Raw genomic sequence first — 175,784 nt, forward strand, 5'->3', positions numbered from 1 at the left:
CCTTTGAGGCCATCCACGCAAGCTATAAGTCCTTTGAGGCCATCCACGCAAGCTATAAGTATATCCTCAACGCCACGTTGGTTAAGCTCTGTCAAAACATTGAGCCAGAACTTTGCGCCTTCATTTTCTGCTATCCACATGCCCATCAATTCTTTTTGCCCGTCAGTATTAATTCCAAGGGCAAGAAAGATGGATTTGTTGATAATACGTTTATCTTGACGCACCTTAATCACAATGCAGTCAAGGTATACGATGGGGTAAAGGGCATCAAGCGGACGGGACTGCCACTCAACAATTTCATCGATGACGGCGTTTGTCACTCGCGAAATGAGACTCGGTGAAATCTCAGCACCGTACCCATTCATCAAAGGCATTGACGATGTCACGCGTGCTCATGCCTTGCGCGTAGAGCCACAGAATCTTATCGTCCATAGATGTAAATCGAGATTGGTGTTTTTTAACGAGCTTAGGATCGAAAGAGCCATTGCGATCACGAGGTGTATCGAGTTCGAACTCCCCATCTTCGGTTTTGATCCGCTTGCTGCTCTTTCCGTTACGGCTGTTTTTTGATTTGGATTGTTGGTGTTTTTCGTAGCCAAGATGCTCATCCATTTCAGCATTGAGAGCTGCTTCAACAGTGATCTTCTTGAGCATCTGACTGAATTCGGTTAAATCTTCAGGGCTTTTAATTCCTTTTGCAGCTTCTTTAGCAAAAGCTTCAAGTGCTTTCTTATCCATGTTGCCTTTCCTTAGCCATTACGGCATTAAGTGTAGGCAGTTACACAGAATTTAGGACAGTCTCACGCATTGAGTGAACCCTTGTCGACCAATCATGACCATCATCTCCACAAGACGCCGTGAAATCATCCTTGATGGCTTCATTGTGGCATCCATGCCACACAGACTTGTTCCTATGATGCACATGATTTTGTTCAAATAACGTTTGTGATCTCAACCTGAGCGATTGTGGCTACTTGCAAAGTTTAGACTTGAGTATCTTCATCTCTGAAATAATGTGATCAGTAAACGTATCAACATAAGCTTTATCGTGAAGACTTTTAATTTGGTCTGAATTTAAATGTTTAAAATACCAATTCCCATAAAAATCAATATGTTTGTAGACTGGCCACCAATCATGATTTTTATTATTTTGGTAACCTTCAGTTGGAACTGTATTTATTAGATCAGTATTTTTTTTAGATGGGTCGTTAAAAATACCAATGAATAGCGATTCATTATTTTCTATTTGCACACAAAGGTCGCTATGTTCAAACTTGTCGAGAGGAACCGCTATTTTAATGTGATTTACACCACTTCGGCTTACCATAAATTTAGCCACAAGATCCTTTAGCTGAGAATCATCATCTTTTAGGCTGTCATCAGAAAGAGAACCAAACTCAAGCTTGACCTTAGACAGAAGACTTTCCCAAAATACCACTTGTGAATCCAGCTTTAGCTCATTGTGGGCTTCTTGTAAGTTATCGACAACATCTATGCAATTAGTGTCAATAAGTAGCTTTTTTAATGCTTGAATGTATTCTCTATTGTTGCTCATACCTGTTAATTCTCTCAATATGTCAATATATTGGATCAGCGACTCCCTGAGTGCAGGCATTTGTGCTGATTTCTCTATTATCCTTTGAATCCAAACATTTATATCTTCACGGTAACTAAGTAAGATTGGTTTCTTCTTTAGAGATCCGAACTTGCCCTCTATAGAGCATTGATCTGGGCTGTCCCCATTAAGTGTTAAATAGGCTACGTTAATGTCTTCATAACCTTCTTCCTCCGCTATGAGGTAATATCTTAATAACTGTTGGTCTTGGTCATTGGCATAGATTTTATTTTCAATAATAATGGCTTGCTTTGTTATTTGGTTAACCAAAAAGATGTCGATATTTTGGTGCTCTACCTTTACGTCAAAGTCATAGCTCCCTTTTAAAACATCAATCTTTAGGGTTTCATCCAACAACCGCTTTAGTGGGATGTCATTTAAACCATGTTTGCCGTTTGGATTAAGCAGATCGGCTAAAAATCTTGAGTGAAGTCGAACTTCGTCACTTTTACTTCTTAGTACAGTAAATAAATTGTATGAATCAGGTTTAACTAATTGCTTCTTGTACTGCTGGACCATTGCTATTAACTGCTCGGACTGAGTTAATCTCTGCTGAATATTCATTTCGTTCATTATTTTTCCTTATTCACAGTAGGCTAATCGCTATGCTGACGACTAAGGAATGCTGGAGTAGCAAGAAACTGTGGGTTAAGTTCTTGATTTGATGCTTTCTGGGTTGAGGATATATGTAGAACGATGTGGTTTGTTTCTGTGGTATTTTCAACAAAGCATGTATTTATGAAGGGGTTAAAGCCTAAAGACTTGATTATGTCTCTATAAAATATTACTTCATCTAAACTCATTGAGCTCCCTACAATAGTCATCATGGTTGATTGCTCGACTTGATTTGCTGCATTATGATTGAGTACTACATTGGAGAGCTCTTTCCAAAGTTCAAAAGCTAGTTCTTTTCGAGGAGCTTTTATAATTAACATATCAAACTCATCTCCTGACTTCTGCCATTCAAGCATCGTAGTGCTGTCATTGTCGAAATAAGAGAATCCACAACCAACATGAAGGTAAGCATTAATGATGGTTAGAAGGTTCTTATCAGCAAGTTGTTCAGGGAGTTCAATTACCCAATCATCAGTTTCATCTGAAGGTATTAGTGATGCATGCTCGCTGTAACCATATGGCCATTGACTGATTGCTTTTGCAATTAATTCGCTAGCATGCTTGTTTGGTGAGCAGAATATTTTTTTTATGTTACCGTCGTTCATGATTATCCATTGATATTATCCGTGAAGTCTAAAGGGGTCCAAAGACGGGATTAGGGCATAGTTGATTAAGAGTTTTTGACATTATGTTGAGCACGCCATAGTAAGTCCCCTTATCGATGGTGTAACGTAGTGTGATACAACAACACTGTGAAACCCTCAGTACATTTCAATCTCTACACTAAGGTATTTTTTGCCGTCTAAATTAGCATGTGTAGAATTGATTGGATAGCGTGTAAGTTATTGTTTTTGAAGTGTAACAAAGGAGTCTTAGTATAATGTTGGCTAGGTTAGAATATAGGGCGAACGCATGAGTAAACACTTATCGACCAATCAGGTGCATCATCTCCATAAGACGCCGTGAAATTATCCTTGATGACTTCATTGTGGCATTCATGCCACAAATCCATGTAACAAAGACTGGTTCCTATAATGCGCATGATTTTGTTCAAATAACGATGCCTTTATTTTCGGTATAAAAGGCCGCTTAAATCAAATACACTTTGAGTATATGATTCTTAATATTTGTTTGAAAATTCAAATAAATAGATACTTTAACAGGTTAATTTGGTGAGATGATAAATTACTGTGGATGCGAGCAGTCAATCTGTAAATTTAGTGTGGTTAAAGTGAATTAACTAAGAGGGGGAAGTGGTGTAGTGACGGAAATAAGGCAAGCTAAGATAGTATTGTTGCGACACGGACAATGTGAAGGTGGCAATTTTTTACGTGGAAAAACTGATGTTGAGTTAAGTCAGTTGGGACTCGCTAATATGCGTAATAGCATCAAGCCGATTGATATCATGCCGTACTTGCCAAAGGCTCTGCTAGTCAGTTCCCCATTAAAACGCTGTCAGTGTTTTGCCAAGCAGTTATTGTCTGAACTTAGTGTTGATAGCACTGCTGCATTTATACAGAATCAAAACATTAAGCAGCCACATAGCGTGGATTTACTCGCCGTACAATTAATGTCAGAGATGGCTGAAATCGATTTTGGTGACTGGGATGGATTGTCTTTTGATGATCTCTATAAACAGTTTGGCGATAGCATTGATCGATATTGGCAGGACCCATGGCAATATACTCCACCAAATGCGGAAACCATGGCTGAATTTGAGCTGCGAGTCGCATCAGGATTCAATACTATTTGCCAACAATTGCGCTTATTGGCTAACAGCCCTGAGCCAAATGAAAACAGCCCTGAGCTGGATGAACTAAGCCCTGAGCTAGAAAAGAACACATCAGAACCAATGGCACTTATCGTAACCCACGGCGGCGTGATTAGGGCAATCATTGCCTTGGTGCTTGGCCTTGAACGCTGCAAAGGTATCTATGATACGTTAGCCATTGATTATGCGGCGATAGTATCGATTTCGATCTTCTGGGTGGGAGAGGAAAGCGAACCTAAATTTAGGCTCACTTTTTAGGGTGTGTTATTCATTACGTTATTGCCGTTAGGGCACATTTTGGAGTAGAAGTATGTTTGCAGTCGATCCCGTTAATCATCTTATTGATGAGCAGATCCAACATAAAATAAACCAAAAGACCAAGCCACTAGGGGCACTCGGTACATTGGAGTCGTTGGCAAAGCAGATTGCAAAAGTGCAGCTTAGCGGCTCGTTTGATCCAACATATCAATTGGCGATAAATAAGCCTGCTATGTTGGTGTTTGCCGGCGATCACGGTATTGCAAATTATGGCGTTTCTATTGCGCCAAGCGAAGTCACCCAACAAATGGTGAGTAACTTTGCTAATGGCGGCGCGGCAATTAATGTTTTTTGCCGTCAAATGGGTCTGAACTTAGAAGTGATTGATTGCGGCATATTAACGCCTTGCGATCATCCTAGTGTCACTCGTCATCGACTAGGAGCGGGCACTCAAGCCATCCATCAAAAGCCGGCGATGGACATACAAGCCGTTAAAGACGGTTTTAGTTACGCCCAAGAAGTGGTGCAACGCCATTTTGACTCAGGTTGTAATTTGATTGCGTTAGGCGAAATGGGTATCGGCAACACTTCTTCTGCGGCGGCTATTATGGCGGCGATGCTCAAGCTTGATGTAAAAGAGTGCGTAGGCCGTGGTACGGGCATTGATGATGATACCTTTTTGCGTAAATGCGAATTACTGACCGTGGCAATGAATCTGCATCGTGACAAACTCAACGATCCTATGAGCGTGTTAGCGTGCTTAGGCGGGTTCGAAATAGTGCAAATGACAGGCGCTATTTTAGCGGCAGCGGAAAAGAAAATGCTGGTGGTAGTGGATGGCTTTATTGCTACGGCGGCGGCGCTGGTTGCGGTAGCCTTATCTCCAGAGGCTAAAAGCTATCTTATTTTTGCGCATCAATCCGATGAGCAAGGACATCAAAAAATGCTACAAGAATTAGATGCACAACCATTGTTATCATTAGGTCTTCGCTTGGGTGAGGGGACGGGCGCGGCGCTTTCGTTGCCAATTATTCAAGCGGCGGTGAATTTTTATAATGAAATGGCCAGCTTTGAAAATGCTGGCGTGAGCAATGTTGTGTAACTCGATTTGCATGCGTAACTAGTCACTAGCCCTAGCCACTAGCAAATTAGTCTCAGGCAGAACAAGTGACAGTTAAAGCATGTTGTTAAATATAAGATACAAAATACAAAATACAGATATAAACAGGGATGATAGATGTCGGCGCAATCGGACTCAGTAACTCACACTAATTGGTTTAAAAAGCAGCTTAATCTATTGTTGATTGCAGTCAGCTTTTTTACCCGTATTCCTATTCCAAAGTGGGTTGAATTTGACAGTGAAAAATTAAATAAGGCCAGCCGTTATTTCGGCGTGGTGGGCTTACTTGTGGGCCTAATAAGCGCGTTTGTATTTTGGCTTAGTCAGTTTGTTCTTCCCAATAGTGTCTCAATAATCCTAGCGATGATGGCCAGCGTATTAGCAACAGGCGGCTTTCACGAAGATGGCCTTGCTGATACCGCCGATGGGTTTGGTGGTGGCTGGAAAGTGGCTGACAAACTGCGAATTATGAAAGACTCCCGCATAGGAACCTATGGCACTTTATCAGTAGGGCTCACCTTGCTTTTAAAGTGGCAACTGTTGGTCGAAATTGCCTCATATAGCCCTTTAAGTGTGGTAATTGCACTTATCGCTGCGCATCCTTTAAGTCGCGTGGTCGCGGCCAGCCTGATCTTTTCTGAGCAATATGTCACAGAAGATGACGGCAGCAAATCTAAACCATTAGCTCAGCATCAGCATATTAATGATTTGTTGATTTTATGCGCCAGTGGGGCTGTCGTATTGGCGTGTTTAATCGGTGTATTCCCGTTTGTCGTATCGCTTTGCTTATTACTGGCATTAGTCGTGACCAGACAAGTATTGATTTGGGGATTTAACCGTCAGATAGGCGGTTATACAGGTGACACATTAGGCGCTGCGCAGCAAATCAGCGAACTGGTTTGTTACATCATAATTTTAAGCATAGGTTTATCGTCATGATTCATTTGGTATTAGGCGGAGCTCGCTCGGGCAAAAGTCGTTATGGCGAGTCCATTGCTAAGCAATACGCAGAGCAAGGTTTGCGTTGTATTTACATTGCAACGGCGACGGCATTAGATGATGAAATGACAGAGCGGATTGCAAGGCATCAACAAGACAGAGTTGACTCAAAGCTGAACTGGCAATTGCTTGAAGCGCCATTGGAACTGGCATCGACACTGCAACAATACAGCGCTGATGATAGTGTCATTTTAGTTGATTGCCTTACCTTGTATTTGACCAACCACCTTATCGCCGGCGAAGAAGCCCAATCTGATGAGCAAGGTGGGCAAGATGACTCATGGCAACAACAAAAACAGGCGCTATTAGCTTGTTTGCCACAGCTTAAAGGTCAGGTGATTTTTGTCAGTAATGAGGTTGGCTCAGGCATTGTGCCATTAGGCGAATTAACCCGTCGCTTTGCTGATGAAGCAGGCTGGCTCAATCAAGCCATTGCACAGCAAGCTGATAAGGTGAGCCTTGTGGTTGCAGGGATCCCGTTATCTCTTAAGTAATGCTTTTGCCTCTTAAATAATGAATGATAGCTTTGATATGAGATCATTTAGTCCCCTTATTTATATTCAAATTTTAAAGGATGATTGGCGTTAATGAGCAATCAAGATAAGCCTGAAAATCAAAATAAACATGATGATGTGTTACAAAGTCCGTTAAGTAAGCCACATCAATATCAGGCCGGAAATGCCGCTACCTTGATGGTGCAAGGCACAACCTCTGATGCAGGGAAAAGTACCTTAGTGGCGGGTTTGTGTCGGCTATTTGCCAGAAAAGGCACGAATGTTGCGCCTTTCAAACCGCAAAATATGGCGCTAAATAGCGCGGTCACCTCTGATGGTGGCGAAATAGGTCGAGCGCAAGCTTTGCAAGCGGTAGCCTGTAATCTTGAACCTCACACTGACTTTAACCCAGTGCTATTAAAGCCCAGCTCCGATACGGGTTCGCAAATTATCATTCACGGCAAAGCGTTAACCTCTTTAGAAGCTAAATCATTTTTTGGACCTGAGAGCCGCAATTATAAATCCATTGCCATGAATGCAGTGTTAACCTCGTTTGAGCGTCTGACCAATCAATACCAGATGGTGATTGTTGAAGGTGCAGGCAGCCCCGCAGAGATTAATTTACGCGAAGGTGATATTGCCAATATGGGCTTTGCCGAAGCGGTTGATTGCCCCGTGATCATTATTGCTGATATCGACAAAGGCGGTGTATTTGCTCACCTTGTTGGGACACTCGCTTTGCTGAGTGAATCAGAGCAAGCAAGAGTAAAAGGCTTTGTTATCAATCGTTTCAGAGGGGATATTAGCCTGCTTCAATCCGGACTTGATTGGCTCGAAGATTACACAAAAAAACCAGTGATAGGCGTATTGCCTTACTTACATGACTTATATCTTGATGCCGAAGATGCGCTAATTGATACCGGTGAAAAGGTGGATGCGCAAAATGAATTATTGAGTCAGCAACCCAAATTGAAAGTGCTGGTATTTTTGTTCCCAAGAATCAGCAACCATACCGACTTTGATCCTCTACGCTTACATCCTCAAGTTGAGTTTCATTATGTGAGTCAGCAAACCGCGATGACCACCATCCCCGCTGTCGATTTGATCATTTTACCGGGCAGTAAAAATGTTCGTGCCGACTTAGCCTTTATGCGAGAGCAAGGCTGGGATAGGGTAGTTAATCAACATTTACGTTACGCGGGTAAAGTAATTGGCATTTGCGGCGGCTATCAAATGTTAGGGCAGATGATTGACGATCCATTAGGGATTGAAGATAAAGCAGGTTCAAGCCAAGGTTTAGGCTTGCTAGATATCAGTACTCGCCTAACAGAATCTAAAAAGCTCAAAAAAGCCAGTGGTTATTTGCATCTTGATGGAGCAAGCGCCCCTATTTTCGGTTATGAAATCCATTGTGGTGAAAGCCAGATAATAACCAAGAAACCGCTTGTTCAGCCCCTTGAACTCAATTATGCACAAGACGAAGCTAAAGCAGAGGATGGCCATTATGATGGTTTAGTCAGTGATGATAATCAGGTTTTAGGTAGCTACCTGCATGGCTTGTTTGATAATCCACAAGCGTGTCAGCTTATTTTACAGTGGGCAGGGCTCACATCCGCGCAATCGCTGGATATAGATCAAATTCGCGAGCAACAACTAGAAAGATTAGCGGATGTACTTGAAGCGCATTTAGATATGGACAAATTAACAAAAAGTCTTAACTGATAATGCCTAAAACCATGCAATGTTCCCGAGAAGCGATACAATACTCAAGTTACGAGTTTGCCTGTATGGGATACTCATTTATCGAAAACCTTAAAGTAGCCATATATGCCTAAAGATTTTATTTTCACCACTGAATACACTCTCGATAAGACTTTTTTTGCAGAGTGCTATGATCAAACCAGTCGTCCAACTACATTTCCCAAAGCCTATTTTAAAGGGATGCTTTTTCTGGTTTTTGGTGTGGTGTTATTAGAATTTGAGCTATTTCCCAATGGTTACGTTGGTTGGTTCTTTATTGTGTTGAGTATTATTGAGGCGCTCAGTGTTTATTTTAAGAGAACTTGGTGGCTATGGCGACAAACATTCAGTCTGAGCACGGGCAGCAAAGTGGTATTTCAGGTTGACTCCAATGGTGTGAGTTATAAAAGCGCGAAAAACACCCGTAGCATCGCATGGGGTGAAATAGACCAACTTGAGCAAAGCAATTTGGGTTTTATCCTGCATATGGGGAAACAACGCCAGTATCTCAGTAAGTCTTGTTTAGATGATGAAGCGATTGCGTTTATCATCGCTCAGCATGCATCTGTGAAAATGCACTAACGTTATGCGCAATTTTAATTACAGGCTCTGCCATGACGTAGAGCTTGCTGTGGTGACTTTTATTATTTCTACACATTTACCACACAATTCAACCATGCTTAGTTAAATATCATATTTATCAATCACTTAAATATTCATCGTATCTCAATCTTCCCTCACATTTGTTGGTTATCCTAGTTATAGTTAGATAATTAGGAAACTGCACATGAAAAACATCAAACAGTTAGTGACAATCTCTTTACTTGTTATCGCTACCGGTGCCGTCGCTGCATATTTTTATTTTAAGAATGATACCTCAACCGTGACTTATTCTACGGAGGCTGTTCGCGTCGGAAACATTGAAGATGTGGTGCTAACTAACGGTGTGTTATATCCCTATAAAATGGTCAATGTTGGGGCTCAAGTATCCGGTAAATTAGCGTCAATAGCCGTCACAGTCGGCGATACACTCAAAGCTGGCGAAGTTATTGCGAAGATTGATAGCCTTTCACAAGAAAATGCTCTGAAAGAATCCCATGCATCACTCACCAATATCAATGCTCAATACCGTGCGAAACAAGCGCAGATTCATCAGGCAGAGCTTTCTTTTGAACGACAAAAAGCGATGTTGCTAAAAAATGCTGGCTCGCAATCCATGTACGATACAGCAGAAGCAGAATTGCTAGTTTATAAAGCCGAGCTCGACCAGCTGGCTGCGGAAAAAGAGAAGGCACTGATCAGTGTCGATAATGCTCAATTGGACTTAGGTTATACCACGATCGAATCACCCATTGATGGCACCGTTGTTTATGTTTCTGTTGAAGAGGGGCAAACGGTTAATACCAATCAATCAACGCCTACTATTGTTGAAGTTGCTCAACTTGATGTTATGACAATTAAGGCGCAAGTGTCTGAAGCCGATATTATCCATATCGAGAAAGGGCAAAAAGTGTACTTTTCTATTCTAGGCGCGCCACAGCACAATTTTTATGCTGAATTAAGATCGATAGAGCCTGGGCCAACCCTTCTAACTGGCAACGATAGTGAACTAAATATTGGTGACAATGACGCCATTTATTACAACGCAGTATTTGATGTCGACAACACAGAACAGTTGCTTCGTTTTGGTATGACAGCGCAAGTGTCGATTGTGTTAGATGCTGCGCAGAAAGCGCTATTGGTTCCATCGCAAATTTTAACTCACAAGCTTTCGGGTGAAAATCGTTATCGTGTGCCTGTGTTAGTTCAAGGTGCATTAGAAATGCGAGATGTTGAGATTGGCATCAATAATAAAGTGTATGCTCAAGTGCTCAGTGGATTAGATCAAGGCGACCAAGTAGTTATAGGTCAAGCCAACACCAAATCGTCATCAAGTTTTGATATGTCATCGACATTAGGACAAGAAAAAGGTGGACGAAATAATGGTGGGCCAGGTAATGGCGGGAGATCTTAAGTATGAGTGACGTACTATTAGAAGTCTCAGGTCTTAGTCGCCACTTTCCTGCTGGTGATGATCAAATAACGGTATTGAACAACGTTAATTTGAGCATACGCCGTGGAGAAATGATCGCGATCATAGGAGCATCCGGCTCGGGTAAATCAACCTTGATGAATATTTTAGGTTGCTTAGACACGCCAAGTGAAGGGGCTTATATCGTTAATGGTCGCGATACATCAGCAATGAATCCTGAGCAATTGGCCGAATTACGACGTGACTATTTTGGCTTTATATTTCAGCGTTATCATTTGTTAGATGATCTCACGGCTATCGGTAATGTTGAGATTCCCGCGCTGTACTCGGCAGAAAATAAAACGTCCCGCCAAGCGCGTGCAGAGCAACTATTAGATAGGTTAGGGCTTGCTGATCGTATGGATCATAAGCCAAGCCAACTCAGTGGAGGGCAACAGCAAAGAGTCAGTGTTGCTCGCGCTTTAATTAATGGTGGCACGGTGATCCTTGCCGATGAACCGACCGGTGCGCTCGATAGTCACAGCGGTAAAGAAATGATGCGCCTGCTGCGTGAGTTACATCAACAAGGGCATACCATTGTTTTGGTGACTCATGATCCTAAAATTGCTGCTACTGCTGATCGCGTTATTGAGATCTCGGATGGTGAAATTGTCAGTGATATAACCTGCGATGCGAGTGACGCCTTAACGCAGGATCCCGTAACAGTGACTTCATCAAGTGTTAAAGACAACCCAAGTGTCGAAGATGAAAATAGCCCAAGTAAATTCCCATCAAAACCCTTCTCCGCTTCATGGTTTAGTGTTGTTGAAGCGTTCAAAATGTCGTTGTCAGCGATGGGCAGTCATCGGTTAAGAACATTTTTAACGATGTTGGGGATCATCATCGGCATTGCATCTGTGGTGTCTGTGGTCGCGATTGGTAATGGCTCTCAAGCTCAGGTATTGTCTCGAATGGCTTCAATGGGAACCAATACCATTGAAATCAAACCCGGTTCTGGGTTGGGTGACCGACGCGTAGGGCGAGTTAGAACCTTAACGGCAAATGATGCCAAAGCTTTAACTAATCTATCCTTTGTTGATAGTGTGACACCGACCGTGCGCGCCAATGTTGCGGTGCGTTATGGTAGTGAGGCGATCACAGCAGAAGTGCAAGGCGTTGGTCCTGATTATTTTCGCGTTCGAGGTTTTGATGTTGCGCAAGGGCAATTATTTGATGAGCAAAGTGTCGATGCACTAGAGCAAGTGGCGGTCATTGATAATAATACCTTAAACGAGCTTTTCCCTGATGGTGATGCGCTTGGCAAAGTCATCTTTTTAGGTCGCTTGCCGGTACGCATTATCGCGGTGACACAAGCAAGGGAAATGGCATTTGGTAATAGCGACGCTCTGAATGTCTGGCTGCCTTATAGTACGGTAAACTCACGTATCTATAGCCAAAATTACGTTAATGATATTACGGTTAGAGTGAGCGATGACGTGTCCAGTGTTGCGGCCGAGCAAGCCATAATTAACCTAATTAAAATGCGTCATGGTGTGCAGGATTTCTTTACCGTCAATACCGATACGGTAAGAGAAAATATTGAACAAACCTCGTCTTCGATGACTATGCTCATTTCGGCCATTGCCTTTATTTCATTGGTGGTTGGTGGTATTGGTGTTATGAATATCATGTTGGTGTCGGTAACCGAACGAACCCGAGAAATCGGCATTCGTATGGCCGTTGGCGCAAGACAGGCCGATATTTTAAGACAATTCTTAATCGAAGCTGTTTTAGTCTGTTTGTGTGGTGGCGTTTTAGGTATCGGATTAGCGTATGCTGTGGGTTTGATTATCTCATCGACAGGCAGTGGCTTGAGTATGATTTATTCCACGAACTCAATTACCGCCGCTTTCATTTGCTCAACACTGATTGGGGTTCTCTTTGGTTTCTTACCTGCCAGAAATGCAGCAAGATTAAACCCTGTAGACGCGTTATCTCGAGGATAAGGAAAGAACGTTGAAGGTACATTATAAACTGAAGCTCATTCATAAGTTCTTTTTCGCTTTTTGCATCACAAGCTTTGTGGCGGTGTGCGTTATGCTCGCTCTGATCATGCAAAACCTATCATCGGGATTTCATGATTTTATTAAAGAGGCAGAATCGAGCTATATCGAACAAGTCAGCCAGAAGCTGGGTGATTATTATCAAGCGAATGGCTCGTGGCAATCGCTAAAAGAAGACGAGGATTACTGGCGACGTTTGGTTGGCACTCGAAAAGGGGATGAGGAGAGTGAGTCACTCTCTTTGCCGACCGATACCACAGGGATGAGCCAATTACTGCAAACGCAGAGAAGACTCAGTTTATATGATGCGAATAAAGCGGTCGTGATAGGCAGAGACCGAATTGGTGAAGACAGCTTTACTCAAAGCATAGTGTTAGAAGGGCGCGTTATTGGCTGGTTAAGTTATATCCCTTCACAATTGGCCGATCACAGCCCTGCCAATGCATTTTTGGCGGAGCAATACCAAAGCTATATTGCAATTACCTTGATTGTTATTGCGGTTGCGTTTGTGACCGCCTGGATTTTTTCTCGTCATTTAGTTGCGCCCATCTTTAGGGTGAATGAAGGTACGACTCAGTTAATTCAAGGTAATCTTGCAACAAGAGTGCACAGCAGTAGCAACGATGAACTTGGTATATTGACTGACAACATTAACGTTCTGGCTCAGACATTGGAGCAGAACAAAACCGAACGTTCTAAATGGATGTCAGACGTAGCTCATGAACTGAAAACCCCACTCACTGTTGTTCGCGGGCAGCTCAACGCCATTCAAGATGGGATTTTTAAAGCGGATGAAAAACGTTTACAGGTGATGATCGATCAAATTGATGGCATGGGTCATTTAGTCGATGATATTTATCAGTTGTCCAGTAGTGATATTGGCGGTTTATCCTATCAAAAATCGTCATTCAACCTTGTGGAACTTGTTAAGGATATCTTACTTGGTTTCAAGGTTAAAACTGATGACTTAGGGCTGAGCTTACAGTGTGAATCCTTGTATACAAAAGAGAATACAGCGTGTCTTGTGGTCGCCGATCGGGAGCGTTTGACGCAACTATTTAGTAATATATTGGAAAATAGCTGTCGTTATACCAACTCGCCGGGAAGCATCGCGTTATCGCTTAATCAAGACAAGAATACTGTTACAGTGATTATCGAAGACACGTCACCATCTATACCAGAGCAAGACCTGACGCGAGTATTTGAGCGTTTTTATCGAGTAGAACAATCTCGCAGCCGAGAGCATGGCGGTTCTGGTATTGGTTTAGCATTGTGTCATCAAATTATTGAGGCGCATCAAGGCACTATTAGTGCGTCAAAATCAGTTTTGGGCGGTGTTAAAATGATGATAACTCTGCCGATTCATCACCAAAGCTCATCAATATAATGGCTCGCAATAGACGTCGATAGAGGATAAATAGAATGAATACGCACATTTTGATTGTGGAAGACGAGGAATACATTGCCGAAGTCTTGATCGCGTATTGCCAAAATAGCGGCTTTGAAGTGACCCATCTTGCATCGGGTGCAAAAGTGGTAGAGACGGTGAAATCGCACACATTCGACTTAATACTGCTTGATTTGATGTTGCCCGATATGGATGGCATCGAGATTTGCAAACAGGTACGCCAGTTCTCTCAATTACCCATCATTATGGTGACCGCAAAAAGTGAAGAGATTGACCGATTAATTGGTTTAGAGCTTGGAGCCGATGATTATATTTGCAAGCCATTTAGCCCTAGAGAAGTGATTGCGAGGATCAAAACCGTACTGCGCCGCACTCAAGTTATTAATCCAAACCAAGCAGCCAAACCCAGCACCGAATTAGTTTTGGGACAATTTGTATTGAAGCCCGACGAATATGAAGCTCGATTTGGTGGCAATTTTCTCGATTTAACGCCTAAAGAATTTATGTTACTTAAAATGTTGGTTGAGCACCCAGGCCGAGTATACAGTCGCGATGATATTCTCAATGCGCTTTACAGTGATCTTGCGGATGTATCAGACAGAAACATAGACACCCACATTAAGAACATCCGCAAAAAAATACATGCGGTTGCACCAACAGCAAACCCTATCCGCTCGGTTTATGGAGTAGGGTACAAATTGCTGCATGAGAGTTTTAAATAACGTGTAGATAGCCAGAGCAACTATGTGTCGATGGGGTTATTTCCTGTGATATATATTCTCTGATATCTAATGTGCTCTGAGAAATAAAGTTTACTTTGATTTGTTGGTCAAAAATATTAAGGCATTTAAACTGGTCGTATGGATGCTGTCATAGGTAGGAGTAATAAATGGTACAAAAACTCTACTGTCTTAATATGAAAGTTACTCTCTCATTGAATCTTTAAACCATTACCGATCTTCATTATGATTAATTGAGTGAACATCGGTAATTTGAGGAAAACGAATGCTGTCAGAATGGTCGGTACATAAAGAACAATTGAGAAGTTACATTATCAAACAGACCGGCGATCTCGACCTTGTTGATGATATCTTGCAGGATGTTTATATTAAGGCCAGTCAAAATATTGGGCAACTTGAGACAAAAGACAAACTTCAAAATTGGCTGTATCGCATTACTCATAACACCATTATGGATTTCTATCGTACTCAGCCTAAGTATGAGGAGTTGATAGATGAGCATGCAGCAGAGGAAGAAACCTCTTCTGAGATGGCTAATCTACAGTCTTTGGCGCAATGCTTGCGACCTATGTTTGATTGCTTACCAGAGAAGTATCGGCAAGTAATGACGTTGTCTGAGCTTGATGGTTTGTCTCAACAAGCGGTAGCCGATCAATTAGGCTTGTCGCTCTCAGCAACAAAAAGCCGTGTGCAGCGTGGTCGACTTAAACTAAAAGAAATTCTCATGGATTGTTGCACCATCGAAGTTGGTGGCGGTGGTATTGTCGATTATCATCCTAGATCTAAGTGTGCAGACTTTGCTAAAAAGAACAGCGGTGAATGAATTTAGCGCAATAGATTGGTAGCAGTGGTGATGCTGCCAATCTATTGCTCTTAAACGCGCTGTGATTACCTGTTTGTTCCTTTAATACCTCTCGTATCTTCTTCTATAGCAACCTCCACTTAAAATAGTTTTTTCCCTCTAAATGCTCTCTTTTAAAAATAAATTAGAAAAGTTGCGTCTTTTTCTCACTCCTTGCGTCTTAACTGAGTAATTAACATTTTTATCGAATAAGACAAATGAAAACGACGCCAACCGCTTTGATAAAAAGACTTCTGTTAATGAGTCGCTAATGGCACTACTCAAGGTGGGATAACGAACGTTATTTAAATAAAATCATGTGCATTATAGGAACAAGTCTTTGTGGCATGGATGCCACAATGAAGCCATCAAGGATGATTTCACGGCGTCTTGTGGAGATGATGTACATGATTGGTCGATAAGTGTTCACTCATGCGTTCGCCCTATGGCACTACTGTCTTTAATATTAGAAACATCAGAATAAGAACCCGCTTAATAATTATGAATATTCTTTGGAAATTAAAACGTTACCTAAAAATGTTTGGTCGCCATTATCTGATTGCCTTTATGGCGTTGCAGGTGGTTGCCTTGATTAACTTGGTACCGTCATGGCTAATTGGTCGCATTGTTGATGAGATAAGCCAAGGCACATTAGACTCTCAAACCATGATTATTCATGTTGTTGGAATTGTTGTCTCGGGCGCGGCAATGTACGGCCTGCGTTTTGTTTGGCAAAGTCAGCTATATGGCGCATCGATTGCGATTACTCGCGTGATTCGCAGTGAGCTATTTCAAAAATTATCACAGTTGTCTCCGGCCTTCTACGCGCGCCGTAGTACCGGCGATCTGATGGCGCATGCCACCAATGACCTTAACGCAGTAGAAGAAACTATGGGCATGGGCATCATGACTCTGGTGGACTCGTTAATTGCGGGTATGACGGTTATTTTAGGGATGATCTTTGTCGTCAGTGGCCAGCTTACCGCGGTTGCGCTGCTTCCTTTTCCTTTACTTGTGCTGATCACTCGTCGTTATGGAGTGAAGCTGCATAAAACGTTTGGTAAAGCGCAAGCTGCGTTTTCTGATTTGACCGAAGAAACCCGTGAAACTGTATCGGGTATTCGAGCCGTTCGCTCACACGGTATGTCAGACCGCCAGCAACAGCGATTTGGCAAAGCATTAAATGATACGGTAGATGCCAACCTTGCCGTTGCCAAAGTCGATGCGGCGTTTGGGCCAACCATACAATTGGTGTACGGACTGTCGTTTGCGGTTTCTCTTGGTTATGGCGCATGGTTAATTGAACAAGGTAGCCTGACGGTAGGGCTGTTCACCACGTTCACACTTTACCTTGCGCAGTTGCTTGGGCCATTTATGCAGTTTGGTTGGCAGTTCAATGTACTGCAACGTGGCACGACATCCTGGCGTCGCCTTGAGCAACTATTCTCTGAAAGCATTGATGTGGTTGAAGGTGACAAAACATTGGCAAAAGATGCGGATGCGAGTATGTCATTTAATATCCATGAATTTACTTATCAGGATGCCAAGCATAGGGCCCTTGAAAATATCAATTTTGAACTGCCATCGGGTGGCTTAGTTGGGATTACTGGGCCAACAGGTAGCGGTAAAAGTACGCTACTGCATCTAGCTTTACGCCAATTTAAACTTGAGAAGCCATCCACTATTCATATTGCAGGCATGCCAACGGACAGCCTAACCTTTGATTCCTTACGCGATAAACTGGCGTGGGTTCCGCAAAAACCACATTTGTTTTCGGGCACCATTGCTGAAAATATCGCGTTAGCAAAATCCAATGCGTCATTAAATGACATTGAGCATGTTGCTGAAATGGCCGGTATTCGGACTGAAATTGAAGCAATGCCAGATGGGTTTAACACCCAATTACGGGAAGGCGGTACTAACTTATCTGGCGGTCAAAAACAGCGTTTGACTCTGGCGAGAGCATTGCTATCCGATGCCGATATATTGTTATTGGATGACCCATTTAGTGCGTTAGACATGAAAACAGAGGTGCAAGTTCGTCGAAACTTAAAGGCTCACTATTCACATAAAACAATGTTGCTTGTCACGCAGCGACTCACCAATCTAATTGAAGCTGACCACATTTTAGTATTAAACGATGGCTTAGTAGAAGAGCGCGGCTCTCACCATCAATTGGTGGCCAATAAAGGTTGGTATTCCATGGTGTATCAGCGCCAAAGCCAGCTTGGCATTAACAGTCAATTACCCGTTAATGAGACGAATAAAGAGGAGGTAAACCATGACTGAATCACACTCAACCGCTAAATCACAAGCGTTAAAAAATAATGGGCTTTACCGCCGCTTACTGAGCTTCTCATTACCGCACAAAGCGCGTTTTGGTTTTGCTTTCTTAATGCTGGCGCTTGCTGTCAGTGCTGAGATGGCGATCCCGTGGCTGGCAAAAATTGTGATCGATGAAGTCACTGTCGCTCAGCAGTTTGAGTGGTCACAGCTGATCACTTTAATTGGGCTAGTGATGCTGTTTTATGTGCTTGCAGCTGTCTTTGGCTACATACAAGCCGTCACCTTTAAACACGGTGCATTGCTGGTGGTGAAAGATGTACGTGAGCAACTGTTTCGTCATGTATTGAGCTTTCCTATTGCCACGTTTGACAAGTTATCAACGGGTAAGTTGGTGTCGTACATTACTAACGATACCGAGTCGCTACGCAATATGTATGTGTCGACGATCCCAACCGTCATTCAAGGTGCATTACGCATCATGGCCATTTTTATTGCGATTGCGTTGTTGGATTGGCATTTGATGTTGCTGAGCTTAGTGCTTATTCCGATTTTGCTGGTCACCATGCATCTGTATCGCAAGGTTTCTATATCTGTGTTTGATGGCATTCGCATTCAAATCAGCAATATTAACGGGCAAATAAATGAATCGTTACAAGGCATGGCGTTGATTCAAGCATTTCGTCAGCAAAAGGCGTTTCAAGCAAAGTTTGAGAAAGAGAATCAAAGTTGGTTTAACTTCCGCGCGAAGTCGGTGGCGATTGACAGTTTGATGTTGCTGCCACTGACTCGTTTAATCTCAACACTGACAGCCGCAGGCATTGTGGCGTGGTTTGCGGGAGCATCAATGTCGACGGTTGTGGAAGTGGGTACTCTATACGCATTTTTGAACTACATTGAACGCTTTTTTGACCCGTTCAGACAGTTGTCAATGGAGCTACACAAACTGCAAGTGGCTACAGCATCATCAAAACGTATTTTTGAATTGCTAGATGATGAGGTAGAAACCTTTCATAACACGATGCCAGATGTGAAGCTCAATCAAAGCAATGATATTGAATTTCGCAATGTCACTATGGGCTATGAAGTGGATAAGCCGGTACTTAAAGAGATTAGCTTTACCGCTAAAGGTGGTGAGTTTACCGCAATTGTGGGTCATACCGGCAGTGGAAAAAGCTCGGTGATCAATTTATTGATGCGCTATTACCAACAGCAACAAGGTGAAATTTTGGTTGGTGGACAACCACTTAAAGATCTTTCACAGTCGCAATTGCATAAGCTGTTTGGTTTGGTCGCGCAAGATCCAACGATCTTTAGTGGTTCGATTGTCGATAACATCAGCCTATCGAATGACGTTAGCGCTAGCGAAAGCACCAGTGAGCGTGATACCAACCGCGATAAAGCCATAAAAGCGGCGCAACTAGTAAAAGCGGATCGCTTTATTCATCGTCTGCCTAATGGTTTTGATCATAATTCAAGTAATGGCGGCGCATCACTTTCTGTGGGAGAGAGGCAATTGTTGGGTTTGGCGCGCGCAATATCTCATGATCCTAAAATATTCTTACTCGATGAAGCTACTGCGAACATTGACAGTGAATCGGAAGAAACCGTTAAGCAAGCGTTAGAGAATATCCAAGATGGGCGAACCGTAATTACGGTCGCGCACCGTTTATCGACGATTCGCAATGCCGATCAAATCTTAGTCATGAACAGTGGCAGATTGGTACAAAGCGGTACACATGAGCAGTTGATTGAACAAGACGGCGATTATCGCGATTTATATATTGCGCAAAAAGCGCAAGAAGAAAACGAACATCAAAATAGCACGCTGGGCTTAACCGCTATGAGCGCAGTCTAAATATAATAAAGAGTTATTCATCATGACAAACGAAACTATTAATAACCAAGTTGCTAATAACCGAGCGGCTAATACGGATCCGGCACAATTTGTCTCTCAACAAGTGATTGAAGACATTATTGAATGGGAAATCATGCACGGGGTGGCATTTCGTCAGGCGGATAATAGCGCAAGACATGTGCCTTTCAGCATCGCGCCAATGACAATAGAGCGTCCAGTGTATGAACACTTGCTTTCGGTCACCCCTTTGATTGCAAAGCTCATCAGCAATGTGTCTGAAGACCATGACTTCCTGCAAGATTCACTGCGCGACATGGCAAAAGCGGATCCATTTTTTGGCCGATTAATGGAGTTGCACCTGCAAGCTCATGGTGATGCACAGCAACGTAAACAAGCGGCCAGACAGCCGTTATTGTTGATGCGTAGTGACTTTATGGACGATCGAAAACATGGCGCAAAAGTCATTGAATTTAATGGGATTGCTGCGGGGATGGGGCCATTTGGTCAGCGGGCGACACAGCTGCATCACTTTGTAAAAGAGCAGTGGAATGAAGTGTATCAACACTGGTTAGAAGATGATTTAGCCATCGCAGCTGACAATTTTGGTATGCAGCAATTGGCGTTAGGCATTGCCACTGCAACCCATAAGGTTAAAGCTCACTTTTCCGATTTGGGCGAGAAAAATGATACTCAAAAACCCACGTTCTTGATGGTCGTTCAAAAAGATGAAGACAACGTTTATGATCAGCATCTTTTGGAAGTGGAATTACAAAAGCAGGGCATTCGTACATTAAGACGCACATTCGAGCAGTTAAGCACTCAGCTATCTAGCGGTGATAATCAACGTCTGATACTTGAAGGTGTTGGGGCAATAGATACAGTGTATTTGCGCGCCGGTTATCAATATACCGATTACTGGGTACCGGAGCTTAATGAAGATATTTGCTGTCATACATTAAGCCAAACACGACTTTTTATTGAACAGCATTATGTGGCGATGAACGCGACAATCAGCCAGCAACTTGCAACAAGCAAATCAATGCAGATGCTACTGACTATGATGCCAGCACAAGACTACACACGCTGGGGATTAACTTTAGAAGAAGCGCAACGAGTGAAAAGCGTGTTAGCGGATATGAAGCCAGTATCGATGCAGACTATCGAATGGTTTAATCACTCAGCTGACAAGCAAGAGTGGGTTCTAAAAAACCAAGGAGAAGGCGGCGGTCACTGCGTTTTTGGTGAAGATATTACTGAAACCATCGCCAACTTGAAAGCCGAAGAATACGATGCATGGGCATTAATGCAGCGTTTATACCCGCACGAACGCGACACGCCAACCATCGCCGTACGTGATGGCAAACAAACCTTAGTTAAAGATCTTGTCAGTGAAATCGGCTTATTTACCGCGCATTACCAAGGCGAGGCAGTCACTGAGCAAAATGGTTATGCGGGATACCTCATTCGCAGCAAACCTGCGAGTGAAAATGAAGGTGGAATCCACAGCGGGCAGGGGATCTTAGACTCATTGGTGTTGACCGATAAATAACAAAATATGGGTTATTGCTCTAGGTGCTGCCAAGCTAACAAAAGCTATGGCAGTACTTTTATATACGACACTAGGAAATTAAAACAGCGTTAAGTGAGTTTGGAGTGTATTTCGATACACCTTAATAAATCACGGCTAGTTAAGTTCTGTTGATTTCGTGACTCAGCATATCGATATTGGTGTGCGATACGGTCTTGGTCAATGGCCGGGTTTGACCGCTGATTTATTGATGATTGAAGAGGTGTTTCTTGTTTGTTCACCAAAATTATTGAGAGAGAGCAATCGATTTTTAAAACCTGAAGAAGTATTAAACGAGACGCTAATACACGACTTATCTATCGGTACCCACAAGGAATTTCCCACATGGGAACAGTGGTTGAATAAGGCGGGTACGTCTAAATCTATAGCCCAACATAATTTAAAAATAAACAACTCGGCAGGAGTATTTCAATCCGCTATTGATGGTGCAGGGGTTGCTCTTGCAAGAAGTGTCATGGTTCGAGATGACCTTGCCGCTGGCCGATTAATACGACTATTCCCTGAAATCTTGTTTGATTCGCCATTGGCTTATTATGTGGTATATCGCCCAGAAAATGCGGAACTAGCCAGAATTCAGGTATTCAAAGATTGGTTACTGAAAGAAGTCAGCGATAATATTGAGCGTTAAAATTATTAACTGCTTTATTAAAGTTACTGACACGTTTCTGCCCCAAACCTTCACAGAACCGACAAACGGAATACGTGAGCAGTACACCAATAGACCAAGTTAATCCAATCCGTACTTTGTTCTCTTATACGGAATTTTTCCGTAATTCGACCCAACAACTATATGTTGATTCACATAACAGGTTGATACCAGTTTAGTTTTATAATAAGTGGCAGCAACATAGACGGAATGCAAAGACGGAAAAAGTCCGTCTATAAAGCGTAAAGTGCTAAGCGAGTTCTCTTGTCATAGCTCAGAGGTAAGTTTTGTAGTAAACTATGGCGATTTAGTGAAATTATACGAGAACTTAATTAGTTAATGACGGTTGAGATAGATAATTCAAATGTTAGTGCGTTACCTTCTGGAGGTACGTTGAGCTATTTTGAATCTAAATGGCTACAGATAGGTGATGTTGCAGCACCACTCATAATAGTTATGATTTTGGGTATATTGTTGTCAGGTTATTTTCTTTTAAATAAACGTTCCGATGTAACACTTTTTTTTGCTAAGTTTACCCATTCCTCTTATGGACAATTATTACTGACTTCTATTGGTATTCTATGGGCGTCTATAATTTCAGTTTTTGGCGGGAAGTTACAAGAGCAATGGTTTGAAGGTAAAGTTTGGGGAACGGAAAATTTAATATTTGGAATATCAGTAATTATAGCTCTGATTCTTAGTGTTTTACATTATATTTATAGTCAAATAAAAGAACAGCACAATCAATCTCGACCATCTTACAATGCAATTCAGGAGAATAGTGTACACAATGTAAATGTCACAAGCATTGTAAATAGTTGCATGCTAGACCTAAAAGATGTTGTAACTAAAGAAAAAAGAGAGAAAGGTTCTTTTTTAGGTGATAATAAAAATGCCGAAGAATATAATAATCTTTTAGATAGTGCTTTAAAGATATGCATGGAATCTATATTGCTTGTGACTAAGCGCATTAGTGAAGGCAATGATGATGTCACTGTAAAGGCTAACATATTCAATCTTATAACTTCTGCATCAGCTCATGCTAGCTTTATCGAACAAGGGGAACATAAGCAAGAGGGGGAATCTATTTTTACCAAGCAGTCGATTGATAACTCGCCATTTTTCTTATTTTCTTCAAATTTTCATTCAAGGTTAGAACATTGTAAATACATTTTGGCATGTGACCAGTCTTATACTTGTAAGATTGACAGAAATAATATATTCGAACAATGTGGAAAAGTAGAAGAGCAAGATATTCCCGCAATCTGTATGCCAGTGTCATTTAGTGAATTTGTTTCTGATAATAAGCTCGCTCATCCAAACCTGTTTGGTGCTCCTGAAGCTATTACAAGCAACCGAGAAGTATATATAGGTAATATATCTGAGCACGTAGATAAATTCTTTGACGATTTAAAAAAGTCCCCCGATTACAAAGAACATATAACGGGGCATTATGAAAGCTCTATTCGGTCATATTACGCCAAAGACAAAGATAAGCCGAAGTCGATATTGTCAATACCAATAGGGAAGTTTAACTTAAATATTAATAAGTTAGCGTATCCATCTGCGTATGATCAACCAGCATGTGTTTTGAATATATACGTTAACAGAATCAATTTTTTAGAAAATGAACTTAAATCAGAGGCTTTCTACTCAATGCTACGCCCTTTGTGTCATAACCTTTCAATGTTAATTTCCTTGAAAATTGCTTACACGAACATGTTGAAGGTCTATACTGGTACAAGTAACGTAGTCACATCAGTGAGCCAACCTAAGGAGGTAGCGAATGGATAAAAACACTTTTTGGTCACAGACTGCTCCTTCATATGACTTGCTTGACTATGATGATGAGTCGCAAGAACATGAAATAGCGCATCATCGTGTTAGGATTCAAGAAGATAACTTCACGACATCCTACACGGTAGTATCTTTTGAAGATGAAGAAGACGAACCAGTTATTGAAGTGAGGTTTTTTCGCACTGCAAACGTAGAACAAAAAGACCTCAGAGAGAAAAAATTTCACTGGTTTAGTCGCAAGAAATAGCACTTAACAAATAAGGATAAGTGTCGCCCGGCCGACACTTTATCTGGGTGTTGAACTAGCCCAATCGTGTAGTTGTCTTCTATTAGTAAATTGCTCTTTGATGAGTAGCTTGAAATGAACCTCATCGACTTTCTACAAGTCGTACGAGGCTATCGAGTCGAATCCGCTACGATTGACCCTGATGAACTCTAATTATGTTGTGACTTTAAGGGTGTTTATCCTCCTTAGTGTATTCTCGCATTATCAAATCTGAAGTTTATCGTGATAAATGGGTCATGTAGGCTTGGTGATCCCAACGCATGCCATATCATGTTTGCAGCAGGGGCATGAACGTTTCGCCTTGGTTCGCGTATTGGTTGATGGGGCGAATTGCCAAGCACTGGCATGCATCAGGCCATAATCACGTACTCGTTGAAGTCCTTTAGGGAGTACGTGTTGCAAGATTAACCACAGGAACTCAATTGTTGGTAATGCTCTGGTTTTGTTGCTTCGCTTCGCTCAAGTATAGTCAAGCGCCACTCACACCTTAATGCGACGTTACTTTCTTATACTTAAGTTAATCCGTTATATCCTAATTTAGCAAGGTGGCTGACTCACTTCTGTCCAGAAGCTTCACAGCAAGCACTTCGTAACTAAGAAGTGACCCCTCACATTAACTGCACTAGTGAAGAATATTTTGATAGGGAAATCAATATATTGATAAGCTAATAGCCCTTTATATCTTTAACTGTACGATTTAGGAGAGTTTGTGAATCAAGGTGTAGAATTGGATGTAAATATCGGTAAAAAACATATAGTGATTCAGCGTCGTTATGAGGCTTTAGGTGCATTCAATGATTTATTAATTGCGGTTTGGTTTTTGGTTGGTAGCTTTTTCTTTTTAAATGAGTCACTGGTTGAAAGTGGTACTTGGTTATTTATAGCGGGTAGTGCACAGCTAATTATCAAACCATTAATTAAGCTAATAAGCTTAGTTCATGTTAGTAGAGTGACCAAACCGTTGACGAAATAGCGATTGATCTGCACCAGATAAATTAGGCAGTGAGTTGAGAAATTTTGTCATATTTGCAGTTAATGACGTGATAATCTTCTTTAATCTACAGTTCCTCCTCTTTGATCTTAGCCACTAAAAAGTCCACAGCGGCTTTTACTTTGGGTACTAAGTAACGTTGTTTTTGGTACAACAAATAAACGGCCATATCGGAGTTTTGAGTGATGGCGACGTCATGCTCAAATTTTAGCTCTTGCAGTGCGCCGGACTCAAGATAGGAGGCCAGTGCCCATCGGGTCGACATGAAAATCCCTTCGCCATCACAGGCTTTTTTTGCAAGCCATGGGCCACTGTTGGAAATAGCTACGGCAGGCCCAGATACATCATGCCATTGTCCATCTACATTACATAGCCAAGGGGTAGGCCCTGTGGGCGCTTTAAAATAAAGACCTTTGTGCTCTTTTAATTGCAAAGCGTTGTTAGGTTTGCCGTATCTTTCTAAGTAGCTAGGGGATGCAACAGGAATGAAGCTGTTATCCATCAACTTGATGGCCAGTACTCGCTCATTTGGTGCGTATCCGCCGCGAATCGCTATATCGACATCATCACGTCCTAGTGTTGATAATTGGTCGCTTAAACTGACGTCTAATATGATTTCTGGGTATAACTGACTAAATTCATCCAGTAGCGGTAGCAATATTTTATCGCCAAAGCCGACCATTGAACTGATTCGTAAGCGTCCCATTGGGGTTGTTTGATAACTGCGAACGGTTTCATTACTTTTTTCCAACTGGTTTAATATTTGTTGGATGTCGTTGTAATAAATCTGTCCTACTTCGGTCAGTTTTACAATGCGGGTTGAACGCTTTAGTAATGTGGCGCCTAAGCTTTTTTCTAAATCCGCGACTCGTCTGGATAGCGAGGAGGGTGGGACATTAAATGCCACTGCCGCTTTAGTAAAACTTCCGGTTTCGACCACTTTACTGAAATATCGTATTGCGCGCAGTTGATCCAATTTATTTCCCCTTCAATCGTGTTCTGATTATTGTGGCGCTATTATTGTCTTAAAAGCAATAGTGATTGCTGTTTTCTACTATATATCATCGAAATAAAACAAGTAACAATAGGCTTAACTTAAGCATTAGCACTGCAATAGTGTTGCAGTGGAACTGATTTTTAGAGTGTTAATTGAGCTTATTGGTTTGTTAATGCTCTTGTTTTGATGGCGGAAAATGGATTTATGATTACTTTGCACGGCTTTGCTGCTAGTAACTATTACAACTTAGTAAAACACGCACTTTTATACAAAGAATTACCTTTTACAGAAAACCTCATTTATGGCGGTAGCGATGCGCTACTCGCCATCAGTCCTGCTGGTAAAGTGCCGGTTATTACCACGCTTGATGGCTTTCACATTTCAGAGTCGAGCGTGATTTGTGATTATCTTGAAGAGACTTTTCCTGAGCGTCCGCTGTATCCTGAAAGCTCTCAACAGCGCGCGGCAGTACGTCAAATAATGAAAATGGCTGAACTCTATTTTGAATTACCGAGTAGACGACTCATCCCGTATGCGTTTTCGGGCACTACAGCGCCTGAGTCGGTAAAAGAAGAGGTTGGTAAGGTACTCAGTCGAGGCATTACCGCACTAAGCCGTGTATGTCAGTTCTCGCCTTGGATTGCAGGTGATGAATTTACGATGGCGGACATCTATGTTTATTACGTTAATACCATTGTCAGTACATTTGCTTCTAGCCAACTTGATTGGGATGTACTTGGGCAAGTGCCGGGAATGAAGCAGTGGAATGAGACAATGAGTGAATCGGCTATTGCGAAAAAAATAGAGTTGGATCGCATCGCAAATATGCCTGATTTTCTGCAAAAGCTGAAAGTTCATGCTAATCACAGTAAGTAAATGGCATCAGTATTTAGCAATTAATACGCCATCGTAATCAGTAATTAAATTAATACGACACTCATAATCAATAATATAGGGCGGTCGATGCAATAGGCTATCGGCGCACCAACTCAATGACCGTAGGGAATACCAGATGACTAATACCAATATTCAACTGACTTCAACAATCAGTGACGACAACAAACTGACCCTTGCTTTACAAAATATCGATATGCCAACACCCAATGCAGACGAAGTGGTTATTCGTATTGAAGCTGCGCCATTAAACCCTTCGGACTTAGCGGTATTATTCAGTGCTGCTGATATGACGACTGCGGTTCAATCGGGTACAGAGCAAAGCCCAGTGATAATTGCCGACGTTCCGGCTAAGTTTATGCCAGCACTAAACACTCGCGTAGGCAAAGCCACGCCTGTCGGTAACGAAGGCGCAGGTACGGTGGTTGCAGCTGGCACATCTCCAGCGGCGCAAGCTCTACTGGGCAAAACTGTTGCGGTCATTGGTGGCGGAACATATCGTCAATATTTATGTGCTAACGTACAAAGCTGTTTAGAGCTAAAAGAAGGCACGACAGCCAAACAAGGCGCTTCGTCTTTTGTTAATCCGCTGACTGCGTTGGCAATGGTGGAAACAATGCGCGCAGAAGGGCACAAAGCCATTATTCATGCAGCAGCAGCCTCTAACCTTGGTCAAATGCTAAATCGTATTTGTATTGCTGATGGTGTTGATTTAATTAATATTGTGCGCAAAGCAGAACAAGAAGCATTGCTTCGCGATTTAGGCGCTAAATACGTGGTTAACTCTAGCAGTGACACCTTTCTTGCCGATTTAACCGCGGCAATCATTGAAACAGGCGCAACAATCGCATTTGATCCTATTGGCGGCGGTCAACTAACCAGTGATATTTTGAACTGTATGGAAGCGGCGGCCGCTCGTGATGTGACAGAGCATAGCGTGTATGGCACTAACACCTACAAACAAGTGTACATTTACGGCGCATTAGATCGCGGTCCAATTACTCTTAATCGAAACTTTGGTTTTGCTTGGGGCATTAATGGATTCTTGCTATTTAACGCTTTGGGTAAGTTGGGTACTGAAACAACCATTAAGATGCGTAAACGTGTTGCCGATGAAATTACCACTACATTTGCAAGTCATTACACTCATGAAGTGTCACTAGCAGAGGCATTACAACTGCCCTCTATTGCTCAATATTCACAACAAGCAACAGGCGAGAAATACTTAATTGTCCCTAATAAGGATTAATTACGCTTTTCATCTTGTTCCTGAAATAAGAAAGTCAGCACTTAAACATAATTTAAGTGCTGACTTTTTTTTAACAAGCCAGAATGACCAGTTAATTACTACGATATGGTATTAGTTATTAAGCCATGCTTTGATTCGCTACTGGCTTTTTCACTATCAGTGAAAGTGCAATAGATACAATGATCAATGCCAGCATAACGTGGAATGTTGCTAGGAATCCGCCAAATAAAGACGCGATGACTGAACCTGCGAAGCTACCAATCCCGAAACCTAAATAGATGACACCATAGTTTTTCGTGACGTGTTCTAAGCCAAAGTAGTCACTCATGAGTGATGGGAAGACGGTAATTGTGCCACCAAAGCAAAATGCGATGCATGCCAGAGATAGATAGAAAACATTCAGGCTTGGCGGAATAAACAGTAAGATGCTAACACCCGCAAGGCAAATAATCAGTGCAATAGTGACTACGTATACGCGAGTGATTTTATCAGATAGGACACCTAGAACTAAGCGTCCACCTAGGTTGGCAACAGCAATGACGGATACAGCAGATGCGGCGATATCCATTGATAAATGCACATAGTTTTGGCCGATATCTTTTGCAATGCCGATAGCGTACAAGCCTGACATGCAGACAGTAGTAAACATCAGTGCCAACATATAAAACTGTGGCTTACTCATAGATTCTTTTAGGGTGAAATTATGAGCTGTTGATGTTTGGCTCGTTGCTTGGTTAGTCGTTTGTGCTGCTTGTTTTGGGGCATCACGCATGATCAATCCACCAATCAATACCAATACCATAGCAATAGCGCCCCATACATTAAACGCGTGCTCTAGGCTAAAGTGAGTTAGGGTATACATATTGATGTATTTAAAACCAAGACTACCTAGACCGTATGCACCAATCGCACATGCTGAGGCTAGGCCTTTGTTATTTGGGAAAAACTTAATGCAGTTGGTCAATGCCAGTAAGTAACCTGTACCGTCAGCAAAGCCCACTAAAAAACCGGCACAAATGTATAGAGCGGTAAGGTTTGATACAACGGATGTTAGGTATAAGCTGACACCTAGAAGAAATCCAGAGAACACAATCACGTTTCTTACACCAAAACGTTCCTGCATCTTTCCTGACATAGATGAAGCAAGAGCAAGGGCGAGGCTAAGCAGGCCAAAAGAAAACGCAACTTGTTTAACTGGCTCTCCAAGTTTGTCTGCCAAATTGGCGTTAAATAAACTCCATGTGTATACAGAGCCTAGGGCAAATTCGGTTAATACAGTGCCGATTAAGGTCAGCCATTTGTCGCGTGATCTAATAGTTGTGCTCATTATTAAAGCCTTTAAAAGTGTCGATTTCCGGCTAACTTATTCGACCCAATCACTGTGTTCAATAGGCTGGAAACGATAAATAATGAACTGTTGATTTTATGGAATGAACGGTATCTATAAGGAATGAGTTACAAACCTAAACATTGTCGAAACTCTTTGATGTTGGAGCGACTGACTGGAATTAGGCTCTCATTACGTTGCATTTTGAGTCGGTAAGTACCGCTTGCCCAAGGAATGATTTCTTCGACTCGATCCAAGTTTATCCAATAGGAGCGATGCACTTTAAAAAAACGAGAGTGGCCCGATTTTTCAATCAAATCACTGAGCATTAGTGGCGAAGTAAATTGACCGTGAATGGTATCAACTTCAGTGATCTTGCCATTAGCCGCCGCAAATATGATGTCGGTAATTTCGACCATTCGAATACGATCGCCAAGGTACAGATCAACCGTGACTTTGTTTAACGCATTGGGAGACGCTTGGATTGGAGAGGCGCATAGTTTGTCTAAGCTTTTTTTAACTCGATCTTCGGTAAATGGTTTTAAAATGTAATCAAAAGCATCGATCTCAAAAGCATCAACGGCATGTTCCTTATAGGCGGTAGTAAATATGAGCTTGGGTGGATTTTTAAAGTTATATAGGCTCTTTGCTAACACCATACCGTTGATGGAAGGTAAGTTGATGTCTAAGAAGGCGATATCAACTCGATTAAGCTGTAAGTATTCAAGAGCTTGTAAGCCGTCACCAAATTCTGCCACAATTTGGATATCGCTGTATTTTCCTATTAGGTATTTGAGCTCTTCACGGGCAAGATATTCGTCTTCAACTAAGATTGCTGTGTGAGTCATGCTTGCTCCGTTGGAATGGTAAAAGAGATATGTGTACCAGGGTTCAATCGTTTAATGGAAAGACCTTGCCCATAAAGCAGTTTAATACGCTGGTGGACATTATTAAGCCCAATACGTTTAGATTCAACGGTACCTGCGTGTATTCTTTCTATAATTGAATGCTCAATTCCTACGCCATCATCCATGACCGATATGGTAATGCTATTTGTATTTTCCTTGACGGATATAGTGACTGTGCCGGTTGAGCCTTTAGGGTTGATGCCATGACCAATGGCGTTTTCTACCAATGGCTGGATAATCAGAGGGGGCACAAAGGCATTGACACTATCAATATCAAATTTGATGTTCAGTTTATCGGCAAAGCGTGCTTTTTCGATCGCCACATAATCGCGGACTTGTTCAAGTTCGCTCTCTAGAGGGATCATCTCATCGACATTTTCTAGATTAAAGCGCATAAACCCTGCTAATTTCCCGACCAAATCTCGCGCTTTATCTGGTTCGATACGAATTAATGTTGAGATAGCATTGAGGGTATTAAACAAGAAGTGAGGGTTGATTTTGTTTTGCAATGCGCCAAATTCGGCCTCATTTGCCATGACTTTTAGTTTATCGACTTTCGCAACTTCAAGTTGAGTAGAAATAAGTTGAGATAAACCTATCGCCATCTCATGCAAGGAAAGGGTGATTTGATGAGGTTTCTTAAAGTAAATCTTGAGTGTACCTGTGACTTTTTTCTCTTCAGACAACGGGATGATCATCAACGAGCGAAAGGTATGCTGCCTGATGTCGTTACTCTCAATAATCATGGCGTTATCAATCGCTTTAAGAGTCATAAGACTGACTTGCATATGATTGTTATTAAACTGTTCTTCACCGTAGCCCACATAGACTTTAACATCGCGAGTATCTGTGATCGCAACGGCATCGGCTTTACATTCATTTTTAATAATTTCACATACGGTTTGCAGTGCTTCTTTAGAGTTTTTGCGTATATAAGGCAATGTTTGGTTAGCGACTTTCAGGGCTTGTTTGGCTTGATAGGCCGCGATTTTGTCTTTTTCGCTTTCCATTTCTTGCAGCCATTTAATGATGAGACTAACGCACACCGAACCTAAAATCATCGGTAACGCTATGGAGTGGACAATCGATAGGGCCAGTGCGCGATCTTGGTTAAGCTCGACAATCAAAATCATAGTGAGAAGTTCACAAGAAGCAGCAATTAGCACACCATATCTTGCATAATTTGAGTAGTTCGCTCTTAAATGAACCCAAGATGCAAACAACCCAGCAAGAATGCTACTGATAAGACAGGGTATGGATGAAGGACCGTTAATGTCGATTATGTATCGATGAAGCCCAGAAATAATGCCTGCGGTAATCCCCACCCATGGACCAAATAAAATACCACCTGAGACGATGGAAATAACGCGTGCATTAACCAGTGAACCTTCAACATAAACGCCAGTATAAGTGTTGAAAATCGCAAATAAAGTAAAGAACATCGCGAGAACGGTAAGCTTTAAAGTACTTCGGCTTTGTTTGGCTATGATGGTTTGAAATACCTTCATATGAGTTAAAAAATACAGTGCCATCAATAGAAGCGCCGCTCTTTCTACCATCGCCAGTAGCATCATTAGTTGTTCTAAGTACATTAAGCATACAGTATGGGTTGAGGGGCGATTATAGTAGCGGTTGACTATTATCTAGACAAGGCGATTACTTATGCAATTGCTGGAACTAACATACCGAATTTTAAACAGAAAAATAAAACAATAGTCGTTTATAGCTGCGGGGTGATGGCTTGTTTAAATAATTGATAGAACCATTGATGTGCGGGGCTTGTAAGGTGGCGCTGGTGATAAATCAGATGCAAAGGGACATGATATTTTTTGTGTTCTTGTAAAGAATAAACTTCTACAAATTCATCGCTAAAGTGAGTGATGTTTTTTAGGCAATTTAAGCCAAATAATACGCTATCGGTCGAGCGCAATATCTCCAATAGAGTAAGAGTTTGCGAACTGCGTAATTTGGCTTTGTTTTCTGTTTGTAAAAGATCTTGATAAACCTGAGTGATAGGAGAGCGAAACGATAATTGTCTATCGTCTTCTATGCTCATGCCAATGAGCGGGTAACTTAATATTTGCTCTATGGTCGGGGGTGCTGCGCTTTTTTCGGTTAACAAAGGGTGTGATTTTCGAACATACAACACAGGATAGATCACTCCTAAGGTTTCAGAGCAATATTTAGGATCATGAGTTGGCTGATAGTGAATGGCAAAGTCGAGCTTGTTGGCATCGAGTAGTTGAAATGGACTTACTTTAGTTGGCGTTTCTTCAATGGCGACTTTTGGGGCTTTTTGAGTCAGATTTGAATAAAGCTCAGGAATGATGGTTGATCCCATAAAGGTTGGCACCGACAAACGAAAAGTATTGTCACACTGAGCGGGCACAAATTCACGGGCTTCAAATAGGTTTTTTAACGATGGCAAAATGTTATTGAGCTGCTTTTCTATTTCTAGCGCTTTGCTGGTGGGGGTGAGTCCTTTTGCCGTTCGAGTAAATAGCGGATCATCAAAGGTCTCACGCAATCTTTTAAGCGAACGACTGATGGCCGACTGAGATATGAACAGCTCATTGGCAACACGAGTGACGTTTCGCTCTTTTAGCAGCAGATCAAGAATAACCAACAGATTTAAGTCAACCCGTGACAGTGAGGTTAAATCACTCATAGCATTATCTCTTTTAGTCATAATTGTTGTTGATTATTTGTTATTAGACGCAAAATGTAAACTCTTCTAAGATTAATTCAGTCAATCAATTTGTGAACAATTAAGGGTTAATCAATGAACAATCTACTAAAAGGCTTAGTGGTCGCGACAGTTGGATTCGGCGCTGTAGCAAGCGCTGTCAGCGTTGCTTCTAATACTGAAACTTCAAATTCTGACACTTTGAAAGCTGGCACTGCAAACGCTAAATATCAAGCCAATGTGCCTGCAAGCATTATTACGCCAGATCATGTCGAGTCTGAGTATTTAGGTGCTTTGAACTATACCGATGGCGCACCGAGCGCAGAAACTACCGCTAAAGCGAATCGATTTGTGGATGTCTCGGACGCTGTGAGAGTCTTTTTATCCGGTATTCCTGTGGCATCTATCCAAGGTTTGTTAGCTGGGCATGAAAGTGTTGGTATGGTGCCAAACCAAACGATCGCCATTTCTGAGCAGATGTTAAATGCTAAAAGCTTATGGCTGACCGCGAATACTACAACGCCGTATGTCACCAGTGAGGTTGATGTAAAAAATGGACCTGTGGTACTAGAAGTAGGTACGCCAATTCTGGGCTTGTTAGATAATGCCGCGTTTAAGTTTGTTTCACGCATTGGTGTGACTCACCCCGAGGATCAAGGGAAAGGTGGCAAATACTTTATCTATCATGATTCTTATGAAGGCGCGATTCCAGAGGGCATGATTGCGGTTAAAACCAGCGGTTATCAACATTGGTTGCTAGTGCGTATTATTACGACGCCAGATAACGTACAAGCAGATGTGCAAAAACTTAAACAGACCATGAAGTTGTATCCATATGGCGAAAAGCCTAACACTGAATTTATGAACATTTCAGGTGTTGAATACAATACTATCCACGCAATGGATGAGTCTTTTTATGATGAAATAAATACACTGATTCAGTACGAACCAAGCGACATTTTTGATGGTGAGTGGTTGTCACTGGCAAAAAATATTGGCATCGAAAAAGGCAAATCGTATGAGCCAACTGAGTATCAGCAACAAGTCTTTACAGAAGCGGCAAAAATAGCGACAGCAGAGGTGCGTTCTTCATATTACGATCCACAGAAAACACAGATGGTGTATGACGATCGCAATTGGTTTACGCCTCTGGTATCAGGCTATGAGTTTAAAGACAGCAATGGCGTTGTTGATAGTGATATGCGTGCGACATTCCATTTTATGGCGACTGGTATTACGCCTGATATGGTGGCTGCAACCCCAGGCCAAGGTTCTGATTATTTATTAGCGACATTAGATAGTGAAGGGCAGATTTTGGATGGCAATAAACATTACACTGTAACGTTACCTAAAAATGTACCAGCTGCGAAGTTTTGGTCTTTCATGATTTACGATAATCAAACGCGCTCAATGCTAGAAACTGATCAAGTGACTGCGGGTGTGGATGGTCTATCGAAAGGGTTAGTGAAAAACTCAGATGGCACCATTACTATTCACTTTTCACCGGTTGCACCGCAAGGTATGCAAGGCAATTGGGTACAGACAGCGCCTAATAAGGGCTTTAACTTAATTTTTAGAATGTATGGACCGACAGAAGCATGGTTTGATAAGTCTTGGAAGCCAAGTGACGTTACTTTGGTTAAGTAAGTTTTAGCGGCTATATCTCACATCTAATATGACCCTGCCATGGCAGGGTTTTATTGTTTGAATGATCAAAATCATAGCGCAAGGAGTAGGGTAATTGGGCTAGGACTATAGAAGTGCAGTAATCGTCTTACCGTTACTCAATGTATCTTCAAGCTCAGCACCCATCATTAACTTACCCAGTGGAGCTTGGGGAGTGACCACAACAATAGTGTCGTTTTTTAATTTAAAACCACCACACACCGGCAGTAACCAGCAAGTCAGCGTGTTATCGACTGTGACTAGAGCGCCAAGGGCAATCTCATCATCTTGTGTAAATTCACGCATAAATAGCGATTTGATGGTATTGATCATCTCATCACATTCCGCGACGCGTTTAGATTGTCCGTGTGCCAAATACGCGGCTTCAATTGCCACGGTATCGTATTGAGTTTCTGCAACACTTTGTTCGTGAGTGGCGTCATCATGAGCACTATCTGCCGCACTAAGCGCATTTTGGCGTGAGACAGTTAGGATTTGAAGGAGTTCTTGGCGGAGTTGCTCTTTGTCGATCATGGACTGCAAACTTGAAGTAAAACACTATGGTATCGAAATCGCCTCCGATCTGCGATCTTTTATCCATTTAACGAGTAATCAGCTAGTTTATTAGTAACTAACAAATAAAAATGAGGCCAGTATTTGTCATTAAATGCTGGCCTCATTAAATTAATATAAAAGATGATTATTCAGTTGTAATTAACTGAATTTTATCTATTTATTTAATATTACTTATCGTTGTTTGTTGCGCCAATTTTGTGGATAGCAAGGTCAGCACCGATAAATTCATCTTCTTGGCTCAGTCTTAATCCTGCAAATTTATTGACCAGACCGTAAACAATAAAGCCACCAACTACTGCAACAGCTATGCCGGCTAGAGTACCAATAATTTGAGAAATTAAGCTCACACCGCCTAGGCCGCCCAGTAATGGTGAACCAAAGATACCTGCTGCAATTGCACCCCATACTCCACATAAACCGTGCAGTGGCCATACACCTAACACATCATCAATCTTGGTACTGCGTTGCAGTTTGGTGAATACCCAAACAAATAACGCACCAGCAACACCACCGACAACGAATGCGCCAACAGGATGCATAATATCTGAGCCTGCACATACCGCCACTAAACCGGCTAATGGTCCATTGTGAATAAAGCCAGGGTCATTCTTACCTACAATAAGAGCAACTAAAGTGCCGCCAACCATTGCCATTAAGCTATTGACTGCGACTAGGCCATTAATACCGTCTAGGGTTTGTGCTGACATAACGTTAAAGCCAAACCAACCTACGGTAAGAACCCAAGCACCTAGCGCTAAGAATGGGATATTTGATGGCGCAAAAGCAATACCAGGTTTACGGCCACGGCGCGAGCCTAAAAGATAAATCGCAACCAGAGCTAGCCATCCGCCCATCCCATGCACCACAACAGAGCCTGCAAAATCGTGGAATGATGCACCAAACTGAGACTCTAGCCACGCTTGGAAACCAAAGTTACCGTTCCAAATAACACCTTCGAAAAACGGGTAAACAAAAGCGACGATAAGTGCTGAAGAAAACAAGAACGGTTTGAATTTAGCTCTCTCTGCAATACCACCTGAAACGATGGCTGGAATAGCGGCTGCAAAGGTCAATAAGAAAAAGAATTTAACCAATTCATAGCCATGATTCTGGGTCAGTGTTTCGACGCTGACAAAGAAGCTTTGTCCATAAGCTATCTGATAACCAATAACAAAGTAAGCGACGGTTGCTAATGCAAAGTCGGCCATGATCTTAACCAACGCATTGACTTGGTTTTTATGACGTACTGTACCCACCTCAAGAAATGCAAACCCTGCGTGCATTGCCAAAACCATTATGGCACCAAGAAGGATGAATAAAGTATCTGCGCTTTGCGCAACGGCATCAATTGCCTGACTAATGTTGTCCATAGATTGTATCCATATGAGTGTCTAATTCCTGCCATTACTAATGCAATAACTGCACCAAAACTAACGCCCGTGCACCTCTTATAGTATTTATAGTTTTTTATTCATATATATTGAATTTAACCATATTTATATCTGCAAAGTCTTTACTTGCAAGCATTAAAAATTGGCTGTGCGGGTGTGATTGAAAAATAGCCACTAATGTAACGCTATATTTCTGTGCGGCCATAGGGTTGATGCACAGTAATGGTGCTCCATTGTGGTGCATTGCGCTGTTTTGTATTGGTGCAGAGATTGCGAAGCGTATTCTCTGAATTTAAGGCGATAGCTTGCGTAGTGAATTACGATTTGTATTGTATAAAATGCACAAAAAATAAGAAGTGAAGAGAGGGGGAGAAGAAGGCGTTAAGATGCTTTGGATGCAACAAAACAAAAAGCCCCAGCTAAAAAGCAGGGGCCTTAATTATGTTAACTTAACTAATCGGAAGATTAAGCTACTTTGCGAGCACCTGCTCTAGATGCGTTTACAAGTAGGATACCAACAGTTAGTACGATTGAACCACAAACTAGGAACAATAGGCGTCCAGTAGGTTCGTTCGGAATAAGAGCCATTGCTAATACACCAAAACCAGCTACACAGATTAGGTTACCAAGCATTGAACGTTGTTTAGTATCAAGGTCTTGTTGAGCTTCGCCTTCTGAAACAACAGGGGTATTCCAGTTAGTGAATAGTTGTTCAACTTCTTTTTCACGTTCAGGTGAAAGACCCTTGTATGCAAACGTGGTTAGCATGAAGAAGCCACCAGTAAAGACTACGTGTGCTGCTAAGCTTAGACCTACTTTAAGGTCAGCCCACTCACGAGCAGTCAATGCTTGATTCAAGCCAAAGATGTGTTCTACATCGTGCGCTGTAAGTGCGATACCGAATACATAAGAAACAATACCACCAACAATTAGAGTCGTCCAAGCAGCCCAGTCTGGAGTCTTGCGAATCCACATACCTAGTAGGATAGGGATAAGCATTGGGAAACCAATTAATGCACCGATGTTCAATACAATGTCGAACAAGCTTAGGTGTTTAAGTGAGTTGATGAATAGACCAATCCCGATGATGATCAAACCTAGAATAACTGTAGTCGCTTTACTTACCGCTACTAGCTCTTTCTGCGACGCATGAGGGCGTACAATAGGGCTGTAGAAGTTCATAATGAAGATACCAGCATTACGGTTTAGGCCTGAGTCCATAGAAGACATTGTTGCCGCAAACATTGCAGACATCAATAGACCAACCATACCAGCAGGCATTACGTTTTCAACGAACGCTAGGTATGCAGCATCGCCAGCTTTACTACCCATGCTTGCATATTGTGCAGCAAAATCAGGTTGGAAAGCAGCCATGTACCAAGGAGGTAGGAACCAAATTAGCGGACCAACGATCATAAGGACACAAGCTAGGCCTGCAGCTTTACGTGCATTGTCACTGTCTTTAGCACAAAGGTAACGGTACGCATTGATGCTGTTGTTCATTACACCGAACTGCTTAACAAAGATGAACACGATCCAAAGGATAAAGATGCTCACGTAGTTAAGGTTATTACCAAGCATGAAGTCGCCTTGGAAATTACTTACGATGTTACCAATACCGCCACCTGCAAAGTATGCAGCGATAGCACAGGTAATTGTTACAGCCATGATGACAAGCATTTGCATGAAATCAGAAGCAACAACAGCCCAAGAGCCACCTGTTACAGCCATTAGCATTAGAACTAAACCAGTTACAACAATCGTCGCTTCCATTGGGATGTGGAACACAGCCGCAACAAAGATAGCTAGACCATTCAACCAAACACCGGCTGAAATCATGCTGTCAGGCATACCTGCCCAAGTGAAGAACTGCTCTGAAGTTTTGCCGAAACGCTGACGAATTGCTTCGATAGCTGTTACTACACGAAGTTGACGGAACTTCGGTGCAAAATAGATGTAGTTCATGAAGTAGCCAAATGCGTTAGCTAGGAAGAGTATTACTACGACAAAACCGTCGGAGAATGCACGTCCAGCAGCACCTGTGAATGTCCATGCGGAAAACTGCGTCATAAAAGCAGTTGCACCAACCATCCACCACAACATCTTACCGCCACCCCTGAAGTAGTCACTGGTGGATGTTGTGAATTTTCTGAACATCCAGCCAATGGCCAATAAGAAGAAGAAGTAGGCGATCACAACAAAAGTATCAATAGTCATTTATTTCAGCCTTAAGGTCTTAGATTAACTGCCGACAAGCTTAGCGTTTTTCAACAGTTATTAGTACTACAATATACACTTAGTGTGATCTGGATCACACTTTTGGGAATGCACGCTCGATTGGTGTTTTTATTAATAAATTCAATAACTTACAAATAAAATATTCATTATCTATTCTGTGGTTGGCTAAATATGCGTCTTTTGTGCATATGCTTTAGTATTACTAAATGTAACCTTATAAACAGTAATTGATAATGACACGCCTAATAGGTTAGACCAGTTTGTAATGGTTTTGGTGGAATTTCCGATATTCCACTTTTAAGCGATGATTTTAATGGCAACAAAATCAACTTTTTATACCGATCACAGTAATTAAATGTTCAGAAATAGCGCAGGAGAAAAATTGAGAACAAGGAGCAAGTCATAGATAAGTGATTATTCTACAATCAAAAATTTTAAGGTAGTTATTGAGTGTTTTAACCAGCTTGGCTGATCAGTTAGTTGCGGGGGTTGGTATAAATATTAGCGGAAGAATAAATGATAGATGAGTCGATTGGCATTGGAGTGAATGACAAAAACAAAAAAAGCGAGCCTAGGCTCGCTTTATCAAAAGTTATGGGGCAATTAGCTAACGTGAGCTACTGCATCACGAACTAGTTCACCTAGTTCTTCCCACTTACCTTCGTCCATTAGTTTAGTTGGAACCATCCAAGTACCGCCACATGCAAGAACAGCAGGGATTGATAGGTACTCGTCAACGTTTGCAAGGCTAACACCGCCAGTAGGCATGAAGTTTACTGGGTAAACTGCAGTTAGTGCTTTAAGCATTGGAACGCCACCTGATGGTGCAGCAGGGAAGAATTTAAGAGTACGAAGACCCATTTCCATTGCTTGCTCAACTAGGCTAGGGCTGTTTACGCCAGGAACGATAGCAACACCTTTATCGATACAGTATTGAACTGTACGAGGGTTGAAGCCAGGGCTTACGATGAAGTCAACACCAGCGTCGATAGATGCGTCAACTTGTTCGTTAGTCAGAACAGTACCAGAACCGATTAGCATGTCTGGGAATTCTTTACGCATAACGCGGATAGCTTCAATTGCACATTCTGTACGTAGAGTAACTTCTGCACAAGGCATGCCGTTTTCAACAAGTGCACGACCTAGTGGGATTGCATCTTCAACTTTGTTGATTGCAATTACAGGGATTACTTTAAGGCTTGCTAGTTTTTCGTTCAAAGTTGTCATGGTTTTTCTCATCAAATTATGTGTGAGTCTGCGTGAGCAGGACAATTATAAAGACAGATCAGGCATCGCTTCAGCAGGGATGATAGCACCAGAATACTGGATTACTGTACCTGCTACTGCGTGGCCACTTGCTGCTGATTCCAGAGCAGTACCGCCACATAGGCGTTTTGCTAGGAAACCGGCGCTGAAAGAATCGCCAGCTGCAGTTGTGTCTACAATATTGTCAATTTGGTTAGCTGAAACGTAGTTTGCACTTTCGCCTTCAACTACTAAACATTCTTTACCGCCACGTTTGATAACAAGTTCTTTAACGCCAGCATTTGTTGTGCGTTCGATACATTGTTCAACGTGCTCGTCACCGTAAAGGTCTTGCTCATCGTCAAAAGTCAGAAGAGCAGTATCAGTGAAGCTTAACATCTTCAGATACCACTTTTGAGCTTCAGCTTGGCTTTCCCATAGTTTTGGACGGTAGTTGTTGTCGAAGAATACTTTACCTTCAAAGTTCTCAAGGAACTTGAATAATTCGTTACGACCGTTTTCAGTTAGGATAGCTAGCGTAATACCACTTAGGTAAACCGCATCGTAGCCACTTAACGTTTCAATCAGAGCTGCAGATTCAGCTTGATCGAACATGAATTTTGCTGCTGCATCGTTGCGCCAGTAATGGAAGCTACGCTCACCAGTATTGTCAGTTTCGATGTAGTAAAGACCGGGTTGCTTATTCGAAAGACGTGCGATCAGGCTAGTATCGATATTTTCTGCTTGCCAGTTAGACAGCATATCAGCACTGAATGGGTCTTGGCCTAAAGCAGTAATGTAGCTAGTTTTGATACCGTGCTTGTGAGTCAAACGAGACAAGTATAGAGCGGTATTTAGTGTATCTCCACCAAAGGCTTGCTTGAGAAGTTCGCCTTTTTGTTGAAGCTCTACCATACACTCGCCAATGATCGCGATATTTAATGATTTCATGTGTTTACCTAAGCTTATATGTACTTGAAAGATTACTTTAGAAAATCTTCACGTGCTGGAGAGAAAAGGTCCATAAGTTCACTTCCTTCTTCCAAAGCAATCGCACCGTGTACAAAGTGCTTAGGAGCGATGTATGCATCACCTGCAACAAGGATTTTCTTTTTGCCTTCGATTTCAGCTTCAAAACTACCACAAATTACGTAACCGATTTGGTCATGAATTTCATGCGCATGAGGATGACCGATTGCACCTTTTTCAAAACGTACACGAACACCCATTAGCTCGTCAGTGTAGCCAATGATTTGACGACTTACACCGTCGCCTAAGTCTTCCCAAGGCTGCTCTTTAGAGATGAAAAATGAATTCATTATGCGGTTCCTTAATGCTTTGAGTTTTAGCAAACTAAAAAATGAACTTTAACTCTGGGTATAATAATGGATTATTTTCAATTGTCATACAATAAGTTTATAGTTGTGTGACCTAGGTCAATTGTCAGTAATCTTGATGTTCTAAACTTTAGTTCGACAAATTTACCCTGCACTATAGCCAGAAAATAATCTTGTAAGCAATTGTTTGTGTGACTGCTTTCATTCTTTTTTGACCGTCGCATAGGATTATAGTTAGTATTGTATTACTTTATCGGGATTTTTATTATTCTCGCTATCTGAGGCATCAAGGCAAATGACGACACAACCGATATTATTGACCACTGAAGAAATTATGCAACTTCGTAAGGAAGTTGGCCGTAACACCCTTATGGGAAAGGCAATCGCTAAAAATGTTGAAGTATTAGAAGCATTTATGAGCTTGCCACTGGATGTACCAGGGCACGGTGATGGCGGAAGCTACGAGCATAACCGTCATAAAGACAACTACACCTATATGAATATTGCGGGTCGTCTTTTCCTTATTACTCAAGAACAGAAATACGCAGACTTTGTTATCGAACTGCTTGAGTGGTATGCAGACAAATATTTAGAGCTTGGTTATCAAGTTCAGAAAAACACTAACCCGACAGGTCGTCTATTCCACCAGATCCTTAATGAACATGGCTGGCTACTCTTTACCAGTATTGCGTATTCTTGCGTTGCATCGGTGATGACAGAAGAGCAACGTCAACGTGTTATAGAGCGTGTGTTTGTTCCGATGATTGAAATGAGTACTGAAAAATACTCGCATCGTTTTGACCATATTCATAATCATGGTGTTTGGGCTGTTGCAGCTGTGGGTGCATGTGCAGTAGCGATTGGTAAACCAGAATATCTGGAAATGGCGGTTTACGGTAAAAACCGTGAAGAATCAAGCGGTTTCCTAGATCAGGTATCTAATTTGTTTGCGCCTTCTGGCTATTATCTTGAGGGTCCATACTACTCACGCTTCACCATTCGTCCGCTAGTATTGTTGGCTGAAATCATTCATCGCCATATGCCAGAAGTGGATATTTACAATTATAAAAATGGCGTGGTAGGTAATACTGTTCAAGCACTATTGGCTACGGCTTATCCAAATGGCGTGTTCCCTGCAATGAATGACGCTTCTCAAAGCATGAGCATTGCCGATGCTGGCGTACAAGTTGCCGTAAGTATCTATGGCGCACATTACGCGTTAGATGACAACATTCTTGGAATGGCGAAGATTCAAGGTGGCGTATGGATGCACCCTTGTGGTCTTAAAGTTTCAGAGGCCTACGAACAAGCTTCTTTAGAGCGTGAAATTGGTCTTCCTTATTGGCCAAGTATGGAACTAAGCGAAGGTCCTGATGGCAATCAAGGCGCGCAAGGTTTTGTACGTATGCAAGACAAGAGTGGCGATGTTTCGCAATTGGTGATGAACTATGGCATGCACGGAATGGGTCATGGTCACTTCGATACTTTAGGCATCACATTATTTAATCGTGGTCATGAAGTATTGCGTGAGTATGGTTTTGCTCGTTGGGTAAACGTTGAGCCAAAATTTGGCGGTCGTTACTTACCAGAAAACCCATCTTATGCCCGTCAAACCATTGCTCATAATAGCGTGACAGTGGATGAGACTTGTCAAAACTACTTTAATGTAGAGCGTGCAGACTCTGTGCATGGATTGCCACATTTCTTCCAAGTTAATGATGAAAACATCAAGGGCATGAGCGCATTTGCTAATGACCATTATGATGGTTTTGCTATGCAGCGCAGTGTTTTCTTGCTTAATCTTGATGAGCTAGAAGCGCCTCTATTAATCGATCTTTATCGTTTAGAAGGTGAGGGCGAGCATCAATATGATTACTCTCATCAATATAGCGGTCAGATCATTCGTACTAACTTTGAGTATGAATCGTATAAAGAATTACAAACAGTTGGTGATGACAACGGTTATCAGCACCTATGGAAAGTGGCCGCTGGCAAGCAAAATGAAACGGCGTTGGTTAGCTGGTTGCAAGACAACAGTTATAATACTTGGTTAGGCACAAGCTCTAACAATAACGGTGAGATTATTTTCACTCGCTCTGGCGCAAATGATCCAAGCTTCAACTTACGTAGTGAGCCTGCGTTCATGCTACGCAGCAAAGGTGAATCAACCTTATTTGCTTCTGTGCTTGAAACTCATGGTTACTTTAATGAAGAATTTGAACAATCTGTAAATGCTCGTGGCAAAGTGTCGAATATTCGAGTAATAGGACACAATGACATTGGTTCTGCGGTCGAAATTACAACCGAACAGTCTACAGTGACTCTGTTAGTCTCTAATCGAAGTGACGTCACTGCTAGCACGATGAATGAAATGACAATAAATGAACATACTTTTGCTTGGACAGGATACTATTCAGTGAAAGTACAAACTCAATCTCAGGAGATGATTTAATGAGCTACCAACCATTGCTGCTTAATTTCGAAGAAGCAGCTGAACTTCGTAAAGAACTGGGCAAGGATAGCCTACTAGGTAAAGCACTAACTCGCGATATTAAGCAAGCTGATGCTTACATCACAGAAGTAGGTATCGAAGTACCAGGTCACGGCGAAGGTGGTGGCTACGAGCACAACCGTCATAAGCAAAACTATATCCACATGGATATTGCGGGTCGTTTGTTCTTGATCACTGAAGAAGAAAAGTACCGTGACTATATTGTTGAGATGCTAACTGCTTACGCAAAAGTGTACCCAACACTGGAAAGCAACGTCAGTAAAGATACTAACCCTCCGGGTAAAATCTTCCACCAAACGCTAAATGAGAACATGTGGATGCTGTACGCGTCTTGTGCTTATTCTTGTGTTTTCCACACGCTTTCTGATGAGCAAAAAACATTAATTGAAAACGATCTGTTTAAACTAATGATCGACTTGTTTGTTGTGACTTACGGTCATGACTTTGACATCGTTCATAACCATGGTTTGTGGGCTGTAGCAGCTGTTGGTATCTGTGGTTACGCGATCAACGATCAAGAATCAGTAGATAAAGCCATGTTTGGCCTTAAACTGGACAAAGTGAGCGGCGGTTTCCTAGCTCAGCTTGACCAATTGTTCTCGCCAGATGGCTATTACATGGAAGGTCCTTACTACCACCGTTTCTCACTACGTCCAATTTACTTGTTCGCAGAAGCCATTGAGCGTCGCCAACCAGAAATCGGCATTTACGAGTTCAACGATTCAGTGATTAAGACAACCTCTTACGCGGTATTTAAAACAGCGTTCCCAGACGGTTCTCTACCAGCTTGTAATGATTCATCAAAAACGATTTCTATCAATGATGAAGGCGTTGTAATGGCAACAAGTGTTTGTTTCCAACGTTACGAACAAGCAGAAACATTGCTTGCGATGGCAAACCATCAGCAAAACGTTTGGGTACACAGTTCAGGTCTGACTCTGTCTAACGCTGTAGAAGCAGCCGATGAAATCAAACCATTTAACTGGGGTAGCTTGTACATCACAGATGGCCCTAAAGGCGAAAAAGGCGGCTTAGGCATCCTTCGTCACCGTGACGCGCAAGATGATGACACTATGGCGCTAATCTGGTTTGGTCAGCACGGTTCTGATCATCAGTATCACTCTGCCTTGGATCACGGTCATTATGACGGTCTTCACCTAAGCGTATTTAACCGCGGTCTAGAAGTGCTACATGACTACGGTTACGGTCGCTGGGTAAACGTTGAGCCTAAATTTGGCGGTCGTTACATCCCAGAAAACAAATCTTACTGTAAACAAACTGTTGCTCATAACACAGTCACCGTTGATCAGAAAACGCAGAACAACTTCAACACAGCGCTTGCTGAGTCTAAGTTTGGTGAGAAGCAATTCTTCAACACTGATAATGCTAAGCTTCAAGGCATGAGTGGCCGTATCTCTGGTTACTACGAAGGTGTTGATATGCAACGTAGTATTCTACTTGCTGACATCGAAGAATTCGAAAAACCACTAGTGATTGATGTTTACCGTATTCAGTCAGAAGCTGAGCACCAGTACGACTTGCCAGTGCATTACACAGGCCAAATCATCCGTACTGATTTTGAATACCAAACGCAAGCAACACTGAAACCTGTTGGCGAGTCTGACGGTTACCAACACCTATGGAACTTAGGTTCAGGTAAAGTTGAAGGCAGCTCTCTAGTCAGCTGGTTGGCAAATAACAGCTACTACTCGTTAGTAACCAGTGCAACTGCTGATAGTGAAGTTATCTTTGCTCGCCTTGGCGCGAACGACCATGACTTTAACCTACGTAGCGAACCTGCGATGATCATGCGCCAATCTGGCAAGAATCACGTATTTGCATCGGTACTAGAAACTCACGGTTACTTTAACGAAGAGTTTGAGCAATCTGTGAATGCTCGTGGTCTAGTTGAATCTGTAACCGTTGCCGAAAACAACGAAGTAGGCACAGTAGTTTGCATTAAAACAACATCAGGTAATACATACCATTTCGGTATCTCTAACCTTGATGAAGAAGCACAAAAAGGCGAGCACACAGTAGGTGAGTTCACTTGGACTGGTTCTTTTGCTCAAATCTAATCTGAGTAGTAAGGTATTAGGCGAGAACAGTTGATTCAATTCTGATGCTTTAACCACAAAAAACGGATGTTAGGTTTACCTAACATCCGTTTTTTTATGTTTTTTTAATGAGTTTACATTACTGCTTAATATATTTTGTTGCATATCAATCTTGCAATTACTGTAAATAAAGCATGGGTAAGTTTAAAGGATAAGCTAAACCTTAAGCCAAAGTTTGATATTAGTCGTACATCAATTTCTTTGCTTTTTCGGCATTAAATTCTCTGAGTGATTTTCTGGCTAAATGTCTAAATGGAATTGCTTTAACGATTTCCTCTATTGGCTGTATCGCAAAGGCCCAAAAGACAGAACCACCAAGGCTCATAATAATCAAGGCACACAGTGGAATGGAAATCAGCCATTGGCCTGTAAAATTGATTTTAAATACAGCCGATGTTTTGCCTAACGCTCGTAATACATGACCGTGAACCGTGTTGTATCCACGTACAATGGGCAAGAAGATGTACAGCGGTGCAATAGTGGCAAGAGCGACATAGGTTTCAGAATCTAGGTTTGGATAAACGTGGGCAATAACAAAGCTTAATCCGACAAAGAAAATGGAGCAGATCACTGAAATGCCTACCGCGATTTTAATGCTGGTATTGACGTCTTCAACCAAGGTATCCATTTTGTTTGAACCAATGGCTTGGCTTATGGAAATAGCGGATGAAAGGGCCCACGCAGTGATGAATTGTGTGCCTGAGCGTATCCAAGGCATGATCAGCGTGATAGCTACATAAGCATTCATATTCAGCTGCGAATAAAGCAGTTGATAGACGGTTGCACCAATGGACAAAATGGTCATGTTGGCTGCAATAGGAAATACTTCAATGAAGTGGTTTTTAATGCTTAGTGCTAAACCGTTAAGGTGTTTTTTAAAAGGCAGTTCAATATCATCAGAATAATGAATACACAGCAGTAAATAGATCATTCTGATGACGATGGCGATCAAAGTACCGGTAGCGGCCCCTTTTAATCCCATCCCTTCAAATCCAGCAAAGCCATAAATGAGAAAATACGAAACAATCGCATTGATAGGCATCTCAATCAGATAGCCTTTAAATGGTGTTTTTGTTCGACCTAAGCTGTTAAATAAAGAAATAATGACTTGGGTAATGGCATTGAACAATACTAAGTATTGAGAAACAGATAAGTAGTGGTTTACTTCAGCATAAAGAGAAGGGTCGCTAGTAAGGGCATTAATGAGCTGATGATTAAACACTTGTAATAAAACAAGAAAAATCACTGCTACGCTAAAGTTGATACTCATACCGGCCCAAAAGCCTTTGGCTAAAGAGGCTTTAACACCTGAACCTACCGCGCGACTGAGAACCAGTTGCGTCCCGTTGGCTAAGGCCATTTGAATGCCAATAATAAAAGCAACAATGGTACTTGCGATGCCCATGGCGGCTAAAGATACTTCACCAAGAGGGGAGACCTGGAAAGTATCGATCATTAGCATCGATTGCATTAACAGTGCGTTTAACGCCAGTGGCCAGGCGATAGAAATATTCTTTTTTATGTAGGATTGGTCAGCCACGAGATTACCTTTGTTGATTCATGATGAATAAAATTTATCGGGCAGCAGTCAGCCCGGATAAATTTACCATCAGAATAATGCCACTGAGTGGGCAGATAATCAATAAATGAAACGCTATTTTAATTTTATTTTAGGATACTTTAGCTAGCTTTTGATTGTCGTCATTAAGCAGATTTAATGAGGCTATGCGCGCGTTTTCAGCATTGCCTGACATGATGCCATCATAAATTGCTTTATGTTCTGCTAGGCAAAAACGACCGCCAATTGCAGAATAATCAATGTATTCTTTAAACATAGTAGAAAGAATATTACTGAACGGCAGGTAAAACTGATTGCCAGTAGCTAAGAAAATAGTACGGTGAAACAGGAGATCATTGATACTCCAATTTTCGTAATCAAATTCGTTGGCTGCAACAGTCATGCGCTGGAAATACTTAGAAAGATCTTTACGTTGTTCAACCGTTGCGTTGGTGGCAGCGAGTGCACAAGCAGCAGGTTCAATCGCTTTACGAAGACCTAAAAACTGAGATAAAAACGGTTTAATATCTTCTAAATCTTGAATCCAGTCCAGAAATTGAGGGTCTAAAAAGTGCCATTCTTTACGAGAACAAATTCGAGTGCCGACTTTTGGTTTGGATTGAATAAGTCCTTTAGCAGAAAGTAATTTTGTTGATTCTCTGAGCGCTGTACGACTGACCCCAAATGCTTCACACAACTCAGTTTCGCATGGGATTTTTTGATTTTCTTTAAGTTCACCAGACAAAATCTTACGAGCAATTTGCCTAGCAACTTGGACATGAATTCGACGGTCTGAATTTTCTACTAACGTGAAAAACGACATTTCTACCACCTGAGTAATATATAAAGTCAGCTATTGCTGCCTTAAAAGGTCATCAGTTTTTTTACTGTGACAACAAGGTTCCAACTGAACCTTTAGATATCCCTAGCAGACGACTAACGTATGGGTAAAAACAACATAATAAATTAAGTGTTTAAAACTCGTTAAATACAGATATTTACCGGCATATTCTTTATTTTAATTAGAGTGCCATATTGTATATGAACATTGTTATTTTCAATTTAATACATTCTGTAATGATTAATAATTGAATAACGAATACTCAGCGTTGTACTGGGGAATCTTTTGTTACTAAAATAATACAATAAGATTTTACAACTTCAACAAAAATAAGCGAAAATGACAAATTGCAAGTTAAAATTCAGACTTTAGTCACGAAAACTGACATATTCTGAATCTCTAACTAAGCTGTATGTAAATGCGGTGTTTTGTTGTTGTGGCGGGGTTGAAAGCTTATGTTACGTTTTTTAAACCTACATTTAATGGGGTATATCACGTTTGAGCTTCATATTAATGACGTAATTGAATCGAACTGATATATTCATGCATAGATAATACATTATATAAGTAAACTAAAATTATGGCTGGATCATTTAATTCAATTGCAGGCTCTAAACGGAGTTTGCATGTACAGGTTGCTCGTGAAATAGCACGAGGCATTCTATCTGGAGCTTTACCACAGGGGTCTATTTTACCTGGGGAAATGACGCTTTGTGAACAGTTCGGTATTAGTCGTACTGCACTTCGTGAAGCAGTAAAATTACTTACCTCTAAAGGACTGTTAGAGTCTCGTCCTAAAGTTGGTACTAAGGTTGTTAACCGTGCATATTGGAACTTCCTTGACCCTCAACTAATCGAATGGATGGACGGTTTAGCTGATATCGATCAGTTTTGTTTTCAATTCTTAGGTTTAAGACGAGCTATCGAACCTGAGGCTTGTGCGTTGGCTGCACAGTTTGCGACGGCTGAGCAACGTATTGAACTCTCTGAAACTTTTCAAGAGATGGTAGAGGTTGCCTCTGAAGAGGAGTTAAACATTGAGCGTTGGACGGATGTAGATATGCGATTCCATAGTTTAATTTTTAATTCAACTGGGAATGATTTCTATCTACCATTTGGCAATATTCTTACGACTATGTTTGTTAACTTTATTGTGCATTCTTCAGAAGAAGGCAATACTTGCATAAATGAACACCGTGAAATTTATGATGCAATTATGGCAGGCAATAGCGATAAGGCACGACAAGCATCTGCTGAGCATCTGCAAGAAGGCAACCATCGTTTAGTGATTTAAACGAGACAAGATATTGCTCTATATTTAGAAAAGCATACTTAGGTATGCTTTTTTTGTATTAATTTAAAAAATTTTTTAAAAAATTTGAGGTTACATTAGTTACATTTCTCTTACTAATGAGAAATTTAGCTATATAATAATACTAAATGGTCGATAGGCCACCTTCTGCAACGTTCAAGAGACCTAATATGACAGAATCTCTACTACCGAATATTATTCAATTTCTGAGTCAAATTGACCCGTTTGACAAGATCCCTAAGCCAGCGCTTCGTGAATTGGCTTCTCAGGTGCAAATTACTTATTTGAGCAAGGGAGAAGATGTTGATCTTTGCTCTGAAGGTGAAGAAAAATATCTTTATATTGTTCGAACTGGCTCAATGGAGCAACGTAAAGCAGATGGTGTGCTTAGGGCTCGATTGGGTGCGGAAGATCTATTTGGCTTCACCTTTTTAGACTCTACAATTGATAGTGACAAAGGTTATAAAGCGGTCGCCATTGAACATACATTACTGTATTTGATTTCTCATTCTGCATTGCAGCAACTCTTCAAATCGTCTCCAGAAAGTGCTGAGCATTTTGCTTCTCAAGCTCAAGTTCGTTTAAAGTCTGCATTGGATGTGGTTTGGTCAGATAAAGAAAAAGGGCTCTTTATTAAAAGAGTTCAAGAGGTTGCAAGCGGACGCGTTGCCGTAGTACAAGCTGACCAAACTATTCAAGAAGTTGCCCACGAAATGCGCATTGTTAAGCGTACTTCATGTGCGGTTATTTATGATAAAAATGAAATCGTTGGTTTGATCACAGATAGAGATATGACCAAGCGTGTGATTGCTTTAGGTGCTTCTATCGATCAGCCTATTTCGACGGTAATGACCTATTCTCCATTAACCATTAAACCCGATGATTTGGTATTACATGCCGCCTCGATAATGATGCAGTTTAATATCAGAAACTTACCGATTGTTGAAAACAATAAGGTTCTGGGTTTATTAACAACTTCGCACCTTGTACAAAATCACCGTGTGCAAGCAATTTTCTTGATTGAAAAAATCAAATACGCCACTAGCGTCTCAACATTGGCAAGTTTTACCCCAGAACGACAAGCTATTTTTGAAGCTTTAGTTGAGGGTAAAGTTGGGCCTGAAGTCATTGGTCAAGTAATGACGATGATTTTTGATGCTTACACTCGCCGAATCATTCAAATCTCTATTGATAAACTGGGACCACCACCGTGTGAGTTTGCCTGGATTGTTGCAGGCTCTCATGCTCGAAACGAAGTCCATATGCTTTCGGACCAAGATAGTGCGATTGTGCTTGCTGATGATGTCACAGAGAATGACAAAATCTACTTCAAACATCTTTCAAGTTTGGTTTGTAATGGATTATCCAGTTGTGATTACCCGCTATGTTCGGGTAATTATATGGCAATGAACCCTAAATGGTGCCAGCCTGTTAGCACATGGAAACATTATTATAAGAAATGGGTAGCAAACCCTGAGTATGAACGTCTATTAAACATCAGTGTCTTCTTAGAAATTCGTTCCATTTATGGTAATAACCATTATGAGAAGATACTGAAAGATGAAATGTACAAAAACATTCGAGAGAGCCGTGAATTTTTGTTGATGTTGACTAACGATGCAGTGAACACCAGTCCACCGCTTGGGATCTTTAACAGTTTAGTGCTTGAAAAATCAGGCGAAAACAAAAAGACATTGAATGTGAAGAAGTACGCGATTACGTTAATTATCGATTTAGCGCGTATTTATGGTTTAGCGGTGGAGAGTGATCACTCTGCAACGGATAAACGTTTTCAGGCGGCTTATGAAAACGGATTTTTGTCTGAAGATTCCTACAAAAATATCTTAGGTGCGTATGAGTTCATCCTTTCATTTAGGTTTAACCATCAGCTTACCGCACTAAAAAATGGTGAAGAGCCAGATAACAACATCGATCCAAATAGCTTTGGTAGTTTTGAACGAGGCCATTTGAAAGATGCATTTAGGATCATCGCTGATTTACAAGAAGCGGCTAAGGTTAGATTTGGGACACGATAATCTATGTTGAAATTCTTTCATCCTTTAGAGCGCACAAAACGGATGCGTAAGACGCTAGTAGACAATACGGCAACGTCTCAGTTGTTTCGTCGATTACTAGAAAGCCCGTCACCAGAGGTAAGCACTTTATCCAGTGAATTGGATTACATTATCTTGGATTTGGAAACCACTGGATTAGACAGTTTAAATGACATAATCCTATCGATAGGGTGGGTGGTTCTTTCAAAAAGAAAGATCGATCTTGCCGGTGCTTGTCATTATTACATCAACCAAGAATCACAGGTTAAGCCCGAAACGGCGATCATCAATCACATTACGCCAGAGATGCTCAATGAAGGTGTCTCTATTCATGATGCAATGAAAGCTTTTTATGATGCTGCATTGGGCAAGGTGATTGTTGCTCATGGTTGTGTGGTTGAGACAAACTTTATTAATCAGTACCTTAAAACTCATTACCATGTGTGGGATCTTCCTTTTATATGGTTAGATACTTTATGTATTGAGAAGAAAATGGCTAAGGCGCGCAATGATGTTGAAGACGTTGATCTGACTTTATCTGGTACTCGAGCGCGTTATAAACTTCCTGAATACAACGGACATAACGCACTTTGCGATGCATTATCAACTGCTGAATTGTTGATGGCGCAGATAAAGCGTTTAGAACCTGATCAAGATATTAAGTTTGGCTATTTGTATAAACTAGGAAACTAGCTTGATACAGCACTGAAAAGTCAGTGAGTTTAAACGAATAAATGCCAGTTTCATAAAGTGAAACTGGCATTTTTTATAGCTAAAATTATATTCAAAAGGTTTAGAAGCTATAAGCGTTTTAAACGCAAGACTTAGAAGCTGTAAGTTAGACCTACACGGCTACGAAGTTCGCGCGTTGCACTTTTTGAACTTGTGCTCGCATCACCAAATTCAACATACGGATACCAGTCACCAAATTTGCGACCCGCGGTTAGGTTTAATTCGTAGTTTTCTTCTGAGTGATCATAGATGTCGTAACCATCTGCATTGTAGTAGTTAGCTTCAAAGCCAAACTTCCACTGTTCTATTGAGTAATTAATATTACCTGTAATACGGTGACGGTATTGTGTGTCATCGCCATCACTGTACGTTTTAATATCGTAACGATAACGAGCGCTTAACTTAAGACCCTTAACACTATCAAGAGCGTAAGTTGCACGTAATTGAGGCTTATATGTCATGCCACTACTACGGCCCTCAATTGGCATACCGGGTTGAATAGTCCAGTTAGTGCCATCAATTTTATGACGGTAACCTAAATCGAGCTCCCAGCCATTGTTCTTAAGATCTTGCATAAATTCGCCATCTTCACCTTTAAACTTCAGTTCCCCACTAAAGTAGAAGTTTCCGATGCTATCGCCCATTTTGATACGGCTAGAGTGCTGCTCCGTGTGGCTCTTATATTCGTGACGGACATTGATTGATGCTGCATTTACTGAAGTTGCGGCAACTGTTGTCAGTAGAGCAAGAATAACTTTGTTTGAAGATTTCATTTGATAACCCTGTGAGTCATTGTTGGTGTTAATGTATGACAAATATAATAAGGATTAGATTGCATATCTGCATGTGACCAGGCTCACTGAACATTGGTGTTTTAGCTGTTTTTAGTTGTCGCTGAACTAACTATTGAAACTAACCGTATGATTTATATGAGATTAATCACATTAAGCATTTGCATGCATAAAAATAGCTAAAGCATGGGTTATGTGGTGTAACTCGAATGGAATTTAGGTATTTTCATTGTTTTGTATAATGTTTAAAAAATAATTTAGTGACTGTGCTCACAAGTTGCCGTTCAGGCTGGAACTGTGGCGATATCTTGTAAACATGTGATACTACAAAGCTATGCTGTAACTGGGGTCAAAATCGTAATAATGAGCAGTTACTAGGGGAGTGGAGTGAGAGTATAAAAGGGAGGTTTAACAGCAAGCGACTGAATTAAGCCGCTTGCCGATACTATTAATTGAACGTTGTTGTAAGCAAGCTTTGCTTACTCGTGTTCAATTGCGATTTTGCTGAAACTTACGTCAAATACGCCGTTTGTACTGCCGGGTTTTAATTGCGGGTAGATCCCTGCTTTGAAGTAGAAGCTATTTGATGGGTTTGTCCAATTTTTCGAAAGGGTATAGCTGTTACCATCAGATTTGATGGTTTGTCCCCATAGAATGCGTTTCTCAACATTAGCTGCTTTAATGACGATACCTTGTTGATCGACATTTATCATGTAGGAAAACTCCTCGCCTACTTTAGCTTTACCAAGATCGATACTGAATGGGTGGCAATGGGAATTAGAACATTTATTGTTACCTTCAACAAAATTATCGTTGATGATTGCTCGTATTGGACGTGAGTTACCTTCCCATAACAATTTAACTAAAGCTTGCTTGATATGCTGACCGTGAACTTGACCAATCACGACTTTAGGTTGGGAAACATTTGGGGCTTGTTTAATAGTGAGGGTGCTTTCAAGGCGGTGTGCGTTGTTGTCCTGAATATGCCAGTTTTGCTTGTCAGTATTACAGCCACTTTGGGTTTTATAATGATAAAGCTCTCTTAGTTCAGAGCGAACGTAACTAGTATTTTCAGTCGTTGCCAGTGAAGGATCGCTTAAATTTACTTTAAAATGGGTGTGACCATCATTACCTATATAAAAGTAATCTACATAAGATGTTTTTTCGGATAAAGAAGCGTTACTACCACGGCAACCACCGGGAACCAATTCGGCAGCAGATGAACCACCTGAAATTGAATGGTCAAAATTGTCTCTAAAATAGGTTTTACTGATCGGAAGGGTTAACTTCCATTGGTTGATATTCCAATCGCTATCACTGTCTGTATTAGTATTTTTGACTGACTCAACATAATTGTTGAGTTCATTTGCAGTGCTTTTATCTATTGTACTCGTGTTTTCAATGACATTTTTAATATCATTGCTAGGAGTAGAACTGGTTCCACTATTACAACCAGATAGTGCTAAAAGTATAATAATAAAACCATACTTACTATGTTTCATATTCATTGAGTTAATGCCAGTTTATTCTTAATTATTATTTATTCTCACATATTTGTATGGAGTCTCATAGATGTATTGGTGAAATATTAAAGTGCAATATGCAATACATCGCAATGACATTAATTTGGAATAGATAGTGATCCAAACAAGAAATATATTATTAGTGACTTTTAACTGTCGTTATTGGAAATAATTAGAATAAGAGGCGATAGTGCATGGTCTTATTGTTTCATATTAATGCTCAGCTCAGATTTCTGATAATAACTGGCTAGTGATTTTAATATAGTTGGTGTTTTAATGACTATGTTAACGACAGGATACTCCATTGAATGCACTAGGCACTAGATAACTCACATTTCTTATAGTCATACTTTTAGATGGTTTAGAAAGTAGGTTTATTTAGGAAATAGTAGTATTTATGATGCTGGATTCATATCGAATCTAAGAGTTATACCGTGATTTATTTTATTGGAAACAAATGTTGCACTGCTAGAAAAACTTGATATTGTCAGATTTATGTATAAATAGCCATTATGAGACTGGTTTCTTTTGTGGGTTAATCATCTGGAATTCCTCTATTTTGCAGGTTATTCCTCTGTATTTTTACTGTTTTTATGATTGTAAGCTGTAGCGGCTTATTTCTTAAACCAATTTAAACAGTGTCATTAGCGATATTCCCAAATTCCAGTGATAGTTCAATCTAAGCTCAAAATCCTGCCTTCGTCACAGTTTGTAACCAAATGTTACCTTAATCTATTTGTCATACATTAGGTTCAATATTCAAATGGATATAAAGGTAAATTCTTCATGACTAAATCTAAAATTGCTCTAGCTGTTGTAGCTACTATTTTTGCTGGCTCTGCATGTGCAGGCCAAATTGATTATCGCGCAGAATACAAACACAACTCAGATGAATACCAACATCGCATCAAGCTCGGGTCTTCAGTAAATGCTGCTGACCATACTAAGGTCTATTTTAGTGTTGAACAAAAATGGAATAGTAATGACAAATCAGATTACTGGAACGAAGTAGAACGTGGTGACTCAGAGTTTGATTGGGGTGTTCGTTACGCACTAACTAAAAATTGGTATTTACAACCAGGTATGCCAATTACGTTCTCAACAGAAAAAACCACTTATAAACCTCAATTCCGTGTTGGTTATAAAGCTGACTTTGGTTTGACTACTGCAATTCGTTACCGTCATGAATTCCAAACTTATACAAGTGATGCTGGCACTACAAGCGATGTTGATGGTCAATCAATAGAGCGTGCAGGAAAAACAATACAACAAGGTAAAATCACTTTAACTGGTTCATATAAGTTGCCTGTAAAAAGTTTGAAAAACTTGAAGTTAAGCTATGAAGCTAACTATAACCACAATTACGACAATATCCGTGTTGAAAATAATAAAAATTGGGGTTGGGATGCTGGTGTGATCATTGGCTATCAAGTTTCAAACTTCCAACCATACGTCGAACTTTGGGACGTGAAGGGTAAGACTGGTACTAAAACCGATACTCGTCAGTTAAGAACTCGCGTTGGTTTGAAATACAAGTTCTAACGTTAATACGAATTATATTTATTGAAGGGGTGAAACTCTGCGCCTTCAATATATAGCTAACAGAATATAAGAGAGATATTATGAAAATTTCTAAATCAGTTGTCGCAGTTGCGGTATCAAGTGTACTGTTATTTGGTTGTGATTTTGATGTTGGCCCACAAAGCAATGCTCCGGCTGCTGGTAACGGTAACTCAGGTAGTGTTGTAGTTCCTGGACCGGGTGGTTCTGCTGCTAATAAATTAGTGCAAATTACTGATACATCAACATCTGATACTGGTGAACTTCGTTTAAAACTTGCGGATGGTTCAACTCAAGCTGTTGTACCTTCTATTGCAAAAGGTAAGTTGACCGTTGATTTGACTTACGTTAATGAAGACCCAACTCAAATTGATGATGGGAATGGTAATAATGCATACATCACTCTTTTCGGTAGTGGTACTAGTAACTCAAACCTAGTGGGTGAAATTGCCTTGAATAACGATGGTGATATTTTCCACCGTACTAATCAAGGTAAACCAGATCTATCTACTACTCCGGACACTTCATTTAAAGCAGGTGACAAAGTAGCCGTCGAGATGACTTGGGGTGATGGAGAATATTCATTCAAAGTTGATGGTAAATCATTTGGTCCTTTCCCTTGTTCAGCTGAGACTGCCCCAGTTCAAGTGATTGCTCTTAAAATGGGTGATAATAGTCACACTACTCCTTATAAACTGTTAGTTGATAACTTCAAAGTGTACAACGTTGCTGCGACAGGTGATGAAAAAGTATTTGCTGATGATTTTGAAGGTCGTGCAGTAGGTCAAGATCTTTCGGGTAACCCTTACAATAGTAATTCAAATGAAGCTGTTGTTATTGGTGAAGGTGGTACTGACGCAGGTAATGGTGTAGCCACTGGCGCTGTAACTGAAGATTTTGAAGGTTATTCTATTGGCGCTGCTGTTGACTCTACTTATAAAGTTAAAGGCGATGCTGATGCGACAGCGCTGATTGCTGCTGACCCAGCAAATGCAAATGGTAAAGCTTTACAGATTAAGGATGGTAGTACTGCAACTAAACCTGTTGTAGGTCGAGAATTTGCCAATGGTGCAGCAGATACTGGTTCGGTTTCAGCTTCATTCTATGTATCTAAAGATGGTTACAATAAAAAATCTTCTTATCTTTACCTAGGTACTGACGCGGGTGCTTCTTCAGGCAAACGTTTTGCTGAAGTTGTGATTGGCGGAGATTCAGTGAAATTTAGAGAAGCAGATGGTTCTACGCAAACGGTTCTTCAGAAATACACTAGAGATACATGGGTGAATGTTGCTATTTCTTGGAAAGGTACTGATGTGACAGTTACTGTTGATGGCACAGAATATAAAGGATTGGTGGCAGAAAATGCTTCTGCAGGAGCACCAAGTGCATTTGCTATGTACGGTGGTGACAACAGTTCAACCGGCACTATAACGTACTTTGATAACCTAAATAGTGATTTATTCTAGATTATAGATCGCTCATTGACTCTTTTAAAAGACCGGCATTTTGCCGGTCTTTTTTTATCTAATTTGTGTATCTCGTATTTTATCAAAAAGGTTGTGATTGGAGGCGCGCTGCTAGGTAAGATGATTGACATCCTCACAATATGATATTTTGTTGATTATTTTTTGATAAAAGCTACAACTATGACATACAGGTTAATTGTGCTTGTCTGTTTTTCCTTAATCATATATAGCAATATTTATTCATCATCAACGTTTAGTCAGATAGTTACTATCTTCACGAACTTATTGTCTATCTAATTCCGCTCAACCTACTACTCATGCTAGGAGCTAGGAGCTAGGAGCTAGGAGCTAGGAGCTAGAATTGTTCTGTGTGGTTACTCTTAAACTAATAAGCTAAATCGCTGTGTTTAACCAATGGCATTACTGAAGTCGATAAGTTACCCATAAGTTGTTGTGCAACACAGTTGTAATTTGTCTCAATAGGGTAGGGCTATTTATTGATTATGCTTATTACTGCTCTATATGGTTTAGAACATATATAAGCAAAAACTACAAGTATTACACTGGATGAGTATGCTGCTTTGAGTGCGACAATGGTGATTTGATTTTCTATAGCCATGTCGGTTCTATGTCTTAAATACTAAATGTTCAACCTTTTTATCCATTCCTCAATATCTTCTTTTATGCTCGTTTAACGTTAAATGTGAGCACCATCATAAAAATGCCGCACCTGAACTATTCACGCCATAAATAATACAAACAAAAACCATGCTAATAGACATCAAAAAACAAAAAGGCGAAAAATTAAAGCAAAAAAAAATATATCAGGCAAGTTTTTGATGTGAATGTTGGATTGTTATGCGATCAATCCCTCAGTTTAAATATGCTTATCATGCTCCGGGAACTTTTCTTTACACGGGTCACAGTTTGTTACGAGGGCTTCCCCTAAACTTATTGTCATACATTAATTCAAATACCCGTATGGAAAAAAAGGTAAAACACAATGAATAAAAGTAAAATCGCACTAGCAGTTGTAGCTACAGTTTTTGCTGGTTCAGTAAGCGCAGGTGCTATTGATTACCGTGCTGAGTACAAGCATAAAGATGAAGATTTTGCACACCGTATCAAAATTGGTTCATCTGTTGGTATCGCTGATAAAACTAAATTGTATTTTAGTGTTGAGCAAAAATTCCAAAGTAATGCTAAAGATGACGGAACACAACCATTTTGGTATCAAATGGAGCGCGGTGATTCTGAATTTGATTGGGGCATCCGCTACGCAATTAACAAAAAGTGGTATGTACAACCAGGTATGCCAATTACATTTGGCGACGAAAGAACAACGTATAAGCCTCAGTTCCGCGTAGGTTATAAAGCTGACTTTGGTCTAACAACGGCACTTCGTTACCGTCATGAATTTAGAGAGCATACCGATTCTTCTTCTTCTACGTTGAAGAGTACAAACGGTGAAACTTACGATATGGCGGGTAAAACTCACCAGAAAGGTAAGCTAACTCTGACAGGTTCATACAAATTTGCACAACCAAGTCTAAAGAACCTTCAGCTTAGCTACGAAGCTAACTATGTGAAGAGCTACGATAACGAAATCCTAGCAAACAGCGAAGACTGGGAATGGGATCTAGGTGTTCAAATTGGTTACAAATTTGACAACCTTCGTCCATACGTTCAGTTCTGGACTGTTGACCACGGTTCAACATCTGGCGATCGTCAGTTGAGAACTCGTGTTGGTCTAAACTATAAATTCTAAAAAAACATAAAAATAATATCTGATGGGTGAGCCTGCATTCACCGCTCACCCACTCAGTAACTTAGTGAAATAATAAGAGAGAAAATATGAAAATTTCAAAGTCAGCAATAGCAGTAGCACTATCTACCGGACTTCTGTTCGGTTGTGATTTCGACGTAACGTCTTCTGATGATTCTTCAGGTGGTGGCGATATCCCTAGTTCGTCTTTATCTGGTGCATATTGGGAGTTGGCAGCAGCATCTTCTACTTCTGCAACACAATCTACAGATCTACCAAACGTCTATGTTTTTGATGGTACAAATCAAAAATACTATAACGATGATAATAGCTTTGGTACTTATGTTATCGAAGAAAAAGCTTATACCGAAGGCACTGATGGTAGCATAAAGTTCCATTACTATGCTGCTGACGGTACATCAACTGAAGAATCAGGTTCATTTGCTATTTCTGCAGATGGTGTACTAACTATTTCTGGAACCAATGATGGTGACCTGACTGGTACAGACCAAATTGATAATGCAGATATCGCAGCAGCAGTTAAAGCTGCAAACGATGCTTCAGGTGTTAACCGTCTAGTTCAAATCCAAGATACTAATGCTGTTAAAGAAGATACTGGTGAATTGCGCATAAAATTCTCTGATTCTGGTAACGACATCGAAGTAGATGGGGATGCAATTGCTAAAGGTAAACTGACTGTCGATCTAGTATATCAGCTTGATGAAGATACCGAGCAAGTTGCTGATGATACTGGTAATAACGCATATGTTAGTTTTTATACTGCTGCAGGTACTAGCACAACTAACCTTCATGGCGAAATTGCTTTTGAATATAAAGACAGTGGTGTTGGTGTAATTAAATATCGTAATGCATCTGGTGATTTAACTGATACGAATGGTACATTCGAACTAGGTGAAGAATTAGCTGTTGAAGCTAACTGGGATGATGGTGTCTTCACTTTCTCTGTTAATGGCACAGAATATGCTCCTGCTGACGCAGTTAGAGACGGCGCTGCTGTAGCAGTTGTTGCATTGAGACTTGGTGACAACGGCAATACTACTCAGTATGAACTGCTAGGTGACAACTTAAACATCTATAGTGTTTCTGATGCTGGGGATGAAACTCTATTTAGTGATGATTTTGAATCTCATCCTGTTGGACAAGCTTTACAAGACAACGATTTCTACAACTCTAATTCAAATGAAGCTGTAGTTATTGAAGTGGGTAGTGCTGCTGGTGGTGATGAAGGCGATGCTGATGACGAAGGTGACACTGGTGGTGACGAAGGTGATACTGGTGGTGATACTGGTGAAGGCGCATTAGTTGATGATTTCGAAAGCTATACTGCTGGCACAATAATTAGTAATGCTTCTGACAGTTGGATTACTAATAACATGAAAGATGATGAGTTCGGTACAACAACAGCGGAAGTAAGTACTGCTCAATCAAATGGTGGAAGCCAATCTCTGTATTTAGAAGATAGCAATACAGATAGTAAGCCATTTGTTGGTCGTGAATTTGCTTCTGAATCGGCAAGTGGTTCTGTATCTATCGATGCTTATTTCCCTTCGGCTAATGAGCAAACAACTTATATAAATGTTGGTGTTGGTAAAAACAACAGTGATCGCTACTTTGAGCTTAGACAAACCGGTACAAAAATCGAGTATGAAAACAGTGCTGATGGTGATGTAGAAATTGCTCAGATTGAAGAAGATAAGTGGTATACGTTCACTATGTCATGGACGGCAGCGGGTATCTTTACGGTTAAATTAAATGGTGAAGTGATCGCAGATAACATTGATCAATCTATTCTTGGTCTAGATTCAGCTAATATTCCAACTAGACTCACAATGTATACTGGCAATGATTCTGGTGCTACAAACAAGGTTTACTTCGACAACCTTAAATCAGACTTGTTCTAATCTAACTTGATTATCTAACAACAAAGCCGGCTAAATAGCCGGCTTTTTTATACCCAAATGTTCCATCATTAATTGTAAATGCATTGCCCTGGCTATTTCTATGCGGTTGTAGGCCCATTTCATACCGACTAGGTATGAAATGCTCTGAATTATGCTCAGAGGAGTAGGGCGTTTCTTTACGCAGCTCTCAAACCCCGTATAGCAAGCTGATATCATTTGTATGTTTTTTTCGCTTCCAATGTGAATATGACTTGCTTTTGTTATTTGTAATACAATATAATTTAACCCGCAGTAACAGCATGTAAATGCATTGTTTACTGTGAATCTTTATAAGATTGCGGTTGTAAGACGGCAACTTTGAAAGAACAACTAAGTAGAGTAGGTCGAACATCACCCGTTCTGCTTAGTTAAGCTCCATAACTACTATTAATAGCCTAAACATACCCTTCTAGTGTTTAGGCTCGGTACACCACCGATTTACCCATAGGCTTGCACTTGTCTATGGGTTTTTTTTCGGCTGTCAAAAGTATTACTATTCTTTAATATGTTTAAATATAGCGGTTTAACGGATTTGACATCACTATAAACTCAAGGAAGTGGTACATATTTGATGATCTTAATAATGGAAAAATAAAGCATTTATCCGCTATTATTTGTTAGCTTATGTGACACTTGTAACGGTTTTTTATTTCAGATAGTAATTTGAAGATAATATACCAAGCCACGTCTTAACCTTGTTGCATATCTTTTCGTTATTCGTCGCCTACTTTATTGTATCTTTATATTTTTCATCACTATTTTTCTATTTTTGTGATGCATATTTGTATGATTTATCATTCAAAAAAGTCTTGAGTCACTCGTCACATTTATGAAGTATTGTAATACAAAATATTTAATTGAAGGATTAAACTGTACTGGATTTGAAATAACTATTTACAGTTAAGGTAAAGCGATGGATCTCAATACGATTATTGTTGGCATTTACTTCCTATTTCTAATAGCGATAGGTTGGATGTTCAGAACATTTACAAGTACTACAAGTGACTACTTCCGTGGGGGCGGTAACATGCTCTGGTGGATGGTAGGTGCAACTGCGTTTATGACTCAGTTCTCTGCTTGGACATTTACCGGTGCAGCTGGTAAAGCATATAACGATGGTTTCGCAGTAGCGATCATCTTCTTAGCGAACGCGTTCGGTTACTTCATGAACTTTGCGTACTTTGCTCCTAAATTCCGCCAACTACGTGTTGTAACGGTAATTGAAGCAATTCGCATGCGTTTTGGTGCTACGAACGAACAAGTATTTACTTGGTCTTCAATGCCTAACAGTGTTGTATCTGCAGGTGTGTGGCTAAACGCACTAGCAATCATCGCTTCAGGTATCTTCGGCTTCGACATGACAATGACAATCTGGATTACAGGTTTAGTTGTACTGGGGATGTCTGTAACAGGTGGTTCATGGGCGGTAATCGCATCTGACTTCATGCAGATGGTTATCATCATGGCAGTAACAATTACTTGTGCTGTTGTCGCGGTTGTTCAAGGTGGCGGTGTTGGTGAAATCATCAATAACTTCCCTGTGGGCGATACGGGTTCTTTCGTAGCGGGTAACAACCTTAACTACCTAAGCATCTTCAGCATCTGGGCATTCTTCATCTTTGTTAAGCAGTTCTCTATTACGAACAACATGCTTAACTCTTACCGCTACCTTGCGGCTAAAGATTCTAAGAATGCTAAGAAAGCAGCACTACTTGCTTGTGTTCTTATGCTAGGCGGCGTATTCATCTGGTTCATGCCTTCTTGGTACATTGCAGGTCAAGGTGTTGATCTTTCTGCTGCTTACCCTGATGCAGGTTCTAAAGCGGGTGACTTTGCTTACCTATACTTCGTACAAGAATACATGCCAGCAGGTATGGTTGGTTTACTAGTTGCTGCGATGTTTGCTGCAACAATGTCTTCTATGGACTCAGGTCTTAACCGTAACTCAGGTATCTTTGTTAAGAACTTCTACGAAACAATTGTTCGTAAAGGTAAAGCTTCAGAGAAAGAGCTAGTAACAGTATCTAAGATTACTTCTACTGTATTCGGCATCTTAATCATTCTTATTGCACAGTTCATTAACTCTCTTAAAGGTTTGAGCTTGTTCGATACAATGATGTATGTTGGTGCTCTAATCGGCTTCCCAATGACTATCCCTGCATTCCTTGGTTTCTTTATTAAGAAAACTCCGGATTGGGCTGGTTGGGGTACGCTAATTGTTGGTGGTATCGTTTCTTACATCGTTGGTTTCGTTATCAACGCTGACATGGTATCTCACGCATTTGGTCTTGAAGAACTAACTAAACGTGAATGGTCTGACGTTAAAGTTGCAATTGGTCTTATGGGTCACATTGTCTTTACTGGTGGCTTCTTCATCCTATCTGTATTGTTCTACAAACCGCTTACTAAAGAGCGTCAAGCAGACGTTGATAAGTTCTTCGGTAACTTAGATACTCCACTTGTAGCAGAGTCTGTAGCACAGCAAAAACTTGATAACAAACAGCGTCAAATGCTTGGTAAACTGATTGCAGTTGCAGGTGTGTTCATCATGTTTATGGCAATGCTAACTAACCCAATGTGGGGACGCCTAGTCTTCGTATTGTGTGGCGCGATTGTTGGTGGTGTTGGTCTACTTCTTGTTAAAGCAGTTGATAGTTCAGTGGACGCTCTTGAAGAGAGTGAAGCTTAAGTTATCACATTAACTAGATAGCACTTTATAATGAAATGCGAGCAGAGATGCTCGCATTTTTTTGTATTTAATATACTGATAGCGATTGTTCGTCTGCGATATTTATTGAAATTACAGGTTCAATATTTCGGAATTAATCACATTATTAAATGAGTAATCAATTGAATCTTTCCAGTAGATTGCGATGTAGCTCCTGTTATCACTCATTTCATTATAGATTATCAATATTAGCCAAAACATTGCCGATTTAAGATAGTCTCTCCATCTTTCAATATATTATTCATAAAAAATAAATTACGGGATAGTTATTCACTTATTAAGTAATACTACAGGATGGTGTTACAAAAGTGTTGCGTGATAGCGATTCATTCATGATACTAAATTTCATTCAAATCATTGCTCGTAAGTCTCTGTATACACTTGTAATAAGTTATTTCTCACAATCCCTCATTTATTTTCAGTTTGCTCACGAATCTTAGACCTAGATCACTTGTATGATTTATGTCGCATAAGATCACGAGGTGCCGGTCACAGATAAAGCTTATTGTAGTACAAGTTAAAAGGGCTTCTCGTTAAAATTTTTGTCAGTTAATAACATAATCAATCCCACAAAGGTTTAAACGATGGATCTCAATACAGTTATTGTTGGTGTCTATTTCCTATTCTTAATTGCAATAGGATGGATGTTCAGAACGTTTACAAGTACGACAAGTGATTATTTCCGTGGCGGCGGTAGCATGCTGTGGTGGATGGTAGGTGCGACCGCATTTATGACACAGTTTAGTGCTTGGACATTTACCGGTGCAGCAGGTAAGGCATACGCAGATGGTTTTGCGGTTGCGGTTATCTTCCTGGCTAACGCATTTGGTTACCTAATGAATTACTTATACTTCGCTCCGAAGTTCCGTCAACTTCGTGTTGTGACGGTAATTCAAGCTATTCGTATGCGTTTTGGTAGTTTTAATGAGCAAGTATTTACTTGGTCTGGTATGCCAAACAGCGTAATTTCTGCTGGTATTTGGCTTAATGGCCTGGCGATCATTGCATCAGGTATCTTTGGTTTTGACATGACAACAACGATTGTCCTAACAGGTCTTGTTGTATTAGTCATGTCTGTAACTGGCGGCTCTTGGGCGGTAATTGCATCTGACTTCATGCAGATGGTCATCATTATGGCTGTAACTGTCACTTGTGCGGTTGTTGCAATCATTGAAGGTGGCGGTGTTGGCGAAATCATCGCAAGCTTCCCAACCGACGATGGTGGTTCTTTCGTTTCTGGTAACAACCTAAATTACTTAAGCATCTTTGGCATCTGGGCGTTCTTCATTTTCGTTAAGCAGTTCTCTATTACGAACAACATGCTTAACTCATACCGTTACCTAGCAGCAAAAGATTCTAATAACGCAAAAAAGGCAGCTCTGCTGGCTTGTGTATTAATGACAATGGGTCCGGCAATTTGGTTTATGCCTTCTTGGTTTATTGCAGGTCAAGGTGTTGATCTTGCGGCTATCTACCCAGAAGCAGGTTCTAAAGCGGGTGACTTTGCTTATCTTTACTTTGTAGAAACCTTCATGCCAGCCGGTATGGTTGGTCTTCTTATTGCAGCTATGTTTGCGGCGACTATGTCTTCTATGGATTCAGGTCTTAACCGTAACTCAGGTATCTTTGTTAAGAATTTCTACGAGCCAATTTGTCGTCCAAATGCGACTGAAAAAGAGCTGGTTGTTGTTTCTAAACTGACTTCTACTTTCTTTGGTATCGCCATCATCCTAGTTGCTCTATTCATCAACTCACTAAAAGGCCTAAGCCTATTTGATACGATGATGTATGTGGGTGCGTTGATTGGATTCCCTATGACAATCCCTGCATTCTGTGGCTTCTTTATTAAGAAAACGCCGGATTGGGCTGGTTGGGGCACGCTTGTAGTGGGTGCGGTTGTTTCTTACTACGTAGGCTTTGTTATCACAGCCGATATGGTTGCTAACTGGTTTAACTTAGAGCCTCTAACAGGTCGTGAGTGGTCAGATCTTAAAGTTGCTATTGGTCTAATTGGTCACTTAGTCTTTACTGCTGGTTTCTTCTGTCTAACAACATTGTTCTACAAGCCATTAAGCGCAGAGCGTCAAGCTGATGTTGATAAGTTCTTTGAGAACTTAGACACGCCATTAGTTGCAGAATCTAACGAACAAAAAATCTTAGATAACAAACAGCGTCGTATGCTTGGCTCACTTATCGCAGTAGCGGGTGTTGGTGTCATGCTGATGTTTGCACTACCTAACCCATTATGGGGCCGCTTCATCTTTGTTTTGTGTGGCGCGATTGTTCTTGGTGTTGGTCTACTACTTGTTAAAGCCGTAGATGACACAGTTGAAGAACTTCGTGAACAAACCGCAGAGTAATTAAGCGTTCTATCTAACTTGTGCGGGCAATGTGCCCGCATTTTTTTTCCTTGTAATTCCCACAAATAGAAGAGACAAATGAAGAAAACAGCCATTGCTTTAGCCGCTACGTTAGCATTATCTGGATGTAGCCTTTCTGACGATACACCAGAGCTTTCTAACGATTTTCAAATGGAATCAATGACACTGACGGACGTTAACCGCAGCATGTTATTAGACAGTGATCGCCTGCAAGTTATTGAACGTGAATCTATTAATGAAGTAGATCAGGCACAAGTTGATGCCCTTCGCCTACAAATCATAAATGCAAAAAATGGCGATGTTATTGAGGTTGAAGCGGGAAAATATCGTAATTTAGGTCAATTAACGATTGAAGCCAATGATATTACTATCAAAGCGAAAGACGCAGGTACCGCTTGGGTGACAGGGCTTGTCCAGTTTGAATTAAAAGGCGATAACATCACTATTGATGGTCTGGTTTTCACTGAAGGTGGACCAAACGAGCGTTTTGGTGGCATCCGTATGATGGGTGATAACAATACACTGAAGAACTCAACGTTCTATTACTTCAACGATGATTATGCTTATGAATCTGATGAGCGCCGATCTGAATACCCTAAATATTTATGGGTGTCATTGTGGGGTAAAGACGGCCAAGTAATCAATAATCGTTTCGAAGGTAAGCAAAAACGTGGCACTTTGATTGGTGTTCAAAAAAACGAAACGCCTGATAATCATATTATCAAACACAATATCTTTATTGACCAAAAGCCCAATCAATACAATGAATTTGATATAAAAGAAGCTATTCGTTACAACGGCAACAGCTGGGAAGCAATCCGCATTGGCGATTCAAAGGCTTCACAGTGGCCTTCAAATAGCCAGTTTATTGAAAACTTAATGATTGGAATGGATGGAGAGCGTGAGCTTATTTCGATTAAATCGAGTGGCAATATTATTGGCGGAAATACTATCTTTGAAAGTGCATCTCTCATTTCCCTTCGTCACGGCAAAGCCAATGTTGTTGAAAATAACGTGATCCTAGGTAACGAAAAACTCCTAACGGGTGGTATGCGTATTTATGATGAAGATCATGTAATCCGTAATAACTATATTGCAAACACGCGTGGTCGTGATGGATTAATTGAAGGTAATGCTGATTTACGTGGTGCTATCGTAATAAATACCGGCATCATCGATGTTGCAAATGGTGAGAAGCTGGATCAATCAGTTAAGGGCAAAGAGCTTAACAAGCAATGGACGCCAAAGAACATTACGATTGAAAATAACACGCTTGTTGATACACAGTGGGGTATTGTTTATGGCAACCAGACGCACCGCGTAAGTTTGTTTGATAATAGTGAAGTGGAAAATATTTTTGGCGCTGTTGATGTCCATTTCAAGAAAAACTTAATTGATAACTCAGCTAACCCTGAATTCATAGCCGTTCTTGGCACTGCTGATTTCCCATTAGAAGACGCCACTTACGCTGATGAAGTTTACGTTGGTGAAGTAACAGAAGTTGGGACAGTATCAGGTTATTCAACTGTTCTGCCAAAAATATCGAATGTAAATGGTTTTGAGTCTGCGCAAGATGTCGGCGCTGATGTATCAAAACTACGTATTATTACTGCTGATATTGCTGGTCCTAGCTATGTAATTAACTAGATTTGTAATTAACTAGCTATGTAATTACATAGTTTCGCTGTCTATTTGACTGTTTTGATTTTCGTCGAATTGAAGCCGTTGCAATGTATATTTAAGGCGTTTGAAAGCGAGTAACTTTTGTTACTCGCTTTTTTGTTTGCCCAGCGAAGCAGGCAAGGGCGTTGCTGGACAACGGCAGGGTCTAAAGGAAGCGATAGGGAGTTAAGGCCATTTATTTGAAGTGACTGTCCTCTTAACTATGTATAAAATTTTTAAGCGTCTGTCCTTTTACGGTACTTACAATATTTAAAGAGGAATATTGTAAGTGCCTGTCCCGTTAAGGTGTCTGTCCTTTCAAAAATTTATTTGATTTTGCTAGGAGATAAAAACGTCAACATATGGCGTAATATGATAATTAATATGTGCGGTGGATGACTATAATGTGGGCTGTTTATCTTGAATTGGATTGATATGAGCGATTGTGATGAATCTGGCTTTTTTGATAGTTTGTTGAATGCTCTACAGATTATTGCCCTTTTATATATCTTTGCCTATGTGCTACAAGGTCTGATAACGGCTTTAATCACCATGACGATTTGGGTATTTAAAGCTGCATATTATGTTATTTCTGCAATATTGATCAGCATTGATCATTTTATTTATGATAAGAAAGATAAGCAAAATGTGGTGAGTATTGATAGTGCTGAGCATCCTCGCCAATCAAGAATTTTTGTCAATCCTAAACGTAGAAATTTGACGACGATTGTTCTTATGAGTATTGCGATTGTAGGTGGGGCGGTAGCGGGAGTAATAAATGCAAAACATGAATCTGATAAGTTGCAGTCTAAAGTGACGCAAGATAGCTTGCCAAGCTCTAGCAAAGTGGATTCTACTTCAATACAAGCGAAAAGTGGGAGCTTTGCTCAGGTTACTGCTCAAAATCTTAATGTAAGAGTCACTCCTTCGATTCACTCTCAAATTACGTTTAAAATTTCACACCTTTCATTAGTCAATGTGTTGAGGCAAAAATCAGGTTGGTCATATATTTCCGTTAATGAAAAACAAGGCTGGGTTTCATCAGCGTATCTAACTAGCAATGATTCTTATGCCTTTGATAGTCAACATTCATCAGTGGTGACGAGTAGTGCAATTGTTGAGGTAGATAAAGGCAATGTAAGAAATAAACCTTCGATGCAGGGACAGGTTATTTTCCAGATAAAACGTGGTGGTAAGGTGGACGTTTTAAAGCAGAAAGGAAGTTGGTCCTATATTCGTATTTATGGATATCATGGTTGGGTTGCCACTCGATTATTGAATATTAAATTATGAGTTATAAGGCGGTAACTGCATTGGCTGAGCTACTACAGCTGAGCAGTCGCCACCTAAATAAATAACGATGATTTTTTATGCAATATCATTGTCTTGGCTGATCGTGCACCTATTCATTTGTTGTAAGATTATTTGTCGATAAAGTTTAATTAGCTCTCGAGATAAGTTATTGGTTTCATCATATAACCAATAGCCAGGTACATACGAACCAACTTTCATAGCATCCATGGTTGTGTTCAAGCGCATTATGATTTGGTTAAAAGAGTGAGAAGTGGTTATTTTTTGTTGATTAAACCTTCGTACCTTGTTTAATAAACTAATTGCTCGTCCAAGTAGTAGCTTTGGATTGTGACCATCTCGTTGGATTAAAAAACCTATACTGACCCTATATTGTGTTAGTGCATCAATCACATCACTCAGTGTTTGCCATTGCTCAATATAGGTAGATACAGCAAGCTTGTTTCCTTTGGCCATTCGCAACATCGCGCAATCACAGCAAAAAAATAATAAACGTATTACCTGCCCATGAACGACTAACTGTTTTGTAAATGACGATCTTTGTTTTTTTAGCACGAGTTGTTGTAAACGAAGAGTAAGTATCCGTCGCTCTGTACTACTGCCCAAGCTAGGATGATTGGATAGTTCAAGGCTGAGGGTTTTGATTCTACGTTTTATAGCGCTAAGTTCACCTAATCTTAGCTGTTGATTGGTTAGTTCTTTATAAAGATAAGAACGATGGCAGCGAATTGCATCAATAATTTCTAATGCACAGTAAATTGCTTGTGATGCTTGTTGAGATTGGGTTGTTGGTGATAGCACCTTACATTGTTTATCAAAGCCCGTTCCTTGAGCTAAAAACATACTGCTTGAAATGTCCATAATTACATCCTTGATATAGAAGCATATTAATAACAAGCAACTATGGTGCCAAAAGTTAAGTGACTGTTTTTAAAGTTGTTTAAAATTACTCACTCCATTACTTAAGTTCAGTGTGAATGCAAAAACACTACATTGGTGCACAGTGTCGCTTACGATTGTGCATCGATAGCAAAAGATCCTTCGGACAAAGTGTCACAAGTGATTGAATAATCTACTAAGGTGTTTACAGGTCATCATAAATAGATTGGAACGCTATGCACGAAGATTGGGCTGCACTGGGCATTGCTGCGGTAGGAATTGTGGGCTTAGGCTGTCAATGGTTAGCATGGCGTTTAAAATTGCCTGCAATCCTATTTTTATTGTTGGCTGGTATTTTAACTGGGCCAATTCTAGGTTGGCTACAACCTCAAGAGATCTTAGGTGATCATCTTTTTGCGTTTGTTTCACTAGCGGTTGCGGTCATTCTATTTGAAGGCAGCTTAACGCTTAAATTTTCTGAAATTAAAGGGGTTAGTAATACGGTTTGGAGCATTGTGACAATCGGTGCGCTGATATCTTGGGCATTGACGAGTGCTGCCGCGTATTACTTACTTGGATTTGATTGGACGTTGGCCTGTCTATTTGGCAGTTTGACTGTAGTCACAGGTCCGACGGTTATTGTTCCTATTCTTCGTACGGTAAGACCGAGTATTCGTTTATCAAATATACTGCGCTGGGAGGGGATCATTATTGATCCGTTAGGTGCATTGTTTGTGGTGATGATTTACGAGTTTATTATTTCAAGCAGTTCATCACAAAGTATTGAAGTATTTGGCTTAATTTTGCTGATTGGTTTTGGTATCGGTATTGTGGCAGGGGTCTTAGTGGCTGAAATACTGAGGCGTCGATGGTTACCAGAATATCTACAACCATTTGCTGTATTAACGATTGTCCTCGCTGTATTTGCAGGTTCCAACTATCTCGAATCAGAGTCGGGTTTGCTGACAGTGACGATCATGGGAATGTGGTTAGCCAACGCTAAAGAGGTGAATATTCAACATATTTTGCACTTCAAAGAACATTTAACTGTGATGTTTATTACCGGATTATTTATTATTCTGGCAGCACGAATAGACTTGGATGATTTTCGTGCTTTGGGTTGGAGTGCCGCCGTTTTATTTGTTGTGATTCAGCTTATATCACGTCCGTTTTCTATCTTTATTGCTACGTTGCGTAGCAGTTTAAAACTGAAAGAAAAAGTGTTTTTGGCGTGGGTAGCGCCAAGAGGCATCGTTGCCGCTTCTATATCTGCCTTGTTTGCGATAAAGCTGGAAGCATTTGGTGCTGAAGATGCTAAGTTGCTGGTTCCACTTGTTTTTATGGTAATTATTGGCACAGTGGTATTGCAAAGTATCTCTGCTAAACCTATCGCAAAATGGTTGAAGGTGGCAGAACCTGCTCCTCGCGGATTTCTAATTATTGGTGCTAATGATGTAGCAAGACTGATTGCTCAAGCGCTGTCAAAATACAATCTGCGAGTTGTTGTTACTGATTCTAACTGGGACTACATCAGCCAAGCAAAAATGTCTGGGCTTGAGTTTTATTACGGCAATCCTACATCGAGTCATGCCGATGAGTATTTAAATTTAATTGGTATTGGTCACGTAGTCGCACTGAGTCCAGATAAGCACTTCAATATTATGGTGTGTATGCAGTATTTGTCAGATTTTGGTGATCATAGAGTATTTTGTTTAAAGGATTTAAAAGGTAATAACGACCATAAGCATAAAGTCGATAAAGCCTCGTTTGGTCAGGTGTTATTTGCAGGAAAGCAGAGCTTTAAAAAACTCGCCAGTTTGACCAATCAAGGTGCCGAAATTAAGCATACTAAATTGAGCGAAAATTTCACATATCAACACTACCTTACACAGTATAAAGATACCTTAATTCAAACGTTGTTTATTGTGAGCACAACGAACCGTATTCATATGGTTGGAGATTCAAGTGAGCTTACCCCTTTGCCTGGTGAGATAGTCGTATCGTTGATTAAAAAAATCTACGTTGGAGATGATAGAAGGCAATGAGTTCTGAGTATGAGATCTTTAAGACCGTTTCTCTTTAAAGGACAGGCACCTCATCAGTATCTTTCTCACAGGACAGTCACTTGAACGGAAACTCAGATTGTTGTGTGTTCTATTGGTGACTAACCAATGTCATTTTGTGAGCTAGACAGGATAGATACCAAACTGACTATTTCAAAAAAAAGCTTATTGTATTACAATTTGGCGAGGCGCTAGAGGGTTATTTGTTAGAGTTCGGTATTAAGTTCCGATTATTAAACAAATATTTCCTTTTAGTGAAAGCTAAATTTAAATAAAGAGAGCATCAATATGTCTAAGAAAGTAGCATTTATTTCAGGCGCAACTGGCGGTATCGGTTTCCAAGTTGCGAAACGTCTTGGTCAAGATGGTTATACTGTTGTACTTAACGGCATCGAAGATGATAAAGGCGCTGAGCGTATCGCTGAACTGAAAGAAGCAGGTATCGAAGCTGAATACTACGGTTTTGACGTAACTGATGAGCATGCGGTAACAGCTAACATCAATACTATTGGTGAGAAATTCGGTCAAATCGATGTTGTTGTGAACAACGCTGGTGGCCTAGGTGGTCGTAGCCCAATCGAAGGTATGGAAACTGATTTCTTCCGTAAAGTAATGGCTCTTAACCTTGATAGCGCATTCTTTGTATCTCGCGCTGCAATTCCATTCTTGAAGAAGTCTGACAATGCGTCAATCATCAACTTCACTTCAAATGCAGCTTGGAATGCAGGTGGCCCTGGTGCTGGTATCTACGGTACTTCAAAAGCAGCAGTACACACTTTGACTCGTGCACTAGCAAAAGAGCTTGCACCAGCTAACATTCGTGTTAACGCTGTATCACCTGGTACTATCGATACTCCGTTCCACGCACAAATTAAAGCAACTAAGCCTGAAGTATTCGCTTCTTGGGCAAACAGCATCATGCTTGGTCGTCTAGGCCAACCAGAAGAAGTTGCATCAGCAATTTCATTCCTAGTTAGCAAAGATGCTTCATTCATCACTGCTGAAACACTTCAGATCGGTGGTGGTCAAGCTCTAGGTATTTAAGATCTCACAAAGTTAGCGATTAACTTTAAGATTTATACTTTAAAGGGTTAAGCTCATTTGAGCTTAACCCTTTTTTGCTTTAAATAGAAAAACAAAGAAACAAAGGACACACACCTATTTCTTTGAATAGAAAAACAAAGGACACACACCTTATTTCTTCGTTCAGTAAAGTGCTCGATAATTTCCGGACAATATATGATCTGTTTAAAATTATTGTTTAGGTGGTGACTAAGAGGGAAGTGTAGTAGAACGATATTTTGGTTGATGAAGGGAAATCTATATTTCAGGCTTTATGGTGGTTTGATATGCTGAGATATGGGGTATTTATTATATCATTCGATTTGATATACGCTTATTTTGGACTTTCCTAGTAATTTTTTCGCATGATTTGCTTGGCGCAAATTTCCTATAGCGGTAAATCGTGAATTTTCTAGTTCGTTACAAGCTTTAAGCCATCGGTTTTGCTTTAAAGTTAACCGGTTTAGTATTGGTGGTACATCATTAGATAGCGATACTTTGCCTTGTCTAAATTCACGAGCAGTCCAGTCAATCAGTTCAATATAATCGGCAAACTTAAAGGGTATCTTTGAATTTGAATGTTCATTCAAATCATCTTCAAACGGTAAGAGGGATTTAGGCGCGTATCTATTGTTTTGTAAAGTATCTAGTCTGGTTTTAAATGATGTAAAATCAGAGGTTTCAGGTGTTTTAGCGACTCCGGCTCTAATAGGGTTCAGATCAACGTAGGCCATTGCAGCAAGTAGAGCTTTGTCATCGAGTAATGCTTGGCTCTTAAATCGACTTTCCCAAAAGTGTCCTTTACATTTATCTTCTAAATTTGCTCTATATGCAATATCAAAGTTGAGCTCTTTCATGAACCAGCTTAGATTCCAAAGTCTTTTTCTCCATATCTGAATAATTTCATGGCATTTATTTTCTTCTAGCTGATTGGTTAGTTCGTTTTTTAGCCATCGTTTTATTAGTAAAGGAAGCTTATGATTTATGGCCCATCGTTCAACGACTTCAAGTGGAGATAAGTTTAATGCTTTGTTTTTATTGATATATACAACCACATGGTAATGGTTACTCATAATGGCGTAGGCACATATGCTTAGACAATATGTGGCGGTAAGGCTCTTCATTTTATCTTCAACCCACTGCTTTCTATGATCATAACTAACGTGTGTTTCATGATTATGTCCACAAAGATAGCTCTGTCTTACACAGCGAGAAACGCAGTGGTAGTAGGGGGTAGCATCAATAGAAACAAGCTGTTTTCGTGCAGTTGTCATCGGAATAGTCACAATTATCTAGAAATGATAGTAAGTAGATCTAGCCGTTAATTGACTAAAGATCACTATCAAAGATAATAAATCATACGGAAAATAAGACTAATTGGCCGATAATTCATGAAACTTGATGGTGTGATGATTATATTAAGCTGATTTTAAAGTGTGTGTCCTGTAAACAGCGGTAAAGCAGCGTCACATGATATTTGAGGTGTGTGTCCTTTGAACAAATCGCAGTTGGCATTTACGGCCAATACCAACTGCGTACTGGTTGTTAATCGTAGATTGTAGGGATAGGGGCGCGTTTATGTTGAGTGCGTTTATAGATAGCAATGATGGTTTGTTTGGCTTCTTCTGGTAATGGCTTACCTTCTAGGAAGTTGTCGATATCATCATAGGTGACGCTTAGGGCATCTTCATCTGCTTTTTGTGGGTCAAGTTCTTCTAGATCGGCGGTAGGCACTTTTACAACCAGTTGCTCTGGAGCACCCAAAGTTTTTGCTAATTGACGTACCTGGCGCTTGCTGAGCCCGAATAAAGGTGCCAAGTCACAGGCACCATCACCAAATTTGGTGTAGAAGCCAGTGATATTCTCAGCTGAATGATCCGTACCAAGAACTAACCCGCCAACATAACCTGCTATTTGGTATTGAGCGACCATACGGGCTCTTGCTTTGACGTTGCCTTTGACAAAATCTATCTTCTCATCAGATTTAGGTAGTAAACCAGTATCTTGCAAAGCCGTTCCCGTTGCCGCATGCAGTCCATCAACACCTGCAGCGATATTTACTGAGACAGAGTGGGTTGGTTTAATGAAAGACAGAGCAAGCTGAGCTTCATCTTCATCTTTTTGCTCACCATAAGGAAGACGAACAGCGATAAACTGATAATTGTCACCGGATTCTTGGCTAAGTTGTTCAACGGCAAGTTGTGCTAAGCGTCCACAAGTCGTTGAATCCACGCCTCCACTAATGCCAAGGACGACTGATTTGCAGCCAGACTCACGTAGTTTTTGTTTTATAAAGTCGATACGTCGTGTAATTTCAAAGTCTACATCAATGCTTGGTTGTACACGCATTTCTTGGCGAATTTCATTTTCCATGAGTTGAATGTCCTAAATATTCGAAGGCAATTTTGGTATCATATTGCAAATTTCCAGTTTGCTCAATTTTATACATTATTAGAGATCCTGAACAATGAAAAAAATTGCAATATTCGGTAGCGCTTTTAACCCGCCAAGCTATGGCCACCTTAGTGTTATTGAACGATTAGCTCACTTTGACCAAGTACTGCTTGTGCCTAGTATTGCGCATGCGTGGGGTAAAGAGATGTTAGATTACTCTTTACGTTGCAGCATGATTGAAGCATTTGTTGATGATATTCCCTGCAATAATGTGTCACTTTCACGTATCGAAGAGAGAGTGGAAAAATTAGATACAGGAGTGACAACTTATCAGGTATTAGAGGAAATACAGGCGGAATACCCAAGTTCAGAATTAACATTTGTAATGGGACCGGATAATTTGTTTAATTTTGCCAAGTTCTATAATGCTGAAAAGATAATGAAACGTTGGAATGTGCTCGCATGCCCAGAAACCGTCGCTATTCGTAGTACTGAAATACGTGAAAAACTTGCACAGGGTCAAGAAATTAATAGTCTAACCACAAAATCCGTAGTCAAAATATTGCAAAACAAGCACTTATATCGCATTATTTAACATTATCATGACAGATAATATTTGATTACGAAGGGTTTATAGCGCAGTGGCAAGACTTAATACAACGGTAGCACTAGTATGTGGCACTTTTATGGCAGGTGGGGCTGAAGCCTGCGTGTCAGATCGTGATCCTAGTCGCTCTGTTATTTTTGTTGAGTCTACGCTTGAACTTTGTGAAGATCTATTGGATACGGTCGATGAGTTAGTGGATGAACTATTGATCTCTGCTCATATAAAAGAAGAGTCAACGACAACTTTAGGCTACTGGTCTGATTGGATGTTAAAAAATGTTGATGATCCTCTTTTAACACAGCGAGTTGAAGATAGTTTCTTTGGCGTTGGTCTGTTTCGCCCCTATGAAATGACCTCAAATGACGACGAACTTTCCTATGAAGATTGGGTCAAAACCCATGGTGTTCAATTTAGCGTGGGTATTGGTGAAAAAGATCAACCTAGAGTTAGGCTTGACTACCAATGGCATGAACGATTTGAAGATGTCTTCCACGTACAATTTGAAGTGCCATTTTAAGTAATAAACACTCAGCTTTATTCCCAACGCGAACGGCTGTTGGCATTACTCCCCCAAAATAGCCCTTTTAGTAGCCTGATAACTAGGCTCACTACCTGAAAATAGTTTTTTAGCAATTTCACTTTCTTTTATGCCCGAGAGTCTCAGTTTCTCAGCTTCTTTTACGCGCATTACCATTTGATATTCTATTGATAACTCTTTGCTAGAGGTTTCCCACTGGCTCAATTTTCGGCTTAATGATGTGATTTGCAAATTAGGCTGAATATCTAGCAGTTCATATTGCATTGCACTGAGTAATATTTGCTGATGCTCAGATAGATCTGAAACATGAGATAATTTCTCAAATAGGATGTTCATTAGTGAACTTACTTTAACGTAACCCGCTTTATTGGCAAAAGGTTGGGTGAGGCGTTGAGATGCTTCGATTACTTTACAGTGAGTGTTAGGGAAGTAGCTTAATGCAGATAAACAGTTTGCAGGCACCCAAAAAACATCACCTTTGCCGAGTGCATATTCATTTTTACCCAAACGAACGGTCACCAAACCATCAACCAAATAGATCAGCTGATGTTTAAGCGTAGGCTTTCGAGAGGTTGTTGATAGGTAATCAAATTGTTGGTCTTTAAATTGTATAGCGTAATGCATAGCAAGGTTCTGCAAGTATTTAGCGGTATTTTGAATAGGTTAGCGCGTTATGATGTGCACTGCCAATACTAATCGCATAATAAAATAGGCAACTATGTCTTATATATGGTCTGACCTTACAATTTAGTGCTCTAACTAGCTGTAAATTGTGCAATAAGCGCGTAAAATCGGCATGATTTTTAGAAAATGATGATGAATATGTCTACTGATAATGATATTTACCAAGAAATTAGACCTTATAACGATGAAGAGATCGCTCCAGCGATCCGTCGCTTGATTGATGATGAAGAATTTATTTCTGCAATTTTGAACTACAAATTCACCAATCATGCTAAATGGTTTCAAACACTGATGTCACCATTAGTTAAAATGTATCTGAAGAATCGTTGGGGCAAACTCAATTCGATAGATTCCGTACAGATTGAAGTTGAGAAGTATTTACAAAAAGCGCTAGATGCAACTACCGATAATGTGACTGTTACCGGTCTTGATAAGCTTGATCAGAAGACGCCTTACTTGTTCATTTCAAATCATCGCGATATTGCTATGGATCCTGCATTGGTCAATTATGGATTACATAATACAAACCATAAAACAGTACGTATTGCGATTGGAGATAACTTACTAAGTAAGCCTTGTGCGACTGAGCTAATGAAGATCAATAAAAGTTTTATTGTTAAGCGTTCAGCGAAAGGCCCTCGAGAGATGCTCAAGACTTTAGGTCTGCTGTCTTCTTACATTAAGCACTCTTTAGAGACGGGCAACTCTATTTGGATTGCTCAAAAAGAGGGACGAGCTAAAGATGGTAACGACTTTACCGATCCGGCAATCATTAAAATGATTCAGCTAGAAGGGCGTAAGCGTAAAATGTCTTTTGCAGACTACGTAAGATCTATCAAAATTGTTCCAGTGGCTATTTCTTACGAGATTGATCCGTGTGATATTGCTAAGGCAAACGAATTACATCAGAAAGCAACAAAAGGCGAATATCAAAAATCTGAATTTGAAGATATTGATAGTATTGTCACTGGTATCACAGGTTATAAGGGCAAGATTAATGTGAGTTTTGGCGATGTCATCGATGGTGATATTGATAACCCAGATGAACTAGCCGCCGAGATAGATCGTCAAATACATGATCATTATAAGCTGTTTCCAATCAACCTATTGGCTTCTGGTGACGAAGCTAATAGCGAAATTGATCAAGACACTCGAGATAAGTTTGAAGCTAAGCTTGCGCAGTTGGATGAAGGTGCTAGGCAGTATTTAATCGATGGATATGCTAATCCAGTAAGAAACTTATCCAAAGACAGCTCAATGAAAGTGGCATAAGTGAGTTTGTTTACATATTGAGATATAAAAAAGGTTGAACTTAGTTCAACCTTTTTTTATTCAAGATATAGAGACTATCGAGAAAGTGAACGACTCTTAAGATCAAAGATAAGTTTTTCAGCACTTACTTCAAATTTAAGTTTAGCATGAAGCTCAAACTGCTCTTTTTCAACGATTTCTACTTCGCTAATAACCGCTTCATTAACTTGTTTAGCCAGTTCTAAGTACTTCGCAAATTCAGTTTCAACCGCTTCTTTGGTTGATGCGAATAATGACACTTCCGCAACTTCTTGGCCTACGTTAATTACAAAGCCCATTTCGCCTGCAACACCACATGCTTCACATACTTCTGGTTCTTTTTCTAGCTTTGACATAGCCAATCTCCTATAACAATTTGTTTCAGTGTACATAGCAATGCGCGCTTCATCTACAAATATTTCTGCAAGTTTTAAACATTAATTTAAAGCAAGTGTTTGCTAAATGTCATTTTGTCATTTGATTGTCAAGATAGAAGCTCATCCGTTGAATCTGTTTAGTGTCTGTATGAGTATGAGGCAAAACCAATGTATACGACTTATATGGGGCGGTGCGATGCCAAAGCGCAGCAAAGAAGATACGGAAATCACAATAAAGAAAATTATGGATGTGGTTGTCGAACAGCTACTTACAATAGGTTATGACAAGATGTCATACACCACATTAAGCCAGGCGACAGGAGTGTCTCGTACTGGTATTAGTCATCATTTTCCTAAAAAAACAGATTTTACCAATGCATTAGATGGAGCAATAGTTGATTTGCTTTCAAACTATTTGGAGTTTGAATCAGGTTTAAAAGCCTTTACCAAAAGTTGGGTATCTTCACTTGAAGCACCTAAGTTTTTAGCCATTCTTCGTCTTATGTTTCATCACGTCACGATTTTTGATGGCGCTCAGGAGTTTACTCGAAAAGGCATTGATAGCTTATTTTTAGCAGTAAAAGCCAGATTTGGTGATGATAGTAAAAGTGAACTTGAACGCTTATTGGGTTTATCTGTGGTGAAATTAGCCAACTAGAAAGTTTATGCGCTGATTCACAATTCGGCGCCAGATAACAGAGGTCAATATTTAAGAGGACAGGCACTTGTCTATTAAGCATAGTCTTTAAAAAGACAAGCTTAAAAGGACACACACCGAATTGTCGCAAACAATTTGAAAGGACAGACACCTCATTAGTATGCTGACTTCTCAACTATGTGAAAGGACACACACCTCGCTATAGTACAATTATGCACACCACTTTATAATGTTTATCCGTGACACAGCCAACTCACCAAACTGTTTTCAAAAGTGGATGATTAATGCAATTAAAAAGTATCAACAAACAATTATACCGGTCGCGTTTGAACATTGTTATTGTCGCTTGTATTGCCAGTTTGGCGATTTTTAGTTTGGCAATTTCTCAAACACTCATTTACCTATTTCCATCTGAGACAGGCTCTCATTTTTACTGGAACTTATTAGGGGTTATTGTGAGTGCGATTTTGTTGGTGTTAGCATTAAATAAACTAAGATCACACCCGAAAATGACAGAAGTCGTTTATGTGTGGGAGTTGAAACATGCACTGAACCTGATACATAGAAAGAATCGAAAGCTTCTTTCTCAAGCTCAAATAGGGGATGTAAATGCCATGCTTGCTTTACAGTTTAGTTATACGGGCTCTAAGCAGTTATGGGAACTTGACGATAATACGATCACGATGAGTAGCCTAAATAAAGCTCAAGCGCAACTTGATGATTGGGTCACTGCCTTTGGTTTATCTCTGGATATTAAGCAGTATCATTCAGGTTTGCTTAAAGCGTTTTAACCATTACTTTATTCCCTGTGTGACGCTTAAATTTAAGTCAGTGGTATATCGGCGCACAAAAGGCATAATATTTTGTATAATGCGCCTAAATAGACTCTGTAGAGATAACATCATGGCTCGCACTGCGCACGCATTACACATTTTGGTTAAGCATAAAGACCAAGCTGAAGACATCATCAAGCAATTAAAGAAAGGTGCAAAGTTTCAAACTCTTGCACGCAAATATTCTAATTGCCCATCATCTAAGAAAGGCGGGGATTTAGGCGAATTTAAAAAGGGTCAAATGGTCCCTCAATTCGATAAAATTTGCTTTACCGGAGAGACTTTAGTACCTCACCTGGTCAAAACTAAATTCGGCTGGCATGTGGTGAAAGTGCTATATCGCACTTAACCTCTATTCTTTACTTCCTATCAAATACGAGAGCACCCGCATATCCCTCATTGCGCTAAAATAGTGCTCTCTTTTTTATCTGCTCAACCTCTAAATTCATTTCTGTGCTCATTTATTGTCCATTAACTTCAAATAGTTTGTCATTTTTCTAACTTATTGAAAAAAGCATCTAAACTATTGTTAGAAGATTGTATTACAAGGACTTTTTATGAACTCTTCGCAAGATTTTTCTAAACAAGCTATTGATGCTTTTATCAAGATTGTGATTGTTGGACTGCTGTTATTTTGGTGTTTTCAGATCCTAAAGCCTTTTGCGCTTTTGGTGGTTTGGGGGGCGATCATCGCAACCGCGTTATTTCCGGTGGTTAAAACGATTGAAAGTAAAACGGGACTGTCCCAAGGTAAGTCAAGTTGGCTGCTTTCGTTATCGGCAGTGGCGTTGTTGATTCTTCCTACGTATTTAATTGGTGACAGCTTATTTGATACCGCTGGGAATATTTATCAGCAGGTACAAGAGGGAACACTGCAACTTAAAGCGCCGTCGGAAAGTATTAAATCGTGGCCTGTTGTGGGTGAGAAATTGTACGCCGCTTTATTGGGGTTCTCTCTAAATTTAACCAATACTTTACTTGAATATTCTGAGCAAATTAAGGATGTGCTCGGCACTGTCGCTTCGGCTATAGGTAGTGTGGGTGGTAGTGTTTTACAGTTTGTTATTTCATTGCTGATTGCTGGCGTGTTTATGACCAATGCACAAGCCTGTGAAAAATCATTTCAGCAAATAGCCGTTCGTTTAGCCGGAGAATATGGCACTCAGTTTACTCAACTCTCCGTTGCTACTGTGCGCAGTGTAGTGCAAGGGGTCATCGGGGTTGCAGTTATTCAGTCAATTATGGCAGGTATTGGTCTTTATTTTGCCGATATTCCTTTTGCCGGCTTGTGGATGTTAGCAGTATTGATTGTGGCCATTATTCAATTGCCACCTATTTTAGCGTTAATTCCAGCACTGATTTTTGCATGGACCACTGACAGCACCTTGGTCGCAGGTATATTTACCGTGTGGTGTGTATTAGTGAGTGCCAGTGATGCGGTATTAAAACCTATGTTAATGGGGCGCGGTACCGATATTCCAATGTTGGTTATTTTATTGGGTGCTATTGGTGGGATGGCAATGTCAGGCATTGTCGGTTTGTTTGTTGGCGCAGTTGTACTGGCTGTAACCCATCGATTGTTTGTGGCTTGGTTAGCTCAATCTCAAGATGATGTAGAACCTGCCGTCATTGAAGTAGACAAATAATAATGGCAAAAATTACAGAGCGTGACAATTTTCTGTATCTGTTTGTAGCGTTAGTCTCACTGCTTGCAGGCTGCGCTATTGTCGAGCAGTTCTTTGGCACAGGGCAGGAAGTCATTTTAGTTGGACTGTTATTTTGCATGTCGGCGTCTATTTTAGGCATAGAGCGGAACAAAACCGGTACACGAGGCTGGCTTGGGTTTTTAGTCGTATTGGTGCTCTTTTCCTCTTTGGCCTCCATTTTTGATGCGGCTAATTTAGCCGTGGTGTCTTTGTTAGCGTTAATTGTGTTTATCGCGCAATATTTAAAGCACGCCACACAACTTATTTTAACTGCGCCAAAAATAGATAGAAATCAAATCGTTGGGTCAATTTGTATTTACCTTATGATGGGATTGTGGTTTACGTTTGTTCAACTATTGGTATTGGAAGTACTCGATGGTGGATTCAACGGCATTGAATATGGGCCATGGTTAGATAATTTATCTAAGATGATTTATTTTAGCTTTATTACCATGACATCGGTGGGATATGGCGCTATATCACCCAATGAGCCATTGACTCGGTTTGTGGCTTATTTTCAGGCTATTGCAGGGGTGTTTTATCTGGCCATTTTGGTGTCGAGTTTAGTCAGTGCTGGCTTAACTCAAAAAAGTGAAGAGTGATACTAATTACAATCAGTGAATGCTCAAAAATAGCGCAGAAAAGCCCTTAAGAGTAAGACGAATATTGTTGAAAATCCGTTATTCTACAATCAAATAATAGCCCTTTATTGTCTTTAAGGGCTATTTCATCAAAAGAGTGTACTGGACTATGGCTTAATGTAAGCTCGGCAACTTTTAAATTATTGCGTTTGCAGTTCGGTGATAGTGATTTCTGAATTCACGTCACCTAATGTTGCAAATAAGGTGTTTCCTGAAATCATCAAGCTAAAATCGTTGGTTCTTTCCAGACCTGAAACTAGCGCTTCGATGGGGGCAAAATCAAATTGCGTGATACTGGCTTTAAATTCTCGCAATACGCTTTGATTTTTCTTAAACCAAACCTGTGATTTATTCTCATTGAAAGTATAGATATGAGTTTGCTTTGATTTACGAGCGGCTTTTTTGATTCTATCTGTGGAGGGTTCGCCCACTTCAATCCAAGTCAAAATATCACCCACATCAGACAACTCCCAAATATCAGGCTCATCTTGATCTGACAACCCTTTAGTAAAGGTGAGGTGTTCGGTACGATTGAGACAAAAGGCAAGAATACGAACAAGCATACGTACTTCAGTTTCAGAAGGGTGCTTTGCTATGGTAAGGCTAATATCATCATATTGGTTGCGATTAGTATCAGCAATATTGACACGAAACTTAAAGATCGTCGGTTTTAACGCCAAGGTAGGGATTCCACAAAGTAGGGTTTAGGCGTGGGATTATATAGGGAAGAAGAGGGAAAAGTAAGCCAGTAAGYTACTGGCTTACTTAGCGCGAACTAAACAGCGCGAATTTGTTCTGCTTGCGGGCCTTTTTGACCTGTAGTAACAACAAACTCTACTTTTTGGCCTTCAGCAAGAGTACGGAAACCGTCGCCTTGGATTGCAGAGAAATGAGCGAATACATCTGGACCGTTTTCTTGTTGAATGAAACCAAAGCCTTTAGTTTCGTTGAACCATTTTACGGTGCCAGTAGTTGTGTTTGACATTGTCAGTTTTCCTTTCTGATATAACTAAATTTGGCCTGTTGCGACCATTCAAAGAGCTTGAAATAGGTTGTGTTGACAGTTGATAAATACAATAGATGACGAATCTCCAACTGCATGCAACAACATCAAAAACAAACCTTTTCTTGCCTGATTTAGTCTATAGAGCAGAGTCGATAAGTCAATGAAATCACAGGTATACAACCCTATACATTTTGTAAATTTGTTATGCATATTCAAGTTTTTCAACATGAAATTAAAACTTGCCTGTTTTGCAATGCGATCGTCATTATTGCAGTAGTTGAGTTCATATTTGCTCTGTGTACAATATGCTAATTCTAAAAGAGGAAGTGATTATGCAAGCAACCGTATCTTGGGTAGAAGATTTTAAATTTATTGGTGAATCCCAATCGGGTCATTCTGTTGTATTAGACGGTAGTGGTGGCAAAACTGCGCCAAGCCCGATGGAAATGGTATTAATTGCCGCGGGTGGTTGTAGCTCTGTTGATGTTGTTGATGGCCTAAAAAGTGCCGATCAAAAAGTGACAGGATGTGTGGCAAAACTAAGCAGTGAACGTCGTGATGAAGCGCCAAAATACTTTACTCAAATCAATATCCATTTTGCAGTATCAGGCGAAGATTTAGATCCAGCTATTGTCGCTAAAGTGGCGAAAGATTCTTTAGAGAAATATTGTTCAGTTTGTCTAATGTTAGATAAGGGTGTGGAAATGACTCACTCTTGGGAAATCGTTTAATTCATTTAAAAATCCCAAAATAAAGCCCTACCGATATTTGATTGTAACAATCAACAAAGTAGGGCTATCGTCATTGTAAACTGGTATTTAGTTTACGGCTGTTTGGTCTCATCAGCTTGATTTTGCGCATCTGGGCGCTCATCTTCGTGGTTCTGGTAGTAATATTCCCAGATCTCGTATTTCTCGCTATCTGAAATCTCACAATAGGTTACGCGTTGGTTGTTCTCTGTTGCACGCTCTATATCATGATTTTCTTGTACACAATACATAGAGGCTTTGCTGGTGATGGGATCCCAGTCTTTAACTGTATATTCATTTGGCTCACTGGCGCAGCCTGCAAGTAACACAGTACTTGCCATGATAGATAGTAGGAGGATTTTCTTCATTACTTTTGGCTCCAAAGAACTAAATTATTTCAGTTTGTCTGATTTAGTGTACGAGATATCTTAATTAATTCAACAGTTAACCAATACATACATGCTAAAATAACCGCAAATACCCTGCTAGCAATCAATTTCATGCGCCATTTAAAAACAACCGTACATCCAAACTTATCCCACCTTGATCAGAAAAAAATCATTAATCGACGAGCAACAAGAGCCATCGCTTTGCAAGGTAGTTCAATATTGCTGTTATACACCGAACGTTATCATGACTATTCGCTACCCGGTGGCGGAATTGATGACGGGGAAGATGTGATTGCAGGTTTAGTACGAGAGCTACAAGAAGAAACTGGGGCGCAAAATATTTGTAATATCGCCCCATATGGCGTGTTTGAAGAGTTTCGTCCTTGGTATAAAGACGATGCTGATGTAATGCACATGCATTCTTACTGTTATACCTGTGAGGTGGATAGGGTGCTTGGAACCCCTAATTTTGAAGACTATGAAATTAAGAACGGAATGCGTGCGCAATGGGTCAATATTCATGAAGCGATAGCACATAACCAACAAACCATCGCTAACAGTGCGAAAAAGGGCTTAAGTATCGAAAGAGAGACGTTCTTGCTTCAATTGATTGCGAGTGAGTTACTTTGAGTCATTATTAGATGATGTTGATGAACCCTGTTCTTTAATCAGTTGTTTTATTTCATTAAGCTCAGCGTGTAATACATGGATTTCATTTTTTAAAACGTCATGCTCTTGCTGATCGTGTTGGCTAGTTTGAGACTGTTCTTCAAGCATAAACCAGTTAGCCACCAGACCGGTAAAGGTACCAAATAAGCCAACCCCTGCCGTCATCAGCACTGCTGCCACAGCACGACCAAATGCACTCACAGGATAAAAGTCGCCATAGCCAACGGTGGTGATGGTGACAAATGCCCACCACAATGCATCGCTTGCGGTGTGTATATTCGATTCAGGTAAGCCTTTTTCAAATTGCAAAATGCCAATTGCACCAAAAATAACTAATAGAACGGAAACACTGGCGACTATGGTAAAGGTGCCCATACGGCGGTTGTGAAATAGGTAATATAAAATGACCTTGGTGGAGCGAATCGCGCGCAATATTCTGAAAAATCGCACTAGGTGAATAAATCGCCCATAACGCAGAGCATCGACCATCGGGATACTTGACAGCAAATCAATCCAGCCCCATTTCATAAATTTGAGTTTATTAGGCGCGCGATAAAAGCGTTGCGAGAAGTCGGCAAGAAATACAAAACAGACCAAGGTATCGATAGTAGAAAGTAGGTCTGAGACATCTTCTGGTAGAGAAAAAGCATTTTCAATAAACAGGACTATCAATACATAGATTGACAAAATAAGGGTAAGAAACTGTAGGGGTCCGAGTTCATGTTTTGCTTGTATTAATTTAGAATCAGCCATTAATTAAGCTTATTATCCTTTATCTCTTATTCATTTGATTGTATCAATTTAATGATAGAACCCGCGATATCCTTATAATTAAGGTATTGATTACCTTATTGTTATATCGACAGTTAAATATTGAACACTCATTGTCGGCGACCAATATTATATCGAAGTAACGTCAGTGAATATATATCATTCACACTGCGAATCATAGTCAAGTATCGCTCTGTGAGAGCCTCATCTCTAATCAATATATTTTTCTTTTAATGAACCTAATCTCTAGCATAATCAAGAAATTGTAGGTAATTTAGACAGTTCTCTTTTAAACCTGAGGCGTGAACTTTGGACGCAGCAACATTATGGGTGTTTATCCCTACCTTTTTATTTGTATCGATCACGCCTGGTATGTGCATGACGCTGGCCCTTGGCTTGGGGATGAGCGTCGGATATAAACGTACTTTATGGATGATGCTTGGTGAAGTCTTTGGCGTTGCAGTAGTTGCCATTAGTGCCGTTTTGGGGATCGCGACGGTGATGATCAAGATGCCGATGCTGTTTATTGCTTTTAAAACGCTTGGTGCGTTGTATTTGAGCTATCTTGGCATTCAAATGTGGCGATCTAAGGGGAAAATGGCAATCTCGGATGAGAACCTTGAGTCTTCAAGCGCATCGAACTATGGCCTGATGGCGCAAGGGTTTATCACCGCTATTGCCAACCCGAAAGGTTGGGCGTTTATGATTTCTCTATTACCTCCTTTTATCAGTGCTGATTACGCACTTGCGCCGCAGCTTGGTATTCTTGTTGGCATTATTATGTTGTCTGAGTTTCTATGTATGAGCCTTTATGCTTCTGGTGGCAAAGGCCTTAGGGTGATGCTTGCAAATAGTGACAACGTGAAATTTATGAATCGGATAGCAGGTTCTTTGATGATAGGTGTCGGTATTTGGCTATTTGTCAGTTAACAGATCATGAATTATTAGATGGCTAACTGCACCGCGTATCAAATTGTGCTAATTTAATCGTGTATATCAATAACCAATAAAATGTGGAAATAGAGATGTCTTCTTCATCAGATCATACAGGTAGTAGCGCCGCTTACGCTCGCAAAGAGGCGGGTTATCGCGATAAAGCGTTGAAATTATACCCTTGGGTTTGTGGTAACTGTGCGCGAGAGTTTGTGTATTCTAATCTTCGTGAATTAACCGTGCATCATAAAGACCACGATCATACCAATAATCCACAAGATGGCAGCAATTGGGAACTATTATGCTTATATTGTCACGATCATGAGCATTCTAAATATACCGATCATGAACGCTATGGTGTTGATCCTGTCGCAAGGGCTGACGATCATGAGGTTGCGACTCATAATCCATTTGCCGATCTTGCGAAGATGATGAAAAAGTAAAATATAATCATCACGGATTTTATTACTTGAATAGAGCAGGATCAAAAACGGCCAATCTGGAAACAGTTGGCCGTTTTTATTTTTAGTGGTTTATACGTAGCTTAATCTATATAAGCACGCAGCTGCGCTTTGACTTCTTCATTAGCAAAGCTTTGTTCAATGCTGGTTAGATAGATGGCTTGATAGTCTTTTGGCGAAAGATAAAATAATTCGCAGACTTTTTGCACTTCCTTAGTCATCGTTGTATTTGAAACGGTTCTATTATCAGTATTGATGGTGACAGCAAGACCTTGCTTATAGAAACGTTTAGCGGGGTGAGATTCAATATTCTCTACCGCTTTTGTCTGTACATTGCTGCTAGGGCAGGTTTCTAGACCAACATTGCCATTTCTCACCGCTTTAAAACCACCGCTATGATCAATAATATGAATGCCATGACCAATGCGTTCCGCTTTTAATAGCTCGATAGCATCTTGTACGTTTTGTCCATCGCCTTGTTCACCAGCATGGATGGTGATGTGAAATCCTTTTTTACGCGCATATTTTGCTTCTTCAACGAAGTCATGACAAAAACCAGTCAGCTCAGCACCAGCAAGATCAAAGGCTTCTACGCCGTGTCCAAGGAATTTAGCCCCTTCATCGATCACTAATTTAATGTCATCTTTTGGCATGGTGCGCAAAATACATAAAACGAAATTGCCGTGGATATCATAATCCAGTTCTGCACGCTTCATGCCTTTCACAACCGCTGCGATGATTTTCTCAACACTAAGCCCTTTGTTGACATGCAATAAAGGGGCAAACCGAACCTCAAGATACTTTACGTTTTCTTTGGCTGCATCTTCAAACACTTGATAAGAGATTTGTTCAAGAGCTTGCTCAGTTTGCATAACAAGTAACGGTAAATCAAAGCGGGTGAGGTACTGTTTTAAGTCAACACAAGTTTCCGGAGCAATCATCATGTCGCGAATAACATCAACATCTTGGCTTGGTATTTCAATCTGTTGGATCTTTGCCAATTCAATCAGAGTTTCGGGGCGAACACTACCATCTAGGTGGCAGTGAAGGTCGATTTTTGGCAGAGAGTGAAAATCCATAAGTCGTCACCTTTATAAAGAGACATAAGTAAATAAAGACAATGACTTCATAATCAAAGGTTAATGGCCTTTGGTAGAAACTCCCACACCATATCAGAGGGATTATATGAAGCAATAAGGCGGATTTTAGCAACTCAATGACGCTGTTACAAACTGTTGCAGTCGTAAAAATAGTGAATTCACTAAGAATCAATGACTTATTTGTCATCTTGTATGACAACTACCCAATAAGGGTTATATTTGTCGTAAATTGATCTGGATCAATTTTGGATTGTGTTTCCTACATACAATCGCGAAAGTTATCACATTTTTAAGGAACCACTATGAGCCAGATGAAGCTAGTTATCATAGGTAACGGCATGGTGGGACATCGTTATATTGAAGATCTTGTTGAAAAAACAGATGTTTCTAATATGGATATAACCGTGTTCTGCGAAGAGCCACGTATCGCCTATGATCGTGTTCACCTCTCTTCATATTTCTCACATCATACTGCTGAAGAACTCTCTCTTGTTAAAGAAGGGTTTTATGAAAAGCACGGTATTAATGTGCTTTTGGGCGAACGTGCAATTAATGTTAACCGTGCAAATCGTATCGTTCATTCAAGCACGGGTCGTGAAATTGAATACGATAAGCTCATCATGGCAACGGGTTCTTATCCTTTTGTTCCGCCTATCAAAGGTAACGAAGGCAAAGACTGTTTTGTCTATCGCACTATCGAAGATCTTAAGTCTATCGAAGCGACGGCAAAGAACAGTACAGTCGGGGTTGTTGTTGGTGGTGGCCTACTTGGTCTTGAAGCGGCTGGCGCGCTACGTGCACTTGGCGTAGAAACTCACGTTGTTGAGTTTGCACCTAAGCTAATGGCCGAGCAACTTGACCAAGCTGGTGGTAATCAACTGCGCCAAAAAATTGAGCGTATGGGCGTTAATGTTCATACCAGCAAAAATACCTTAGAGATCGCGCCAGAAGGAAAGCAGCTGCGTAATGTGATGCGCTTTGCTGATGGTACTGAGCTTGAAACTGACTTCATTGTTTTTTCTGCAGGTATTCGCCCTCAAGATAAACTTGCGCGTCAAATGGGCTTAGATATTGCGCCTCGTGGCGGTATCGCGATTAATAACCATTGTCAGACGTCTGATGAGAGCATTTACGCCATTGGTGAATGTGCCTCTTGGAACACTCACTTTTATGGTCTGGTTGCACCAGGTTATAAGATGGCAACAGTTGCAGTCGATCATGTTATCGGTAACGACAGTCAATTTGAAGGCGCTGACATGAGCGCTAAGTTGAAGCTACTTGGCGTGAAAGTAGGGTCTATTGGCGATGCTAATGGCAGAACTCCGGGTTGTAAGAGCTTCGTCTATCAAAATGAAGAGCTTGAAGTCTATAAGCGTTTAATCGTTTCAGAAGATGGCAAAAAACTGCTTGGCGCTGTGATGGTGGGTGATACTTCTGACTATGGCGATCTTTTGCAGCTAATGCTGAATGAGATTGAGCTTCCTGAACATCCTGATGCACTTATTTTACCTGCCCATGCTGGCGCAGAAAAGCCAACGTTAGGCGCTGATGCGTTGCCAGAAAGTGCGGTTATTTGTTCATGTTTTGATGTCACTAAAGGCCGAATCGCGCAGGCTGTTGCTGACGGTCATCATACGGTTGCTGATATCAAAGCGGTCACAAGCGCCGGTACTGGCTGTGGCGGTTGTATTCCTCTTGTGACCTCAGTATTGAATGCAGAGCTTGCTAAAGCAGGCGTCGAAGTGAAAAGCGATGTTTGTGAGCACTTTGCTTATTCACGCCAAGAGCTGTTCCACTTGATTCGCATCGAAGAAATTAAAACCTTTGATGAGCTGTTAGAAAAATACGGCAAAGGCTACGGCTGTGAAGTGTGTAAACCGTTAGTAGGCTCTATTTTAGCGTCTTGCTGGGGCGATCATATTTTAAAACCTCAATTGGTTAAATTGCATGATACCAACGATAACTTCTTAGGAAACATCCAAAAAGACGGCACTTATTCGGTTATCCCTCGTATGGCTGGTGGTGAAGTAACGCCGCAAGCATTAGCCGCTCTTGCTAACGTTGCCGCTGAATATAATTTATATACCAAAGTGACGGGTGCACAGCGTATTGGTCTATTTGGTGCGCAAAAAGACGATCTTCCTGCTATTTGGGGCAAGCTAATTGATGCAGGCTTTGAAACAGGGCAGGCGTATGCCAAAGCACTGCGTATGGCGAAGACCTGTGTTGGTTCGACTTGGTGTCGTTATGGGGTGCAAGACTCAGTTGGTCTTGGCTCAATGATTGAGAATCGCTACAAGGGAATTCGTACACCGCATAAGATGAAGTTTGGTGTTTCTGGTTGTACTCGTGAGTGCGCCGAAGCTCAAGGTAAAGACTTAGGCATCATTGCTACGGATGCGGGTTGGAATATGTACGTGTGTGGTAATGGCGGTATGAAGCCTCGTCATGCGGACTTACTGGCGACCGATCTTGACCAAGAGACGCTAATTCAATATATCGACCGTTTCATGATGTTTTATATCCGCACAGCTGCGCCACTGCAACGTACTTCGGTTTGGCTAGAGAACCTTGAAGGTGGTGTCGATTATCTGCGTAAAGTGATTGTTGAAGACAAACTCAATATTAATGCTCAGCTTGAAGCTGATGTAGCAAAACTTATAGAAGAGTTTCGCTGTGAGTGGACTGACACCATCAATGATCAGCAGCAATTGACTCGTTTCTCTCACTTTATTAACTCAGACATTCGCGATGATAACGTGGTGTTTGTGAGTGAGCGTGATCAACATCGCCCTGCGACTTTTACGGAAAAAAATCCGCAAGCCAAAGGCGATATTTTTCACGAAGCAGTGACTGAGTAATAAGGGATAGAAATCATGAGTTTTGAAAAAATCTGTAAAATTGATGACATCGTACCGGGCACTGGCGTTTGTGCGCTGATTGCAGGTCAGCAAGTTGCCGTATTTAGACCTCGTCAAGAAGAGAAGGTATTTGCTATCTCAAATACGGATCCGTTTGCGCAGTCAAATGTACTCTCGCGCGGCTTGATTGTTGAGCACAAGCAAGAATTGTGGGTCGCCAGCCCATTAAAGAAACAACGCTTTAATTTAGCGACGGGTGTTTGTATGGAAGATGAACGTTTTAACGTTAAGTCTTTTAAAGCACGAGTGGTTAAAGGTTCTGTAGAAATTTCAGCTTAGTACTTTTGGCTTAGTATTTTTAGCTTAGTACTGTCCAATTTAGCTTAGAGATTTAATAGCAAAAAGGCTTCTTGCTTAGCAAGAGTAGGGAGCCTTTGACTATTCAATTTTAACTTTTAATTTTATATGGGTAGCAATATGAACGATTTAAAACCTGCAGAAATTGTGCAAACAATGATTAACGTTGGCGAAGCTAAGGTAAAAACAAATGCAAGAGATCTGATCCTTCGTGGGATTATGGCCGGTATTATTCTGTCGTTGGCAGTAGTTGTAGCCATTACGGCAATTGTTCAAACAGGCATTGGTATTGTTGGCGCTCTAGTGTTCCCTGTTGGCTTTTGTATTTTAAGCTTAATGGGTTATGACCTAGTGACGGGCGTTTTTGGTTTAGCGCCACTGGCAAAACTAGAAAATCGTAAAGGTGTTACTTGGGCACGAGTGCTACGTTGTTGGGGACTGGTTGGTCTTGGTAACTTAATTGGTTCTTTGATTGTGGCTTACTTAATCGCAGTCTCTTTAACGGCCAACTTTTCTATTGACCCTAATGCCGTTGCTCAAAAGTTTATCGCAGCCTCGACAGCTCGCACCGTAGGCTTTGAAAATATGGGCGTAGATGGTTGGATTACCTGTTTTGTACGCGGTATTTTTTGTAACTTGATGGTTTGTCTAGGCGTCATTGGCAACATGACTGCGCGCACTGTAGCTGGAAAAGTAACGGCAATGTGGCTACCAATCTTTATCTTCTTTGCCTTGGTATTTGAGCACACCGTAGTGAATATGTTCTTGTTCCCACTAGGTATGATGTTGGGTGCTGACTTTGGCATTGCAACTTGGTTGAACTTCAATCTTATCCCAACTATTTTAGGTAATATTGTGGGTGGCCTTTTATTTACCTGTATCCCACTTTACTTAACTCACGCTAAGACTGCGCCAACGCTTGATGAATTAGATGAAAAATCTCAAGCATCTGTTACACCGAAAGCATCGGTTACACAAGGCGCGTAATACTCGCAAGTAATATAGAAAAACAGTGTTAATCCCTTAATTTCAGCTTTTCACTGTTTGATTGCCTCATAGATTCTATGAGGCAAATTATTTATAACAAGTTGTTTTTATTGAATAACTTGTTATAAATAATTTTTGTTACTGTAATCGATGTATTTTCAGTATCTAGCATTAGTGAGTTTATGCATGACATCAAAATCAATATCAGCAAATCAAGGTGGATTTGTCTCGTTAGTGGGAGCTGGGCCGGGTGATCCTGACTTGTTAACGGTAAAAGCACTGCGCCTTATTCAAAAAGCGCAGGTTGTGGTATACGACCGTTTGGTTTCTGATGAGATTATGGCGCAGGTTAACCCCGAAGCAGAATTGATTTATGTGGGTAAACGTTTAGATCATCACTGTGTTCCGCAACATGAAATTAACCAAGTGCTGGTGGAAAAAGCGCAACAAAATAAGCACGTTGTGAGATTAAAGGGCGGTGACCCTTTTATTTTTGGTCGCGGCGGAGAAGAATTAGAAAAATTGGCTTTAGAAAAAATCTCATTTGAAGTTGTGCCAGGCATTACTGCAGCGGCCGGTTGCAGCGCCTATGCCGGTATTCCTCTAACGCACAGAGATCACGCGCAAAGCGTCCACTTTATTACAGGCCACCTAAAAAAAGAGGGCATGGATATTGATTGGGCAAGTCTATCAAAAGGTAATACGACGTTAGTCTTTTATATGGGACTAAAAGAGAGTGCGAGTATTCAGGAAAAACTGACAGTCGCAGGTTTATCAAAGCAGACGTCAGTGGCAATTATTGAGCGTGGAACCACCGCAAATCAGCGCGTGTTAACTGGCAATCTTTCTCAATTATCTCAGATTGCCGAGCAGGCCATTAGTCCGTCTTTAATTATCGTTGGTAGTGTCACAAGTCTGCATGAAAAATTGCATTGGTTTGAATGATTTCTAAGTAATATTCAATTATAGAAATCGATAACAACAAACGAATAGAAAAAGAAAAGTTAATATTCAGTATCTATTTGTTTTTAAAATAAAAATTAAACCATATTGATCATACTTATCATACGATTTATTGTGAGGGTTGTTGGAATTTAAAGCTCGAATCGTGCAAATATTGACAATTCGTTCTATTGTTATCTAAGGACCCTGTTGTATGAAGATTCAGGATGAAACTTCAAAGGAAATAATAGGACTTTTTAGCAAGGAAAGCTAAATATGAGAAAACAGTTTCTGAGAGCAACATCGCTGTCAGGTAGTTTGATTTATTTTTTATTCGGATTGGCACTCGTTACAACGATATCGACTTATCAAGGATATTCATCTTTGGTAAACCAGACGTCATTTTTTGCTAATAGCAGTAAATGGTTAGCCAGTATCCTATTCTTATGGGGACTGCTACTGATCTTTTGTACTAGCGCACGATGTACTATTCGAGCCATTTGGGCGTTAGTGATTATTATTGCTGCATTAGGCATAGGGCAATTTATTGGTTCTCATTCCGAGCACACCTTCTCTGATGACTCCAGTATACCTATGATTGTGCTGCCCCATGCCCCTCAAGTTAAAGCTCCTATTGTCTTGCCACAACCAACCGATCTCAGCCAAAGTTATCAACAAGCGGTGATGGAATCGGGTTGGTACTCTATCCTTGATATTTCTCGCCTGCAAAATGATAAAAATCTTGTTGAAAGCTATGCCATTTTGAAAGATACGCGCACTGCGATACTTAAGCATTTATTGCAAACGCAGCAGAAATTGTATGAGTTTGAACAGGAATTATATGAACATGAAGCAAATGCCCATATAGAAGATAATTATATCGATTCTAAAATTGTGCATTGCAAACAACAAAATGCAATGTGGAAAGAAGAATTGCTGGTGTTAAATGAAGTAAACAGCATTATTCAAATGCTGGATGCTAATCGTGATGGGTGGACGATACAAGACGGTGCTATTACATTTTATTCTAATGTTGATACGCTACAGTTCGAAGATATTTTGACTCGAATACAGACTATTTCGGAACACCAAAAAATGTTGTCTGACTCTGCAAATAAACTATTGTAATTAATATTTTTTCGATACCAATAACATACTGTGATTGGTATCAATACTGCTTCTAACATTGAAGTTTTCATCATGCATCGTTTTTGTTTCTCCATAATCCTTAATTTTGTTGGTTCTGCTTGAAGCACATCTAAACTTATATGTCGTAAGCATGCAATTATGGATTTAGCCTCCAGTTAAATTTCATTTCTTTTTGTTGTTTCGTTTTGGGCTGTGTTAGCGCCTGAACCAGAGATTGTGCCTGCTTAGTTGTAATTTTTGCAGTATGAGGCTGCTCGCTAGATGGCAACTTATTCAATAAGGTGTCACTAAATGAAAGAGAAAGTAACTGATTCCATGTTATCAGTGCTTGTGGATTTAGTTGCTGGGTAAAGGTGTGTGTCCCCGCAATTGCGTACAAACATTCAACGGCTTTCGCGTAGTTGTGTTGTGTAATGTGAATATGGTACTGCTTAATTATTTTTTTGTGGTTGGTCGGTTTAACTAAGGCATGAGATGTCTTTTGTTTTGCACGCAGTTTTATGAACAGTGCTGTGCTAAATATAACGATGATCAATATGCTAATTAAGGTCTTCCAGTATTGATTAATAAGCTTTGTACCGAGTTCGGTTAGCTGAGTGTTGTTGCTTGATAATACGGCAGTGCTTGTTGTACCTACCTGTATTGATGCTGCTTCTATGCTCAGTAACTGAACTTCATTATTTGTGGTATCCCACCACTGCATTTTTAATGCGGGCAGATTAAGCTTACCCTGTTGTTGAAAAATAATGGTGACTTGCTGGGAGAGCATCGCAGTATTGCGCTTACTTAAACGGTCAAAGACGTTTTCTTTAACTACCGGTTTAAGATACGACTCAACAGTGGCTATTTTTGGGATGGTTAACTCGGGCAACAATAGCATATCGGAGTTTTTAACCTCAAGTTGATAGGTTAAGACCACCGCATCGCCAATGTAAAATGACTTATCAAGAGGGCGGTCACTGGTGAGAGTCAACTGCGCATTGCTACCAACAACAAAGGGCAGTTTGCTGTTTAATTTGCTTGGGTGTGTCGCCGTTAATGGTATCGATTTAGAGCTGATGGTGCCGCTTAGTGGCTCTTTATTACCGTTATCAAGGGCAACACTGATATCAAATGGGGCAAGTTGATAAGTCCCTTCAGACAATGGGTAAATATACACCTTGGTTTTTTGAATGAACCACCTTTGTCCATCAACTGTTTTTGCTGAGCGGATAATAGGTTGGTCATCCTTTTTGACGAGCGCATTTTTGATATCTAAATACGGAATAATCATATCTTGCTTAAATGGCTTAGTACTACTGAGTTCTACATCAACAATGGCTTGCTGCTTGCTCACAATGCTATCGGATTGTAACTTAGCAGAGAGCATAAGCTGATTGTTATCAATCGCTTGCTGTAAGTCGTTAGCCATTGCACAAGTCGGAATAATTAATAGGATTAGCATGAATACGTGACCGCGTAACCACTTATTTAGGCAGGTGAGATTCCCCTTGCTAAGATAACTACTTTTGTTCATTGGCGTATTCCTGCTGAAATTTTTGTCGTAAAAACTTAGATGGATCTTGGCGTACTTGTTTAAGCCAAACTTGGTCAGACAGTGCCACTTTTTTGCCAGTGGCGGCTTTTGTTTCAGTTGTCACGTTCTCTCTGTCATCAAGCATTTTTTCGGCGTCTTTCTTTTCTGGAGGCGCATTTTTAATTTTCTCGATGGCAGCATTCATGATTTCAATATTTTGCTTTGCTTGAGTTGCCAGGCTAGGGCTATTTTCAAGTTGCTGATATAACTGTTTGGCTTTTTCAAAGTCATTGGCATAGGCGTGAACATTAGCCAGTAAAAACAAAGCCTCTTCCGTATTTAAGTCTTGTAACATGTCGATTGCTGTAGAGAAATCTCCAGCTAGATAGGCACTGTGAGCGCGCCATCTAGGTGAATCAAATGCTGACTGTGCTTGCGGGTAGTTTTTTTGTTCAAAGTAAATATGGCCTCGCTGATCATTGGTCAGCCAAAAGCTCATAAAATGACTTGTTGCGAAGTAACTCCAACTTGCGATGCCAATAAGCAGTAATATAAGCCATTGCCAAACGGGTCTTAATTTCAGCCAACGTAATGCAAAGAGGCGGTTTTCGCCGTTTTGTATATTGAGTGCGTGTTTAATTACCACTGTAATGTCCACCCTCTTCTAAACCACATCAGTTGGATGGGCAGCAATAAAAACAGCAGAAAATAACCGGAATCAACCCAAGGTTGAGCGTTGTCATTAACCGCAAATAGGTTGCTCTGAATGTGCTTATACACTTGCTCTACATCACTTGAGTCATGAGTAAATAAGGTTAATGAGCCATGTCCCGCTTTAGCGAGAGACTGTAATTTTTGCATCTGCTGGTCGGCAAGCCCTTTGTCATTATTTTGCTTGGCACTATTTTTATTGGCACTACCACGACCACTTTGTGGGTTTTCACCAATGCCCCAAACTAAAACTTGATGTTTGAGTGAGGCGAACTGTTGTTGCAGCTTATCGATGGCTTTTTGATCGGTTTTGTCTGTCACAATGAGTACCGTCGATGACACTTTCGATTGTTTAAGCAAGTGGGTGATAGGGGCAATGACCGATTCTGGTTTGCTTTGGTTGTCGGGCAATAAGCTAGGATCTAACACATCTAAAAAGTATCGAAATAGCTCGTTGTCTTTAGTCACGGGCATGGCGACGTGCGAACTGCCGCCGAAGACCACTAAGCCTGTTTTCGCATCTCCTCGCAGCTCAGCTAATTGCGCAATTTTTTGTTTAGCTCGCTCTAAGCGTGAAGGTTGGATATCGGTATCCGACATAGAGCCAGAAACATCCAGCGCCACAATAAGTTCAGCGTTATCTTCAAAAAATGGCGATGTTTGTTTTGTCCAGCTGGGACCGGCCATGATCAGGGTCGCGAGTACCGAAAAAACCATAAATAACCTTAACGGTGTTAATCGCATGCGACTGTGCTGCTCAAGGGTGAGATGCTCAATGATGTTTTTTGACATCACGGGTTGCCATTGCTTGATAAGATCTTGTTGCTGTGTCATTAGGTAATGAATAGCAATTAATGGCAGTAAGCCTGCAATCCACCAAGGGCGAATAAAATGAAACTGGCTAAGGGTTGCCGGTATATCCCAATCAAATAAACTATTCATTTGGCACCTCTTGCGCGCGCTCGATGACATTTCTAGCTCGACGGGCACGCTGCTGTTGCCCGAGAATAACCAGTATTGCGGCGATTAAGTTTAAGATAAAGCAAACCCCAAATGCCCATTGATGCAAGCTATGGCGAGGTCGATGGGTGAGCACTTCAAATTGTTGTTGCTCTAAGGTATCAATGGTTGTGTAAGCTTGATCCAATTGAGCTCTATCCATTGCATGAAACATTTGTCCACCCGTGATTTGCGATATTTTTTCTAGTGTTGGCAAATCCATTTTGTAGCGACCTTCGGTGCTAGGGTCGCCAATCGCGATGGTATAAATCTTTACGCCATGTTTAGCCGCAATTTCAGCCGCTTTTATTGGTGGCATTTTTGAGCTAGTGTCATCACCATCAGTTAATAAAATCATCACTCGTTGGCGACTTTTTTCTTGCTCAAATACCGCAATAGAAAGGCCGATGGCATCGCCAAATGCAGTTTGAAAGCCAGCATAACCAAGTTGAACATCGTCCAATAATGCAAGCCAAGTATGGGTATCCTCGGTAAATGGTGCTTGCACATAGGCTGCGTCTGCAAACAAGATAAGCCCTAATCTGTCGTGTTGGCGACGTTGACCAAATTCGCTAAGTACCTGCTTGGCAACAAATAATCGGTCGTGCTTAATACCTTGCTCATCGGTAAAGTCTTTTTCTGACATTGATCCTGACAGATCCAACGCGACCATGATTTCACGAGCTGACTTTTTCTGTTCAATAGGTTCACCCACCCACATAGGTTTGGCTATGGCGGCGACTAAAGAGAGATAACTGAGCACAACGAGCAGCCACTGTATTTTTCGTCTCTTTAGTTGAGTTGCGTGCTGTGATGGTTTGTTCTCTGATACCGAGACTAAACGGTCAAAAAAGGGCACTTGAATGGCACTTTTGGATTCTTTGTAAGCAGGCACAAAGCGGTAAACCAAAAAAGGTAATAGTAAAAGTAGCACTGCCAGTGGATATTCAAACTCGATCATGGGCTACCTCGTGATGTTTTATCCAGTGCGCTGACAGTTCAATGAGCTGTATGGTTTGGTGTTCATCTATCATGGAATTTGGTGAATAAGCAATGGACGCCAGTACGCCTTTAAATTCATTTGCGAAGTGACTGTTTTTACATTGCAGATCGAGCCAAGCTTCCCATTGGCTGCCTAACAGCGGAGCAACGTCGCATCTTGGATAGGCGCAGAGCGCCGTTTTTCGTAGCAACTGTGGCAGATGGCGAAATCCATCCGGTTGGCTTTTTAATCGTTCCAGTTCTGCAAGGGCTAAGCGTCGATACGCGTTGACTTGGTATTGGCGTATCAATCGGTAGCCTCGATACACTGCAAAGCAAATCAGTAGAGCGACAAGTAAGTACCAGCCCGGCGCATTGGGCAACCATGAGATTGGGTTTGGTAATGAAGGTTCAGCCAACCCTGACAGCATAGGGTTTAAACTAACGGGCTTTAATACCTCGGCGTGAGTAGCGCTAGTCATATTGGTTATGCCCCGAGTGCTTTTCTAAGTTGCTTGTCAGCAGGTTGAACGGTCGTGATATCAATAATGGGAATGCGATACTTTTTCGCCACACGGCTAAAGTCATTGAGCGTTTGACGGACATCATCGGCAAAGCTTTTTCTCAATTGAGTTTGCGCGCCAGTAATGGAAAGCTGCATGTTGCCATCACTGAGGACCATTTGATCGACTTGAGCCAAGTTGTGCTCTAAAGGATCGGTCACATGGCATAAGATCACATCGTTGTGTTGGCAAAGTGTCTTGATCTGCTGTTCACTTTGTTGGCTGTAGCCATAGCCATCGGTGATTAAAATGACTAACGCATCATGCTTTATCAGGCGCTTAGCTTGATGGAACAATTTGCTAAACGAATTGCCTTGCGACTCTTTAGCTAACTGCGGCTTAAGTTGTTGGTTCTTAATCACAATCTCATTGAGTATTTTTAAAACATGATTGGCGCTACGCTGCGGCGCGATAGGTACGGCAGTTTGATCGTTAAAAATGATTGCGCCAACTCGATCGGTCGAACCGGTCACTTTCCACGCAATTAACGCGGCAATTTCTGCAGCTATCACGGATTTCATTTTGCCTGTGCTACCAAAAAACATATTGGTTCTTTGATCAACAAGAAGATACACATTACGTTCGCGCTCTTCGGAGAAAATCTTTACGTGCGGCTTGCCGGTGCGCATGGTGACTTTCCAATCCATAGTGCGAATGTCATCACCAACTTGATAGTGACGCATTTCTTCAAAATTCAACCCACGTCCACGAAGCTTAGATACATGACGCCCAGTCAATTGACTGTTGACTGGCTGTGGTGGCAAAAAGTCAAATCCCGTGGCTTTGTATTTTAAAAGACGCAGAGCTTTTAAGTCTGTGTAAATATCGGGGTCTATTGGTGATGTATTGGACATAAAGGTCTCTCTTAGGCGACCGCTACGTGCGATAAAATTTCATCAATAACACGATCTGGAGTTATACCTTCGGCGAGTGCATCATAGGAGAGAATGAGGCGATGGCGTAGTACGCTATGAACGATTTGTCGAACATCATCAGGGTCAACAAATTCTTTGCCTTTGAGCCATGCCATCGCTCGGGCACACTTATCTAAAGCAATGGTTGCCCTAGGGCTTGAGCCAACCGCAATCCAGTTCTTTAACTCTGAATCGACATAACTTTGTGGCTGACGCGTGGCAACGATAATGGCTACCATGTATTTAAGTACAGCGTCACTACAATGGATTTGTCGAATTTGTTCTCTAGCGGTAAAAATACACTCAGGATCAATGGGATCTGGTTTACTTGATGTTGGATTTTCTTCGCCGCGAACCATTTTTATAATCTGCTCTTCGGCATCTGCATCAGGATAATCAAGATTTACCTTCATAATAAATCGATCCATTTGCGCCTCGGGAAGCGGGTATGTGCCTTCTTGTTCTACTGGATTTTGTGTCGCCAATACCATGAACAAATCAGGCAACTGATAGGTTTTACCCGCCACCGTAATTTGGCGCTCTTCCATTGCTTCTAATAATGCAGCTTGAACCTTGGCAGGAGATCGATTGATTTCATCCGCCAACAATAAGTTATTAAATACAGGGCCAGGCTGAAAAGTGAGAGTTGGCTTACCATCAACTTCCTGATAAACCTCAGTGCCGGTAACATCGGATGGAAGTAAATCAGGCGTAAATTGAACGCGCCCCAGATCCACACTTAATGCCCCTGCTAATGCTTTTATAGAACGGGTTTTGGCCGTTCCGGGTAAACCCTCTAACAATACGTTGCCATTGGTAAGAAGCGCGACTAATAAAGTATCGACCATATGTTGCTGGCCTATAACGGATAGCTCCATTTGTTTTTTTAACTGCATGACTGATTCTAAGGTTGAATTCATTGGCTGGCTCTCTGAGTCGAATTTTATAACTTATTGTTTTTAATGTTTTAAATATAGCCAAGGGATCCATAACGTGCCGATTAAATTACCGATTGGCTTTTAACTTTGCTGAGTCTTTAAGGTATGAATATAGTGAATACTTAGCCATGAGTCCTATGCTTTTAGATAATATCAAGTATGAGTAAAGTGGATTATCTATGGCGAAATATATTGGAGAATGTGCATCGTTAGCGATAGGCTAGCTAGGTATTGTTTTTTACAATGAGAATTAAGATGAGCAAACCGATACAGCAGAGCATTGGAAATATTGCGTTAGTGGTCAAAAACTATGACGATGCCATTGCATTTTATACTCAGAAATTGCGATTTACCTTAGTGGAAGATACCGATTTAGGGGGAGGAAAACGTTGGGTGCAAGTCTCCCCGCCTAATTCAAATGGCACAAATTTACTGCTTGCCGAGGCTAGTACAGAGCAGCAATTATTGTCGGTCGGTAACCAAAGTGGTGGTCGTGTCTTCTTGTTTTTACAAACCAATGATTTTTGGCGAGATTACGAGGAAATGAAAGATAACGGGGTTGTTTTTAACGAAGCACCGCGAGATGAACAATATGGAACTGTGGCAGTATTTGAAGATTTATATGGAAATAAATGGGATCTATTAGAGTTGAAATAATGATGAAAATTCAGTGATGTGAATAACATCGTTGTTGTTTTGTCATTTGCGTTTGTTAGTGTGAATATTATTTATTTAAACTGAGTAAGAGAAACAACAGATGAATGAAAAACTTAAAAAGTACCAAGGGCTTATTTTTGATATGGATGGCACTCTTATTGATACTATGCCCGCGCACTCACAAGCTTGGCAGACAACCGCTGATAAGTTTGGTTTTGAGTTTGAAGCATCTTGGCTGCATAGCCTTGGAGGCATGCCAAGCCCTAAAATTGTCTTAGAAGTGAATCGCCGTTTTGGTCTTGAACTGGATGCCACTGAGGTTTCACAATTTAAGATGCAGCAATTTGCCAATATCGAATCTAAAGGTGAATTGATTGATGTGACTCACCAAGTATTAGTGGATTATCAACAACAGAAAAAAGTGGCTATTGGCACAGGGGCGCAGCGAGAGACGGCGCATAATTTGCTTAAAGCGAAAGGTGTGTTTGATGTATTTGACGCTGTGGTGACCGCTACTGAGGTGACACGTCATAAGCCGTTTCCAGATACGTTCTTATTGGCCGCTGAGATGATGAATTGCGAACCAAACCAGTGTGTGGTGTTTGAAGATACATTATTAGGCTTACAAGCAGCACACGCTGCGGGTATGGATTGTTTTCTAGTCACAGAGACAGGTTTAGTCTTTAAACCTTTGCATGAGCAGAGTTAGATATGACAATAAAATAAAGGACTGCAAGCAGTCCTTTATTCGAATTTGCGGTACCGTTTTTTGTTACCGTAAGTATTAATGACTTAAGTATTAGTTACTTAATACTAAGCAATTCAACATCAAAAATTAACGTTGCAGAGGCAGGGACTGGGCCAGAACCTTGTTTGCCATAAGCTAATGTACTTGGGATATACAAGCGGAACTTATCACCAGCAACCATCAACTGTAAACCTTCTTGCCAGCCACGAATGACTCGATTTACCGGGAACTCAATAGGCTCACCACGATCCACTGAACTATCAAATACCGTGCCATCGATTAATGTACCGTGGTAATGAACTTTGACCGTACTGTTTGCACTAGGGTGAACTTCACCGTTACCTTTGGTTAGAACTTCGTACTGTAAACCACTTTCAGTGGTAGTTACGCCGTCACGCAAACCATTTTCTTGAAGAAACGATTGGCCAAGAGCAAAGTTTTCTTTGTTATCTTTATGATTGTTCCAAATACGAGAAATCATAAAAATAGCCAAGACCGCAACAATAGCAGGAAATATAAATTTAGACATGTGAGTCATTATCCCTTAGAGGTTAAGTAATTGATGGTGTTAACAATAGATTGAATATCATCATGAGCTGAAGTGATGACCATATATTTACCATTAACCACAAAGGTCGGTACAGAGTTTATCATCCCTTTGCCGGTAATATCGACAGCATTAGTTACTTCAGCGAACAGTGTTTGTTTTTGAGCGTCGGTCAGATCATAAGGAGAGACCATTCCTTTATTGTGATAGGCGTTGATTAAGTTTTGTTGTCTCTGATCTGAGGTTAATTCTTCCTTAGAGTGATAAGCATCAAAAAGGGATGCCATCATTTCTTGATCAGGTTTGCCATCAGGTGATTGCATTGCAGCCGCGTAGTAAAACATGGCAGCAGCTTGCGCGCTTTCATTAAAGGTGACGTGAACTTTCCCTATAGACTGCCCAATACCTTGTTCTATTTCGGGAATAAATTCTTCCATCTTTAAACAGTGTCCACAGGTCAAAGAGAACACTTCAACCACAGGCTGCTTTATTAAGCTACTGATATCATTAGGCAATTCAGAGTACTGCTTGTTCAGCTCTGGCGTAGTGTTTTCACTGCAGGCAGTCAGTAGCATCAGTGAAGCGAAGAGTAGGCTAACGGTTTTAATTATTTTTTTCATAGTCCATTTTTCGTTGTAGGGTTGAGGATAGGCGATAGGTTTTATCGCCCGAGTTTATTAACGATCCCAATACGCTTCTTCAAGACTGTCTTCACGCTCAGGAAGTGATTGTGATAGTCGAGGAGAATGTTGAGTCAATAGTTCATAGCTGACTCGGTTTGCGTATTTACAGATCTGAGATAGTGAAGAATAGGTTAAAAAAGGTGCACTGTGTTTTTGCGAAACAGGCACATTCTTTTTGTGGTAACTATTAGCCGCTATGTCGTGCAATAACGCTGATAACGCCGCATCACCTGCGCCATTGGTGTTCTTAATTTTAAGAGGGCCACCTAAATATGGTGCAATATGTGAGTATATTCGAACCGGCGTCTGACAATCAGCAAGACGCATTGCTCGGCTATATTCATATTGGTTAAATTCGGCAATATTACCAGGCAATAGAGGCGCTTCGGTTTCTCGCTTGCGACTCTCATCGGTGTGTCCTGCCATATAAAGGCCAACCGCACCTGCGGTACATAAAACTAGATCGCACCATTGCAGGGTTTTATCCGCTGCGAGTAGGGGATCTTTTTCACCCGTCAGCGATTCACCTTCTTCTTCGTTCATAGCAACAATAGATACATTGTCTTTAATAAACTCTTGCCACCATTTTTCATTGCCTTCGATGACATATTTTGTGCCTAGAGTTAATACCACAGGGATGTCATTGGCCTTGGCAAGAGCAATGGCTCTTTGCACCGCTTTTGGCATTGGATCTTGTGGTTTTCCACGCATTAAATAAGACGAGACAATCAGTGCGCTGGCTTTATTGAAGATGTGTTCTGGAATGCTGCTGGGTAGTAACTGATTCATCTGTCCTTCGTTGATTGCGAAGGTACGTTCCCCATCATCGGTGATTAGGGTATAGCAGCGACCAATAGAGCCATCTACTTTTTGTAAATGGTTTAAATTTACTCTAGAAGAGGTGCGGCAAAGGTAACGATAAGCGTAACTGCCAACATCAATATTATTGGACATAACCCCAAGTAAAATAGACTTACTGTCGGCGAGCACTGAATAGTTGTGCAGGGTATTACCAATGGTGTCGCCTGGGTATTCATGAGTGATTAGATGGTTATCCATCAACTCTTGATAAAGTGCATCAGCCACTTCTTGATCAACAACCAGTGAGTGCCCCTTACTTAGCGAATACTTTGACAAAAAGGCATCATCCACTCGCGCTTCAATATCAACAATTGTCTGCCCAACACCAATAATGATGGGTCTTGCCAATTTAGGCGTTTGACGAATTTGATTGACTAACGGATCTCGTGATTGAGTTGGAAAGTAGTGCTTGGATTTTCTTTGACCGGGAAACTTCATAATGGCGTAACTGTAGCATTGAGATAGGCAGAGTATACCATGGGAATACTCTGCATAAGAGACTAGGCGCTTAATTTGTAAGCGGTTAGATGTAAGAAAATCTCTTATTAATGATGCATGTACAGTGAGAACGACTAAAACAGCCTAGCCAGGCGTTTTAGCGATACAAACTGTTAAAGCATGTACTTAAAAAGAGATTAATTTATACAACTGTTTATTTACAATGCGAGTTCGTTAAAACACAAGCTCTTCATTTTTTCCCGCAGCTTCGCCTACCGTAGTGGTATGTTCAGCAGATTGCTCCGGAGCCGCTGTCGTATCTATCGCGGTATTTGATGTAGGCGAGGTGCTAGTGCTGACCTCTTTGCTGTGCGTATTTGCCGCATGTTGGTAAGCCAGTGTTCCCCATAGTGGTACGGTAGATAAACTGTGTTTATAACTGCCGGATGTCTCTTTGGTAGAATAAGAAATATACATCAGCGTTTGTGAGTTTTTATCGAAGATTCGACGTATTTTCATGGTTTTAAAGAAGATACTTTTTGATTTTTTAAAGACCACTTCACCTGAGTGAGATTTGTCGATTTTGTTGATCATTTCAGGTGTTATTTCACCTGTTTGGCGACAAGAAATTGCTGAATCTGAAGGGTCTGATAAGTCTAGGTTGGCTTCAATGCTGGCAACGTGACAAGTCACGCCTGTTACGACAGGATCGACGAGTATATTGACTTTAATATCTTTGGTCGTAAATAGACCAAGAGAAACATCGCCCACTTCGTTGTTATCACATCCTGTGAGGCTAAGGGCTAGAATAGGCAGTAATAGGGCAATTTTTTTCATTGCGGCTTCCATGAATGACAAGTGCTGATTAAGATGATCTGAGTCTAACACATCTGCCGAAGCTTGTTGAAATAAGCAATTGTTTGATAAAGAATTGTTCAGTTTATGTTCTGGGTGTATCCTTGCTACAAATCAATAAAGAGCTCGAATATAAATATGACTATTTCAATATCGGATGTTGAACAACTTCAACAGGCCAAAATCCAATGGCTCGTGTCTCAAATTGATGTTGATTTTCCCACTCGAGAAAGCGTACTCGGTAAAGCCTGTTATCTCGATCTTATCGATAATGCCATTCCCGCTCAGCCATTGCTGACTGAAAATATTGACATTAATGCTGTAAGTAAGTTGACTTGGATGAAGGTTGATTTTCATAAATTGACCGTACTGTATGCTCATTTTGTCGCTAATCATGTCAATATTGCTGAACAATCAAAAGAATATCTGCAAGAGTTTTTAGCGCAAATAATCCTTGATAATCAAAGCGATGATGAAGGGACACACACCTTATGTGTTGGGTTTTTAGGCTCTGAACTTGTGGCAACCTGTATTGTGTCAATCGAGCAGCAAACTCAACAACAAATTCAGCAAGAACAGCTTCTTATTTCTGATTTACTGATGGATAGCGATGTTGATATTTCAACAGAGTTGAGCTCCATATTATATCTATTTGATTTTGATACTAAGCGATTGTCTTCATTACAAATTCATATGAGCCAGATTGATTATAAATCGTGATCTGAGTCTGTTTATCCATAACTTGTTACGACACACTTATCAGCACTGAACAAATACTGTTCACCATTCGCGTATTTATCGTTATATATAGATGAAACTCTGCAATGGAAATGCAATTGATGAAGTGTGTTATTTTTGACTGTGAGGGAACTCTGGTCGACAGTGAAAAGTTGTCCTGCCAAGCATTAGTCAGTGTATTTACCGACTATGGTTGCTCGTTAAGTATGGATGACGCTATGAGTCACTTCAACGGTGGCAAACTGGTTGATATTCTCACCCAAACCAGTGAGCGTCTAGGGGTTAGAGTGGATATCGATGCACTTGAGCGTATGTATCGAGACAAAATACAGACATTATTTCAAGAGCAATTAAGCCCCTCCCAAAATGCAATTCATGTGCTTGAGTCACTCAAACAAATGGGTGTCGAGGTGTGCGCTGTATCGAACAGTCCGCGCACTAAGCTTGAATCTACTTTAAAAATCAGTGGCTTATTACCGTATTTTAAAGGTGCTATGTTCAGCGCCTTTGATGCCAATAGTTGGAAGCCTGAACCTGACTTGATTCAATATGCGGCTATGGGTATGGGCTTTCGTTCGATAGATTGCTTGTATGTAGACGATACGCTACAAGGAATACGCGCTGGTATTGCGGCCAACATCACCACTCTTCACTATCGTCCAAATCCTTTATCTCCCCAATGGCACTCAGAAGGTGCGATGAGTATTAGTGATTTGAGGGATGTTTTACAACATTGTGCTAAAGCGCCTGAAATTGAGTATCACATTTAGATAGAGCAAGATCTGGTGTATTTTGTTCGGTATTAGTCACGTATACTCGTTTTCAATTTTATTAAGAAGTTTAGTCATGAATACTATTGTTGCGAAGAATCGAGTTGCCATTTTTGCTGATGTGCAAAATATCTATTACACCACCCGTGATGCCTATCGTCGTAATTTTGATTACAACAATTTTTGGGCGCTCGCGATGGAATATGGTGACATTATTTCAGCCCAAGCGTATGCCATTGCCAGTCATGACCCAAAACAGCGTCAATTTCACCATATCTTGCGAGGAATAGGCTTTGAAGTGAAGCTGAAACCTTATATCCAACGCTCTGACGGCAGCGCAAAAGGAGATTGGGATGTGGGTATCACCATTGATATTATGGAAAAAGCCTCACAGGTGGATACGATTATTTTACTGTCAGGTGATGGCGACTTTGAATTGTTGGTTAAGCATGTCGCTAATCGTTATAACTGCAAAGTGGTTGTATTAGGTGTGCCTCAGTTATCCGCAGGCAGTTTAATTGAAGCGGCCACAGAATTTATCCCTATCAAAGATTCTCTTCTGCGTTAGTTCTTAATATTAGAATTTATGATATTAATCATTACTCTGAAGCATGGTGATGTCGGTGCTGATTTGAATAAATACGGTATATAACCGCAATTACAAAACAGATAATTGCCGGTAATAGCAGAGCATTGAACTGAAATTCACGATACAAATACACACCCATTGAGCCTCCTAAGACAAACCCTGCAATGATATAGGTGAACAGCTTAGCTTTACGCCTATCAAGTGCCTGTCCTTTCAAAACTCCACCGAGCATTATGCCTAGATCGGTAAAGATACCCGTGAGGTGGGTGGTGCGGATGATTGCGCCACTGTAGGTCGTGGCCATTGCGTTTTGTAGGCCACAGGCAATCGTTGCAAAGTAAATACCGGAAAAATTGTTATGAGAGAGCAGTCCAATTGCGGAAAATAAGCAAAGAGATTCTAGAAACAGCACCCAATCGTAATATCTACCTAGTTTTAACGTTCCGCCATGCAGTAAATAACCCGCAATGGCCGAGCCAAACATAAACGAAATAATGACGCCTAATAAATGAACGGTGTGAATTAGGGAGGCATCAAAGAGACTGATGCCAAGCAGTGTGGCGGTGCCGGACAAGTGAGATACCGCTTGATGTTCTAAGCCAAGCAAGCCGATTGCATTAATAAAACCGGCTACCAAGGCCAAGATGAAAGCGCCCATCTCGACCCACTTTGGTAGGTGTGAAATCACAGTTGTTGTCCTTTGGAAATTCTTTGCTTATCTATATCTAACGAACTTTATCTAACGTACTTGGCTCGCTGCAGTCATATTGATTAAATCAACAATCAAAAAACGAGAGTCACTTAAATGATTGCTCTGGAATAGATTATTATTCAGACGTTATATGCAACGGGTGAAACTAATCTTGTTGTGACTCTTGCTCTGTCGCGATAGTTTCTTCGTTTAAAGCCGCTTCTTGTTCAGCTTTAGCACGATCAGCTTTTGAGATGTACTTAGGTTTATTAGAGGTATGCAATTTTGAGTTATGTTGCTTGATCTTCTTTTTTAGGATCTGATTAATCTTCTTTTTACGGTTCATTTTATCACCTTAAATGAGCGGTATGCTAATGGCGCTAAGGTTACCATAAACTTTTATGTTAAGTGGTAAATATGTTAAGTGGTAAAATTTGCTTAACGCCAAATGAGCTCATCGAATCAAATTTCACGGCACAGTGTGCATCGTATCCATTCATTATAGAGCTCACGATTTTTAGAAAACCTAAGCAAACCAATCAGCTAAACTCTATTTGTATGCCATTATTGGCGTATACTGATTTAACTCATCATAATATGTAATAGAGCAGGTTATATGACACAAACGTATGCGGAAATTTCTGGTTGGGGCAAATGTTTACCTCCAACGGTATTAAGTAATGACGATCTGAGTACATTTTTAGCCACTTCTGATGAATGGATAAAACCACGCACTGGTATTTCTGCAAGGCGTATTAGCCATGTGCAAACCTCGGATCTTGCTACTGTGGCGGCGCAAAGAGCGATGGATTGCGCAGGAATCGAGGCCAGCGATCTGGATTTGATCATTGTTGCCACTTGTTCTCCTGATACCTTGATTCCTAATATAGCCTCTAAAATCCAAAATAACTTATCAGCGTTTCAAGCCGCCGCGTTTGATCTTAACGCCGCCTGTACGGGGTTTGTGTATGGATTAGAAACCGCGACACGCATGATACAAGCGGGCAGTTATAAGCATGTACTGGTGATTGGCGCGGAAAGATTAAGCTTTTTTATTGATTGGACACAGCGTGATACTGCCGTTTTATTTGGCGATGGAGCAGGGGCGGTCGTGTTATCACAAACCGATCAGCAAGTGGGTTTATTGCAAAGTAAGTTAGGTTGCGACTCGGAAGGTCGAGATATTTTGGCTGTGCCAAGTTTTGGTACCTCTATGCAAAGATTTGCCGCTGATAATGGCTATTTTGATTTTAACTTTGTTGGGCGTGAGATTTTTAAACGTGCTGTTAAAGGCATGGGCAGCGCCGCGCAACATGTGTTAAAAGAGGCGCAATTGCCCACCTCTGAAATTGATGTGGTGATCCCTCATCAAGCAAACATTCGCATTATTCAAACGTTATGCGATTTGGCCGGTATTGAACAAGAAAAAGCGTTTATCAATATACAAAACTATGGCAATACCTCAGCCGCAACTGTGCCTATTGCCATTTGTGAGGCGGCAGAGCAAGGTGTGATTAAGCCCGGTTCTGAAATACTCACAGCGGCATTTGGCGCAGGTTTAACTTGGGGGGCAGGTCGTATTCGTTGGGGGCAACGAGTGACTCCAATTAAACAAAGCCAAGTGGCATTGCCTGCCTGTGATAAAACGGCATTGCAATTGTTAGAGCAAGCCATTGAGCATTGTAAAAATAATCCAAACAGAGGCTAACAGGCTGACTCAATAAACAAAGCTCTTCCTTATTATCAAAATTAGGTAAGAGCTTTAAGTGAATCAGTTTATAAGTTATTGATATTTAACTCATGCTTTAGCAATTTGATAAGTTTTATATCCGCCAATAAGGTTACAGGCTTGGTAGCCATTATTCACCAACTGGCGATAGGCAACGTTACCGCGTAACCCAACCTGACAATAAATGACAATCTGTTTGTCTTTTGGCAACTCATGCATACGATGACGAAGCTCATCAACTGGAATGTTGATATCACCCGCAATATGATTGCCGTTAACTCGCTCTGTTGGGTTGCGCACATCTAATAAAATCTGCTGTTCAGTCAACTGATCGATGGCGTCAAAATGAATCGCAGTCGCATCACCTTTGATGATATTTGTTGCCACAAAGGCGGCTTGGTTAATGACATCTTTTGCGCTTCCGTAGGGCGGAGCATAAGTTAATTCTAGATGTTGTAATTGATCAACCGTCATTCCCGCTCGCTGCGCCACGGCCATGACATCAATGCGTTTATCCACACCATCTTTACCTGCTGCTTGCGCACCTAAAATTTTTCCTGATTTAGGGTCAAATAATAGTTTAAAGGAAATGGTTTCAGCGCCAGGATAATAACTGGCATGACTTGCGGTGTGTACATAGACTTTTTCGTAACTAACACCATCGCGTTTTAATTGTTTTTCGTTCTTTCCGGTAGAGGCGATGGCCAAATCAAAGATCTTACAAATGGCTGTGCCTTGTGTTCCTTGATAGCGTTCTTTTCTTCCAAGCATATTATCTGCGGCCATGCGACCTTGGCGGTTAGCTGGTCCTGCTAGAGGGACCAGTGTCTGAGCGCCAGAGACAAAGTCTTTATCTTCTATGGCGTCACCCACGGCAAAGATATAAGGATCGCTAGTTTGCATTGCGTCATTAGTATAAATCCCTCCAAGATCGCCTATTTTAAGCCCGGCTTGTTGTGCTAAGGCGGTTTCTGGGCGCACGCCGATGGCCATGATTAGGATATCGGTGGTGAGAGTCTCGCCATTATTTAAAGAAAGCTTAAGCTCACCTTGAATGTGTTTATGCTGTTCGCTTTCCCCTGAGTCACTACTCGCGATATGGTCAGTGGCGAGATATTCAACCTTTTCAAGGGCAACACCGAGTTTTAAATCGATGCCTTTTTGACGGATCTCTTGGTGAGCAAAGCCTGCAATTTCACGATCCACCGGTGTCATTACCTGATCGGCCATCTCAACTAAAGTGGTTTTAATACCCAGTTGATGAAACGCTTCCATCATCTCTAAACCAATAAAACCGCCTCCAACCACCGTCGCGTGCTCAGCTTTGTTGGTTTGTAGGGTCTGAATAATACGATCCATATCAGGAATATTACGCAGCGAATAAGTCAAAGGGTTGTTAATCCCTGAAATAGGCGGGATAACAGGGCCTGCGCCAGGGCTCAGTAGTAGAAAATCATAACTTTCAGAATATTGAGTGCCATTGAGAAGATTTTTGACCGTCACCGATTTATTTTGACGATCAATGGAGATGACCTCATTCATTACTCTGACATCAACATTAAAGCGTGCTAAAAAGCTTTCAGGTGTTTGCAGCAAGAGCTTACTGCGATCTTTTATATCACCACCAATATGATAAGGAAGGCCACAATTAGCAAACGAAACGAATTCTCCACGTTCAAACATGATAATTTCTGCTTCTTCACTTAAACGGCGTGCTCTTGCCGCAGCAGAAGCGCCACCTGCAACGCCCCCAACAATCAGGATTTTAGTCATACTATGGCTCCAAACTCATATGTTGTTTAATACAAGTGTTACTATATCAATTAATTTAGTGATTACTAATTTTATTTAATCTAAATTTATTAAACCTTAATTAGTGTTGACTAATTAAGGCGCTAGTTTACACTAAGGAAAGTAAATTAATGAGCACCTTATATGATTGAGCACCTTGTATGAATGTAGACGAAAAAGTGGCTAAAGAAGATGTCGACCTTTGCGATGTGCAGCAACACGCGCAGTTACAAGAATTGAGAGAGCGAGCTGATAAGGTAGCGTCTGTTTTAAAGGTGCTGTCTCATTCAGAGCGCTTAATGGTGGTTTGCCAATTAATTGAAGGAGAGAAGGGCGTACCTGATCTTCTTCAAACATCGTGTTTGAATCAATCAGCCTTGTCACAACACTTAAAAGTGTTGCGTGACAATGAGTTAGTACAAGTGCGTAAACAGTCGCAAAAAGTATTTTATTCATTAAAAAATAAGCAGGTCGAACAACTGGTTCAATCGCTATACCAAATTTACTGCGTGTAAGGAGAAGTTTGTGGAGTTTAGTATTCCTTGGTCCTCGTTATTTGGAGGCATGTTACTTGGGGTATCCGCGTCAATATTGTTGCTGTTTAACGGTAAAATTGCCGGTATTAGTGGCATTATTTCTGGATTGATAAAAAACCAAACTGGCGATAGAGGTTGGCGTTGGTTGTTTGCTTTGGGCATGGTCGCCGGTGGTGTATTGGGCACAACCGCATTGAATGCGTATATTCCAACTAGTTACGACACTGGCTTAGGGATACTGTTGTTAGGTGGTTTGCTAGTGGGTTTTGGAACAAAGATTGGTAATGGCTGCACTTCTGGGCATGGAATATGTGGAATTGGCCGACTGTCTAAACGCTCTATAGTGGCGACTTGTGTATTTATGCTGGTGGCTGCAATAACCGTATTCGTTCGTTTGCATTTAATAAGGTAGTTTTATGTTTAGAATCATCTCGTTAGTTGCCGGAATCCTATTTGGCTTGGGTATGGCGCTATCTGGTATGGCCGACCCCAATAAAGTGATCGCCTTTTTAGATGTGGCGGGCGATTGGGATCCCAGTCTTGCCTTTGTTATGGGCGGAGCACTGGCAGTATTCTTGCCGGTTTACTTTTTGTTGATTAAAAAGCGTTCCCAGCCAATCGTCAGTGAAACCTTTTGTGTATCCCAAAACAGTGTTATTGATAAACCGTTACTGATTGGTGCTGCCTTATTTGGTATTGGCTGGGGGTTGGTAGGTGTTTGTCCCGGTCCAGTTATATCATCACTGGGCGCTGGTAATAGCCAAGCTTGGCTGTTTTTAGTGGCAATGCTGGTGGGTTTTTCCATTGCTGGTAAAGTGCTGAAAGCAAAATAAGCGTTGCACTCATTTATCAATAAACAAGCCCTGATAGTTTATTATTCGGGCTTGTTTAGTTTTGGATTATAGGCTTAATGAGAAAGACACAGGGCAGTGATCACTTAACCGATAGTTAAGGACATCGTGCTTGCTAAAAACAGTCTGTTTGGGTTTAGAAAAAGTTAAATCCTCACTGACAACGACATGATCGATCAAACTTTTAAACTGGTGAGTCTGCTTAGGATTTCGGTTTGAACGAATTACGCAATTTGCTTGGGTATTCTTTGTTGCCAGTACGGCATGTTGCGTATTTTTAGTTAGGGTTTTCCATAACCAGTCTCCTCGATAAGCTAAATTATGATTAAAGTCTCCTAACAGCGCATACGACTGATCTTGCGCTTCTCTTTGCGCAATCCACTGATTTAACTTCTTCGCTTGAGCCTGTAAAAGATTACACGAGTAATTATTATGCTTTTTACCAATACAACCCGCTTTTAGATGTATAGACAATAAATGAACACTGGAAGAGGCCGATTTAACTTCAATGTAGGTGGCAAAGCGTAATTTACCATTTCGCTTTGTATTGAGATTAAGATCAGGATGCTCGATGAGCTGTAAATCTTTGCGCACCGCAAAGCCGGTGTATTGATTGATGTCAGAAAACTGCCTTGAGGTGTTGCTTAGGTGGGAGCGCTCAGATAGCACGATGCTATATTGAGTTCCGACCACTTGTTGTATTGCTTGAATGTCATCGACTTCTTGAAAAGCCAATAGATCCGGTTTAATGCGAGAGAAATATTGAGACAAGGTAGAGAAGTCTTCTGCGCTGCGCTGAACTTTCGATAATTGTGGATAACTATGCTGAGACAACCACTCAATGTTCCAACCAGAGAGGATTAATTTATCGGCATAAGCAACATTGGACAGGCTAATGAACAGCAATATTAGCCCGCTAAATGCAAGTGTTTTTTTTCTAATAATTTTTTTCAACTTTCAATATTCCTGTTCATCGCCCATCTCAAAAGCACTTTAAAAAATGCAACCCATACAAAAAAAATAAACAGGTTTTTTTTGATTTGTGAGAGGCGTATTTTATTGAGAAAAGATCGTTCTCAAAATAACAGACTTAACCGTTATATTGATCTAGATCAAGAACATCAAGTGGCGCATCTCGTTAAATACGTCCACAATATGTAGTGTCAAACCGTCAGTTAACCACCCTATATAGTGTATCTGTGTATATACTGTGTGTAAGGAGAAATTGTGAAACCAGTTGTTTTAAAAAGAGATGGCTCTCTTGCCCCATTCACTAAAGATCGAATTGTAGTCGCGATTAAAGGCGCTGCTACAGAGGTTGATCAAAACCTTTCGAGCTACGCCGAAGATGTTGCATTATCGGTTGAGGGACAACTGGCTGACAGCCAAGAAGTAGATATTCAACAAATCCAAACATTAGTCGAAAACGAACTGATGCAAGGTCCTTTTAAAGGCTTGGCTCGCTCATACATCGAATACCGTCACGACCGTGATAAAGCGCGCGAGAAAAAAAGTGCTCTCAACCAAGAGATTCAAGGCTTAATTGAACAATCTAACGCAGATTTGCTCAATGAAAACGCCAATAAAGATGGCAAAGTTATCCCAACTCAGCGTGATCTTTTAGCCGGCATTGTGGCTAAACATTACGCTAAAACGCACATCTTGCCGCGTGATATTGTCCAAGCTCATGATCAGGGTGACATTCACTATCATGATCTTGATTATGCACCGTTCTTCCCAATGTTCAACTGCATGCTTATTGATCTTAAAGGCATGTTAACACATGGATTTAAGATGGGTAATGCTGAGATTGATACCCCTAAGTCAATCTCGACTGCGACCGCTGTTACCGCGCAAATCATTGCGCAAGTGGCAAGCCACATCTACGGCGGAACAACCATCAACCGTATTGATGAAGTGCTTGAACCGTACGTTATGCACAGCTATGACAAGCACCTTGAAGTGGCGAAAGAGTGGGATATTCACGATCCTAAAGCATTCGCGCAATCTCGCACTGAAAAAGAATGTTATGACGCATTCCAATCATTAGAGTATGAAGTCAACACTTTGCATACCGCCAATGGCCAAACGCCGTTTGTCACATTTGGTTTTGGTTTAGGCGCATCATGGGCTTCTAAACTGATTCAAACGTCAATTTTGAAAAACCGTATTGCTGGGTTGGGTAAAAACAGTAAGACGGCAGTTTTCCCTAAATTAGTCTTTGGCATTAAAGATGGTTTGAACCATAAACCTTCTGATCCAAGTTATGACATTAAGCAATTGGCATTAGAGTGCGCGACTAAGCGTATGTATCCAGACATTTTAAACTACGACAAAGTGGTTGAAGTCACTGGTTCATTTAAAACCCCAATGGGTTGTCGTAGCTTCTTAGACGTTTATGAAGAAAACGGCGAAATGATTCATGATGGGCGTAATAACCTAGGTGTTGTGAGCTTAAATCTTCCTCGTATTGCACTGCAAGCTAAAGGCAGCGAAGCGACTTTTTATCAATTACTGGATGAAAAACTGGCTACGGCACGTCGCGCTTTAGAAACTCGTATTTCTCGTTTAGAAAATGTGAAAGCCCGCGTAGCTCCGATTCTGTATATGGAAGGTGCGTGTGGCGTTCGATTAAAAGCGGATGATTCAGTCGCTGAAATATTTAAACATGGTCGTGCTTCTATTTCACTCGGCTACATTGGTATCCATGAGACGATTAATGCACTTTATGGCGCAGATCAACACGTGTTTGACGAATCAGGATTGCGTGATAAAGCATTAGCTATTATCTCTTACTTGAAACAAAACGTTGAACTTTGGACCCAAGAAACCGGTTACGGATTTAGTCTTTATGGCACGCCAAGTGAAAACCTATGCAGCCGCTTCTGCCAAATCGACACTAAAGAATTTGGTGTGATCAAAGGAGTAACGGATAAAGGTTACTACACCAATAGCTTCCATTTAGATGTGGAAAAAAAGGTCAATCCTTACGATAAAATTGATTTTGAAATGCCGTATCCACACATTTCAACGGGCGGTTTCATCTGCTACGGCGAATTTCCAAATATGCAGCGCAACATTGAAGCGTTAGAAAATGTTTGGGATTATTCATACTCTCGCGTTCCATATTACGGGACTAATACGCCGATTGATGAGTGTTATGAGTGTGGCTTCAATGGCGAATTTGATTGCACCAGTAAAGGTTTTACCTGTCCAAACTGTGGCAACCATGATTCTTCTAAAGTGTCTGTAACCCGCCGAGTTTGTGGTTATTTAGGTAGCCCTGATGCGCGTCCATTCAACTTTGGTAAGCAAGAAGAAGTGAAACGCCGCGTTAAACATTTATAATGTGTAAGTAAAAATATACGTGTAAGTAAAAAGTAACAAGAAGTAGAAAACAGATGAATTACCATAATTATTACCCGGTGGATGTTGTTAACGGGGAAGGGACACGTTGTACCTTGTTTGTCTCTGGATGCATTCACCAATGCCGAGGTTGTTATAATCAATCCACTTGGTCACCTACATCAGGAAGTGTTTTCACTCAAGAGATGGAAGATCAGATCATAGCGGATCTTAACGATACTCGTATTAAACGTCGTGGTTTATCTCTTTCTGGAGGCGATCCTCTTTATCCTGGTAACTTACAGGCGATACTTAAGCTTGTTAAACGAGTTAAAGATGAATGTGATGGTAAAGATATTTGGTTATGGACCGGCTATGAACTGGCCGAGCTGACCGAAGAACAACAACAAGTTGTGCAGTATGTCGATACTCTCATTGATGGTAAGTTCGTAAAAGACTTAGCCGATGCGAGACTGGAGTGGCGGGGCAGTTCTAACCAAGTGATTCATCGCTTTACTCTCGATTAACGGATCTCTTGTAAAAAAGGCTGCATTGTTAAATAAGCGGTCAATTACCTGATAATATATGGGACAGTGTGTATAACCTGTCCCATATTTTTTAACAAAATATTCCCTCGTATCAGTTAAAACCTGATTAACTATTTCGATTTCTCCTCGCAAATGATAACGTGACATTATCCAAATGAATTTCAAAGGGTTGTGACTTTCATGTTCTCAAATCTATCAGCACCTCAACAGGATCCTATCCTGTCTTTATCTCAAGCTTACCGACTCGATCAACGCGATATTAAAGTTGATCTTGGTATTGGCGTTTACAAGAATAGTGACGGCGTCACGCCTATCATGCAGTCTGTGCTTAAAGCGCAAGATATTGTTCTTCAGCAGCAACAAACCAAAGCGTATGTTGGCATGGCGGGCGATGAAGAATTTAACGCTGCAGCACTAAGCTTAGTATTACCGGACACGGCGATTGCCCAGCGTGCAACGTCTATTCAGACTCCTGGCGCAAGTGGCGGTCTGCGTATGCTTGCCGAATTAATTGCTTTTTCTAATCCTGATGCCACAGTTTGGTTAAGTAACCCAAGTTACGTTAATCATCAGCCAGTGATGGAAGCAGCAGGCTTAAAAGTAAAACATTATCGTTATTTTGATGCTGCGACCAAACAAGTTGATGCGAATGCCATGCTTGATGATCTGGCTAAAGTAAAAGCGAAAGACGTGGTACTTCTGCATGGCTGTTGTCATAACCCAACGGGCGCAGATTTGTCTCCCGAGGTATGGGAACAAGTCACTTTATTAGCACAACGAAATGGTTTCTTGCCATTTATTGATATTGCTTATCAAGGTTTTGGCGATGGTCTGGAGCAGGACTCCTTTGGCGTTCGTCATATGGCGCAAAACTTACCTGAATTATTAGTCACCAGTTCATGTTCTAAGAATTTTGGCTTATACCGTGAAAGAACAGGTAGTGCCATCATTGTTGCCGATCAGCAAACACATGCCACTAATGCGCGCGGCAAGCTATTACAGATGGCAAGAACCACATACACTATGCCTCCAGCTCATGGAGCGTCTATAGTTAAAACTGTATTGCAAGACAATGAGTTAAAAGCGGCTTGGATTGAAGAATTAGAGCAGATGCGTTTACGTTTGGTGAGCCTAAGACATAATCTTTGCCTTGAGATCAGTAAGATCACTGGCTCAAATGAATTTGATTTTATTAAGCAACACAAAGGCATGTTTAGCGTGTTGGGCTACACTTCTGAGCAAATGATTCGATTGCGTGAAGAGTTTGCTGTATACGGTGTTAATGATGGTCGTATTAATATCGCAGGTCTTAGGGAGCAAGATTTGACTTACGTTGCATCAGCAATTGCGGCTGTTCGATAAAATAGAATTAATAACTTAAATATGACTAGGTGGATTGGATGAAACATTGGAAAATTTTAAGTATTGCATTAGTAGCAGGCTCAATGACAGCTTGTTCTAGTGCGCCGACTCAGGATGACGCAGAGGTGACTTTTGAGACACCGGCTGTGGAGCAAGCGGCGACTGAGCAAGTGACAGAAGAAAATGTAGAAGAAGTGACGGAAAAAGAAGAACCAAAAGCAATGGAAGAAAAGAAAGAGGTGGTAGAAAAACCAGCTCCGACTAAAACGGCTGATGGTAAATTGATTCTCGGTGAACAAGAGTGGATTCATTTCCCCGATTTTGATGCCACCGTTAAAGCTCGCATTGATTCTGGCGCAACCACGTCATCGCTATCTGCTGTGGAAGTAAAACAGTTTGAACGTGATGGTAAAAAGTGGGTGAAGTTTAAGGCCGCTCACAATGGTAAAGTAGGCAAAGAGCTTAGCTTACCGATTGTACGATTTGCGAAAGTTAAGCAGTCGAGCACTGACGATACCGACAAACGTCCAGTGGTTGCGGTTTGGATTAAACTGGGTGATTTGAAAGAAAAGACCGAGTTTACATTAGTGGATCGTTCACATCTTGATTTCCCAGTGTTACTAGGCCGAAGTTTTGTTCGAGATGTTGCTATTGTCGACGTAAGTCGTAAATATGTGCAACCTAAAGCGGGCAAGTAACTCATTATTCGGTGCTCTAAATAGGGCACCTTTACTTTAAGTACCTTATGCACCGTATTTTTATTACTCTGCTTATCTGTTTTTCTTTCCCCTCATTTGCGGCATCCAAGCATACTGTGTATGTTTATGCCGCCTCCTCAATGACTCAAGTAGTGCAAGACTTGGCGACTAAGGCAGCCAAACAAAACATTGAAGTTAAGGGTGTTTTTGGTTCGTCATCATCAATAGCAAGACAGATCGCAAGAGGCGCGCCTGTGGATATTTTCATTTCGGCGAACAATCAATGGATGTCTTATCTCGAAAAGCAGAAATTGGGCATCGCATCACCTGACATTATTGCAAGTAATCAGTTAGTAGTGATTACGGCAAAAAAACAACCTCACCAATTTGAACTCACTAATTCAGTCGATTGGCAAGATATGATGGGTAACGGTCGTGTTGCTCTTGGGGAAACCTCTACAGTACCGGTCGGCATTTATGCAAAACAGGCGTTATCGTCACTTGGCATTTGGCCGTTGATATCAAAGCATATCGCGCCAATGAAAAACACGCGGGCGGTATTGGCGATGGTCGAGCGTGAGCAAGTGCCTATTGGGATTGTGTACGCAACAGATGCACGTCTGTCGAGCAAGGTAAGCATAGTGGCTTCTATTCCGTCACACTATTACGATCCAATTTTGTACCCGATGATCTTATTAAGCCAAAAACCACAAGCTCTGACGGTATATCAGTTGATGAAAGACCCATCGATGCAGCAGACCTTATCGGAATTGGGCTTTTCAGATGTTGAGGGAAGCCATGTTATTCACTGAGGCATTATTTGCTGAGCCATTGTTAACCGAACTTGAAATTACCGCGCTGGTGCTGAGCTTAAAAGTTGCCTTGGTTGCCAGTTTGTCTATTTTGCCAATTGGGATTGCGCTGGCATGGGTATTAGCAAAAAAAGAATTTTATGGTAAAAGCCTGCTTGATGGTGTGATTCATCTTCCTTTAGTACTGCCTCCGGTTGTTATCGGCTATGTGCTGTTAATTTTATTTGGTAAACAAGGGCCTATTGGTCTTTGGCTTGATACCTATTTAGGCATTGATTTTTCATTCAGTTGGAAGGGCGCGGCATTAGCCTCAGCGGTTGTGGCATTGCCATTAATGGTGCGTTCAATCCGCCTTAGCATTCTTTCTGTGGATACTAAACTTGAGGAAGCGGCAATGACACTTGGCGCTGCGCCCTTTACCGTCTTCAGGCGCATTACATTACCGTTAATGATGCCCGGGGTTATATCGGGTCTAGTGCTCGCATTTGCCCGCAGTTTAGGTGAGTTTGGGGCGACCATTACTTTTGTGTCGAATATTCCCGGTGAGACGCAGACCATTCCGTTAGCTATGTTCAGTTTTCTTGAAACGCCAGGGGCGGAATTTCAAGCAATGCGCTTGTGTATATTAGCGATCATCATCGCTTTAATTTCATTATTTTTTAGTGAGTGGCTATCGCGTCGTTCTCATCAAAAATTGGGGCTGCTGAAGTGACCTTACAATTTTCATTTACTCATCAGTTTGATAGCCAAAGTTTTGCCATAACAGGTGAATTACCTGAAAAAGGGGTCACGGCGGTATTTGGGCGTTCAGGAAGTGGCAAGTCGACTTTACTCAATGTGCTATCAGGATTGCTTATTCCAGACTGTGGCGAGATCACCTTTAATCAACGATTGATCCTAGATACTAAAAAAGATCATCATCTGCCGGTTTGGAAACGTAAAGTGGCGATGGTCTTTCAAGACGCTAGGTTGTTTCCGCATCTTACGATCAAAAAGAATTTGTTATTTGGCGCGCCAAAGCAATCCACATCAATACGATTTAATGAGTTGTGCTCGTTACTGGGTATTGAGCATCTGTTAGATGCCAAACCCAATACATTAAGTGGCGGCGAAAAACAACGAGTGGCCATTGCAAGAGCGCTACTGAGTGAGCCTGAGCTTCTTCTTATGGATGAACCACTTGCGAGCTTGGATTTACCGCGTAAAAGAGAGGTTATTCGATACCTTAATCAGCTATCAAATAATATCGATATTCCCATTGTCTACGTCACCCATAGCCTTGAAGAAGTCATGCACCTTGCCGATCATTTGTTGGTATTAGAATCGGGGAAGGTTGTGGATTTTGGCAGCGTAGAAGAGGTGTGGAATGGTCAAAGCCTAGCCTTGTGGCAAGAGGGTGAGCGATACAGTACCTTGCTCAGTGCAACAGTGGCTGAGCGTCATGCAAAATATGCAATGCGTGAAATGAGCGTTGCCGGACATTGTTTTTGGGTTCCAGACCAAGGACTTTGTGAAAAAGTATCCAGTAATATGCGTATTAGGATTGATGCGCAAGACGTATCAGTGACGCTGTCACCTAGTGAGCAAAGTTCCATTCGAAATGTCATTCCGGTCACCATATCTGAAATATCTAGGCTTAATGAGCATTCTAATTTACTGACCTTAAATTTGGGTAACGAACTGCTACTAAAGTCTATTTTAACTCAATGGGCAACGCAGGAACTTGATTTAGAAGTGGGAAAAAAAGTGTATGCACAAGTGAAAGGTGTGAGCTTTACCCAGCAAAATTTAGCGCAATATTAAACAATATAGAATTGAATGTGGCTTTACTAAGCTAAACGAATAGAAAAACAAGTAACAGGGTAACTGAAAAGGGGTTAATAACTTGAGCTACCATCGATTGGCAGCCCAAGTAGGGCGAACGCATGAGTGAACACTTTTCGACCAATCATGTGCATCATCTCCACAAGACGCCGTGAAATCATCCTTGATGGCTTCATTGTGGCATCCATGCCACAAAGGCTTGCTCCGATAATGCACATGATTTTATTCAAATAACGTTCGTGATCTCACCCTGGCAGCCCAAGTAAACGTGTATGAATTAGTTTTTCACAAATACACTATTAAAGTCGCGCTTCAAGATAGGATCTCGACGAGCTTTCTTGATTTGCTTTGCCATGTCTTTAATGCAGTTAAACAGCACTTGATCTAAAAGCTGCGCTTTATAACTGGTTTTTTCTTCCTCAGACATGTCTTTAGGAATATTGAGCGTTGGGAACTCTTCTAACAAACTTACACCGGCAAACGCTTGGCTTACTGAGGTAAGAGCATGAAACTGTTCAAAGTTATCAACAACGTTTTGCGCGCTACCTGGTAGCTCATCCCACGCTTTACGGACTTCTTCTTCACCGGCCTCATGTATGGAAACTACCATTTGAAACATTTGCTCAGGAACTTCATCAAACTCGATAACCTGGCGCAATTCCTTTGATACTTCACTTAGATCGATGCTTTGATCTTCAATTATTTCTGACATAAGGACATACCTATTTGTGATGGTGTTTTCATCGTAAAAAGTTACTTAGAAAAGTCAAACCATTGTGCTCTATTGAGTGATGAATCTGCAATAAATAACAATAAAAAAATTCTAGGTGATGAATAGTTACGCATGTTGCAGGAAAAACGCACAGGTTTTGACATGGAATTGTCATCAGTGGTTTTTGCAATCTAAGAGTTAAATAATTGGCATGTAAAAGCGTGCAGAACCACAAAATAATTAGTGAAACGTTTGCGTAAACTGGCTATTGTTTAACTAAGGGATTATTTTCATCAAAAATGGAGTTGATTTGAATCGTTGCATACTTTGTCTTGTGGCGCTGTTGGTGACCGCTACAGCACATGCAGACGAAATATTAAAAAAGATTTTGGAGCAAAACTTTGCATCTGCCGTGTTGCTCAGTGACAGCGAAGCAATTTCTTTTGGCTTTCAGAATTTTAATCCCAATAACTTTTTTACCGACAACGATGAGATTGGGAGTAAAGAGTCCTTAGAGTTACGTAAACAGATCACCATTTATACCATTCCTTATACCCTCGATTTACCCGATGTTCCGTTAACCGACGGCACTAACTTAACCCAAAAATTCACGTTTGTTGGATCGTATCTTAAGACAGAAAGAGATCTCTCCTTTAGCAGCGATCCCAATGAATTAGAAGATACCAGCAAGGAAGAGCACTTTACCTTTGCAACCCAATACAGTTCCAAGTATCCGCTGACCAAACATTGGGGGCTAAATACTGGTATCGGTAGCAATTTGATGTATTACCGAAATAAGTATATTTATCGAAATTCAATTAGTAGTGATTTACGAGATAGATTGGATGGTTATGCATTTAATACTGATGCGTGGGCACTAACGCTTAAACCTAGCATTGAGCTTAATTACATCAAGCCGCAAAATTGGGGTCATTGGGAAGGCTTCAGTGAAATGAAATACTTCTATGGTTATGGTTGGGGTGAAGCTAACTATGGTGATGTTGGTAATCCAGAGGGTTGGTATTGGATCAATGGCTTAAAAGGGTTTTATGATATTGGTCAGTTAGGCGGCTATGCACAGAGCGTATTTACTAGTATTCGCCGAATAGATGTTGGTGGAGATCTTAAAGATCCTATGGGTACGACAAACTACTACGAATGGAGTGCAGGATGGTTGATGTCGGTGCCTTTTCTTAAAGACTATGTAGACAATATTGGTTTAGGGTTAAACCTAAATTATGGCAGTAGCTTAAAAGGTGGCACATTAGTCTTTCTTATCAATGAGAAATAGTGTTTATCCTGTGATCTTTTGCTAATTCATCAATAACGCCCGTTATTTTAAAGATGAATGACAGACTTAACCGTGAAAATTCTCAGCTTACCCTCAGTTACGACAAATTCTTCTCATTATTGCTCGCCTTTAAAGTCAGTTTAACTTAAATTGAATATAGGTAAGTATCGGATTTTTGGAGAGTTTATGGGTTGGTTTAGTCGTCTTTTTGGTGCTTCAGACAACAACAAGCAAGTACAAGTAGAGCCAGTTGAATATAAGGGATTTTTGATCTATTCCGAAGCCATAGCCGAAGGTGGTCTATTTAGAATTGCTGGACGCATTACTATGGGAGAAGGTGAGTCACTAAAAACGCATCGTTTTATTCGGTCTGATGTACTGGGTAATCAGGCAGATGCAAATGAGCTGATGATAAAGAAATCTCAAATGTTTATCGATCAGATGGGTGACACGATTTTTAAGCATTAACAGGCTGATCTAGTCTGATGAGTGCTCTCTTGCACAATGATGTATTGTTTTGTGCCTCGTATTAATGATAGTTTTTCAATATAGACTCTTCTATTACACGCAGAGGCAATAGAAGAGCCGAGTATAATTTTAACTTTTTTATTTTTAACTTTTTGTTTTTAATTTGTGCCAAATAGTAGGGAATAGCTATGCGAATTGGTGTGCCTAGAGAAAGTCTCGTGGGTGAAACACGAGTAGCTGCGACGCCAAAAACGGTGGAACAGCTGATTAAACTGGGATTTGACGTCTCAATAGAAGGAGAGGCCGGCGCATTAGCCAGCTTCGATAATCAAGCGTATGAAAACTCTGGAGCAACGATTGTTGACCATGCAGAGGTTTGGAACGCAGAAATCATCTTAAAGGTTAATGCACCTTCAGATGAAGAGATTGCACTTATTAATGAAGGAGCAAGCCTAGTCAGTTTTATCTGGCCTGCGCAAAACCCTGAGTTGATGGAAAAGCTGTCTAGTAAAAATATCAATATTATGGCGATGGACTCTGTCCCTCGTATCTCCCGAGCTCAAGCATTAGATGCACTAAGCTCAATGGCTAATATTGCCGGATATCGAGCCGTTGTTGAGGCCGCTCATGAGTTTGGTCGTTTCTTCACTGGTCAAATTACCGCTGCCGGTAAAGTGCCGCCAGCCAAAGTATTAGTTGCGGGTGCGGGCGTTGCCGGTCTTGCTGCTATCGGCGCTGCGGGTAGCCTTGGCGCTATCGTTCGTTCATTTGATGTTCGCCCAGAAGTAAAAGAGCAAGTTGAATCAATGGGCGCCGAGTTCTTGGAAGTAGATTTCCAAGAAGATACTGGCGCAGGTGATGGCTACGCTAAAGAAATGTCTGACGACTTCAATAAAAAAGCGGAAGAGCTTTACGCTGAACAAGCAAAAGACGTCGATATTATTATCACCACAGCCCTCATTCCAGGACGCCCTGCGCCGAAGCTTATCACCAAAGAAATGGTAGATAGCATGAAAGCCGGTAGCGTGATTGTTGATCTTGCGGCGGCAAATGGCGGTAACTGTGCTTATACCGAAGCCGATAAAGTGGTGACTACGGCAAATGGCGTAAAAGTCATTGGTTATACCGATATGGTCGGTCGTCTTCCTACCCAATCTTCTCAGCTTTATGGCACTAACCTGGTCAATCTTTTGAAGCTGCTTTGCAAAGAAAAAGATGGCAACATCAATATCGATTTTGATGATGTAGTACTTCGTGGTGTGACCGTTGTTAAAGAGGGTGAAATCACCTGGCCTGCGCCGCCAATCCAAGTTTCAGCCCAGCCTCAAGCAGCCGCACAACCCAAAGCTGCCAAAGCCGAACCAAAGGTTGAAGAACCGGTTTCTCCTGTTAAAAAATTGGCAGGTTTAGCGGTTGGTATTGGTGCATTTGCTTGGGTTGCCTCGGTTGCTCCTGCTGCGTTTTTAGCGCATTTCACCGTATTCGTCTTAGCCTGTGTTGTCGGTTACTACGTTGTTTGGAATGTAACACACGCACTGCATACTCCGCTGATGTCGGTCACGAATGCCATTTCTGGCATCATTATTGTGGGCGCATTACTTCAGATAGGCCAAGGAAATGGCGTTGTTACTTTCCTTGCCTTTATCGCTGTGTTAATTGCTAGCATCAATATCTTTGGTGGCTTTACTGTCACTCGACGTATGCTAGAAATGTTCCGTAAAGACTAAGGAGTAACAAATGTCTGCAGGATTAGTACAAGCGGCATACATTATTGCTGCTGTGTTCTTTATTATGAGTTTGGCTGGTCTTTCAAAGCAAGAGACGGCTCGCTCAGGTAACTACTACGGTATTGCGGGTATGGCTATTGCCTTACTTGCGACTATTTTAGGTCCACATTCAAGCGGTGTTGCTTGGATCTTGCTTGCTATGGTGATTGGTGGTGGCATCGGTATTCATTTTGCTAAAAAAGTAGAAATGACCGAAATGCCAGAGCTAGTGGCTATATTGCACAGCTTTGTTGGTATGGCCGCCGTTCTTGTCGGTTATAACAGTCTGATTGATGCACCAGTATTGGTGACACACGCCGAGCACATGATTCACCTTGTTGAAGTTTATCTTGGTGTATTTATTGGCGCGGTGACATTTACCGGTTCTATTGTTGCTTTTGGTAAGCTTCGAGGCATTATTTCATCGTCATCGCTGAATTTACCTCATAAACATAAGTTGAACCTCGCAGCTCTCGTTGTGTCGGCATTTTTGATGAAATGGTATCTAGGCGGTGATGGAGCGTTGCTTCCATTATTCTTGATGACATTGATTGCGTTTGCTTTTGGTTATCATTTGGTGGCATCAATTGGTGGCGCAGATATGCCAGTGGTGGTGTCAATGCTGAACTCATACTCAGGTTGGGCAGCGGCGGCTGCAGGCTTTATGCTTGCTAACGATCTATTGATTGTCACTGGTGCACTGGTTGGTTCTTCTGGCGCAATCCTATCCTACATCATGTGTAAAGCAATGAATCGCTCGTTTATTAGCGTTATTGCCGGTGGTTTTGGACAGGAAGTATCAGTTTCATCCTCAGATGAAGAGCAGGGCGAACATACCGAGTCGAGCGCTGAAGAAGTGGCAGAAATGCTGAAGAACTCTAAATCTGTCATCATCACTCCAGGATATGGTATGGCGGTTGCTCAAGCTCAGTATCCTGTACGCGAGATCACTGAAAAACTTCGTGCGCAAGGTATCAAGGTTCGCTTTGGTATTCACCCGGTCGCGGGTCGTTTACCAGGCCACATGAACGTATTGCTTGCAGAAGCAAAAGTGCCTTACGACATCGTACTTGAGATGGACGAAATCAATGATGATTTTGCCGAAACGGATACGGTTTTAGTTATTGGCGCGAACGATACCGTTAACCCAGCGGCGCTTGATGATCCATCAAGTCCAATTGCGGGTATGCCAGTACTTGAAGTGTGGCATGCACAAAACGTGGTGGTATTTAAACGTTCAATGAACCCAGGTTATGCCGGCGTGCAAAACCCACTGTTCTTTAAAGAGAACTCAACAATGCTGTTTGGTGATGCTAAAGACTCGTGTATGAAAATATCCGAAAACTTGTAGTAACACTATTTTGATTTGTTGAATCTTTCACAATCATAAAAATCCGATGAACGTTGTTCATCGGATTTTTTTATGTCTATTTGTTAAGCAAAAGATGCAATTAAAGTGAGTTCCATAACAGTTAGTTGACATGGGGGTTAGGCTATTGCCAATTTGTTATGAGATCTGTCATTTCGCTGTCAAAAATGCTGTACGGTTTGGAATGAAAACCTGAATGGGAGTATAGTAATCGCATTCGAGTTAAAACACGTTGTACTCTTTGAGAACTTTACTTTTATTCATAAGCTTATTGTCCATTAGCCCAGTGCTGGCGGCAAAAACTCTTCCCCAAAGATTAGACTCTTTGGTGAGCTTATTTGTATTCAAAGAAGCGAAAGATGTCTACGACATGCAGGTGATTCAAGCTGATTTTCCAACGGCTTTGATTGACCCAAACTCTATGTTGCCTCAAAGCAGTAAGTACCCTTTAAAAGATTTGCAGCTTCTCTACCGATTAGAGCAAAAGTGTAAAGGTAAATTACCTTTAAGCCCTGCGGTTACCGAACCATTAGTCTTCACAAGAGCCATGTGCCGAGGAACCAAACTACCACTTAAATGGTTTGCACGTTCCAATCCGATTCATCCCGGCGGTGGTACGTACGCAGCAAGATACGTTAAGGCTCATCCAGAGCGCTTTGCTGAGTTGCAACCTTATATGCACATCAACGAAAGAAAGCTTGCAGATCCAGGTACATTGCTAGGTCGCTTGCAAGTGATGCACAGTGATGGGATTGCATCATTATTATCTGGCGCACCGATGTTCATACAAGAAAATGAGTTTTGGCTTCGTAAAGGCGACAGTTACTTCGTATTTGATATTGCCACTCTTGATCACAATGCCAAAGAGGCGGAGCTTAGCTTTATTCCCGTGTCGCAAATTGACGAGTGCTTCTTTGAAAGAGGTAATATCTGCTGGACGCAACACGACGATAGCCATTTAATCAAAAACTTACTGTATATATTGGTTTTATTGAATGTCACCCTAATTATTGGTTGGCTTTTATATCGCTGGAACAGTAAACGCAAAGAGATGCGCAGTCGAATGTTAGTGCTTCAAATATTAACGCATGAACTGCGAACGCCGATTGCCAGTCTTGCTATGACAGTAGAAGGCTTTAGGCGTGAATTTGAACGTCTTCCAGAGACTGTTTATGACGAATTTAGACGTTTGTGTGAGGATTCAAGGCGATTGCGTCAACTTGCAGAAGCGAGTAAGGATTATTTGCAGTCGGATAACCAACCATTAGCCACAGAGCATTTGCCTTCAATGCAAGAATGGTTGGAATACAAAGTCGAAAATTATTCTGGCAATGTCGTACTGTATCTCGAAAAAGATATTGAGGCTCAAGTTAATATTTATTGGCTTGGAACCTGTATCGATAACTTAGTTAATAATGCAATTAAATATGGGGTAGGCGAAGTCAAACTTTGCGTACATCGAAGTAATAATAAACTCACCATTGAGGTTCAAGACGAAGGGCAATTAAGTGCTAAAGATTGGAAGCATTTACGTAAACCTTTTGTCAGTAAAGCTGGGTTGGGCTTAGGCTTGACCATAGTGGAATCTATGGTGGGAAGAATGGGTGGTAACATGAAACTTGTTGGTCCGCCTACTAAATTTGTAATGGAGATTCCTTGTGGAACAAACACTGCTGCTCGTTGAAGATGATAAAAATTTAGCTGATGGTCTATTGGTTAGCCTAGAGCAAGCCGGTTATAACTGCCTACATTCAGAGACAATTGCTGATACTGCGAATTTATGGGAAAAAGCTGATTTAGTTATTCTAGACAGACAACTTCCTGACGGCGATTCAATTTCCAAGCTAGCGGAATGGAAAGAAATCAAGTCAGTACCGGTTATCTTGTTAACTGCATTGGTGACAGTTAAAGACAAAGTCTCAGGGCTTGATGCTGGCGCAAATGATTACTTAACAAAACCGTTTGCTGAAGCTGAGTTGTTTGCGCGTATTCGAGCAAATTTGAGAGTCTCAGATGATGACTCGCAAAATGACGACTCTAAAGTGATTACTGATAGCTTGGTAATTGATAAAGCCACTCGTGAAGTTTTTTATCATGACGAAAGTATCTCGTTAACGCGCACTGAGTTCGATTTATTAATGTTCTTAGCGAGTAACCTTGGGCGTGTCTTCACTCGTGATGAATTGCTTGATCATGTATGGGGTTACAACCACTTCCCAACAACACGTACCGTTGATACCCATGTACTGCAATTACGCCAGAAGTTATCCGGTATTGATATCGAAACACTGCGCGGTGTTGGCTACAAGATGAAAAGCTAATGAAACCGTTTCTAACGACATTATTACTCATTCCGTTAGCTGCACCGATTGCAGCTAATGCGCAATGGTTTGAAGAAAATAATATCGTTACCAGAATGCACCAAAAGTTGTTAGAAGATGATCTCAATGGCATGTTTGAGATTATGGTTCAGGTTTGGCAGCAAGAATCGACCGATAATTTGCATTTACATTTAGATGCTTTGTTAAAGCAGGCAACTGAACAAGATTGTGGAAAGAGTCTTACTGCTGAAGGATTGCCAAATTGGGTCGACTCTGTTTCTATTGAGAAAATATCAGTTCAAAGACCAGGGCGCCTATCTAATAAACTGATGTTGAGCTTTTTAACCGATAATCGTTTGGTCTCGGTTAAGTTGATTGGATGGCCTGATAGCATCATTTCTCAAAATGTTATTGAGCAGCGTTCTTACGAAACGACAACAGATGACAAACGTACATTACAGTACACAGAAGCAACCTATAGCTTAAGCAAGCCGCTTAAATCTGGTTTGTATCAATTACAACTGGAAGATACAAATCAGCATAGTTGGACTCATTGGCTGATTATGAGCGATGCCGATCCGGTTCACGTAGTGCGATGGGATTCTAAAGATAGTTGGATAGTCGATAAAAAACGCTTACTAAATCGATATTGCCCATTGCCAGTGCAAAAAGTAACGGTCTACGATTACCAAGATGGTAAATACAACACTGTCTGGAATAAGTCGTATGAGTCTAATTATCCTGTTAGACTGCCGAGCAATGCGCTACCACCAGATCGTTATGTTGTCAGTGTATCGATGACACAATCGCAGTGGCAGGGCCCAATCTTATTTAAAGATAAACGTACGATTAGTAAAACCATCGATTTTACTGAAGAGTAGGGAACAACGACTAGGAACCGATATGTTTGATGATTTACCACCACTAACACATGAAGAGCAACAAAAAGCCGTAGAGCGTATTCAAGTATTGATGGCTCAAGGTGTCAGTACCGCTGAAGCAATTAAAATCATTGCTCAAGAAATACGTGATGAGTTCAATAAAGGTCAAGAGCAGTAAGCTCTTGGTTTTACACATCTAACGCACTATAACTAACTTGCCTTTAGGTGATTTAGACATACTTAAAGTTCAATTCTCATCAATATTTTCAATTAACTCATGAGCTTATTCTGTATGTAAAGCGGTTCTTTTTATTTAAAATCAGTATCTTGCTGTACTTAGTGCCATAATGGTGAGCCATTAGCCTGAAAGTAACTTACAGTTACCTAAATTGGTTAAGTTATTATGTTATCTCTGGAGATATTACGTAGAGCCTGCGGTAATCAATGGTCAAAGTGAGTTCAAATACCTAGATAGACCATCGTGATTTTTTGATTGAACGATATTTTTAATACGTGATACGGTCACTTATTGTCGGTCAGTTAAGCGGGGCTGATAGTGGATAGGTGCTACTAATTACGAATGTTTTAGATGTGAAAACGGCGACTGCTTCAGAATGTCTTGTGATAAACAAAACATACAACAATCGCCGTTTTATGTGACATTAACTGAACTTGTATCTCAGCTTAGTAAATGACGCAGCTCATTTAGTGAGTGTAGCGTTATTGATGGCCAGTTGATAACAAGTCTGGGTTAACCACTAAATTACGAACACCATGAGCGTGGTCTTCTTTAAAGTCATTTCCTTCAAGCCATTTTGCAACTGAAGCGATATCAACCTTTGCAACTCTTGGTCTTACACTCCAAGTCACTTGCAGCGGAGAGCCTTGTTCATTATAACCAGGACCGGTTGTTGAACCTGCGTACTCTAAAGGCTTGCCAGTATAATTAGGAATGTTAGTTGCTTGGTAGTAGCCATTCACTTGTTTATATTCAGCTAGCTCTGCAAAATCTAAAGAGTCACTGTCATTAACAAGAACATAAACTTGCGTTTCTACACGAAGTTGAGGATTCATTAACGACTCAGATAAACAAGAACCTAGAGTTGCCCCAGGTGTCACTTGAGCGCTGGTATGCACGTAATGCACTTCGATGGTATCACCAGAACTTAATTCTTTATGTTTGAATTCTTTAAGCTCATCTTCAGTTAAAGTGCCATTGTATCGGTAACCCGTTTGAAAGCCTTTGCCGTTACCATTTCCAGCATAAGCGGTAAATTCTCCGCCTCTATGTTCAGCGTTTTTATGGAAATGAATGTTACATAAGTTCATTTCTTGATAAGCAGGAGCGATACCAAAAGTGCGTTGGTTTTTTCCGTTTAAATCATCAATGTCACGAGGTGATTGTGGACCAAATCCTTTGCCATCGGTATTGGCCGCTAAATTAGCACGTTGATCTGCAACTACTTGATCGCTAACAACTTCGTTGCCTGCAAATGCAGCAAAACTGGTAACCAATATCGTTCCGAGAAATAGATTTTTTGTCATTAAAAATACCTGTTTGGTGTGAGGGTTAATTATAATTATCTGTGTTTCACAAACGTTTTTAGCATAAAAAAAATATTGCTAATAACCAATAAATGTAAGCAGTAGTTTCTTTATTAGTAATGATTTTCATTTGCATGAGTGCAATTGCATAAGCTTTACTGAGGTGAGAGATCGGGTTATCCGAACTGTTAATTGTCAGAATATTGCTTTTGTTAAAAATTGATGGTTTTCTATTCTAGATGAATAATTAAAGTACCAATTTGTACGTAGATAGTCTCAATTACACAAAATGCAATGGCTTGCTTTGAGGTATGTCAATCTCAATAAAGAATTGCTTAAACTGTGATATGGAACAATTGCCAGAATTTTAAAGCACAAACAGATAAGTATGCCGTCTTTAATTTTGCAGATGGAAATACACAGAACATAATCAAGCGAACCAAATTAGCTTGATTTAAAGAGACGCTGTAAGCGTTAGAACCTAACTAAATGTTGCTAGGCAAAATCAGGAGCAGCAATAATCGATGTAACGACAAATAAAATAGTGCCAATATGGAGAGATTTCAACTTGGTTAAACCCGGACATTTCTAAATGGGACTTACAACCTAAGTGCGCATAATCAATGTTATGTTAAATAGGGTTTATTGAAACTATTATAAGCATGCTATTACTTACGTACACTACTCTTTTCGCTCTATTAGTTTGTAGACTATGTAAAGCGAACCATCTTTAAAGGTATTTCCATATTAACAACGATTCTGTATACCGTATGTTGTGAAAGTAAACCGCTAGCACCGAACTGAGTAAAGCGTTTTACTAATCAGGATGCTTGACGATAACTCAGGTTAAGTCGACGATATGTTAGTTTAAAACCTGATAGCCTTTTAGGATTACACTTCTACCTTATATTTCAAATCTCTGGCTTCATCACCACTCATGCCTCTGAAGCCCCAGCAATGGGCTGGCTGTTCTTTGATTGTGATTTCTACATCTATGGGTAAAATTCCTAGTTGAGTTTCGATCTCTGTAAATAAGGTCTTGATGAGCTTTTTCTTAGTCTCAATTTGTCGTCCTTCCATCATATTGATTTCGATAACGGTATACGAATCAGTTCGTCCGCCTGGGTAATAGAAATCTTCTTTATCCATTGGATAAAGCGATGAGCTCGTTTGTCTTCGGGCATACCTAGTGCTTGGCCCATTGACTGTTGAATAACGTTGGAAAGTTTGTGCTTGATTGGATTTAGGTGCTGTTTAATGCCATAGATTACAATCATAATTTTGAGTTCCTTAAGTAAAATTAAGTTATCTGGTTGATTTAGATATGTAATTTTCAGCTTACGCCTAACGCTTTGTATTGACTAGTCATTTGCAGAATCTTTTGGGTATAAATTTAGGTAGATTGATGTAGTATATTGATTTCCACATAATTAGTTATAGTGCGTTATAGCGTAATTAATAAAGGATAAAGACAAGCAAACCAATACAGCACACCTTTCATTATCCTAAGTAATGTTAACCGCCAGCAAGTTTAACGGTATGGCCTTTCTTTTCTAAATACACTTTTATCTTGTCACGGTTATCACCTTGGATTTCGATAACACCGTCTTTTACAGCGCCGCCGCAACCACATACTTTTTTCAGCTCTGCGGCCATCAATTTCAGTCCTACATCGTCTAAATCTAGACCTGTGACTAAACAAACGCCTTTGCCTTTACGACCTTTAGTTTGACGTTGAATACGGACAACGCCATCACCTTTGACGCGTTCTACTTTTGTTTCTTCAGGCTTGATACGCCCTACTTCTGTTGAATATACCAAAGACATAATTCGGCCCTATCTAAATGCAATAATCTGCTTATTTTACCATTGAACTTAATTAAGGTTAATAACGGTTTGTAGGTTTATGCTGCAATCAAATCAACTTCTGCTTTTCAATCAAACTGTTAGATACTATTATAAATGTTACATCACCTTTAGTTATAGTGCGCCAATGCGTAAAAAGTGTATCCCCATTACCGATATAAAACTAAAGCAGCAAAGCTGTGATCGTTTTAATCAAAAAGTCACTATCGATCAGTTCGATAGCTTGACTCACAATCAATATAGTCATAACTCTTTGTTATCAATGTTTAATGACTGGAATCATTTCGTCGAATTTTGTCAGAGACGTAAAGTGGCGTCTTTACCTGGTTCGACTACCGCCGTTCGATTATTTATCGAGAAACAAAGTGAAAGCCGTAAGTACTCAACTCTAAAAAGAATGGCCATCACTATCGGCTTGGTGCATCGATTTCATGAATTTACGGATCCCTGCAATCATAGACAAACCAAGATGCTGCTTGCGCAACTGAGGATAGATAAACGTGGCGATGCCAAACAAGCGCAAGCCTTTAACTCATCACACCTACATCAAATACAACAACAGTTGGATTCGGAAAGTACTTTAAAACAACTAAGAGATGCCGCAATACTGTCAGTAATGTTTGAATGTGCGATGAAACGTAGCGAATTACGCACGCTTTGTTTCTATCAATTGCAATTTGATGTACTTGATAACGAAGCTATTCAAATAAACATCAACGACGGTCACTACCAACTTTCTCAACCAACCAGTGAAATTGTAAAGCGCTGGATTTTAATGGTGCCTGATCATTTAGGCCCAGTATTTCGACGCATTGACCGACATGGCAATATTGGCGATGACGCATTAGATGCCTCGTCCATTTATCGAGTATTTCGAGCAACCGAAACACAACTGGGTCTTAGTCTGCAACTGTCAGGGCAATCTGCTCGAGTGGGCGCGGCTAAAGAATTAGCGAAGCAAGGATATGACGTGAAAGGAATAACCGATTTTGGTCGTTGGTTAAGCCCTGCTATGCCTGCTCAATACCTAGGTAAACAGGAATTGGCAGACAATGAAAGGCTCAAATTTAAGGTCATAAAACCTTGGGATTAAATGGCTAACTTAACCGCTTGCGCTAAGTATTTAGAGAAGCTGTGGCCATTGTTGCTCAACATTTTAGGGAACATTGAGATCGGGGTCATACCAGGGAATGTGTTGACCTCGTTTAAATAGATTTCACCATCTTCAGTTAAAAAGAAATCAATTCTTGATAGATCTTTAAGACCCATTTGTACAAACACTTTATGTGAGTACTGGTGAATTTTTTGTAATTGAAGTTCAGTTAAATCTTTCGCGACAATCTCAGTAGTCGAATGACTATCTTGACTGTATTTCTCTTCATAAGAGTAGAACTTATCTGACGGGGCAATCACCTCTCCGGGAGCAGTAATATAAAGCTGCCCTTCATATTGATACGCCGCGACTTCAAGCTCTCTTGGTTTTACTGCTTTTTCAATTAGCACTTGCTCTGAGTAACCAAACGCATCACTAACTGCAGTTTCAATATCTTTCGATTCTGTGACCTTGTAACAACCAACTGATGAACCCTGTCGCGCCGCTTTCACAAACAAGCTACCCCAGCGATTAAACGCTTCATGAACTTGAGTAAGACTAGAGTCGTCATTTTCGGTCAGGAACAAATACGGCGTATTTTCTACACCAATTGCGTCGTACCACAATTTTGACGTGATTTTATTAAAGCTATTGCTACTTGCTTCCGCGCCACAGCCAAAATAAGGAATACCAGCCAACTCAAACATAGACTGAATATCACCTGTTTCACCCGGATAACCATGAATACAAGGCACTATATAGTCGAGGTTATAGCGATTTGAGCCTTCGACCAACTCTCCTGAGTGAATATCTAAATAACACTCATTTTTAGCGTGTGTTAGCCATGAATTGTTGATGATTTCAACGCGTATAACATTGAAATCAGTGGTTAGTTCTAGTTGTTGCTGAACATAGTCAGCAGAAACTAAAGACACCTCATGCTCGGAAGAACCGCCACCGCAAAGCAAAAGGATATTAATGTTCGACATCTTGATAAACCCAATAAATCGTATTCGTAATTATTTTAACAGCTGAAAGCGATCCGCTTCTGCCAATTCTTTGTCAGTAAAATTCTTTACAAACGGCTGTAGTTTTTGCAACGCTTCAGGTAATGAGGCCACGGCAGCTTTCGCTTCATCGTAATCTTCAAAATCACCCATTAACACCGAATATACCGGCTTATCATTGATGCTTTTACTCTGGATCCATACCGCTGAGTCCACCATAAGTGATTTAGCAAAGGCACTGGCTTTTTCTTGCGTCGATAAAGTGGCTAACTGAATAGAAAACCCTTTGGTTGGCGCTGCTGTATCTTGCTTAACATCAGTGCTTGCTACTTTCGCTGTAGCATTGGCATTGTTATTGGCATCGGTATTAGTAGCAGTAGTGTCAGTTGTCTCAACAGCTGCAGAAGTCACTTGTGCAGGTTGTTGATTAGTTTGCACGACATCTGATTCTTGTACCGGTGCAGGCTCTTCTACAATAGCCACATCCTGTTCGTTAATTTGCGGGTTCTGAGCATCGACCTCTGCTTGAGTTGTTTGATAGTTTTCTTGATAACTCTCCGATTTAATGTCGGTATCATACTCATTTGAACTGCATGCAGTGACTAATAACGCCAGTGAAACGATTGCCGTCTTTTTCATTTTAATACTCTTTCCCTAGTAGTTAGCAAAATGATGCCCATCATCGATTCTATAATCAAGTAAAGCCTTGTGCTAATTGCAATTGGGCGTGATCAAAGACTCAGTTTTTACCCATTATCATACAAACTGGTTAAAATTGTCACACTCAAGGTATAAACCGCTTTAAAATTAGAACGATACTTCACGATTAAAAGGTTGCATATGAGCCCAATGGATTCGTTATTTAACCCCACTGCGATTGCCATTATTGGGGCATCCAATCGACCTATGTCATCGGGCAAAGTGATGGTTGATAACCTGCTTCGCTCAAGCTTTAACGGCACTGTATTACCAGTTAACCCTAAACATACTTCGGTATCCGGCGTTCTTTGTTATCCCGATCTTGCCTCTTTACCTCTGATTCCTGAACTGGCCATCATTTGCATCGATAGTGACGATCTCTTGGCACTATTTATCGACTTAGATAACAAGGGAGTACGTGCTGCAATCTTAATCGCCAATTCATTATTTGATGAAGCTAAGTCATGCAAAATCAAAGAACTGGCGAAGCGTTACAATATCAGAATGATTGGCCCTAATAGCTTGGGTATTAGTATGCCTTGGGCCAATATGAATGCTTCACTATCACCGGTGGACATTCTGCCGGGAAAAATTGCGTTTATCTCTCAATCCGGCGCGATTGCCACCACTGTTTTAGACTGGGCCAATGACAAACAAATAGGATTTTCAGCATTTGTCTCTATTGGAAGCATGGCCGACGTTAATGTCTCTGAGGTCATTGACTACCTCAGTATGCACAGTAAGACAGAAGCGATTTTGTTGTATGTTGAGCATATTCAAGATGCGAGGCGCTTTATGTCCGCAGCCCGCGCGGCGGCGCGCAATAAGCGAGTATTGGTCTTAAAAGGCGCACGATCGACTGTGGGTAAAGAACTGTCGATGCTGCATCACGGTGGCAGTAAATCCCTCAATATTATTTATGATTCCGCTTTTGAGCGGTGTGGATTATTAAGAGTACATTCAACGCATGAGTTGTTTGCTGCCGCAGAAACCCTGACTCACTCTATTCCGTTAAAGGGCAAGCGATTGGCGATGATCAGTAACGGTTCTGGTCCTGCGGTGATTGCCAGTGACGTGTTGCAACATCTAGGGGGCAAACTTGCTGAGTTTTCCGCACAAACAATCGAAAAACTCACCCGTATCTCCAAAGAATGCATCATAAACCCAATTGATTTATCTGGTGATACTCAAAGCCAAAAATTACTGCGTACCTTTGAATTATTATTAGACAGCAAAGAGATGGACGCGATTCTGATTATGTTCAGCCCCTCTGCTATTTCTGATCCGCTCGATACTGCCAACAAAATACTGGATATCTACCATAAACACCCTAACCGACGCCGCGTGAATTTATTGACCAACTGGCTTGGCGAAACCTCAGCAAAACAATCCCGTCATCTGTTTTCAAAACACGGTATTCCCACTTATCGCACCCCAGAAAGTAGCGTAATGGCGTTCATGCATTTAGTTCGCTATCGTGCCAGCCAAGTACAATTAATGGAAACCCCGCTGTCTATTGAGCACATGACTCAAGCTGGCTTAAAAGCACAACAGATTCTCTCGCAACGGGTAGCTAACGCATTGCCATTAAGTAAAGTCTCCGAGCTTCTTAATTGTTACCACATCCCTACAGCTGAAGTCAGTCACCTTGATCTTACGCTTCACATGCAATGTGATAACACATTTGGCCCAGTCATTTTATTAGGCCAAAAAGGCGAAATTAACGACCAAAATTACGCAGCAGGCTTTCCTCCTCTGAATGAAAAACTGGCTCAACTGCTGATTAAGAAAACATTGAAGCGTGCCAAACTCTCGCCTCTATCAGCAACTCAATTTGACTCTTTAACACAAACATTAGTTCGATTCTCACAGATCATCGTCGATCAGCCAACGATCCAGGCAATGCACCTTGAAGGGATGTTCAATTCATCTCAGCACTGCCACGTAAGCCCTATCGCGATGACACTTGGCGAGATGAGTACCCGAACTTTGGCGATTCGCCCATACCCTATAGAACTTGAATCGATATTCACTCTCAAAAATAGCCAACAGGTGCTATTACGCCCTATTCGACCAGAAGATGAACCTTTACACGCTCAGTTCATTAACAATGTCAGTAAAGAAGATCTGTATAAACGCTTTTTTAGTGATGTGGGAGAATTTGATCATCAAGCCCTTGCTAACCTTACACAGATTGATTATGACCGAGAAATGGCATTAGTACTTGAAGCGCAGGGGGAAATATTAGGTGTGGTCAGAGCCATTACGGATATTCGCACTAATAGTGCCGAATTTGCGGTTCTAATACGCTCGGATATGAAAGGACAAGGATTGGGACGTATTTTAATGCAATCGATCATTGAATATTGTAAAGAGAAAGGAATCTCAAAGATTGTAGGAATGACTATGCCTTCGAATAAAGGAATGGTGACATTGGCACAAAAGCTTGGCTTTTCAGCTCAGGTTGATTTTGAAGAAGGCGTGGTTGAAATGGAATTGCCGTTGTAAACCTAACGTCTTAACTTAAACATTCAATCTTAAAAACTTAAAAAGCCAACTTTATAGAAGTTGGCTTCATTATTTTGCAATCAAAGAAGATAAACAAAAACTGGATTATTGCAAAATAATACGCAGTTATTTTCCTGCTTTAATTTCTTTTGTCACCATAACGGCTGAAGCAGCAATAAATACTACGATTAGCGCTAGTTCCATAATTCCCTACCTGTTATCAAAAAGTTATGTCAAAGAGCGTACTCTCAGACCAATTGTAACAACAAGTAAGGAAATGTACATTTATTTATTCGGAATTATTCAGGGTAACCCTTCGGATTTTCCGATTGCCAGCGCCAAGTATCCTCGGTCATTTGTTGTAATGTGCGGGTTGCTTCCCATCCAAGCACAGATTTTGCTTTTGCAGGATCAGCCCAACATTCCGCAATATCACCCGGTCTGCGAGGGGCTATTTTATAAGCAATCGTTTTACCACTGGCTTGTTCAAACGCTTTTACCATATCTAGAACACTTGAACCGTTACCCGTTCCAAGATTAAAAATATGCAAACCAGATTGACTTCCTACTTTCTGTAATGCCGCAATATGCCCATCAGAAAGATCCATTACATGAATGTAATCACGTACACCAGTACCATCTGGTGTTGGATAATCATCGCCAAACACTGACAAGTATTCACGGCGACCGACAGCAACTTGAGAGACAAATGGCATCAAGTTATTTGGAATACCTTGCGGATCTTCACCTAAGTGGCCTGTTGGGTGCGAACCGACAGGATTAAAGTATCGAAGTAAGGTGATGCTCCAGTCTGGATTCGCCAGTTGAAAATCTGTAAGGCACTCTTCAACCATTAACTTACTGCGGCCATAAGGGTTGGTTGCGCTGGTAGGAAAGTCTTCGGTAATGGGTACGGTATGCGGGTCACCATACACTGTTGCCGATGAACTAAAGACTAAGCTTTTAACGCCAGCCTCTCTCATTGCATCAACTAAAACGAGTGTGCCGTTTACATTGTTATCATAATACTCTAGTGGTTTTGCAACCGACTCACCCACCGCTTTTAAGCCTGCAAAATGAATAACAGAATCAATATCATGCTGCTGCATCACTTTAACTAAAGCCGCTTTATCACGAACGTCACCTTGTACAAAGTCGACGTTTTGTCCTGTCACTAAGCGAATGCGTTGATTGACACTTTGTTTACTGTTGTAAAGGTTGTCAAAGATTACAGGGGTCATACCTGCTTCTAGAAGTTGAATGCAAGTATGGCTACCAATATAGCCCATACCTCCGGTAACAAGTACTTTCATGAGAATCACCAAGGGAAAATTTGAGAAATAATATTACCTTATTTTAACCTAACTTTGAACGATGTACCTCGTGAGGCGTTTGCTTTCATCGCAAGTTCACAAAATAAACTCATAGAGCCTATCCAAATAAAGTGAATGGCTTATATTTGAATAAAGACAATGGACATAAGCCAGAGCATGGTTAAAGAAGGACAGAATGAAGATCAACTGTGACATGGGTGAGAGTTTTTCATCATGGAATAAGGGAAACGACGCGCAAATTATGCCCTACATCGATATGGCCAATATTGCCTGTGGATTTCACGCCTCTGAACCCGATACTATGTCTGCAACGGTTGCTCTGGCTAAAAAACATAATGTAGCCATCGGTGCGCATCCAGCCTATGCCGACTTACAAGGATTTGGACGACGCAGTATTGCTCACACAAGTGAGCAAATCACCCACCTAATTCTATATCAGGTTGGGGCATTGCAAGGGATTTGCCGTCTACACGATACACAAGTGCAATACATAAAGCCCCATGGCGCGCTTTATAACGACATGATGAAAGACATCACCCTCTACCGCGCAGTTGTTATTGCGGCAAGCAAATTAAAGCTACCTTTGATGTTACTCGCCACTGATAATCCTGATTACATTGAGCTTGCCCAAGATGCACAAGTTAGCTTAATACATGAAGGCTTTGTCGACAGGCGCTATACCGCCACTAAACAACTTGCCTCACGCCAATCACCCGGTGCGATCATTGAAGAAATAAGTGAGATTAAAAAGCAGGCCGAAGCGCTTATTTGTCATCTTCCATTTCCCACCATTGACCAAGCAACTGCCGTGCAGAAAAATCAACAACCAACCACTATTACGCTTGCTGTTGATAGCTTGTGTATTCATGGTGACGGTCTCAATGCCCTGCCTGTTGCCAAGCAATTAAGACAACAAATCGACGCACTATGCCAGTAAACAAATACCCTATGCCAGTAAACAAATGCCCGACTTTCTCAGATCCAGCTTTGTATCCTTACATTGAGCGCATAGGAGAATGCAGTCTGTTGATTCGATTTGCAGAACAAATTGATAGCGGGCTACCAAGCACCATTGCGGCTGTGGTGAAATACATTCAACAACACCTTGCGCCTAAACCGATAAGCAGTGTTCCTTCATACACCAGTTTGTTGTTGGAATTTGCTCCGTTAGATTTTCATATACAAGACATCACAATCCAGCTTCAATACGCATTGCATGTCTCTTCAAGTGAACCAACATTTGAAAGGACACACACTGCACCGGTTATCGAAATTCCTGCTTATTACGGCGCTGAAGTTGCCTTAGATGCCAAGCGCTATCAACAAAAGAAAGACCTTTGTTTATCACAACTGCAACAGATACACACATCCGTTATCTACCAAGTGTATGCATTAGGTTTTTCTGCAGGCTTTGCCTTCATGGCCGATGTTCCAAAAGCATTGCAGTTGCCTCGCTTAGATTCACCAAGGCCATCGGTCGCTAAAGGCAGTATCGCGATTGCAGGACCACAAACCGCAGTTTATCCCGCCTCTAGCCCCGGAGGTTGGAACATCATTGGTCGGACACCCTTAAGCCTTTATGAGCCAAATGCTAAATCAGAGACATCAATGACACTGCTACATCCCGGAGATCATGTGCGCTTTGTTGCTATCACAAAACGAGAATACTTGGACTTAGGAGGACAGCTTTGAATCCGCTACTGACCATAACCAAAGCTAACGGGTTAACAAGCATTCAAGATATGGGACGCTTTGGTTTTGCCCACCTTGGTATTACTCAAGGTGGCGTGGCCGATGAATACTCTTACCACTGGGCTAATAAGCTGTTAAATAACCCTTTTGCTAGCGCAGTCATAGAAGTGACAATGGGCGGTTTTGAAGCCAGCTTTAATCAAAACAGCTTAATTGCGATTACTGGCGCAAATGATGGAGTGGCTATTGATGGGGTTTGCATATCGACATGGCGTTGTATCAAGGTTAATAAAGGGCAAACCCTGAGCATTACGTTACCCCGTAACGGGCTGCGCCATTATATTGCATTGCTTGGGGGTGTTGATGCGCCTATGCATCATAATAGCCGATCAACAGTCGCTAGGGATAAGCTTGGCGGACTGCGCAATAATGGTACTGGATTGGTGAGTGGCGATGTCATTCACAGCAGATTGGCAAGTCTGAGCCTAAACCCACTGTTACACCAAAAGCTAAATCAACAGCTAAATCAACAGCTAAATCAACAGCTAAATCAAAAGAAAGTAATAAGTGTCGCACCTCAATACATTCCAAACTTTGCGCCTAGCCAAACAATCACCGCCCGACTCTTATTGGGTTCTCAACAGCACTTATTTACCAGTGATGCCATACACGCCGTCTTTGCAAACACCTATCGCATTGATACCCAAAGCAACAAAATGGGCTATCAGTTAATGGGGCAACCCATCACAACGCCCACTGAACACCTGATTTCTGAAGGTATTTCGTTAGGAGCGGTACAAATCCCACCAAGCGGGCTGCCGATCATTATGCTGTGCGAGCGCCAGACCATTGGCGGCTACCCTAAACTAGGCAATGTCGCTCGGCTTGACCTATGTAAAATCGCACAATCTAAGCCGGGTACGATCGTTAAATTTGCAAAAGCGGATGTCAATCTATGCTTTGAACGATACAAGCAGTGGTTAAATTTTTTTCAATCACGCTTATAAGAAACAATGCAACAAATAAGCTCATGAAATAACCGAAACACAGCGTAAAAATTGTCAAAAAATATCTTGACCTGTTTCTCATGTATTTATGAAATATTGATATTGTGAATAACGATATCTCGCAATCCTTGAATAGCTAAAGGCTAAGGCACTATCACAAAAATCATGCTCAACACTTATCCAAGTAGTTATCCACAATTCGTGTGGATAACCGATTATGAACAAACCACTCTCGCATTTTGTTTGCTTGCTTATTTAACGATCAAAATTGAATATATAATATCCAATTTTGTAAAGTTCACCTCGAATACTCAACTAGGCTCATGATGCGTGAACGCTGTAACTCCCTATATTCAGAGCGTTTTTTTATAGAGGATGGGCATTAAAGCGCGCCATTTTTAACCGGTTGTAGCAACTGCTTAATAAGACTGCTTACCACCAGCCCTAAAATGATAAAAGTCACCACTGGTAGAGCAATCCAAAGCTGTGGATGAAAACGAGCTGACAGGTCAAATCCCCAGTAAAGTAACCCACTCACGCACGCTTCTGCACCCAAGCTTGCGACTAGCCCAGCAATTAACGACATAAGCCCGTACTCCCACCAAACCGTCGAAGAAATACGCTTTTTACTCGCCCCCAAGGTGCGATATAAACGAATCTCTAATTGTCTTTGAGAAAGGCTTAATCTGAGCAACGTAAATATCAACAGTAAGCCTGCCACCACACCCAATCCAGCCAAAACCGTAATCGACCAAACAATTTGCGATAAAATCGTTTGTATTTTATCGCCCATCTTACGAATATCGAGCAAACTTACCGTAGGATACTGCGCAGACAAACTTTGTATCATGGCATCATTTTGCGGTTCAATTCGATATGACACCATAAATGCACCGGGCATTTGTGCGGCGTACTTAGGTGAGAAAATAAAATAGAAGTTTGGCTTCATCTGTCGCCACTCAACTTCACGAATACTATTCACCACAGCGCTTACCGCCTGTCCGCTAATCAAAAACTCAAGTTGATCGCCAAGCTTTAAATTAAGGGCTTCCGCTACTTCAGATTCAACAGACACGCCATTATCACTTCCCCACTGGCCTTCAATCACCTCATTGTAATTAGGCAATGTGCTGGCCCAAGTTAAGTTGAGCTCACGACGCACTGCATCGGTATCCTGATTATCCTTTGAAACTTGCTTTGCATCGATGCCGTTGACTTTAACTAATCGTCCGCGAATGATAGGAAACGCTTGAGAGCGCTCTATTTTTTCAGCATCCAGCTTTTGCAAATACCCTTCTATCTCATAAGAAGCAATATTAATCGCAAACGCATTTGGTGCATTTTCTGGCAAAGTCGTTTGCCAATCTTGTAGCAAATCCGTTCTGACTAGCCACACAATAGACAATAACATTAATGAAAGAGATAGCGCGCCAAATTGCAATCCACTGGCTACAGAAGAGCGGTTAAGTCGGCTTAGCGCAAGAGTCATTGCGGGATTCAGTTTTAGCTTGCCAATCAGTCGCGACAGTAAAACCGCAACTCCTGCCAACACCACAAACAATACGCCCATCCCAGCAAGCACAATCCAGACTAAAGTATTGCTACCATAGGCAATCAGCATAGGAATAAGTGGCACAAGAATAAGCCACCAGCTTTTGCCGTTGCGTTGTGTGGAAGGTTGCAAAACATTACTTGCAGAAGTATTAAGCAAGTTGATCATTGGAATGCCCAGCGCTGGTACGCCAATAAGTAAGCAACTGACCACGGCAATTAGCGCCGGCGTGACCCCGTAACTTGGCAGAGGATCAGGGAGTAGATCGGCCAGAGGGATGCGTAACAGTACTTCAAGTAGATAGCCAATTCCCAAGCCAAACACCGCGCCAATCACAAACAGCAGCGCTACCTGTGTCATTAACCAGCGACCAATCCAGCGTTTATTTGCGCCAATGCTTTTTAACATGGCAATAGTTTGTCTGCGACTGGCGACGTAATGCTGACAAGTGAGCACTAAAGTCGTCGCAGCCATGATCACCACAATTGCCACAGTCAGAGAAAGATACTGCGTAGTACGAGTAAACATATCATTGGTGCGACTGCGGCTATTTTGATCTCGCCAACTGTCACTGGCAGAAAGTTCAACACTCTCTTTTAAGGCCTGTAACTTACTCTCAGGACCGATAAAAAACTGCTGATATCGCACTCTTGAACCCAGTTGTAGGGCTCCCGTTTTTTCAATATCACTAGAGTGAATCATGGCTGTGGGCATTTGCTGAAACGGATTGAAATTCAGACCGGGTTGCTGCTCAATCATTCCATTCACTGTAAAGTCGGCATCGCCTAACGACACCACATCACCTTGCTGAACATCCAGTGCTAACATCGCGCGCTTTTCTAACCACAAACTGTTTTTACTAACGTGCGAGGTTTGCCCTTCCTTTGCGTTTAAAATCAATTCACCGCGCAATGGATAAGCCTCATCCACCGCTTTGACTGTTAACAGTTGCATGTCTTGATCACTAAAGGCCATGGTCGAAAAGCTCACCATCGAAGCGCTTTTCACCTCAGGTGCTAAGGATGGCGCCTGAAGAGCATCAGTAATAGGACTGGCCGAACGAAAAACCAAATCCGCGGTAAGCGCCTCGCGACCTTGCTTAACCACGACCTGTTCCATTCTTTCTGCCAGAGCTGATAATGCGAATATACAGGCAATAATTAAGGTTAGCGCAGCCGAAATAGGCCACAACTGCCCAAAACGAATCTCTTTAAAACTCCATGCGAATAAACGGCGGTTTAAGTGGCTACTTGATGAGGAAGGTGTCTTTACTTGAGATGATGACATAACCCCTCCTATTGAGACTCAGCGTCAGATGACGGCTGATGTTGCGTCTCAAGTCTGCCTGATTTCATGCTAAACACGCGATCACATCGCGCGGCAAGGGCGTTATCGTGAGTGACCATAATCAACGTTGTACCGTGCTGTTTATTCAGGCTAAAAAGTTGCTCTATGATATTTTGCGCGGTCTGCTGATCTAGGTTGCCTGTGGGTTCATCGGCAAACAATATTTGCGGGCTTAACATAAAGGCGCGAGCTAACGCGACGCGTTGCTGTTCCCCTCCGGACAATTCTGATGGTAAATGAGTGGCGCGGTTTTGCAGTCCAACGGAGGCAAGCAACTCTTTTGCTCTTGCTTGGTCTTCAGCCTCTCCCCTGAGCAAACAAGGAAGGGTTATATTTTCTAGTGCGGTTAGGCTTGGAATTAATAAGAAGCTTTGAAAAACAAATCCAATATATTGGCTACGTAAATCCGCTCGTTGCTCATCATCTAAACTCGATAGCGCATGACCAAGTAATGTGACCTCCCCTTGTGAAGGGACATCCAAGCCGGCTAACAATGTCATCAGCGTTGACTTGCCTGCGCCAGAGGCCCCAACAATTGCCACACTTTCACCCGCAACAATGTCTAAGTTTACATCTTGTAGGATTGTTAATTGTTCTTGTTTGGTAGACACTGTTTTAGTTAACGATTGAGCCTTAATTACGGATGTAGTCATGATACGTTTGCTTTCCTTACTTGTTTTATTTCTTTCCATTAATGCCAGTGCTGGCCAGATTCTTGTTCTGGGTGATAGCTTAAGCGCCGGTTATCAAATGCCTATCGAGAAGGCTTGGCCTACGTTACTTCCTGATGAACTTGCCAAAAAAGGACATCAAATGAGAATCATTAACGGTAGCATATCCGGAGATACGACCGGTAATGGTTTAGCGCGACTTCCTGCACTGCTTCAACAATATAATCCTGAATATGTGGTGATTGAATTAGGTGCTAATGATGGTCTGCGTGGATTTTCACCAAAACTTATCCAAAATAACCTAATTAAACTGATCGATTTAAGCCAAGACAGCGGCGCAAAAGTCATCCTAATGCAGATACAAGTGCCACCCAATTATGGCAAACGTTATACGCAAGCGTTTGAGCAAGTCTATCCTACCGTAAGTAAACAAAAGAACACTGATTTGATTCCATTTTTTCTAACCGAGATCATTACCAACCCCGATTTAATGATGGAAGATGGTCTTCATCCCACAGAGCAAGCTCAGCCTTGGATTGCTCAGTTTGTTGCCAAGCAAATCGATCCTATTCTGTCATTGTGAATGATATAACAAGACAAAAAATACATGTCACTTAACTACATAGCTAGGGCGAACGCATAAGTGAACACTTATCAACCAATCATGTACATCATCTCCACAAGACGCCGTAAAATCATCCTTGATGGCTTCATTGTGGCATCCATGCCACAAATCCATGCAACAAAGAGTTGTTCCGATAATGCACATGATTTTGTTCAAATAACGTTCGTGATCTCACCCTGACTACATAGCCCCGTACGATTTCAGAAAATAGATAAGGTTTACTTCAAACGAATTACTAATAGTAAGAGAACTACGCGATTGGACTTGTGCAACACCCAGGATAATATATCGGCTGGACGACACTTATCCTTATAGTCGCTGAGTTATAGATAAAACTGGCATAGTAAGATCAGTTTGTCTGCATGAGAAAAAAATGAGTGTTAGTGCGTTGGATTAAACATAGGAGTAAAAACCAACGGTTATTTGTCTCTTTGAGTGACTTGTTGTGTGCCTATACGCTATACTGTACCAATTAACGTACATGTACACTATGGAGAAAAATATGGATGCTATAAGTTACACGGCCGCTAGAGCAAATTTAGCGAGTACAATGACGAATGTCTGCAATGACCACGCACCCATTATTATTACACGTAAAAGTGAAGCGCCAGTTGTTATGATGTCCTTAGAAGATTATAACTCTATGCAGGAAACGACATATTTACTAAGATCCCCTGCAAATGCTAGAAACCTTTTAGAATCAATCGCCGAGCTTGAAGCAGGAAAAGGTACTGAAAGAGAACTTCTTGGATGAAGTTAACATTTTCAACAAAAGCTTGGGAGCAATACCTTTATTGGCAAACTACCGACAAAAAAATACTTAAACGTATTAATTTACTCATTAAAGACATTCAAAGAACTCCTCAAGAAGGCATTGGTAAACCCGAGCCTTTAAAGCATGGATTATCTGGGTATTGGTCACGACGTATAAACGATGAACATAGGATCGTTTATAAACATCAAGACGACACTATTCTAATTGCACAGCTCCGATACCATTACGGCACATAATGCTACCAGCACCTGCCGGAGTGAATTGGCTGGCTTATTTGGCAGTTTGCTTAATTCGGTGGAGCTAATTTTCTCCACTCTTTTTATGCTACCCGCATGAATTTTAATTTATAAGTCATCGATATTTACTTCCACTTTGAGAAATAAGTAAAGTAGGCGTTACTCATTGAATAATGAGTAATACACGAATATTAGCATGAGAAACGACGAAATTACTTGTTTCATCTATGCGTTAACACTATAACTAAAGGCACTGAAATGCTGGAGTAGAAACTTCTACGTTTTAATTAACAGTAGGGTAATATCAACGCCCGCTTAAGCGGAAAAAAATTGTTGGTTGTAATGTGGAGCGAAGCTTAACCAAGTGTTTTTGTTACGTTTAAAGATATTGCTATGTTTATTTAACGTACTCAAGAAATGCAATAACAGCTTGCACCACAGCTACGAGAACTAAAGCTCCAGTTAACCAATTTAATGCTTTAGTTGCCTCGCCAGAAGCTTTTGATGATTTATTAAATGATTTTTCCAAATTATCGATTCTAGAATTTAATTTTTTTAATGACTCATTAACTTCTTTTGTAGCTTTAGATTGCTCTCCAATAGAATCCATTAAATCTTCTGAGCATCGAAAAAGAACTCCAGCATCAATTTTTCTACCATTATTGTTGCAATTCATACTGAAAAATCCCTTGATTACATAGCTGCTCGATAATGTCCCAGTTCAAATTCGGCTTTGTGGTCACTATGCCAAGAGAACCTGCTGATAATTATCACTAAAATACACAGTTCAAAGTTAATTAGAGCCATATCAACTCGGCAAAGTTGCGCGTCTTGATGTAGCGGTCACTATAACCTTTTACTAAATGTCTTAATTTCAATACTTTAACAAATTTTCAGCATTTTATTGAATATAAATGTGAATATTTCTCAGTTTTCTCGCAATATTTCAAAAAACAACAATAACTGTATATAAGTTGATAGCAGTGAAGAAGCAACCTTTTATTGAGTTTATCCAAAAAATGAAACTACGTTACAAACGATACCAGTTATCTTTCGACCTAACTGTTCACTCTAGCCAACAATCTTTTTATTTACAGCTATCATTAATGAATGGAATGCGCGTCTTTAATAGCTTTTATCTATAAAGCCTACGCTCAATACGATTCATCGATGGCAAGGTAATGGATTACGCTATGGCCAGAGTAAGCACGCAACAACTGGATGTCCCCAATAAGATCTTTTGCTCATGGCAAGATATGCTCGAGATCTTAAGTCAATTTGCACACGTTCCGGTGGCTATGATCAACCGTCTTAATCAGAGCCAATTGGAGGTATTTTGCAGTAATCACAACGCTTCATCTCCGGTGAACGTAGGTGATGCTTTCGCCCTTGGCAGTCACCACTTTTGCGAAACTACCCTTAAAAACGATTCTATTTTAGTGGTGCCCGATCGTAGCGATGATCCGCTATGGCGAGATCTACCACTACCACTCAACGACAAAATAGTCGCTTATTTGGGAGTGCCTCTGCATTGGCCAAATGGTACACCTTTTGGCACTTTATCGATTCTCGATAATAAGCCTAATCACTTTAAAATTACCATAAGAGAGCTGCTTTCAGTGCTCAAAGATTCGGTAGAATCTCAACTGACCGTGATTTATCAAAACCAAAAACTGCAGTTAATCAACAAAGAGCTGCAATCTCGCATACAAAACCGCACGGTGGAACTTGCCAACCTCAGCTTTCAACTAGATAAAGAATCCACTAAACGCAAACAGTTAGAGCGAGAAATACACTACCAACTGCACCACGATACGGGTAGCGGTTTGCTGAATGCAAAAGCGTGGGAATTAGAAACTAATCGCATCGTCAATCAAGCTGACTTGTTTAATCAAGAAGTCGCCGTTTTCTATCTGGGGATCTGTAATGGACAGCGTATTCAAATTGAAATGGGGTCGGAAACTTTAGATCAGATTATTAAGCAGTTAAAAGATAAACTTGGGCAACTGAGCCCGCATAAACAGCTTAGTGCACGCCCTCGCCCCAATGATATTGCGTTTACTCTATTGTCCCACAGCACCAGTAAAAATTACGATGCTATGATTCGCCAAATCATGGACATTACCTCCCAAGATTTTGATGTGCCATCGGGTAAGGTGCGCCTACAAGTGTATATCGGTGTCTCAATTAGTCATCCGCAGCGTAATCAACAAAACCTTACCTTAACCGTGCAAGCCTTCCAAGCAATGCGTAATGCCCGAGAATCGGGTAAACGTATTTTGTTTTATGATGATAAACAAATAGAAAGTGGCACTCGGCTCAATCGACTTGAAAGCTACTTTATGGAATCGATTAAAGACGATGGTATTAAACTGTTTTATCAACCTCAAGTTTCACTGGAGAACAGACAACTGCTCAGCGTCAGTACTTCCATTCGTTGGGACCACCCCATTTTAGGCAATGTCTCTGAGCTTTCGATCAGTCAGTTGTGCGAACAGCCCGAAATTGCGGATGCCCTATGTCACTTCATGTTGCGAAAATCCATCCGCACCGTCAAACAATGGCAACAAATCATTCCTAACTTTAGAGTCGCCATTAAGCTCAATGCCTGCCAATTAGCCTCCGTCGATCTCTGTCAATTTATTCGTCAATGGCTAGAGCAAGACAACCTGTCAGGCAGCGCTTTGGAAATTGAAGTCTCTGAAAAGCAATTATTTGCGAATGAATCGACACTGCTACCGGCATTAGAACAGCTGTCATCTCTTGGCATTTATCTGACCCTATGTGATTTTGGCCACGGACACGCCTCATTTAGTTACCTAAAACACAGCCCTTTTAAACGCATTAAAATCGACAAATCTTTTACCGCTAATTTGCAACACAGCGCTGAAGACCGCAGCTTCTTATTCTCTTTAATGCAGATCACCGCAAAACTAGGTCTCGATACGGTGCTCACAGGAGTGACGACTAAAGAGCAAGAGAAGTGGTTATTTCAATTTGATACCCCATTTGCGGAAGGATCAATGTATCACGGCCCTATGACCCGCAAAGATTTGGAACAAACCTTACATGAGCAAAGTAAAGCCAAGTTTATTCAAACATAAATTATTCAAACATAATTTATACAAACTCAATTTATTCAAACATAGACAGCTAAGGGTTGGTATAATCAAGCATGCTTAAAATCTAGGGTTCCAAAATGGATCTGCTTATATCAAAACTGAAAAAACTCGAAAAACAGAATTACCGCGCTTATCAACAGATCAAAGGAAGTTACGACTTTACTGACTTCACCCTACATATTGACCAAGTTCAGGGCGACCCGTATGCCACAGCTTCTCGATTTAGAGCTGTCCGCCCTTGGTCTGTCACCGGTCTTGATTTTATTAAAGACAAATCACCGGCTTATCAAATTGCCGCGCGTGATTTTATCGCTCGCACCTTGGCAGAGTATGCCAAGCAAGATAATGCCATCTCTGTTGGCACAACTGGACAAGTAGTACTGGATAACACTGCGGTACTGTTTACCGATGAAGGCATTGAACTGCGTTTTCGTATTAATCTTCCTGCTGATGGTCGCTCTATTCTGGCTAAGAAAGCACTGAACATTATTACCTTTTACCTGCCAAAATATTTGCGTAAAGCGACGCTTTGGCGAGAATTGTCTCAAGAGCGCTTTACCCAACATTGCGAAGTAATTGAAGATCAACATGCCCTTAGACAACAATTAGCTGAGCACAACTTAGTCAGTTTTATTGCCGATGACGCTACTTTGCCGCGTCTAGCGGGTGATAGCGACATGCCGATGAAAGATGCGGTGCCAATGCAATCTCCTGATGGTCTAAGCGTTACTTTACAAACCCCTAATCGCGGCGAAATTAGCGGTCTTGGTATTAAAAAAGGCATCACTCTGATTGTCGGCGGTGGTTTTCATGGTAAATCCACCCTACTGAATGCGATTGAAAAATCCATTTATGACCATATCCCCGGTGATGGCCGTGAATATTGTGTCACAGACCCTCTTAGCATGAAAATTCGCGCTGAAGATGGTCGTTGCGTGCACAATTTAAATATTGCCAACTTCATCAATCATTTGCCAATGCAAAAATCCACCACCGATTTTTCTACACAAGATGCTTCAGGTTCAACCTCACAAGCCGCTTGGTTACAAGAATCGATTGAGTCTGGCGCAAAAAGCTTACTCATTGATGAAGACACCTCAGCAACCAACTTCATGATTCGTGACGAACGCATGCAAGCATTAGTTGCTAAAGATGCCGAACCGATTACCCCGTTAGTGGACAGAATTGCCGAGCTTCGTGATACACAAGGTATCAGCTCTATCATCGTTATGGGGGGCTCTGGTGACTATCTGGATGAAGCAGATTGCGTCATTCAAATGCACGAATATCAGCCTGTTGATGTGACTTCAAAAGCAAAAGAGGTGATTAAACTCCACCCTAGCGCTCGCTCTCATGAATGTGAGCAACCTTTGCAACGCAGTCAGCCTCGCGCGTTTAACCGTGCTTGCTTGCAAACACTGTTAGCAGAAGGGAAATTTAGAGTTGGCGCAAAAGGCGTCACTTCACTGCGTTTTGGTAAAGAGTTTGTGGATATTACTGCGCTAGAGCAGTTGCAAACCTCTAATGAAGTGAATGCTATCGGTTGGCTTTGGTTCCAAATTGCGCAAGTTCCAGGTTGGAGTAGTGATGTTGGCGCGGAATGTCAGGCACTGATCATTGAGAAAAATTGGCATACCTTAATGCCAAATAATGGCGATTTGGCGAAACCAAGGATCTTAGACTTACTTGCGATCCTAAACCGCCTACGCAAAGCCCAATTTAAAGCGGCTTAAATATATTAAGTAACGGTATTTTGTCGTCGCTTTATCAATAACAAACAAGGCCCTATAACTATCTTATAGGGCCTTGTTTATGTCTGTTTTACGCTAAAACTTCTTCACGAATCGCCCGACTAAGCCTGGGTGATAACTCCAATGGTGACTGAAAATATCCAGCAACGCAGGGTTGCCGTATTTTGATAGGCTCACCGCATGAAAACGATTATATCGCGCTTTAAGTGCCTCGACTTTCTGCACCATATCGTCGGTTTGTTTTGGCGCAATAAAATCAGACAGCACCACCATATCCGCGTTTAAAAACTTATCGGTATGCATTAAATCTATGCACTTTTGCAGTACAGGTTCAAAATCAGTACCGCCGTGAAAGGTGTATGAAAGAAAGTCACTGGCTTCACGCAGGCCATCTTTTCGCGTCAGTTCATAGGTAATTTGTTCGGTGGAGAACATAATCACAAAACAATCTCGCTGCTCTGCCAGCGCAATCTGCATCAACGCAAAAGCGATGGCTTTCGCGCACTGTTCAGGAAATCCACTCATTGAGCCTGAGGCATCAACACAAACAATAAACGGCCCTTTTTCAAGATCGATCTCGCTTGAGCTAGGAGTATGAGCATTGATACGGCGCAACTTGCGAGACTTACCCGCAGTGCGATAATTCATTAGGCGTTTATCGACCAAGTGTTTATAAAAGATCACTTCCAGCTCAGGATAGGCCAGAAATAATGTTTCATTAGGTAGCATCTTGCTTAAATCGTCACTTTCATGGATCCCGACAATATCATCGGTTGCTTCATCAGACTGCTCTTCTACCATCTGTAATTCAGCGGCAGGAGTTTTTCGTAGTGAAGGATCATCAACTTGGCTTGCCATGCGCCCAAGCTCATTGGCAATTTCTTTTAAACCGCCATGTTTGCGTAAGAAATTGGCAGTTTTCGTCATGGTCGAAACGTCAGTTCGGCTAAGGCGAGCGGCGGCCATATCCCATAATCGGCCCAGCTGGGCCTCATCACCCGCGTCACCAATTTGACTCATGTTCTTCATGTTTTCCATGCGATTGTATAAGTCATCGAGAAACTTCTGCTTATCTTGCTCTAACTCGTCAAGTTGCAGTTGCTTAATCGCGTTGTATAGAGACTTGTACCACTGATCACAAAAGTAATGGGCAAACATTGGGTTGGCCGAGCTTTGCTGTCTTTCTAAAAGCAGTTTAGCGCTAGGGTAAAAAACACTTTTGCCTTTTAATTCACACACCACTGAGCGAATATCTCGCTCAAACTGAACTTCATCCCAGTGAATGACTTTTTGATAAAGAGATAACTCTTCTTGTATCTGCTCGGACTCAGATACTTTGTTCATGCGCTTTTTAACTGAGCCTTTCCATTTTCGTAAATGGTTTTTCACCGAAGCTTGCATGCCGGGTTTTTCTTGAGCGATAAGCACTTGGCTGCGGCCAATCAAGTCATTCACCGCAGTTTCTACCATTCCAGAATCGGCAACGGACATGGCTAGATTTAATGCATCAACACCCAGCATTATGCTCTCCTATTCCGTAAAGAAACTGGCTAAAAAACCAATTCTTTGCGCGACTTTTTTAGATTTTTCTTGAGCTTCATCAAGCGCCCCATCAAGCTGCTGCAAACTGGCTTCCATTGCAGTTGGTAATTCTGGCTCGATAAAGTTATGTGGCAGTGCTCCATGAAAATCAGAACGGACTTTAGTTAATAGAAGCTCAGCATCTTGCAGGTGGCTCACCGCCTCATTAGCTTGGGTGTGCCAAACTTGATGCAGTTTAGAGTCCAACCCATCGTGAGTGACAAGGCTGAGTAAAACTGAGCGATTAGCAATGTCTTTGATAACTAGGTTACTGTCACCATCAAGGGCGAACTTTAAAGACATTAAGTTAGGGTTATGATTAACATAGCCGTATACATTGCCACCACCATGACTTATCACGTTCACTAAATCAGTTTGCGGTACATACACATAACGAGTGTCGCCCTTATCGTGCTCGGAGACTGATTGATTGCTTTGTAATAGCACCAACTTAACCAGATTATGTGCATTACCCACACTATGAGGACGCCAATTGGAAAAGTCTGCTTTGTAATCATCTTTACCTTTACGCAAAAGGCCAGATCCAGGTTCTGATTCCACTTTCATGACGTGCTTTTCTTCAATCTCTGATTGAATATCTTCAAGAGTTTGGCTGCTGTCTTCAATGGTTTGCAGAATTTCTTTTTGATTAAACGCATGCTTGAGCGCAAATTCACGCATGACATCTCTGACGATCAATCGAGATTCAGGGCTGTTCCATAAACAATCTTGAATTAACAAAAGATCAAGCGCATTGATCTTTTGTCGACCATTAAAAAATGCACTAGCTTTCAATAGCTTGACCGCTTTTTTCCAGCGTCTATCAGAGACATACAACTCATCAGCGCTGAGCGTTTCTTCGGCATCTTTATGTCTTGCTTCGAGCATGGTTTTTAACTGGTAGAGCTTATCAAACAGTTCATCAGACAATGGCATGCTATCAAGATCTGACAGCCACTCAGCGTATTCAGCATTGGATATGGTTAACTCTGGCGGTACTTTTGCCTCTTGCGGCGTACCCACGGTTAACATGCTATGAAAGTTTTGTTTATCTTGAATTCGGTTAACAAAGATACGCACCAACATACGGTCATATAATGCCTCAAGGCCGCTGTCTTTATCGGGTAGCTCATTAGATGCAGAAATTAATAAGCGCATTGGCACTTTTTCAATCTCACTGCCATTTTTAAAGGTTTTTTCGTTCACCACAGTCAGCAGCGTATTCAAAATAGCCGGACCTGCTTTCCAGATCTCATCGAGAAATACCACGTTAGCAGTGGGCAGATATCCCTTGGTTAAACGCACATAACGCCCATGATCTTTAAGATCTTGAATGCTTAATGGACCAAAAACTTCTTCTGGCGTAGAAAAACGCGTCATGAGATATTCAAAATAACTGCTACTTTCAAAAGCCGAAATCAGGCGTTTGGCTATCAAGCTTTTCGCAATACCTGGAGGACCCAACAAAAAGACACTTTCACCGGCTAATGCTGATAATAAGCATAATTTAATGGTGTGTTCTCGTTCATAAACACCTTCTGAAAGCACCTTGACTAATTTATTGATGCGCTCAGAACGCAATGCGCGCTGCGCATGAGAAACACGAGTCATTTCCATTATTTTTTTGCTCCATTAAATCGCGTTTTTAACGATGAGAAATCTAAGATAAGTATATGCCACGCAGGGATATCAAACTTAATTGTTGTAACAAGTTAACGAGATCTTGCTCACACTGCAAACTAAGATTGTAAATGTACTGTTTAACCAATTCAATCAATACGTTAGTTTGACTTCTAACAAACACAAAAAGGTCAACAATAAAACCGTGATCTTGTTAAATATTGGCGAAGACTTACCGCTAAAAAGAGTAACAAAACATGCATAAAACACTTCATCGCTGGAAAAACCTTTCGTTAATTGAGGAAAGCTTAACTTTACCCAATGGATTGCATACAAAGCATACATCCATCAAACACCCCGGCGCGGTGGTGATTTTGGCGCAAACAACATCTGGAAATGTATTGTTACTCAATCAATATCGCCCTTCTTTAAAAAGCTGGTTTTTAGAAATTCCAGCAGGCACATTAGAGCTTAATGAAGATCCGCTACAAGCGGCGAAAAGAGAATTGGAAGAAGAAACTGGCTACAGCGCAAAAACATGGCATAGTTTAGGAACATTAACTCCGATGGCAGGGTTTTGTGATGAAGTTCAGCATTTGTATTTTGCCCAAGATCTTTCGTTAACCCAAAGCCTAGCGGCGGATAGCGATGAAGTGATTGAAGTCACTGAAATCAGCATTGATGAATTGTTGCTTGGCATTCAAACAGACCAAATTACTGACGCAAAAACCATATCTACATTATCTAAAGCGTTACTTCGCGGAATAATAAGCTAAAAGGAATAAGAACATGGACTTTCGATCCGATACCGTTACCAAACCCACTCAAGCAATGCGTGATGCGATTGCCAATGCCCCTGTCGGCGATGATGTGTATGGTGATGACCCAACCATGAATGAATTTGAAGCATGGGCGGCTCGCACACATGGATTTGAAGCCGCGGTCTTTACTTCATCTGGTACGCAAGCAAACCTTTTGGGACTGATGGCTCACTGTCAGCGCGGCGATGAGTATTTATGTGGCCAACAGGCTCACAACTATAAATATGAAGCCGGTGGCGCGGCGGTGCTTGGATCTATTCAGCCGCAACCCATCATGAACGAACCCGATGGCACTTTATGTTTTAAAAAGCTTAAAGCAGCCATTAAACCCGAAGATTTTCACTTTGCTCGCACTCGATTATTGAGCTTAGAAAATACCATTAACGGTAAAGTACTTCCTCTCGAGTATTTGGCTCAAGCGCGTGAGTTTGTCGATACTCATCATTTAAAACTGCACCTAGATGGCGCAAGGGTTTACAACGCCGCAGTAGCATTAGATGTTGATATTAAAGAAATTGCCAAGCATTTTGACACAATGACCATCTGTTTATCTAAAGGCTTATCTGCACCCATTGGCTCGTTACTTTTAGGTGACAGCGTCACAATAAACAGAGCTCGACGCATTCGAAAAATGCTTGGTGGTGGTATGCGTCAAGTGGGTTTATTAGCGGCGGCGGGGAAACTGGCATTAACTGAGCAAGTACCTCAATTAGCCGTTGATCATGCCAATGCTCAAAAGCTTGCGCACGGACTTGCTGCCCTTCCTGGCTTTTCGGTCAACCCAGAACACGTACAAACCAACATTGTTTTTGCCAAAATTGATGACAGCGTTGATATTGATTCTATTGCGACAAAACTTGAGCAAGATGGGATTTTAATGACGCCAAGCAATCCAGTACGGTTTGTGACTCATAAGGACATTAGTTGCGATGACATAGAACAGTTATTGCAAGCCTTAGCTAAGTTTCTTGGTTAAGCTTCTTGGTTAAGTTTCTTAATTGAGCTACTTAATTGAGTTGATTTAACCATCAAGCGTTAAATCGTCTTCATCAGGTAATCATGAGTTGATTACCTGATGAATGGACCGTTGATTAAGCCTGAATTTAACGTCTAACCGCGGCGGTTCTTTCCTCGGTTTTTATGTACCCCGAGTTTTGCCTTCAGTTTTCGTTTCTCAGAGCTTCTGGTGCGACGATGTGAGCCGCTTTCTTCAACCATTTCAGAATCAGGACTAGGCTCAAACCCTTCAAGCCACTCTTGAGGCAGTTTTTTATCCAATAAACGCTCAATGGCTTCTAGCAAGTAGTGTTCGTTATGGCTCATCAGCGACACTGCATGACCTTTGTTACCTGCGCGACCACTGCGACCAATACGGTGTACATAGTCTTCAGCTTTATAAGGCATATCAAAGTTAATCACATGCTCTAGCTCTTTAACATCAATGCCTCGTGCGGCCACATCGGTTGCCACCAGCACTCGCACTTTACCGACTTTAAAATCATCTAAGGCGCGCTGTCTTGCCCCTTGGCTTTTATCACCATGAATGGACGCGGCTTTAATGCCATCAAGTTTGAGCTCTTTGGCAACCACTTCCGTACCTTCTTTAGTACGAGCAAACACCAAAACCTGCTGCCAGTTTCTTGAGCCGATAAGATATGACAGCAGTTCACGTTTACGGTTTTTATCTACCGGATATACAATTTGCTCAACGCTTTCTGCGGTTGAATTCGCCGGACTGACTTCAACTTCAATAGGATCATTTAAGATCTTATAAGCAATATTCTTAACGTCCTTTTTAAAGGTGGCAGAAAAGAACAATGTTTGACGCTCAGAGTTTACTTTTTGCAAAATTCGTTTTATATCAGGCATAAAGCCCATATCTAGCATGCGATCCGCTTCATCTAATACCAAAAACTGAGTGTGTTGTAGTGTGATATTTTTATTAAATAGGTGATCGAGCAGTCGCCCTGGCGTTGCGATCAAAATATCACAACCTTGATTTAAGTTTTTAGCTTGCACCCCAAAGCTTGTACCGCCATAAGCAACAACCGTTTTTAGCGAGGTTGGCTGCGCGTACTGGCTAATAGCGTCAAAGACTTGTTGCGCTAACTCTCGGGTCGGTACTAACACCAACGCTCGCACCTTACAGGGCATTTGAGGGTTATGCTTACTCTCTTGCCCCATCAACTGCTGAATGATTGGCAGACCAAATGCGGCCGTTTTTCCGGTTCCCGTTTGCGCGGCAGCCAATACATCGCGACCATCAAGTACATGCCCTATCGCTTCGGTCTGTACTGGGGTCGGAGTCACGATATTCAGTGCATTCAGTTGTTCAACTAGAATAGACTCAAGACCGAGGGCGGCAAATTGTGATGAAGGCATAAAGGTTCCGTATGTGTCTTATTGGTAGGTAAGCGCTTTTATGGGCGAGAGTTTACTTTAATTTGCTTTGAGTTACAGCATCTATCACGTCTGGATAAAAATCGACAAACACTTGGTCTAACTCAGAGTAATGCTGCTGCAGCGTTTTAAAACACTGCGCCAGCGGTGCCATTCGAGGGCTTCGCATCGACATTCGACTTAACGCGTATCCCACGTTATCTAACTCTTGATAAGAGGCTATCCACTCACTGTCCCACATAGAACGGATTACGCGCTGGTATTGTTCTGGCAAATCAAACTCGACGCTATCAGGGTGTGTCGCCAATTTCGCCTTGCTAAAAAAATGCTCTAACGGTTGAGAGTGAAACTCATCCCAATGATGAATCAGGCAATGATCCCAAAATACATCTAAAGCAATCGGTGAGAAACGCCGATAAGCGCCAAATAAGGGTTTTATTTGTACAATGCTAGAATGGCTGTCAGTAAAACTATCAATAAAACGGTGCAAACGAATGCCTTTGGTCACCTCGTCATTAAATAGGCCATCGGGGTTTCCTCGAACAAAATCGCCAAGTAAATTCCCCAGTAAACTGCTATTGCTGACATCAGCTAAGTGCAAATGGCCTAGAAAGTTCATCGTTACCTGCCTTAATTTCTAATAAATGCGCCGTTAATCAAACAGCTCAATGACTAATTTATTGTCCTTTATCACCAAATTAGGCTCTGCTGACTTGATGAGCGCCTCTTGCACCACATGAGTGTCGAGTTGATAGACAGGATGCTGAGACAAGCCGTGCCCTATCATGGATACCGCAGGTTTAATTAAACGCTTAATATCAGGGTCAAGCTGCGCACCTTTTTCCGTAAACTCTTCTAAACGAATCGACTTTAAAGACACCTCGCCACTTTGCGCGTCATATTCAGGTATTGCACTAAACTCCAGATCTAAGGCGACGTTTTGCGTAGCGGAGCTGAACATTTGTACTTTGGCATTCGTGCTGGCAAATACTGAGATACGCTCAGCGTCACTACGACCAATTCTCACTTGCAAATCCGTGACCGATACTTGTGCATACATCAAGTTTTCAATTCCGACAGATTGCTCAAAACTGACATTGTCATGTAGGTAATCTGTCATTTCTTGTTCAGTAATACTGTAACTTGCACAACCGCTGATGAGCGACAACAGCAAGATCAGCGTGCCAAATTGGAATCGCTTTTTATTCATTGAGTTTATTCTATGGTTAGCAAAGGCTCTTTAGAGCTAAGTGTGAAAGAAACAGGCTGTCAAGAAAGCCTGATTTAATCCCTAAAGTTAGATTGGCTATTGTACTGACTAAAGTAAGTAAAAGCCGAATAAATAGTATATTAACGCGGATAAAAAATGACGTTTTCACATAAAACCAGTAAACAAATGGCAAAAAAATGAGTAACATCGCCCGGTATTTTCTAATCTCGATGATTAAGCTGGGGTTAAATAGAACATATAAAGTGACTTACATCCTTATAGGTTCTTAAATCGCAACAACATCGAACTGCTGATATAACAAGCAATCAAACGAAATTTTAGTTTCAGTTTTACGAGACTTGCTATCATCACGCTACAATATCTCACTCAATCAACAAAGAGCTATCGCCTAAATGCAATTACAGTACTGGAAAAACAATATTTGTGGCCTTTTCATTTTAGGCGGCTTTCTACTGGTGGTCGCTTTAGCAAGCACACTCATTCCTGCCATTGATCTTTTAGGTTCAGAATCAGGTTTTGTTGGCGGCTTTCTTACTTACTTAACGTACTCTGCAGGCTCAAAAGGCTTTTTAATCACGTTGGGCGTGTTGGTTATTTTCACCACACTCAAAACCACCAGCAAGAAACAGTGGTTGTTACTGATGGTGCAATTGGGCGTGTTATTAGTGTTCTCGTTTGCTGCAAAAACCATGTTAAAGGAAGTCACCCAAAGCCCTCGTCCTTATACACACGCATTAACCGACCTCAAATTAATTGAATCTCCACAAGCGTTTTATGCATTAGATGAATCCTCTCAAAATGAGATCATTGAACAAGCATCAAATAGTGTTTCAGCGTGGCGAATCGTTCATTGGCAAGGTGAAACCGATTATTCTTTCCCATCAGGGCATACGGTATTTGTTGCGCTATGTGTGTTTTTCTTTGGTGGCCTATTTTGTAAGCGAAAACAATATGGCGCGCTAAGCTTGCTTCTTATCTGGGGGCTAGGTGTGGCATACAGTCGCCTTTGGTTAGGCATGCATAGACCAGAGGATCTTATCGGTTCCGCTTTAGTGGTGGCCGTGCTTGCCCTGCTTATTCCTAGTGTGAATACTTCAAAAAGTCACCATTAATACCTATCTAAAAACAAGATTAGGGACACGGCTAAATGTGTCCCTAACCTCGCAATACCCACCCCATCGACAACACAAGATTACAGCAAATGTAGATTCTTATTGATGTATGAGTAGAAAGGACGCAGAATAGCGCTCCTTTTGAAGAAGGCGAGCGTTTTGTACATTATTCAACTACGCTCCTACTAGTTTGTTATTTGCAAACACAGGCACATCCGCCACCACCACTTCACATCGAGAACATCTATGAGTTTTGACTCCCTTGGTCTATCTGCCCCTATTCTTCGCGCTATTGCCGATCTCGGTTATACAAAAGCGTCGCCGATTCAAGAAAAAGCGATTCCAGCTATCATTGAAGGCAAAGACGTCATGGCAGCGGCGCAAACGGGTACAGGGAAAACAGGCGGCTTTAGCTTGCCACTGCTAGAAAGATTAAGTTCAGGTTCAAAACCAAAAGCCAACCATGTTCGCGCTTTGATATTAACGCCCACTCGTGAGCTTGCAGCCCAAGTACATGAAAGCATCGTTCAATACAGTGCTCATCTGGACATCACTTCAACAGTGGTATTTGGCGGCGTTAAGATTAACCCGCAAATGCAAAAGCTGCGTCCTGGGTGTGATGTGTTAGTTGCCACTCCCGGTCGACTACTTGATTTGCATAGCCAAAATGCCGTTAAGTTTTCACAACTGGAAGTGTTGGTATTAGATGAAGCGGATCGCATGCTGGATATGGGCTTCTTTCGCGACATTAAAAGAATTCTAAACGTTCTGCCAAAACAGCGTCAAAACCTACTGTTTTCAGCAACTTTCTCTGCAGAAATTCGTGATTTAGCCAGAGGTTTAGTTAACAATCCTGTAGAAGTATCTGTTAGCCCACCTAACTCAACCACAGCATTAGTTGAGCAAAGCATTTACGTTGCAGATAAAAATCAAAAACCAGCTATTCTTGCAAACTTGATTAAAGAAGGTAATTGGCGACAAGTATTGGTATTTAGCCGTACTAAACACGGCGCTAACCGCCTTGCTAAATTCCTTGAAGCGCAACAAATCTCAGCGTCACCTATTCACGGTAACAAGAGCCAAGGCGCAAGAACTAAAGCATTAGCTGAGTTCAAATCCGGTGATATCCGCGTTCTAGTTGCCACTGATATTGCCGCTCGCGGTTTAGATATCCCTCAACTGCCTCAAGTTGTTAACTTTGATTTACCAAATGTATCTGAAGATTATGTACACCGAATTGGTCGTACTGGTCGTGCAGGAGAAACCGGTAAAGCGTATTCATTGGTGTGCGCTGATGAAACAAAAGAGTTATTTGCTATCGAGCGACTAATTGGCAAGGTTTTAGAGCGTCGTGAAATGCAAGGTTTTAAACCTGTTCACACAATTCCTGAGTCAAAGCTTAACTCTCGCCCTATTAAGGCTAAAAAACCGAAGAAAGCGAAAGTTGATCACCAAGATGGACAACGTTCAGCAAAAAATACGCAAGGCAATAAGCCTGCGGCTAAAGGTCAACGCCAGTTTGGTCAGCGCGCCTCATGAGATGGTGCTGCGCCTAAGCCAAGACGTCGCCCGCAACGTAATAGCCAAGGTAATAATAACCAAGCAAGCAAGCCTTCAGGTAATCAGCGTTAATAAAACGCCAATAACGCTATAGCGTCATTGACCAAGCTTGCTTACTTAGAGCGTTTTCTCAGGTGCCGATTCGAAACATTCTGTTTTGGCACTTCAGGAAGCGCTCTTTTTTCATGTCTTAAATGTCGTATTGCGAGCAATGGATGGGTTAATAACATTCTTGGCCCAGCAAAGCGCATCACTTTTCTCATTTGTTGTTTTTGCTCTGGTCGATAACAATGCACCGGACACTTATTGCAAGTCGGCTTATTTTGCCCAAACACACATCGATCTAACCTCACCCTCGCATAGTCACTCAGTTCCGCGCACTGCGCGCACAAACCATGAATCGTCTTATGATGCTTTGCACAATAAATAACAATCATCGCATGTACTGTTTTGTGCTCTTTGAGCAGTTCACCACTTAACACTTCATCCAACTGCTGCTTCACTATCGACTCTCACACATTGTCTTATGTTTGTGGATTATAAATGACCCTAGATGAAAATTGGGATTTAAAAGTTAGATTTGAAAGATAGGTATGGATTAGGTAGCGTGGATAGCATTACGGCACATAACGCTGATCGTACTCACCAGCCGAAACTGAGCTTTAGACTTTCAGACGCGATGTGCCTTTAATCACAGTAAGATCATGCTGACCTATCACTGCAACCTCTACTCATGACGCAATGCTTCAATTGGGTCGAGTTGCGATGCTTTATAAGCGGGATAGAAACCAAAGCCAATACCAATTAATGCGGTCGCTGAGATACTGATTAGAATAATCACAGGCGATACGATAAGCTGCCAGCCTAATCCGTATTGTAAGATGACGATGGTTATCATAGAAATCGCCACCCCTAACAATGCGCCCAATAGGCACAAAAGCACGCTCTCTATGAGAAATTGCACCAAGATATTTTTCGGTTTTGCACCGACTGCCATTCGCAGACCAATCTCTCTGGTACGCTCGGTCACACTCACTAACATAATGTTCATCACCCCAATACCGCCAACTAACAGCGATACGCCGGCAACCCCTGATAATAACAAGGAAAAGACTTTATTAGCCTCAGCTCTTGTATTCATCATAGCGGTTAAGTTTTTGATGTTAAAAGGGCTAGTTTGATGAGAAGGCACTCTGTGTTTTTGGATCAATAAACGATCAATTTCTTCTGCGACAAAGTCCATATCATTTTGATTTTCGACCGATACTGTCATTCGTTTTATTTCGTCCACCTTGCCTGCACTGCGACCTAGTATGCGGCGATTGGCGGTGGTTAAAGGAACGATCAGAACGTCATCTTGATCTTGTCCTCTCATATCTTGGCCTTTTGCAGCCAAAACACCAACGATAAGCAAAGGCACTTTGTTAATGCGAATGGTCTCATCCAGTGCGTTATCCACACTACCAAACAATTCTTTGGCGACCGTCTGACCAATTAAAGCCACTTTAGCGCTGCTTTTTACTTCACGATCATCGAAGGAGCGACCTTGGGTTATCTGCCAATTTGAAGCCACTAAATAATCAGCATTGGTGCCTTGAATGGAAGTACTCCAGTTTTGATTGCCCCACACCACTTGCGCTTGGCTACTAACAGAAGCACCTACCGCCATAATTTCTGGGATTTCATTTTGGATGGTTAACACATCACTCAAATTCAATTTATTGGTAGCACCTGCCGCCTGCGCCGCGCCTCCAGTGCGAATAGCGCCTGTTTTCACCATTAACAGGTTTGTCCCCAAGCTCTGTATTTGTTGCTCAACTTGACGCTGCGCCCCCTCTCCCAATGCGAACATGATAATCACAGCGCTTATGCCAATGATGATACCCAGCGTTGTTAAAATAGAGCGCAGCATATTTCGTCTAAGGGAAAGCAGAGCCGTTTTTAATAAAATCATGCGCTTTGCTCCTGTGCTGTCGTTGCCGCTAAAGGCGCAGACGAAGGTGCATCCGCCTCTATGAGCTTGCCATCTCTGATGTGTAAGGTTCGACGGGCTTGAGCGGCCACTTCACTATCATGGGTAATGATAATGATGGTTTGTCCTTGCCTATTAAGTCGATGAAATAAAGCCATAATTTCATTACCTGTTTTACTATCAAGCGCACCTGTTGGTTCATCGGCCAATAAAATATCAGGCTGATTGATTAAAGATCGAGCAATAGCGACTCGCTGCTGCTGACCTCCCGACAGTTGGTTAGGATGTGAATTAAACTTATCCCCTAGCCCAACAAGCTCTAAACACTCTTTTGCTCTTTGATCGGCGTTAGTCACCGGTTCGTCAAAATACATCAATGGCATTTTGACGTTATCCAGCGCGGAAGTTCTTGATAGTAAATTAAACTGTTGAAAGACAAAGCCAATATGATCGCGACGGATCTCTGCAAGATCATTCCTGTTTAAGCGATTAGTGGCTTGACCAAGAATCTCTATCTCCCCAGATTCTGGCGTCATTAAGCAACCAATCATATTCATCAAGGTTGATTTACCAGAGCCAGAAGGCCCCATGATCGCTACCATATCCCCTTGTTGTATCGAGAAATTAACGTCATTGAGCACTTGAAATCGCTCTTCACCAGTTGGAAAACTGTGGCTTATTTGATGGCAAGTTATGGCTGCTTTCATTACTTATTCTCCCTGAACTGAGTAATGATGGTTTCATTCGATAAATCAGGAGAAATGATCGCGGTATATTTGTCATCGGATACACCAAATTGCACCTGAATCGAGCTCATCTTGCCATCACGCAGTACAAGAATCGGTCCCATTTTCACCGTTCCTGAGCGAATTTGTTTTTGAAGCTTTTTCTGCTCTTTGGTCAGAACTTCCGACAATAGTTTTTTGAGTATTTGTTGGTTTTGCTTTTTGGTATTAGGTGAAGTAGTAGCGGATGACTTAGGTAAGGCTTGCTCAATTTTTTGTATTTGCTGTTGGGTTAAATTGAGGTGTTTTAAGCGAGATAATGGGCCTTTGCTTTTATTGCTATCCGAAACTGAAAAACGACTGGCAACACGAATCGCAGCATTACTGACCCTTTGCACGTTTTCCATTTTTTTAATCGCAACGTCTAAGTTTGCCGTCATCCCTGGTAGTAAGATGCCATTAGGGTTATTGGTTGCAATGACAACAACATAGCTCACCACGCCAGAGTTATTTTGTGGCGCTTTGCGAATTTGCTTCACTTTACCTTTAAATTGACGATCAGAAAATGCATCCACCCCAAAACGAACTTCTTGCCCCTCTTGCACTAAGCCAATATCAGATTCATCAATATAAGCTTCAATTTCCATTTCTGAGAGGTTTTTCGCCAAGGTAAAGAGCTCTGGCGTGTTATAGCTTGATGCGACCGTTTGCCCTGCTTCAATTTCTCGGTTTATCACAAAACCGCTGATTGGAGCTCTAATATCGGTGCGATCCAGTTCAATTTTGGCTTGCTCTAAGCTAGCAAGGTTGGCGGCAAAGGTGGCTTTAAGAATGTCCAATTGAACAAGGCTTTGTTGCCAATCAAGCTTATTTTGACTGCTCTGAGTTTGTAAGTCATCTATCGCATCTTCTGACACGTTTTTACTGATATACAGTCCTTTTGCTCGCTTTAACTCTCTTAATGAACGCTCATAATTTAATTTTGCGCGCTCAATTTGAAAACTCTGCGCTTTAACGTCGGCTTCACTCTTATCTGCCAAGGCTTGAGCTTGTGCCACTTTTGATGCAAACGAAGCAGGATCGATTTTAGCCAGCAATTGTCCTTGTTCGACACTGTCATTAAAATCAGCATAAACCTTAACCACCTGTCCTGACAATTGAGCGCCAACCACCACATCATCAACCGCCGCCAGTGTGCCTGTTGCACTGACACTCAGGCTAATATCTCCCATTGAAACAGATTCAGTTCGATAAGAAGTATTGTCGTCCGAGTTGGCGATGAGTAGATCAGGGTGAACCTTCCATACATACAAAGCACTTGAAGATAAAATGACGGTCACTATAGTGAGATTTCGAAACCAGCGGCTCATTGTCCTGCCTTTATAATATGATTTATGAGACACAATCTTAACGCTTGGAAAGTGCTTTAATCTAGTGCATTTACCTTAATTTACAAGGGATAACTAATTGAGGGAAATAATACAAAACAAGTCACATAATGCGGGTGAATATATAATAATCATCGATGCCAAATCTCACACGCATAATAATTATGAGTACATTTAAAATTGATTCTATTGAATAAATTAAAAAGGCCAGTCACTCTGACCTTTATTTATAAGTAGGCTTGATTAACAATCCGCAGCGTCAGCAACCACGATTGTAGGAGCAGCACTTGAGGTCGCTTCTGTATACGTCACGATGCATTTAGCAGTAGCCGATATGTCATTTGAATCTGCGAATGTGTACGAAATGCTCCAAGGAGACCCTGAGGTTCTTGAAGTCCCTGAGCTAGATGGAATTACTTGCCAATCACCACCAGGAAATAGACCTTCCACTGCACTACCGATCCCGTCTTTACTTGCCTCAGGATAGCCATGCACTACAGAAATAGCCTTGTTTCCATCAGGAATGACACCCGAGTCCTTAGTTTCGATACCAGCAATCGCAGCTTTACTATAAACAATAGAAGCAGCGCCAGCCATTGCACCTTTTAGACCTTGAAGGGATGATGCGCGAGCATCAGATTGTAAATTCACAAAACGAGGAACTGCTGTTACGGCGAGAACACCTAGGATAACGATAACTACTACAAGCTCAATAAGTGTAAAACCGCTTTGTTTTTTCATGCTTTATATCTTTATACCTTTAAACATATTCAATACAGCCATTTGTAACTAAATATTTTAACTTGTAATACAATATAAATATGTGATATTTGACGCCTTTTGAAACATATATTCTTGCTTATTTAATTTTTAATAATCTGTTTTTATGACGACACCTAAATAATAAGCAACATGATGAATAAATGAAATAGCATCGCTCATTGGTGCAATTTATAACAGATAAAAAAACGGGGCAGATCTTTTATTCTGCAATTCATTGCAAAAGAAGACCTGCCCCGTGGATAGTGAGTTTATAAACTACTATTTAAATACGATAGTAGAACCAACCATATCTTCAGTTAATACCGTTAAGTTAGTTGCACCAACAGTGCCAACCGCTTTAACTAGACCTTGCTCATCTCTTTCCATTGCTGGTTTTTCAGTTGAGATACCTTTAGGTAAAGGCTGCAATCCTTCAATTTGACCGTAGAAGATGTTGTTCTTAAATTCAGAACCTACCATTTTGAATTTCTCGCCATCAAACTGTCTGAATGCATTTTTATCTGGCGTTTCAGCAATAGATAAGTTGTTTTCAAATACAGTATCAACGGCTGGGAAGATAGTTTCTACACGTGCATCGTCTGTTAGGCTGACACGGTGAATAGCGTTACTCGCAAAAATACCCTGAGTGTTGTTCACTAAGGTGTTGTTTTTAACGATAACATCTTTAGGCGTCCACTGTTTTTGTAGTGTTTTGCCTTTAGAGTCTTTGCTTAATACTTCGCCATTGGCAACATCAATAATACCGGTATTAAGAACAAGTCCACCACGGTATGTACCTTTACCTAGCGTACCTTCGATGTAGTTATTTTCAATCAGATGATTTTCATCATAGATTCGAATGCCACCAGAGTTTGCCGTATTGCCCGGTAGGATAACGTTGTTAGTCACAACATTGTTGTGGCCGTGACGTAGTGAAATCATAGAAGTACTGTTTCTGATGGTGTTTCCATCAAATGTCACGCCACTTGCTTTAACTGAAATTAATTCAATTTCGCCAGAGCCTGTTTTGCCAACGTAGCCACTGATGTTGTCAAAGTAGTTGTTTTTTACAACACTTTGAGAATCGAACAATGAGTTATGGCTATCACCAATTCTGATCGCTTGTCTATCGTTACGGTTTGTTCTAACCATTTTAGGGTTAGAGTTTTCAATTAACTCGATATCTAAAGCGGTTAGATCTTTAAAGATATTACCTTCGATCAGTGTTTTTTCTAACTTATCAGACGTTGCAACAACAAGCATAGCGCCACGCTTGTACTTACCTTCAAAGGTATTGTTGGTGATCTTGTTGTTTTCGCCGCCAACCGTTAGCCATCTGATGTTAGGGTATTTGCCCTTTTGATCAGCAACATAGTCATAGTCGTTGAATTTGTAGATTACAGAGTTATTTAGTGTGTTGTTTTTTCCGTAGATACCAAATACACCAACGATGTTTTTATCATGGCTTTCCGTGCTTAGCATCGGACCACCATCGGTAAATACTAGGCTATCGAATAAGTTATCGTTACCTTCAACTAGGAACTGAACTGAACCATTAAAGATAACGGTTCCTGGTACTTCAGCTTTAATGGTTACGTTGTTAGCAGTTAACGCAATTCTGCCCAAATCTTTATAATGGCCCGCTTTAACGCTGATCACATCGCCATCTTGAGCATTCAAGATGCTATTTCTTAGCTCTAACACTTGTTGCATTGTAGCGATGCTAACGCCTTGATCTACCATCACCATTGTTGGTTTGGTAACTAGTTCTGTCTTTCCTTGATTAGAAATACAACCAGTTAGTAGTAAAGAACCTGCGATTAATAAAATGGGTGCCTTTTTCATAACGATCTCTTGTTAAGGGGGGATTTTGTGAGGCACATTAGCAACAAGAAGCATATATGAGCAATTGCATTACTTGATAACTGCTATCCAGAACTTATCTTTTTCATTAATTTGTCGACTCGATCATGTATTGTAATACTACAAGTAAAATGATTGAACTTAGGTTTGAAAAATGAATCAAGCATTGGTATGGCAGAAATGAGCTATTAGAGAGAATAGCTCTGCATGATTATAAAAAATTGCGACGTTTCACTGATTTGGCGTTAAACAATAGAGAATCACAGCCCTCTATTGGGCGCTAAAAAGTATCATTTTGAGTAAGTAATTCACCTGATATCAATCAACGACTCACCCATTGATACTACTTATACTTGCTCGCTCGGATGACTCCAGATACGCGGATTAGCATAGGGACCAGTCATACTTGAGGTTGATTCTCCCACCCCATCCAGCGCTCCTTTGGTTAATGCTAGCGCAAACCAATTCTCTAATGGTGCTAACGATTTTACAGGTAATCCAACTTTATGAGGCGTATTGTAGCGCTTACCGTAATGATGAAACTCACCCAAAATAAAGACGACATCGGGCTTTAACTGCTTTTCAGCTTCTTCCATTAAGCGTGTTGCGTATCCTTGTCGTTGATACTCTGGCAGTACCGATAACGGTGCGACTACATAACACTTCAAGTGTGGCGCAGCATCTATCGTAATAGGCGTATAGCAAGCATGAGCAACGCCTTCAAAAACGATGGAATAGCTGCCATCCGCAATTAGATCATCGGCAAATTCTGCGTACAATTTTGCATGGCGCTTATCATAAATGCCACCAGCGGCTTCGAATGTTTCATATTGGATTTGGTAAGGTGTTTTCATTTCTTTCTCACACATCTATTCTATTTGGGATATTAATATCAATCGTAGCAAGTCACTGCTCAGCCTAGCAAGTTATAACACTTGATAACTGCGTTGATAGGAAAAAAGCCATTAAATTTATTGTGTTAGGTGTAGATGCGACTGGCTCCACTGTTTCGGAGACTGACCGAACATACGTTTAAACTCTCGACTAAATTGGGATGAACTCTCATAGCCAACTTCTAAAGCGGCTCGGCTCACATTCATACCTTCAGTCAATTTCATCGCCGCGCTATTCAACCTAAGGGATTTCACAAATTGTATCGGTGACATCATGGTTGCCTGCTTAAACTTTCTATGTAGCACTGCGCGACTCATCCCAACCAATGAGGCCATATCATCAATCGAAACTGTTTGATCAATATTAGAGGTTAGATAATCGATCGCTCGCGTAATTTCATTTCCTACACCAAACGCTCGCATTGCCGAATCACCAGCCTCTCCAGTTAAAACGGCGTAGTACAGCTCCCTCAATCGTCCATTCCCAAGAACTGCACATGCTTTGGAATTATAGGTTAACTGTAACAATCTCAAGAGTGATTCAGAAAACTCATCATTCCAATGTGCTAGGGCTATACCCGGAGCGACTAACCCTTTAGGCTGCTTTGGGCTTGAGGTGGTTGCACTGCCAATTTCCATAGCCAATGCACTCATCACTTTAGTATCCAATGAAATGTAAACACCTAATAGAGGATTTTCAGGGGAAGCTTTAGGTGCTCCTGCTTCAACTGGCATCGATATTGAACAGCACATATATTGTGAATGGTCATAATCGTATCTTTTTCCATCCAGTATTGCCTCTTTTGCTCCACCTAAAATAGCAATGACAGCGGGCTCATAAATCACAGGTGTACAATGGATAGAGCGAGTTTCACGAAAGAGCTTGACCCCTTTAATACCCGTTTCAAACATGCCGTCGCCCTGCACTTTATCTTCTATTAGTTGCTTGATTTTCTGTTTGCTCATTTGGATGATTAAGTCAGTGAGGATTGAAATTAAAGTAGCACCAGAATATCAATCCATCAATGCCATCATCTGAACATCGATACAAATAGGCAGATTTTAGAGATGATCTCACCTAGTTTAATTATTGGTCAGTCATTAAAGTAGGCTTAACAAAACGGCTATGTTGCCCATTAAATGAATAAGAAGAGCAAACATGAGTGATACAAGATTTGGACCACAAGGATGGACACCAGAAAGAATTGGTTCTCTTAAAGGAAAAACCTATGTTATTACTGGCGCAACAAGTGGAACAGGTTTTGAAGCCAGCAAGATACTACTATCGAAAGGCGCAAAAGTGGTGATGCTAAATCGTAATTCTAGCAAATCAAATCACACCATAAGCCTACTACAAGCAGAGCTTGGAAATAACATCGATATCTCTTTTGTTCAGGTCGACTTAGGCAGTTTAACTTCTGTTAAACAAGCCGCCGATGAGCTACTACACAAAGTATCACAAATTGACGCTCTTATATGTAACGGCGCAATCGCTCAGGTGCCTAAACAAGTACTCACAGAAGATGGTTTTGAAAGCCAACTTGGCGTGAACCACTATGGTCACTTTCTACTGCAAGGGTTACTTTTTCCGATGATTGATAAATCGAGTGGTCGCATCGTCACCGTTGGAAGCGAAGGCTATAAGATGGGCATCAAAACCATTAAATTTGATGATATGAACTGGGACAATAATTACACCGCAAATAAGGCGTACAGCCAAAGTAAACTCGCTCAAATTATGTCGGTTTATGAACTTCAACAGCGCTTGGCAACAGCAGGAAAGAATAATGTGAAGGTCTACGCTTGTCACCCTGGATCTTCAAGGACATCACTCATCACCACAAGCGGCAACTTCGTAACACGCTTAATATTTGGCTTAATGACAAAAACCGCGTTAACGCAAACAGCAACAAAAGGCGCTTATCCAGAACTAATGTGCGCACTCGAACCTAAATTAGATGAAAAAGCCTTTTACGGCCCAACAGGGTTTAACTATTTTACAGGCCCTGTTGGCGAATGTGAATTAGCCTCTCATGCACTGAATAAAACTGTTTCAACAAAGCTTTGGCAAACATCAGAAAAAACCGTTAATTTTAGTTGGCATTTTTAATCATGAGCCAACATTGGCACATAAAGTCATCGGGCTAAGATAGGATTTAACCTAGAAATTAGGCGTGGGGCTTATGAAGTAAACCCCACGATTAATATTGTATTCGTATCGATGTAGTACGGAGAAATGTAAGCGGTTAACGAAACCCACCTATCAATAGAAATCTAGCTTCGTCATAGTATCTTTTTTAAAGGAGATATTATGAATCAAGAACAAAAACGTCATCACTGGGCTCAGATACTTGAGCAGCAACTAAACAGCAACTCGACGATTAAACAGTTTTGCCTCGATAATGGCATTAACTACCAAACCTTTCATTATTGGTTTAAAAAACTCAATAAACTAGAAGAACAAATTCAAGTTCAACCAATAGTGGTGACCGAAAATAATGTCGGC

The 175,784-nt window shown here is 41.1% G+C and carries 155 protein-coding genes, 6 pseudogenes and 1 riboswitch; of the genes and pseudogenes, 93 read left to right on the forward strand and 68 right to left on the reverse strand.

Features of this window, described 5'->3' with window-relative positions:
• From A9260_RS14295 to A9260_RS14305, 3 genes and pseudogenes are all read right to left on the reverse strand, one after another.
• A pseudogene (locus A9260_RS14295) lies at positions 1 to 738 on the reverse strand (IS256 family transposase); the annotation flags it as partial.
• 232 nt (positions 739 to 970) lie between these two features.
• Positions 971 to 2,188, reverse strand: a complete 1,218-nt coding sequence (locus A9260_RS14300; RefSeq protein WP_068700077.1) for a PDDEXK-like family protein — start codon at positions 2,186 to 2,188, stop codon at positions 971 to 973.
• Positions 2,189 to 2,211: 23 nt separating this feature from the next.
• Complete coding sequence (locus A9260_RS14305; RefSeq protein ID WP_068700079.1) at positions 2,212 to 2,835, reverse strand: hypothetical protein; 624 nt, start codon at positions 2,833 to 2,835, stop codon at positions 2,212 to 2,214.
• A gap of 656 nt (positions 2,836 to 3,491) precedes the next feature.
• Between A9260_RS14305 and A9260_RS14310 the strand changes: the two genes are divergently transcribed.
• From A9260_RS14310 to A9260_RS14390, 17 genes are all read left to right on the forward strand, one after another.
• Positions 3,492 to 4,259 (forward strand): histidine phosphatase family protein, encoded by a 768-nt coding sequence (locus A9260_RS14310; protein ID WP_082957133.1) that lies wholly within the window; start codon positions 3,492 to 3,494, stop codon positions 4,257 to 4,259.
• Positions 4,260 to 4,311: 52 nt separating this feature from the next.
• A complete protein-coding gene (gene cobT / locus A9260_RS14315; RefSeq protein WP_068700084.1) occupies positions 4,312 to 5,361 on the forward strand; it encodes a nicotinate-nucleotide--dimethylbenzimidazole phosphoribosyltransferase in 1,050 nt (349 codons plus the stop codon).
• A 135-nt stretch (positions 5,362 to 5,496) separates the two neighbouring features.
• The gene (locus A9260_RS14320) at positions 5,497 to 6,318 is read left to right on the forward strand and encodes an adenosylcobinamide-GDP ribazoletransferase (RefSeq protein ID WP_068700086.1); all 822 of its coding nucleotides are present in this window, start codon (positions 5,497 to 5,499) and stop codon (positions 6,316 to 6,318) included.
• Positions 6,315 to 6,872 carry a bifunctional adenosylcobinamide kinase/adenosylcobinamide-phosphate guanylyltransferase gene (gene cobU, locus A9260_RS14325; RefSeq protein WP_068700089.1) on the forward strand — a complete coding sequence of 186 codons (558 nt, stop codon included), beginning with the start codon at positions 6,315 to 6,317 and terminating at the stop codon, positions 6,870 to 6,872. The genes A9260_RS14320 and cobU overlap by 4 nt, the downstream gene beginning before the upstream one ends.
• Positions 6,873 to 7,070: 198 nt before the next feature.
• A complete protein-coding gene (locus A9260_RS14330; protein ID WP_197485294.1) occupies positions 7,071 to 8,594 on the forward strand; it encodes a cobyric acid synthase in 1,524 nt (507 codons plus the stop codon).
• Between the two features lie 105 nt (positions 8,595 to 8,699).
• Positions 8,700 to 9,194, forward strand: coding sequence for a YcxB family protein (locus A9260_RS14335; RefSeq protein ID WP_068700094.1), 495 nt, complete (start codon positions 8,700 to 8,702; stop codon positions 9,192 to 9,194).
• 205 nt (positions 9,195 to 9,399) lie between these two features.
• Positions 9,400 to 10,626: an efflux RND transporter periplasmic adaptor subunit gene (locus A9260_RS14340; RefSeq protein WP_068700096.1), complete on the forward strand. Its 1,227-nt coding sequence runs from the start codon at positions 9,400 to 9,402 to the stop codon at positions 10,624 to 10,626.
• Positions 10,627 to 10,628: 2 nt separating this feature from the next.
• Positions 10,629 to 12,629 (forward strand): MacB family efflux pump subunit, encoded by a 2,001-nt coding sequence (locus tag A9260_RS14345; RefSeq protein WP_068700098.1) that lies wholly within the window; start codon positions 10,629 to 10,631, stop codon positions 12,627 to 12,629.
• A 10-nt stretch (positions 12,630 to 12,639) separates the two neighbouring features.
• A complete protein-coding gene (locus tag A9260_RS14350) occupies positions 12,640 to 14,073 on the forward strand; it encodes an ATP-binding protein (protein WP_068700100.1) in 1,434 nt (477 codons plus the stop codon).
• A gap of 35 nt (positions 14,074 to 14,108) precedes the next feature.
• Positions 14,109 to 14,816, forward strand: a complete 708-nt coding sequence (locus A9260_RS14355) for a response regulator (protein ID WP_068700102.1) — start codon at positions 14,109 to 14,111, stop codon at positions 14,814 to 14,816.
• 283 nt (positions 14,817 to 15,099) lie between these two features.
• A complete protein-coding gene (gene sigZ, locus A9260_RS14360) occupies positions 15,100 to 15,657 on the forward strand; it encodes an RNA polymerase sigma factor SigZ (RefSeq protein WP_068700105.1) in 558 nt (185 codons plus the stop codon).
• A gap of 519 nt (positions 15,658 to 16,176) precedes the next feature.
• Complete coding sequence (locus A9260_RS14365) at positions 16,177 to 17,964, forward strand: ABC transporter ATP-binding protein (RefSeq protein WP_068700107.1); 1,788 nt, start codon at positions 16,177 to 16,179, stop codon at positions 17,962 to 17,964.
• Positions 17,957 to 19,816, forward strand: coding sequence for an ABC transporter ATP-binding protein (locus tag A9260_RS14370; RefSeq protein ID WP_068700109.1), 1,860 nt, complete (start codon positions 17,957 to 17,959; stop codon positions 19,814 to 19,816). Before A9260_RS14365 ends, A9260_RS14370 begins: the two co-directional genes overlap by 8 nt.
• 22 nt (positions 19,817 to 19,838) lie before the next feature.
• Positions 19,839 to 21,365 (forward strand): glutathione synthase, encoded by a 1,527-nt coding sequence (locus tag A9260_RS14375; protein ID WP_068700111.1) that lies wholly within the window; start codon positions 19,839 to 19,841, stop codon positions 21,363 to 21,365.
• Positions 21,366 to 21,522: 157 nt separating this feature from the next.
• Entirely contained in the window at positions 21,523 to 22,032 is a 510-nt protein-coding gene (locus tag A9260_RS14380) for a LysR substrate-binding domain-containing protein (RefSeq protein WP_068700113.1), read from the forward strand.
• Between the two features lie 357 nt (positions 22,033 to 22,389).
• A complete protein-coding gene (locus tag A9260_RS14385; RefSeq protein ID WP_068700115.1) occupies positions 22,390 to 23,844 on the forward strand; it encodes a hypothetical protein in 1,455 nt (484 codons plus the stop codon).
• Positions 23,837 to 24,094 carry a hypothetical protein gene (locus A9260_RS14390; protein ID WP_068700117.1) on the forward strand — a complete coding sequence of 86 codons (258 nt, stop codon included), beginning with the start codon at positions 23,837 to 23,839 and terminating at the stop codon, positions 24,092 to 24,094. The genes A9260_RS14385 and A9260_RS14390 overlap by 8 nt, the downstream gene beginning before the upstream one ends.
• Positions 24,095 to 24,367: 273 nt before the next feature.
• Here A9260_RS14390 and A9260_RS16835 read toward each other — a convergent pair.
• A pseudogene (locus A9260_RS16835) lies at positions 24,368 to 24,577 on the reverse strand (transposase); the annotation flags it as partial.
• A 265-nt stretch (positions 24,578 to 24,842) separates the two neighbouring features.
• On the opposite strand from A9260_RS16835, the gene A9260_RS14395 reads away from it, so the two are divergent.
• Positions 24,843 to 25,106 (forward strand): YrhK family protein, encoded by a 264-nt coding sequence (locus tag A9260_RS14395; protein ID WP_068700119.1) that lies wholly within the window; start codon positions 24,843 to 24,845, stop codon positions 25,104 to 25,106.
• 85 nt (positions 25,107 to 25,191) lie between these two features.
• Here A9260_RS14395 and A9260_RS14400 read toward each other — a convergent pair whose 3' ends face one another.
• Complete coding sequence (locus tag A9260_RS14400; protein ID WP_068700121.1) at positions 25,192 to 26,100, reverse strand: LysR family transcriptional regulator; 909 nt, start codon at positions 26,098 to 26,100, stop codon at positions 25,192 to 25,194.
• Between the two features lie 225 nt (positions 26,101 to 26,325).
• Here A9260_RS14400 and A9260_RS14405 point away from each other — a divergent pair, with 225 nt between their 5' ends.
• Both A9260_RS14405 and A9260_RS14410 read left to right on the forward strand, forming a co-directional pair.
• A complete protein-coding gene (locus tag A9260_RS14405; RefSeq protein WP_068700123.1) occupies positions 26,326 to 26,997 on the forward strand; it encodes a glutathione S-transferase family protein in 672 nt (223 codons plus the stop codon).
• 136 nt (positions 26,998 to 27,133) lie between these two features.
• Positions 27,134 to 28,264 (forward strand): zinc-binding dehydrogenase, encoded by a 1,131-nt coding sequence (locus tag A9260_RS14410; protein WP_068700125.1) that lies wholly within the window; start codon positions 27,134 to 27,136, stop codon positions 28,262 to 28,264.
• A gap of 118 nt (positions 28,265 to 28,382) precedes the next feature.
• Here the strand turns inward: A9260_RS14410 and A9260_RS14415 are convergent, their stop codons facing one another.
• From A9260_RS14415 to A9260_RS14430, 4 genes are all read right to left on the reverse strand, one after another.
• Entirely contained in the window at positions 28,383 to 29,591 is a 1,209-nt protein-coding gene (locus A9260_RS14415; RefSeq protein WP_068700127.1) for an OFA family MFS transporter, read from the reverse strand.
• A gap of 128 nt (positions 29,592 to 29,719) precedes the next feature.
• Positions 29,720 to 30,439: a LytR/AlgR family response regulator transcription factor gene (locus A9260_RS14420; RefSeq protein WP_068700129.1), complete on the reverse strand. Its 720-nt coding sequence runs from the start codon at positions 30,437 to 30,439 to the stop codon at positions 29,720 to 29,722.
• Positions 30,436 to 32,091: a LytS/YhcK type 5TM receptor domain-containing protein gene (locus A9260_RS14425; protein WP_068700131.1), complete on the reverse strand. Its 1,656-nt coding sequence runs from the start codon at positions 32,089 to 32,091 to the stop codon at positions 30,436 to 30,438. Before A9260_RS14425 ends, A9260_RS14420 begins: the two co-directional genes overlap by 4 nt.
• 128 nt (positions 32,092 to 32,219) lie before the next feature.
• Positions 32,220 to 33,167, reverse strand: a complete 948-nt coding sequence (locus A9260_RS14430; RefSeq protein WP_068700133.1) for a LysR family transcriptional regulator — start codon at positions 33,165 to 33,167, stop codon at positions 32,220 to 32,222.
• Between the two features lie 114 nt (positions 33,168 to 33,281).
• Between A9260_RS14430 and A9260_RS14435 the strand changes: the two genes are divergently transcribed.
• Positions 33,282 to 34,832 carry a DUF1254 domain-containing protein gene (locus tag A9260_RS14435; RefSeq protein WP_068700135.1) on the forward strand — a complete coding sequence of 517 codons (1,551 nt, stop codon included), beginning with the start codon at positions 33,282 to 33,284 and terminating at the stop codon, positions 34,830 to 34,832.
• A gap of 105 nt (positions 34,833 to 34,937) precedes the next feature.
• Here the strand turns inward: A9260_RS14435 and A9260_RS14440 are convergent, their stop codons facing one another.
• The 6 genes from A9260_RS14440 to A9260_RS14465 form a co-directional block, all read right to left on the reverse strand.
• Entirely contained in the window at positions 34,938 to 35,384 is a 447-nt protein-coding gene (locus A9260_RS14440; RefSeq protein ID WP_068700138.1) for a hypothetical protein, read from the reverse strand.
• 209 nt (positions 35,385 to 35,593) lie between these two features.
• A complete protein-coding gene (locus tag A9260_RS14445) occupies positions 35,594 to 36,796 on the reverse strand; it encodes an ammonium transporter (protein ID WP_068700140.1) in 1,203 nt (400 codons plus the stop codon).
• A gap of 486 nt (positions 36,797 to 37,282) precedes the next feature.
• Positions 37,283 to 39,034, reverse strand: coding sequence for a sodium:solute symporter family transporter (locus A9260_RS14450; protein WP_068700142.1), 1,752 nt, complete (start codon positions 39,032 to 39,034; stop codon positions 37,283 to 37,285).
• A gap of 624 nt (positions 39,035 to 39,658) precedes the next feature.
• Positions 39,659 to 40,282 carry a bifunctional 4-hydroxy-2-oxoglutarate aldolase/2-dehydro-3-deoxy-phosphogluconate aldolase gene (locus A9260_RS14455; protein ID WP_068700144.1) on the reverse strand — a complete coding sequence of 208 codons (624 nt, stop codon included), beginning with the start codon at positions 40,280 to 40,282 and terminating at the stop codon, positions 39,659 to 39,661.
• 45 nt (positions 40,283 to 40,327) lie between these two features.
• The gene (locus tag A9260_RS14460) at positions 40,328 to 41,251 is read right to left on the reverse strand and encodes a sugar kinase (protein ID WP_068700146.1); all 924 of its coding nucleotides are present in this window, start codon (positions 41,249 to 41,251) and stop codon (positions 40,328 to 40,330) included.
• 32 nt (positions 41,252 to 41,283) lie between these two features.
• Positions 41,284 to 41,619, reverse strand: a complete 336-nt coding sequence (locus A9260_RS14465) for a cupin domain-containing protein (protein ID WP_068700148.1) — start codon at positions 41,617 to 41,619, stop codon at positions 41,284 to 41,286.
• 313 nt (positions 41,620 to 41,932) lie between these two features.
• Here A9260_RS14465 and A9260_RS14470 point away from each other — a divergent pair, with 313 nt between their 5' ends.
• Positions 41,933 to 44,089, forward strand: coding sequence for a heparinase II/III domain-containing protein (locus A9260_RS14470; RefSeq protein ID WP_068700150.1), 2,157 nt, complete (start codon positions 41,933 to 41,935; stop codon positions 44,087 to 44,089).
• Positions 44,089 to 46,227, forward strand: a complete 2,139-nt coding sequence (locus A9260_RS14475; RefSeq protein WP_068700152.1) for a heparinase II/III domain-containing protein — start codon at positions 44,089 to 44,091, stop codon at positions 46,225 to 46,227. The genes A9260_RS14470 and A9260_RS14475 overlap by 1 nt, the downstream gene beginning before the upstream one ends.
• Positions 46,228 to 46,447: 220 nt before the next feature.
• Here A9260_RS14475 and A9260_RS14480 read toward each other — a convergent pair whose 3' ends face one another.
• Both A9260_RS14480 and A9260_RS14485 read right to left on the reverse strand, forming a co-directional pair.
• Positions 46,448 to 47,806, reverse strand: coding sequence for an MATE family efflux transporter (locus A9260_RS14480; protein WP_082957136.1), 1,359 nt, complete (start codon positions 47,804 to 47,806; stop codon positions 46,448 to 46,450).
• Between the two features lie 130 nt (positions 47,807 to 47,936).
• Complete coding sequence (locus A9260_RS14485) at positions 47,937 to 48,647, reverse strand: FadR/GntR family transcriptional regulator (protein ID WP_068700155.1); 711 nt, start codon at positions 48,645 to 48,647, stop codon at positions 47,937 to 47,939.
• Between the two features lie 598 nt (positions 48,648 to 49,245).
• On the opposite strand from A9260_RS14485, the gene A9260_RS14490 reads away from it, so the two are divergent.
• From A9260_RS14490 to A9260_RS14500, 3 genes are all read left to right on the forward strand, one after another.
• Positions 49,246 to 49,959, forward strand: a complete 714-nt coding sequence (locus tag A9260_RS14490; RefSeq protein ID WP_068700157.1) for a FadR/GntR family transcriptional regulator — start codon at positions 49,246 to 49,248, stop codon at positions 49,957 to 49,959.
• A 188-nt stretch (positions 49,960 to 50,147) separates the two neighbouring features.
• The gene (locus tag A9260_RS14495; RefSeq protein WP_068700159.1) at positions 50,148 to 52,013 is read left to right on the forward strand and encodes a DUF294 nucleotidyltransferase-like domain-containing protein; all 1,866 of its coding nucleotides are present in this window, start codon (positions 50,148 to 50,150) and stop codon (positions 52,011 to 52,013) included.
• Between the two features lie 3 nt (positions 52,014 to 52,016).
• Positions 52,017 to 52,724, forward strand: coding sequence for a 3'-5' exonuclease (locus A9260_RS14500; protein WP_068700161.1), 708 nt, complete (start codon positions 52,017 to 52,019; stop codon positions 52,722 to 52,724).
• A 131-nt stretch (positions 52,725 to 52,855) separates the two neighbouring features.
• Here A9260_RS14500 and A9260_RS14505 read toward each other — a convergent pair whose 3' ends face one another.
• Together A9260_RS14505 and A9260_RS14510 are read right to left on the reverse strand one after the other, a co-directional pair.
• A complete protein-coding gene (locus A9260_RS14505) occupies positions 52,856 to 53,536 on the reverse strand; it encodes an oligogalacturonate-specific porin KdgM family protein (RefSeq protein ID WP_068700164.1) in 681 nt (226 codons plus the stop codon).
• Between the two features lie 497 nt (positions 53,537 to 54,033).
• Positions 54,034 to 55,062, reverse strand: coding sequence for a polysaccharide lyase family 7 protein (locus A9260_RS14510; RefSeq protein WP_082957137.1), 1,029 nt, complete (start codon positions 55,060 to 55,062; stop codon positions 54,034 to 54,036).
• An 801-nt stretch (positions 55,063 to 55,863) separates the two neighbouring features.
• Here A9260_RS14510 and A9260_RS14515 point away from each other — a divergent pair.
• The 8 genes from A9260_RS14515 to A9260_RS14550 all read left to right on the forward strand — a co-directional run bounded on the left by A9260_RS14515 (position 55,864) and on the right by A9260_RS14550 (position 69,893).
• On the forward strand, positions 55,864 to 56,619 hold the full coding sequence (locus A9260_RS14515; RefSeq protein WP_068700166.1) for an oligogalacturonate-specific porin KdgM family protein: 756 nt from the start codon (positions 55,864 to 55,866) through the stop codon (positions 56,617 to 56,619).
• An 80-nt stretch (positions 56,620 to 56,699) separates the two neighbouring features.
• On the forward strand, positions 56,700 to 58,103 hold the full coding sequence (locus tag A9260_RS14520; RefSeq protein WP_068700168.1) for a hypothetical protein: 1,404 nt from the start codon (positions 56,700 to 56,702) through the stop codon (positions 58,101 to 58,103).
• Positions 58,104 to 59,106: 1,003 nt separating this feature from the next.
• Positions 59,107 to 59,871: an oligogalacturonate-specific porin KdgM family protein gene (locus tag A9260_RS14525; protein WP_068700170.1), complete on the forward strand. Its 765-nt coding sequence runs from the start codon at positions 59,107 to 59,109 to the stop codon at positions 59,869 to 59,871.
• A gap of 86 nt (positions 59,872 to 59,957) precedes the next feature.
• Entirely contained in the window at positions 59,958 to 61,790 is a 1,833-nt protein-coding gene (locus A9260_RS14530; RefSeq protein WP_068700172.1) for a hypothetical protein, read from the forward strand.
• A gap of 952 nt (positions 61,791 to 62,742) precedes the next feature.
• The gene (locus A9260_RS14535; RefSeq protein ID WP_068700174.1) at positions 62,743 to 64,518 is read left to right on the forward strand and encodes a sodium:solute symporter family transporter; all 1,776 of its coding nucleotides are present in this window, start codon (positions 62,743 to 62,745) and stop codon (positions 64,516 to 64,518) included.
• A 623-nt stretch (positions 64,519 to 65,141) separates the two neighbouring features.
• Positions 65,142 to 66,917, forward strand: a complete 1,776-nt coding sequence (locus A9260_RS14540; RefSeq protein ID WP_068700176.1) for a sodium:solute symporter family transporter — start codon at positions 65,142 to 65,144, stop codon at positions 66,915 to 66,917.
• Positions 66,918 to 66,995: 78 nt separating this feature from the next.
• Positions 66,996 to 68,585 (forward strand): polysaccharide lyase 6 family protein, encoded by a 1,590-nt coding sequence (locus A9260_RS14545; protein WP_068700178.1) that lies wholly within the window; start codon positions 66,996 to 66,998, stop codon positions 68,583 to 68,585.
• Between the two features lie 435 nt (positions 68,586 to 69,020).
• Positions 69,021 to 69,893 (forward strand): SH3 domain-containing protein, encoded by an 873-nt coding sequence (locus tag A9260_RS14550; RefSeq protein ID WP_156684088.1) that lies wholly within the window; start codon positions 69,021 to 69,023, stop codon positions 69,891 to 69,893.
• A 75-nt stretch (positions 69,894 to 69,968) separates the two neighbouring features.
• Here A9260_RS14550 and A9260_RS14555 read toward each other — a convergent pair whose 3' ends face one another.
• Positions 69,969 to 70,772 (reverse strand): hypothetical protein, encoded by an 804-nt coding sequence (locus A9260_RS14555; protein WP_068700183.1) that lies wholly within the window; start codon positions 70,770 to 70,772, stop codon positions 69,969 to 69,971.
• Positions 70,773 to 71,026: 254 nt separating this feature from the next.
• On the opposite strand from A9260_RS14555, the gene A9260_RS14560 reads away from it, so the two are divergent.
• Complete coding sequence (locus tag A9260_RS14560; RefSeq protein ID WP_068700185.1) at positions 71,027 to 72,835, forward strand: cation:proton antiporter; 1,809 nt, start codon at positions 71,027 to 71,029, stop codon at positions 72,833 to 72,835.
• 306 nt (positions 72,836 to 73,141) lie between these two features.
• Positions 73,142 to 73,897 (forward strand): SDR family NAD(P)-dependent oxidoreductase, encoded by a 756-nt coding sequence (locus A9260_RS14565; protein WP_068700186.1) that lies wholly within the window; start codon positions 73,142 to 73,144, stop codon positions 73,895 to 73,897.
• A gap of 332 nt (positions 73,898 to 74,229) precedes the next feature.
• Here A9260_RS14565 and A9260_RS14570 read toward each other — a convergent pair whose 3' ends face one another.
• Complete coding sequence (locus tag A9260_RS14570) at positions 74,230 to 75,189, reverse strand: transposase (protein WP_197485293.1); 960 nt, start codon at positions 75,187 to 75,189, stop codon at positions 74,230 to 74,232.
• A gap of 271 nt (positions 75,190 to 75,460) precedes the next feature.
• Positions 75,461 to 76,288, reverse strand: coding sequence for an ammonia-dependent NAD(+) synthetase (nadE, locus tag A9260_RS14575; protein ID WP_068700188.1), 828 nt, complete (start codon positions 76,286 to 76,288; stop codon positions 75,461 to 75,463).
• 94 nt (positions 76,289 to 76,382) lie between these two features.
• Between nadE and A9260_RS14580 the strand changes: the two genes are divergently transcribed.
• Both A9260_RS14580 and A9260_RS14585 read left to right on the forward strand, forming a co-directional pair.
• Complete coding sequence (locus tag A9260_RS14580; protein WP_068700190.1) at positions 76,383 to 76,904, forward strand: nicotinate-nicotinamide nucleotide adenylyltransferase; 522 nt, start codon at positions 76,383 to 76,385, stop codon at positions 76,902 to 76,904.
• A gap of 46 nt (positions 76,905 to 76,950) precedes the next feature.
• Positions 76,951 to 77,433, forward strand: coding sequence for a hypothetical protein (locus tag A9260_RS14585; RefSeq protein WP_231892605.1), 483 nt, complete (start codon positions 76,951 to 76,953; stop codon positions 77,431 to 77,433).
• A gap of 45 nt (positions 77,434 to 77,478) precedes the next feature.
• Here the strand turns inward: A9260_RS14585 and A9260_RS14590 are convergent, their stop codons facing one another.
• The gene (locus A9260_RS14590) at positions 77,479 to 78,078 is read right to left on the reverse strand and encodes a cupin domain-containing protein (protein WP_156684068.1); all 600 of its coding nucleotides are present in this window, start codon (positions 78,076 to 78,078) and stop codon (positions 77,479 to 77,481) included.
• A gap of 198 nt (positions 78,079 to 78,276) precedes the next feature.
• Between A9260_RS14590 and A9260_RS14595 the strand changes: the two genes are divergently transcribed.
• On the forward strand, positions 78,277 to 79,410 hold the full coding sequence (locus tag A9260_RS14595) for a 1-acyl-sn-glycerol-3-phosphate acyltransferase (protein WP_068700395.1): 1,134 nt from the start codon (positions 78,277 to 78,279) through the stop codon (positions 79,408 to 79,410).
• Positions 79,411 to 79,484: 74 nt separating this feature from the next.
• Here A9260_RS14595 and A9260_RS14600 read toward each other — a convergent pair whose 3' ends face one another.
• Entirely contained in the window at positions 79,485 to 79,784 is a 300-nt protein-coding gene (locus tag A9260_RS14600) for a DUF406 family protein (protein ID WP_068700196.1), read from the reverse strand.
• A gap of 217 nt (positions 79,785 to 80,001) precedes the next feature.
• Here A9260_RS14600 and A9260_RS14605 point away from each other — a divergent pair, with 217 nt between their 5' ends.
• From A9260_RS14605 to A9260_RS14625, 5 genes are all read left to right on the forward strand, one after another.
• Positions 80,002 to 80,463 (forward strand): TetR family transcriptional regulator, encoded by a 462-nt coding sequence (locus A9260_RS14605; protein ID WP_068700199.1) that lies wholly within the window; start codon positions 80,002 to 80,004, stop codon positions 80,461 to 80,463.
• Positions 80,464 to 80,747: 284 nt separating this feature from the next.
• Complete coding sequence (locus tag A9260_RS14610; RefSeq protein ID WP_068700201.1) at positions 80,748 to 81,254, forward strand: DUF3087 domain-containing protein; 507 nt, start codon at positions 80,748 to 80,750, stop codon at positions 81,252 to 81,254.
• A 112-nt stretch (positions 81,255 to 81,366) separates the two neighbouring features.
• Positions 81,367 to 81,645 carry a peptidylprolyl isomerase gene (locus A9260_RS14615; RefSeq protein ID WP_068700203.1) on the forward strand — a complete coding sequence of 93 codons (279 nt, stop codon included), beginning with the start codon at positions 81,367 to 81,369 and terminating at the stop codon, positions 81,643 to 81,645.
• A gap of 208 nt (positions 81,646 to 81,853) precedes the next feature.
• On the forward strand, positions 81,854 to 82,942 hold the full coding sequence (locus A9260_RS14620; RefSeq protein WP_068700205.1) for an AI-2E family transporter: 1,089 nt from the start codon (positions 81,854 to 81,856) through the stop codon (positions 82,940 to 82,942).
• Positions 82,943 to 82,944: 2 nt separating this feature from the next.
• The gene (locus tag A9260_RS14625; RefSeq protein WP_068700207.1) at positions 82,945 to 83,604 is read left to right on the forward strand and encodes a potassium channel family protein; all 660 of its coding nucleotides are present in this window, start codon (positions 82,945 to 82,947) and stop codon (positions 83,602 to 83,604) included.
• 179 nt (positions 83,605 to 83,783) lie between these two features.
• Here the strand turns inward: A9260_RS14625 and A9260_RS14630 are convergent, their stop codons facing one another.
• Both A9260_RS14630 and A9260_RS14635 read right to left on the reverse strand, forming a co-directional pair.
• The gene (locus A9260_RS14630) at positions 83,784 to 84,323 is read right to left on the reverse strand and encodes a YaeQ family protein (RefSeq protein ID WP_068700209.1); all 540 of its coding nucleotides are present in this window, start codon (positions 84,321 to 84,323) and stop codon (positions 83,784 to 83,786) included.
• A 95-nt stretch (positions 84,324 to 84,418) separates the two neighbouring features.
• Positions 84,419 to 84,628, reverse strand: a complete 210-nt coding sequence (locus tag A9260_RS14635; protein ID WP_068700211.1) for a cold-shock protein — start codon at positions 84,626 to 84,628, stop codon at positions 84,419 to 84,421.
• 353 nt (positions 84,629 to 84,981) lie between these two features.
• Here A9260_RS14635 and A9260_RS14640 point away from each other — a divergent pair, with 353 nt between their 5' ends.
• Positions 84,982 to 85,380 carry an OsmC family protein gene (locus A9260_RS14640; protein ID WP_068700213.1) on the forward strand — a complete coding sequence of 133 codons (399 nt, stop codon included), beginning with the start codon at positions 84,982 to 84,984 and terminating at the stop codon, positions 85,378 to 85,380.
• Between the two features lie 92 nt (positions 85,381 to 85,472).
• On the opposite strand, the gene A9260_RS14645 is transcribed toward A9260_RS14640, so the two are convergent.
• Positions 85,473 to 85,766 carry a DUF333 domain-containing protein gene (locus A9260_RS14645; protein WP_068700215.1) on the reverse strand — a complete coding sequence of 98 codons (294 nt, stop codon included), beginning with the start codon at positions 85,764 to 85,766 and terminating at the stop codon, positions 85,473 to 85,475.
• Between the two features lie 132 nt (positions 85,767 to 85,898).
• Between A9260_RS14645 and A9260_RS14650 the strand changes: the two genes are divergently transcribed.
• Entirely contained in the window at positions 85,899 to 86,417 is a 519-nt protein-coding gene (locus A9260_RS14650) for an NUDIX hydrolase (RefSeq protein ID WP_068700218.1), read from the forward strand.
• Here A9260_RS14650 and A9260_RS14655 read toward each other — a convergent pair.
• Positions 86,409 to 87,209 carry an ion transporter gene (locus tag A9260_RS14655; protein ID WP_068700220.1) on the reverse strand — a complete coding sequence of 267 codons (801 nt, stop codon included), beginning with the start codon at positions 87,207 to 87,209 and terminating at the stop codon, positions 86,409 to 86,411. The two genes, A9260_RS14650 and A9260_RS14655, sit on opposite strands and share 9 nt — an antisense overlap.
• Before the next feature lie 327 nt (positions 87,210 to 87,536).
• On the opposite strand from A9260_RS14655, the gene A9260_RS14660 reads away from it, so the two are divergent.
• Positions 87,537 to 88,157, forward strand: coding sequence for a LysE family translocator (locus A9260_RS14660; protein WP_068700222.1), 621 nt, complete (start codon positions 87,537 to 87,539; stop codon positions 88,155 to 88,157).
• 95 nt (positions 88,158 to 88,252) lie between these two features.
• Positions 88,253 to 88,603: a YajD family HNH nuclease gene (locus A9260_RS14665; protein WP_068700224.1), complete on the forward strand. Its 351-nt coding sequence runs from the start codon at positions 88,253 to 88,255 to the stop codon at positions 88,601 to 88,603.
• Positions 88,604 to 88,704: 101 nt separating this feature from the next.
• Here A9260_RS14665 and add read toward each other — a convergent pair whose 3' ends face one another.
• A complete protein-coding gene (gene add / locus A9260_RS14670; RefSeq protein WP_068700226.1) occupies positions 88,705 to 89,700 on the reverse strand; it encodes an adenosine deaminase in 996 nt (331 codons plus the stop codon).
• Positions 89,701 to 89,730: 30 nt separating this feature from the next.
• A riboswitch (purine riboswitch) is annotated at positions 89,731 to 89,830 on the reverse strand.
• Between the two features lie 193 nt (positions 89,831 to 90,023).
• Here add and nirB point away from each other — a divergent pair.
• The 5 genes from nirB to A9260_RS14695 all read left to right on the forward strand — a co-directional run bounded on the left by nirB (position 90,024) and on the right by A9260_RS14695 (position 95,996).
• Positions 90,024 to 92,582 carry a nitrite reductase large subunit NirB gene (gene nirB / locus A9260_RS14675; protein ID WP_068700229.1) on the forward strand — a complete coding sequence of 853 codons (2,559 nt, stop codon included), beginning with the start codon at positions 90,024 to 90,026 and terminating at the stop codon, positions 92,580 to 92,582.
• Between the two features lie 15 nt (positions 92,583 to 92,597).
• A complete protein-coding gene (nirD, locus tag A9260_RS14680) occupies positions 92,598 to 92,921 on the forward strand; it encodes a nitrite reductase small subunit NirD (RefSeq protein ID WP_068700231.1) in 324 nt (107 codons plus the stop codon).
• A 138-nt stretch (positions 92,922 to 93,059) separates the two neighbouring features.
• Positions 93,060 to 93,926, forward strand: coding sequence for a formate/nitrite transporter family protein (locus tag A9260_RS14685; protein ID WP_068700397.1), 867 nt, complete (start codon positions 93,060 to 93,062; stop codon positions 93,924 to 93,926).
• 186 nt (positions 93,927 to 94,112) lie between these two features.
• The gene (gene cobA, locus A9260_RS14690; protein WP_068700233.1) at positions 94,113 to 94,871 is read left to right on the forward strand and encodes a uroporphyrinogen-III C-methyltransferase; all 759 of its coding nucleotides are present in this window, start codon (positions 94,113 to 94,115) and stop codon (positions 94,869 to 94,871) included.
• Between the two features lie 273 nt (positions 94,872 to 95,144).
• Complete coding sequence (locus tag A9260_RS14695) at positions 95,145 to 95,996, forward strand: hypothetical protein (protein ID WP_068700236.1); 852 nt, start codon at positions 95,145 to 95,147, stop codon at positions 95,994 to 95,996.
• A gap of 38 nt (positions 95,997 to 96,034) precedes the next feature.
• On the opposite strand, the pseudogene A9260_RS16975 reads toward A9260_RS14695, so the two are convergent.
• From A9260_RS16975 to A9260_RS14730, 8 genes and pseudogenes are all read right to left on the reverse strand, one after another.
• Positions 96,035 to 96,154, reverse strand: a pseudogene (locus A9260_RS16975) (ISAs1 family transposase); the annotation flags it as partial.
• Positions 96,154 to 97,533, reverse strand: a complete 1,380-nt coding sequence (locus tag A9260_RS14700) for a BatD family protein (protein WP_068700238.1) — start codon at positions 97,531 to 97,533, stop codon at positions 96,154 to 96,156. The pseudogene A9260_RS16975 and the gene A9260_RS14700, both read right to left, overlap by 1 nt.
• Positions 97,520 to 98,179 (reverse strand): tetratricopeptide repeat protein, encoded by a 660-nt coding sequence (locus A9260_RS14705; protein WP_231892606.1) that lies wholly within the window; start codon positions 98,177 to 98,179, stop codon positions 97,520 to 97,522. Before A9260_RS14705 ends, A9260_RS14700 begins: the two co-directional genes overlap by 14 nt.
• Positions 98,173 to 99,186 (reverse strand): VWA domain-containing protein, encoded by a 1,014-nt coding sequence (locus tag A9260_RS14710; RefSeq protein ID WP_068700240.1) that lies wholly within the window; start codon positions 99,184 to 99,186, stop codon positions 98,173 to 98,175. The genes A9260_RS14705 and A9260_RS14710 overlap by 7 nt, the downstream gene beginning before the upstream one ends.
• Positions 99,179 to 100,204, reverse strand: a complete 1,026-nt coding sequence (locus A9260_RS14715) for a vWA domain-containing protein (protein WP_068700242.1) — start codon at positions 100,202 to 100,204, stop codon at positions 99,179 to 99,181. Before A9260_RS14715 ends, A9260_RS14710 begins: the two co-directional genes overlap by 8 nt.
• Positions 100,191 to 100,706 (reverse strand): DUF4381 domain-containing protein, encoded by a 516-nt coding sequence (locus A9260_RS14720; RefSeq protein ID WP_068700245.1) that lies wholly within the window; start codon positions 100,704 to 100,706, stop codon positions 100,191 to 100,193. The genes A9260_RS14715 and A9260_RS14720 overlap by 14 nt, the downstream gene beginning before the upstream one ends.
• Positions 100,707 to 100,711: 5 nt before the next feature.
• Positions 100,712 to 101,641, reverse strand: coding sequence for a DUF58 domain-containing protein (locus A9260_RS14725; protein ID WP_068700247.1), 930 nt, complete (start codon positions 101,639 to 101,641; stop codon positions 100,712 to 100,714).
• An 11-nt stretch (positions 101,642 to 101,652) separates the two neighbouring features.
• The gene (locus A9260_RS14730) at positions 101,653 to 102,621 is read right to left on the reverse strand and encodes an AAA family ATPase (protein WP_068700249.1); all 969 of its coding nucleotides are present in this window, start codon (positions 102,619 to 102,621) and stop codon (positions 101,653 to 101,655) included.
• A 273-nt stretch (positions 102,622 to 102,894) separates the two neighbouring features.
• On the opposite strand from A9260_RS14730, the gene A9260_RS14735 reads away from it, so the two are divergent.
• Both A9260_RS14735 and A9260_RS14740 read left to right on the forward strand, forming a co-directional pair.
• Positions 102,895 to 103,296 carry a VOC family protein gene (locus A9260_RS14735; RefSeq protein WP_068700251.1) on the forward strand — a complete coding sequence of 134 codons (402 nt, stop codon included), beginning with the start codon at positions 102,895 to 102,897 and terminating at the stop codon, positions 103,294 to 103,296.
• A 100-nt stretch (positions 103,297 to 103,396) separates the two neighbouring features.
• Positions 103,397 to 104,005, forward strand: a complete 609-nt coding sequence (locus A9260_RS14740; RefSeq protein ID WP_068700253.1) for a beta-phosphoglucomutase family hydrolase — start codon at positions 103,397 to 103,399, stop codon at positions 104,003 to 104,005.
• Positions 104,006 to 104,099: 94 nt separating this feature from the next.
• On the opposite strand, the gene A9260_RS14745 is transcribed toward A9260_RS14740, so the two are convergent.
• The 4 genes and pseudogenes from A9260_RS14745 to A9260_RS14760 form a co-directional block, all read right to left on the reverse strand.
• Entirely contained in the window at positions 104,100 to 104,573 is a 474-nt protein-coding gene (locus tag A9260_RS14745; protein WP_068700401.1) for an FKBP-type peptidyl-prolyl cis-trans isomerase, read from the reverse strand.
• Positions 104,574 to 104,581: 8 nt separating this feature from the next.
• Complete coding sequence (locus A9260_RS14750) at positions 104,582 to 105,211, reverse strand: thioredoxin domain-containing protein (RefSeq protein WP_068700256.1); 630 nt, start codon at positions 105,209 to 105,211, stop codon at positions 104,582 to 104,584.
• A gap of 57 nt (positions 105,212 to 105,268) precedes the next feature.
• A complete protein-coding gene (locus A9260_RS14755; RefSeq protein ID WP_068700258.1) occupies positions 105,269 to 106,573 on the reverse strand; it encodes an inosine/guanosine kinase in 1,305 nt (434 codons plus the stop codon).
• A gap of 363 nt (positions 106,574 to 106,936) precedes the next feature.
• Positions 106,937 to 107,410: pseudogene (locus A9260_RS14760) on the reverse strand (CreA family protein); the annotation flags it as partial.
• A 156-nt stretch (positions 107,411 to 107,566) separates the two neighbouring features.
• Between A9260_RS14760 and A9260_RS14765 the strand changes: the two are divergent.
• The 3 genes from A9260_RS14765 (at position 107,567) to A9260_RS14775 (ending at position 109,504) form a co-directional block, all read left to right on the forward strand.
• Entirely contained in the window at positions 107,567 to 108,148 is a 582-nt protein-coding gene (locus tag A9260_RS14765) for a hypothetical protein (protein ID WP_068700260.1), read from the forward strand.
• 104 nt (positions 108,149 to 108,252) lie between these two features.
• Positions 108,253 to 108,936 (forward strand): HAD-IA family hydrolase, encoded by a 684-nt coding sequence (locus A9260_RS14770; protein WP_068700263.1) that lies wholly within the window; start codon positions 108,253 to 108,255, stop codon positions 108,934 to 108,936.
• A 76-nt stretch (positions 108,937 to 109,012) separates the two neighbouring features.
• Positions 109,013 to 109,504 (forward strand): LabA-like NYN domain-containing protein, encoded by a 492-nt coding sequence (locus A9260_RS14775; protein ID WP_068700267.1) that lies wholly within the window; start codon positions 109,013 to 109,015, stop codon positions 109,502 to 109,504.
• Positions 109,505 to 109,535: 31 nt separating this feature from the next.
• Here A9260_RS14775 and A9260_RS14780 read toward each other — a convergent pair whose 3' ends face one another.
• Entirely contained in the window at positions 109,536 to 110,213 is a 678-nt protein-coding gene (locus A9260_RS14780) for a YoaK family protein (RefSeq protein ID WP_068700268.1), read from the reverse strand.
• A gap of 169 nt (positions 110,214 to 110,382) precedes the next feature.
• Positions 110,383 to 110,562, reverse strand: a complete 180-nt coding sequence (locus A9260_RS14785; RefSeq protein ID WP_068700272.1) for a DUF2986 domain-containing protein — start codon at positions 110,560 to 110,562, stop codon at positions 110,383 to 110,385.
• Between the two features lie 270 nt (positions 110,563 to 110,832).
• On the opposite strand from A9260_RS14785, the gene A9260_RS14795 reads away from it, so the two are divergent.
• Complete coding sequence (locus A9260_RS14795; RefSeq protein WP_068700276.1) at positions 110,833 to 111,924, forward strand: ketoacyl-ACP synthase III; 1,092 nt, start codon at positions 110,833 to 110,835, stop codon at positions 111,922 to 111,924.
• 90 nt (positions 111,925 to 112,014) lie between these two features.
• On the opposite strand, the gene A9260_RS14800 is transcribed toward A9260_RS14795, so the two are convergent.
• Positions 112,015 to 113,718 carry an FAD-dependent oxidoreductase gene (locus A9260_RS14800; RefSeq protein ID WP_068700278.1) on the reverse strand — a complete coding sequence of 568 codons (1,704 nt, stop codon included), beginning with the start codon at positions 113,716 to 113,718 and terminating at the stop codon, positions 112,015 to 112,017.
• A 179-nt stretch (positions 113,719 to 113,897) separates the two neighbouring features.
• Between A9260_RS14800 and A9260_RS14805 the strand changes: the two genes are divergently transcribed.
• From A9260_RS14805 to A9260_RS14815, 3 genes are read left to right on the forward strand one after another with little or no spacing between them, the layout of a single operon-like run.
• The gene (locus A9260_RS14805; protein ID WP_068700280.1) at positions 113,898 to 114,251 is read left to right on the forward strand and encodes an ArsR/SmtB family transcription factor; all 354 of its coding nucleotides are present in this window, start codon (positions 113,898 to 113,900) and stop codon (positions 114,249 to 114,251) included.
• 10 nt (positions 114,252 to 114,261) lie between these two features.
• Positions 114,262 to 114,684, forward strand: a complete 423-nt coding sequence (locus A9260_RS14810; protein WP_068700282.1) for a YeeE/YedE family protein — start codon at positions 114,262 to 114,264, stop codon at positions 114,682 to 114,684.
• A gap of 4 nt (positions 114,685 to 114,688) precedes the next feature.
• Positions 114,689 to 115,105, forward strand: coding sequence for a YeeE/YedE family protein (locus A9260_RS14815; RefSeq protein ID WP_068700285.1), 417 nt, complete (start codon positions 114,689 to 114,691; stop codon positions 115,103 to 115,105).
• Positions 115,106 to 115,171: 66 nt separating this feature from the next.
• Here A9260_RS14815 and A9260_RS14820 read toward each other — a convergent pair whose 3' ends face one another.
• Entirely contained in the window at positions 115,172 to 116,077 is a 906-nt protein-coding gene (locus A9260_RS14820; RefSeq protein ID WP_068700287.1) for an endonuclease/exonuclease/phosphatase family protein, read from the reverse strand.
• A gap of 273 nt (positions 116,078 to 116,350) precedes the next feature.
• Between A9260_RS14820 and nrdD the strand changes: the two genes are divergently transcribed.
• From nrdD to modC, 7 genes are all read left to right on the forward strand, one after another.
• Positions 116,351 to 118,471, forward strand: a complete 2,121-nt coding sequence (gene nrdD, locus A9260_RS14825) for an anaerobic ribonucleoside-triphosphate reductase (protein WP_068700289.1) — start codon at positions 116,351 to 116,353, stop codon at positions 118,469 to 118,471.
• 53 nt (positions 118,472 to 118,524) lie between these two features.
• Positions 118,525 to 118,995, forward strand: a complete 471-nt coding sequence (gene nrdG, locus A9260_RS14830; protein WP_068700291.1) for an anaerobic ribonucleoside-triphosphate reductase-activating protein — start codon at positions 118,525 to 118,527, stop codon at positions 118,993 to 118,995.
• 201 nt (positions 118,996 to 119,196) lie between these two features.
• A complete protein-coding gene (locus A9260_RS14835) occupies positions 119,197 to 120,378 on the forward strand; it encodes an amino acid aminotransferase (RefSeq protein ID WP_068700293.1) in 1,182 nt (393 codons plus the stop codon).
• A 38-nt stretch (positions 120,379 to 120,416) separates the two neighbouring features.
• Positions 120,417 to 121,076: an ATP-dependent zinc protease family protein gene (locus A9260_RS14840; protein WP_068700295.1), complete on the forward strand. Its 660-nt coding sequence runs from the start codon at positions 120,417 to 120,419 to the stop codon at positions 121,074 to 121,076.
• Between the two features lie 47 nt (positions 121,077 to 121,123).
• Complete coding sequence (modA, locus tag A9260_RS14845) at positions 121,124 to 121,888, forward strand: molybdate ABC transporter substrate-binding protein (RefSeq protein WP_068700297.1); 765 nt, start codon at positions 121,124 to 121,126, stop codon at positions 121,886 to 121,888.
• Positions 121,875 to 122,600: a molybdate ABC transporter permease subunit gene (gene modB, locus A9260_RS14850; RefSeq protein WP_068700300.1), complete on the forward strand. Its 726-nt coding sequence runs from the start codon at positions 121,875 to 121,877 to the stop codon at positions 122,598 to 122,600. Before modA ends, modB begins: the two co-directional genes overlap by 14 nt.
• Positions 122,597 to 123,691 (forward strand): molybdenum ABC transporter ATP-binding protein ModC, encoded by a 1,095-nt coding sequence (gene modC, locus A9260_RS14855; protein ID WP_068700302.1) that lies wholly within the window; start codon positions 122,597 to 122,599, stop codon positions 123,689 to 123,691. The genes modB and modC overlap by 4 nt, the downstream gene beginning before the upstream one ends.
• Positions 123,692 to 123,989: 298 nt before the next feature.
• Here modC and A9260_RS14860 read toward each other — a convergent pair whose 3' ends face one another.
• Positions 123,990 to 124,424 (reverse strand): DUF3069 domain-containing protein, encoded by a 435-nt coding sequence (locus A9260_RS14860; RefSeq protein WP_068700304.1) that lies wholly within the window; start codon positions 124,422 to 124,424, stop codon positions 123,990 to 123,992.
• A gap of 310 nt (positions 124,425 to 124,734) precedes the next feature.
• Here A9260_RS14860 and A9260_RS14865 point away from each other — a divergent pair, with 310 nt between their 5' ends.
• The 8 genes from A9260_RS14865 (at position 124,735) to A9260_RS16845 (ending at position 132,698) form a co-directional block, all read left to right on the forward strand.
• The gene (locus A9260_RS14865) at positions 124,735 to 125,715 is read left to right on the forward strand and encodes a Solitary outer membrane autotransporter beta-barrel domain (RefSeq protein WP_068700307.1); all 981 of its coding nucleotides are present in this window, start codon (positions 124,735 to 124,737) and stop codon (positions 125,713 to 125,715) included.
• A gap of 186 nt (positions 125,716 to 125,901) precedes the next feature.
• Entirely contained in the window at positions 125,902 to 126,183 is a 282-nt protein-coding gene (locus A9260_RS14870) for an HlyU family transcriptional regulator (RefSeq protein WP_068700310.1), read from the forward strand.
• A 188-nt stretch (positions 126,184 to 126,371) separates the two neighbouring features.
• Positions 126,372 to 127,910, forward strand: a complete 1,539-nt coding sequence (pntA, locus tag A9260_RS14875; RefSeq protein ID WP_068700312.1) for a Re/Si-specific NAD(P)(+) transhydrogenase subunit alpha — start codon at positions 126,372 to 126,374, stop codon at positions 127,908 to 127,910.
• A gap of 10 nt (positions 127,911 to 127,920) precedes the next feature.
• Complete coding sequence (gene pntB, locus A9260_RS14880; protein WP_068700314.1) at positions 127,921 to 129,300, forward strand: Re/Si-specific NAD(P)(+) transhydrogenase subunit beta; 1,380 nt, start codon at positions 127,921 to 127,923, stop codon at positions 129,298 to 129,300.
• Positions 129,301 to 129,550: 250 nt separating this feature from the next.
• Positions 129,551 to 131,002: a sensor histidine kinase VxrA gene (gene vxrA, locus A9260_RS14885; protein ID WP_068700316.1), complete on the forward strand. Its 1,452-nt coding sequence runs from the start codon at positions 129,551 to 129,553 to the stop codon at positions 131,000 to 131,002.
• Positions 130,977 to 131,639 carry a response regulator transcription factor VxrB gene (gene vxrB / locus A9260_RS14890; protein ID WP_068700318.1) on the forward strand — a complete coding sequence of 221 codons (663 nt, stop codon included), beginning with the start codon at positions 130,977 to 130,979 and terminating at the stop codon, positions 131,637 to 131,639. Before vxrA ends, vxrB begins: the two co-directional genes overlap by 26 nt.
• Entirely contained in the window at positions 131,639 to 132,520 is an 882-nt protein-coding gene (locus tag A9260_RS14895) for a DUF2861 family protein (RefSeq protein ID WP_068700320.1), read from the forward strand. The genes vxrB and A9260_RS14895 overlap by 1 nt, the downstream gene beginning before the upstream one ends.
• 22 nt (positions 132,521 to 132,542) lie before the next feature.
• On the forward strand, positions 132,543 to 132,698 hold the full coding sequence (locus A9260_RS16845; RefSeq protein ID WP_082957140.1) for a YoaH family protein: 156 nt from the start codon (positions 132,543 to 132,545) through the stop codon (positions 132,696 to 132,698).
• Positions 132,699 to 133,240: 542 nt separating this feature from the next.
• Here A9260_RS16845 and A9260_RS14900 read toward each other — a convergent pair.
• From A9260_RS14900 to yciH, 3 genes and pseudogenes are all read right to left on the reverse strand, one after another.
• Positions 133,241 to 134,065, reverse strand: a complete 825-nt coding sequence (locus A9260_RS14900; RefSeq protein ID WP_068700322.1) for a delta-class carbonic anhydrase — start codon at positions 134,063 to 134,065, stop codon at positions 133,241 to 133,243.
• 891 nt (positions 134,066 to 134,956) lie between these two features.
• Positions 134,957 to 135,342: pseudogene (locus A9260_RS14905) on the reverse strand (tautomerase family protein).
• A gap of 238 nt (positions 135,343 to 135,580) precedes the next feature.
• Positions 135,581 to 135,892: a stress response translation initiation inhibitor YciH gene (gene yciH, locus A9260_RS14910; protein ID WP_068700324.1), complete on the reverse strand. Its 312-nt coding sequence runs from the start codon at positions 135,890 to 135,892 to the stop codon at positions 135,581 to 135,583.
• Positions 135,893 to 136,058: 166 nt separating this feature from the next.
• Here yciH and A9260_RS14915 point away from each other — a divergent pair, with 166 nt between their 5' ends.
• Positions 136,059 to 137,024, forward strand: coding sequence for a tyrosine-type recombinase/integrase (locus tag A9260_RS14915; RefSeq protein ID WP_068700326.1), 966 nt, complete (start codon positions 136,059 to 136,061; stop codon positions 137,022 to 137,024).
• Here the strand turns inward: A9260_RS14915 and A9260_RS14920 are convergent.
• Positions 137,021 to 138,013, reverse strand: a complete 993-nt coding sequence (locus A9260_RS14920) for a D-alanine--D-alanine ligase (protein ID WP_068700329.1) — start codon at positions 138,011 to 138,013, stop codon at positions 137,021 to 137,023. The genes A9260_RS14915 and A9260_RS14920 overlap by 4 nt on opposite strands.
• A 30-nt stretch (positions 138,014 to 138,043) precedes the next feature.
• The gene (locus tag A9260_RS14925; protein ID WP_068700331.1) at positions 138,044 to 138,670 is read right to left on the reverse strand and encodes an SPOR domain-containing protein; all 627 of its coding nucleotides are present in this window, start codon (positions 138,668 to 138,670) and stop codon (positions 138,044 to 138,046) included.
• Positions 138,671 to 138,871: 201 nt separating this feature from the next.
• On the opposite strand from A9260_RS14925, the gene A9260_RS14930 reads away from it, so the two are divergent.
• Positions 138,872 to 141,238: a bifunctional acetate--CoA ligase family protein/GNAT family N-acetyltransferase gene (locus tag A9260_RS14930; protein ID WP_068700333.1), complete on the forward strand. Its 2,367-nt coding sequence runs from the start codon at positions 138,872 to 138,874 to the stop codon at positions 141,236 to 141,238.
• A gap of 299 nt (positions 141,239 to 141,537) precedes the next feature.
• Here A9260_RS14930 and galE read toward each other — a convergent pair whose 3' ends face one another.
• Positions 141,538 to 142,551 carry a UDP-glucose 4-epimerase GalE gene (gene galE, locus A9260_RS14935; protein WP_068700336.1) on the reverse strand — a complete coding sequence of 338 codons (1,014 nt, stop codon included), beginning with the start codon at positions 142,549 to 142,551 and terminating at the stop codon, positions 141,538 to 141,540.
• A 196-nt stretch (positions 142,552 to 142,747) separates the two neighbouring features.
• On the opposite strand from galE, the gene A9260_RS14940 reads away from it, so the two are divergent.
• From A9260_RS14940 to A9260_RS14950, 3 genes are read left to right on the forward strand one after another with little or no spacing between them, the layout of a single operon-like run.
• Entirely contained in the window at positions 142,748 to 143,509 is a 762-nt protein-coding gene (locus tag A9260_RS14940) for a 5-oxoprolinase subunit PxpA (RefSeq protein ID WP_068700338.1), read from the forward strand.
• A complete protein-coding gene (locus A9260_RS14945) occupies positions 143,500 to 144,264 on the forward strand; it encodes a 5-oxoprolinase subunit B family protein (protein ID WP_231892608.1) in 765 nt (254 codons plus the stop codon). Before A9260_RS14940 ends, A9260_RS14945 begins: the two co-directional genes overlap by 10 nt.
• Positions 144,261 to 145,271 (forward strand): biotin-dependent carboxyltransferase family protein, encoded by a 1,011-nt coding sequence (locus A9260_RS14950; protein WP_068700340.1) that lies wholly within the window; start codon positions 144,261 to 144,263, stop codon positions 145,269 to 145,271. Before A9260_RS14945 ends, A9260_RS14950 begins: the two co-directional genes overlap by 4 nt.
• 382 nt (positions 145,272 to 145,653) lie before the next feature.
• Here A9260_RS14950 and A9260_RS14955 read toward each other — a convergent pair whose 3' ends face one another.
• Together A9260_RS14955 and A9260_RS14960 are read right to left on the reverse strand one after the other, a co-directional pair.
• Positions 145,654 to 148,110 (reverse strand): ABC transporter permease, encoded by a 2,457-nt coding sequence (locus A9260_RS14955; protein ID WP_068700342.1) that lies wholly within the window; start codon positions 148,108 to 148,110, stop codon positions 145,654 to 145,656.
• 8 nt (positions 148,111 to 148,118) lie between these two features.
• Positions 148,119 to 148,823, reverse strand: coding sequence for an ABC transporter ATP-binding protein (locus tag A9260_RS14960; RefSeq protein ID WP_068700344.1), 705 nt, complete (start codon positions 148,821 to 148,823; stop codon positions 148,119 to 148,121).
• Here A9260_RS14960 and A9260_RS14965 point away from each other — a divergent pair.
• The 3 genes from A9260_RS14965 (at position 148,822) to A9260_RS14975 (ending at position 150,477) form a co-directional block, all read left to right on the forward strand.
• Positions 148,822 to 149,424 (forward strand): arylesterase, encoded by a 603-nt coding sequence (locus tag A9260_RS14965; RefSeq protein ID WP_068700346.1) that lies wholly within the window; start codon positions 148,822 to 148,824, stop codon positions 149,422 to 149,424. The genes A9260_RS14960 and A9260_RS14965 overlap by 2 nt on opposite strands.
• 544 nt (positions 149,425 to 149,968) lie before the next feature.
• On the forward strand, positions 149,969 to 150,220 hold the full coding sequence (locus A9260_RS14970) for a type II toxin-antitoxin system Phd/YefM family antitoxin (protein WP_068700348.1): 252 nt from the start codon (positions 149,969 to 149,971) through the stop codon (positions 150,218 to 150,220).
• Complete coding sequence (locus A9260_RS14975) at positions 150,217 to 150,477, forward strand: Txe/YoeB family addiction module toxin (RefSeq protein WP_068700350.1); 261 nt, start codon at positions 150,217 to 150,219, stop codon at positions 150,475 to 150,477. Before A9260_RS14970 ends, A9260_RS14975 begins: the two co-directional genes overlap by 4 nt.
• Before the next feature lie 397 nt (positions 150,478 to 150,874).
• Here the strand turns inward: A9260_RS14975 and A9260_RS14980 are convergent, their stop codons facing one another.
• A complete protein-coding gene (locus A9260_RS14980) occupies positions 150,875 to 151,153 on the reverse strand; it encodes a hypothetical protein (RefSeq protein ID WP_068700352.1) in 279 nt (92 codons plus the stop codon).
• Between the two features lie 517 nt (positions 151,154 to 151,670).
• Here A9260_RS14980 and A9260_RS14985 point away from each other — a divergent pair.
• Positions 151,671 to 153,581, forward strand: coding sequence for a sensor domain-containing phosphodiesterase (locus A9260_RS14985; RefSeq protein ID WP_068700405.1), 1,911 nt, complete (start codon positions 151,671 to 151,673; stop codon positions 153,579 to 153,581).
• A gap of 95 nt (positions 153,582 to 153,676) precedes the next feature.
• A complete protein-coding gene (locus tag A9260_RS14990; protein ID WP_068700354.1) occupies positions 153,677 to 155,332 on the forward strand; it encodes an ABC-ATPase domain-containing protein in 1,656 nt (551 codons plus the stop codon).
• Between the two features lie 93 nt (positions 155,333 to 155,425).
• Here the strand turns inward: A9260_RS14990 and viaA are convergent, their stop codons facing one another.
• Complete coding sequence (gene viaA / locus A9260_RS14995) at positions 155,426 to 156,871, reverse strand: ATPase RavA stimulator ViaA (RefSeq protein ID WP_068700356.1); 1,446 nt, start codon at positions 156,869 to 156,871, stop codon at positions 155,426 to 155,428.
• 9 nt (positions 156,872 to 156,880) lie between these two features.
• Complete coding sequence (locus A9260_RS15000; RefSeq protein WP_068700358.1) at positions 156,881 to 158,551, reverse strand: ATPase RavA domain-containing protein; 1,671 nt, start codon at positions 158,549 to 158,551, stop codon at positions 156,881 to 156,883.
• 257 nt (positions 158,552 to 158,808) lie between these two features.
• On the opposite strand from A9260_RS15000, the gene A9260_RS15005 reads away from it, so the two are divergent.
• Positions 158,809 to 159,327: an NUDIX hydrolase gene (locus tag A9260_RS15005; protein WP_068700360.1), complete on the forward strand. Its 519-nt coding sequence runs from the start codon at positions 158,809 to 158,811 to the stop codon at positions 159,325 to 159,327.
• Positions 159,328 to 159,340: 13 nt separating this feature from the next.
• A complete protein-coding gene (gene ltaE, locus A9260_RS15010) occupies positions 159,341 to 160,348 on the forward strand; it encodes a low-specificity L-threonine aldolase (protein WP_068700362.1) in 1,008 nt (335 codons plus the stop codon).
• Positions 160,349 to 160,482: 134 nt separating this feature from the next.
• On the opposite strand, the gene A9260_RS15015 is transcribed toward ltaE, so the two are convergent.
• Genes A9260_RS15015 through A9260_RS15025 form a run of 3 tightly spaced genes read right to left on the reverse strand, consistent with a single transcriptional unit; the run spans position 160,483 to position 162,982 of the window.
• Positions 160,483 to 161,754: a DEAD/DEAH box helicase gene (locus A9260_RS15015; RefSeq protein ID WP_068700364.1), complete on the reverse strand. Its 1,272-nt coding sequence runs from the start codon at positions 161,752 to 161,754 to the stop codon at positions 160,483 to 160,485.
• A 52-nt stretch (positions 161,755 to 161,806) separates the two neighbouring features.
• Positions 161,807 to 162,391, reverse strand: coding sequence for an acyl carrier protein phosphodiesterase (locus A9260_RS15020; RefSeq protein ID WP_068700366.1), 585 nt, complete (start codon positions 162,389 to 162,391; stop codon positions 161,807 to 161,809).
• 33 nt (positions 162,392 to 162,424) lie between these two features.
• The gene (locus A9260_RS15025) at positions 162,425 to 162,982 is read right to left on the reverse strand and encodes a DUF1439 domain-containing protein (protein WP_068700368.1); all 558 of its coding nucleotides are present in this window, start codon (positions 162,980 to 162,982) and stop codon (positions 162,425 to 162,427) included.
• Between the two features lie 413 nt (positions 162,983 to 163,395).
• On the opposite strand from A9260_RS15025, the gene A9260_RS15030 reads away from it, so the two are divergent.
• Positions 163,396 to 164,115 carry a phosphatase PAP2 family protein gene (locus A9260_RS15030; RefSeq protein ID WP_068700370.1) on the forward strand — a complete coding sequence of 240 codons (720 nt, stop codon included), beginning with the start codon at positions 163,396 to 163,398 and terminating at the stop codon, positions 164,113 to 164,115.
• Between the two features lie 246 nt (positions 164,116 to 164,361).
• Positions 164,362 to 165,651 (forward strand): annotated as a pseudogene (locus tag A9260_RS15035) (DEAD/DEAH box helicase); the annotation flags it as partial.
• A gap of 137 nt (positions 165,652 to 165,788) precedes the next feature.
• On the opposite strand, the gene A9260_RS15040 reads toward A9260_RS15035, so the two are convergent.
• From A9260_RS15040 to A9260_RS15075, 8 genes are all read right to left on the reverse strand, one after another.
• Positions 165,789 to 166,178, reverse strand: a complete 390-nt coding sequence (locus A9260_RS15040; protein WP_373604486.1) for a nitrous oxide-stimulated promoter family protein — start codon at positions 166,176 to 166,178, stop codon at positions 165,789 to 165,791.
• 224 nt (positions 166,179 to 166,402) lie between these two features.
• Complete coding sequence (locus A9260_RS15045; RefSeq protein WP_068700374.1) at positions 166,403 to 167,629, reverse strand: ABC transporter permease; 1,227 nt, start codon at positions 167,627 to 167,629, stop codon at positions 166,403 to 166,405.
• Positions 167,626 to 168,354, reverse strand: a complete 729-nt coding sequence (locus A9260_RS15050) for an ABC transporter ATP-binding protein (protein WP_068700376.1) — start codon at positions 168,352 to 168,354, stop codon at positions 167,626 to 167,628. The genes A9260_RS15045 and A9260_RS15050 overlap by 4 nt, the downstream gene beginning before the upstream one ends.
• A complete protein-coding gene (locus tag A9260_RS15055) occupies positions 168,354 to 169,742 on the reverse strand; it encodes an efflux RND transporter periplasmic adaptor subunit (protein ID WP_068700378.1) in 1,389 nt (462 codons plus the stop codon). Before A9260_RS15055 ends, A9260_RS15050 begins: the two co-directional genes overlap by 1 nt.
• A 261-nt stretch (positions 169,743 to 170,003) precedes the next feature.
• Positions 170,004 to 170,501, reverse strand: coding sequence for a prepilin-type N-terminal cleavage/methylation domain-containing protein (locus A9260_RS15060; RefSeq protein WP_068700381.1), 498 nt, complete (start codon positions 170,499 to 170,501; stop codon positions 170,004 to 170,006).
• 300 nt (positions 170,502 to 170,801) lie between these two features.
• Positions 170,802 to 172,367, reverse strand: coding sequence for a polysaccharide lyase 6 family protein (locus tag A9260_RS15065; RefSeq protein WP_068700383.1), 1,566 nt, complete (start codon positions 172,365 to 172,367; stop codon positions 170,802 to 170,804).
• A 365-nt stretch (positions 172,368 to 172,732) separates the two neighbouring features.
• Positions 172,733 to 173,239, reverse strand: a complete 507-nt coding sequence (locus tag A9260_RS15070; RefSeq protein WP_068700407.1) for a GNAT family N-acetyltransferase — start codon at positions 173,237 to 173,239, stop codon at positions 172,733 to 172,735.
• Between the two features lie 117 nt (positions 173,240 to 173,356).
• Positions 173,357 to 174,244 (reverse strand): AraC family transcriptional regulator, encoded by an 888-nt coding sequence (locus A9260_RS15075; protein WP_068700385.1) that lies wholly within the window; start codon positions 174,242 to 174,244, stop codon positions 173,357 to 173,359.
• A gap of 193 nt (positions 174,245 to 174,437) precedes the next feature.
• Here A9260_RS15075 and A9260_RS15080 point away from each other — a divergent pair, with 193 nt between their 5' ends.
• On the forward strand, positions 174,438 to 175,388 hold the full coding sequence (locus tag A9260_RS15080; protein ID WP_068700387.1) for an SDR family oxidoreductase: 951 nt from the start codon (positions 174,438 to 174,440) through the stop codon (positions 175,386 to 175,388).
• A gap of 201 nt (positions 175,389 to 175,589) precedes the next feature.
• On the forward strand, positions 175,590 to 175,784 hold a 195-nt coding region (tnpA, locus tag A9260_RS15085; RefSeq protein ID WP_441351166.1), incomplete at its 3' end, for an IS66 family insertion sequence element accessory protein TnpA.

It is taken from the genome of Vibrio sp. UCD-FRSSP16_30 (assembly GCF_001676025.1).
Lineage (GTDB): Bacteria > Pseudomonadota > Gammaproteobacteria > Enterobacterales > Vibrionaceae > Vibrio.

Excerpts from the sequence above, each read along its gene's own strand:
- A9260_RS14815 (WP_068700285.1), top strand. The coding sequence starts at position 114,689 with ATGTTTAGAATCATCTCGTTAGTTGCCGGAATCCTATTTGGCTTGGGT.
- A9260_RS14490 (WP_068700157.1), top strand. The coding sequence starts at position 49,246 with ATGGCTGGATCATTTAATTCAATTGCAGGCTCTAAACGGAGTTTGCAT.
- A9260_RS14775 (WP_068700267.1), top strand. The coding sequence starts at position 109,013 with ATGAATACTATTGTTGCGAAGAATCGAGTTGCCATTTTTGCTGATGTG.
- A9260_RS15050 (WP_068700376.1), bottom strand. The coding sequence starts at position 168,354 with ATGAAAGCAGCCATAACTTGCCATCAAATAAGCCACAGTTTTCCAACT.
- A9260_RS14300 (WP_068700077.1), bottom strand. The coding sequence starts at position 2,188 with ATGAACGAAATGAATATTCAGCAGAGATTAACTCAGTCCGAGCAGTTA.
- viaA (WP_068700356.1), bottom strand. The coding sequence starts at position 156,871 with ATGCTGGGTGTTGATGCATTAAATCTAGCCATGTCCGTTGCCGATTCT.
- A9260_RS14520 (WP_068700168.1), top strand. The coding sequence starts at position 56,700 with ATGAAAATTTCTAAATCAGTTGTCGCAGTTGCGGTATCAAGTGTACTG.
- A9260_RS14415 (WP_068700127.1), bottom strand. The coding sequence starts at position 29,591 with ATGAGCACAACTATTAGATCACGCGACAAATGGCTGACCTTAATCGGC.
- A9260_RS14685 (WP_068700397.1), top strand. The coding sequence starts at position 93,060 with ATGAACGATTTAAAACCTGCAGAAATTGTGCAAACAATGATTAACGTT.
- cobU (WP_068700089.1), top strand. The coding sequence starts at position 6,315 with ATGATTCATTTGGTATTAGGCGGAGCTCGCTCGGGCAAAAGTCGTTAT.
- A9260_RS14530 (WP_068700172.1), top strand. The coding sequence starts at position 59,958 with ATGAAAATTTCAAAGTCAGCAATAGCAGTAGCACTATCTACCGGACTT.
- A9260_RS14560 (WP_068700185.1), top strand. The coding sequence starts at position 71,027 with ATGCACGAAGATTGGGCTGCACTGGGCATTGCTGCGGTAGGAATTGTG.
- A9260_RS14515 (WP_068700166.1), top strand. The coding sequence starts at position 55,864 with ATGACTAAATCTAAAATTGCTCTAGCTGTTGTAGCTACTATTTTTGCT.
- A9260_RS14465 (WP_068700148.1), bottom strand. The coding sequence starts at position 41,619 with ATGAATTCATTTTTCATCTCTAAAGAGCAGCCTTGGGAAGACTTAGGC.
- A9260_RS14730 (WP_068700249.1), bottom strand. The coding sequence starts at position 102,621 with ATGAATTCAACCTTAGAATCAGTCATGCAGTTAAAAAAACAAATGGAG.
- A9260_RS14540 (WP_068700176.1), top strand. The coding sequence starts at position 65,142 with ATGGATCTCAATACAGTTATTGTTGGTGTCTATTTCCTATTCTTAATT.
- A9260_RS14445 (WP_068700140.1), bottom strand. The coding sequence starts at position 36,796 with ATGGACAACATTAGTCAGGCAATTGATGCCGTTGCGCAAAGCGCAGAT.
- A9260_RS14715 (WP_068700242.1), bottom strand. The coding sequence starts at position 100,204 with ATGATCGAGTTTGAATATCCACTGGCAGTGCTACTTTTACTATTACCT.
- A9260_RS14305 (WP_068700079.1), bottom strand. The coding sequence starts at position 2,835 with ATGAACGACGGTAACATAAAAAAAATATTCTGCTCACCAAACAAGCAT.
- A9260_RS14510 (WP_082957137.1), bottom strand. The coding sequence starts at position 55,062 with ATGAATATGAAACATAGTAAGTATGGTTTTATTATTATACTTTTAGCA.
- A9260_RS14470 (WP_068700150.1), top strand. The coding sequence starts at position 41,933 with ATGACGACACAACCGATATTATTGACCACTGAAGAAATTATGCAACTT.
- nirB (WP_068700229.1), top strand. The coding sequence starts at position 90,024 with ATGAGCCAGATGAAGCTAGTTATCATAGGTAACGGCATGGTGGGACAT.
- A9260_RS14605 (WP_068700199.1), top strand. The coding sequence starts at position 80,002 with ATGCCAAAGCGCAGCAAAGAAGATACGGAAATCACAATAAAGAAAATT.
- A9260_RS15075 (WP_068700385.1), bottom strand. The coding sequence starts at position 174,244 with ATGAGCAAACAGAAAATCAAGCAACTAATAGAAGATAAAGTGCAGGGC.
- A9260_RS14385 (WP_068700115.1), top strand. The coding sequence starts at position 22,390 with ATGACGGTTGAGATAGATAATTCAAATGTTAGTGCGTTACCTTCTGGA.
- yciH (WP_068700324.1), bottom strand. The coding sequence starts at position 135,892 with ATGTCTTTGGTATATTCAACAGAAGTAGGGCGTATCAAGCCTGAAGAA.
- A9260_RS15045 (WP_068700374.1), bottom strand. The coding sequence starts at position 167,629 with ATGATTTTATTAAAAACGGCTCTGCTTTCCCTTAGACGAAATATGCTG.
- cobT (WP_068700084.1), top strand. The coding sequence starts at position 4,312 with ATGTTTGCAGTCGATCCCGTTAATCATCTTATTGATGAGCAGATCCAA.
- A9260_RS14330 (WP_197485294.1), top strand. The coding sequence starts at position 7,071 with ATGGTGCAAGGCACAACCTCTGATGCAGGGAAAAGTACCTTAGTGGCG.
- A9260_RS14485 (WP_068700155.1), bottom strand. The coding sequence starts at position 48,647 with ATGTCGTTTTTCACGTTAGTAGAAAATTCAGACCGTCGAATTCATGTC.
- A9260_RS14410 (WP_068700125.1), top strand. The coding sequence starts at position 27,134 with ATGACTAATACCAATATTCAACTGACTTCAACAATCAGTGACGACAAC.
- A9260_RS14895 (WP_068700320.1), top strand. The coding sequence starts at position 131,639 with ATGAAACCGTTTCTAACGACATTATTACTCATTCCGTTAGCTGCACCG.
- sigZ (WP_068700105.1), top strand. The coding sequence starts at position 15,100 with ATGCTGTCAGAATGGTCGGTACATAAAGAACAATTGAGAAGTTACATT.
- A9260_RS14655 (WP_068700220.1), bottom strand. The coding sequence starts at position 87,209 with ATGGCTGATTCTAAATTAATACAAGCAAAACATGAACTCGGACCCCTA.
- galE (WP_068700336.1), bottom strand. The coding sequence starts at position 142,551 with ATGAAAGTACTTGTTACCGGAGGTATGGGCTATATTGGTAGCCATACT.
- A9260_RS15005 (WP_068700360.1), top strand. The coding sequence starts at position 158,809 with ATGCATAAAACACTTCATCGCTGGAAAAACCTTTCGTTAATTGAGGAA.
- A9260_RS14980 (WP_068700352.1), bottom strand. The coding sequence starts at position 151,153 with ATGAATTGCAACAATAATGGTAGAAAAATTGATGCTGGAGTTCTTTTT.
- pntB (WP_068700314.1), top strand. The coding sequence starts at position 127,921 with ATGTCTGCAGGATTAGTACAAGCGGCATACATTATTGCTGCTGTGTTC.
- A9260_RS15055 (WP_068700378.1), bottom strand. The coding sequence starts at position 169,742 with ATGAGCCGCTGGTTTCGAAATCTCACTATAGTGACCGTCATTTTATCT.
- A9260_RS14940 (WP_068700338.1), top strand. The coding sequence starts at position 142,748 with ATGAAGATCAACTGTGACATGGGTGAGAGTTTTTCATCATGGAATAAG.
- A9260_RS14590 (WP_156684068.1), bottom strand. The coding sequence starts at position 78,078 with ATGCATTACGCTATACAATTTAAAGACCAACAATTTGATTACCTATCA.
- A9260_RS14615 (WP_068700203.1), top strand. The coding sequence starts at position 81,367 with ATGGCTCGCACTGCGCACGCATTACACATTTTGGTTAAGCATAAAGAC.
- A9260_RS14450 (WP_068700142.1), bottom strand. The coding sequence starts at position 39,034 with ATGACTATTGATACTTTTGTTGTGATCGCCTACTTCTTCTTCTTATTG.
- A9260_RS14835 (WP_068700293.1), top strand. The coding sequence starts at position 119,197 with ATGTTCTCAAATCTATCAGCACCTCAACAGGATCCTATCCTGTCTTTA.
- A9260_RS14785 (WP_068700272.1), bottom strand. The coding sequence starts at position 110,562 with ATGAACCGTAAAAAGAAGATTAATCAGATCCTAAAAAAGAAGATCAAG.
- A9260_RS14735 (WP_068700251.1), top strand. The coding sequence starts at position 102,895 with ATGAGCAAACCGATACAGCAGAGCATTGGAAATATTGCGTTAGTGGTC.
- A9260_RS14870 (WP_068700310.1), top strand. The coding sequence starts at position 125,902 with ATGGGTTGGTTTAGTCGTCTTTTTGGTGCTTCAGACAACAACAAGCAA.
- A9260_RS14390 (WP_068700117.1), top strand. The coding sequence starts at position 23,837 with ATGGATAAAAACACTTTTTGGTCACAGACTGCTCCTTCATATGACTTG.
- A9260_RS14700 (WP_068700238.1), bottom strand. The coding sequence starts at position 97,533 with ATGAACAAAAGTAGTTATCTTAGCAAGGGGAATCTCACCTGCCTAAAT.
- A9260_RS14460 (WP_068700146.1), bottom strand. The coding sequence starts at position 41,251 with ATGAAATCATTAAATATCGCGATCATTGGCGAGTGTATGGTAGAGCTT.
- A9260_RS15065 (WP_068700383.1), bottom strand. The coding sequence starts at position 172,367 with ATGAAAAAGGCACCCATTTTATTAATCGCAGGTTCTTTACTACTAACT.
- A9260_RS14800 (WP_068700278.1), bottom strand. The coding sequence starts at position 113,718 with ATGACTAAAATCCTGATTGTTGGGGGCGTTGCAGGTGGCGCTTCTGCT.
- modA (WP_068700297.1), top strand. The coding sequence starts at position 121,124 with ATGCACCGTATTTTTATTACTCTGCTTATCTGTTTTTCTTTCCCCTCA.
- A9260_RS14640 (WP_068700213.1), top strand. The coding sequence starts at position 84,982 with ATGCAAGCAACCGTATCTTGGGTAGAAGATTTTAAATTTATTGGTGAA.
- A9260_RS14990 (WP_068700354.1), top strand. The coding sequence starts at position 153,677 with ATGGATCTGCTTATATCAAAACTGAAAAAACTCGAAAAACAGAATTAC.
- A9260_RS14435 (WP_068700135.1), top strand. The coding sequence starts at position 33,282 with ATGAACAATCTACTAAAAGGCTTAGTGGTCGCGACAGTTGGATTCGGC.
- A9260_RS14710 (WP_068700240.1), bottom strand. The coding sequence starts at position 99,186 with ATGAATAGTTTATTTGATTGGGATATACCGGCAACCCTTAGCCAGTTT.
- cobA (WP_068700233.1), top strand. The coding sequence starts at position 94,113 with ATGACATCAAAATCAATATCAGCAAATCAAGGTGGATTTGTCTCGTTA.
- nirD (WP_068700231.1), top strand. The coding sequence starts at position 92,598 with ATGAGTTTTGAAAAAATCTGTAAAATTGATGACATCGTACCGGGCACT.
- A9260_RS14795 (WP_068700276.1), top strand. The coding sequence starts at position 110,833 with ATGACACAAACGTATGCGGAAATTTCTGGTTGGGGCAAATGTTTACCT.
- A9260_RS14740 (WP_068700253.1), top strand. The coding sequence starts at position 103,397 with ATGAATGAAAAACTTAAAAAGTACCAAGGGCTTATTTTTGATATGGAT.
- A9260_RS14720 (WP_068700245.1), bottom strand. The coding sequence starts at position 100,706 with ATGACTAGCGCTACTCACGCCGAGGTATTAAAGCCCGTTAGTTTAAAC.
- A9260_RS14625 (WP_068700207.1), top strand. The coding sequence starts at position 82,945 with ATGGCAAAAATTACAGAGCGTGACAATTTTCTGTATCTGTTTGTAGCG.
- A9260_RS14665 (WP_068700224.1), top strand. The coding sequence starts at position 88,253 with ATGTCTTCTTCATCAGATCATACAGGTAGTAGCGCCGCTTACGCTCGC.
- add (WP_068700226.1), bottom strand. The coding sequence starts at position 89,700 with ATGGATTTTCACTCTCTGCCAAAAATCGACCTTCACTGCCACCTAGAT.
- A9260_RS14570 (WP_197485293.1), bottom strand. The coding sequence starts at position 75,189 with ATGACAACTGCACGAAAACAGCTTGTTTCTATTGATGCTACCCCCTAC.
- A9260_RS14755 (WP_068700258.1), bottom strand. The coding sequence starts at position 106,573 with ATGAAGTTTCCCGGTCAAAGAAAATCCAAGCACTACTTTCCAACTCAA.
- A9260_RS14650 (WP_068700218.1), top strand. The coding sequence starts at position 85,899 with ATGCGCCATTTAAAAACAACCGTACATCCAAACTTATCCCACCTTGAT.
- A9260_RS14745 (WP_068700401.1), bottom strand. The coding sequence starts at position 104,573 with ATGTCTAAATTTATATTTCCTGCTATTGTTGCGGTCTTGGCTATTTTT.
- A9260_RS14430 (WP_068700133.1), bottom strand. The coding sequence starts at position 33,167 with ATGAGTGATTTAACCTCACTGTCACGGGTTGACTTAAATCTGTTGGTT.
- A9260_RS14335 (WP_068700094.1), top strand. The coding sequence starts at position 8,700 with ATGCCTAAAGATTTTATTTTCACCACTGAATACACTCTCGATAAGACT.
- A9260_RS16845 (WP_082957140.1), top strand. The coding sequence starts at position 132,543 with ATGTTTGATGATTTACCACCACTAACACATGAAGAGCAACAAAAAGCC.
- A9260_RS14370 (WP_068700109.1), top strand. The coding sequence starts at position 17,957 with ATGACTGAATCACACTCAACCGCTAAATCACAAGCGTTAAAAAATAAT.
- A9260_RS14750 (WP_068700256.1), bottom strand. The coding sequence starts at position 105,211 with ATGAAAAAAATAATTAAAACCGTTAGCCTACTCTTCGCTTCACTGATG.
- A9260_RS14525 (WP_068700170.1), top strand. The coding sequence starts at position 59,107 with ATGAATAAAAGTAAAATCGCACTAGCAGTTGTAGCTACAGTTTTTGCT.
- A9260_RS14440 (WP_068700138.1), bottom strand. The coding sequence starts at position 35,384 with ATGATCGACAAAGAGCAACTCCGCCAAGAACTCCTTCAAATCCTAACT.
- A9260_RS14960 (WP_068700344.1), bottom strand. The coding sequence starts at position 148,823 with ATGACTACATCCGTAATTAAGGCTCAATCGTTAACTAAAACAGTGTCT.
- A9260_RS14970 (WP_068700348.1), top strand. The coding sequence starts at position 149,969 with ATGGATGCTATAAGTTACACGGCCGCTAGAGCAAATTTAGCGAGTACA.
- A9260_RS14565 (WP_068700186.1), top strand. The coding sequence starts at position 73,142 with ATGTCTAAGAAAGTAGCATTTATTTCAGGCGCAACTGGCGGTATCGGT.
- A9260_RS14840 (WP_068700295.1), top strand. The coding sequence starts at position 120,417 with ATGAAACATTGGAAAATTTTAAGTATTGCATTAGTAGCAGGCTCAATG.
- A9260_RS14365 (WP_068700107.1), top strand. The coding sequence starts at position 16,177 with ATGAATATTCTTTGGAAATTAAAACGTTACCTAAAAATGTTTGGTCGC.
- A9260_RS14860 (WP_068700304.1), bottom strand. The coding sequence starts at position 124,424 with ATGTCAGAAATAATTGAAGATCAAAGCATCGATCTAAGTGAAGTATCA.
- A9260_RS14955 (WP_068700342.1), bottom strand. The coding sequence starts at position 148,110 with ATGTCATCATCTCAAGTAAAGACACCTTCCTCATCAAGTAGCCACTTA.
- A9260_RS14555 (WP_068700183.1), bottom strand. The coding sequence starts at position 70,772 with ATGGACATTTCAAGCAGTATGTTTTTAGCTCAAGGAACGGGCTTTGAT.
- A9260_RS15020 (WP_068700366.1), bottom strand. The coding sequence starts at position 162,391 with ATGAACTTTCTAGGCCATTTGCACTTAGCTGATGTCAGCAATAGCAGT.
- A9260_RS14610 (WP_068700201.1), top strand. The coding sequence starts at position 80,748 with ATGCAATTAAAAAGTATCAACAAACAATTATACCGGTCGCGTTTGAAC.
- A9260_RS14925 (WP_068700331.1), bottom strand. The coding sequence starts at position 138,670 with ATGAAAAAGACGGCAATCGTTTCACTGGCGTTATTAGTCACTGCATGC.
- A9260_RS14975 (WP_068700350.1), top strand. The coding sequence starts at position 150,217 with ATGAAGTTAACATTTTCAACAAAAGCTTGGGAGCAATACCTTTATTGG.
- A9260_RS14545 (WP_068700178.1), top strand. The coding sequence starts at position 66,996 with ATGAAGAAAACAGCCATTGCTTTAGCCGCTACGTTAGCATTATCTGGA.
- A9260_RS14355 (WP_068700102.1), top strand. The coding sequence starts at position 14,109 with ATGAATACGCACATTTTGATTGTGGAAGACGAGGAATACATTGCCGAA.
- ltaE (WP_068700362.1), top strand. The coding sequence starts at position 159,341 with ATGGACTTTCGATCCGATACCGTTACCAAACCCACTCAAGCAATGCGT.
- A9260_RS14945 (WP_231892608.1), top strand. The coding sequence starts at position 143,500 with ATGCCAGTAAACAAATACCCTATGCCAGTAAACAAATGCCCGACTTTC.
- nrdG (WP_068700291.1), top strand. The coding sequence starts at position 118,525 with ATGAATTACCATAATTATTACCCGGTGGATGTTGTTAACGGGGAAGGG.
- A9260_RS14580 (WP_068700190.1), top strand. The coding sequence starts at position 76,383 with ATGAAAAAAATTGCAATATTCGGTAGCGCTTTTAACCCGCCAAGCTAT.
- A9260_RS14695 (WP_068700236.1), top strand. The coding sequence starts at position 95,145 with ATGAGAAAACAGTTTCTGAGAGCAACATCGCTGTCAGGTAGTTTGATT.
- A9260_RS14375 (WP_068700111.1), top strand. The coding sequence starts at position 19,839 with ATGACAAACGAAACTATTAATAACCAAGTTGCTAATAACCGAGCGGCT.
- A9260_RS15030 (WP_068700370.1), top strand. The coding sequence starts at position 163,396 with ATGCAATTACAGTACTGGAAAAACAATATTTGTGGCCTTTTCATTTTA.
- A9260_RS14915 (WP_068700326.1), top strand. The coding sequence starts at position 136,059 with ATGCGTAAAAAGTGTATCCCCATTACCGATATAAAACTAAAGCAGCAA.
- A9260_RS14495 (WP_068700159.1), top strand. The coding sequence starts at position 50,148 with ATGACAGAATCTCTACTACCGAATATTATTCAATTTCTGAGTCAAATT.
- A9260_RS14475 (WP_068700152.1), top strand. The coding sequence starts at position 44,089 with ATGAGCTACCAACCATTGCTGCTTAATTTCGAAGAAGCAGCTGAACTT.
- A9260_RS15025 (WP_068700368.1), bottom strand. The coding sequence starts at position 162,982 with ATGAATAAAAAGCGATTCCAATTTGGCACGCTGATCTTGCTGTTGTCG.
- A9260_RS14425 (WP_068700131.1), bottom strand. The coding sequence starts at position 32,091 with ATGTACTTAGAACAACTAATGATGCTACTGGCGATGGTAGAAAGAGCG.
- A9260_RS15080 (WP_068700387.1), top strand. The coding sequence starts at position 174,438 with ATGAGTGATACAAGATTTGGACCACAAGGATGGACACCAGAAAGAATT.
- A9260_RS14500 (WP_068700161.1), top strand. The coding sequence starts at position 52,017 with ATGTTGAAATTCTTTCATCCTTTAGAGCGCACAAAACGGATGCGTAAG.
- A9260_RS15070 (WP_068700407.1), bottom strand. The coding sequence starts at position 173,239 with ATGAAAACACCTTACCAAATCCAATATGAAACATTCGAAGCCGCTGGT.
- A9260_RS14645 (WP_068700215.1), bottom strand. The coding sequence starts at position 85,766 with ATGAAGAAAATCCTCCTACTATCTATCATGGCAAGTACTGTGTTACTT.
- A9260_RS14620 (WP_068700205.1), top strand. The coding sequence starts at position 81,854 with ATGAACTCTTCGCAAGATTTTTCTAAACAAGCTATTGATGCTTTTATC.
- nadE (WP_068700188.1), bottom strand. The coding sequence starts at position 76,288 with ATGGAAAATGAAATTCGCCAAGAAATGCGTGTACAACCAAGCATTGAT.
- A9260_RS14455 (WP_068700144.1), bottom strand. The coding sequence starts at position 40,282 with ATGACAACTTTGAACGAAAAACTAGCAAGCCTTAAAGTAATCCCTGTA.
- A9260_RS15015 (WP_068700364.1), bottom strand. The coding sequence starts at position 161,754 with ATGCCTTCATCACAATTTGCCGCCCTCGGTCTTGAGTCTATTCTAGTT.
- A9260_RS14340 (WP_068700096.1), top strand. The coding sequence starts at position 9,400 with ATGAAAAACATCAAACAGTTAGTGACAATCTCTTTACTTGTTATCGCT.
- A9260_RS14770 (WP_068700263.1), top strand. The coding sequence starts at position 108,253 with ATGGAAATGCAATTGATGAAGTGTGTTATTTTTGACTGTGAGGGAACT.
- A9260_RS14320 (WP_068700086.1), top strand. The coding sequence starts at position 5,497 with ATGTCGGCGCAATCGGACTCAGTAACTCACACTAATTGGTTTAAAAAG.
- A9260_RS14805 (WP_068700280.1), top strand. The coding sequence starts at position 113,898 with ATGAATGTAGACGAAAAAGTGGCTAAAGAAGATGTCGACCTTTGCGAT.
- A9260_RS14765 (WP_068700260.1), top strand. The coding sequence starts at position 107,567 with ATGACTATTTCAATATCGGATGTTGAACAACTTCAACAGGCCAAAATC.
- modB (WP_068700300.1), top strand. The coding sequence starts at position 121,875 with ATGTTATTCACTGAGGCATTATTTGCTGAGCCATTGTTAACCGAACTT.
- A9260_RS14420 (WP_068700129.1), bottom strand. The coding sequence starts at position 30,439 with ATGACTCACACAGCAATCTTAGTTGAAGACGAATATCTTGCCCGTGAA.
- A9260_RS14595 (WP_068700395.1), top strand. The coding sequence starts at position 78,277 with ATGTCTACTGATAATGATATTTACCAAGAAATTAGACCTTATAACGAT.
- A9260_RS14725 (WP_068700247.1), bottom strand. The coding sequence starts at position 101,641 with ATGTCCAATACATCACCAATAGACCCCGATATTTACACAGACTTAAAA.
- A9260_RS14535 (WP_068700174.1), top strand. The coding sequence starts at position 62,743 with ATGGATCTCAATACGATTATTGTTGGCATTTACTTCCTATTTCTAATA.
- A9260_RS14930 (WP_068700333.1), top strand. The coding sequence starts at position 138,872 with ATGAGCCCAATGGATTCGTTATTTAACCCCACTGCGATTGCCATTATT.
- A9260_RS14345 (WP_068700098.1), top strand. The coding sequence starts at position 10,629 with ATGAGTGACGTACTATTAGAAGTCTCAGGTCTTAGTCGCCACTTTCCT.
- A9260_RS14920 (WP_068700329.1), bottom strand. The coding sequence starts at position 138,013 with ATGTCGAACATTAATATCCTTTTGCTTTGCGGTGGCGGTTCTTCCGAG.
- A9260_RS14900 (WP_068700322.1), bottom strand. The coding sequence starts at position 134,065 with ATGACAAAAAATCTATTTCTCGGAACGATATTGGTTACCAGTTTTGCT.
- A9260_RS15060 (WP_068700381.1), bottom strand. The coding sequence starts at position 170,501 with ATGAAAAAACAAAGCGGTTTTACACTTATTGAGCTTGTAGTAGTTATC.
- A9260_RS14635 (WP_068700211.1), bottom strand. The coding sequence starts at position 84,628 with ATGTCAAACACAACTACTGGCACCGTAAAATGGTTCAACGAAACTAAA.
- A9260_RS14965 (WP_068700346.1), top strand. The coding sequence starts at position 148,822 with ATGATACGTTTGCTTTCCTTACTTGTTTTATTTCTTTCCATTAATGCC.
- A9260_RS14600 (WP_068700196.1), bottom strand. The coding sequence starts at position 79,784 with ATGTCAAAGCTAGAAAAAGAACCAGAAGTATGTGAAGCATGTGGTGTT.
- A9260_RS14405 (WP_068700123.1), top strand. The coding sequence starts at position 26,326 with ATGATTACTTTGCACGGCTTTGCTGCTAGTAACTATTACAACTTAGTA.
- A9260_RS14985 (WP_068700405.1), top strand. The coding sequence starts at position 151,671 with ATGGCCAGAGTAAGCACGCAACAACTGGATGTCCCCAATAAGATCTTT.
- A9260_RS14505 (WP_068700164.1), bottom strand. The coding sequence starts at position 53,536 with ATGAAATCTTCAAACAAAGTTATTCTTGCTCTACTGACAACAGTTGCC.
- pntA (WP_068700312.1), top strand. The coding sequence starts at position 126,372 with ATGCGAATTGGTGTGCCTAGAGAAAGTCTCGTGGGTGAAACACGAGTA.